Here is a 230686-nt window from a genome sequence, read left to right as displayed (position 1 = left end):
GTACGCGGAGGACAGCACCAGGAAGAGCACCGCGAGGACGAGCAGCCAGCGCAGCAGGGTGCCGGTGGAACCGGTGGCCACCGCCTCGTCGATGATCACACCGATGACCACGGGCACCAGGGCCTCGCACACCTGATGGGTGCTGGCGAGGAAGGAGGCCCCGATCACGCCGCGGCGCTCCCCCCTGATCGCTCCGCGGAGGACGGATCCCCCGGTCGCTCCTCCAGCTGGCATGCGGTTCCTCCGCGGTGGTCGGCTCGTGCGGGACATGGGGTGGTGCGGGACGTGGGGCGGTGCGGTCGGCCGGTGGTGCGCTCCGGCCGGGGGCGCGCGTGCTCCGAGGGCGCGTGCCCGGACCGTACGCGTGCCCGATCCGTGCGCGTGCTCTGACGGGTGTGCGGGTGTGGACGATGGCTGGTTAGGTAAGCCTAAGGTGAGGCTACCGCAAGGGTGTTGTCCACCCGGCCGGGGCGGGCGGCTTCTCGGGGCGGCGCAAACCCCTGCCTGGTAAAGGGAATTGGCGGACGATCCCGGACATAAGGACAGGGTGGCTCGCTCGCCCCGATGGTCCGTTGACCCCCTGACCGGCGCTCGGTTAGGCTCGCCTAAGTAGCGCCCGGCCGTCCGTGCGTCCACATGTCCTGCCGTATGCACCGCCGCTCGCCGCACCCGGGGCCCGCCCCGGATCCCTCGCGGGTTCCGCCGCGGGCAGACGCCGGGGAACCGCAGCCAGGGGGAGTTGTCCGTGTCGGTCGAAGCCCAGGTGGTGCCCGGGAAGCCAGAAAGCGGGGGCACCGGTCCCGAGGCGCCGCGGGCGCGCCCCCGCGTGCAGGCGCTGCGCGGGCTCGGGCTGCTGCTCGCCCTCGGCGCCCTCGTCCTCGTCGGCCTGCTCAGCATCTGGCTGGGCACCGCGGGCATCCCCTTCACCGCCACCTGGCGGCTGCTCTGGCAGCCCGACGGCTCCGAGGCCTCGGTGATCATCCACGACTACCGCATCCCGCGCACCGCCCTCGGGGTCCTGGTCGGCGCCGCCCTCGGGGTGTCCGGCGCGCTGATGCAGGCGCTCACCCGCAATCCGCTCGCCGACCCCGGACTGCTCGGCGTCAGCCTCGGCGCCGCCTCCGGCATCGTCCTCGCCCTCGCCTTCCTCGGGGTGGGCTCGGTCCTCGGCCACGTCTGGTGCGCGCTGCTCGGCGCCGCCCTCGCCTCCGTGGTGGTCTTCCTGCTCGGCTCCTCCGGGCGCACCCTCGCCACCCCCGACCGCCTGGTGGTCGCGGGCGCCGCCCTGACCGCCGTGCTCTACGCCGTCAACTCCGCGGTCCTGCTGCTCAAGCCGCGCGCCTTCAACGAGTTCCGCTTCTGGACGGTGGGCGCGCTCGCCGGCCGCTACTTCGACGTGCTGTGGACCGTCCTGCCGTTCATCGCCGCCGGACTCCTGCTCGCCCTGCTGCTCGCGCCCTCCCTCAACGCCCTCGCCCTCGGCGAGCAGGTCGGCCGCGCCCTCGGCGTGCACGTCGGGCGCACCCGCGTCCTCGGCGCCCTCGCCGTGATGCTGCTGTGCGGGGCGGCCACCGCCGCCGCCGGGCCGATCGGCTTCGTGGGCCTCGCCGTCCCGCACGTGGCCCGCTTCCTCACCGGCCCCGACCAGCGCTGGATCCTCGCGTACTCGGCCCTGCTCGCCCCCGTCCTCCTGGTCGGCGCCGACGTCCTCGGCCGCGTCCTCGGCTCCCCGGGCGAGATCCAGGTCGGCATCATCACCGCCTTCCTCGGCGCCCCCCTGTTCATCGCCCTCTGCCGCCGGAGAAAGCTGGTCATGCTGTGAGCGCGCCACCCCAGGCCGACGCGGTACGCAAGGGCCCGGCACCCGGCACCGCCGGGGACCGGCTCCCGCGCGCCGTCAGCGGTGTCGTCGTGCGCACCGGACGCGGCCGCCTCTCGCTGCGGCTGTACCCGCGCCCGGCGGCCGTCTCCGCACTGCTGCTCGCGGCCCTGCTCACGGTGATGGGCGTCAGCCTGACCACCGGCGACTTCGAACTCTCCCTGACCGAGGTGCTGAAGGCGCTCACCGGCAACGGCGACCCCGGCGCCGACTTCATCGTCAACACCCTGCGGATGCCGCGCCTGGTGACCGCGCTGAGCGTCGGCGCCGCCCTCGCGGTCAGCGGCGGCATCCTGCAGAGCCTCACCGGCAACCCGCTCGGCAGCCCCGACATCATCGGCTTCACCAACGGCTCCGCGGTCGGCGCCCTGATCGTCATCGTCACCCTGCACGGCAGCATGACCGACATCGCGCTCGGCGCCCTGATCGGCGGCCTGGCCACCGCGCTCGCCATCTACCTGCTCATCCGCGGCCGCGGGCTCCAGGGCTTCCGGCTCGTGGTCATCGGCATCGGCGTCAGCGCGCTGCTGCTCGCCGTCAACTCGTATCTGATCACCCGGGCCAGCTGGCAGGAGGCCCTGGAGGCGCAGGCCTGGCTGATCGGCAGCCTCAACAACCGCGGCTGGGACCAGGCCAGGGCGATCGGCCTCGCCTGCCTGATCCTGCTGCCGCTCGCCTTCGTCCTGGCCCGCAGGCTGTCCATGGTCGAGCTGGGCGACGCCACCGCGACCGGGCTCGGCGTCGAGGTGGCCCGCACCCGTACCGTGCTGCTCTTCGTCTGCGTCGCCCTGTCCGCCTTCGCCACCGCGGTCGCCGGGCCCATCACCTTCGTCGCCCTGGCCGCCCCGCAGCTCGCCCGGCGGCTCACCGGCTCCAGCGGGCCCGCGCTGATCCCCACCGCGCTGATGGGCGCGGTCCTGCTGACCGGGGGCGACCTCGCCGTCCAGCGCCTCTTCGCCCCGACCCCGCTCCCGGTCGGCACGGCGACCGGCACCCTCGGCGGCCTGTACCTGATCTGGCTGCTGATCACCGAGTCCCGCAAGAGCCGCGCGTGACGGACCCGGGAGCCGCGCCCGGCTCACCGGAAGAGCCGCGCACCAAGGAGAGGAACCGCGCATGAAGGACGGGAAGGAAGGGCGGATGGGCACGTCCGGTACGAGCAGCGTCCGCACGGCCAAGTCCGGTGCGGCGCCCGGTACTCCGGGTGCCCCCGGGCCGGCGGACGGCCCCCGGCTGCGGGCCGAGGACCTGACCCTCTCCTACGACCAGCGCACCGTCGCCACCGGCCTCGGCGTGGAGATCCCCGACGACTCCTTCACGGTGATCATCGGCCCCAACGCCTGCGGCAAGTCCACCCTCCTCAAGGCGCTGGCCCGGATGCTCAGACCGCAGCGGGGACAGGTGTATCTGGACGGCGCCGCCATCGCCTCGTACCGCTCCCGGGAGGTGGCGCGCAGACTCGGGCTGCTGCCGCAGTCCTCGACCGCGCCGGGCGGCATCACCGTCGGCGACCTGGTCGCCCGCGGCCGCTATCCGCACCAGCGGCTGCTGAAGCAGTGGTCCGCCGAGGACGAGGCCGCCGTCGTCGAGGCGATGGAGCAGACCGGCGTACGGGAGCTCGCCGACCGCCCCGTCGACGACCTCTCCGGCGGCCAGCGCCAGCGCGTCTGGCTCTCCATGGTGCTCGCCCAGCAGACCCCGCTGCTGCTCCTCGACGAGCCGACCACCTTCCTCGACATCGCCCACCAGGTCGAGGTCCTCGACCTGTGCGCGGGCCTGCACGCCCGCCGCGGCCACACCGTCGTCGCCGTCCTGCACGACCTCAACCAGGCCTGCCGGTACGCCACTCACCTCATCGTGATGCGGGCGGGCGGTGTCATCGCCGCCGAGGGCGACCCGGCGAGCGTGATGACCGCCGAACTCGTCGAGGACGTCTTCGGACTGCCCTGCCGGATCATCGAGGACCCCGAGACCGGCACCCCCCTGATGGTCCCCGCCGCCCCGAGGTACCACGAGCCCCGCGCCGGGCGGCCCGGTCAGCCGGGTCAGCCCGGTCAGCCGGGGGCCGCGCCCGCCGCACCCCGCGACTCCGCGGGCCCGTCCGCCGCCGTCCTGGCCGAGACCAGTTAGGGACACCGCCGATGCTGCTCTGTACGAGGCTGACCAACGCGCAGTTCCTCACCATGGACCCGGACCGCCCGCTCGCCCGCGACCTGGGCATCTGGCAGGGCCGCATCGTGGGACTCGACGAGGCCGTGACCTCGCTGCCCGCCCGCGAGGTGATCGACCTCCAAGGGGCCACCGTGCTCCCCGGGTTCATCGACAGCCATGTCCACCTCGCCTGGACCGGGCTGCGCGAGGCCACCCCGAGCGTCGCCCCCTGCGCGCGCGTCGAGGACGTCCTCGCGGTGGTCGCCCGCGCGGTCGCGGACGCCCCCGAGGGCGCCTGGGTCAGCCTCGCCGGGTACGACCAGCGCGGCCTCGGCCGCCACCTCACCGCCGCCGAACTCGACACCGTCAGCGCCGGGCGCAAGCTCTTCCTCCTCCACGACTCCGGACACGGCTGCCTGGTCAACTCCGCTGTCCTGCACCAGCTTCCGGACGGCATCCCGCACCAGGACGGCTTCCTCGCCGAGGGCCCGATGGCCGCCGTACGGGCGCTGCGGCCCCCGTACACCCAGCAGGAACTGGCCGCCGCGCTCGCCCGCGCCGCCCGCACCTGCCTGGCCGAGGGCGTCACCGCCTGCGCCGAAGCGGGCATCGGCGGCGCCCTGTTCGGCCACAGCCCGGTCGAACTCGGCGCCTACCAGCTCGCCCGCGAACAGGGCCAACTCCCCCTGCGTGTCCAGCTGATGGTCTCCGCCGACACCCTGCGCCAGTCCACCGCACCCGAGGCGGACGGCATCCCGCGCGCGCTCGACCTCGGCCTGCGCACCGGCTTCGGCGACGACTGGCTCTCGGTCGGCGCGCTGAAGATCTGGACCGACGGCGGCATGATGGCCCGCACCGCCGCCCTGACCAGCCCCTACGAAAACCTGGACCACGGCGGGGAGTTGCAGGCCGACCCCGAGGTGCTCACCGACACCATCGTGGCCGGCCACCTCGCGGGCTGGCAGCTCGCGGTGCACGCCATCGGCGACCGCGCCGCCGACCTCGCCCTCGACGCCCTGGAGAAGGCCCAGCGCCTGCGCCCCCGCCCCGGCGCCCGCCACCGTATCGAGCACGCCGGACTCATCCGCCCCGACCAGCTGCCCCGCTTCGCCCAACTCGGCGTCAGCGCCGTCGTCCAGCCCAACTTCCTGCGCTACTTCGGCGACGACTACGCCGCCATCATGGGCCCCGACCGCGCCCCCTGGCTCTACCGCGGCAAGGGCTTCCTCGACCACGGCGTCACCCTGGTCGGCAGCTCCGACCGCCCCGTCACGGACGGCTCCCCGCTGCGCGCCATCCAGTTCCTGGTCGAACGGGCCTCCCTGAGCGGCCAGTTGATCGGCCCCGAGGAGGGCATCACCGTCGACCAGGCCCTCCGCGCCTACACCCTCGCCGGCGCCCACGCCTGCCACTGGGACGACCGCGCCGGCAGCCTCACCCCCGGCAAACGCGCCGACCTGACCGTCCTCGCCGACGACCCCCGCCGGGTGGACCCGTCGCGGATCGGGGACATCGAGGTGGCGGGGACTTGGGTGGACGGGGTGGAGCGGCTCAAGGTGGGGGTTTAGAGCGGGAGTTGGGGGCGGCGGATCGGGTACGTCGAGCCGGGCGCGTCGAGCCGGGCGCGTCGAGCCGGGCACATCGAGTCGGGCGCGCCGGTACGGGTGTCGGTACGGGGCGCCGGAACGGGACCGGGGCAGTTCGCCGGACGGGGCCCTGGCCGGACCCGCCGTCCCGCATGAACTAAGGCGAGGCTAACCTTGGTCCCGCTGCTTCGTCAGGCCGCCTGACAGGGCACGTATGCCTGCCGTCGCCGCACCCCGCCCCTGCTGAACCGAGGAAGAAAAGCCTTGATCACGGCCGCCCCGCCCCCTGCCGCCCTGCCCTCCCGCACCCGGCTCACCAGCGCCGGACTCGCCACCGCCGGGCCCTGTCGTCGGGAGAGCGGGATCGTGGGGGCGCGTGGCCGGGAGGCAGCGGCCACCACTCCGGTCCGCGGCGGCCGGGAGGCCATGGCCATCGCTCCGGCCCGCGGCGGTCGGGAGGCGGTGGCGGCCGGGCCCCGGGTGCGGGTGGCGCGACCCACCGATGCCCCCGAACTCGCCCTGCTCTCCGGCCCGTTCGTCCGCTCCGGCGCCCTGCGCCCGCGCCCGCTCGCCCTCTACGCCGCGCACGCCGCCGACTTCCTCGTCGCCGAGGGCTCCGACGGCACCCTCGAAGGCTTCCTGGGCCTGCGCCACCACCCGGCCGCCCCCTCCGCCGACCGGGGCCCCTCGGCCGTCCTCTACAACTTCTGCGTCGCCCCCCACCGCCAGGGCCACGGCGTCGGCGGCCGCCTCCTCCGCGCAGCCTTCACCCAGGGCCGCGCCCACGCCCTCGACACCCTCTTCACGGCCACCACCGGCGACGGCACCCTCTTCCTCCGCCATGGCTTCACCCCGGCTCCGGCTCATCTCGCCCCGCCCCGCTGGGTGGGGGCCTTCGACCCGGGGCGGGCTACTCGGGTGTTGGCGCGGGGGTTGTGAGCAAGGGGCGGAGGGGCTCTACCTGCCAACCCTCAAGTGCGTACCGTCATGACTCCGTACGTGCGGCCCGTCACCGTCCAGGGCGTCGAGCAGCCGGATCGCGTAGGCCTCGGACATCCGCTCGGTGATCTCGGCCGGGGTGAGCCACTCGACGGCGGACGATTCGCTGGACGTCGTCTCGGTGCCGCCCGAGGGCTTGCAGCGGAAGACCAGGGCCACGATGCCGCGCGTGGTGTTCTTGTAGACGCCGGTGAGCCGGTCCACCTCGATGTGGATGCCGGTCTCTTCCCGGACCTCGCGCCGGACTCCGTCCTCGGGCGTCTCCGTCAGTTCGAGCACGCCACCCGGAAGCTCCCAACTGCCGTTGTCGGCACGGCGGATGGCCAGCAGTCTGCCGTCTTCTCGTACCACGGCTCCGGCCACGGACACCGAATGCAGTGGCGTTGACTGGGCTTCCCGGGCGCTGTTACTCATGTGCAGGAGCATAGGAGGCAGAGAAGGACTATGGGAAACACTGCAGGAGGTGGCAAGGCGGCGCCACGGTACATGCAGATCGCCGAGGAAGTCGTGGGGCAGATTCAGGCGGGTGTCCTGAAGCCCGGCGAACTGATCCCCAGCGAGTCGGAACTCGTCAAGACCTACGGCGTATCGGGCGGCACGATCCGTAAGGCGATGGCCGAGGTCCGTGCCAGTGGGCTGGTGGAGACCCGCCACGGCAAGGGCTCCACCGTCATAGACAGGCCGCCCGTGCGGCATCGCTCCTCGGACCGTTTTCGCCGCTCGCACCGGCGAGGCGGCAAGGCCGCGTATCTGGCCGAGTCCGCGCGGTCCGGTGCCACCGCGGAGGTGAAGGTCCTCCACATCGGTCCGGTGGAGGTGCCTGCGGAGATCGCCGACCGCCTCGGAGTGGACGCTGCCGCGCAGGTTCTCGCCAGGCGGCGCCTCTATCTCCGTAATGGCACACCTGTCGAGACGGCCACCTCCTACCTGCCGTGGGACGTGGTCAAGGACATTCCGGAGTTGTTCGCCGAGAACCCCGGCGGTGGCGGCATCTATGCCCGACTCGAAGACCACGGCCATGAGTTCGCCGAGTTCGTGGAGACGCTGCAGGCGCGCCCCTCCTCCAAGGTGGAGGCCTCGGAGCTGGCGCTGACCTCCGGAGCTCCGGTGATCCGTCTGGTCCGGGAGGCGGTGACGACCTCGGGTCGTGTGGTCGAGGTCTGCGACACGCTCATGGCTGCTGACCAGTTCGTATTCCAGTACCGAATCCCGGCGGCGGACTGAAGAACGCCCATTTTCAGCTCACTGCACGCAGTCGACCCGTCACGGTTCACCCCCGCGACGGGTTGACTCATGTATAGGAGTGATGCACTCTTACCTCTGTCGCTCCTTTGCATGAGTGACTAACTCCGTTACATGTAGAGGAGGTTGGCTGTGGTGCCTGACTCCCTCGTCGAACAGGACAGGTCCCGATCCGGCTCACCTGTGCGCGGTTTCGACGTGAGCTTCCCGTCGCTGGAGTCGCGGGTGGCGGATGCCCGACGTCTTGCCGAGGTGTACTTACGCCTGTGGGATCTGTCCCCTTTGGTGGACGAAGTCGTCCTGGTCGTCTCGGAGTTGGTCACCAACGCGGTGCGCTACGGAAACGGGCGTCCGGTGGAGCTGCGGGTGTACGTCTCCGACGGTGCGCTGGTGATCGAAGTGCGCGACGGGTCTCCGCTACCGGCTCGGCTGCGTGTCGTGGACGCGGAGGCGGAGAGCGGGCGGGGGTTGTTCCTGGTCGCGGCCCTGGCACGGGAGTGGGGCGTCAGTCCGGACGGGAAGACGACCTGGTGCTCCCTCGAACTCCCCCTGCAAGGGGAGGAGGCGTGAGGCCCTTCATGGATCCCGACCGGATGCCGCCTTCCCGTGACCTCGCACACGAGGCCGCTTACGCGCTTCAATCCGCCCTGAGTACGCATCAGTTGGGCGGCTTCCCCACCCCCTACGCCGACCGTGGCCGCATCGTGCTGGGCGAGATCTCCGCCCCCACGGCCGACCGTCTCGCCACCCTCCTCGGTGCTGAACCAGTCGCCGCTAGAAGCGAGTTGCCGGACTGGACCGAGGGGCGCCGGATTGTCCAGCGGGTCCGTGATGCCGTACGGGCCGCCGTCGAGGGCGAGTTCGTGGACGTCGACTTCTGGCCCTACTGCCCGCGGTGCGACGAGGACCCGGTCGTCACCCTCGGCAGCCTCTCGCCAGTCGCCGCACGCAACCTCACCCGCGCTCTGGCCGCCGGGGCCCGACTGTCCGGATGGGGAGAGCAGTGACCATGCTCAGGAGAGGAGACGATGGGTCGGCGGGATGGCGCCAGCCGAACTCGACGGCTCGGCACCTCGGTCAACACGTACTCGTCCACGCCGCTCGGCAGGGGCGGCGGGATGGACGCCTACTTCGGCGGCAACGCGACACGGAACCGGGTGTGCTTCTCTGGCCAGCGTCAGGTTGGGTTGAGAATGCCCGCTGACCCCGCCGCACTACGTCTCGCCCTGGCCGACGACATCGCTTCTGGCGACCCCACCCTCGACCCCTCCTGGCGTGACGCGGTCGCCGCCGTCCCTCGCGAGTTGTTCGTCCCGGACGCCGTCTTCCGCCACGTCGACAGCGGATGGACGCCCGTGCACCGGACCGAGATCGGTGACGACGACTGGCTGACGATGGTCTACAGCGATTCGACCTGGGTCACGCAGGTCGACGGGCAGGATGTCGCCGACACCGAGGGGCCGATCACCGGCAGCCCCACCTCCTCGGCCACCCTGCCCTCCCTCGTCGCACGCACCGCCCAGGTGGCCGAACTCCGGCCAGGGCAGCGCGTACTGGAGGTGGGCACCGGCACCGGCTACTCCACCGCCCTTCTGTGCCATGTCCTCGGCGACAAGAACATCGTCAGCATCGAGTACGACACCGGCCTGGCCACTGCCGCCGCAGCCCACCTGCACGCTGCCGGGTACCACCCCACCCTCGCTGTGGGAGACGGTCTCCGCGGATGCGGGGAGCACGCCGACTACGACGCGATCATCGCCACCTGCTCCGTGCGCCACATCCCCCCGCACTGGTTCTGGCAGCTCAACGACGGCGGCTCCCTCACCACCACCGTCTGCGGCTGGATGCAGGTAGCCGGTCTCATCCGTCTCGTCCTCGACGACGAAGGAACCGCCCACGGGCGTTTCACCGCCGACAAGATCACGTACATGCTCGCCCGTCCCCACGAGCGGCCCCCGTCCCCGCTGTTCTTCAAGATCGACGGCATCACCAGCCCCACTCGCCTCGATCCGGCGCTCCTGGAGCGGTGGGAGGCACGGTTCGTCGCTCAACTCGCTGCGCCCTCCGCCGAACTGATGGGCACCGGTTCCGGCGTCATCCTCCGCGACGTCGCCACCGGATCCCAGGCGTGGACCGAGCCGAAAGGCGCCGGGTGGATCGCGCACCAGCACGGACCACTCCGCCTCTGGGACCAGGTCGAAGACGCGCTCCTGGAATGGCAGAGGGCCGGAGCAGCCGACCTCACGGAGTTCGGCATGACAGCGACTCCCGAGTCCCAGACCGTGTGGATCGGCTCACCGCGGGGCCCCAGTTGGCAGCTTCCCGTCTGAGTCCACGGGTACTGTCCACCCTGTCGCTGCATCGGCGTCCGAACCCACTCATCGGTCGGGACGCTCTTCCAGGGGGCTGAAGCTCATGAAGGGACGCTCGGCGCCGGATGAGGGGTGAGTTTTGTCGGGTATGCCGGTCTCGGTGAAAGTTGCTGAAAGCGAGGGGGGAGCGGACTAAACGTCCAGGTCAGCTAGTCTGCTCCCCGCGTGTGCGGGGATGGTCCCGGGACCGGCGCTGGGCGCGCGAGCCCGCCCTGCTGCTCCCCGCGTGTGCGGGGATGGTCCCGCTTCGGCGGCCTGCACAACCCGCCCCCCAGCCTGCTCCCCGCGCGTGCGGGGATGGTCCCTTCCGGCTCGTCAGCCACCGCTACGAGAACCGCTGCTCCCCACGCCCCCCGGAACCGCCCCGACACCCGCCCCGGCGCACCACTCCACCAGCACCGCCGCCCACGCCCTTCACGGGCGGTCGCCTCGTTGGCCAAAGCAGCCCGCTCAGCCCCCGAGTACCGCCCCCAGCACCCCCACCACTTCCCGCGCCCGCTCCTCCGACAGGTTCAGTGGTGGAGCCAGCCGCAGGGTCCTCGGGCCGATGGTGTTGAGCAGGAGGCCGGCTTCCTGGGCGGTCGACTGGACTGCGGCGGCTGTCGGTTCGGTGAGTTCGATCGCCAACAGGAGGCCGATGCCCCGTACTTCGTGTACCCGAGGATGCCGTAGCCCTGCGATGCCCTCCCGCAACACCGCGCCCGTTGCCCGTACTTGGGCGAGCAGCCCCTCGTTCTCGATGGTGTCCAGTACGGCGAGGGCGGCCGCGCACGACACCGGGTTGCCGCCGAAGGTGGAGCCGTGCTGGCCGGGGCCGAGGAGGCGGGCGGCTGCGCCGAAGGCGAGGGTGGCGCCGAGGGGGAGGCCGCCGCCGAGGCCCTTGGCGAGGGTGACGACGTCGGGGTCGATGTCCTGCTCCGCCTGGTGGGCGAACCAGTGGCCGGTGCGGCCGATGCCGGTCTGCACCTCGTCCAGGACGAGCAGGCTGCCGCGTTCGCGGGTGATCTCGCGGGCGGCCCGCAGATAGCCCTCGGGTGCGGGGATCACGCCCGCCTCGCCCTGCACCGGCTCCAGGAAGACGGCGGCGGTCTCCTCGGTGACGGCGGCGCGCAGGGCGTCCACGTCGCCGAAGGGCACATGACGTACGCCGTCCGGCAGCGGGAGGAAGGGGGCCTTTTTGCCGGGCTGGCCGGTCAGGGCGAGGGCGCCCATGGTGCGGCCGTGGAAGCCGCCCTCGGCGGCGACCATCTGCGGACGTCCGGTGCGGCGGGCGATCTTGAAGGCCGTTTCGGCGGCCTCCGCACCGGAGTTGGCGAAGAAGACGCGCCCGCCCGCTCTGCCGGACAGGCGCAGCAGGCGTTCCGCGAGGGCGACGGGCGGCTCGGCGGCGAAGAGGTTCGAGACATGGCCGAGGCGGGCGATCTGGGTGCCGACCGCCGCCACCACGGCCGGGTGGGCGTGGCCGAGGGAGTTGACCGCGATGCCGCCGGTGAGGTCGGTGTAGGCGCGCCCCGACTCGTCCCAGACCGTGCAGCCCTCACCGCGGACCAGGGCCAGGGACGGGGTGCCGTAGGTGTCCATGAGGACGTCGCGCCAGCGCGCGGTGAGCGGCGCGGCGCCCTGCTCCCGGGGGCTCATACGCCCGCCTCCGCGCCGACGGTCGTGCCCGCGTCGAGGGATCTCCCGGCCCCCTCCCCCAACACCACGGTCGTCCCAGGCGAGTTGTCCCCCAGGACACCGCCCACCAAGGCATGCGGTACCCGGCCGTCCAGGACGTGGGCGCGGTCGACGCCGCCCCGTACCGCGCGGAGGCAGCCCTCCATCTTGGGGAGCATGCCGCTGGCCAGGGACGGGAGGAGGGCGTCGAGTTCGGTGGCGGTGAGGTGGGGGAGGATCTCGGTGCTGTGGGGCCAGTCGGCGTACAGGCCGGCCACGTCGGTGAGCATGACCAGGCGCTGGGCGCCGAGGGCGACGGCGAGGGCGGAGGCGGCCAGGTCGGCGTTGACGTTGTAGGTCTGGCCGTCGGTGCCGCGGGCCACCGAGGAGATCACCGGGATCTTTCCCTGGTCGAGGAGGGCCCGTACGGTCTCCGGGTTGACGTCCACCACCTCGCCGACCAGGCCGATGTCCACCGGGCGGCCGTCCACCCAGGCGGGCCGCCGCTCGGCGGTCATGGTGTGCGCGTCCTCGCCGGTCAGCCCGACCGCGAAGGGGCCGTGGGCGTTGAGGCAGCCGACCAGTTCGCGCTGGACCCGGCCCGCGAGCACCATCCGCACCACCTCCATCACCTCGGGGGTGGTCACCCTGAGGCCCGCCTCGAAGCGGGTCTCCAGGCCGAGGCGGTCGAGCATCGCGCTGATCTGCGGGCCGCCGCCGTGCACCACGACCGGCCGGAGGCCCGCGTGCCACAGCTCCACCACGTCCTCGGCGAAGGTCCGCAGCAGCTGCCCGTCGACCATGGCGTTGCCGCCGAACTTCACGACGACGGTGCTGCCTTGGAGTTCCTCGGGCCAGGGAAGCGCGGCGGCGGCACCCGCGTCGGCGTCCAACTCCGTTACGGGGGAGGGCAGTACGGAACTCGTGACGGCCTCCGCCCCCGCTGCGGCCGCCGCCGCGCCGACCCGTACCGTCTCCGCCCCGACCCGTACCGTCTCCGCCACCTTCTTCTCTGCCTTCTCCGTCTTCCCGGTCTGCCCCGCCGTCTCCGTCGTCCGCACCGTCCGCAGCCTCCGCACCGTCTCCGCCATCTCCGCCTTCTCCGCTGTCGCCAAGAGCCTTATGCCGTCGGGGGGTTGTGCCGGTGTCCGGTTCATGAGCTGTAGGCGCTGTTCTCGTGTACGTAGTCGGCGGTGAGGTCGTTGGTCCACAGCACCGCGGAGTCCTCGCCGGTGCGCAGGTCCACCGTGAGGGTGAGGTGACGCGGCGTCAGGTCGGCCTTCTCGCGGGGCTCCCCGGCCATGCCGTCGCGGCAGACCCAGACCCCGTTGATCGCGACGTCCAGGCGGTCGGGGTCGAAGGCGGCCGAGGTGGTACCGATCGCGGACAGCACCCGGCCCCAGTTCGGATCCTCGCCGTGCAGCGCGCACTTGAGGAGGTTGTTGCGGGAGATCGCGCGCCCCACCTCCTCCGCGTCCGCCTCATCGGCCGCGCCGAGCACCCGGATCTCGATCTCCTTCGAGGCACCCTCGGCGTCCGCGACCAGTTGCCGGGCGAGGTCGCGGCAGACCGTGTGCACGGCCTCGGTGAAGGCCGCCGCCTCCGGTACGAGGCCCGAGGCGCCCGAACTCAGCAGCAGGACCGTGTCGTTGGTGGACATGCAGCCGTCCGAGTCGACCCGGTCGAAGGTGGTGCGGACCGCCGCGCGCAGGGCCGTGTCGAGGAGCGCGGCGTCCGCCGCGGCGTCGGTGGTGAGCACCACCAGCATGGTGGCGAGGCCCGGCGCGAGCATGCCCGCGCCCTTCGCCATCCCGCCCACCGTCCAGCCCCGCTCGGTCACCCGGGCCGTCTTGTGCACCGAGTCGGTGGTCTTGATGGCGCGGGCGGCCGCCTCGCCGCCCTCGGCCGAGAGCGCCCCGGCGGCGGTGTCGATGCCCGCGGTGACCCGGTCCATCGGCAGCGGAACACCGATCAGCCCGGTGGAGCAGACCGCGACCTCCTCGGCCCGGACCCCGACCGCCCGGGCGGTGCGCGCGGCCGTCGCCGCCGCGTCCCGCTCGCCCGCGGGGCCCGTACAGGCGTTGGCGCCACCGGAGTTGAGCACCACGGCGGCCAGCTGCCCGTCCGCCAGGACGCGGCGCGACCAGCGTACGGGCGCGGCCTGGACGCGGTTGGCGGTGAAGACCCCGGCGGCCGCGTAGGAGGGGCCCCGGTTCACCACCAGGGCCAGGTCCGGGGCGCCGGAGTCCTTGATCCCGGCGGGGATCCCGCTCGCGAGGAATCCCCGGGCGGCGGTCACGCTCACGGTGCCACTCCGTTCTTCGGCAGCCCGCACTCCTCGGGCAGGCCGAGGGCGAGGTTCATGCTCTGCACCGCGCCGCCCGCGGTGCCCTTCACCAGGTTGTCGATCGCGCTGACGCAGACCAGCCGGTGCGCGTCCGCGTCCACCGCGATCTGCACCTGGGCGGTGTTGGCGCCGAGTACGGCGGCCGTGGCGGGCCACTGCCCCGGCGGCAGCAGCTGGACGAACGGCTCGGCGGCGTAGGCGAGTTCGTAGGCGGTGCGGGCCTCGGCCGCCGCCTCCTCGGGGTCGGTTCCGGGCCGGAGCCGGGCCGAACAGGTGGCGAGGATGCCCCGGGGCATGGGCGCCAGGGTGGGCGTGAAGGAGACCGTCACCGGCTCGCCCGCCACCGCCGAGAGGTTCTGCGTCAGTTCGGGGGTGTGCCGGTGGCCGCCGCCGACGCCGTACGGGCTCATCGAGCCCATCACCTCGGAGCCGAGCAGGTGCGCCTTGGTGGCGCGGCCCGCTCCCGAGATGCCGCTCGCCGCGACGATCACGGCCTCCGGCTCCACCAGACCGGCCCGGTACGCCGGATAGAGCGCGAGGGTCGCCGCGGTCGGGTAGCAGCCGGGTACGGCGATCCGGTTGGTGTCCTTCAACGCGCGGCGCGCGAAGGGGAGTTCGGGGAGTCCGTACGGCCAGGTGCCCGCGTGCGGGGAGCCGTAGAAGCGCTCCCAGGCGGCCGGGTCGCGCAGCCGGAAGTCGGCGCCGCAGTCCACCAGCAGCGTCTTGGGCTCCAACTCGGCTGCCAGGGCGGCGGATTGGCCGTGCGGCAGCGCGAGGAAGACGACATCGTGGCCGCGCAGCTCCGCGGCCGAGGTCGGCCGCAGTACCCGGTCGGCGAGCGAGGCCAGCTGCGGCTGCACCTCGCCGAGCGTCCGGCCCGCGCTGCGGTGGGCGGTCAGCGTGCCCAACTCGGCCTCGGGGTGCGCCGAGAGCAGGCGCAGGATCTCGCCTCCGGCATAGCCGCTGGCCCCGGCCACTGCGACCCGTACGGTCATGGTCCTCTGGCTCTCTCGTGTCTCTCGGTTCTCGGCCAAGGCGGCTCCCGCGCGCGGGAGCAGGCCGCGTGCCGCGCGGGGGCGGTGGTGCGGGGCAGGTCAGACCTGGTGCGGCTGCGGCTCCATGGTCGATTAGCTTAGCCTAACCTAAGCTTCATCGGGCAAGCCTCATCGAGCGGGGTGGGCGAGCAGGGTGAGGGCGTCGGCCGCCGCCGGGGAGAGCTCCGCTTCGGTGAGCCCGGACCTCGGCCGCCAGGCGACCGCGGCGGTGCTGCCCTCGGCCTCGACGACGACCGGCGTCCCCGGCGCGACCTCCACGGCGTAGAAGAGGCCCACGAGATGCCAGTCGATGCCGTTCCGCCGGGCCGCGTACGTCCGCGCGTCGAGCAGCCGGGCCCCGGTGAGGGTGAGACCGGTCTCCTCCGCCAGCTCCCGGGCCAGCGCCTCCACGGGCTGCTCGCCGGGGTCGATCCCGCCGCCGGGGAGGTGCCAGAGCCCGGGCGTGAACACCGGTGAGGCGGCGGAGAGCCGGGTCAGCAGGAGCGCGTCCCGCCGGGTGGCGACCGCGTAGGCGGAGACGCGGCGACGGACCTCGTGTTCCTCTGGCGGCTCCTGCTTCTCCGCCCGCTCCCGCGCCCGTTCCGGCTTCACCGCGCTGCACCCGCTTCCTGGCCCCGCGGCCGCTCGCCCGCGAGGATCAGGCGGTAGCCGTAGTCCATGTCCTCCCTGGTGAGCAGGTCCGCGTGGCGGCGCTGCCAGGTGCCCGAGGCGAGGTCCGCGCCCAGTCGGGAGATCGCCGATTCGACCACGGCGGGCGGGAGTCGGGGGAAGGTGGAGCTGGCCGCGCGCAGCACGGGGTCCAGGAAGCACTCCGGCCGCCGCCAGTACGCGATCTGGAAGCCGTCGGTGAAGTCGTGCGGGATGCGGAAGGGCAGCACGGTGTGCGCGCCCAGCGCCTCGGCCACCTCCGGCAGCGGGGTGAAGCGGGCGAGCTCCAGGTCCCGTATCTCCGGCAGGTACTCGTCGAGCAGCCACAGGCGCGGCAGATGGGCCGGATCCCAGGTGAAGACGGCCTGCCTGCGGGCGACGCGGCGCAGCTCGCGCAGCCCGCGGTGCGGATCCTGCCAGTGGTGCACCGTCATGACGGCCATCGCCGCGTCGAAGGCGCCGTCGCGGAAGGGCAGCGCCTCGGCCCGGGAGACCAGCTTCCGTGCTCCCGGGTGCTGACCGAGCATGACCCGCGAGGGGTCGACCGCGGTGACCTCGGCGTGCTCGGGCTCGTAGGAACCGGCCCCGGCGCCGACGTTCACGACGGTCCGCGCCCCCGAGAGCGCCGCGCCGATCAGCGCGTGCAGGCGGGGGTCGGGGCGCCGGATCCGCCGGTAGCCGGAGCCGATGAGGTCGTAGGTGGCCGGGGTGCCGTGACCGGCGGCGTGTTCCATGCGGCCCAGCTCATCAGGGCGCGGCCCCTGGTGGCCAGTGCTCGGGGCAAGATCACACAGGGCGGGGTCGCGGTGGGCGAGGTGCCCGGTCGGCCCCGGTCCTCAGTGCCCTCAGTGCCCTCAGCGGCCTCAGTCGACTCGGTGGCCCGGTGGCCTCAGTGGAAGGTCACCGTGAACCCCGAGCACCTGGTGCAGTTCCGTACGACGTCGTTGCCGGGGACGGTGTCGTTGCCGGACCAGGAGTACGCCTTGGGGCAGTGCTCGGAGAGGGTGCGGCTGTAGTCGGTGTCGGGGGAGTCCGGGTTCGGGTTGTCGCAGTACAGGGGGGTGCCGGAGGCCGGGTCGGTGACCAGGTCGCCCGGCGGGCAGAGGGGGAGCAGGTCCTCGGGGCAGCCCGCGGTGGAGCACTCGCCGGTCTCCGGGGCCGGGTCGACGTCCGCGTCCACCGTGACCGGGACGGAGAAGCCGTCGACATAGCTGGTGTTGTACCAGAGGCCGAGCGGGTCGTTGCGGTCGAAGTGGAACTCCGCGTAACTGGCTGGCTGCGGAGTGTAGATCGAGCAGTGGTCCGCGTACGGTCCGCAGTCGCCGACCTGGCAGTGGAAGTTTCCGCCGTCCTCGCCGCCGCACTTCTGGCGGGGCACGAACTTCCCGTACCACTGGCCCGCCGCGTTCTCCGGGAGGGTGACGGTGGCCTGCCGGCCGTCGTCGAGGGCGGGCAGGCCGGTCAGGGTCTCGGACCCGGGCTCGGCGACGCTGCCGATCCACAGGCGCTCGCCGGTGTGGTTGACCAGGGTGACGGTGTACGGGTCGGCGGCCGCCCCGGCGGTGCCCGCGCACCCCAGGAAGGCAAGGAGGGCCAGGACGGCGGTGACGGCGGCCGGCCAGGCGGAACGCAGGCGCATCGGCTTCCCTCGGCTGGGTCGGGGCGGTCGCCGGGTCCTGGGGCCGGAGCCCGGGTAGGCCGCAGGTAGGACAGGGGTCGCTCGCTGGTAGGACGACGGTCCCGCCTGGTGCGCGCGGTGTCAACGGGGCCTTTTGTGCCGGTAGTTGGCGGTATGCGGGGCGGTCGCGGGGGTGGCGGGGCGCGCTCGGGGGAGTCGGCCGGGGTGCGGGAGGGCCGGTCACCGGGGGATTCCGCCCCGGGGACTCCGCCCGAGGGCGGAGAAGGAGTCGGCACTCCAGCGGGACGTGACGGGTTTCCTCCGCTGCGAGGCTGGTAGCAGTTCGTTTCACCCCTGGCACCGACGAATCCGACTCACCCCCGGACGCCCCAGAAGGCCGGATGCCGCAGCTAAGGAGGAGGGGCCGATGACCAGTGGCCACGCGATCGAGGTTCAAGGGCTGACCAAGCGCTACGGGGAGAAGGTCGCCGTCAGTGACCTCTCCTTCACGGTGCGGCCGGGCATCGTGACCGGGTTCCTCGGCCCGAACGGCGCGGGCAAGTCGACCACCATGCGGATGATGCTGGGCCTGGACCGGCCGACCTCCGGTGACGTCCGGATCGACGGCACCCACTACGACCGCCTCAAGGAACCCCTCAAGGACATCGGGGCGCTCCTGGATGCCAAGGCGATGCACGGCGGGCGCAGTGCCTACCACCATCTGCTGTGCCTGGCGCAGTCCAACGGCATCCCCAGCAGCCGGGTGCACGAGGTCCTGGACACGGTCGGGTTGACGGCGGTGGCGAAGAAGAAGGCCAAGGGCTTCTCCCTCGGCATGGGCCAGCGGCTGGGGATCGCGGGCGCGCTGCTCGGCGATCCGCGGATCCTGATGTTCGACGAGCCGGTCAACGGACTGGATCCCGAGGGCATCCACTGGATCCGCAATCTGATGAAGTCCCTTGCCGCGCAGGGCCGTACGGTCTTCGTCTCCTCGCATCTGATGAGCGAGATGGCGCTGACCGCCGACCACCTGGTCGTCATCGGGCAGGGCCGCCTGCTGGCGGACACCTCGATGGCGGACTTCATCCGGGAGAACTCCCGCTCCTACGTACGGCTGCGCAGCCCGCAGCGCGAGCAGCTCCTCGATGTGCTGCACCGGGAGAACATCGCGGTCCTCACCAAGGACGACGGGGCGCTGGAAGTGGACGGCACCGGAGCCGACCGGCTCGGCGAGCTGGCCGCCACCCACCGCCTGGTCCTGCACGAACTCAGCCCGCAGCAGGCCTCGTTGGAAGAGGCGTTCATGCAACTCACCGCCGAATCGGTCGAATACCACGCCCACACCGGACCCGGCGGCATCGGAAGCCCACCCCCCGGCGGCCTCCCGCCCCAGGCGCCACTGGCACCCGGGCAGGCGCCGCCCGCACCCGGGCAGGTCCCGCCCGCGCCGGTGCCGAGCGGAATCGGCGGGCCGGGCGGACCCGGTGGGCCCGCCTGGGGCCAGGACTGGCAGCACAGCAGTGGAAGGGGTCGCTGAGATGGCGATGACACAGGTGTTCACCTCCGAGTGGACCAAGATCCGTTCGGTCTCCTCGACCAGCTGGACGCTGGCGCTCGCGGCCTCGGTCACCATCGCGCTCGGCGCGGTGATCAGCATCTTCGCCGAGCGCGGCTTCGACGACATGAGCCGCCAGGACCAGCTCACCTTCGACCCCACCCAGATCAGCTTCGCCGGAACCTCGCTCGGTCAGCTGGCGATGATCGTCTTCGGTGTGCTCGTGGTGGCGAACGAGTACACCACCGGCATGATCCGCACCTCCCTCGCGGCCGTGCCCCGGCGCAGCGCCTTCCTCTTCGGCAAGATCGCCGTGGCCTCCGGGCTCGCCTTCGCGGTCTCGCTGGTCACCAGCTTCCTGGCCTTCTTCGTCGGCCAGGCGATGCTCGGCGACCACAGTGCCGCGCTCGGCGACTCCGGGGTGCTGCGGGCGGTGTTCGGCAGCGCGCTCTACATGACCCTCATCGCGGTCTTCTCGATGGGCGTCGCCGTCATGCTGCGCAGCGCCACCCTCTCGCTGGGCGTGCTGATGCCGTTCTTCTTCCTGATCTCCAACATCCTCGGCAGCATCTCCGCCACCGAGAAGTTCGGCCGCTGGCTGCCGGACCAGGCGGGCATGCGCATCATGCAGGTGGTCGCCCCCGCCGACGACAGCACCCCGTACGGTCCTTGGGGCGGACTCCTGGTGATGGCCCTGTGGGTGCTCGCCTCCGTCGCCGGTGGCTGGCTGATGCTGCGGCGCCGGGACGCCTGAGGCACCCGAGCGCAAGGGGTGTCCGGCACCAGGGTCCGCCGACGACGACTTGGAGGACTCTGGTGCCGGAACAGGCCCCGCAGGAAGAGCAGTTGAGCCCGGGCGCTGTCCCGGACGCCGGACCCGGCCCGGACGCCGCCGCCGAAGCCGCCCGCCTCGAAAGGGAGCGGGCCGAGGTGGCGGCGTTCCGGCGCTCCCTGGGACTCGGCCGACTCATCGACGTACACACCCACTTCATGCCGGAACGGGTGCTGGCCAAGGTGTGGGCGTACTTCGACACCGCGGGACCGCTGCTCGGGCACCGGCCCTGGCCGATCGCCTACCGGCACGAGGAGCAGCGCCGCCTGGAGGTGCTGCGCGGCTTCGGGGTACGGGCGTTCACCTCGATGCTCTACCCGCACAAGCCCGGCATGGCCCGCTGGCTGAACGACTGGTCCGCCGACTTCGCCGCCCGTACGCCGGACTGCCTGCACACGGCCACCTTCTACGCCGAACCGGGCGCCGCCGAGGACGTCCGGCGGGCGGTGGAGCAGGGCGCCCGGGTGTTCAAGTGCCATCTCCAGGTGGGGGACTACGACCCCAACGACCCGCTGCTCGACGAGGTCTGGGGCCTGCTCGCCGAGACCGGCCTCCCGGTCGTCACCCACTGCGGCTCCGGCCCCGCACCCGGCACCTACACCGGACCGGCCCCAACCGGCCTGCTCCTGCGCCGATTTCCCCGACTCCGCCTGATCATCGCCCACTTGGGCATGCCGGAGTACGAGGAGTTCCTCACCCTGGCCGAGCGCCACCCGCGGGTCATGCTCGACACCACCATGAACTTCACCGAGTTCGCCGAGTCGTCGATGCCCTTCCCGCGCCGCGCCCTGCCCCGGCTCGCCGACCTCGGGGACCGCGTACTCCTCGGCACCGACTTCCCCAACATCCCCTACTCCTACGCCGACGCCCTCCGCGCCCTGGAGTCCACCGGCCTCGGCACCGCCTGGCTGCGCGCCGTCTGCCATGACAACGCGCGGAGGCTCTTCGCGCTGTAGGCGCCCCGGGCGGTGGGGCGTTCCTCGGCCCCGGGTCTCCCAGGCCTGCCCTCCCTCTGCCTTATCGCGCGTTTAGGAGACGGATGATGGGCTGCCTCGCGGGCATGCGCAGGCCGACCGGACGCGGCAGCGGGACAACGCGGCAGCGGGACAGCGGGACAGCGGGACAGACGAGTGCGGGTCGGGGCGGGGGCCGTCGAGCGGGGAGCCGGTCGGCGAGACCGCGGCCGACGGCGAGGAGGGGACGTACGTGGGACTCGGGCACCCAAGGCCGTACGGGGGGCGCCGTGCCTCCCGGAGTACGGCGGCGCTGCTGCTCGCGCTGGGCATGTGCGCGGCGAGCGCCTGCACCGGCGGTGGCGACGAGGGCCGGGACGAACCGCCCGCCGCCCGGGAACCGGCGGGCTGGCACCCTTGGGGGACCGCCTTCGAGGGCGGCGGCCGGGACACCGGCCCCGGCGAGGAGAACGCCTGCGCGGAGGGCACCGACCCGGGAAACGCGCTGGACGAGGAGCGCATCGCCACCCGCGGCCGGACCGGCGACCCCGAGACGCTGAACTGCTCCGGCACCGGCTTCCGGGACGAACGGCTCCGAGTCCGCGACGGCGCGTACATCCCAGAGGACTCCGACCGTCCCGATCAACCCGACCGGTCCGACCGGTCCGATCAGTCCGAGGAGGGGGAGCCCGACTCCGGTGGGTCCGGTGGGTCCGGTGGTTCCGGTGCGGAGGGGCCCGGCGCCGAGACCTACCACCCCGAGAAGTCCGGGTCGGACCGGGCCGCGGACTTCGGCCGGGCGCGGGGGATGGTCTTCCTCGACGAGGAGACGGACCCGACCGGTCCCGGGAACACGAGCCAGGCGCTCGGCGGGCAGCGGCTGGTGCGCGCCCTGGACGAGAAGAGCCGCGAGCAGCGCTGGCGGCACCGGATCCGGTCCGCGGCGGTCCTCCACGGCGACACGGTCGTCGGGGACGAGGCGACGAAGATCACCAACCGGCCGAAGGACCACAACTACGAGGACTGGACGCCCCTTTACCGCCCCGGCGGCGCTCTCGTCGCCTGGGATCCGCGCAGCGGCGAGGAGAAGTGGCGCGTCCCGGTGCCGAAGGGCCGGTGGTGCGAGCCCGCGCGGGTCGGCGGGAAGCTCTTCGCGAGCTGTGCGGACAGCCAGTACGACCGGGGGAAGACGACCTGGTACCGCGTCGACACCGCCGCGCGGAAGCTGCACGCCCTCTATACGCATCCCACCGAGCAGGAGCGGGTGCCGGACATGGTGGGCGCGGACGAGGGGGACCTCGTCTTCCTGCCGCCGGGGAAGGTGGTCTTCCCCGATCGGGACTACCCGAAGATCGTGCGGGTGGACATGCGTACGGGGAAGCAGCGGACCGTGCCGCTGCCGGACTCGCTCGCACCGGGTGCGGAGCCCCGACTCCGCGAGGGCGACCTCTACTTCTCCCGGGACCGCGGGCGCGAGCTGTCCGCCGTGGACGCCACCACCGGTGAACAGCGCTGGCAGCGCCGCACCTCGATGACGTACCCCTCGGAGCCGGTGGTCTCGGCCCGGCGCGGGGAGGTCTATCTCGCCGACTCCGCGGGGCGGTTGCTCGCCCTCGGCCGGGAGGACGGCGAGGAGCGCTGGCGCACCCGCGAGCCCCGCGCCAAGGACGGCGGCACCACGCCCCGCGAGATGGACGCGGTCTCCTCGCTCACCCTCGCCCGCGACGTCCTGGTGGTCTCCACCGGCAACACGGTCTTCTCGGTCAGCCCGGACTCCCCGGAGACCCGTCCGAAGACCTGGCGGACGGTACGGGCCGCATAGGCCTCGTACCGCCCGCAGTTGACCGGGGGCGGTCGAGAGCGGCACGGAAGGGGGCGGGCGCTCGGCACCGGCCGGTCCCGCTGCCAGGTTTCAGCCGCCCGCGCGGAACTCGCTCTCGACCGCGGCGTCTTCAGGGCGCTGCTCGCCCCGGTCGCCGTCGCGGTTCACGGCCCTCACCTGTCGGCCGTCCACCCCCGTAACGCCCGTGCTCAGCCGTGCAGTTCGCCCATCGCGGCCACGAAGTCCGCCTCGTCGCCACCGAATCCGCGCAGGACCTCCCGGATCCGCCATTCCTCGTGCTCGTCCCGGGCGAACTCGGCGAGCACGACCGCCGTGTTCGGCGCGACCGCGGCGAAGTCGCCCTCGGCGAGGTCGGTGTAGCCCTCGCGGACGCGGTAGCCGGTGCCCTCGACCTCGCCGAAGGTGAGGCGGCCCTCGCCCTGCTGTATGACGACGCCCACCACGACGCGGGTGAACCGCTCGGCGAGGCGGTCGAGTTCGAGCACCATCACCTCGTCGAAGCCGAGGCCGACACCGGTGCGGCTGTCCCGGTTGAGGTTGATGGTGCCGTCGGGGGCGCGGCTGTCGTGGTGCACCACGTACTCGGGCGGCCCCTGCGGGGCGTCCTGGGTGTACGTGGCGGCGATGATGTCGAGGTCGTGGGCGGGAGCGCCCGAGGGACTCGGGTCCCAGCGCACCGCCACCTCCACCTTGCCAAGTCCCTTGCTGACACTGCTCACCGCAACAACGCTCCCTCGTCTCGCTCGGCGGCCGGACCGCCGGCACCGGCCCGGAGGCGCACAACTGCGGTGCCTCCCGGGCCGGTTCGCCCGTCTTCCTCCTGGATCCGGTCTACCCATCCTGGCACGTCGGCCACGCGCGCGGACCGTCCCGGGGTACGGGCGGGGGCGCACCCGGGGGTCACCACTCCAGGGCGTCGCCCATGGACTGCTGCCAGTACGTGACCTTCACCGAGTCGTCCACGTGGACCCCCTTCGCGGGCAGCGCCGGGTGGGCTCCGGCGCCGGTGCTGCCCTGTCCGGAGCGGCCGCTGAAGTACACCGTCAGGCTCTTCGCAGTGTGACCTTTGCCACCGCTGCCGTCCGCCGCCGAAAGGTTCACGCCCGCGTAACCGGACTCGCCCGGACCCAGCGTGACGACCGCCTGCGGCTTGGTCTCCTCGACCGCCGGGGGCACCGACTGCGCCGCGCCGAACTTCACCGCCGGGTAGTAGTACAGGTAGCAGGTGGACTTGCCGGTGTTGGTGACGGTCAGCAGCATCCGGTTGAGGGGCCGGGACACCTGGGTGGCGACGGTCCGGGTGTTACTCCCCGTGCAGGTGCCGCTCCCCTTTCCGCCACCGGCGTCGGCGGGCGCCTGGCCGGTCTTCTCCGGCGCGGCGGGGGCACCACCGGAACCACCCGTACCGGATGACTCGTCGTCCGTACCGGAGGAGATCTTGTCCGAACCGGCGGACGGGCCGGCCGAGGGGGATGACCCCGGGGTCTGCTCGCCGCTCGCCCCCGAGGCGACGGACGCCGAAGCTCCCTCGTCCCGGGTGCCGGTGCCGTCTTCGCAGGCGGTCAGGGAGAGGGCGGTGAGGGCGACCGCCGAGGCGGCGGTGAGCAGGCGGATGCGGGAGGAACGGATGCCGGACATGCGGAAGGATCCCCTTCGGTCTGAGATGGGCCTGGTGCTTGGATGACCAGGACGAGCTTGAGCTTGTACGGCGATGTGTCCCAGCGGCCACAACTGGCCGTCCGCACGGGATGCTGGAACGTTCGTACCGGCTCTGAACTGCGAGAACACGACCGCCCTGGAACGCTGGACCGGGATGCGGGAGGCGGAGGAACAGGTGTCAGGGCCGAAGGATCACGGGCGTCCGGAGGGGTTCGCGAGTCTGCTGCGCGAGGTGAAGGACCGTTCCGGTCTGAGTTACGGAACCCTCGCGAAGCGGCTGCACATGAGCACGTCCACGCTGCACAGGTACTGCAACGGCACGGCCGTTCCCACCGATTACGCCCCGGTGGAGCGCTTCGCACGGCTCTGCAGGGCCACCCCCGCGGAACTCGTGGAGCTGCACCGCCAGTGGATCCTGGCCGACGCCTCGCGGGGCAGCAGGCCGGGCCCGTCGACCGGCGGGGATCCGGAGGGGAAGCAGCAAGAGAAGGACGGGAAGGGCGAGAAGGACAAGAAGGACGGGAAGGGCGAGAAGGAGGGGCGGGAGAGCGGGGCGGCAGCGGCATCGGAAGCGCCGGTGGCCGGGGCCGTATCCGCTTCCGGGTCCGTGGCCGATACCGCCTCGGCCTCCGCTCCCAACTCGCCCTCCCCGTCCGCCACTTCCTCCCCCTCCCCCGCTCGCACTCCCTCTCCTTCGTCCGCTTCCTCGCCGCGGTGGTTGCGGAGGCGGCGGGTGGCCCTGGTCGCCTCGCTGGTGGCGGCGGCCGTGCTCGGCAGTGCGGCGCTCGCGCTGACACTGCCGGACGGGGACGCGGACGAGGCCGGGCGGAAGGCGGACCCGGAGGTCACCTCGGGGCCGGACGGCGAGAAGTCCGGCAAGCCCACCGGCAAGCCGAGTCCCTCCGCTTCGGAGCCGAAGGGGAGCACCTCGCCGTCCGGACGGGCCTCCGAGACCTCGGTGCCGGTCAAGCCCGGCTCCCACGGCGGCTCCGAAGAGGCCGCGAGCGGTGACCCGTTGAGCGTCGCGGTCCGCCCGTACACCTACGCCGAACCGTGCAGCCAGCACTTCCTGGTCAACCGGGACCCGTCCCAGGTCGGCCCGCCCGCGGACGAGCCGAACGCCCCGCGCTGGGCGGCCGCCTACGGCGCCGTCTCCTCCGACGAGCAGCGGGTCGCGCTCACCGTGCAGGGCACCGGCAAGGACACCGTGGTCCTCGAAGCGCTGCATGTACGGGTGATCAGCAGCGGCGCCCCGCTCGCATGGAACGACTACGCGATGGCGGTCGGCTGCGGCGGCAGGGTGGTGCCCAAGGAGTTCGGGCTCGACCTGGACAAGTCGAGCCCGGCCGTCGTGGCGCAGGGCAGCCAGGGCGACTTCCCGTACAAGGTCAGCGAGTCCGACCCCGAGGTCTTCTACATCAACGCGCGCAGCAAGGCGCACGATGTGCGCTGGGAGATGTCCCTGGAGTGGTCGAGCGGCTCCCGCCGCGGCACCGTGCGCATCGACAACCGCGGCCAGCCCTTCCGCACCAGCGCGAACGCGGACCGCCCCGGCTACGACTTCCCGCTCGGCAGCGTCGAGTGGCAGCGCCGGGTCGAGCAGGAGGAGTGAAGGAGCGAAGGAGCGAAGGAAAGAAGGAGAGAAGGAGAGAGCGAGGGAAGGCGCGAAGTCGCGGGGCAGCGGCGGTAGTTGAGAACGCCGCGTGCCCGCTGCTCCGCGCTGTGCCTCGTGTCCTCGCCTCAGGGTCACCGCACCTGGCGCAGGACCTCCCCGTCGGCGAGGCGTCCGGTCACGCGCGTCGGTGCGGTCTCGTCGGCCCCTCGCCGCGTCGGTGCGGAGGTGCCGTCCCCGGATGCCTCGCCGGTACGTCCGGTGCGTACGGCCAGGGTCCGGCCCCGTACCTCCGCCTGGGCGCCGCCGGTGGCGGTGAGCCGGGTGACCTCGCGGCTGCCCGCGGCGAGGTAGAACTCCTGGCCGGAGGGTGCCCGCCAGGGGGTGCCCGCGACGATGTGCTGGCCGAACCTGCTGCAGGCGGCCGTGTCCCGGGTCCTCGCCACCACGCGGCCCGGTCGGGACGCCGGGCCCTGGGCGGTACGGAACTGGACGAGGAGGCTGCCGGGGCCGCGCCAGGTCGAGGCGCGGGTGCAGGTCCACACGGCGGGGCCGGCGTCCTCCGGCAGCTCCTGCTCGGCGAAGTCCCAGGTGTTGACGGCCCGTACGCCGCTGTCCCGCAGGGTGGCCAGGCGGCAGGCGGAGTGCGCCCAGGACAGCAGCGCCGCCGAACCGGTGGCCTCGCGGGGCCGCCGGGCGGGGCCGTGGCCGGGCGGCGGGGTGTAGGTGAGGTGGGCGGCCGAGAGGCCGCCGAGGTCGGTGAGGAGGAAGGCGTGCTTCTCCACGATCCGGGGCGAGGAACGCAGTTGCAGTACGGGCCAGTCGGGGCACCCGGCGCCGCCCGCGCCGGGGCCGCGCACCCAGCCGGTCACGCCGTCCGGGCCGAGGCCGAGCGGGCGCCCGGGGGTCTCGGGGCGCAGCAGGTCCCGGGTCCCCGCCTCGGCGATCCAGGGCGCCGTCAGATAGCGGGCGGCGCCGTCCGCCCGGGTGAGGACCACGGCGGCGGCGGTCGTCACATCGGCGTTGTCCGTACGGGAGATCTCCAAGTCCGGTGTGCCCTCGCGGGTTTCGCGGTAGCGGGCGAGGCGCTCACCGTCGCTGAACAGGACGACGGCGGTGTCCGCCGGTTCGCCGCCTTCTCCGTCAACTGCCTTCTTTCTTGGGGTTCCTGAGGTAGCGGGGTGCGCGGCTCCGGTGCCCGGTACGTCTCCCGCGTAGAGCAACTGCGGGGCGCGGGTGGGGGGTTCGGTCGGGGTGCCGGCCACCGAGCGGGCGCGGAGGCCGCGGGGTGGCGCGGTCCAGGCGGTCAGGGCGCGGGTGAGCAGCTCCCGGTCGTCGGCGCGTGCGCCGCGTACCGGCCAGGCGGTGAAGTCGACGCGCGAGGTGTCGGCCCAGGCGCCGGACGGCACCCGTACCAGGCGGTCCGGGTCGAGGGCTCCGGAGCCGGGCGCGAGGGAACCGTAGGGCAGGGCAGCGCCGGAGGAGGGGGCGGAGTCCTCGCGCGGGTCCGCCGCGAGCAGGAGCACCGCGCCGACCGCGGCCGGCGCGAGCAGCGCCTGCGCCAGCCGCTTGCGCCTGCGGCGCCGCACCAGGTCGGTGGGCCGGGTCTGCACCGAGCAGGCGTCGAACTCCCGGGAACGCAGCAGGGCTTCGGCGGTCGGGCTCACCGAGTCGTCGAGCCGCCGGGCACCGCGGACGGCAGCGGCGGGCTCGTCCACCCCGGCGGCGCCGAGCAGCCGCTCCACCCGGTCCTCGGGCAGCCCGTCCACCCGCCGCAGGACGAAGGCGGCCCGTACCGGCGCGGGCACCCGGGACAGCGCCTGGGCGAGGGCGATCTCCTCGGCCCCGCCCGCCCGGGGGAACACCCGCAGCCCCCAGACCACGGGCAGCCCCGGCAGGAGCGCTCGCGGCGGCGGCACCGCCTTCGGCCACCCGCGCGGCCGCCGCTCCAGCCGCAGCACCGACCGGAGCACCCGGGCGCGGACTCCGTCACCCAGCCCGGCGCTCGGCCCGTGGGCCGTTCCGGCGCTCGGTCCACCGGCCGTTCCGGCGCTCGGTCCACCGGCCGTTCCGGCGCTCGGTCCACCGGCCGTTCCGGCGCTCGGTCCACCGGCCGTTCCGGCGCTCGGTGCATCGGGCGTTCCGGTGCCGACGCCGCTCGCTTCCGGGCTACCCGCGGTCCGTTCGCCGCGCTGCCGGGGCAGGCGCAGACCGGTCGTACCCGGCAGCGCCCGCTGGGCCGCCCCGTGTGCGCGCAGGACCCTGCGGTGCCGGGTCAGCCACGGGGGCAGCGTCAGATAGGCGAGGCGGACCAAGGCGGTGTACCGGTCCAGGAGTTCGGCCTCTGCCTCACCCTGCGAGGCGCGCTTGCGGGGGCCTGCCTGGGCGGCCGGAGCCGGAGCCGGAGCCGGGGCCGGGGCCGGGCCCGGGGGCTGGGGGTGCTCCTTGTTCCGTAGGCCGAGGGGAGGCTCTGTGGTCCCTGGGCTCTGCGGAGGCTCCGCGGTTCCTGAGTCCTGCGGAGCTTCGGTGCTCCGTGAGTCCTGCGGCTGCTCCGTCTGCGCCTGCTCCGCCTTCGCCTGCTCCGTCTGCGGCGGGGTGGTGGGGCGCGGGACGCGGGGGGATCGCTGGAAGCGCCGGGGGAGTTGAGGAGGGGCCATGGAGCGGGGTGCCTTTCTCAGGGAGGGGGCTGAGGACCGGTTCCTCGCGGTCGGTTCCTCCTCGCGGTGGTTCCTCGCGGCCGGACGTCCGCCCGGGGGCCGCTGCCTCCCTCAACGAAAGGATCATGGGGTGGTCACACCGCTCCCGGAGTGGACCGGGGGCGCGGGGGCGCACTCCGGGCGGGCGGTCGGCGGCCGGACAGCGCCGTCGACCACCTCGGCGGCAGACCCGATCACCCCACGACCACCGGCAGTTCCGCCAGCCCCCGCAGCAAGGTGCTGGAGCGCCACGGGAGTTCCGCCGGGTCGGTGGCGAAGTCCAGTTCGGGGCGGTCCGCGAGGAGGCCGCGCAGGGCGAGGGCGGTCTCGGCGCGGGCCAGCGGGGCGCCGAGGCAGTGGTGCAGGCCGTGACCGAAGCCGAGGTGCCCCTGTGCCCGGCGCCGCAGGTCGAAGCGGTCGGGGCCGGGGAAGCGGGCCGGGTCGCGGGAGGCCGCGGCGAGCGAGACCAGGACGGCGTCACCGGCGGGTATCCGTGTCCCCGCGAGTTCCAGGGGCTCGGCGGCGAAGCGGAACGCGCTCGCGTGGACGGGGGAGTTGAGGCGCAGCGACTCCTCGACGGCGGACTCCATCAGGGCGGGATCGGCGCGGAGCAGGGCGAGTTGGTCCGGGTGGGAGAGGAGGCTGTGCACGGTGGCGGAGATCAGGTTGACCGTCGTCTCGTGCCCGGCGACCAGGATCAGGAAGGCCATGCCGAGGAGTTCCTCGCGGTCGAGCCCCGGCGCGGATCCGGGCCCGGAGGCCTCGGCGCCGAGCGGGGCGGGGACGCGCGCCGCCTCGGCCAGGTCGCTGAGCAGCGTGCCGTCCGGGGAGGCCGAGACGCGGTCGATCAGTTCGGTGAGATACCCGGTCAGCCCGGCCGCGGCAGCGGCGGCCGACTCCTGCGAGGCGGGCAGGACAAGGGAGTTGGACCAGATGTGGAAGAGGGCGCGGTCCACGTCCGGGACGCCGAGCAGTTCGCAGATGACGGTCACCGGCAGCGGCAGCGCGTACCGGCTGACCAGGTCCACGGTGCCCTGCCGCGGGAGCGCGGAGAGGAGTTCGGCGCAGAGGGCCTCGATCCGCGGGCGCAGGGCGGTGATCCGGCCCGGGGTGAAGTGGCCCGCGACCAGCCGCCGCAGCCGGGTGTGCTGCGGCGGATCGCTCTGGAGCATATTGCGGCCGATGGCGTGACCGCCGTCGCTCCCCCAGGAGGAGGAGTGGCGGAGGTCGTTGCGCAGCCGCGGATCGGTCAGCGCCGTGCGCGCCGCCTCGTGGGTGAGGACGAGCCAGCACTCCCCGCTCTCGGGAACGGTGACCCGGTGCACGGGGCCCCGGGCGCGCAGCTCCGCCCAGACGGGATACGGATCGGCCGCCATGTCATGCCCTGCGGGGGCCAGTTGCTCCAGAGTGGGCGCGGCCATCGCCTGCCACCTTCCTTCTTCGTCCGGGGTCCTCGGCCGGGGGCGGGGCGACCGCGGAGGCCGAGGACGGCGCGGAGACCGCGGGCAGCGCGTGGAGTGGGCGAGCAGCCGAGGAAGTAAGTGGGGAGTGCTCCCCATTTCTCGTCCGACGATAGCATCCGTACCGGGGAGTGCTCCCCGCTTCCCGATTCCCGCCGCCACGGAGGACGAACACCATGACCCTCGGCCCGCCCGATCCGAGCCCTTCGGCGGACGCGGATCGCTCGTCCGGCGCGGCCCCGTCGTCCGGCGCGGGCGCCCCGTCCGATTCCGGCCCTCCCCGTCGCCGCGACGCCCGCCGCAACCGGGACCTCCTCGTCGGGGCGGCCCGGGAGGTCTTCGCCGAGCAGGGTCTTGAGGCGCCGCTCGATGTGATCGCCCGCCGGGCGGGGGTGGGCAACGCGACGCTCTACCGGCACTTCCCCAGCCGGGTCGCCCTGGTCGACGCGGTCTTCCGCGATCCGCTGGCCGAGACGATGGCCGCCGGGGAGCGGGCGCGGTCCGCGCCGGACGCCTGGGCCGGGCTGAGCGGCTATCTGGCGGCCGTCTTCACCGTGCTCGCCGCCGACCGCGGCACCAACGACCTGATGACCACCCCGCTGCGGGGCATCCCGGCGCTGGACGCGGTGCACGCGCACAACCGCCGTACGGTGGAGCTCCTGCTCGACCGCGGTCGCGCAGAGGGCAGCGTCCGGGCCGAAGTCACCGCCGAGGACCTGCTGTTCACGCTCGCCGCGCTCGGCCGCGCGGTGCCGGCGCTGACCGGTGCCGCCGCTCCGGACGCCTGGCGCCGCCCGCTGGCCCTCCTCCTCGACGGACTGCGCGCCGCCCCGGCCGCGGCCCCGCTGCCGGGCGCCGCCCTCACCGCCGAGGAACTGGGGGAGGTGCTGCGGGAGTTGGGCCCGCACCGCCCGTCCCCGAGGCCGTCCACGGCCGACTGAGGCCGACTCGGGCCCGAAGATCGCCGAACCGTCCGTATTCCCTGCTCACCGAGGGTGTCCGACTCCTCTGCCTGTGCGGCCTGTTGCCGCGCGCTAAACGAACACCTGCGCTTGTTCTGCAAGTTAGGGGTGTTCAGGGGTGGGAGTAGGGGTCCGTGCCGGGTCGGGAGCCCCGTGGTCGGCCATAGGGTTGCCCCTCTCCGGGGCCGTGGCCAGAACTCGTCGCCCGTCCGGAGGGCGGGGTGCGCGGCGGGGGTTTCCCGGACGAGCGCGCCGCGTCGGACCGGAGTGCGGGCGGACCCGTGACGAGGGGCCCCTGCGACCGAATGGAGAAGGACTCTTCGGATGCACGAGAAGCTTGAGAGGCTGCGCGGCATCGTCGCGTCCATCCTCGAACTGGACCCCGCGGAGGTGCCGGAGGACGCCCGCTTCTACGAGGACCTCGGCGCCGACTCCCTGGAGAAGACCGCCATCACGGCACGTGTCGAGGGGGAGTTCGGCGTCCGCCTGACCGCCGAGGACGCCACCGCGATGGGCAGCCTGCGGGAGGCGGCGGAGGTGCTCACGAAGGCGGCCCGTTCGGTGGATCCCGGACAGCAGGCCGAGCCCGTCGCCGAGTTGGGCGAGGCCCTGGACACGCCCTCGCGGCCGGTCGCGGAGGCGGGCGGCACCGACCTGGTCGAGACGCTGGTCTCCGCCCAGGTGGCGGCAGGCCGGGGCGCGGTGAGCGCGTACGTGGACCCGGATGTCGGCGAGGTCGGTTACGCGCGGCTGCTCGACGCCGCCCGCGGCTACGCCGGTGCCCTGGACGCGCTGGGGATCGCCGCCGGGACCCGCTGCCTGCTCGTCGCCGACGACTCCGCGGCGACCGCCGCCGCCGTGCTCGGCCTGTGGTGGCGCGGCTGTGTGCCGGTGGTGGTCAGCCCGATGCTCACCGACGAGGAGCTGGCCTATATCGCCGCGGACTGCGCCGCCGGTCTCCTGCACCTGGACGCCCCGCCCCGGCGGCACCAGGCGGTCGCCGAACTCCTCGCCGCACTGCCGCAGTTGAGCGGCGACGACGTCCGTACCGCGCTCGCCGCGCGCGAGACGCCCGGGGACAACCCCGCCTACCGGCCCACTCGCGCGGGCGCCCCGGCGCGGGCCGCCGAGGCGGACGAGGTGCTCGTGCAGTACACCTCCGGCAGCACCGGACGGCCCAAGGGGGTGCGCCACTCCACGGGCGGCATCCTCGGCCTGCTCCGGGCCGCGGAGGGCTTCCTCGGGCTGCGCGCCGGGGACGTGGTGCTCTCCACCGCGCGGATGTCCTTCGGCTACGGCTTCGGCAACTCCGTACTGTGCCCGCTCGCCGCGGGCGCCACCGTCGTGCTCCTCCGCGGCACCGTGGACGCGCCCACCGTCACCGTCGCCGTCAAGCGCCACCGGCCGACCGTGCTCTTCCTGGTGCCCCGGATGTACGCGGCGCTGCTGGACCAACTGCCGGGCGCCGCACCGGAGTCGCTGGAGGACGTGCGGCTGTGCGTGGCGGCGGGCGAGAACCTGCCCGCGGGTCTCGGCGAGCGGGTCCGCGAGACCTTCGGCGCCGGTCTGGTGAACGGCCTCGGGGCGACCGAGTCGCTGCACATCGTGGTCGCCACCCCGGCGGGCGAGGCCATGCCCGGCACCTTCGGCCAGCCGGTGCCCGGGGTCACCGCGAGCGTGCGGGACGAGGACGGCGCACCCGTACCGGACGGCGAGCCGGGACGCCTGCACATCGCGGGGCCCACCGTCGCCCTCGGCTACCTGGGCCTGCCCGAGGCCACCGCCCGGGCCTTCGCGGACGGCGGCCTCTACACCGGGGACATCGTCCGACGCGCCCCGGACGGCGGCCCGTTCACCCATCTCTGCCGCGCCGACGACCTGCTGAACCTCGGCGGCTACAAGGTGCCGCCCGCCGAGATCGAGGAGGTCGTACGGGCCACCGCCGGGGTGCGGGACTGCGCCGTCGTCGGCACCGAGGACGAGCACGGGCTGCAGTCCGCGGTGCTCTATGTGCAGCCCGTCGCCGAGATCGAGCGGCAGGCGCTGCGGCGCACCGTGATGGGCGCCCTGCGCAGCCGTCTGGCGGCCTACAAGCGCCCGGCCCGGCTGGAGTTCGTGGACGAGATGCCCACCACCTCCACCGGCAAACTGGCCGCCTTCCGGCTGCGGGAGCGGGCCGGGCAGCGGTGAGCTGGGACATCATCGGGATGGGGGCCGTCGCCAATCTGGGCGACAGCCCCGGGGCCGTCTTCGAGGCGCTGTGCGCGAGCCGGGAGAGCCGCGCCCCGCTGCGCGCCTTCGACCGCACCCGCTACCGCGGCGGCTACGCCTACGAGATCGACGACCGGCCCGCGGACGGCGCCGACGAACCGCTGCGCGCGACCCGCTGGCTGACCACCGCCATCCGGCAGGCCCTCGCCGACGCGGGCCTCGACGAGGGGCTCGGCCGGATCCCGGTGCTGGTCGGCACCACCCTGCGCGAGCAGCGCAGCGCCGAACTCTGGTGGCGCGAGGGCACCGCCCTGGACCCGGCCGCCCTGCACTTCGGGCCCGCCCTCGGCGCGGCCTTCGGCGCCGAGGACGCGCACACCTTCGCCAACGCCTGCTCGGCCTCGCTCGGCGCGCTGGCCCTCGGCACCGACCTGCTCGCCCTCGGCATGGCCGACACCGTGGTGGTCGCGGGCAGCGACTCGATGACCGAGAGCGCCTTCGGCACCCTGGACCGGGTGCAGAACGAGATCCCGCGCGCCCTGCGGCCCTTCGACACCACCCACAAGGGCATGCTGATGGGCGAGGGCGCGGTCGCCGTGGTGCTGCGCCGCAGCGCCGACACCGCCGACACCGCCGACGACACGGACGGCACCGGCCCGGCGCGGCAGCGCGCGCCCCGGGTGCACGCCCGGCTGCGCTCGGTCGGCGTCAACTGCGACGCCCGGCACGCCACGGCGCCCGACGCCGAGGGCATCGACTGGGTGGTGCGGGAGGCCCACCGGCGGGCCGGGCTCGGGCCCGCGGACGTGGACCTGGTGATGTGCCACGGCAGCGGCACCCCGCGCAACGACGAGACCGAGGCCGCCGTGCTCGGCCGGATCTTCCCCGGCTCCGGCGGCCCGCTGATGACCGCGATCAAATCGCTGACCGGGCACACCCTGGGCGGCTCCGGACTGCTCAGCCTCGTCATGGGGGTGCTCGCCGCGCGGCATCAGACGGTGCCGCCGGTGCACGGGCTGACCGAGCCGATCCCGGAGGCCGCCGGGCTGCGCCTGGTGCGCGGCGCCGCCGTCGCCGCCGCGCCGCGGATCGTCCAGGTCAACGCCTTCGGGCTGGGCGGGATCAACGCGGTGGCCATGGTGGAGGCCGCGTGACGGCCCCCGGCCCGCTGCCGCTGCGCGCCCTGCCGGCGAGCGCGGCCCCGGTCGTCGTCACCGGCACCGGGACCGCCGTCACCGGCCTGACCGGACCCGCCGATCTGCTCCGCCAACCGCCTTACGGGCCAGGGGGGTTCGACCCGGTCACCGGGCTCAAGGGCCGCGAGCTGCGCAACCTGGACCGGGCCTCCCGGCTGGCGCTGCGCGCCGCGGCGCCCGCCCTCGCGGAGGCGCAACTCCTCGACGCGGACGGCGGGTTCACGGGGGAGGCGGACACCGCGGCGGTGGTCGTCAGCAGCAGTCTCGGCACCCTGGACACGGTCGCCGCCCTCAGCGACACCATCGCCCGGGAGGGCGTCACCGGGCTGACCCCGCTCGGGCTGCCGGGGACGTCGAGCAATGTCTGCGCGGGCTATCTGGCGATCCGGCACGGGCTGCGCGGCCCGAGCCTGACCGTCTGCAACGGCCCGAGCAGCGGCCTGGACGCGCTGTTCTGGGCCCGGGTGCTGCTCGCCGCGGGCCGGGCCCGTACCGTCCTGGTGGTCGGCGTGGAGCCCTCGGGCCCCGCGGTCACCCGGCTGCTCGGCCGGGAGACCACGGACGCCGCCGCGGCGGTCGTCCTGGAGCGCGCCGAGGACGCCGCCGCGCGCGGTGCGCACCCGCGGGCCCTGCTCGCCGCCTACGGCAGGGCCTCCTCGGCGGCCGAGGCCGCGGCCGAGGCCGCCGCGGGCCTCGCCGCGCCGCTCGAAGGACCGGTGGACCTGTGGCTCACCGGTGAACAGCAAGCAGGGGAGGGGGAGTTGACCGCGGGCGCGCCCCGGCTCGATGTCGAGCAGGCGCTCGGTCCGCTCTCCGGGGCCCTCGGCGTGGTGCAGTGCGCCGCCGCGGTGGCGCACCTGGACGCCACCGCGGCCGAGACGGTCCTGGCGAGTGCGGGCGGCGGGCCCGAGACCGCCGCGGCGCTGCTCCTCACCCGATCCGTACCACCGAACTCCGAAAGGAAAGAGCCGAGTTGACCGCCACCGAGGTGAACAAGGAAGACCTGCGCGGCATCGTCGCCGACGCGCTGGAGGCCGACCGCGAAGAGGTCGGCGACCAGGCCGACTTCGCGGAGGAGCTGGAGGTCGACTCGCTGGTCCAGCTGGAGATCTCCTCCCAGGTGGAGAACTCCTACGGCATCTCCATCGAGGAGGTCCTCGCCTCCGGCGTGACGACCCTCGACGAGCTGTACGGCTTCGTCACCGCCCGCCTGGCCGAGCGGCACCCGGCATGAGCCGCCCGCTCGCCCTGGTCTCCGGGGGCTCGCGCGGCATCGGCCGGGCCGTCGTCGTCCGCCTCGCCCAGGACGGCTACGACGTGGCCTTCTGCTACCGCACCCGCACCGACGCGGCGGAGGCCGCCGCCGAGGAGGCCCGGGAGGCCGGGGCCCGCACCCTCGCCACCCGGCTCGACGTCGCCGACGGGCCCGCGGTACGCGCCTTCGTGGCCGAGGCGGTGGACCGATTCGGCGCCCCCGCCGCGGTGGTGACCGCGGCGGGCATCGCCCGGGACCGCCCCCTCGCGCTGATGGAGGACGCCGAGTGGGAGTCCGTGCTGCGCACCAATCTGGACGGCACCTTCCACCTGTGCCGGGCCGCCCTCCAGCCGATGGTGCGGCGCCGCGCGGGCGCCTTCGTCACGATCTCCTCCATCGCGGGGATCCACGGCGGCATCGGGCAGACCAACTACGCGGCCTCCAAGGCGGGCATCCTCGGCTTCACCCGCGCCCTCGCCAAGGAGAACGGGCGCTTCAACATCCGCGTCAACTCGGTCGCCCCGGGCCTCATCGAGACCGACATGACCGCCGAGATGCCGGACAAGGCGCGCGAGCAGCATCTGCGGCGCACCCCGCTGCGCTGCCTGGGCCGCCCGGAGGACGTGGCGGACGCGGTCTCCTTCCTGGTCTCCGACCGGGCCCGCTTCATCACCGGCGAAGTCCTCAGCGTGGACGGCGGGTTGACCCTGTGAGCCCGGCCGCCGCCCGGCTCACCCGCCCCGCGCCCCGCGCCGACCCGGCGGTACGGGTCTTCCTGATCCACCACGGCGGCGGCTCCCATCTGCTCTACCGGGGCTGGGCCGCGCGGTTCCCCGCCGACTGGGAGGTCTGCCTGCCGGACTACCCCGGCCGGGCGCACCGGCGCGCCGAGCCGCTGCTCGGCGACAGCGCCGCCCTGGTGGACGACCTGCGCGCCCAGCTCGCCGACTGGTGGGACCGCCCCTTCGTGCTCTTCGGGCACAGCATGGGCGCCCTGCTCGCCTACGAGTTGACCCGGCGCCTGCTGGCCGAGGGCGACCCGCTGCCCCGCGCCCTGCACCTCTCCGCCTTCCAGCCGCCCTCGCGCTTTCGGCCGTACGAGCCGCCGCGGCATCTGCTCGGCGAGGAGGAGCTGCGGGACTGGCTGCGCGCCACCGGGGCCTGCCCGCCGCGGCTGCTCGACGACGCGGCGGTCTGGGCGCGCTTCGGCCCGCTGCTGCGCGGGGACTTCGCGGTCGTGGACGGCTGGCGGCCGGATGCCGGGGCGCCGCCGCTGCCGGTGCCGCTGTCGGTCTCCGGCGGACTCGGCGACCCGCTGGTGGACCCCGGGGACCTGAGCGCCTGGGCGGAGTACACCAAGGACTTCCGCGGTACGCACCTTTACCCGGGCGGCCACTTCTACCTGACCGAGCATCGGAAGAGCATTGTCCAGACTGTTACCGCCCCCGTCCTGTGAACTCCCGCTATTTCAGCGTCAGTTGACACCCGGTGCCCATTTCGGAGCCGACGGCGGCGCGATCGTTTCACCGTACAACTCCCTTGCTATTACGGCTGTTTCGCGGCGGACAACACCCCTTCACCGCGGGGGGCGCACGCCGGTGCGGGTACGGGCGGTCGGCGCACCGCGTCGTGCCGTGTCCTCCCGTGCCACCGGCAACCCGCCCTGGGCCGTGCGCCGTTCGCGCTCCGCTGCGCCCGCCGTGTCCTGTGGTACAGGCGCACCGGGCCGGACCCGCGCGAACGGCCTCCGGGCCGCTGCCGCCGTCCGCCCAGAAGGGCGACTGGGGGTGCCGCGGAGACCTAGGGGGCGCACCGGGGTGCCCGGGGGGTTCTCGCGTGAGCCGTGGCGGCGTGATGCTGACGAGATGCGCGGGCCAGGAGGAGTCGTCTCGGGGCCGAGAGCCCCTGTTTCATTCTGCTCGTTAGTGAGCATTCCGCACATTACTGATGCTCAAGTTTGTTTTTCTCGGTCATCTTGTTGCAAAGTGTGACGGCGCAAAATGATCGAGACCGCAGGGGTCGACCACCCCTATGTGCTGTGTCCCCACACCCCCTTCGCAGCTAGGCGTTCAGCGTGTCCGTGATATCAGCCTCCGGTGAGGGGCGTGCCTCGTGACGATCAACCGTCGCCTCGTGCTTCTCGTGGCGGTGCCACTGCTCGTGGCACTGACCTTCTCCGTGCTCGCCCTCGCGCCCGCGACCAACCAGGCGCTGCAAGCCCACCGGCTGACGACGATGGTCGAAGCCGCCCAGTCCGCCGCCGAGTTGACGCACCGCCTCCAGCGCGAGCGGGCCGCCGCGACCGCGCTGGTGGCCGGTCAGGGCGAGGCCGAGAACTTCTCCGCCAGCTCCCAGTCCACCGACCGGGGCCTCGCCGACTTCCGCGGCCTCTCCGGCGATCTGGCCTCGGTGCCCGACAAGGCGCGCGGCGCCCTCGACCGGATCAAGGGCTCGCTGGAGGAGCTGCCCTCGCTGCGCGCCCAGGCGCGCTCGGGTGAAAGCTCCCTGTCCGCCCTGGCGTTCGGCTACCGCATCGTCATCACCAACCTCATCGACTACCGCGACGGCATCGCCCTCTCGGACGGACTCGAAGCCGGCATCGCCGACCGGATCAGGGCCGCCGCCGCCCTGTCCCGCGCCGCCGAGCACATCGGCCGCCAACAGGTCACCGTGCAGCGCGCCTTGGCGGCGGGCGGCTTCACCCCCGCCTCGCTGCGCACCTTCGACGCGACCCGCCTCGGCTACACGGACTCCACCGCGGTCCTCTTCGACCTCGGCCCCCGGCAGTGGCGCACCTGGCTGGAGCGCGCCCTGTCCGGGCCCAAGTCCCAGCAGGCGCAGCGACTCGAGGACGAGATCGGGCGCAGCGAGCCGGGCAAGGAGCTCGACGTCTCCACGGACGACTGGCTGGCGGCCACCTCGGACCGCCTCGACCTGCTGCGCGGGGTGGAGAAGCGGGTCGACGACTCGCTGCACGACACGGTCACCGACACCCGTACCGAACTCGCCTGGTGGGCGATCGCCGAGGCCGTCCTCGTGCTGCTCACCCTCTTCGGCGCGGTCTTCGTCGCCTTCCGGCTCGGCCGGGTCATGATCCGCCGCCTGCGGGACCTGCGGACCGCGGCCCACGAGGTCGCGAACACCACGCTGCCCCAGGTGGTGGCCCAGCTGTCCAAGCCGGGGGCGCTGCGCGGCGCCAGCCCCGAGGAGGTCGCGCAGAACTCGGGCCGCCCGGTCGAGGCCACCTCCAAGGACGAGATCGGCGAGGTCGGCAAGGCGTTCAACGCGGTGCACTTCGAGGCGGTGCGGCTCGCCGCCGAACAGGCCCGCTTCCACGAGCAGTTCGCCGAGACCCTGGTGGGCGTGGCCCGCCGCGGCGCCCAGCTCACCAGCGTCATGGTCCGCGAACTCGACACCGTCCAGCGCGACGAGGCCGACCCCGAGCGCATGCAGACCCTGTTCGCGCTCGACCACCTCGCCATCCGCATGGAGCGCAACACCAACAACCTGCTGGTGCTCGGCGGTTACGGGCACGGCCGGGTGCGCAGCGACGACGTGCCCTGCTCCACGGTCATCCTGGTGGCCGCCCAGCAGATCGAGCAGTTCGGGCGGGTGCGGCTCGGCGTGGTCGAGAAGGGCATCGGCGTCGCCGCCCGGGTGGTGCACGACGTCGCCCACATCCTCGCCGAACTCCTCGACAACGCCACCAACTTCTCGCCCCCCGGCACCCATGTCGGGGTCGCGGTGTGGCGGCTGCACGACCGGGCCGTGGTCCAGGTCGTCGACGAGGGCGTCGGCATGCCGCCGGAGCGCCGGGCGCGCTGCAACGCGGCGCTCGCCTCCACCCGTACCGACATCGGCGACGTGCGCGCGATGGGTCTGCACGTGGTGGCCCGGCTCGCGCGCCGGCACGGCATCGCCGTCGAACTGCGCGACGGCGCCCCCGGCATCATCGCCGAGGTCACCCTGCCCACCGAGATCCTCACCGAGATCGCGGAGGAGACCACCCCGGTCGCCCCCGAGGTCTTCCAGGAGCGTCCGCGCAGCGGCCCCGCCGCCCCGCCGCGCCCCGCGATCCGCGCGACGGCCGAGGACCCGGCCCCGGCCGTACGGAGCGGCGAGGACCCGGCCGAGGCGCCGCGCCGCGCGGCACCCGCCGCCCGCGACCCCTTCCGCACCGAGCGGGCCGCCTCCCGTACCGCGCCGGACCGCCAGGGGCAGGACCAGGACCGCGAGCCCTGGGACCACAAGCGGCCCGAGGAGCAGCGGGCCCGCGAGCCGTGGGACCACAAGCGGCCCGAGGAGCAGCAGGACCGCCCGGCGCGGGACCACGAGCGCTCCGCCGAGGACCCGGGCCACCCCGCCGAGGGCCCGGCCCGGCCCGCGCCCTCCTGGGCGCGGACCCCCGCCACCGTCGGCCCGCCGCGTGGGGGACCGCCGCGGCCGCCGGGCGGCGAACGGCCGCAGGAGGCGGCCCGGCCGGGCGAGCGGGACACCGGGGGTGAGGCCTCCGCCCGCTTCAGCAAGTCCGGGCTGCCGGTGCGGCAGAAGGGCGGCAGCATGGAGCGCCCGCTGCCGGGCGCCGCCAGGGCGGAGGGTACGGAGCCCCGCCCCGGGGCGGCCAGACCCGGTACGGCACGGCCCGCCAAACCGGCGCCGCGCCGCCGGGACTCCCGGCAGGTCTCCGACGTCTTCGCCGCCTACACGCAAGGGATCAGCCGCAGTAACAGCCGCCGCAACCGCCCCGCGGATGCGGACAGAACCGATGACCAGAGCTAACGGAGCCTGTTCGTGACCACCTCAAGCACCGAAGATCTGAACTGGATCCTGAGCGGCTTCGCGCGTCGCCTGCCGGAAGTGACCCAGGCCATCGCCGTCTCCGTGGACGGACTCGCCCTCGCCTACTTCGGTGTCGAGCGGGACGACGCGGACCGGCTCGCCGCCATCGCGTCCGGCATCGTCAACCTGCTCTCGGGGGCGGCGCAGGTGATGAACGCCGACCCCGTCGAGCACAGCCTGACCGCCATGGAGGGCGGCTACCTCTTCTCGATGGCGGTCTCCAGCGGCGCCTCGCTGCTCGTGACCACCACCCGGGACGCCGACATCGGCGAGGTCAGCTACCGGATGGCCGAGCTGATCAACCAGGTCGGCGACACGCTGAGCCCGGAGATCCTGCACAACCACCACACCGGGCCCGCCTCCTGACGGACCGTCACCCCCCGCCGTATTCGACCATCCCCCGTCCTCGATTCGGAGCCCGCATGGAAACCCACGTCCGCCAGAAGCGCAGCCGCAGAACCCGTACCGGGGCCGCCGCGCTGGTCCTCGCACTCGCCGCCGTCGCCGGATGCAGCAGCGACAGCGGGGGCGACGACGACACGGTGAAGGTGGGGGTGCTCGCCTCGCTCTCCGGTACGTACAAGGCGGTCGGCACCGACCTGCGCGACGGCTTCCAGCTGTACCTGGACACCCACGGCGGCAAGCTCGGCGGCAAGAAGGCGGAGCTGGTCGCCGCCGACGAGGGCGACGGCCCGCCCACCGCGGTGCCCGCGGCCACCAAGCTGATCAAGAAGGACAAGGTCGACGCGCTCACCGGCATCGTCAGCGGCGGCACCTTCAACGCCGTTCTGCCGCTGGTGAACTCCTCGAAGATCCCGCTGATCGGCTCCAACGCGCGGCCCGAGGTCAAGGACGTCAGCCGGGTCTGGGACACCAGCTTCTTCTCCGACGAGCCGGGCCGGGCGATCGCCGGGCACGTCAAGAAGGAGGTGGACGGCCCCGTCTACGCCATCGGCCCCGACTACCAGGGCGGCTACGACGAACTCCGCGGCTTCACCGACGCCTTCAAGGAGGAGGGCGGCAAGCTGGCCAACCCGGGCGGCAAGACCAAGTGGACGCCGTTCCCGAAGACCACCAACTTCACCCCGTACTTCTCCGAGATCGCCCGCTCCGGCGCCAAGGCCGTCTACTGCTTCTACGCGGGCAAGGCCGCCGTCGACTTCGTGAAGCAGTACGCCAAGTCCGACATCGCGGACCTGCCGCTGTACTCGGCGGGCTTCCTCACCGAGGGCAGCCTGCTCAACGCCCAGGGCGACTCCGCCAAGGGCATCTACTCGGTGCTCAACTACGCGCAGGACCTCGACGGCGACGCCAACCGCAAGTTCGTCGCCGACTGGACCGCCAAGCACGAGACCCCGCCGACCACCTACGCGATGGCCTCCTACGACGCCGCCGCCGTGCTCGACCAGGCGGTCGCCGACGCCGCGAAGGACGGCGGCGAGGTGACCCCGGAGGCCATCAACAAGGCCATCGACGGCCTCGGCCAGATCGACAGCCCGCGCGGCGCCTGGGAGTTCAACAAGAAGACCCACTCGCCGGTGCAGAAGTGGTACCTGCGCCAGGTCCGCCCGGACGGCAAGCAGCTCGCCAACGTCATGGTGCAGGACCTGGCGACCCTCGGCGGCTGACATGGGCTTCCTGGACGCCCAGTTCGTACCGGCCCTCGACGGAGTGGCCTACGGGCTGCTGCTCTTCGTCGTCGCCGCCGGACTGAGCCTGGCCTTCGGCACCGCCGGAGTGCTCAACCTCTCCCACGGCACGCTGTACGCACTCGGCGCCTACACCGGCGCCGAGTGCGGCGACGGCACCTGGGGCGGTTTCCTGCTCGGGCTCGCCGCCGGTACCGCGGTGGCCTGCCTCGCGGGCGTCCTGCTCTCCGCCGCCACCGCCCCGCTCTCCCGGCGCGGGCACCTCGCCCAGGCCCTGCTCACCTTCGGCCTGGCACTGGCGGGCGGCAACCTCCTCGTCGAGTACTTCGGCGAGGACGAGATGCCGGTGCCGGTGCCCGGGGTGCTCGACTCCACGGTCACCCTCCTCGGGCACCGCTACCCGGCCTACCGCCTGTGCTTCATCGGCATGGCCCTGCTCCTCGCGGCCGCCGGGACCTGGGTGCTCACTCGCACCCGGGCCGGCGCCGCGGTCCGCGCCGCCGCCGACGACCCCCAGATGCTCGCCGCGACCGGCATCAGCCCGCGCGCCGTGCACACCGGCGTCCTCGCCGCCTCGGGCGCCCTCGCCGGGGCGGCCGGGGCCCTCGGCGCCCCCATCATCGGCCCGGGCCCGGACACCGCCGACACCGTCCTGATGCTCTCCCTGGTCATCGTCGTGCTCGGCGGGCTGCGCTCGCTGTGGGCCACCCTCGCCGCGGCGCTCCTGGTCGGCGAGGTGCAGACCCTCGGCGTCTCCCTGATGCCCGACTGGGCGCCCTATCTGCTCTTCGCCGCGATGGCCGCCGTCCTCGTCCTGCGCTCCGGACTCACCGCCGAGCCGGAGGCCACCGCCCACCAGGACGGCGCCCCGAGCCGCCCGGCCCGCGCCCTCGCCGCGGCACGCGCCCAAGTCGCCACCGGCACCGGCGAGTTGACCGCCCGCCTGACCGGCCCCCTGGCCTCCCGGCTGCCCGCCCGGCTGCGCCGCCCCGCCGGATCGGCGGCCCCCTTCCTGCTCCTGCTCGCGGTGCTCGCCGCCCTGCCCTCGGTCCTGGACGCCTACTCGCTCTCCCTGGTCGGCTACGCCCTCGCCCTCGGACTGCTCGCGGTCAGCGTCACCGTCGTCACCGGCTACGCGGGCCTGCCCACCCTCGGCCAGGCCGCCCCCTTCGCGGTCGGCGGCTACGCCACCGCGCTGCTCGCCGAGGAGGGCTGGACCACCGGACCGCTCCTGGTCCTCCTCGCGGCCCTGGCCGCCGCCCTGTTCTCGCTCGTCACCGGGCCCGCGATCATCCGCGCCCGGGGCACCACGGTGCTCATGATCACCCTGGCCGTGGGCGAGTTGACGGTCACCGCCATCGACCGGATGGGCTGGCTCACCGGCGGCACCGACGGACTCGTGGGCTTCCCCGCCCTGCGCTGGCTGCCCGGCACCCCCGAACTCCTCGACGAACGCCAGCTCTACGGCTACGCCCTCACCGTCGCCGCGGTCGCCCTCGCCCTGACCCTGCTCGTGCTCCACTCGCCCGCCGGGAAGCTGCTCACCGGCAGCCGCGCCGCCGAGTCCCGGCTGCGCGCCTCCGGGCACCCGGTGGGCCGGTACCTGCTCGTCGCGCACCTCGGCGCCGGGGCGCTCGCCGGGGTCGGCGGCTCCCTGATGGTGACCGTGCAGAGCTATATCTCCCCCGCCGACGTCGGCTTCGAGACCGCCGCCCTCGCCCTGCTCGCCGCGGTCATCGGCGGCACCCGCTCGGTCCTCGGCGCCCTGCTCGGCGCCGGTCTCATCGTCTTCACCCGGGACTGGCTCGCCGGAGCCTGGCCCGGCCACGCACCCCTGCTGCTCGGCGCGCTCTTCGTCGCCGCCGTCTACCTGCTGCCCCGCGGACTCGCCGGACTGCTGCCGAGGCCGGAGCCCGGCCGCCCACCGGCGGTGGCGAAGACGGCCGCGCCCCAGCCGGTGGAGAGGAGCGCGACATGAGCGAGCCGGTGCTCCGACTCACCGACGTCCGGCGCCGGTTCGGCAGTCTCACCGCCGTCGACAAGGTGAGCCTCAGCCTGCCGCCGGGCGCCCGGCACGCCGTCATCGGGCCCAACGGGGCGGGCAAGACCACCCTGCTCAACCTGATCGCGGGCACCGACCGGCCGGACGGCGGCACCCTGCGGCTCGACGGCACCGACATCGCCCGCCTCGGCCCCGGGCGCCGCAACCGCCTCGGCATCGCCCGCAGCTTCCAGCAGCCCACCGCGGTCGCCGAGTTGAGCGCCCTGGACAACATCGTGCTCGCCTCCTGGCGGCACCACGGGACCGGCCGCGGACTCTGGCGCAGCCCCCGGCGCCACCGGCAGCTCACCGAGCAGGCCCTGCGGCGCCTCGACGAGGTCGGCCTCGCCCCGGTCGCCCACCGCCCGGCGGGCGCCCTCTCGCACGGTCAGCGCCGCCTGCTCGACCTCGCCGCCGCGCTCTCCGGCACCCCCCGGCTGCTGCTGCTCGACGAACCCGCCGCCGGGCTCACCGACACCGACATCGCCCGGCTGCTCGACGTCCTCGCCCGGCTCGACACGGACACCGCCGTGATCCTCGTGGAGCACCACAGCGAGGTCGTCGCCCGCTTCGCCCGTACGGTGACCGTGCTCGCCGCCGGGCGCGCCCTGGTCACCGCGCCCACCCGGGAGGCCCTCGCCCACCCCGAGGTTCGCGAGGCCTACCTGGAGGCCGTGCCCGCCGAGGAGACGCCCTGATGCTCCAACTCACCGCCGTGAGCGCGGGATACGGCGGCGGCACCGTGCTGCACGGACTCGACCTGGCCGTCCCCGAGGGCACCGTGCACGCCGTCGTCGGGCACAACGGCGCGGGCAAGACCACCCTGGTGCACACCGTGGCCGGGCTGCTGCGCCCCGCCGCCGGGACGGTACGCCTCGCCGGGGCCGACCTCACCGGGCGCCCGCCGCACCGGATGGCCCGCGCCGGAATCGGCCTCGTACCGCAGGGCCGCCGGGTCTTCGCCTCGCTCACCGTCGCCGAGCACCTGCTCCTCGCCGACCGCGGCGGCAGCTGGACGGTGCCCCGGGTGCTCGCGCTGCTGCCCCGCCTCGGCGAACGCCGGAGCCACCGGGGCAGCGACCTCTCCGGCGGCGAACAGCAGATGCTCGCCCTGGCCCGCGCGCTGCTCGGCTCCCCCCGGCTGCTCCTGCTCGACGAGCCCACCGAAGGCCTGGCCCCTCAACTCGCCCGTATGGTCCACGAGTTGATCGCCTCGCTGGCCGCCGAGGGGCTGACCGTGCTGCTCGTCTCGCCGAGCCCCGCCCTCGCCGCCGCCTGCGCCGACGAGGTGACCGTCCTGACCTCCGGACGCGCCACCCACCACTTCACCGGCGGCACGGTCCGCGCCGACCCGAGCGCCCTGCACGCGGCCCTGGACCTCACGGCCGGCGGGGTCTGAGCCGGGGGCCGGTCCCGGCCGGGCCGCCGGGCGTCTGCAGCTCCGGTACGCACCGGACGCCACCCGCGGGTTCCGCCCGTACGCACCGGCCGCGGTAGCGCACAGGCCGCGCCAGCCGCGCCGACCGCGCCAGCCGCGCCAGCCGCGCCGACCGCGCCAGCCGCGCCGACCGCGCTAGCCGCGCCGCAGCGCCGTCCCGCCGAAGCCGCTGCTGGCCGCGCTGCCGCCGTTCTGGGCGGCCCACCAGGCGTCCAGGTCGGCCTCCTGCATGGCGGCCCAGTCCGGGGTGTGCTCCACCTGGGCGTGGCCGAGGCGGCGGCCGAGGGCGACCAGCTGGGCGCCGAGCGCGGTGCGGCCCTTGTCGTAGGCGGCGGTGATCTCATCCCAGGAGCCGCCCGCCCGCCAGGCCTGCTCCAGGGCGTAGGCGTCCTGGAGGGCTTTCACGCTGCCGCCGCCGGTGTGCGGCCGGGCGATGGTCGCCGCGTCCCCGGCGAGCAGCAGCCGCCCGGAGGCGTACCGCGGCACCTCCAGGTCGTAGATCGGCTGGATGAAGGTGGTCTCGGGGGGTGCCGCGAGGATCTGCTCGGCCCAGTAGGGCGGCATATGGGTGCTGACGAGGCTGCGCAGGGCGGTCGTCAGATCGGCGCTGAGGCGCCCGGGCGGCAGCGAGGTGGCGGAGGTCAAGTCCCCGCTGAAGCCCGGGACTTCGGGCGGCACCGTGTAGAGCACCCAGTTGAGGCGGGTGCCGCCGCCGGGCACCGCGATGCGGTAGAGCATGCAGTGGCCGCCGGGGAAGACGGCCACATGGCAGTCGTCCTGCTGGAACTCGGGGCAGGGACCGGTGTCGGGCGAGGTGCCGCGCCAGCCGACGTACCCGGCGTAGTGCGGCTTCACGTCGTCGAACATGGCCTCGCGCACCACGGAGCGGTAGCCGTCCGCGCCGATGACGGCGTCGAAGCGTTCGCTGCCGCCGTCCCCGAGGCGTACGGTCACCCCGTCCGCGTCCTGCTCGATGCCCCGTACGACCGCGTCCGGGCGGTAGTCGGTCCCCGCGGGCACCCGCTCCCGCAGCGCGCTCCACAGCGTGCCCCAGGCGTAGGCGCGGAAGGGGAAGGGCTGTACGGCGATGGCGCGGCCGCCCCGGCGGGAGCCGTCGGCGACCGTCCACAGCCGGCGGTTCATCGGCGCCCAGGGCATGTCCTCGTCGACGTAGCCCGCGGCGGCGAGTTCCTCGAAGCGGTCCTTGTGCATGCCGATACCGGTTCCGCGGACCCGCAGCTCCCCGGCGGCCCGCTCGAAGACGGTGACCTTCTCGGCCCCGCCCCGGGTGGCGGCAAGTGCCGCCGCACATCCGGCAATTGACCCACCGATCACCGCTACGCCACCGGGCATGCCCGCGTCCTCCTGTATGCGTCCCGCCTACGGGTGTCTCCCGCGCGGTCTCCGTCCGGCGGTACCCGTGGTCGACGCCGGGCGGCCCGCCGCGGTGATCCTAACGTCCGCCGGGAGAGCGCCCCGTGGACGGGGCACCCGGACCACGGGCACGGACGGGCAGCGGAGAGGAGGAACGAAGCAGGAGGAAGAAGAGGGCGGCGGAAAAGGGAAGGACGTCCAGGCCGACGGGGGAGGCGGCCTGGACGTCCGGCTTGAGGGGCCCTTCGTTGAGGAGGGTGCCCGCTTGGGTGACATCCATTCAGATGTTGTCGAGGTTCTGCTGACCTTTCTTCAACTGGCCAGCAGCCAGGGGTAGTTGGCGCGTTTCAGGTGCCGCGCCGACTACCCCCGCGCAGTGCTTCAGCGCCCCCGGGTGTCGAGGTCGAAGCGGTCGAGGTCCATCACCTTGGACCAGGCCGCGACGAAGTCGGTCACGAACTTCTCCCGGGCGTCGTCGCTCGCGTAGACCTCGGCGAGCGCCCGCAGTTCGGAGTTGGAGCCGAAGACCAGGTCGGCCCGGGTGCCGGTCCACCTGACCTGTCCGGTGGCGGCGTCCACGCCCTCGTAGGTGTGCCCGTCGCCGTTGGCGGCCCGCCACGTGGTGCCCAGGTCGAGGAGGTTGACGAAGAAGTCGTTCGTCAGCCGGCCGGGGGTCTCGGTGAGGACGCCGTGCCGCGAGTCCTGGGCGTTGGCGCCGAGCACCCGCAGTCCGCCGACGAGGACGGTCGTCTCGGGGGCGCTCAGGGTGAGCAGGTTGGCGCGGTCGAGCAGCAGGTACTCGGCGGGCAGCCGGTTGCCCTTGCCGAGGTAGTTGCGGAAGCCGTCGGCGCCCGGCTCCAGGGCGGCGAAGGACTCCGCGTCGGTGTGCTCGTCCGTGGCGTCCACCCGGCCCGGGGTGAAGGGCACCGTGATCTCGTGGCCCGCGTCCGCGGCGGCCTTCTCCACGGCCGCGCTGCCGCCGAGCACGATCAGGTCGGCGAGGGAGACCTTCTTGCCGCCGGAGGCCGAGGAGTTGAACTCCTCCTGGACGCCCTCCAGGGTGCGCAGCACCGAGGCGAGGCGGTCCGGGTCGTTGACCTCCCAGCCGCGCTGCGGCTCCAGGCGGATCCGGGCGCCGTTGGCGCCGCCGCGCTTGTCGCTGCCGCGGAAGGTGGAGGCCGAGGCCCAGGCGGTGGAGACCAGTTCGGAGACGGTCAGGCCCGAGTCGAGGATCTTCGCCTTGAGCGCGGTGATGTCCTCGGCGCCGACGGTCGCGTACTCCGCCTCCGGCAGCGGGTCCTGCCAGAGCAGCACCTCGGCCGGGACCTCGGGGCCGAGCAGCAGGGACTTGGGGCCCATGTCGCGGTGGGTCAGCTTGTACCAGGCGCGGGCGAAGGCGTCCGCGAACTCCTGGGGGTTCTCGTGGAAGCGGCGGGAGATCGGCTCGTAGACCGGGTCGAAGCGCAGCGACAGGTCGGTGGTGAGCATCGAGGGGGCGATCTTCTGCGCGGAGTCGTGGGCGTGCGGGACGGTGCCCTCGCCCGCGCCGTCCTTCGGCTTCCACTGGTGGGCGCCCGCGGGGGACTTGGTCAGCTCCCATTCGTAGCCGAAGAGGTTGTCGAAGAAGCCGTTGCTCCAGCGGGTGGGCGTGGTGGTCCAGGTGACCTCCAGGCCGGAGGTGATGGCGTCCGCGCCCTTGCCGGTGCCGTAGCTGTTGCGCCAGCCGAAGCCCTGCTCCTCCAGCGGGGCGGCCTCGGGGTCGGGGCCGACGTTCTCGGCCGGGCCCGCGCCGTGGGTCTTGCCGAAGGTGTGGCCGCCCGCGATCAGGGCGACCGTCTCCTCGTCGTTCATCGCCATCCGGCGGAAGGTCTCGCGGATGTCGCGGGCCGCGGCGAGCGGGTCCGGATTGCCGTTCGGGCCCTCCGGGTTGACGTAGATGAGGCCCATCTGGACCGCGCCGAGCGGGTTCTCCAGCTCGCGGTCGCCGCTGTAGCGCTCGTCGTCGAGCCAGGTGGTCTCGGGGCCCCAGTAGACGTCCTCCTCCGGCTCCCAGACGTCCTCGCGCCCGCCCGCGAAGCCGAAGGTCTCAAGACCCATCGACTCCAGGGCGACATTGCCGGTGAGGATCATCAGGTCGGCCCAGGACAGGCTCTGGCCGTACTTCTTCTTCACCGGCCACAGCAGGCGGCGGGCCTTGTCGAGGTTGCCGTTGTCCGGCCAGCTGTTGAGCGGGGCGAAGCGCTGCTGGCCGGCGCCGGCGCCGCCGCGGCCGTCGCTGATCCGGTAGGTGCCGGCGCTGTGCCAGGCCATCCGGATCATGAACGGGCCGTAGTGGCCGAAGTCGGCGGGCCACCAGTCCTGGGAGGTGGTGAGGACCTCCTCGATGTCGCGTTTGACCGCGGCGAGGTCCAGGGACTGGAAGGCCGCGGCGTAGTCGAACTCCTCGCCGAGCGGATTGGCCACCGCCGGGTTCTTGGCGAGGATCTTCAGGTTGAGCCGGTCCGGCCACCACTGGCGGTTTCCACCGCCCTGCGTCGGGTGCGGAGCGCGCGCCCCGTGCGCGACGGGGCAGCCGTCGGCGCCCTCGGTCTTGGCGTCGGTGACGATTGCCTCGTGGTTCTCAGACATGGGAATCCTTCCGGACCGTACGGATGGCGCCGCTGAGGTGACGGCGCTGCTCATGTACTGGTGCTGCTCGCGCCGGGGGCTCCGGGGCGGTGGTCCGGGGCCTCATCCTCGGCACGAGCCGTTTCTCGGCTTCGGCCCCATCCCTTGGCCTGCGCCGGAACCGATCCTACGATGGACAGAGTCCAAGTCAAGAAGAATGCCAAAGCTGTAGACCCTCAGAATCTGTAGCCCCTCACCACCCGTCCGATGCGCCGCTCGGATCCGGCCGGATCCGAGCCGGATCCGCCCGCCCCGTCCGGTCCGCCGAGGCCCGCAGACGCCCGAAGAGGCCCGAAGAAGCCCGAAAGAAGACCGTCCCGCCGATCCCGAAGAGGTGAGCCCGACATGAGTGATCTCCATGAGTGATCTCCTGGAGCGACTGCGAGCACAGGGCTGGCGCCTGACCGCGCAGCGCCGGGTCGTCGCCGAGGTGCTCGATGGCGATCATGTGCACCTCACCGCCGAGGAGGTGCACGCCCGCGCCGCCGAACGGCTCCCCGAGATCTCCCGGGCGACCGTCTACAACACCCTGGGCGAGCTGGTCGGCCTCGGCGAGGTCCTGGAGGTCGCCACCGACGGCCGCGCCAAGCGCTACGACCCCAACGCCCACCACCCGCACCACCACCTGGTCTGCTCCGGCTGCGGCACCGTGCGCGACGTCCACCCCACCGGCGACCCCCTGGCCGAACTGCCCCCGCGGGAGCGCTACGGCTTCCGGGTCGCCGAGGCCGAGGTCATCTACCGAGGGCTGTGTCCCTCCTGCGCCTGAGGAGGCGGACCCCGGGGCGGCGCGATTACCGTGGGTGAGGAGACGGCGTTCCCGGCCCGGATGTCGAGAACGCGGCGGCGGCTCCGTCCCCGGGGGCACAGCGGCCACCGGCGGCCGCCCGACAGTGGAGGACGACGCGTCATGGACCGCGAGCAGATCGCACAGGAACTGGCCGACGCCCACGAGCTGCTGAGCCGGGCCTCGATGGCGCGGCTGGCGTACAACGGCCTCGACGGGCTGCCCCGCGTCGTCCCGATCGGGATCTACTGGACCGGCGAGGAGATCGTCATGTCCACCGCGGCCACCGCCCCCAAGGTGCGCGCGCTCACCGCCCGCCCCGAGGTCGCCCTGACCGTCGACACCGGCGACAGCCCCGGCTCGGCCAGGTCGCTGTCGGTGCGCGGCGTCGTGCACCTCACCCTCGTCGACGGGGTGGTGCCGGAGTACCTCGCGGCGGCGCGGAAGAACTTCGACGCCGAGCAGGCCGCCGAGTTCGAGCGGAACTGCCGGGCGATGTACGACCGGATGGCGCGGATCGCGGTCGAGCCGCGGTGGGCGCGGTTCTACGACTTCGGTGCCGGCCGGGTGCCGCGCTTCCTCGCCGAACTCGCCGAGCACGCCGAGAAGTCGGGCTGATCCGCCGCCGGGAGGACGCCGTGTGCTGGGGCCCGCAGGCGCGGCGCCTCCGCCATGAGAGCGCCAAGGCTCGGTAAATCCGCGGCGATTGTGCAACTTTCGTCCGGTGCGCGCTGTCTTCTCCGGTGACCGACGGCCCGCGGTCAGCAGAACCGCGGCGCCGCACCACGGGGAAGGTCTCACCATGCGTACACGTACTCGCCCGCGCACCACCGTGCTCGCCGCCGCGGGAATCGCCGCCGCCCTCTCGCTGGCCGCCGTCACCCCGGCGCTCGCCGGAAGCGACTCCGCCCGCGGCACCTCCGCCACCGGGCACGTCCGGGCGGCCCAGGACCGCGAGGGCGACCCCCGCGATGTCACCGCCCGGGTCGCCGACTTCTACGGCGGCTACATCGACGCCGTCTACGACCTGGAGGACCCGGCGGCGGCCCAGGCGGCCAAGGCGGCGCGCGCCTTCCACCTGAGCGCCGCGGCGCAGAAGAAGGTCGCCGCGTACGAGGAGAAGGAGCACGCGGACGGCATCCTCTTCGCGCAGAACGTCCCGGTGAAGTGGAAGGTCTCCGCCGACGGAACCGGCGCCGGGCACGCCGACACCCTGGTCACGCTGACCTGGAGCGACGGCCCGGACCCCCAGGTCACCCAGATCGCCGTCCGGTCCGACCTGGCCACCCGCAAGATCACCGACCTCGCCCCGGTGGAGTGAGGCGCCGCGCCCCGGGCGGATGAGCCACCGGGGCGGCAGGGTGAACAACCGGGCGTCCGAGGGAGTCACCGAGCGTCCGGATGAGCAACCGGGCGTCCGAGGGAGCCACCGAGCGTCCGGATGAGCAACCGGAGCGGGCCGCCGTCGGTGGGCGGTCCGCTCCGGTTTCCGGGTGGGGTCCCGGTCGCGTTCCCGGTCGCGGGCCCGATCAGGGGCTCTCGGTCGTCGCGGGCCCGATCGAGGTCTCCCGGGAGGTCTTCCGGGTGAAGTTCAGGCCGCCGCCGCGGACTTGACGGCGTGGGCGACCTCGGTGCGCAGGGTGGTGAACTCGGCGGACTCGCGCAGCTGGTCGGCGTCGACGCCACCGCCGCGCGGCAGGTCGATCGGCAGGTCCAGGGCGACGGTTCCGGGGCTCCGGGTCAGCACCACGATGCGGGAGCCGAGGAAGACCGCCTCGTCCGCGGAGTGGGTGACGAAGACGGTGGTCCGGCCGGTCTGGGCGGCCACCTCCCGTACGTCCTCCTGGAGGCGTTCGCGGGTCAGGGCGTCCAGGGCCGCGAAGGGCTCGTCGAGCAGGAGCAGGGGGTTCTCGGCGGCCAGCGCGCGGGCGAGGGCCACCCGCTGCTGCTGGCCCCCTGAGATCTCCCAGACGTGCCGCCGCTCGGTGCCTTCGAGGCCGACCCGGGCCAGCAACTCCCCGCGCCGCTCGGGCCATTGGGCACGAGGGACCCCGGCGTAGCGCAGCGCCAGGTCGAGGTTGCCGCGCACGGTGCGCCAGGGGAACAGCCGCGGCGTCTGGAAGACCACCCCCGCCGAGGCGCCCGGCCGCGGCGGGGCCCCGGAGACCCGTACCGAGCCGTGGGTGGGCTGCTCGAACCCGGCGATCAGCCGCAGCAGCGTGCTCTTGCCGCAGCCGGAGGCGCCCACCAGGACCAGGAACTCGCCGGCGGGCACCCGCAGATCGACCGGCCCGACGGCGGCGACGGTCTCCCGCCCGCGGCCGTACTCATGGCGGACACCGTCGAGCCGCACCGAGCCGTCGGGCGCCTGCGAGGCTGCCGCAACTCCCTTGGCCAGCGGCCCACTTGCCGTGGTCCCGCTGGGATTGCTGGTCTCGCTGATCCCGCTGGCCTTGCTGGTCTCACCTGTCTCACTGTTCTCACGGGTCTCACTTGAGGACATCGGGCAGCCCCTTGAGGTAGAACGCCTTGCGGACGACGTCCTCGGACGGTGCCGCGTCGATCTGCTTCTGTCCGGCCAGGAACTCGCCGGTGTCGGTGAGGTAGCCGAGCAGTTTGCCCGGGCGGCCCTCGGTGCCGAGCCAGTCGGCGGAGGCCACCTGCCGCGGAGTGAGGAACACGCCCTGCGAGAGCTGGGCCTTCGCGTCCGCCGCGCTGATGCCCAGCTCCGCGGCGATGGCCTTCACCGAGCCCTCGGGGTCGGACGTGAGGGTGCGCAGGGCCTCGGCCTCCACCTTGCGCCAGACGTCGATGGCACGGGGATCGCGGGCGATCAGCTCCTCCGAGACGACCGCCAGGTCCAGCGTCGGCTTCCCCGCGGCCCCGATCTTCTTGCTGCTGGTCAACTGGGTTCCGCTCTTGCGCAGTTCGTCCAGGGTGGGCAGCCAGACGTAGGCGGCGTCCACGTCCCCGCGCTGCCAGGCGGCGAGGATCGCCTGCGGCTGGAGATCGACGAGCTTGACGTCGGAGGGCTTCAACCCGGCCTGCTCCAGCGCCGCGAGCAGGCTGTAGTGCGAGGTGGAGGCGAAGGGCGTACCGATGGTCCTGCCCTTGAGGCCCTTCACCTCGGATATCCCGCTGCCCTTGCGCGCGATCAGGGCCTCGTTCTCCCCGGCGACGTCGAGGACGAAGGCCACCTTGTACGGGATCGGCGAACTCCCGGACACCCCGCGGGCGAAGGGGCTGGAGCCCAGCGCCGCGATGTCCAGGGACTTGCCGAGGAAGGCCTGGTTGACGCTGGCCCCGGAGTCGAACTTGACCCAGCTGATCGTGTAGTCCGGCAGCGCCTTTTCGAGCAGCTTGCGGTTCTTGACCAGCAAGTCACCGCTGGGGAAGGCGAAGTAGCCGATACGCAGCCGCTTGGCGCCGCCGGAGGAGCCGCCGCCGTCCGAGGAGCAGCCGGTGACGACCGCGGAGGCGGCGGCCAGCGCACCGGCGAGCAGCAGTCGGCGGGACGGGCCGTGAGCAGGGGAGGGAGACATGGTGGAGGCCGTTCTGTGCGGAGAGTGGGAGGGGCGGGAGGCAGGGGGAGAGGGGAGAAGTGCCGTGGAGGCAGCGGTAGTTGAGGGGGGCCGGGCGGCTCACGGGGAGGTGCGGCCGCGCCAGGGCACGACGGCGCGTTCGAGGCGCAGCAGCAGTCCGTCGATGACCAGTCCGGAGACCCCGATGGCGATGATCCCGACGAGGACCACCGGGGTGTTGTTGTAGTTGGCGGCGTCCTTGACCATGCCGCCGATACCGGGGAGTCCGTTGACCAACTCGGCGGCGACCAGGGAGGAGTAGGCCACCCCCACGGCCAGCCGGATCCCGGTGAGCGTCTCCGGCAGGGCGGAGGGCACCACGACGTCCCGGACCACGTCCCACCGCGAGGCGCCGAGTGCCCGGGCCGCCTCGATCAGGCTCCGCGGCACGGCAGCGACGGCGGTCGTGGTGGACACCGCCACCGGCGGGAAGGCGGCCACGGCGAGCAGCGTGATCTTCGGCTCCTCGTTGATGCCCAGCCAGATGATGAGCAGCGAGAAGTACGCCAGCGGCGGCAGCGTCCGCAGGAAGGTGATCCAGGGCTCGAACAGCGAACGCACCCACCCCACGGTCCCCATCAGCAGCCCGAAGAGCACCCCGAGGGCGATGCCGAGCCCGGCCCCCAGCCCGATGCGCCGCAGGCTGATCCCCAAGTGCTCGACGAGGTACGTGCCGTTGTAGCCGCGCACCCCGTCGTGCGTGGTGGAGACGTCCAGGAAGGCGTCCCCGACCTCGGCCGGTGGCGGCACCAGCGTCTCGCTCCACGTCCCGCTCACCGCGAGCACCTGCCACAGCGCCAGGAAGAGCAGCAGCGAACCGAGCGGCAGCAGGGCGTGGCGGGCACGCGCCCAGACCTGGGGGCGGCGCCGGACCGGCGGCCGGTCCGCCACGGCGGCGGCGGAGCCGGGTCCGGCTTCGGCGTCGACTTCGGACAGCGGGGGTGTCGTGGACACGGGCGGCCTCCAGGGCAGCGGGGGAGCCGGAAGGAACCGGGAGGGAGGGGCGGCTGAGGCCGACGGAGCGGAACGACTCAGGCAGCGGGCACCGCGGCAGGGCGGCGGGGCGGGACATCTCCGCCCCGCTCCCGCCGGGACGCCGTCCGTGCGCGGGACGGCAGGGCAGAGCAGGGGAGCGGAGGCGCGGAGAGGGGGAGCGGCGTCAGGGACGCGGCAGAATCAACAACAGGCGGCCGGGCGCCGGCACAGGTCGATGACCAGGCGTCGCACCAGGGGCTCGTGATTCATGGGGCCCATTTCTACAACAGCCGCCGCCCGGCACCAAGAGCCGTCCCACTCCCTGGACCAGGCACGACTGCGTGCTGGACGGCGGCGGACCGGTGCACGGACCGGGGGCGGCCGGGTCGGGGGACGCGGGGGCTGCTGGAGCCCCGTGCTCTACCGGCGCCCGGGCCCGCGGCACGGCGTCGAGCGCGGCCTGCCGTGCCTCAGGCGTCGAGCGCACCCTGCCGTGCCTCAGGCGTCGAGGAAGAGGTCGGGCTCCAACTCGCCCTCGGCGCCCGCCGCTCGGTAGCCGGACAGGTCGGTGACGCCCTCCTCGGCCAACACCTCGTCGTCGAGGAAGTGGCGGCCGGTGCAGGTGCGGGGGTCGCGGCTGAGGATCGCGTACGCGGCGTCGGCGACGATCTCGGCGGAGCGGGAGCGCTCGGCGCCGCCGAGCAGATTGCGTACCGCGGCGGTGTCGATGAGGGTGCGCGGCCACAGCGAGTTGGCGGCGATCCCGTCCGCCGCGAACTCGTGCGCGAAGCCGAGGGTGCACAGGCTCATCCCGTACTTGGCGAGGGTGTACGGGAGATGGCGGCCCGGCCAGTGCGGGGCGAGGTTGAGCGGCGGGGAGAGCGTGAGCACATGCGCGTGCGCCGAGCGGCGCAGGTGGGGGAGGGCCGTCTTGGTGAGCAGCAGGGTGCCCCGGGTGTTGATGTCCTGCATCAGGTCGTAGCTCTTCATGCGGATGTCCGCGGTGGGCGTCAGGTCGATCGCGCTCGCGTTGTTCACCACGATGTCGATCCCGCCGAAGCGCTCGGCCGCCGCCGCGACGGCCCGCTCCACATCGGCGTCCGAGCGGACGTCGCCCACCACCGGCAGGGCCGAGCCCCCGGCCGCCTCGATCGCCGCGGCCGCCGTGTGGACGGTGCCCTCCAGCTTCGGGTGCGGCTCGGCGGTCTTGGCGAGCAGCGCGACCCGCGCCCCGTCCTTCGCGGCGCGCAGGGCGATGGCCAGGCCGATCCCCCGGCTGCCGCCCGACATCAGGATCGTCCGTCCCGCGAGGCTGCGCTCCATGCCCGGCTCCTCTCCTCGGTCCGCCCGCGGTGCACCGGAACTGTCCACCAGGGCTCACTAATAATAAGCAGTACAAATAATTAGCCTTGCTCTGTCAAGGCGGGGCGGGCGTGAGGAACCGCGCAGCGAGCCGCCTCGATCACCACAGGAGAAGGTCTGGTACGCGGCGGGGGAACGTCTCGTACGATGTGACCTTCGGCGGTGCGAACGGTTTGCGGAGGAAGCGGAACATGGCGGCGACCACCCCCGCGCGGGCGGCGAACCGAGCGGCGAACCGGGCGGCGGATCTGGTGCCCGGCTCGGTCGCCGAGCACACCAGCTGCCTGCTGCTCAAGCTGGGGCAGGTGGCCTTCCGCCTCAGCGAGCACCGGCTCGCCGAACTCGGCCTGCGGGTACGGCACTACAGCGTGCTCCAGGCGCTCCTGGACAACGGCCCGATGTCCCAGCTCGACCTCGGCGCCCATCTGCGGATCGACGCCGCCACCATGGTGAGCACCCTCGACACCCTGGAGCAGGGCGGCTACGCGCAGCGCACCCGGGACCCGCGGGACCGCCGCCGCTATCTGGTCGCGGCCACCGAGAAGGGCGCCGACCTGGGCCGGGACGCCGACGGGCTGCTCCGCGAGGTCGACGAGTCCGCCTTCGCCGACCTGTCCGCCACCGACCGCAAGCACCTGCACCGCATCCTCGGCAGACTGGCGGGCAGCCCCGCGCTCACCGAGGCCTTCGACACGGTGCGCGGGGGGTGAGGACGCCGCGTCGGATGGCGCCGGTGGTCCGTGGGGGCTGGTGAGGTTCGCTCGGATGGTGAGGTGCGGTGGCCGATCAGGTCCGCTCGTACGGCCAGGTGCGGTGACTGATCAGGTTCGCTCGGGCGGGCGGCTCAGGCCCGGTGACCCGGCTCTGCCGTCAGGCGGGTGCGGGGAGGCCGTCGTCGCCGTCGTGCTCTGGGGCGCCCGTGCCCACCCGGCTCCGCAACTCCGCCAGCCTGCGCAGGGCGTGGCCGTCTCCCGACTCGGCGGCGAGGCGGTAGAGGCGGGCGGCGTCCCGGTGGTCCCCGGCCCGTTCCCGCATCCAGGCCAGTGAGGAGTAGCAGCGCGGGTTGCCCGACTCCGCGGCCTCGCGGGCGAGTTGCTCGGCGCCGAGCCGGTCGCCGGCGGCCTCGCGCAGTTCGGTGAGGCGGCGCGCGGCGTGGCGGGAGCCCGCGTCGGCGGCGAGCCCGTAGAGGCGTGCGGCGGCGTCCCGGTCGCCCGCCCGCTCCCGTAGCGCGGCGAGCCGGTAGGCGCAGCGCGGCACCCCGGCGGCGGCCGCCAGCCGGGCCAGGCGCTCGGCGCCCTCGTGGTCCCCGGAGAGTTCCCGGGACTCGGTCAGGTCCCGCAGGGCGTCCGGGTCCCCGGCGCTCGCGGCCAGCCGGGCGAGCCGCTCCGCGCGCCCCGGGTCGCCGGACCGCTCCGCCAGCCAGGCGAGCGCGGCGTGCACGTACGGGTCACCGGCCTCGGCGGCCGACCGGGCCAGCCGCTCGGCGCCCTGCCGGTCACCGCCCCGCTCCCGCAACTCCGCGAGGGCGCCGTACACATGGGGGTTGCCCGCCTCGGCGGCCCGGTGCGCCAGGCGCTCGGCCTCGGCGTGGCAGGACCGCAGCTCGGCCTCCCGGCTGAGGCGCGCCAGGTGCCCGGGGCGGGTGGCGTGGTCCGCCGCGGCCGCCCAGAACGAGCCGGGCGGATCGATGTCCGCCCGCCCGGCCCGGCCATGGGCGTCGAGGTAGTCCGCCAGCCGGGAGACCCCCGGCCGGATCCCCATGCCGTCCGTCCTGGCCACCGGTTCCAGCGCCGCGACCACCCGCTGCACCCGCGTACGCGCCTCGTCGAGGGCATACGGGAACCAGTCCGCCCCCGCCGCGGCACGCTGCTCCGCGGTGAGATAACCGGGGGCGGCCTCGCGCAGGAAGGCGTCGGGCAGCGGGGCGTCCCAGCCCAGTCGGCAGGCGTCCATCGCCGCCGTGACGAGGGCGCGCGTATAGCAGGCCGGGGGTTCCTCGGCGCTCTCGTAGCGGTCCACGAGGGGGAGGCCCGCGGCGAGGGTCTGCGTGATCTTCCCGTCCCGCGAGGTACGCCGGGCGGCGGCGAGCGCCGGGTCCCCGCCGAGGGCACCGAGGGCCCGCAGCTCCCGGGCCCCGAAGGCGGGCGGGACGCGGACCACCGCGGTGGCGCCGGTCAGCAGCGCGCGGGCGTGGTGGTGCGGGTCCTGGCCACCGAAGGCCGACTCCCGCGGGGGCGCGGTCAGTTCCGCGAACGCCGCCTCCCACAGGGTGGCGAGGACGATCAGCGGCCCGGGCCCGGCCAGCCGTGAGAGCAGCCCCGCGGCCAGCGGCTCGCCCTTCGGGTCGGCGAGGAGCTGGTGCGCGTCGTCGAGCCAGACCACGGTGCGCGGGGCGAACGCACGGGCCTCCAGCGCTTGCAGCGCACTGGCCGCGGTGCGGGGGAAGAGCAGGTCCCATCCGGTCAGGGGGCCGGGGGAGGGCTCTCGTCCGCCGTCGCTCCCGCTCCCGCGTCCGTCTCCGTCTCCGCCTCCTTGTTCTTGTACGTGGGTGTGGGTGTGGCCGGATGTGGGGTCGGGGAGGGGCGTCGTCCGTGGGGAGGACGGGGCCGGTGGCCTTCGGGGTGCGGTGTCGGCCCCTCGCTCCTGTCGGTCCTGTCGGTTCTGGGCTCTCGCTTCACGGCCCAGGGTGCGGACGGCCTCGTAGGCGGCGCGGGTCTTGCCGGTGCAGGATCCGCCGCGGACGACCACGAGCGCGGGCTCGCCCGCTGCCGCCGCGGCGGTCAACGCCTCGCGTAGCCGGTCGTCATGGGGGCGCGGGACGTAGGCGGGCAGGACGAATCCGGGGAGAGGGACCTCGGGACGGGCGGTGTCGGGGAGGGCGTCCTCGGCGGGGCGGTCGCCGGAGATGGACGGGTGGACGCGGAGACCGGCCGCTGTCCAGAGGCCGAGGCGGCGGGGCGGGTCGGGGAGGGCGCGGAGGCGGGCCCGGTCCTCGGCTTCGGTCAGGTCGGCCGCCGCCTGCCGCCCGCGGCGCAGTTCCTCGGCGTCCCGTACCCGGGCCCGGTTGACGGCGGCGTGCCGCTCGCGCCATCGGTGCGGGTCGAGCAGCGCCGCGTCCTCCGCGCCGAGAACGGCACCGGCGGCGGACCGCCGGATCCGGGCGACCACCTCGGCGAGCACGCCCGCGTCGGCCGGGAAGGCCCTGCCGGTCAGCCAGTTGTTGAGGGTGTTGTGTCCGCGCCGGGTGTGCGCGGCGAGTTCCCGCAGGGAGGGGCGTACGGCCGCCGGGAGGCTCTGGCGCAGGGCCTCCACGCGCTGCAGATCCGCGCGGAAGGCCTCCTCAAGCCGCTCCGTCGCCGCGCTCGGCCGCGCCGCCGACGCGCTCTCGTCCCTCGCCATGGCGCCGCCCCCGGGGGTCTTCTCGGAACACCTCTGTCCAGTCTGCCGCAGGGAGTCGATGGACACCGCCCTGGACAGCTGCGCTGGTCTCCTCACCAACCTGTCGCCTCTTCAGGGGAGTTCGCGATGACCACGCCCTGCCTCGTCCTCGGACTGCTGGCCGCCGCCCAGGTGTCCGGCCTGCTCCTGGCCCGTACCGTCAGCGCGGCCACCGCCGTGGTGCTGGCCCGCCGCGCCCTGCACGGGGCCGAGCCACGGCACCGGGCCGCCATCCTCCGCGCCCTCGCCGAGATCGTCCGCGCCCTGCGGGAGCCGGGGAGGTGACGGGCCGTCACGGGCTTCCGGACCGCGAAGCCCCTTCGACGACCTGGCCCACCGTGTCGGCGGTCCACTGGGTGTCGGCGGTCCACTGCCCGAAGCCGCGTCTTCCGCCGTGCCGGATCTGTCGCTGCCGCCTCCGCTGACGGTTCAGGACAGGGCCGAAGGGCGGCGCGGGGGCGGGATCCGGTCCAGGAGGTCCCACAGGGGGCGTGATCCGGCGGCCCATTCGGCGAGCAGGCGCCGGTCGACGAGGTGGATCCGGTGCTCCCTGCCCCAGGGGACCGCCTTCGAGGAGAACCGGCCGTTGGTCAGGACGACGGCTACGTCCGCCCCGTGGATCTGCCGGGCCGTGCCGTTGACCTGCTGGAGCACCCCCACGCCCACGGCCGAGCCCTGGTCGCCGTCCCGCCGGTGCTTGCACTGGACGGCCCTTCTCTGCACTTCACCCGATTGGCTGTACGAGCCTTGCAGGCTGCCGTCATTCGGTTAACAGACGGGCCCGTCGGTGACTTTGTGATCATGCTTGCCAACGGGCCGAGCTCCGTGCCCTACTGCTTGCTCCTAGAGCCGCGCTTCTTGGTCCTCAAGAGCCCCTTCAGGGTCACGCGGACAGTTTCGCCGGAATAGACGACGGGCTGGGGCGCGTACAGCTGCTTCGCTCGGATTGCGGCCCGGACGAGGAAAGCGCGGCTGAACTCGTAGTTCTCCCGGGTCATAAACTTCGGCTCGAACCAAAGCTCGGTGTCCGGCTCGGTCCGGCTTCCCGGCCATTGAGGGCCTCCGTGGTGCCGGGGAACCAGGCGAACAAACTTGCCGTACTCCGTGTAGTCCAGACCGAGGAGAAAGACCGGCCAGTAGTATTGCTGAACCGATATGTCGGTCTCGACAATGCCCAGGAGGGGCTCCCAGTCTGCCCCTCGGCTGGCGCGACGCAGTGCCGGCATATCCGCGTTATACAGCTCGGGCTTGATGAAGGGGTTGAAGAGCATCTGGAAAGCATCGTGAAGGTAGAGCATGGCGACAGCGATCGCATTTGTGGTGTCTAGTGCTGCCAGTTCGTCGGCTTCGTGGAGGAGTTCACGAGCGTGGGTGTCCTCAATCAGCAACTCCATGCTGATCTTGTCGAAGTCGACGTTGAAGACCATTGGCACGGTGTCTGTGAAGAAGGTCTGCACGTCCGCGCGGACCTGCTCGATCGTTGAGGTTGAGGGGATCAGACCGTGGTGCTTGAACCCGACTCGCGCGTCATTCATGCGCTTCATCGGCCCTCGACCGGGGATCACGATTTCTTTCTGCTCTTGCGTTGCCTTCCAATAGCTCTCGAAGGTCGAACTCTTCTGCAGTTCGACGCCGAGAAATCCTGTCGCTTGGTGAAGGAGGTTCTCCACCGAGTCATGGAAGAGGAGGAGGGAGTCGGCGTCGAAGGGGTGAGCCTCGTGAGAGATCCTCACTGCACGTTCGAAGAGGGCCTTTGTGTGAATCAGCCGGTTCATCTGGACTTCATCGAGCTCGCTCATGAATAATCCTTTCGTCATCGTGCTGGCAGTCTGAGATTGACAGGCGCTCGGCGCTGAATCTGCCGGGCGTCGTCACGCTAGGCCCGCAGCAGAAAGGTGAGCGTGAGGCCAATCCCGCCGAGCTGGCCCACCCGATCTTCTACGACGGTGCGCTGACGGCCCATCACTAGATGATCCCCTAGCTCATCGAGCCGCGCGAGCACTTTTGGGTTGACCTGGAGCACGAGGCGCCGCGTGTGCGGGGGTCACGGTTCCTGTCGCTGGCGGGCTTGAGGCAGGCCGAGGTGGACGGCGGTTCGCTGCCTGATCCGTTCGGCTTCGATGCGCTTGCCGCGCAGGAAGGTCAGCGTCTTGTCGATGCCGTCGATCTCGCCGAGCCATCCCTCGTTCTCGGCTCTCTTGCGGCGTAGGACGAGGTCCTTTTCGAGTTCGTCGAGCCGATGCAGCATCTTGGGATTGATCTGCAGGACTGGGCAGCGGATGCAGGCGTGTTCGTGCTGGCAGGGGGTGCCGTAAGGGCGAGCACAGTTGCCGAGTTCGACCTTGCGCTTCTCGAAGTGCTCCTCGAACTCGGTCCATTCCTGCTCGGTGACCTCGCAGTATTCCGCGGGCGGTCGCAGGGTTCTCCGGTTGTTGAGAAACTGCTGGTAGTGGGCGACTACGTCTTCGTTGAAGACCGCAACGTATCCCTGTGTCGTTTGCAGATTCATGTGTCCGAGCAGAGCGGCTCCGATATGGATGGGAAGCCCGCCGTTGACGACTTCGGTGGCGAATAGCCTTCGGAAATCGTGGGGTGTGAAGGTCAGGCCGGCGAATGCCTTATTCGTCTCGCCGATCTCCTGGCAGGTCCGGCGGAGCATGTTGAGCATTGTGCCAGTGGCCAGGACACTGCGGATGCTACCGATCTGACGCTGGAAGAGGAATGGCATCTGCTCCGACCACAGTTTGTCGTGTCCGTCGTAGCGGCTGACGAGCGGGATCGTCCGGCCTTCTCTGGTGTGACGGCGGATGATCTGGGCGATGGCGTGGAAGAGCTCGGCGGACATGGGGATGACGCGTTCGCGATCGTTCTTGGACGGTGCAATCACCAGCAGGGCAATGATCTCGCCGTTCGGGCGCTCGTATTGCCGAACGCTCAGGTGTGTGAGCTCGGACAATTCCTCGATCCGAATGCCGCTGTGTCGAAGCACTTCGACGGCGGTCCATTCCCAGAAGGCGGTGTCTTCGGCCAGGGTGACGTTGGTGGTTTCGCCGGTGGTCTTGTCCAGGACACGGACGGGTGGTTCGTCTTCGACCTGGAAGAGTCGTTGGTCCTTCTTGGAATTGGTGCGGCGGTATTGGCGCCCCTGGAACTCGAAGGCTTCGCCGAGACCGACGGCCCGTCCGGCTTCCAGTAGGCCAGCGAGCTTCTCGTGTCGTTCCTCGACGTACTTCACCAGCGTGGGCAGCAGCGGCTGCCGCTGGCGGGTGCGGTCGGCCATCCGCTGGTTGATCTCGCGCCGGCGCTTGGAGAATCCCTTTAGTTCTTGTGGGCGGATCGGGCATGGGACGACCCAGTGTGCCCATCGTTCGGGTTCCTCAACTGCCCAGCTCTGCAGGTCGAGGTAGAAGCCGCGGATCGCGAGGAGAATTTGCTCGACGTTCTTGCGCTCCTTTGTTTGGTCCCGCTCCCAGTAGGTAATCTCCGTCCGCCACTGGTCGTAGACGTCCTGGCTGAGGTTCAGGTCGGCCTGGTCGGGGTTGATCTTCTCGACCTTCGCCCAGAAGGTGCCGGTCAGGATCCGGGCCAGACCGTCGCGGGTGTTGTAGTCGGTGTCCGCCTGGCGCCGCACGATGTAGTCGATGATCAGTTGGCGGATCCCCTGGTGACGGATCGGATAGCGGTCGATCATCTGCTCAGGTGTGAGCTGTCCGTTGTAGATGAACTTCCGCAGGGTCGTCGGTGTTCCGGGCGGGAAATGTCCCGTGGAGTGCAGGATTTCCCAGGCACCAAGGGCGCCGAAGCGGGTGGTGTCCTTGTTCGCGCCGTGAGTGACGCCCAGTCGGCGGCACTCCAGCGAGTAGTGGAGCAAGGCGGACGGTGTCAGATCCGCGAGCGCGATGCCCTGGGTGGACAAAGCACAGGAGACATCGAACTTGGCCCGGATCCGGTTGCCGTGACCGAGTTCGGAGCGGGCGTCGACGGCGGCGAAGTACGCGTCCAACCCGGGATCGCGATTGGCCTGTCGGAAGGCGTCGGGGAAGTCAGAGAAGACGTTGGCCCTGAAGCCGCCCAGCGTCGGCTGGATCACCCGCATGCAGAAGGCCATCTTGGCAGCCGAGGTCAGGTCGTAGCCGTCCCGGCCTCCAGGGGTCACCAGGCTATTGACCGGCAGGGCCTTGTCCCCGTTGAATCCACTCGCTTCCCACCGGGCCTGCCACGTGGCCCCGGGCAGCGTTTCCAAGTGCCCGAACAGCAGCCGCAGCCCGCGGCGGCGCTTCTCATAGGTGGAGTGAGTACGGCCGGGGATCACGTCCTTGACCAGCGAGCACAGCTCCGGGATTGATGCCTGGGACAGATCGCCGAACGGAGCAGGCGGATGTTCCGGCCTCGGCGCCGGTGCAGCCTTGACGGCGGCGTCCGGGAACCTGGTGGGCACCGGCTCGTCGAACTCCACGTCACGCAAGACCGTCCTGCGGTTGCGGGCGGTGTAGGTCGGTGTGAGAGTGCCGCGGCTAACCACCGAACACCGCCTGGATGTCGGCCGGGTCGTATCCGACGGCGAAGGTCCGCTCGACGCGGGGCCTGTTGTAGTGCTCCTGGAGCTTGTCGAAGAGGTCCTCGATGCGGGTGTTGAGGTAGATGCCCGTGGTCGCCAGGGCGGTGTGTCGCATGATCGCGCGTACTTCCGAGAGAGTGAGGCTGGGGTCATTCGCCATCCGCTGAGCGGCGGTGTGGCGCAGGTCGTGCAGGGTCCAGTTGGTGCCAAGCTTGGTGTTCGCGCGCTGCAGGATGCGGCGCATGGCCCAGTAGGTCAGCGGCTTCTCGGCACCGTGCCGAGTCCGCCAGAGCGGCTCGCCCGAGTCCGGGGTGCCAGCCTGGTCGAGGTATGCGGCCAGGAGCAGGAAGCCCTGTGGGCTGGCCGGCACCGGTTCGCGCACGTTGGTGCCCTTGGAGATGACGTAGAGCTGCTGGCCGGACCAGTCGACGTCACCAAGGGTGATGCCCAGCAGTTCGCTCGCGCGGGCTCCGCTGGAGACGTAGAGCTGCAGTAGGGCGCGGTCACGGTCGTGGTTCATGGCCGCGAACAACTCGTCCCACATCGCGTCGGGGATTGCCCGCGGGTGCTTCTGCTGGGTGCGTTGGCGTAGCCGAGCGCGGCGATGCAACGGTGCGGGGCTGTCCGGGTCACGGTGCGCAAGGGCCCGACGGCGCTGAACAGACTCCGGCACCGGGTTCATGACAGGGCCGCGGCCGTAGTGACGGTGAAAGGCATAGAAGCCACTAACGACGGTCAACGCGTGGTTGATGGTCGTCGGCGCATAGCCGGCCTTGAGGCACTGCTTGCCGGTGCGCGGGTTCACCGACCCGGGTGGCGGTGCCATGGGGTCACTGCGGCGGCGCTGCGGATTCTTGGCCGTACGTAGCCAGCCGACCAGTGCCGCGGCTTCCGCCTCCGTCGCCTTTTCCCAGTCGACGCCCAGCATCCACAGCAGCCGGAACCATCGCAGCAGGTCATGGGCATAACTCCGGCTGGTTGCAGGGCTGTTGTCGCCGAGAGCCAGATCCTTCAGGTACGACTCGACCGGAGAGACCAGGGCGCCGTCGACGTCGGCCACGGCATACGGCGGGTGCTGGCGAGGAAGCTGGACCACAGAACCAATCCGGGGGACATCCAACCGCCCCTCGATCAGTTCACGGTGAAGATCTCTTTGCAACGAAGCTCCTTGGGCAGGCTCTGCATCAACCCACCCAACGACCCAACCGAGGTGCAGTTAACAGACCATATGCGACCGGAGGGGTCGACCGCCCGTACATCGCAGGCGTTGTCCCCCGCGCCGCCGAGCTGCTCCGCCGCGCAGCCGTCCCGGCGCATCAAGTCCCGTATCGCGAACTCGAAGGACCGGTGGTCCAGCGCGTCCAGCTCGGCGATACGCAGCCGCAGCGCCCTGGACCGCGCCCGCTCCCACTCCGCCCGCTGCCGTGCCCGCTGCCCCACGAAGGCACCGGCGGCCGCGGCAAGGACGCCCAGGCCGAGGAGTATCCACCAGTGGGACAGGAGCCATGGCAGCACCACCACGGCCGCGCACATCGCCGCCCCGACCTTCAGCCAGAGGGGAACTGGTTGCGCACGCCGCCGGGAACGGCGCACCGGACCGCGCCTCCTCATGGCACAACTCCCTTCGTTCGCAAGCCTGTTGGCGCATCGCCTCACCATGCGTCCGCCGCACCCGCGCGGCCCGTACGTCCGCCCTCCGCGCGACTCGTACGGGCAGCTCGTACGGCTCGTTCGTACGGCAGCTCGTACAGCTCGTATGAGAGCACGGGGGTCTGACAGCGGGTCATCCCGCTGTCACGGCAGGTGACGGATTTCGGTCAGTCGCGGGCTGTCGGCGGCCCGGGTGGGAGGGCTCTGAGCAGGTGAAAGGTGAAGCGGGCGCGCTGCTTTCGGCCGATTCACCTGTCCGCGGGCCGGTTTGTCCGGGGTGGGGACGGAGGGGGAGGGGAGGTGAGGACGCGGCTGCCCGGGACCCCTCCCCGCCGACACCCGATAGGCAGTCCTCATCGGGCCTCATCGGGCCTCATCGGGGCAGGGCGCGTCAACGCAGGACAGGGCACGTCAGGGCAGGACAGGGCGCGTCAGAGCAGGGGCGAGCGAGTGGGGAGGGTGGGCATGAGGCGCAGGTGCTCCGCGGTCCTCTCCGCACGCGGCGGCGTACGGGTACCCGCGTCGGCAGCCGCATGCGCCTTCGTCCTCGCCCTTGTTCTCGCCCTCGTCCTCGTACTGGTCGGGGCCCTGGTGTCCGGCTGCGGTCCCCGGGCGGCGGAGGGGTCGCGGGAGGGGCTGCTGCGGGAGTACCGGGAGTCGACCGCGGTGAAGAACGACAAGTTCGCCGGGGCGGGCGAGAGCAGTGCGGACCGGCGGGCGAACTTCGCCGCCTACTACACGCCCCGGGCGCTGCTCTCCGCGCTGCTCTCGGCCACGCCGTGCCGGGCCGCCGCCGGTTGCCCCGCGAGCGCGGCGGCGGGGCGGGCGGTGCGGGAGTTCGCCGGGGCAGGCGGGCGGGCCTTCGAGCGTGCGGTGCTGGTCCGGCACGGGGACGGCTCGCTGGAGCTGATCACGCTCTACGTGGCGCGCAGGTCCGACGGCACGGCCGCGCTCGTCGACTTCCGCGGCGGCACCTACCCGGGCGGACTCGACGACTTCCGCCGCCACAACGCGCTGCTCGGCCCGGAGGATCTGGTCCTCACCCCGCGGGACCCCACCGTCGTGCACGGCGGCGGCGCCGTGGTCGCGGTCTCCGGCCACACCCCGCGGAACTGGCTGCCCTGGCTGATCGGCGCGAGCACCGCCGTGATGGCGGCGGCGACGGCCCTCGCCGCGGTCAGGCGGCGTCGATCAGCGCCAGGTCCATGGGGACGAGCGTCGTCGAGGCGAGCAGGGCGCGCAGCAGATGGTCGTTGAGCGCGTTGCCGACGGGTTCGCCGACCTCCTCGCGGGTCAGCCAGGGCACCCCGTCGCGGGACAGCCGCACCCGTACGCCGTTGACCAGGTGCTCGACCCGCTTGTCCGTCCAGCCCTCGCCCGGCTGCACGGCGGCGAGTTCGGCGGCCGTCTGCCGCCAGGTCAGCGGCTGCGGCCGGGGGTCGTGCGCGAGGTAGCGGCGGCCGAGGACGACGAGGGCGAGCCGCTCCTGCTCGGTCAGGACCCAGACCCGGGGCGGGCGGGTGACCTCGGTGTGCCGGGGGCCGGGGCGTTCGGTCTCCGGGCCGGTGACGAAGACCTCCATCAGGTGCTCGCGGCCCCGGGTGCCGCCGATGAACAGCGGGGTGTAGCCGGTGCCGAGCGGCAGCGGCTCCTCGTGCCGGAAGAGCAGCCGGGACTCGGCGAGGCGCAGCGGCAGGCGGCCGACGTTCCCCACCCACCAGCGCCCGTCCCGGTGGGTCAGGGTGCCCTGGTGGCGGCTGACCTGGGAGTCGTCCTCACCGAGGCAGACGTGCACCTCGGGCCGGTTGCGGCCGAAGAGGACCTCGCGGCCCTCGCCGGGGCCCAGCGTCATCCCGCCGGTCAGCGCGAGCGCGAACAGGGTCCCGGGCAGCGGCGCGGAGGCACCCCGGGCGAGGCTGCCGTGCGTGGCGGGCAGCAACCGCCCGCCACCGGGCGGCCGCCCGCCCCCTCCGGCACCCGTACCGCGCGGCTGCCCGGATCCCGGCACGTGTTCCGTGCCCTGCGTCTCACCTGTGCCCCGCATCTGCCCCACTCCCCGTGCCTGTCCCACTCTCCCCGCACCTGCCCCGCTGCCCGCACCTGCCCCGCTGCCCGTGTCTGTCCCGCTGCTCGTGTCTGTCCCGCTTCCCGCACCTGCCCCGCTGCCCGTGTCTGTCCCGCTCCCCGTGTCTGTCCCGCTTCCCGCATACGCCGGTTTCGGCCCCGGAAGTCTCACTTCCCCGGCAGTTGGTCGTCGACGGCTCGTGCGGCCTCGGCGGTGAGGGTGGTGGCGGTGTCGCACAGGCGCTTGGTGGATCCTGAGCCGTACACGGTCAGCTGGAGCAGTTCGACGGTGCGGTCACCGGCGGAGTTGCGGTAGGTGCGGTGTGCGAGCCGGGCGGTGCAGCTGTCCTCGCCCGCCTCCTCGGGGGCGAGGTAGCCGCGCTCGCCGCCGATGTCGACCGCTTTCCCGTCGTCCTCCAGGGCGTTGTCCCGGCTGAACTGGAGCTCCACCTCGCCGGGGCCGTCGTCGCCGAACCAGTCGCAGCTCCAGGCGCCGAAGCCCGGATCCACGTTCTCCGGGTCGACGCCCGGGACCCGCTTGAGCGAGGCGTCGTCGAGCAGGGTGCAGGCGTCCGCCCGGGCGAGCGAGTCGGGTGCGGGGGAGGCGGTACGGCGGGGTACCGGGCCGTCGTCCAGGATGCCGAGGACATGGTCGGTGGCGGCGTCGGCCAGCTGGCAGGGGTCGGGTGAGGGCGAGCCGAGCCGCTTGCCGACGACCCGGATCTGCCGGTGGTCGGTGGTGGCGAGGGCCCGCTCGCAGTATCTCCCGTCCCGCGGCAGGGTCGTCACGCGCAGCCCGCCCACCTCGCGGGTCGACACCTCACCCTCGTAGGTGTCCAGGTCCGCGTCGAAGTTGACCTCCACATCGGCGACTTCGTCCCCGCTGCCGTTGCGCAGCAGGACGTCGCAGCGGTCGATCTCCCCGTAGTCCGGGTCCATGGCGGCGTCGCCGAAGCGGCTCAGGGAGGCGGCGGCCAGCAGTCTGCAGGGGTCGGCGGTACGGGGATCGCCGAGGGCGCCGGGCCGCGCGGTGGCCGGGGCCGCCGTCCCGGTGGGGCCGCCCTCGCCGCCGTCCTCGGAGCCCCAGGGGCCGAAGAGGAGGAGACCGGCGGTGACCGCGCCCGCGGTGACCAGGGCGAGCGCCGCGAGTGCCAGGGGGCGCCGGCGTCGGCGTACCGGGCGCGGCAGCCGCAGCGTCAGCGAGGGGAGCCCGATGGTGCGCCGGTCCGCAAGCTGCTCCTGGACGTGCGGGGGCGGCGCGGCGGCGCGACCGAGCAGGCGCCGGGCCCGGGCGGCGTCCGGGCGCTGCCGGGGCTCCGCCTCCAGGAGAGCGGCGAGCGGCTCGGCCAACGGGCCCGCCCGGCGCGCGGGTTCGCGGTGGCCCTCGATCGCCCGGGCCAGATACGCCATGGGGTGCTCGGCCTCCCCGTACGGCGACTGGCCCTCCACCGCCGCGAAGAGCGAGGCGCCGAGCGAGAAGACGTCGGACTTCTCACCGGCCGGCTTGCCCCTGGCGACCTCGGGGGCGAGATAGCGGGGCTTGCCGCGCACCCCGCCCGTCACGCTCTGGGTGGCATCGCTCCACAGGGCGCGGGAGATCCCGAAGTCGGTCAGCCGGGCGAGGCCGTCCTCGGTGACGAGGATGTTCTCCGGGGTGACATCGCCGTGCACCACGCCCTCGGCGTGCGACTTCGCCAGCGCGTCCGCGATCTGGCAGCCGATCGAACCGGCCTCCTCGGGGCTGAGCGGTCCCCGGTCGTCCATGAGCTGGGCGAGGCTGCGCGAGGGCACGTACTCCATGACGATCCAGCAGTCGGCGCCCTGGTCGACGAAGTCGAAGACGCCGACGATGTTCGGGTGGTGCAGCCGCCCGGCGTTGCGCGCCTCCGCGATCAGGCGCTGGGTGGCCCGGGGGTCGTCCAGGCGCGCGCACTTGACGGCGACCTCGCGCCGGAGCCGTTCGTCCCAGGCCCGCCAGACGACGCCCATCCCGCCTCTGCCGATGGCCTCCCGCAGGACGTACCGGCCGACGATCTTGTCGCCGTCCTCCGGCGTCGACAGCACCGCGCTCCCCCTCGCCCCGGGCCCGCCCGCCCACGGGCACGGCCATGACTCACGGTGACGGAGTGTACTCAGCCCCCCGTGCCCCCACACCGCCTGGCGAGGACCGCCGCACAACCCTCACATGGGGACGGGTGTGACGGGCGGGGCGGGCGAGAGGGGAGGAGGGGGGGCGGGTGCGGCGGGGGGCGGTTCACTCGAAGGGGCCGGGCCGGAGAACTCGGAGAGTCCGGAGGACTCGGAAGAACCGGAGAACTCGGAAGGACCAGAGGCTTGTTACTGAGCCGTGGACCAAGGTCGAGATGTTCCTGAGACCGCGGTTCACGGCGTCCGGCGTGAGCGGTACCAGGGCGACCGGCCCGGCCGTTCCTGCTGCTCCGGTGCCGACTGCTCGGCTTCCGCCGCGGCCTCGTTCCGCTCGGCCAGTACGGAGCGGATCAAGTCCTCGGCCGCGCCGAGGCGTTGGCGCAGCTCGCGGACCTCCGTCTCCGCCGCGGTGCGTCCGGCGAGGGTGGCCTGCCGCCGGCTCTCCTCGTCCCGGCCCCAGGCGAAGTACAGTTCCGCCCGCCGCGCGTGGGGACCGCAGAGGGTCCCCAGAAGGGACAGCCGCTCGTCGCGTACGGAACGCAACTCGTCCTGAAGGGCTCGATGCGCCGACTGTGTTCGCGCAACTCCGTTTCCAGCTGCCGGACTTGTCGGCTCAGCTCCTCATTGCGCCCCCGCTCGTGGCCCAACTGCTCGTGCAGCCGGGCCAGATGGTCGCTGAGATCGGCGTGGGTCCCCAGGGCGCGCAGCAACTCCTTGCGGGTCTCGCCCTCGCGGCGGCTGCGTTCGGTCGCCCGCTCGTGCAGGTCCTCCTCCGCCGTGTCGAGTTCGGGAATGCTCAAGTCCCGCGTGGACAAGGGGTGTTGGTGTTCCTCCACGGCGGACAAGGGCTCCTCGGGCGCCCCCTCCCAGGCGTGCGCCTTCGGCAGGACCAGCGGCGACACCTCGTCGCGTACGGCGACCCAGAGAGCCCGGAACTCCTCCCGGTCGCCGCCCAGTGCCTCCACCCACAGCTCCAGCGGCCCCCAGGCGGGCGGGGTCTCGCAGCGCAGCACCTTGCCCGCCGTGGCATGGCTGATGGCCGTCCCGGTGCGCTGCGCGATGACCCGGTAACTCGGCTCCCCGGCCTGCCGGTGCAGCAGTTCGATCCGGTACTTCAGCCGCGCCGGCGCGGGCCCCGGCGGAGGCTGGGAGGCTGCCGATGCCATCGTTCCCCTCTCGGTGTCCGCGGGCGGGTGCGGGACGGGCACCCGATCCTCGCAGGAGGCGGGCACGGACCGTGCGGCATGGGGCGGGCCGGTGCGTGGAAAGCCATGTCAACCTCTGTAAAGCGATGGCACAAGACGGCACAACACGGCGGCTCCGGGTACGAGTCCGGCAGCGCGCGGAAGTTTCCGCACCGGCCGCCAGGACGGGCCGCACCGTGGAGGAGCCGAGCACGACCGGGCCGGATGCCCTTTCTCCCGGAGCCCGCCGATGTTCTCTCTCGCCCTGCTGCCGCTGGTCGCCCCGGCGGCCGTCTGCCTGCTCGTCTGCCTCCTCAGCTGCGTCTACCTGTGGTCCGGTGACACCGCCCGCCGCTCCCGCGCCTGGCGCCTGCTGCGGGCGCTGCTGGGCCGGACGCCGTAGACCCGGACGCACCCGGCTCCCCTGAGCGGCGATCCCAGGGGTGTCCAGGCGCCCCCGTACCGCCCGAGTCGTCCCCCCGTAGCAGCGGAGTTATGGTGCGAAGGCGGGCATTTCCCTGCAATGTGCCTGGTGAGTGCCCGCGACATCAGGCTCCGGGAACTCACGAGTCGCCGAGCGAACGGTCCGGGAACGAAATGGAACGAACGGCCCGGGAGCGGAACGGTCCGCGAGCGAACTGTCGAAGAGCCAACGGTCGAAGAGCGAACTTCGGAGGGCAACGATGACGCATCCCGAGAACGAAGGTCCCGCAGACGGTGGCGCGGCCGGTACGCCGGGTGTCCACGACGGCGGTGCCGACGGTGGGGCCGAGGGTCCCGCGGACGGCGGTGCGGCGGGCAAGCCGGGGGTCCAGGACGGTGGTGCCGACGGTGGGGCCGAGGGCCCGGCGGACGGTGGCGCGGCGGGTACGCCCGGAGTCCACGACGGTGGTGCCGATGGTGGGGCCGAGGGTCCCGCGGATGGTGGCGCGGCGGGTACGCCCGGGGTTCATGACGGCGGTGCCGATGGTGGGGCCGAGGGTCCGGCGGACGGTGGCGCGGCAGGCACTCCCGGCGTGCACGACGGTGGCGCCGACGGCGAGGCCGACCGTTCCTGAGCGCCTCGTCTTGAGCGCCTCGCGAACCGCACTCCAGGACACCGGCACGGAGGACGCCGGTGTCCTGGAGTCTCGTCTGACCAGGCTGAGCCGGGAGGAGTTCGCCCGCGAGGTCTGGTCCCGTACGGCGCTGCTGACCCGGGGCGCGAGCGACTTCTCCGATCTGTTCTCCGCGGCCGCGGTCGACGAGCTGGTCTCGCGCCGGGGGCTGCGCACGCCGTTCCTCCGGGTCGCCAAGGACGGCTCGACGCTGCCGGAGGCCTCCTTCACCTCGCCCGCGGGGGCCGGGGCCGCCATCGCCGACCAGCTCGACGACACCGCCCTGTGGCGGGCCTTCGCCGACGGGGCCACGCTCGTCCTCCAGGCGCTGCACCGCACCTGGGAGCCGGTCGCCGGGCTCGTCTCCGCGCTCGGCACCGAGCTGGGACACCCGGTGCAGGCCAACGCCTATGCGACCCCGCCGGACAACCGCGGCTTCGACGCGCACTACGACGTCCACGATGTCTTCGTCCTGCAGATCGAGGGCACCAAGCGGTGGACCGTCCACGAGCCCGTCCTGCCCGATCCGCTGCGCGACCAGCCGTGGACCGGGCACCGGGCGGCCGTCGCCGAAGCGGCCGCGCACGGCACGCCGCACCTGGACACCGTGCTCCGCGCCGGCGACGTCCTCTATCTGCCGCGCGGCTGGCTGCACTCCGCCGAGGCCCGGGGCGAGGTCTCGGTGCACCTCACCCTCGGGGTCCACGCCTGGACCCGCCACTCACTGGCCGAGCAGCTCGCCCGGGCCGCCCTCGCGGCGCTCGGCGAGGACCCCGCCGCGCGCCGGGCGCTGCCGCTGGGCGCGGAGGGCCTCGGCGAGGAGCTGGACCTGGTCCGTACCCGCCTGCTCGCCGCGGTGGCCGAGGCCGATCCCGAGCCGCTGTTCCACCGCGCCCGGCGCAGCCAGGCCCGCCCGGCGCCGCTCGGCCCCCTGGCCCAGCTCACGGCCTTGCGGGCGCTCGGCCCGCGCTCGCCGGTGCGCCTGCGGAAGGCGCTGGAACCGCGGTGGGAGGGGACCCGGCTGGTCACCCGGGTGGGCTGGCTCGACTTCGCGGAGGCCGACCTCGCGCCGGTGGCCCGGCTGCTCGACGGGCGGATCCGTACCGCCGGCGAGCTCGGCCTCGAACGTGCCGAGCGGCTGCTGCGCGCGGGCGTCCTGGTGCCCGCCGACCGGTGACCGCGCCCGGACGGGAGGGCCGGGCGGAGCGGTTCTTCTGCGCCGACGCCGCACGGGTGCGCGGCGACCCCCTGGCGGGCACCGCGCCCTTCGGCTCGGTCTGGGTCCTGGTCGAGTACCGGCGCAGCTGGCCCACCAACGGCTTCGACGGCCTCGCCCTCGACCCGGCGACCAAGGCGCGCGTGTTCACCGCCGCCCAGGCACTGCGCGCCCGGATCCTCCTCATCCGACGGCACGGCCGCCGCCGCCCCGAGGAGCCCACCCGCTGGGCGGTACTGCGCCACGACGCCTCCGGCGACCTCCACCAGCAGTGGGGCGTCTGGCAGCGGGACGAGGACCTGGCCCAGATCGCCACCGCCCTCGAAACACCCGGGAAGCCGGACCGTACGCCGGTGATCCTGGTCTGCGCCCACGGCAGGCACGACGCCTGCTGCGCCGTCCGCGGACGCCCCGTGGGCCGGGTCCTCAGCGCGCGCTGGCCCGACCTGGTGTGGGAGTGCACCCATGTGGGCGGCGACCGATTCGCCGCCAACCTCGTCCTCGTCCCCGACGGCGTCTACTACGGCAACCTCGACGCCGCCGCCTCGCTCACCGTGGTCGAGGAACACCTGGCCGACCGCATCCACGCCGACCACCTGCGCGGCTACACCACCCTCTTCCCACCCCAGCAGGCCGCCGTCGCCGCGGCGCTCGCCCGCTTCGGCCCGGCGGGCAGATACGACTACGCGGTCACCGGCACGGTCCGCGAGGACACCACCTGGCACATCCGCCTCCTGGGCCGCCCCCCGCACCCGCCGCACCTCGAGGTCCGGGTACGCGCCCACCGCACGCCCCCGCGCCAACTGACGTGCCGGGGGGCGGCCAGGAGTTCGGCCGTGGTGTACGAGGCGGTGTCGGTGCGGGTGGGGTGAGGTGCCGGGCGCTTTCCCTCCCCTTCGCCGAACGGCCGGTTCTCCGACGGCCGGTTCTCCGACGGCCGGTTCTCCGACGGCCGGAAGCACAGCCGGTCTCCACCGGCCTGCCTCCGCACTCCCCGCACTCCCTGCCGCCGCCTGTCGCCCGCGCCATGGTGCGCCCGGCCCGCCCCGATCCCGGCGGGCTCACGCCGACCGACCGTGCCCCGTACCCCGAGACCCGGCGTCCCCCCCCGCCGACTCGGCCACCTCCAAGATCCCCACCAAAAAAATCCACCCCCTCCCTGCCGCGATCCTGCACGCCCCGCCGTCCGCACCCCCGGCAGTCGATCTGCGGTTTTCCCCTCCGCCACCGCGTCCTGGCGAGGGAGATCATCGAAGTGGGGCGTCTGCGTGCAGGATTTCGGCATTGACCGGTTTCGGGCCGGGTGATTAGCGTCCCCGCCATGAGAACCCGTTCCCACGCCGGCATGATCGACGAGCTGGACCGCCGCGTCATCGCCGCGCTCCAGCTCAACGGCCGTGCCTCGTGGAACGCCATCTCCCGCTGGGTGGGAGCCAGCGAGACCACCGTTCAGCGGCGCTACCAGGCGCTGCGCCACCGCAAGCTCGTGCACGTGGTCGGTGCGCTGGAGCTGGACCGTACCGAGAGCGGTTCCTCCATGCTGGTACGGGTGCACGCCAAGCCGGGCAAGGGGCTGGAGCTGGCCGAGCTGCTGGCCTCCTGTCCCGAGACGCGGTTCCTGGCCGTGGTCACCGGCACGGCCGACCTGATCGTCGACTTCGTCGCCCAGGACAACGAGCAGCTCATGAGGCTGCTCTTCACCGACCTGCCGGGCGCCCACCTGATGACGAGCACCGAGTGCGTCGCCGTGATCCGCAGCTTCACCTCGGCGGCGATGTGGGACACCGGCCTGCTGCCCCCCGAGGCGGCCGCGGAGCTGCGGCCCGCCACCCTCGCACCACCGTGCGACCGCGACGACTGGGACCGTACGCCACAAGCGCTCTCCGGTCTCGAAGCGGCCGTCGCGGAGGCGCTCGCCGAGGACGGCCGGATGCCGGTCAGCGCGCTGGCCCGGCGGCTGGAGCGCGGCGAGTCCAGCGTCTCGCGCGCCCTCGACCGGCTGGTGGAGCGGGGGATCCTGCACTTCCGCACCCTGGTCGAACCCGCACTGCTCGGCTACCAGGCCGAGTTCATGGTCTGGCTCTCGATCGAGCCGGACCAGCTCGACGCCGCGGGCCGCCAGCTCGCACGTCATCCGGGGACCAAGTTCCTGGCCGCGGCCACCGGCCGGTTCAACCTGGTCGGCCACATGGTCCTGCCCCGCCGTACCGATCTGTTCCCCTACACCGGCGAGGTCATCGGCGCTCTGCCGGGACTCAACGCCTCCGACGTCACGGTGCACCTCGCCACCCTCAAGGGGGCGTGGACCCGGCTGGACCAGGTCGGCTGACCCCGCCCGCCACCCGGCCCCCGCCCCGCGCACGGCCGTGACCGCGCACCTCCGCACATCTGCATATCTCCCGTACCGGCCGTCCCGCCTCCGCTGACGGCCCCCTCGTTCCCACCCCCGCCCAGGAGACCGCACCCGCCGTGGGCGTGGACCGGCCTGCCCCCGTGCCACGCCCGCCTCCCTCCCACCCCGGAGAGCACCGTGTCCACGACCGACCAGGGGACGACCTCCCCGAGCTGGCAATGGCCCGAGACGACCTGGCGAGGCCACGTCGAGGCGGTCCGCGCCGGACGCCCGCTGCGCCCCGAGCGCTGGCCCGGCGGCGCCCGCGTCGCGGTCGCCCTGTCCTTCGACCCCGACCACGAGACCATCCCGCTGCGCGACGGGCAGACCACCCCCGGACTGCTCGCCCAGGGCGAGTACGGCGCCCGCGTCGGCGCCCCCCGCGTCCTGGACCTGCTCGCCCGCTTCGGGATCCCGGCGACCTTCTTCATGCCCGCCGTCTCCGCGCTGCTGCATCCCGAGGAGGCCCGCGCGTACACCCGCGACGGCCACGAGCTCGCCGTCCACGGCTGGATCCACGAGCGCAACACCCTGCTCGGGGCCGCGGACGAGCGGGAGCTGGTGGGCCGGGCCCTGGAGACCCTCGACACGCTCACGGGGCAGCGCCCCACCGGCATCCGCACCCCGTCCTGGGACTTCTCCGACTCGACCCTGGAGACCCTCCTCGACCTCGGGTTCGCCTACGACTCCTCGCTCATGGCGGACGACGAGCCGTACGAGATCCTGGCCCGCGGGCGGCCCACCGGGCTCGTCGAGATCCCGGTCGACTGGATCCGCGACGACGCCCCGTACTTCACCATGGACCGCTACGGCGCCGTCCGCCCCCACAGCCGCCCCCGGGACGTGCGGGAGATCTGGGCGGACGAGTTCGACGCCGCCTACCGCACCGGCGGTGTCTTCCAGCTCACCCTGCACCCGCACGTCATCGGCCACCGCTCCCGCCTGATCGTGCTGCGCGAACTCCTCGAACACATCGGCGCGCACGAAGGCGTCTGGTACGCCACCCACGCAGACCTGGCCCGCACCGTCCGGGCCGCCGCTCCCGTCCCCGAGAACCCGGAGCAGACCCCATGAGCACCCAGGCCCCCACGGCCACGGCCGCGGACACCACGCACAGACTCACCCGCAAGCAGCGCAAGGCCATCGTCGCCGGGACCATCGGCAACACGGTGGAGTGGGTCGACTGGGCCCTCTACTCGATCTTCGCCAAGATCATCGCCGACGAGTTCTTCCCCTCGGGCAACGGCGCGGCCTCCCTCCTGTCCACGCTGGCCGTCTTCGCCGTCGGCTTCGTCATGCGGCCGGTCGGCGCGGCCGTCCTCGGCGTCTACGCGGACCGCCGCGGACGGAAGCAGGGCATGACGCTGACGGTCGGGCTGATGGCCGGCGCCGCCTTCGTCATCGCCCTGACCCCGAGCTACGAGGCGATCGGCGTCCTCGCCCCGCTGGTGCTGCTCCTGGCCCGGCTGGTCCAGGGCTTCTCCGCCGGGGGCGAGTTCGGCTCCTCCTCGGCCTTCCTCGTCGAGTCCGCCGCCACCGGCCGCCGCGCCTTCGCCGGATCGTGGCAGCAGGTGTCCGTCGCCGGAGGCGTGCTGATCGCCTCCCTCCTCGGCACCGTCACCACCTCCTTCCTCAGCGACGAGAACCTGCACGCCTGGGGATGGCGCGCCGCCTTCGTGATCGGCGGACTGCTCGGCCTCGTCGGCCTCTGGCTGCGGGTCTCCGTGGAGGACACCGACTCCTTCACCCGGGCCAGGGGCGCGGGCCGCACCCGCTCCAACCCGCTCAAGGCGATGTTCGTCGAGCACCCCGGAGCCGCCCTGCGCGTCGCCGGTATCACCATCGCGGGCACGCTGACGTACTACATCTGGGTCAACTACCTGCCGACGTACGCCAATCTCACCACCGGCATCCCGCTGAGCAGCGCGCTGCTGTCCCAGACGCTCTGCCTGGTCGTCTTCGTGGTCCTGCTGCCCTTCGCCGGGCTGCTCTCCGACCGGCTCGGCCGCAGGCCGACCATGGCCGCCTTCGCGGGCGGGTTCGCGCTGCTCGCCTGGCCGCTGCTGCACCTCCTCGGCGACAGCTTCCTCAGCCTCTTCCTGGTGCAGCTGACCGGGATGCTGCTGATCCTCGGCTACTCCGCCAACTGCGCGGTGATCATGGCCGAGCAGTTCCCCGCCGAGCTGCGGGCCACCGGTATCGCCCTGCCGTACGCGCTGGCCGTCGCCCTCTTCGGCGGCACCGCCCCGTACCTCACCACCTGGATGCACGAGAGCGGGCACGGCCACCTCCTGTGGCTGTGCGTCAGCGCGGCCTCGCTGATCTCCCTCGCCGTCTACCTGACGATGCCGGAGACCAAGAACAAGGAGTTCCGCTGATGCGCCATGTCCTGGTCACCGGGGCGGGCGGCGGCATCGGCCGCGCGATCGCGGAGGAGTTCGCCCGCGACGGCGCCGCCCTGACCCTCACCGACCGCGACCGCGAGGCCCTCGGCCCCCTGCTCGCCCACCTCGCCGGCGCGGGATGCCCCGCCGACGCCCTCGGCGCCGACCTGAGTTGCCCCGAGGCACCGGCCGACCTGGTCCGGCGGGCCTGGGCGGCGCGGGGACCGGTCGACGTCCTGGTCAACGCCGCCGGGAGCTACCCCTCCCTCGACATGGCGGAGGTGGGCGCCGCCGAGTGGGACCGCCTCTTCGCCGTCAATCTGCGGGCCCCGGTCCTGGCCACCGCCGCCTTCGCGCGTCTGGCCGCCGAGCACGGGCGGGGCGGCACGGTGGTCAACATCTCCTCGGGCTCGGCCCTCAGGTCCCGCCCCGGCGGCGGCCCGTACGCGAGCTCCAAGGCCGCACTGGAGATGGCCACCCGCGCGGCCGCCCTCGAACTCGGCCCCCGCGGCATCCGCGTCAACGCCGTCAGCCCCGGCTTCGTCCCGGTCGACAGCGCCGCCAACCCGGTCTCCCCGCAGTACGCCGCGGCCATCGGCACCAACCCCCTGGGCAGGGCCGGCACTCCCGAGGACATCGCCCGCGCGGTCCGCTGGATCGCCGGTCCCGACGCCTCCTGGATCACCGGCGAGATCCTGCGCGTCGACGGAGGCTCCGGCACCGGTGCGCTCCACCTGCCGCGGATCTGGCCGCCGGACCCGGCCGAGGACACCCACCGCACCTGTGACGCCGCGCCCGCCGGGGCCCGGGCCACGGAAGGACATCCCGCATGAACAGCCCTACGTACACCGTGGTCGGCGCCGGGGCCATCGGCGGCACGCTCGCCTTCAGCCTGGCCCGGGCCGGGCACCCGGTCCGCCTCGTCGACACCGACACCGCGCATGTCGCCGCCATCCGCGAGCGGGGCCTGACCCTCGCGCGCGGCGAGCAGCGCGAGAGCGTCCCGGTCGAGGCGGTGACCCCGGACTCCTGGGACGGCACCGTCGACCGCGTACTCCTCGCGGTCAAGGCCCAGGCCACCGACGCGGCCCTCGACTGGATCGTGCCGCGGCTCGCCCCGGGCGGCTGGGTCGTCTCGCTGCAGAACGGCTTCAACGAGGAGCTGATCGCCAAGCGCCTCGGGCCGCACCGCACCCTCGCCGCCTTCGTCAACATCTTCGCCGACGTGATCGAACCGGGCGTCGTCCTCGACGGCGGCGCCGGGGCCCTGGTGGTCGGCGAGTGCCACGGCGCCCCCGTCTCCCCGCGCGTCGCCTCGCTGGTCTCCGACCTCCGCAGCTGGGGGCCCGCCGTGGCCAGCGACAACGTCGAGGGCTACCTGTGGGCCAAGGCCGGTTTCGGCGCGATGCTGGCGGCGACCGCCCTCGCGGACGCCCCGATGGCCGAGCTGATCGACCGCCATCCCGCGACGATGCACGCGGTGGCCGCCGAGGTCTTCGACGCGGCCGATGCCCTCGGCGTCACCCTGGAGCCCTTCGACGCCTTCGCGCCGGGCGCCTTCCGCCGGGGCGCCGACCCGGAGACGCGCCGGGCGGCGACCGCCCGCCTCACCGCCTGGCTGCGCACCCAGTCCAAGGACCGCAGCGGAATCTGGCGCGACCTGGCGGTACGCCGCCGACCGGTCGAGGTGACCACGCACTACGCGGAGGTCTTCGCCCAGGCCGAGCTGCACGGGGTGGCCACCCCGGTCCTGCGCGCCGTCCTGGACGGCCTGCGGGAACTGGAACGTGACCCCGGCCTGATGGCGGAGACCCGCCTCGACACCCTGGACCGCTTGGCGAACTCCACCGCGCCGCAGGCAAGTTGGAGCATGGGCCAGGCCGGTCGGAGTGCGGACCAGGCAAGTTGGAGCACGGGTCAGGCCGGTCGGAGTGCGGACCAGGCAAGTTGGAGCACGGGTCAGGCCGGTCGGAGTGCGGACCAGGCAAGTTGGAGTGCGGATCGAGCCACTCGGAGTACGGACCAAGCCAGTTGCAGTGCGGGCCAAGTCAATCCGCTTACGGACCAAGCCAGTTGGAGTGCGGAGCGAGTCGCCCGGAGTGCGGATGAGGAGAGCGCGGCCGCCCTCCAGGACTGGCTGGCGGACCACCGCGAGGAGATGGTCGCGGACCTGGCGGCCTACACCTCCCAGGAGAGTTCCAGCACCGACCCCGAGGCCCTCGACGCCTGCCTCGCCTGGCTGCGCCACTGGCTCGACGGCGCCTTGGGCGCCCCCGAAGCCGAGGAGATACACCGACGGGCGGACACCGGCGACCTCCTGATCCGCCGCTACCCGGGCACCGGCGCCCACCCGCTGCTGCTCCTCGGCCACTACGACACGGTCTGGCCCACCGGCACCCTGGAGCAGTGGCCGTTCCGGCGGGAGGGCGACCGGATCACCGGGCCCGGGGTCTTCGACATGAAGGCCGGACTGGTCCAGGCGGTCTGGGCCCTGAAGGCGCTGGACGCCCTCGGGCTGCCCCGCCCGGCCTGCACCCTGCTGCTCAACGGCGACGAGGAGACCGGCAGCCTCACCTCCAGCGAGACGATCGTCGCCGAGGCACGCAGCAGCCGCGCCGCCCTGGTCTTCGAGGCCGCGGCCGACGGCGCCGTGAAGACGGCCCGCAAGGGGGTCGGCCTCTTCACCCTCACCGTCACCGGCCGCGAGGCGCACGCCGGACTGGACCCCGAGAACGGGGCGAGCGCCATCGACGAACTCGCCCACCAGATCCTCCACTTGACCGCCCTGCGGGACCCGGCGGCCGGCACCTCGCTCAACATCGGGGTCGTGGAGGGCGGCACCCGCGGCAATGTCACCGCCGGACGCGCCGTCGCCCGGCTCGACGTACGGGTGGCCACCGCGGCCGAGCAGCAGCGGATCGGCGCCGCCCTGGCCGCACTCCGTCCCGTCGACCCGGGCACGACGGTCGAGGTGTCCGGCGACTGGAACCGCCCCGTCTTCGAACGCACCCCCGGTGTCGCGCAGTTGGCCGAACTGGCCCGCACCTGCGCCTCCTCGCTCGGCTGGGAGCTGCACGAGGCATCCGTGGGCGGCGCCAGCGACGGCAACCTCCTTGTCGCGGCCGGAGTCCCGACCCTGGACGGCCTCGGCGCCACCGGCTCCGGAGCCCACGCCCGCTCGGAGAACACCACGGTCAGCGGCATGGTCGAACGCGCGGCGCTGACGGCGGCGGTGGTCACTGCCTTGTCTCGGTAGGGGGCTACTGGGGCGGGGGTCGGGACGGGTCGGGCCGGGTCGCCGCCGACCCGTCCGCCCCGGGTGGCAGCAGTGGGGATCGGCTCGGCTTATTGCGAGGAATTGGCAAGAAGGGTTCTCCGGCAACAGGCGCCGCCGTCACCCGCGTGGAGCCCGGCGCTTCTCTCGTGTCGTGACCGATCTGAGGCGCCGTGGTGTCTCTGCGTGACGCTGTCACCTGCGCTTCCTGGGCAATTGGCCCAGGGGGTCCGGGGCGCGCCCGTGGATATGTGGCATATCGCCGCTTTTCTCGTGCTCTTCTTGGGCTCGCGAATTCGACGGGCGGCGGTGCGTGAACCGCGGGTGTTCCTCGCCGCGGTGCCCGCCCGGACGGTCTCGCCCTCGTGCCCTTCGGGGTGCCGTCCCCCACCGGGTCCCCGCCCCCAGCAGAACCGGGCAGGCGGACCCGCAGCCGAGAGGATCAGCCTTGACACTCCGTCATCCGGCGCCCCGCAAGCGGCGCGCCCTCGATCAGTCACTCCTCGTCCTGGGCACCGGTGCCCTCGCGACCGGGGTGGCCGTGCTCGCCCTCGCCCCCGGTGTCAGTTCCGCCTCCAGCCACCGCGAGGCGCCGATGATCGCGGGCGACCCGCGGGCGGACAACACCGACACCTACGCCTTCACCAGCCCCGACAAGCCGGACACGGTGACCCTGGCCGCCAACTGGATTCCCATGGAGGAGCCCAACGGCGGTCCGAGCTTCTACGCCTTCGCCGATGACGCCACGTACCACATCAAGATCGACAACACCGGTGACGGGAAGGCCGACGTCACCTACACCTGGCGCTTCCGCAACGAGATCCGCGATGCGGCCCAGCAGTTCCTCTACAACACCGGCCCGGTCGACTCGCTGAACGACCCGGATCTGAACTTCCGCCAGTTCTACGACCTGACGGTGACCACGGCCCGCGGCACCACGACCCTGCTGCACGACGCGCCCGTCGCGCCCTCGCGGACCGGCAAGGCCTCGATGCCGGACTACGGCAAGCTGCGCGACCAGGCGGTACGGCCGGTGCGCGGCGGCGGGCAGACCTACGCGGGCCAGGCGGAGGACCCCTTCTTCGCCGATCTGCGCGTCTTCGACCTGCTGTACGGCGGTGACCTCAGCGAGCGCGGCGAGGACACCCTCGCCGGCTACAACGTCAACTCCGTCGCCCTGCAGGTGCCCAAGAAGGTCCTCGCCCTGAAGGGCGACTCCACGCGCAACCCGGTCGTCGGCGTCTGGTCGACCACCGAGCGCAAGGGCGCCACGGTCACCGACAGCCGCAAGCAGGCCCCGAAGGCCCCGAACACGCCGAAGACCCAGCCGCACACCGGCTGGCGCCAGGTGTCCCGGCTGGGCAATCCGCTGGTCAACGAGGTCGTCGTCCCGCTGAAGTACAAGGACGCCTTCAACTCCCTCTCCCCGGACCAGGACCGCACCGTGCAGCCCGTGGTCGACAAGGTCTACGACCCGATCCTGCCGAAGCTGATCCAGAAGGTGTACGGGATCCCCGCGCCGAAGGCTCCCCGCAACGACCTCGCGGAGATCTACCTCACCGGCATCTGCAAGGCCTGCGGCCCGATCAAGGCGGACCTCAACGCCCACAGCCTGAACAAGGACGCCTCGGCGAAGCAGATCGTGCCGGCCGAGGAGCTGCGGCTGAACATGGCGGTGCCGCCGACCGCCGAGCCGCAGCGGCTCGGGGTCCTCGCGGGCGACCTGGCGGGCTTCCCGAACGGCCGCCGCCTCGCCGACGACGTCATCGACATCTCCCTGCAGGCCGTCGAGGGCGCCGCCCAGACCGGGCAGCTCGTCCCCGAACTCGCCGAGGGCGACAAGGTCGACACCAACGAGGTGCCCTTCGGCGACCGGTTCCCGTACCTGGCGCTGCCGCACACGAAGAACGTCAGCAGCGGGCAGAGCGGTGACCCCGGCATGCCGGGCGACTACAAGCACGCCGCGGCCTTCGGCGGCGCGGGCGCGCTGCTGCTCGGCACCGGCGGCTTCCGCCTGTGGCGCCGCCGCCACCTCGGCTGACGCACCGTCACCCGTCATCCCCGGCCGGGCGGAGGGCTCCTTCCCCCTCCGCCCGGCCGGGGGCCACCGCAGGAACCGGGGAGGATCCCTTGCCGAGGCTGTTCCACGTCCTCGCACCCGTACGCCGGGCCGGACGCGGCCTGCGCAGTACCGCCACCGTGCTCGTCCTCGGCGCCGCCCTGTTCCTGGCCGGCGCCGTCGTGCTCGGCTCCCGGGAGGGGCCGGGGGAGGAGCGCACCGCCGCTTCGGGCCCCGGCGCCGGGCGGTCGGAGCGGGGCTCGGTGGCCGCGCTGACCGAGCGGGTGCGGCAGGTGCCGAAGGACCCGGCGGGCTGGGCGGGCCTGGGCATGGCCTACGTACAGCAGGCGCGCACCACCGCGGATCCCGCGACCTACGAACGGGCCGAGCAGGCGCTGCGCCGGTCGCTGAAGGTCCAGCCACGGGACAACTACCAGGCACAGATCGGGATGGGGGCGCTCGCCGCCGCCCGGCACCGGTTCACCGAGGCCCTCGACTGGGGCCGCAAGGCGGCCGCCGCCAATCCGTCGAGCGCCGAGGCACAGGGCGTACTCGGCGACGCCTACACCCAGTTGGGGCGCTACGAGGAGTCCTACCGCGCCGTGCAGCGCATGGTCGACCTGCGGCCCGACGCCGGTGCGCTCGCCCGCGCCTCCTACACCTGGGAGCTGCGCGGCGACCTCCCGAAGGCGCGCGAGCTGATGGGCAGGTCCCTGCGCGCCGCGCCGGGCGCCCCCGAGCGGGCCTTCGCCCGGACCCATCTCGCCCTGCTCGCCCTGGAGTCGGGCCATCCGCGCGAGGCGCTGCGCCAGTCCGGGGCGGGTCTGCGGGAGTCGCCGCGCGACAGCGGGCTCCTGGAGGCCAGGGCACGGACTCGCGCCGCCCTCGGCGAGACGGCGAAGGCCGTCGCCGACTACGAGAAGGCGATCGCCGTCGCGCCCCTGCCGCAGTACCTGCTCGGCCTCGGCGAACTCCGGGAGGCCACCGGCGACCGGGCGGGCGCCGAGGAGCAGTACGCGCTGCTGCGGGCCCAGGAGCGGGTACGCCGCAGCGGCGGCGGCCCGGCCGATGTGGACGCGATCCTCTTCGAGGCGGACCACGGCAAGCCGGAGAGGGCCGTCGCCATGGCCGAACAGACCCTGCGGGGGCGGCCGTTCCTCGCGGTCCAGGACGCCGCCGCCTGGGCGCTGCACCGCGCCGGACGCGACACCGAGGCCCTCGCCCGCGCCGACAAGGCCCTCGCCCTCGGCACCCGCAGCGCCCTCTTCCACTACCACCGCGCGGAGATCCACCGCGCCTTGGGCGACCCCGCCGCCGCCCGCCGCGACCACGTACGGGCCCTCGCCCTGGACCCGCACTTCCACCCCCGGTACGCCGCCGAGGCCCGCGCCCGGCTCCGGGCACCCGACGAGGCCGCGGACCGCCGCGCCCGATGAACCCACGACGGAAGCCGAAGCAACCGATGAAGCCGATGCCCGCCAGCGTGCTGGCCCTGGGCTGGATGACCTTGATGACGGCCGGGTCGCGCCGGGTGGCGGTCCGCTCGTACCGGAGGACCGCCGGGTCGCACCGGGTGACGGTCGGGTCGTACCGGACGACCGCCAGGTCGCACCGGGTGACGGTCGGGTCGTACCGGACGACTGCCGGGTCGCGCCGGATGACGAATGAGCCGCGCCGGATGTCGGCCAACTCGCCTCGGGAGGCGTGCAGTTGGCGTCCGACGACGGCCGCCGTGCGCCGGAGCCTGTCCGTGCTCGCCGGGGTCCTGCTCGTCTGCGCGGCCGTGCTCGCCGGGGCGGCGCCCGCGGTGGCCCATCCCCTGGGCAACTTCACGGTCAACCACTACACCGGGGTGACCCTGCACCCCGGCCGCGTGGACGCCCTGGTGGTGGTCGACCGGGCGGAGATCGCCGCCGCCCAGGAGCGCCCGCGCGTCGACCGGGACCACGACGGGAGCGTCGACGCCGCCGAGGCGCACCGCTACGCCGCGGCCCAATGCGCCCTGCTGGCAGACCAGTTGAGGGTGGCCGTACGGGGCCGCCCGCTCGCGGACTGGCGGCGCCCCCGCAGCGCCCTGAGCTACCACCCGGGCCAGGCGGGGCTGCGGACCAGCCGACTGAGCTGCGCGCTCACCGCCCCGGCGGACCTCCGCTCCCCGGCCGGGGTCACCCTGCGGACCGCCTACGACACCGCGCGCATCGGCTGGCACGAGGTGACCGCCCGGGGCGAGGGCGTCACCCTCACCGCGTCCGACGTCCCGAACCGCTCGGCCACCGACGAGCTGCGGCGCTACCCCCAGGACCCGCTGGCGAGCCCCCTCGACCAGCGGTCCGCCACCCTGCGGGCCGAGCCCGGCGGCAGCGGCGCCGCTGCCGCAGTCCGCTCGGCGCTGCCCGACTCGGGGCCCGTCGGCACCGCCCTGGGAAAGGTGACCGGCACCTTCGACTCACTCGTCGGCCGCCACGAACTGACCTTCCCGCTGGGCCTGTTGGCGCTGCTGCTCGCCGTCGTCCTGGGCGCCTCGCACGCCGCGATGCCCGGACACGGCAAGACCCTGATGGCCGCCTATCTCGCGGGCCGCCGGGGCACGCCCCGCGACGCGGTGACCGTGGGCGTCACCGTCACCCTCACCCACACCGCGGGCGTCCTGGTCCTGGGCCTCGCCCTCCCCCTGTCCACCGGCCTCGCCGGGGAAGCCGTCCTCACCTGGCTGGGCCTCGCGAGCGGACTCCTGGTCACCGCCATCGGAGCCTGGCTCCTGCACTCGGCCCTACGGGGGCGAGAGGCGGGCCACCATCACCATCACCATCATGGCCCGGGCGGTCATCACCATGGACCGGGCGGCCACCATCACGGGCCCATGGGTCACCACCACGGTCCCGGCGGCCACCACCACGGACCGGGCGGCCCTCACCACCACGGCCCCGAAGGCCACGCTCATCACCACGGCCCCGAAGGCCACGCTCACCACCACGGCCCCGAAAGCCACCCTCACCACCACGAGCCCCACGCGCACGGCTCGGGCGACCACGACCACGCCCACACCCCCCACCCGCACGACCAGGTGCTCACCATCCCGGCCACCGCGCCCCCGCACCCCGCCCTCGGCGAGACGGCCGCCCCTGGCGAGACGGCCGTACTGACCGAGGACCCCCCTGCCCCGCCCCGGACCCCGGCGGCGAAGGGCGCCAGGACATCGAGCCGCCGGGGGCTCATCGGCCTGGGTGTCGCCGGAGGCCTGGTGCCCAGCCCCTCCGCGCTGGTCGTCCTGCTCGGCGCGGTGGCGCTCGGCCGCACCGCCTTCGGCGTCCTCCTCGTCCTCGCCTACGGACTGGGCATGGCCGGCACCCTCACCCTCGCCGGTCTGCTCCTCGTCCGCCTGCGCGACCGCCTCGACGCCCGCGCCCGCCTCGCCGCCGCGCGGCTCGCTCCCCTGCGGCGCCTGGCGCGCCTCGGCCCGGTGCTGACGTCCTGCCTCGTCCTGGTCGTCGGCGCCGGACTCACCCTCCGCGCCTGCGCCGGACCCTGGTGAACCGGCACACCGCGACGGCCGGGCATCTCCGTACGCCCGACGCCCGACGATCGACGTCGGGCATCTGACACCCGATGCCCGACGTCGGGCATCTGACGCCTGCCGCCCGATGCCCGATCTTGTCGCGTCTTTTGTACGCCTGAACTCGTCACGTACCGAGGGGAGTTGAGCGCCCGGCAGGCGGGAGCCCGCGTCCGGTGGGTGGTCGGTCGGGAGGGGCGCGAGGCGGGGAGCGCTCGTGCCGAGGGGATCCGCCGAGACCGGCCCGCCTCGACGCACGTCCGCACGGTCCCGGTTCCGCCGCGGCCGCCTTCTCCTCCTTCTGGAGGACCCGGCAGCGGGCCGACGGCGTCGCCGCGGGTGTGGTAGACGCGCGTCCGGCGGGCCGGGTCCGGCCACCTGGAAGCGGTCGGCGGTGACGGCGCACCTGCCCGGTCGCCGTGCGCTCCGGCCCCCGAGGCCCGCACCTCACCCGCCCGGCCCCGCGCGGCCGACCGGTCCGGCGGCACAGCGGACGCGGTCCGTGTCCCCTTCCGGTCCCGTGCCGATTGCCGCGGTGGTTCACCCGTGGTGCTCTTCTGGTGACGCATATGTCGCTTATGGGATTTTTACCGCGCAGTGGCCGCTCTCCCGGCGAGACCTTGCCCGGCCCGTTGTGGCGCGTCGAGCACCGCCTGCTCCGCCCTGCACCCACGGCCCCTCGCAACGGGCCCCACCGGAACGGATCGACCATGCAGTCTCTCCTGCGCTCCCGAAAACGTCCCGCGACCCGGCGTACCGAACGCGCCCTCGCCGCAGTCGGCACACTCTCCCTGGTGACCGCCGCGGCCCTCACCGGCCTCGCCCCGGGCACGAGTTCGGCCTCCAGCCACCGCGAAGCACCGATGACCTCGGGCGACCCGAAGGCCGACAACACCGATGTCTACGCCTTCACCAGCCCGGACAAGCCCGACACCGTGACCCTGGTGGCGAACTGGATCCCCTTCGAGGAGCCCAACGGCGGTCCCACCTTCTACCCGTTCGCGAACGACGCGCAGTACCACATCAGGATCGACAGCGACGGGAACGGCAAGCCGGACACCACCTACACCTGGACGTTCACCGACCATGTCCGGGACGCGGCCGACCAGTTCCTCTACAACACCGGCGTCGTCCGGTCCGTGGACGACGAGACCCTGAACTTCCGTCAGACCTACAAGCTGACCTCCACCGACAGCAGCGGGAACACCAAGACGCTCGTGGAGGACGCGCCCGCGGCGCCCTCCAACGTCGGCAAGGCCTCGATGCCCGACTACGCCGCGCTGCGCGACGAGGCCGTCACCCAACTGCCCGGCGGCGGCGTGACCTTCGCCGGGCAGGCCTCCGACTCCTTCTTCCTCGACCTGCGGATCTTCGACCTCCTCTACGGCGGCAACCTCAAGGAGACCGGCCACAACACCCTGGCCGGGTACAACGTCAACACCCTCGCGATCCAGGTCCCCAAGAAGGACCTGGCCCTCAAGGGCGACGTCCGCCGCAACCCCGTGATCGGCGTCTGGTCCACCACCGACCGCAAGGGCGCGGAGGTCACCGGCGCCGGGAGCAAGGGCAGCGAGAACACCGCGCCCCGGGCGGGCGGGAGCCGCGACGGCAAGGGCGTACCCGGCAAGGGCGGCGAGAGCGGCTGGCGCCAGGTCTCCCGGCTGGGCCACCCGCTGGTCAACGAGGTCGTCGTCCCCCTGAAGTACAAGGACGCCTTCAACGGCCTCAGCCCCGACAAGGACAACACCGTCACGCCCGTCGTGGACAAGGTGAAGGACCCGATCGTCCCGAAGCTGATCGAGAACATCTACGGGGTGCCCGCCCCCGCCACGCCCCGCAACGACCTGGTCGAGATCTTCCTCACCGGCATCTGCAAGAGCTGCGGCCCCATCAAGGCCGACCTCAACTCGCAGCAGCTCAACGCCGACGCCGACAAGAGCGCCATCCTCCCGGCCGAGGAGCTGCGGCTGAACATGTCGGTCCCGCCGACCGCCCACCCCAACCGCCTCGGCGTCCTCGGCAAGGACCTCCAGGGCTTCCCCAACGGCCGCCGCCTCAACGACGACGTGGTCGACATCGAGCTGCAGGCCCTCGAAGGCGCCGCCCAGAGCGGCAAGATCGTGCCCGCGCTGGCCGCGGGCGACGCCGTCGACGAGCCCTACCGCCAGCCCGGCGATTCCTTCCCGTACGTCGCGCTGCCCAATACGGCGGCCGTCAACCAGGCCGAGAACCTGCACCCCGAAGGCGGTGTGGGCGCGGGCCTCGGCGGCACCGCGCTCGGCGGCGGCTTCCCCGTCGTCCCCGTCACCGCGCTCGGCGGCGGCGCGCTCCTCGCCTGCGCCGGAGTGCTCGCCCTGCGCCGGCGGCGTGCCGGCCGGGTATGACCGCCCCCGCCCCCTCGGGCAGGCCGCCCCGCATCGAGCGGGGCGGCCTGCCGCGGCGCACCGGCGGAGAGCGAGCCGCGCTGACCCGCCGCATAGTGGCGGCCGTCGCCGTCGGCGCCGGGATCGCCCTCGCCGCCTTCGGAACGGCCGAACTGACCGCCCCTCCACCGCACTTGCCCGACCACGTCGAGGTCGGCTCGCTGCCGGTACGCCGCTCCGCGGACACCCCCTCCGCCCCGCACGAGTCCTCGGCCACGCCGATCCTCCTCAGCATCCCCGCCCTCGGCCTCGAAAAGCCGCTCCGGGACCTCCGGGTCCAGCAGGACGGCCGCCTCGGTGTCCCGGAGGACGCGTCGGAGGTCGGCTGGTGGAGCGACGGACCCGCCCCCGGCCAGCCCGGCGCCGCCGTGGTCGTCGGCCATGTCGACTCGGCGACCGGCCCCGGCGCCTTCCACCGCCTGTCCTCGCTGCGCCCCGGAGACCGGATCGTCCTCGCCCGCGACGACCAGTCCACCGTCACCTTCACCGTCCGGGCCCTGCGCGAGTACGGGAAGAACTCCCTGCCCGAGGAGCGCGTCTACACCGACACCGGACCACCGGCCCTCCGCCTGATCACCTGCAGCGGCCCCTACGACCGCGCGAAGGGCGGCTACCAGGACAACCTGGTCGTCTACGCCGCCCTCGCCTCCGGCTGAGCGGCTCCCGGATCCGGCGGCTCGGCGACCCCCGTACGGCCGTGGTCGCGACGCGGGGCCACGCGCTTGCGGGGGTCCGGTCCCGCGGCCCGAACACCTGCGGCCCGACCGGTGGCCGCGCGCTCCGGGTCGCGCCGCGGGCAGGGTGAGCTGCGGCAATGCTGAGGTGCGGCGGCAGCCGGTGCCGTGAGCCGAGGGGCCGTCCCCGCAGATGTAAGCGGTGCAAACATTCTGGTGTACGGTTGCTGTACAGCGGCAGGAATCGGGGGCCCGCACGCTGCGCCCGCCTCGCTTCCGCGGGCCTGAAGACCCTCGAGCGCCTTCCGGGCACCAAGCCTTCCGGGCATCACGCAGACACGAAGGAGTCAGGGAATCCCATGCAGACCGTCCTGGGCGCCAACGGCCCGATCGGCGAAGAGCTCACCCGCGAGCTGTACCGCCATTTCACGCACGACATCCGGCTGGTCGGCCGCGACCCCGCGAAGATCCACGAGACCGACCAGCTCGTCAAGGCCGACCTGACCGACCCCGAGGCCACGGCCCGGGCCGTCGAGGGCAGCGAGATCGCCTATCTCACCGCGGGCCTGCCCATGGACTCGCAGCTGTGGGAGCGGCAGTTCCCCGTCATGATGCGCAATGTCATCGACGCCTGCGCCGAGCACGGCACCAAGCTGGTGTTCTTCGACAACACGTACATGTATCCGGGGACGACCACCCCGCAGACCGAGTCGACCGGCTTCGAGCCGAACGGCCGCAAGGGCCGGGTGCGGGCGCAGATCGCGACGATGCTGCTCGACGCGATGAGCGCCGGGTCGCTCGACGCCGTCGTCTGCCGGGCCCCGGAGTTCTACGGTCCGGGAAAGACCAAGAGCCTGACCAACTCGCTCGTCTTCGACCGGATCAAGGCGGGCAAGCGGCCCCTAGTCCCCGTCAGCGCGAAGACCGTCCGGTCCCTCATCTGGACGCCGGACGCCAGCCGGGCCACCGCCCTGATCGGCAACACCCCGGACGCCTACGGCCAGACCTGGCACCTGCCCGTCGACCCCCACCGCCGCACCTACGCCGAGATCATCGAGGTGGCCGAGGAGGTCACCGGCCGCCGGATCGGGTACACCGTGCTGCCGCTGGCCGCCTTCACCATCGGCGGACGCTTCATCGGGCCGCTCGGAGAGGTACGGGAACTGCTGCCGCGCTACCGCGGCGACAACCTCTTCGAGACCGCGAAGTTCACGGAGCGCTTTCCCGAGTTCCCCGTCACCTCCCTCCGGGAGGGCATCACCGGCATCCTCGGCTGACGCGCGCCCCGGGGCCGCGCGTCCCGGCGGCGACGGCCTCCGTACGGGAGGGGCACGGTCACGGTGCCGAGAGCGCCTTGACCAGGGCGGTGGCGAGGGCGGTCGCGGACTGGGGGTTCTGCCCCGTGTACAGGTTCCCGTCCACGACGACGTGCGGGCGCAGCGGCAGCCGGGCCTTGTCGTACGCGACGCCGACCTCGACCATGCGGTCCTCCAGGAACCACTTGGCCTTGCGGGAGAAGGTGTTGAGGCGTTCCTCGATATTGGACAGGCCGGTCATCCGCCGCCCGGCGAACGGGTTCGACCCGTCGGGGTTGCGCGCGGCGAGGATGGCCGCGGGGGCGTGGCACAGCAGGGCGAGGGGCCGGTCCGAGGCCAGTCGGCGGGTGAGCAGCTCGCCCGAGACGGCGTCGACCGCGAGGTCCTCCATGGGGCCGTGCCCCCCGGGATAGAAGACGAGGTCGAACGGGGACTCGTCCACGCTGTCGAGGCTGAGGGGATGGTCGAGCTCGTCGGCGATCGAGTCCAGGTAGGCGCGGATCCTCTTGCGGGTGCCCGGAAGTCCACCGGCCAGGCCGAGGCTCAGCTCGTCGAGGGTGGGCGCGACCCCGCCGGGAGTGGCGACGGTGAGGTCCCAGCCGGCCTCGCGGAAGACGCGGTGGGGCTCGGCGACCTCCTCGGCCCAGTAGCCGGTGGGGTGGACGCTGCCGTCGGCCAGGGTCCAGCCCGTGGCGGCGGAGATGACGAACAGTACGCGGGTCATGGGGTGTTCCTCTCGATCGGGTCGGATGAAGAAGCGGGGTGCGAGGGAGGGTAGTCGCGGCGAGGCTGTTTCCCGGCCGGGCGGCGTCGGCGAGGTGCCCCGTGACGACGTGCCCGCTGAGGCGATGGTGCCGCGGCGGCGCGGGTCCGTGCGCGGGAAACCAACCCTGGTCTCGCGGGAACCGGGGCTCAGGGCCGGGGCGTACGGACGGCGATGAGGGTGATGTCGTCGCGGGTGTCGCCGAGTTCGGCGGCCAGCCGGGTGCACAGCCGCAGCAGGGGCAGGTGCCGGTGGGCGTCGAGGTGCTGGCGCAGGCGGGTCATGCCGGTGTCGATGCCCTGGGTGCGGGATTCGACGAGGCCGTCGGTGTAGAGGACGAGGGTGGCCCCGGCGGGCAGCGGGATGCGGGCGGTGGGGCGGGCCATCGTGGGCCGCACGCCGAGCAGCATGGCGTGCGGGCCGGTCAGGTAGGTGCTGGTGCCGCCGGTGGCCAGCAGCAGGGGCGGCGGGTGGCCGGCGACCGACCAGGACAGTTCCCATGTTCCGTCGGACTGGGGGTGCAGCCGGGCGAGGACGACGGTGGCGGAGTCCGCCAGTCTCAGGTGGGCCTGGGTGGAGTCCAGGCGGCGCAGGATCCTGCCGGGGTCCTCCTCCGGGCGGTCGACGGCCAGCGCGCGGAGCATGTTGCGCAGTTCGCTCATGCGGGAGGCGGCCTGGATGTCGTGGCCGGTGACATCGCCGATGACGAGGGCGAGGTCGCCGCCCGGCAGGGTGAAGGCGTCGTACCAGTCGCCGCCGACCTCGGCGGCGCGCTGCGCGGGCTGGTAGTGGGCGGCCAGTTCCAGGCCGGTCACCTGCGGCAGGTCGGTGAGCAGGGCGCGCTGGAGGGTGGCGGCGATGTCCGCCTGGGCGGCGTGCAGATGGGTGTTCTCCAGTCCGAGCGCGGTCCGGCGGGCGACCTCCTCCGCCAGGACCCGGTCGCCCTCGTGGAAGGGCGGACTGCCCGCGCTGCGGGCCAGGGTGAGCGCGCCCAGCGTCCTGGCGCGCAGCCGCAGGGGCACCACCAGGACGTCCTCGGCCTCGACGAGGCCCAGCAGATCCGCGGACGCGGTGTCGGGCTTGGGCAGGTGCTGCATCCCGGCTCCCCGCCGGATCCGTACCAGCGCCTCGCGGTGCGCGGGGTTCTCCGGTACGTCCGACTCCCAGGGGGAGGGCGCCAGAGTGCCGGGCTGGTGGTGCGCCCAGGCTGCCCGGTGCAGGGCGCCGCCCTCGGCGAGGTCGATGAGGACGGTGTCCGCGAGGCGGGGCACCAGCTGGCGCACCAGGCGGTCCAGCGCCTGCCGGGCGTCCAGGGTGCTGACCATCGCGAGGGTGATCTCGCCGAGCCAGGTGATCTCCGCGAGGTCGTACTCGGCCTGTTCGCGCAGGGTCTCGCTGTGCGCGTAGCGGTCCGCCCGCTGCTCGGCGCGCTCGCGCTGCGCGGACACGTCGTGGAAGACGACGACGGCGCCCACACCGTGCCCGGCCTCGGGCGGGAGCGGGACGGCCGACCACCACACCGGCAGCGCGGTGCCGTCCGCGCGCAGGAGGACGGCGCGGTCGCCGCTGATCCGCTTGCCCTGGGTGACATCGGTGAGGATCGGCCGCTGCTCCCGGAGCCCGGCGCCGTTCGCGGGCCGGGGGTTGAGCGTGTGGTGGGCGTCGACACCGATCAGGGTGCCCGGCGCGTAGCCCAGCAGCTGCTCCGCCCACGGGTTGCAGGCGATCACCCGGCCCTGGGCGTCCACCGCGTACACGCCCGCCCCGGCCGCGTCGAACAGGGCGGACATCAGGGCCTCACCGGTCGGCGGAACGGCAGCGGTGCCCTCACCCAAGATCTTCTCCACCCGCCGCATCGGACCGGATCCGGCTCCGGGGCCGGAAGCGGGCGCGATCCGTCCGCTCTCATCCGGTGGGCCGTCCGGCCGCGGACGCGACATCGGGGTAGCCCTCGATCACCGTGTCCAGCCCGGTCAGCTCCAGCATGCGCCGCACCTGCGCGTCCGCCCCCGCCAGGCGGACACTGCCCCCCGAGGCCTCCACCGACCGCATCGTGTAGACCAGGACACCCAGCCCCGCCGAGTCCATGAAGCTCACCCCGGCCAGGTCCCACACCAGCTTCACCCGGTCCCCGGAGACCAGTTCGTCGACGGCCTCGCGTACCTGCGGAACCACGGACAGGTCGATCTCCCCGAACAGGGCGAGCACCGCCCACGCCCCGGCGTCGGAGGAACGCTCCACACCTGACACCGGAACCTGCATCGCGGTTCCTCCTCACCCGGAACACGCCGATCATCGCACCCGGTGGGCTCCGCCGATGACCACGGTGCGTACGGAATCGGCGGAGAGCGGAGGCGCTTCCTGGTCCTCGGTGTGCGGGCGGCGGGTGCGGCGACGGCGGGCAGCTCGCCCCGCTCGGTCGAGGTCGCGGCGAACGGCTCGCCGCGGGGTCCGCCGAGCGCCGGTGGCCAGGGACCCGGGCCCGCTTCCGTTCATGGTCCATGGTTTATGGTTCATCGTTTCCTGAATTCAGGTTCTTGTGTACTGTCGAATCCATGCTGACCGTCGCCCCGGACATCGACGTACTGACCCGTTTCGGCCGCGCGCTCGCCGACCCGATCCGCTGCCGCATCCTGCTCGCCCTGCGGCAGGCACCGGCCTACCCCGCCGAGCTGGCCGACGCCCTCGGCATCTCCCGCACCAGGCTCTCCAACCACCTGGCCTGCCTGCGCGACTGCGGCCTCGTCGTCACCACGCCCGACGGACGCCGCACCCGCTACGAACTCGCCGACGAACGCCTCGGCCACGCCCTGGACCACCTCCTCGCCGCCGTGGTCGCCGTCGCATCCGACCGGACCTGCCCGGACGCCGCCACGAAGGACTGCTGCTGAGATGAGCGCGACCTCCCTCGGCGCCTCCCCGGCCCGCCGTGACGCGCTCGCCCGCCGCATCCGCCTCCTGGTCGCCGCGACCCTCACCTACAACGTCGTCGAGGCCGTCGTCGCGATCACCGCGGGCACCACCGCCTCCTCCACGGCGCTGGTCGGCTTCGGGCTGGACTCCGTGATCGAGGTGTCCTCCGCGGCGGCGGTCGCCTGGCAGTTCTCCGCCCGCGACCCTGCCGTGCGGGACGCCCGGGAGAAGACGGCCCTGCGGATCATCGCGGTCTCCTTCTTCGCCCTCGCCGCGTACGCCGGGGCCGAGGCCCTGCGCACCCTGGCCGGCAGCGGCGAGGCCGAACGGTCCACCCCCGGCATCGTCCTCGCCGCCCTGTCGCTGGCGGTCATGCCGTTCCTGTCCGCCGCCCAGCGCCGGGCCGGGCGCGCGCTCGGCTCCGCCTCCGCCGTCGCCGACTCCCGGCAGACCCTTCTGTGCACCTACCTCTCCGCCGTCCTGCTGGCCGGTCTGGTGCTCAACGCGGCGCTCGGCTGGTCCTGGGCCGATCCCGCCGCCGCCCTCGTCATCGCCGCCGTCGCGGTCAGGGAGGGCGTCGACGCCTGGCAGGGCAAGGGCTGCTGCGCCCCCGCGGCCCACCCCTCCGCGGCGACCGCCTCCGCCCCCGCCGAGCCGGAGGCCTGCGGCTGCCACCCGGGCTGCGCCTGCTGCCCCTGATCCTCCGCGCCCGCCCCGGTGAACTGCTCGCGGTGCCGGTGGCCGGTGCCTACCAGGCGGGATGCCGGCCCGCGGGGGCATGGGGGGAAATCCCTTACGCAGACGGCGAGTTGTTTACGGTTTCGGAAGATGCACCGGTCCGAGCTTTGACAGGGCGGCCGGTGCTCTTTTCCCTCAAGCTTCCTCGCCCGAGCTGCATTTCCCCGAGGAGGCCACCGATGGCCGCAGGGAATGTAACACCTTAAGCCCCTGAACTCCCCTCCCAGGACGAGGAATTGGCGCTCTTCTGACGGCTGGACGTGCATTCCGCCGGAGTGCCGTCAAGAAGGCGTCAGGGAGGGCCCGTACCGGCAAGAGTGCCGGTCAGACCGTGTACGCACCGGGCGAGCGGGCGGCCCGTTTCCCGGGGCTCCGGCCGGAACCCGTTTCTTTCCGTGGAGCCGAGGCAACGCTTGGTGGCGCGTCGCGGGGGGTCGCGTCAGATCGGCGTCAAGGGTTCACCGCTGTTCGTATGGGGCCCGTCAAGGCGGCTATCAGCGGGCGGAAACCGAGGTTTGCTCTTATCGGCCAGAAGGCCGATTCCCTTCCTCACGTCAATCAGGAGTCAACGATGGCCGACCTGGCCTTCGTCGTCACCACGGTCGCGGTATTCGCGCTGGTGGCTCTCATCGCCCGGGGGGTGACCAAGCTGTGAATGCCGAGAACATCGTCGGTCTCGTGGTGGCCGTCGCCCTGCTGGGATATCTCGTTCTGGCCCTCCTCTTCCCGGAGAGGTTCTGAGTGCCGCCATGAGTCCCCAGATCGCTGGTGTGCTCCAGCTGCTCGCCCTGGTCGCCGCGCTCGCGCTCGCCTACCGTCCGCTCGGCGACTACATGGCCACGGTCTACTCCTCCGAGAAGCACTACCGGCCGGAGAAGTGGATATACCGGGCCATCGGCGCCCATCCGGCCGCCGAGATGCGGTGGCCCGCCTATCTGCGCGGCTTGCTCGCCTTCTCGGCGGTGAGCGTCCTCTTCCTGTACCTGCTGCAGCGCCTCCAGGGCTCGCTGCCCGGATCGCTCGGCTTCTCCTCGATCGATCCCGACCAGGCCTTCAACACCGCCGCGTCCTTCGTCGCCAACACCAACTGGCAGTCGTACTACGGCGAACAGGCCATGGGCCACGTCGTGCAGACCGGCGGGCTCGCGGTGCAGAACTTCCTCTCCGCGGCGGTCGGCATGGCCGTGGCCGTGGCGCTGGTGCGCGGCTTCGCCCGGTCGCGTACCGGTGAACTCGGCAATTTCTGGGCCGACTTGGTGCGCGGCACGGTGCGCATCCTGATCCCGCTCTCGGTGGTCGGCGCGCTCGTGCTGGTCGCCTGCGGCGCCCTCCAGAACTTCGCCGGGATCCACGAGGTCGGCCAGTTCACCGGCGGCACCCAGGAGTGGAACGGCGGCGCGGTCGCCTCGCAGGAGGCCATCAAGGAGCTGGGCACCAACGGCGGCGGCTACTTCAACGCCAACTCCGCCCACCCCTTCGAGAACCCCAGCCCGCTCTCCAACCTCTTCCAGATCTTCCTCATCCTGGTGATCCCGTTCGCGCTCACCCGGACCTTCGGCCGGATGGTCGGCTCGCTGCGGCAGGGGTACGCGATCCTCGGCACGACGGCCGTCATCTGGCTCGGCTTCACGGCGCTGATGATGTGGACCGAATTCGCCCACCGGGGACCGGCGTTCGAGATCGCGGGCGGGGCGATGGAGGGCAAGGAGACCCGGTTCGGGATCGCCGGCTCCTCGCTCTTCGCCGTGGCCACGACGCTGACCTCGACCGGCGCGGTGAACTCCTTCCACTCCTCGTACACGGGCTTCGGCGGCGGCATCACGATGCTGGGCATGCAGCTCGGCGAGATCGCGCCCGGCGGTGTCGGCTCCGGCCTCTACGGCATGCTGATCATGGCGGTCATCGCAGTGTTCCTCGCCGGGCTCATGGTCGGCCGCACCCCGGAGTACCTGGGGAAGAAGATCGGCACCCGCCAGATCAAGCTCGCCGCCTGCTACCTCCTCGTCACCCCGGCCCTGGTGCTCGGCTTCACCGCCGCGGCCCTGGCGCTGCCCACCCCCGGCAACTCGATGACCAACTCCGGGGCACACGGCTTCTCCGAGATCCTGTACGCCTACACCTCCGGCGCCAACAACAACGGCTCCGCCTTCGCCGGGCTCGACGCCGACACGCAGTGGTTCAACACCACCCTCGGCATCGCGATGCTGCTCGGCCGCTTCCTGCCGATCGTCTTCGTCCTGGCCCTCGCGGGCTCGCTCGCCGAGCAGAAGCCGGTGCCCACGACCGCGGGCACGCTGCGCACCGACAAGCCGCTCTACGCGGGGCTGCTCGTCGGCACCATCCTCCTCATCACCGGACTCACCTACTTCCCGGCCCTGGCGCTGGGCCCGCTTGCCGAAGGGCTCGCCTCATGAGCACCGCCACTCCCACCCGCGCCCCTCACGACGACATGCCGCCCACCGGTGGCCGAGGGGCAGCCACCCCTGTCGGCAGCGGACTCTTCGACCCGAAGCAGCTGCTGGCGTCCTTCCCGGACGCACTGCGCAAGCTCGACCCGCGCGTGATGATCAAGTCGCCGGTGATGTGCGTCGTCCTGGTCGGCTCGGTGGTCACCACCGTGCTGGCGCTCGCCGATCCCACCGACTGGTTCGGCTGGGCGATCACCGGCTGGCTCTGGCTGACCACCGTCTTCGCCAACCTCGCCGAGGCGGTCGCCGAGGGCCGCGGCAAGGCCCAGGCCGACACCCTGCGCAAGGCCAGGACCGGCGCCGTCGCCCGCCGGATCACCGGTACGAAGGAGGAGCGGGTCGCCGGGACGGAGCTGCGCATCGGGGACCTGGTGGTCTGCGAGGCCGGGGACATCATCCCCGGCGACGGCGATGTGGTCGACGGCGTCGCCTCGGTCGACGAATCCGCGATCACCGGCGAATCGGCCCCGGTCATCCGGGAGTCGGGCGGCGACCGCAGCGCGGTGACCGGCGGGACGAAGGTGCTCTCCGACCGCGTCGTCGTCAAGATCACGACGAAGCCCGGCGAGACCTTCATCGACCGCATGATCAGCCTGGTGGAGGGCGCCGCCCGGCAGAAGACCCCCAACGAGATCGCCCTGAACATCCTGCTCGCCTCCCTGACGATCGTCTTCCTGCTGGCCGTGGTCACCCTGAAGCCCTTCGCGGTCTACGCGGGCGCCGACGACCAGACCTCCCTGATCGTGCTGACCGCGCTCCTGGTCTGCCTGATCCCGACCACCATCGGGGCGCTGCTCTCCGCGATCGGCATCGCCGGCATGGACCGCCTCGTCCAGCGCAATGTCCTGGCCATGTCCGGCCGCGCGGTGGAGGCGGCCGGGGATGTGTCGACGCTGCTGCTCGACAAGACCGGCACCATCACCCTGGGCAACCGCCAGGCCGCCGCGTTCCTGCCGGTCGAGGGCGTACCGGAGGAGATGCTCGCGGACGCCGCGCAGCTGTCCTCGCTCGCCGACGAGACCCCCGAGGGCCGGTCCGTCGTGGTCCTGGCCAAGGAGAAGTACGGGCTGCGGGAACGGGACCGGGGCGAGCTGGACGGCGCCGCGTGGGTGGCCTTCACCGCGCAGACCCGGATGTCGGGCGTCGACCTGGACGGACGCGGCATCCGCAAGGGCGCGGCCGGTTCCGTACTGGCGTGGGTGGAGGAGCGGGGCGGAAGCGTCGCCGCGGACGCCCGGGCGCTCACCGAGCGGATCTCCGGGGCCGGCGGCACGCCGCTGCTGGTGGCCGTGGAGGACGCCGCGGGCGCGCGGGTCCTCGGGGTGATCCACCTCAAGGACGTGGTGAAGGAGGGGATGCGGGAGCGGTTCGACGAGCTGCGCCGCATGGGCATCCGTACGGTCATGATCACCGGTGACAACCCGCTGACCGCGAAGGCCATCGCCGAGGAGGCCGGGGTCGACGACTTCCTCGCCGAGGCGACCCCCGAGGACAAGATGGCCCTCATCAAGCGGGAGCAGGCCGGGGGCAAGCTCGTCGCGATGACCGGTGACGGCACCAACGACGCACCCGCCCTCGCCCAGGCCGATGTCGGCGTCGCGATGAACACCGGCACCTCCGCCGCCAAGGAGGCCGGGAACATGGTCGACCTCGACTCCAACCCCACCAAGCTCATCGAGATCGTCGAGATCGGCAAGCAACTCCTCATCACCCGAGGGGCGTTGACCACCTTCTCGATCGCCAACGACGTCGCCAAGTACTTCGCGATCATCCCCGCCATGTTCGCGGTGGCGTACCCGTCGCTGGACAGGCTCAACATCATGGGCCTCGCCTCGCCGGAGTCCGCCATCCTCTCGGCGGTGATCTTCAACGCGCTGATCATCGTCGCCCTGGTGCCGCTGGCCCTCCGGGGCGTGCGCTACCGGCCCGCCGGTGCCGACCGGATGCTGCGCCGCAACCTCGGCCTCTACGGAGTCGGCGGCCTGCTCGCCCCGTTCGCCGGCATCAAGCTCATCGACCTGCTCCTCACCCTCCTCCCCGGAATCGGCTGATCCGCCATGACGCACCTCCCCGTCGGCAGCACCGCACGCCTGATCGGAGCCGGGCTGCGCGCCTTGCTCGTCCTCACCCTCGTCTGCGGGGTGGTCTACCCGCTCGCGGTGACCGGCATCGCCCAGGCCCTCTTCGACGACAAGGCCGACGGCTCCGAGATCAGGGACAGGAGCGGGCAGGTCGTCGGCTCCTCCCTCATCGGCCAGCGGTACGACCTCCCGCTGAAGAAGGGCCAGGAGACGCCCGACCCGGACCTGAGGTGGTTCCAGCCGCGCCCCTCCAACGGCCTCGGCACCAACAGCGTCAACACCGAGCACTCCCTGATCCTCTCCGGCGCCACCAACCGCTCCGGCGACAACGCGGAGCTGATCCGGTGGGTCCAGGACGCCAAGGCGGCCGTGGTCGAGGACAACTCCACCGCCACCCACCGGGTGAAGCCCGCGGACGTGCCGCCCGACGCCGTCACCTCGTCCGGCTCCGGCCTCGACCCGGGCATCTCACCCGCGTACGCCGCACTGCAGGTCCACCGCGTCGCCGAGCGGAACGGCCTCGACGTCGAGGAGGTCGAGGACCTCGTCGCCGAGCACACCACCGGCCGGCTCCTCGGCTTCCTGGGCGAACCCCAGGTCAACGTCCTGGAGCTGAACACCGCCCTCAGGGACCTGATCCGGGACCCTGGCGGACCGGGCCGGTCCTGATCCGGGGCACAGGCGGACCGGGCCGGTGACACCCGGTGACACCCGGAGACACCCGGTGAGACCCGCAGAGGCCCGGAGAGCGCGGACCGGGCCGCTCAGCCGTAGGAGTGCGGCGAGCTGTACAGGGTCTCCGGGCTGTCGGGTACGAAGGTGTACTGCACGGGGTCGTGGCGGCGGTGGCGGCCCGCCCGGACGTCCATGTACGCCGGTGTCCTGGGCGTCAGTTGGCCCTCCGCGGCAAGCTTCTGGGCGCGCAGCAGCAACTCCTTCGCGTCCAGGCCGAGTTCCTCCGCGACGATCTGAAGGTCGAGTCCGGACTGCCAGCTCCACAGCAGTACGGAATCCATCCCCTCCGTCCATGTCGTCGCGGCCGGGGCCGCGGCCTCCCTCGCGACCGGGTGGGCGTACGGTTCGGCCTCCGCCCGCGGATGGGGCACATGGGCTCGCGCGGCCTCCGCCGGTGCCTCCCCCGCGGGATCCGGGTCCGGTGCGAGCGGCTGCGGGGGCGCGTCGGCCGGCGGCGGGGGCACCTCGGCCGGCGGGGGAGTCACTGCCGCGAGCTGCTTGAGCAGGGCGTCGGCGACGACCCGGGCGTCCTCCCTGCCGACCGTGCGACGTGCCACCCGCACCTCGCGCTCGTTCAGGCCCATCAGACTCGCCACGGCGGCGTCGCTGCCGACGGTCACGGCGAAGGCGGCCAGCGTCCTCGTCCGGCTGGCCAGCGCCTCGTCCATCACCGCCTGCGCCTGGCGCACCCGGTCGTCGGTTCCGCAGAACGCCTCGGCCAGCAGCAGGTTGCGTTCCCAAAGTTCACGTGGCTCCACATCGGGCCAACGTTTCTTCACCGTCCTCGACACCGCCTCCCGGAACTATCACCCGAGCGGCCTATCCGACGGCTCCGGGCGCAGGCCTGGAGCCCTTCGGCCGCTCCCGCTCCGATCCCGTCCTCAGGCGGGATACGCGTGCGTCTGGGCTGCCTTGACCGCCGCCCAGACCACGGCCCCGGGGCGCAGGTCGAGTTCGGCCGCGGCGATCGTGGTGAGGTCGGCGGCCAGCGGGAGTCCGCCGGTGAGGGCGACCCGGATCTGGTCGCCGTGGGTCTCCAGGCCCGCCACCTCGCAGCGCCACAGGTTGCGGGCGCTGGAGCCGCCGGGGCGCTCCTGGTGGAGGGTGACCGCGCTCGGCGGGAAGGCGACGAAGACCGGGCCGAGGAGGTCCTCCGTCGTCGTGACCTCCGGTCCGCCGTCGAGGCGGACGGTGTGCCCCTCGGCCTCTCCCCGGTAGAGGTTGAGGCCGACCAGGTGGGCGATGTAGTCGGTGCGCGGGTGGCGGGCGATGTCGGCGGGGGTGCCTCGCTGGACGACCTGTCCGTCCTCGACGACGACGAGGTGGTCGGCGAGGACCATGGCGTCGAGCGGGTCGTGCGTGACGAGGACGGCGACCGCCTCGAACTCGGCCAGATGGCGCCGGAGCCGGGCGCGGACATCGAGGCGGGTACGGGCGTCCAGGGCGGCGAGCGGTTCGTCGAGGAGCAGCAGGCGGGGGCGGGTGGCCAGGGCCCGGGCGAGCGCCACACGCTGGGCCTGGCCGCCGGAGAGGCGGCGGGGCTTGGCGGACCCGTGCTCGGACAGCCCCATGCGCGCCAGCCATGCGGCGGCCTCGGCGCGGGCCTGGGTCCTGCTCGCGCCGAGGCAGCGGGGTCCGAAGGCCACGTTGTCCAGGGCGGAGAGGTGCGGGAAGAGCAGATAGTCCTGGAAGACCACCCCGACCGGTCGGGACTCCGTCGGCGTACGGTCCAACTCCGCGCCGTCCAGGCGCAGATGGCCGCCGGTCAGGGGGACGAGCCCGGCCATCGCGCGCAGGGCGGTGGTCTTGCCGGCGCCGTTGGGGCCGAGCAGGGCGAGGACATCGCCGGGTGCGGCGGCCAGCGACACGTCCAGCCGGAAGGCACCGCGCTCGACCACGAGGTGGGCGTCCAGGCCTTCCGGTGCCTCTGGTCCCTCCGGCGCCTCCGGTCCCTCCGGCGCCTCCGGTCCCTCCGACCCCTCCGGCGCCTCTGGTGCCGGGTCGGGTGTGCCCGTGGGGCCGGACGCCTTCTTCTCCCTGCCGCCCATGCGGCGGTCCTTGTCGCTCACGCGGCGTTCCTTGTCGCCCATGAGGCGGTCCTTGTCGCTCATCAGGGGATCGTCACCGGTCATGAGCAGGTCGTCATCGGTCATGATCGGGTCGTCGTCGGTCATGAGGTGGTCATCCAGCGATCGCGCAGACCCGCCAGGACCGCGACGGACACCGCGAGCAGCACCAGGCTGAGCGAGATCGCGGCGGCCGGGTCGCTCTGCAGGGCGAGGTACACCGCGAGCGGCATCGTCTGCGTACGGCCGGGGAAGTTGCCCGCGAAGGTGATCGTCGCGCCGAACTCGCCGAGTGCCCGTGCCCACGCGAGCACGGCGCCCGCGGCGACACCGGGGGCGATCAGCGGCAGGGTGACCCGGCGGAAGGCGGTGAAGCGGGAGGCGCCGAGGGTGGCGGCGGCCTCCTCGTAGCGCGGGTCCGCGGCCCGCAGGGTGCCCTCGACGCTGATGACGAGGAACGGCATGGCCACGAACGCCTCGGCCACGATCACCCCCGTTGTGGTGAACGGCAGCGTCACCCCGAACCAGTCGTCCAGCCACTTCCCGACGACGCCGTTGCGGCCGAGCGCCATCAGCAGCGCCACACCCCCGACCACCGGGGGCAGGACGAGCGGCAGGGTGACCAGCGCCCGTACCAGGCCGCGTCCCCGGAATTCGACCCGGGCCAGCAGCCAGGCCAGGGGCACGCCGACCACCAGACTCACCGCGGTGGCCGCCGTCGCGCACAGCAGGGACAACTGCAGGGCCTGCCACACCTCGTGGCTGGTCAGCTGGTCCGGCAGGCTGCGCCAGGGGGCGCGGATCAGCAGGGCGAGCAGCGGCAGGATCAGGAACACCAGCCCCACCAGGGCGGGCAGGAGCAGGGGCAGCGGCACCCCCCGGCGGGCACCGGTGCGCCCACGACCCCGGACGCGGCCGCGCCGTGGCCCGCCCTTCACGGGGCCGGCCCCGGCGGCGGACTCGCCTCGCGGGGAACTCACGGCTTGAGGAACCCGGCCCCGGTCAGCACCTTCTGCCCCTCGGCGGACCGCACCAGCGCGATGAACGCCTTGGCGGACGCGGTGTTCCGCGCGTCCTTGAGCAGGGTGATCGGGTAGTCGTTGATGGCATCGGCCGACTCGGGGAAGTCGACGCCCTCCACCTTGTCGCCCGCGGCCTTCACATCCGTCTTGTAGACGACGGCGGCGTCGGCCTCCTTCAGCTCGACCTTGGTCAGCGCGGCCTTCACGTCCTGCTCGTACGAGACCGGCGTGAGCTTCAACTTGCTGGCGTCCAGGGCCTTCTGCGCGGCCGCGCCGCACGGCACCTCCTTGTCGCACAGGACGACCTTCAGACCGGAGCCCGTCAGATCCTTCAAGGAGTCGATCTTGTCGGGGTTGCCCGGCAGGGTGGCGATCTCCAGCTGGTTGCGGACGAAGGTGGCGGGCGTGCCGGAGGCGGCGTCCCCCGCGTCGGTGACGATCTTCATCGTCTTGGGGCTGGCGGCGGCGAACACGTCGGCCGGGGCCCCGCCGGTGATGCCCGCGGCCAGCGAGTCGCTGCCACCGAAGCTGAAGGTCACCTTCGTACCCGGGTGCTCCCGCTCGAACTGCTTGCCCAGCTTCTCGAAGCTCTCCTTCAGCGAGGCGGCGGCGAAGACGGTCACCGTGCCGGACAGCTTGTCCGAGGAGGAGTCGGATCCGGCCGACGAGGAGTCCGAGGAGGAGTCGTCGGAGGAGGAGCAGGCGCTCAGGACCAGCAGCGCGGCGGTCGCCGCCCCGGTCACCTGCAGGGTCCGGAGCACGGAACGGGTCATCACGGGGCTACTCCCTCTGTTCCCGCGAACCCTCGCGGAAACCTGTCTGCGGTCTTTTGTCTGCGGTGTCTTGTGCGTGATGCCTTATGCGTGATGCCTTGTGCGCGTTGCCTTGTGTGCGGTGTCTTCTCTGCGGTCTCTCGACCACTCGGCTACGGTCGTTCGGCCACTCGACCACGTGGCCACGGTCTTTCGAGCCTTCGAGCCTTCGACGAGCACGCCGGTCGACTTGCGCACGGCAACCGCCGGAACCCCTGGCGCCGGTTCCAGTTCCTCAGCCGACCCGCGCTGACCAGGGGCACCCCTCGATACGGTCCGGCCTGGATCCCCACCTGCGCGGACACCTCCCCGAGGGTCGTATCGGTGCCGGTGCCGGTGCCGGTGCCGGTGCCGGTGCCGGTGTGGCGGTCGCGGGTCGAGGAGGCGGTGGCCCCCCTCCGTACGGTGCAACCGGCGTGCGCGGGCCGCGAGTTCCGGCCCGGAGAGGATCCGGCGGCCCTGCGCGTTTCCGCTCGGCGTGAGGCGCCCGCCCCCGATCAGGCGCCTCACGGGTCCGTACTGACGCCGAGCAAAGCGGCGGCCTCCCCGAGTCGGTAGGTGTGCATCCCGCAGATAATACTGCCGCAGATGCCAGGCGAAAGTCCCCTGGCTCATCGCATGAGCCGGTCCCGTGACGGACGCGGCTGGTATGTGCGTTTCTACGGGAAGCGGGTGCGGTTGCGGGTGTAGGTGCGGGGGCGGGTGCAGGGGAGGGGAAGGCCGTCTGCGAGCTGGCGGCCCGGCCCGGCGTCACCGCACCGGGAACCCGAAGGTGTACCCCTGCTGCTTGAGCCACGGAAGGGCCTCGCGGAGGGCGGCGACGGTCTGGGAGCGGTCGCCGCCCGCATCGTGGAAGAGGAGGGTGGGACCGTTGGTCACCTCTTCCTTGACGGTGCTGACGATGGCCTCGGCGCCCGGCTTCTCGAAGTCCTTGGTGTCGACGTTCCAACCGAGCGGACGCATCCCGCGGGAGGCCGCGAGCTTGCGGCTGTAGGGGGTGAAGGCGCCGCCCGGAGCGCGGTAATAGAGGGGGCGGACGCCGCCCGAGGCGCGGGTGATGGACTTCTCGGCCTGGAGTATCTGCTCGGACTGGTAGGACTCGGGCTTGCCGTCCATCGCGGTGTCGTGCAGCACGCTGTGGTCGCACAGCCGGTGCCCGGCGGCCACCACGGCCTTGACCAGGTCGGGGTGGGCCTCGGCCTGCGGGCCCACCATGCAGAAGACGGCCTTGACGCCGTTGTCGGCGAGCACCTGGAGGACCTCGGGCGTCCACCGGGGGTCGGGCCCGTCGTCAATGGTGATGTTGACGCCCTTGGGGCCCTTGTCGGAGGCATGCGCGATCTCGGGCGACACGGCGGCCGGGCTCTTCGGGGTCGCGGCCGGGGGACGCTTCTCGGCGCCGCCGGGGTCGGCCTGCGCGGTCCACAGGCTGGCGGCTGCCGTGAGCGCCGCCACCACGGTCCCGCCGATGAGGATCCGCCCGTGCCCGGCCCGCCTGCTGCGCTTCGCCATGTCCGTCCCGCCTCCTGTCCGAGGGTGTGCACTGGGCAGGACGGCGAAGCGGGGACGGAGGCTCCCGCTGTTACACGGCGAGGACGATTCCCCTGGGCCGCCGTGACAGCTGGGGGTGTTACGGGGCTTTTGTTCTCCCTTCGCGTTTGCTGCCAGGCAGGGAATCGACACCACTGTTCCCCACACCCCACTCCCCAGCCCCCAACCCGCCTACGACGTAAGCGGATTCCGGGAAGGACCAGCACCGTGACGCAGACGCGCGCGGGAGGCGGCGGGCATGCTGGACCGGAGCGTTCGGAAGGCTCGCCGTTCCGTGGCGCGGAAGCCGGATGGCCGGGCATCGGCGCGGATTCGGCACGAGGCGATGAGACGGGATCGGACAGCAAGAAGGCCCGGGTCTATGACCTGGGCCCTTGTCGTGTGTCGTGGAGCGGGTGACGAGAATCGAACTCGCGCTCTCAGCTTGGGAAGCGACGGCGCTTGGGTAAGCTCTAGGGCTCTGATCAGCGCAGCTGCCTGATCCATGGAGTGGTCGGATGGGCCTGAACGCGCCGCTGTTGACCGCTGTTTTTCGCCCTCATGGGCACGCTATGGGCACGCTGTTCCAGAGAGGGACGCTTGGCATGCCCCGTAGCCCCGCCAGGCTCGCGAGAAGGGCTGCGCTAGGGTGTGCGGCGATGCAGCATTTGCGGCAGCACATGTACGCCCTAGCGTGCGGCTCACGTCCGGGATCTCAGCACGTCAACCTCACAGCCTGGCGCGAAGGGGTCGAAGTTGTGCTCGATCAGCCAGCGAACTGCCAGCAGATTTCGCAACGACCACCACGCGTGAATCATGTCGAGGTCGATGTCGGTGCCATAGCCGGCGACGACGCCGGTGACCTCGTCGCCGTCTAAGAAGACGCGCGCGATCTGTAGGTCGCCGTGTGTGAACGCCGGAGCCCACGGCCGAAGCGCGGCCTTGGCGACCTGGTGGTTGCCGGCGACCAGGTCAGCGGGCAGCACACCTTTCGTCACGAGCAACTTGCACTCGTCGTTGAGTGCCGCCGCCAGCGCGACGATGCTCCGGCCCAGCCCGGCCGACCTGGGCGGCATGGGCGCTTCGTGCAGCTTCCGGATGCCGGCGCCTGCCGCGGCCCACGCCGCTGGTGATCCGGTCGACGGCCCACCGAGACGCCCGTCGTCTCCGGGCGCTGGACCTGGCGGCGATCGTAGAGCGCACCCCCCTCAGGTGCGCGTCCGCCTTGTCGTGCACGAGTTCAAGCGACTTGGACGCGGCAACCCGCGAGTTGGTCAACACCGCTGAGTAGTTGCGCTGGCAGGGCTTTCACCTGGATCTGCTGACCGGTCGCCCCAGGGCGTGCACGACACGAGCGGCCACGGCGCCGCCCTGTTCGTGTTCTTCGCGGGCGTGGTCAAGTCGGAGCGAGACTACATCCGGGGCAAGACCTTTGGAGGGCCGGGCATCCACTCGGGAGCGCGGACGGCACGGCGGGGGACCGGAGACCTTGGACGCCGACCTGGTGGCCATGGCCGGGACCTATACGCGTGGTACGTCCCTGCGGACGACATCCGTCGCAAGCTGATCACCCCCCGGGGAAACGGCCGGATAGCACTCCTCCCGCACCACGGAGTACCGAACCCTGGCCCTGGTGCTCCGTCAGCGAGGGGACGCCGAAGGAGGAGCAGCGCACCCGTAGAGCTGCGCCTGGGCGTCTCGGTTGCTGGCCCGGCCGGAGAGGGGGACAGTGGCCGAGTGCGCCCTACTGTTGTGCCGCATGAGCACCGATGCGGCGATATCAGAGGCCAACACCGACGCCAAAAGGGCCGAAGTGCAGGATCTATTCAGCAGGACCTTCCAGGGCATCGCGCCCAACGCCCTCCCGGCTGTGAAAGACGATCGCCTGTACGCGCCGCTGGTGCTGCGTTACCACGACATTGAGACCGGCCAACTGGCGGGCGCCGCACTGACCTGCCGGTCACAGGTGGCTGTCGGCATGACGATGATGCAACGGCTGGAGTACGCACCTGTCCTGGACCGGCACAGCGAACTTGACCTCATGGCTGTGGCCCCAGCCTTCCGGGGACGGGGTATCGGGAGCGCGCTGGTCCGTGAAGTGGAGGATCGGCTGAAGGAGCGAGGCGTACGAATCTGGTTCGGCAACGCCACCCGCGATCTTGAAACCGCGCGGCTCCGCGAGTTCTATGCCCGGCATGGCTTCACCGTTCTCCCGGACGGCCAGCCGCTGCCCGACCTGCTGGGCCGGTCGTGGGTGCTCCCGACCGCGGAACAGCCCGCATTCTTCTTCTACAAGCAGATTAAGAAGAGCTGAGGCTGTGGACTGGATCTCGCCCTTCGTGAGACCGGCCCGGCAGAGCGGGTGAGAGCCAGAGCAGCTGGCCGTCCGGATCGGTGACCACCTGGACCTTCACTCCGTGCCGGCGGTGCTTGCGGGAGTAGTCCGCGCGTGAGTCGCTGACCCGGTCGCACTCGGCGAGGGGGCCGTCCAGCAGGACGAAGTCGGGGTCGTCCTCGTGCAGGGCATGGACACTCAGGGCCATGTGAACCTCATGCAGGACGCTTCGCTCCAGAATGCTGAGGCCTGCGAAAGTGGCAGTGACGTCGACTTGCTGCACGCGCTCCTGACGACCACTCAGCGATGTCACTGGTGTGCCGTACTGTCTGCCCACCGGAGACTCCTGCCGGTGCACGTCGGCAGTTTCGTGCACGAAACTCCGTACCGCATCGTTCCGTTCGTCGGTACCTGGCGAACACGCGTACTTGTCAGAGCGAGGTGAGGCGCAGTGCAAGAACCCGCACCTGTCATCGTCTACCAATCCAGCTTTGCCGCTTTCGTACGGACGTTGGATCCTGGGCTGCTCGAGACGCTGCGAATCACCGAATCTGCTGTGCTCGTGATGGAGGCTTTCGTCTCGCTGTGCGAGGCGCTGACCAACGACAGCGACCCGCGGCCGTGGCAGGAGCGGGTCGAGGACTGCTTTTCGGAAGTTGCGGAAGAGCGGCTGAAGGAAATATTCCAAGCCTTTGTTGATGAATGCGAGGGTGAGCAGCTGCAACGTTGGGTAGAGCGATTCAATAATCAGAGCTACAGCAGCTTCGTTGAGCGCCTTCTGGGTTCGGCAACCCATAAACGCTTCATTGACTCCTTGAAGCGAGACGGTGCTGTGGTCGCGCTGGCCGTTCGACGTGGAGTGCGTGCACTCACGCCTTTCGTTGTGGCGTGGAATGACGCCGTCAAAATTTCTTCACAGAATCAACTCAAAGGTGTCCAGCCAGCCAACATTCTTACGGTGAACGCCGTCGAAATGCTGGTGGCTCTCGACGATTTCCTCGGAGAGAGAGTCCTCGCAGCTCTTCCTATGCAGGTGACAAGTGCGAAGAATTCTGACCTTGCAACGCTCGCCCCAGAAGGCGTAGACCACCTAGTGGCGAACTTTCGTTCCATGGTGGCGGAGGCTTCGGTCAAGCGCGTAGAGCGTAGGAACTCCCCGCTCGTGAGGAAAATTCGAGGCGCCCGAGACGCTCTTCGATTCTCGGAGGACGGCGTTTCGCAGGCTGCCAACTCTCTTATCGAATTGCTTGATCGCATCATGAGGGAAAGTGTCAAGCCTGCGCAAGTTTTGGCCTGGGTGGATGCCAATCTTCCCGGTGCGGAAGATTTGACGCATGAGGTGCAAGGGCAAAGACGTCCGACCAAGCGCGCCGAAGCCCTATGCTTTGTTTATGGTGGTGACCCCATCGCGCCGCGCGAAGCTAGCGAGAACGATGATGGTCAAGGTCCCGACTTTATCCACGACGTGATCGCTATTGCGTTGGTTTCTATTCGGAACCAGTTGCAGAAGATGAAGCACGCTGATCACGGTACGCCCGAGGAGAAGAGCCAACTTTTGGGCGTCCTCGCGGCGCTGGAAGGGGCCCTTATGTTGGGTCTCACTATTGGTGGCCTGTCAGCTGAACCGGAAGCTTCAGAAGAGCTGCCTGCAGCGTAGTTGCCTTGAAGGGCGAATAGCGGTTCCTCCGTCTCACCACATAGGACACGGTCCAAGTGACTGTGTCCCATGTTGGGGTTTCACCATGGCCTCTTCCAGCGGTCCGGGTCGAAAGGGCCCATTTCCAAGTCGCGCATGGACTGGAACCGCCGCGACGTTGCCATGTGCCACTGGCCAAGGATGGAGATTGTGACCAGCGCGCCAGCGGTACAAACCGCGACGGTCGTGAGCACCTCGCCTTGCAGGTACACCCACACCCCGATGCCGATGACTGCAAAGAGCCACCCTCTCAGCCACACGAAGTAACGGTAGGCACGGGCGAAAGCGAGCTGATGGACGGCCAATACCTCCAGCGCAACGCCCCAGCGCCAGCTCTCAGTAACCGCCAACCACCCGAGCAAGGAGAAAGAGCCGAGAAAGAAAAAGATGAAGAAAAACAACCTCGCCAGGAAGTTTAGCATCGCCCTTTGTTTCATGACGCTCTTGGGCTGGGGGCCCTTCTTCGGCCATAGCGGGTAGGTTGGGGAAAACCTGATCGGATGGAAAATAGCGGGCTTTGCCTCCTCCTCGTCGGTGGTGGAGTTGTAGATGGTGACTTCGTACCCCCCGCGCTTTTGGAGTGCATCGGGCTTTCGCCAGCGGAAGATCGCAGTCGGTGGTATCGCGTTCAGGTAGTTGAAGATAATGGCCGCTCCTCGCACTTCACGAGGATTGCCCTGACTGACGAGGAATAGCCCTAATGTGCCATAGGATATGATCTTTGCTGTGAGCCAGAGGGCACTGAGTAAGAGGTCGGGTGAAGTGTCCATCAGCTGAGCAGCCACCCGATCACGTCCAGTGGGTCTGTCGGGTTGAACGCGTTGCTCGGGTCGACGGGCAGGTTCGCGATCACGTCGACGATGATGCGGGCGGCCTGTGTGTCACGATCTCCCACGGCTTCCGCCAGTGCGGCACCGCCTGCGATGGCGAGCACCCACGCAGCGACCCTCTTGCCTTCCCGTCGTCCGACCGGCGGCGCGGGCAGACCACTCGCGATGGCAATCGCGGTCAACAGTGCACCGCCGCGGTGAGGATCGGCTAGGTCGTCGAAGAGTGTGGCCATCGCCGAGGAGAACGATTTGTTGGCCACGGCGCGCGCAAAAGCCTCAGCTCTGGGCCTGCGCTCGGCTCGCGATCTTTCCACGAGCGCTGCCAGCCGGGGCGAGGTGATCTGCGCCAGCTCGCCCTGCCAGCCCATCGGCAGATTCTCGGCGGTGACCACGGGCCATAGCGCGAAAACAATCAGATCGAGGAGGATCTGCTCGGGGAGCGGCTCGTCTGGCGGCGTGCAGGGCCTGGCGAGGTAGCTGATGATGCCGACGACAATGATGCGCCGGATTGTGTCCTTGCGTCGTTCGCTGTCGGGACCTGCGTCGTCCAGACCGGCACGTACGAGATTGATTGGCTCGAGGTGTGTAACGCCTCCTCGGTCGCCTGTGTCCTCGACCATCGCGAAATAGTCCGCCTTGATGCGGTCGATCCATAACCGCAGCGCGGGTAAGTCAAGCGGTCGTCGCTCGTCCCCGTAGTGATAGTGGATCTGACCGGTGAACGCGCCAGCTTGCACCACCGGGCCGAAGACGGTGCCCTGAGTGATCTGATTGCTCACTACCTCGGGCTTCGGGGCTGCCTCGTCGCCACCACCCATACCTCACCCCCTGACGCGGGCTCAAGCTCATTGAGGGTAGCCAGTGAGTAGACTTCGGCGGAACCCGAAGACCAAAAACCGGCCCAGCGTGCGGCACTGCCAGCTGAATTCGGGACGGCGGCCACGCAGACCAGGGACGCTGTGTTGCCACTCGACACAACGAGATCGTCACCATCTACCGAGCCGTCTTCCACCATCTCGGCATTTCCACCCGCCCCACCACAAAGACCACGGTCTTACGAAGCTTCAGTGGACTTGGAGGTGTACCGCCGGCTCGACCACTTGCCAGAGTGGTCGAAGAGGCGTTCTTGTCGCCGGGGGCGTGCTCCCACTCCGCCTCCGCGTCAACGGCCGCGAAGCGAGCGCGGGTCCCACGCCGGGCCCGCAGCATGCCCTGTCGTTCGGCCGTCCTTGAGGATTCCTCCACCGCAGTCCAGCCCTCGGCTTCCCGACCAGCGGTCAGTTGCAACTATCGCAGGGCGCGGCCGAGATGGAGAACGGGCGCGGTCTGCGCGCTCGGTTGAGGGACACCGCCACTGGCTGAGGCGCTCGGCGCTCTCCGAGTGCGACCACGCGTCTGCGCCATCTCACCGGATCTGGCGAGCGCCCGTGCTCAGTCGCCCGGAGCCCGCGGTGCCGGATCCAGGATCGAGCGGATCCGTTGCAGCCCCTCGTGGTTGACGGAGAACCAGGCCCAGGTGCCGCGCCGTTCGCGGTCCAGGAGCCCGGCCTCGGTCATGATCTTCAGGTGGTGGCTGAGCGTGGACTGACGCAGCCCCAAGGCGTCTGCCAGGTCGCACACGCAGGCTTCGCCGTCGGGGGCCTGCTCCAGCAACCGGAACAACTGCAGCCGGGTGGGGTCGGCGATGGTCCGCAGCATCGCCGACAGCTGTTCGGCTTCGGCACGCTCAAGGGGCTTGCAGTCCAACCCCGGCCCGCACGAGCCCCCTTCGAGGAACCCGTCCTCCGACGTCTGCAGATCTATGACAGCCACCCGTCGACCATAGACGCCCTGTGATCACTTTGGCACGGCCGAAAGTGGCCGGACTGTGAATTCGGAGGATGCCGTGCGGCTCTGGGGAGGGCGCCGGCCCGGATGTCGTCAGGCCATCCGATCGGTCGGTGTGGTGCGCCAGGCGACGAGAGCGGCGACGGCCGAGGCCAGCGCGAGGACGGCGAACAGCTGGGGATAGCCGCCGAGAGGGACGGCCAGGGCGGTTCCGGCGAACGGGGCGAGCGCGGAGGCGGTGGTCGTGGGGGCGGCGAGGAGCCCTGAGAGGCGTCCGTAATGGCGAGTGCCCCACCGGTCGGTGATGGCGGTGGCCTGCAGCAGGGTCAGGTTGCCGCGGATGGTTCCGGCGACGACGGCGAGGAGCGCCAACAGCGGGTAGGGGCCGGGGAACAGCGCGAAGGCCCCGGTGGCTGTTCCTCCCAGACCGATGAGGACGCTGGCGCGCAGGGCGGGTGACGTACGTCGGGCCAGGGCGGCGTACAGGGTGCGGCCGAGGGTCTGTCCGGCTCCGCCCAGTCCCAGAGCCCAGGCGGCCTGGGTCGCGGTGTAACCGCGGTCGAGCAGGAGAGGGACGAGGGTGACGACCACGGCGTACATCGCGAACGCCGACAGCGTGAGGGCGACGGCCAGGAGCAGGAACGGACGGCTCCTGGCGAGGGAGGCCGCACCGGTGTCGGCGCCGGACGCCGGTGGAACAGGGGCGGGCGGCCAGGGACCGCGCAGGGCGAAGGCGTGGGCGGGCACGGTCAAGGCGGCCAAGGCGACCGCGAGGATCAGGTAGGTGTGGCGCCAGCCGAAATGACCACTCAGCTGGGCGGTCAGCGGAGCGAAGACCGTGGAGGCCAGTCCACCGGCGAGGGTGACGACGGTCAGGGCGCGTACGTGATCGGGAGCCCACCAGCGGGTGAGGGCGGCGAACGCGGGCTGGTAGAAGGTGGAGGCCATGGAGAGACCCGCGAGCAGCCATCCGGTGGTGAACAGCAGCAGGTTGGGCGCGGTGGCGATCACGATCAGGCTCGCCACGCCGATGACGGAGCCGGTGGTCATGACCGCCCGGGGGCCACGGGCGTCCAGGACGCGGCCGATGCGGATGCCGGCCAGGGCGGAGACCAGCAGGGCCGCGGAGAACGCGGCAGTGGTCTTGGCCGGGCTCCAGCCGGTGGCATCGGTGATCGGCGGGTTGAGGACGGGGAAGGCGTAGTAGACGACGCCCCAGCTGGTGATCTGGGTCAGGCACAGGGCCGGCAGGGCGGCGCGTGGCCGCGCGGGCTGATCGAGCGCGGCCGGTGCGGGGGAGGCCGCCGAGAGGTCGCCCATGTGCCGGTCAGCAGCAGTCGGTCGCGTCGGGCCGCGGCGCCGGTCGTACGTCGTCCGCAGGCTGGCAGCAGGCGCTGTCGGCCTGCTTGACCAGGGAGTCGGCGTCCGCCTTGACCACGTACACCTCCCACGGCTCGTGCCCGGGGCCGTGCACCCAGACCTTGTCCTGGAGGGCATAGCAGCAGGTGGTGTCCTTCTCCTCGGTGGTGGTCAGTCCCGCCTCCGCGAGCCGGTCGGCGGCTTCCTGAACCTCTTCGGCGGTCGCGACCTCGACGCCGAGGTGGTCCAGGCGGGTCGCCTCGCCCGCTGTTCCTTCGATGAGTACGAGCTTCAGCGGGGGCTCGGCGATGGCGAAGTTGGCGTAGCCGTCACGGCGCTTGACCGGCCTGGTGTCGAAGAGCTTGCTGTAGAAGACGATCGCGGCTTGCAAGTCCGGTACGCGCAGGGCGAGTTGCATGCGGGACATGGGGTGTTCCTCCTGATGGTTTCGACGGGTACCGGCGGCTGTGGTACTCCGGTGGGTGTCAGGCGCCGCAGCAACTGCCGGAGGCGGCGGCCGTGTCGGGGGTGCCGGTGGTGATCCGGACCGGTACCGGAGCGGAGGTGGCACAGCAGCCTGCCGCACCGGTCTCCGGGGGGTCGGCGGTGTCGAACAGTCCGGAGCCGCCGCATACCCCGGTCTCCGGGAGTACCAGCTCCACGTGGTCGGCTGCGTCCGTGTCGCCGGCCAGGGCGGCCGCCACGGAGCGGACCTGTTCGTAGCCGGTCATCGCCAGAAAGGTGGGCGCACGTCCGTAGCTCTTCATGCCGACCAGGTAGAGGCCGGACTCGGGGTGGGACAGCTCCCGGTGGCCGTGCGGGTAGACGGTGCCGCAGGAGTGCTGGTTGGGGTCGATCAGCGGGGCGAGCGCGACCGGTGCCTCCAGGCGTTCGTCCAGGCGCAGGCGTACCTCGGACAGGGGCGACAGATCCGGGCGGAACCCGGTCAGGACGATGATCTCGTCCACCGGCGGCAGGCGTCGGCCGTCTTCGGCCACCAGGATCAGCCGCCCGTCGGTGTCGCGCTCGACTGCTTCCGTACGGAAACCGGTGACCGCCTCGGCGTGCCCGTCGCGGACGGCCGCCTTCGCCGCCAGGCCGAGTGCGCCGCGTGCGGGAAGTTCGTCTGCTTCCCCGCCGCCGAAGGTGGCATCGGAGAGGCCGCGGCGCAGCACCCACACCGTCTTCGTCTCCATGCCGTCCTGGGAGTGTGCGAGATCGGCCAGGGACGCGAGCGCGGTGAAAGCCGAGGAGCCGGAGCCGAGGACCGCGGTCCGTTTCCCCGCGTAGCGGGTACGCATCGCCGGGTCCCTGAGGTCGGGGACGCGGTAGGTGAGGCGATCGGCCGCTGAGCGCTCACCGAGAGCGGGCAGGCCGCTACCACCGGCGGGAGAGGGCAGGGACCAGGTACCGGAGGCATCGATCACGGCGGTGGCGAGGATCCGTTCCTCGCGGCCGTCGCCGCGCTGGACGTGCACCACGAACGGCTGGGTGTCGCGGTCGGCGTCCACGATCCGGTCGCGTCCCGCTCTGGAGACGCCGGTGACCCGGGCGCCGTAGCGGACCCGCTCGCCGAGCGCGTCGGCGAGCGGCCGCAGGTACTGCTCGACCCAGTCGCCGCCGCTCGGATACGTGCTGGCGTCGGGCTTGCTCCAGCCCGTGGCGGCGAGGAGCTTCTCGGCGGTGGGATCGACGACTTCGCTCCAGGTGGAGAAGAGGCGCACATGTGCCCATTCGTGTACCGCGGTACCTGCGGCGGGGCCTGCTTCGAGGACGAGGGGGGTGATCCCGCGCTCGGCGAGGTGGGCTGCGGCTGCCAGCCCGATCGGTCCGGCACCGATGACCACCACGGGCGGAACAGGTGCAGTCGGCGTGCTCACAGCGGCTCCTCGATTCGATGTCTGTCGATACCGCCCAGCATGGCCCCCGAATCGACATGCGTCAACATAGACAAGTGTCGAATCTGCTGGGGGTGTCGAAGAGGGTGTCCCGGCGCTTGGCAAATGATTCGATGACTGTCAACATAGAGGTATGTCTAATCTGGCTCTGGGGTACGACGTCGGTCGTGCTGCCGCAGCTGTGTGCTGCCGGCCGCTCGGGGAGAAGGAGCTGTCCGCTGCCGACTCGGAGAGGATCGCCGCCATGTTCAAGGCGCTGTCCGATCCCGTTCGGCTGCGGTTGTTCTCGAAGATCGCCGCCCAGCCCGCCCGAGAGGCGTGTGTCTGTGACATCCAGGACGTCGGAGTCTCCCAGCCCACGGTCAGCCATCATCTGCGGAAGCTGCGAGAAGCAGGCCTGCTCGAATCAGAGCGTCGCGCCAGCTGGGTGTACTACCGCGTTACACCCGGCGCTCTGTCCGTTCTGGCGGGCTTGTTGTCGCAGGCCGCCTGAACTGTTCCGTACAAGCCGCTGCCAGGCGCGAAGCATGGGGCGGTCGATCGGCAACGGATCCCGGAGGGCGCCGGGAGGGAGGCGTCATGTGCGAGAAGGGGGCTGGGCTCGGCTGCGACGGGGCGTGTCTGGAGTTGAGCGCTGCCGACATGGTCTGGTGGTCCCAGGTGTTCAAGACCCTGGGAGACCCCGTCCGTCTCCAGCTTCTGGTGGGCCTGGCGGAGAGGGCGGGTGCGGAGGCCGCGGTGTGTGAACTGGCGGATGTCGGGGTGTCCGCGGCGACGGTCAGCCACCACCTGAAACGGCTGCGCTGTGTCGGGCTGATCGAGAGCAGGCGAGAGGGGCGTCTCGTCTACTACCGGTTGGGGGAGGGGGTGCGCGCTGCGCTGATGCACATCCTGCATCAGCGCAGCCGAGTCGGCGCATAGCAACGGGTGCCCGGCGGTGGAGCCGGGCCGGGCCCGGATCGGTGCGTCTTCCTGCTTGTTCTCCGGCGCCGGGATCAGGCCACGGCGGCAGTCTCCGATTCCGTCGTCAGCTGGTCCAGGTGGACCGTCGTGTCGCACAGACGCTCCACCTGCGCGGGGTCGTGGGAGACGAGCAGGACTGCTCGCCGGCCGCGCAGCGCGGCGATGGACTGCTCGACCTTGTCCCTGCTGCGTTCGTCGAGTGCGCTGGTGGGCTCGTCGAGCAGCAGCCCGGCCGGCTCCAGCGCCAGTGCCCGGGCAAGGCAGAGCCGTTGGCGCTGGCCCGCCGACAGGTTCTGTGCCGGTGAGTCGAGCCGGTCGGCGACCTCGGTCCACAGCCCGGCCTCTTCCAGGGCTTGCTCCGCCCGCTCTCGCAGCGCCTCCTGAGGAGCACGCAGGACATGGCGGAGACCGAAGAGGGCGTTGTCGAGGACGCTTCCCCCGAAGACGACCGGGGTCTGGGGTACGAGAACCACCTTGGCCCGCAGTTCGGCATCTCCTCGGCCGGGTGGGATCGTTCGCCCGAGCACCCGCAGCTCCCCGTCGCGGGTCAGCCCGCTGGGGAGCAACTCCACCAGGGCGCGCAGGATGGTGGACTTGCCGGCTCCCGACGGTCCGCACAATCCGGTGGTGGACCCCTGCTCCAGGTTGAAGGAGACAGGGCCCACCAGGGTCTTCTCGCGGCTGCGCACGCTCAGTCGGCGTACGGAGATCACGTGGTCCATCGTTCCCCCTCGAAACGGTTCCGCAGCGCGACCGCCGCGCTGAGGAGTACGGCAGTGATCAGGACCAGTACCATCGCGCTGCCCCATGCCTGGGTGACGGCCTGAGGGTCACCCGAGTCCTGGGAAAGGGTGAAGATGTGGGTCGGCAGGGCCTGCACCGGTGCTTCCACGATGCCGTCCGGCAGAGCGGGTGCACCGAAGAAGACGGTGGCGGTGAACAGCAGCGGGGCGGTCTCACCGGCTGCGCGGGCCAGGCCGAGCAGCAGTCCGGTGATGGTCGCGGGCCAGGTGTACGGAACCACGACGGAACGGATGAACTGCGCGCGCGTCAGGCCCAGTGACATGGCGCTTTCCGTGAGTTCGGCGGGAATGCTCCGCACTCGGGCGGCAGTGGTCAGGGCGATCACCGGTACGACGACGGGGACGAGTACGATCGCGCCCGCCAGCCATGACCGGCCCCACCCCATCGTGGTGGAGAGGATCACGAATCCGGCCAGTCCCAGCAGGATGGTCGGTACCCCTCCGAGGATGATCGTGAGGGTCTGCAGCACTCGCGCCGTACGGGCGGATGCGTGGACCCCGATGAAGACTCCCGCGCCGAAGCCGAGGGGCAGGGCCAGGATGCCCGTCGCGGCGATGAGCAGCACGGTGCCGGTGATCTGGTCGCGCACGCCTCCCCCCGCCGCGCCGGTGGCGGACGTGAACCAGAAGGACGGGTTGAACGCCGAGCTTCCTCGTGTCACGAGGAGCGCGAGCATGCCGACGAGGAGCGCGGTGGGCAGCAGCAGCGCACCCAGCCGCAGCGTCCGCACCATCCGGTCCCGCTGAAGACGCATCCGCGCGCTGCCCCGGTACCGAGGGGCACTCTTGGTCGTGGCGCCGCGAGTGCGGCCCCGGGTGCCCCAGATGGTTGCCGCGGCCACCAGCGCCAGGAGGATGAGGCCGAGTCCGCACAGAGCGGCGAAGTAGGGCCCGGTTGTTCCGGCCAGTACGGGCTCCGGTCCGGCGAGTTTCGTCGTCAGCGTCTGGCCGGGGTGGCTCAGCGAGTCGACGAACTCCCCGAAGCTGGTGGGCATCCGGCCGTCGGCCCGGCCCACGACCAGGAACACCGCGATCGCTTCACCGAGCGCCCGGGCCAGGCCGAGCAGAACGGCCGCTCTCATGCCGGACCGGGCGAGCGGCAGCACCGCGGAGCGGATCATCTCCTGGCGGGTCAGGCCGAGCGAGAGGGCGGTCTCGCGGACGCGGTCCGGCACCGCGGTGAGCGCGTCGACGCTGACAGCCACGACCGTCGGGGTGATCATGACCGCCAGGACGATACCGGCGGCGGCGAGGCTGTCTCCGCCGGGTACGTCCGCGATCCGCGCGATGACCGGACGGACGACCATGATGCCGATGAGTCCGTAGACGATGGACGGTACGGCGGCGAGTAGTTCGACGCTTAGGCGCAGCGGCCGGGCGAGGCGGGGCGGCAGGTATTCCGTCAGTGCGACGGCGGCACCCCAGCTGACCGGTACGGCGATGACGAGGGCGAGAACGCACACGACGGCCGTGCCGTAGATCATCGCCAGGCCGCCGTAGGCGGAGTTGGCCGGGCTCCACGCGGATTCGAAAAGGAGATCGGCCCAGTCGACGTGGCCGCTGCCGACGCCTGCGCCGAGGTAGCCGACGACCGTCAGGAGCAGAGCGATGACGGCGAACGCCCCGACCCAGGTCCAGCTCCAGATCCACTTCGACGGGCGGGGGCGACTGCCCGTGCCGGATGGCACGGATGGCGGGGCCAGTGTCTTGGTGGTCATCGGCTACTTCCCGATTTCCTTGAGGGTCAGGTAGCCGTGCTTGGTCATCAGGGCCTGGCCCTTGGCGGTCAGCGTGTAGTCGATGAACTTCTTGGACGCACCGTCCGGCTCGCCGTCGGTGATGAAGAACAGCGGCCGTGCCATGGGGTACTTGCCGGAGGCGATGTTCTTCGGAGACGGCTCGATGCCGTCCAGATTCACCGCGGCCAGACCCTTGCGCCCCTCGACGAAGCTGGTGGAGAGCGGCGCCACGGCACCGGGCGTGGACTCCAGCTTGTTGCGGGTCTCCAGATTGCCGCCCACGACGGCGAAGTTGCCCGACTTCGGCGGCGCCGGAGCCTTCCCGTCCCCGTAGAGGTACTTGTCGAGGACCTCCCGCGTCCCGCGTCCCGGCTCCTTGTCGTAGACGAAGACCTTGAGGTTCGGGCCGCCGACCTCGGACCAGTTGGTGATCTTCCCCTCGAACAGGCCGCGTACCTGCTCGGCGGTGAGGTTCTTGACGCCGGCGTCGGCCACTCGCTTGGTGACGATGACCCCGACGGCGTCGGCGCCGATCTGCGTGGAGTGGAACTTGGTTCCGGGGCTTGCGGCCTTGTCCTCCTTGCCCAGGGGCTTCGAGCTCATGGCGATGTTGATCTGCCCGGAGGCGAGCTGGGAGATGCCGCCGGCCGAACCGCCCTGGGTGGCCACGGTGATGTCGAGGCCCTTTGCCTTGAGGTCCTGGGCCGCGTCGGCGGCCACCGGCGCCACGGTGGTCGATCCGCTGACCTGCAGCGCATCGCTTCCCCCGCCATCGGCGCAGCCTGCCAGGGTGAGGGCCGCAAGAGCCGTGGCGGCGAGGCAAGCGCGGCGGTGATTCTTGGTGAACACTGCTGAGGACCTTCCTTCGGATGTGACCGTGGTCTGTGTGATGAGGTGGAACGAGACGTCCTGCGACGCCCCTTGGCCGGTCACCGGTGTGACGGTCGGGCGAGTCCTGGACGGGGGAGGGGGACACCCCGGTCGGTCCTGCCGACGCGGGGCGTTCCGGAATCCGGAGCGCAGGGAGGGCCGTGGCCGACTGTCCGCGTGGGCGGCTTGTTCCTCAGCGGCGTACAACGGGCGAAGAGCGCGCCGGCTCCCGGGGGCGCTCCGGCTCGTACGTAACTCATGTCGAGTCCTTCGGGGTTGGCGGTGCCCTGAAAGAGAAGGCGAGGCAGCGGACCCTCGGGGGCTGCCTCACGCAGGCTGCGGTGGATCTTGCGAGGCGCCGACGACGTCTCCTGTCGTCGGCACCGACGCGGGTGGTCGGGCGCGGGCGCCCGGACCGACGGCCGTCTCCTAGGAGGCCGCCGTCAGCCAGACCGTGCCGGAGACCGGCAGATGGACGTACATCCCGTCGGTGGCGTGACTGGTGTGCATGGACCCGCTGAGGAAGTGCCACGTGCAGTCGGCGCGTTCGGGCAGCAGGGCATCGAGGTTGATCCGGGCTTCGGCCGAGGTCGGGTTGTGCAGACCCAGCACCGCCCGGGAGTGGTCGGGCGCTTCGTGCAGCACTCCTTCGACGCCACCGGAGTCCAGCCTGCGTACGAGGGTGTCCTCTGCGAGGGCGGCGGCGATGTGAGGCTTTTCCAGGCAGTCGGACGGGACGGGAGTTCGATGCCACGGGGTATCGGTGGTGGCGGGTGGACTCACAGCAGAGGTCTTCCTGTCATGGCGGATCCGGGTTTGTGTCCCAGCAGGCGCAGGAGGGTCGGGGCGACATCGGCCAACGTGGCCGACTCCGGCAGCACGGGTTCCGAGGTGCCGTTCGTGAGGGGGACGACGACCAGCGGGACCCGGTTGGTGGTGTGTCCGCCGTAGGGCCGCACGGTGCCGTCCGGTGCCTGCTTGGTCATCTGTTCGGCGTTGCCGTGGTCGCCGACGGCGAGGACCCAGCGGTGGCTGTCCCGGGCCGCCTGGAGGATCTGGCCGACCGCCGTGTCGGTCGCCTCGCAGGCGAGGACGGTGGCGGCCAGGTCCCCGGTGTGTCCGACCACGTCGATGTTGGCCAGGTTGGCGACGACCAGGTCGACGTCCTTGCGGTGGGCGGCCTCGACGACGGCGGTGGTGACGCGGTCCAGGTTCATCTGCGGACGCGCCACGTAGTCGGCCTTGCCGTCTGCCGTGATCCGCACGTGCTCCTCGCCGTCGCGCACCGTGGTGTCACGGCCGTTGACGTAGTAGGTGACGTGCTCGAACTTCTCGGTCTCGGCGATGCGGACGCTGCGCAGCCCGGCCGCGGCGAGTTCGTCGGCCAGGCCGCCGGAGGCGTCCGCCCGCTTCACCAGAGCGGGGATGGCGGCGCGTGTGTCGTACTGCGCCAGGCTGAGCATCTCCACCGAGCGGCCGGTGTGCGCCAGATGCTCACCGAGACGGTCGGCGAACTGCTGGATGCGGTCGCTGCGGAAGTTGAAGAAGAGCACCGCGTCTCCGTCGGCGACCGAAGCCCCTTCGGCGGTCGTGAGCACGGTGGCGGGGACCCACTCGTCGCCGCGGTCGGAGGCGGCGACCGCCGCGTGGACGCTGTCGGCGGGAGTGCCCCGCCCGTCGGCGACCAAGGTGACCGCGTGCTCGGTCAGGTCGAGGTCGCCCGCCTTGTCCATCGCGTAACCACGGCCGATGACGGTGGCGATCTGTCCGGCCCCGGCTTCAGCGGCGATCTCGGTCACCCGCGCCAAGTACGACTCGCCGGTGTGGTCGGCGACATCCCGTCCGTCGGTGATCGCGTGGATGAACACGCGCCCCACCTGGTGTGCGTGGGCGGCGGCCAGCAGTTCGCCGAGGTGCTCGACGTGGGCGTGGATCTGCCCGTCCGAGCACAGTCCGATCAGGTGCAGTGCGCGCTCGGCGGTGGCGGTCTTCTCCAAGAGGGCACCCAGCTGCGGGTCCGTTCGCAGAGCACCTGTGTCGATGGCCTGTTGGACCAGAAGGCTGTCGTACGGCAGGGGCCGTCCGGCTCCGATGACCATGTGGCCGATCTCGGAGTTTCCGACGGTCCCGGGGAGCAGACCGACGGCACCGCCGGAGGCTTCGGCCAGGGTGCTCGGGAAGCGCGCCACCAGGTCGTCGAGGACCGGGGTGTGCGCCAGCGCCAGGGCGTTGTCCTCGGCTGCCGGGGCGGCGCCCCATCCGTCGAGGACGAGCAGGACGCCCCGCCCGGCGAGCACCGGTTCGGGCGCGCTCACTTCGTGCTCTCCAGGGTGGGGTGCAGGGTGTCGAGGGTCTCCCAGAAGGTGGGGAAGGACTTGGCGACGCAGCCGGGGTCCTTGATGACGACGCCCTCGGTGCGCAGGCCGCCGATGGCGAAGGTCATGGCGATGCGGTGGTCGTCGTAGGTGTCGATGACCGCGCCGTGCGGGGTGCCGCCGGTGATGTACATGGCGTCGGCGTGCTCCTCGACCTCGATGCCCATCTTGCGGAGTTCCGTGGTGACGGCGGCGATGCGGTCGCACTCCTTGACGCGCAGGGAGGCGATGTTGGTGATGCGGGTGGTGCCCTCGGCGTAGGCGGCGGCGATCGCCAGGGAGGGCACCACATCGGGCATGGCCTCCATGTCGATGTCGATGCCGCGCAGAGGCCCGCCGGTCAGCGTGATCGAGTCACCGGTGACCTCGGAACGACAGCCCATCCGTTCCAGTGCCTCGACGAGATGGACGTCCCCCTGGTGGGAGCCCCGGCCGATTCCCGGGATGACGACCCGGGACCGCAGGAGGGCGGCCGCGGCCAGGAAGTAGGACATGCCGGAGGCGTCCGGCTCGACGGTCACCTGTCCACCGCGGGCCTTCTGCCCGGCCGGGACGGTGAAGCGCCGGTAGCCGTCCCGGTCCACGTCCACGCCCATCTCCTTCAGCGCGGCGAGGGTCATCTCCACGTACGGCTTGGAGACCAGGTCGTCGCTGATGGTGATCTCGGTGTCGGTCCGGGCGCGCAGCGCGTTGATGATCAGGCTGGAGGTGAACTGGCTGGACACCGCGCCGCTGATGGAGGTGGTTCCGCCCTGGAAGGAGCCGCCGACGACGCGGACGGGCGGGCTGCCGTTGCCGCGTACGGCGGTGGCGTCGACGCCGAGCGGGGGCAGCGCCTCGAGCAGGTCTCCCATGGGGCGTTCCTGCATGCGGGAGTTGCCGGTGATGACCGTCGTGCCCTCGGCGTGCCCGGCCATGGAGATCAGGAAGCGCAGCGGTGTGCCCGCGCCGCCCACGAAGATCTCCTCGGCCGGAGCGCGCATCGCCTCGCCCGTGGGCGTGACGAGAATGCGGGCGGCGGCGTGGTCTATCTCGCAGGTGACGTGGCCGAACGCCTCGACGGCGCGAGCGAGGTAGACGGTGTCATCGGACAGCAGAGCATTGTCGATCGCCGTTTCCTGCCCGGACAGGGAAGCGATGGCCAGGTACCGGTTGGTGTAGCTCTTGGACCCCAGGACACGGACCGTCTCGTCGAAACCGGTCAGGGTGCGGACGGTGAGGGACTCGACCTTGAGGCGCGGATCAGGAGTGGCGGGCATGCAGTACCTCCGAGAGGGGTCGGGCGTGTGGTGGTCAGGCTTTGACGACGCGGCAGGCGAAGCACTTGAAGGCCTGCTGGCCGGAGAGGTTGTCGTAGAAGCCGTCGTCGGGGAGGGTGTTGGCCGCCGCGTAGCGGGGGTCGTCGAAGACGTCGCCCACCTTCTGTGCGGGACCGAAGGTGTTGGGCACGAAGACGGTGTCCGTCCTGATCCCCTCCCACAGCAGGGCCGTGCCGGTCACCGATCCGCGGGGGCTCTCGACACGTACGTCGTCGCCGTCGGAGACGCCCGCGCGGCGGGCGGTGTCGGGGTGGATCTGGATGAAGCGGATGCCGTTGAGCTGCTTGCCCGTCCGGGTCCAGTGGGTGATCTCCGCGAAGTGGACGACGCTGGGCCGGCCGGTCATGCCCATCAGCGGGAAGTCGCGGTGCACCGAGTCGCTTCCGGGTACACCCAGTCGGACCGGATGGGTGACCGCCTGCGGGTTGAGGGGGTTGGTGACGAACTTGCGGCTGTAGGCCAGGGTCGGGTTCCTGCCGGTGACCTCGGGGTGGGTGTAGAAGGCCGGCAGAGCGCTGTGACCGGTGACCGCCAGCTTCTTCTCCAGAGCGGGGGTGGTGATCTCCACCTTGCCGCTGGGCGTGAGGAAGCGTTTGCCGCGATGGGCCGGGTCCAGGGATTCGGCGGCCTCGTACCAGCGGGGGTGGTCCAGGTAGAGGGTGCTCACCCCGGGGTGGTCTTCGGTGGGGCACGGCCAGCGCAGCGGCTCCGTGCGCCGGCGCATCCTGTCCCGCGTCATCCCCGCCGCTCCGGGGGTGTGGGCGGTGAAGTCGCTCCACAACTGCCGGTAGTCCATCCACCGCTTCGGGAACGCCGCACGCCACTCGGCGGCGGGACGGCGGGTGTCCAGTTCCGCCAAGGCGTGTGCGAGACCCACCCAGATCTCCCAGTCGGGCCGGGACTCGCCCACGCGGTCGACGACTTGGTCCTGCCAGCGGATGGCCCGGTCGTCGCGGCGCATGTAGACGCCTTCCATCTCCAGTCCGCTGCAGACCGGCAGGATGATGTCGGCGTAGTACGCGGGCTCCTCCATGAACAGCCCGGTGTAGACGAAGAAGTCGAGCTGCTCGAACGCCTTCTTGACCCTGGTCGTGTTGGCGGAGGACACCAGCGGGTTGCCCTGGGTCATCACGGCGCGCAACCGGTAGGGGCTGCCCGTGAGAATGGACTCGGCGAAGTAGTCCGGGCCGACCGGCAGGGCCTGGTGCCGGTCGGGTACCGGGGCCGCGAGCGGCGGCAGACGCAGGTCGCCGGGCCAGGTGTTGTGCATGAAGTTGCAGCCACCGCCCGGTCGTCCGATGTTGCCGGTGATCGCGGCCAGGAACGTTGTCACCCGGTAGGTGTCGAAGGCGCCGAGCTGGTGGGAGATCCCGGCGTTGCAGAAGATGGCCGCCGGTTTCGCCGTCGCGTATTCCACGGCCATCTCGGTGATGACGGCCGCCTCGACACCGGTGACCTTCGCTGCCCACTCGGGGGTGTACCGGTGCTCGGCGAGGTGCGCGCGCAGTTCGTCGAAGCCGACCACCCACTGCTCGACGAACGTCTTGTCGTACAGCTCCTCCGCCACGATGTGATGGAGCATGGCCAGCAGCAGCGCGAAGTCGGTGTGCGGCTTCGGCGCCACCCACCGGTCGGCCGCGGCTCCGGTCGGGGTCAGGCGGGGATCGACGACGGTCAGGGTGGCCTTGGTCTTCTTCCGGCCGCGCAGCAGGTAGTCGAAGGTCACCGGGTGGGTCTCGGCCTGGTTGGTGCCCAGGAACAGGTAGTGGCGGGCTGAACCGAGGTCGTCCTCGCCGGTCGCGCCGTCGACCCCGTAGCCGTTGGTGAAGTTGCCCAGGCCGAAGGTCGTCGCCAGGGCGTTGCCGCCGGCGTCGTTGCAGACCGGGCCGACGTCGGTGTTGTTGGGGCTGCCCAGCATCGCGAACAGGCGCGCCACGAGGGATCCGGTGCCGCGGGGCATCCGGCCCGTGGTGCGGTTGGCGATGGTGTGCGCCTGGCCTGCGTCGCGCAGGGCCAGGAACTTCCTCGCGATGACACGGAGGGCTTCCTCCCAGCTCACGGCCTCGAACTGGGAGTGCGGTGATCCCTTCGCACCGGAGATGCGGCGCAGTGGGCGGGTCAGGCGTTCTGGGTTGTAGACGAGCTGGGGCATCAGCTCGGCCTTGACGCACACCTGCCCGTGCTGGACGGGGTCGCGCTCCTCGCCGCGCACGGCAAGGACCCGGCCCGCTTTGAGGTCGACGTTGAGTCGGCAGTTGGAGTTGCAGAACTGGCAGGCCGTGGCGACGGTCCTGTCCGGAGTCAGGGCAGCTGACTGCTCGGTGAAATCCGTGCCCGGCCGGCAGGCGCCTGAGGAGTGCCCCTCCGCTTCGGCCGATGCCTCGGTGGCGTGTGCCGAAACCACCGGAAGCAGGGCAGGGGTTCCGAGACCCACGCCGCTGAGGACGCTGCCGCGGACGAAGCCGCGCCGGGACAGGTCGGGCTGGTCGTGCTTCATGAAGACTGGGGATCCTTCCGCCCGGTGCGGGACGAGGCGGGCATGGCGGTGCCCTGGCCGTGCGGACGTGCCGCACGGCCTTGTCGAAGCAGTCGGCTGTGTGGTCAGACAGTGGGCGCCGGCAGCGCACCCGCCTTGGTCCGTACGGCGGTCAGGAAAGCCTTGAGGATCTTGTGCTCGGCTCCTGGTGCGGAGGACAGCTCAGGCTGGAAGAGGGTGCCGAGGAAGAACGGATGCCCCGCGATCTCCAGTGCGCGCGGGGCTTCGTCGCTGTCCCAGGCGCTCAGCTGCAGGGAGCCCTGATGGGCGGCGTCCATGAACGTGTCGGTCAGCCCGTAGTCGCAGTGGAAGATCTCCTCGACCTGGGTCGTTCCGTAGATCTCGGCGAGGCGGGAGCCTTCCTTGACCGTCAGCGGAGCCTTCTCGCCGCGGAAGGAGCACTTCAGCGGGGTGACGAGGGGCATCAGCTTCTCGGGGTCCTCGTCGACCCCGATCGCGTCCGGCAACTCCAGCACGTTCTGCGCATGTTCGATCAGAGCGCTGAAGAAGCCGCCGCAGGTGCCCAGGAACGGCAGCTGGTTCTCCCGTGCGTGCCGTACGGCGAGGTGCACGCCCTTCTGGTTGAAATAGGGAGCCCCGGGTACCACCCAGACTCCGTCGAAGCCGTCCAGGACGGAGGGCTCGTGGATGTCCGTGGTCGGGATCCACTCAGTGGTCAGGTCCCACTGCTCACGCATCGCGTCGATCTTCGGGTGGGACGGCTCGTCGTGGTTGCCCCGGTCGCCCACCAGAGCAAGGCGTGGCTGAGCAGAGACTGACATCGATCTCCCCTTCAAATGCGTCAAAAGGAGCGGAACTGCCGTCGCCGGAGACGGTTCGCGCCTTGCGGGCGCAGCAGAAGGCGCGCCGAACGCCCTGCCGCGCGAATGCGGTGGTGTCTGAGGTGATGTCAGGACCGTGCCGCCACGCACGGAGTTCCGTGACAGAAGAAGGAGTTGCCGGGCTACCGCCGTGCCGACGGTGATATGGGTGTGAATCGTTGCCTACTGGATGTACGCATGCGTCCCAGCCCCCCGGGTCCCCCTTGCAGAAGCCCTCTGCGGGCTCCCCCGTACTGCTTCTCGCTCAATTTATCGATGACGGTCAAAGTATTCGAGGGTCTCGCGTTCGATACCGAAGCAATCCCGCCATCTTCAGCGCTGATGGGTCGATCGGTGTCAAAGAGCGTAAGGGTGTGCCCAGTCGCAGGTCATCCCGGTTGAGCTGCTGCGGAGTGATGCGGCGTCAGGTATCGCGGGGCTTCCGGGTTGCCGTGCGGCGGCAGGGAGTCCGTTTCGCGTCTGACGTGCACGGCAGTGCCGGGCGGCGGGAGTTGGGGTCGCGCTGGGGGAGCAGACGAGCCATCTGGCTTGAACTAGCGCCAAAAGGCGGCCGTTATCAACAGTGTCGGCTGTTGATAACGGCTTCTGCTGTTTAGTTTTCCCTGGCCGGTGGTCGGCTGCCTCGCCCAACCCCCGCGGGCATGGCCGACCCCGGCCGCCCTACGGGGCGCCTACCTTTGCGCTTGAGGAGAAGTAAGTGAACCGCTCCGCCGGCCATCCGCGACGATGGCAGATCCTGAACATCCTGTGCCTGAGCTTGGTACTGATCGGCCTCGACACCCTCATCCTCAACCTGGCTCTGCCCAGCATCCAGAAGGACCTGGACGCCACCAGCAGCCAACTGCAGTGGATGGTCGACTCCTACGCCCTGGCCTTCGGCGGACTGCTGCTCATGGCCGGCGGCCTGTCCGACCGGTTCGGCCGCAAACGGCTTCTGTCGGTGGGGCTGGCGGCCTTCGCCCTGACCAGTCTGGGTGCCGCTTTCGCGTCCAACGCCGAGACGCTGATCACCTTCCGCGCCCTGATGGGCGTCTCCGCGGCGCTGATGATGCCCGCCACCCTCGCCATCATCAAGGACGTGTTCCCGCGCGAGGAGCAGGGCAAAGCGATCGGCATCTGGTCGGGTGCGGCCGCCGTCGGTGTCCCGCTCGGTCCCCTCGTCAGCGGCCTGCTGCTGGAGCACTTCTGGTGGGGCTCGATGTTCCTGATCAACGTGCCCCTGGCGGCCATCGCCCTGATCGGCGGAGCCAAGCTGATCCCCGAGTCCAAGGCCGAGGACCACCCCGGTCTCGACCTTGTCGGCGCGCTGCTGTCGGTGGCCGGACTGGTCGCCATCGTCTACGGCCTCGTCGAGGCCCCGCACAACGGCTGGGGCGACGTCGTCACCGTGGGTTCCCTCCTCCTCGGTGTCGCTCTCATGGTCGCCTTCGTCGTGTGGGAGGGCCGCACCGCCCATCCGATGCTCGACGTCGGCTTGTTCCTCAACGCCCGCTACGGCGGAGGCGCCTTGGCCATCGCCTGCACCTCCTTCGGCCTCTACAGCGGCCTGTATCTGCTCACCCAGTACCTGCAGTCGGTTCTCGAACTGGACCCGCTGGGCGCGGGCCTGCGCATGCTCGCGATCGGCACGATGATGGTGGGCGCGCCGCTGTCGGCGAAGTTGGTGGAACGCACGGGGCTGAAGGCCACGGTGGTCCTCGGGCTGGCGCTGTGCGCCGCGGGACTGGGCGTCCTGGCCGGGCTCGGCGTCGACGACGAGGCGCAGGCGCTGATCGGGCTGGCCGTGTTCGGTCTGGGCATGGGCATCGCCCTGCCCGCCGCCGTGGACGCCATCCTCGTCGTTTCCGCGGCCCGTCAGGCGGGCGCCGGTTCTGCCGTGGCGGATGTGGGCATGCAGGTCGGCGGCGCGCTCGGTATCGCCATCAGCGGCAGTGTGATCACCACGCTCTACCGCGACGACCTGCCTTCGGCCGCACAGCTCCCCGGAGAGGCCGGGGATGCGGTGAACGAGTCGCTGACGGGTGCGTCCGCGGTCGCCCAGAAGCTCGACGGCGCTGCCGGCCAGCGTCTGCTGGATGCCGCGCAGCACTCGTTCGTCGGTGGCTTCGCTGCCACCCTGCTGATCGCTGTCGGTGTCGCTGCCGCCGGTGCGCTGGCCGCCGCGTTCATCCTGCCGCGGGCTCGTGTCGCCGAGGACGAGGCCCCAGCGCAGCCCGAGGCCGCCGCACCCGGCGGCAGCGCCGATGTCACCGCCGCCTCCTGAAGACCCGGGAGGCAGCAGTGCGTAGGATCGAGTCCACAGCCCGACCCGGTCTCCCATTCAGGGAGGGGCTCGGGCCACACGGCCGACCCGCGGGTGACAGGGAGGTGGCGATGGCCCGGCCATCGAAGCTCAGGGTGGCGGTCAGTGATCCTGCCCAGTGGCTCAGCGAGCGCGAGCGGGCGCAGATGCTGGCACCCAAACTGCGGGCCCTGGCGGACGAAACCCGGCTGACGCTGATCCTGCTGATCGCCCAACGTCCCCGTACGGTCAAGGAATTGCAGGAGGCCACCGGTCTCAGTCAGACACTGGTCAGCCACCACCTCGCTCCCCTGCGGGAGCAGGACCTGGTCGAGGCGGTCCCCAAGGGACGCAGCAACCAGTACGTGATGTGCTGCCAGACCCTGGCTGAGCCGCTGCGTATGTTCGCCAGCCTGGCCGCCCTGGACCCCGAGACGGTCGCTGCCTGCCTTCAGGCAGAGGCCGACCGGCCCACCACGCCGCAGGGCGCCTGAGGCCGCCGACCGTCACGAACCGGGGGCCGGTGTACCGCGCGTCCGCGCGGCACACCGGCCCTTCGTCAACAGCCGTACTACTACTGCAAGTTGCTCTGGAAACGGTCCCGGATGTCCAGCGTGGTGAGCGCGTTGGTCGCACGCGGCGGGATCGTCCCCGTGCGCGGCAGCGTCTTGACGCAGATCATGTGCGGGCCGGAAGCGGCCTGGGCCCCCAGCATCGCGGCCCGTAGGGCGTCTTCACCGTCGCAGTCGACCGCGCTGGCATAGCCGGCGGCCTTCGCCATCTCGGGGAAGGCCGTGGTCGCCGAGGTGGTCGCCTGCCCTCCCGTCGACTCGTGCACCCGGTTGTCGAGCACCACGTGAATCAGGTTGGCGGGCTCCTCGTTTCCGATCATCGACAGCGCGCCCAGGTGCATCAGCAGAGCGCCGTCCCCGTCCAGGACCACCACGGTCCTCTCCGGATGCGTCAGCGCGACGCCGAGACCGAGGGAGGAGGCATGGCCCATGGAGCCCTGCATGTAGAAGTTGCCGGGTGAATCCGCCACGGCGAAGGTGTCACGGCCGGTGAACCCGGTCGTGGCCACGACCGCCGCCTGTGGTGCGGCAGCTGTGACGATCCGGATGGCCTCGGCGGCCGGGAGCCCGGTGGTGTGCGGTTCGTTGGCCGCGGTGGCCTTGCCGATGGCGCCGCGCTCCACGAGCACGAACGGCGCCCGCTGTGCGGCCAGATCCTTCTCCGCCGCCGCCAGAAGGGTGGAGAACTCCTTCACCCCGTCCTCGGCGTACAAGGTGTGATGAGGGGTGTCGACACTGTCGAGGAGCCCCGGAGTCGCCGGTCCCATCACCGCGTGCTGGGGCTCGTCCGTGGCCGGGTCGGGCCAGCCGCGGAGGCTGGCGAAGGTCAGGATCGGCAATTGGTAGGTCATCACCAGTGAGGTGAGCGGGTTGATGAGGTTGCCCAGACCGGAGTTCTGCAGCATCACATAGGCGCGCCGACCGCCCAGGGCGGCACCGGCTGCCACTGCCAGGGCGCTCCCTTCGTTGGGGGCGGGCACATAACGGCCGGACCGGGTGCTGAGATGAGCGATCGGTCCGCCGAAGTGGGAGCAGGGGACACCGCTGGCCATGGTGAAGCCGCGATCGGCCAGCAGGTCGCAGAATTCTTGTGCGGAGATCATGGACGGGGAAGCTCCGTTTCGACGGTTGCGGAAGGTGTGGCGGGGGTCTGGCGGCTCGCGGCACGCGCCCGGCGCCGCATCCGGATGCCCTCGACGATGATCGGGATGCCGGACACGAGGACGATGAGGATGACGATGGCTTCGATGTTGTCCCGGACGAAGGCGATCTGCCCCAGGTAGTAGCCGACCAGGGTCAGGCTGACCGACCAGAGCACCGCACCGATCACGTTGAACAGGAAGAAGGTGCGGTACGTCATGCGCGCCACGCCCGCTGTGATGGGGATGAAGGTGCGGAAGACAGGGATGAAGCGGGCCATCACCAGCGCCTTGGGGCCGTGCTTCTGCATGAACTGCTCGGCCCGTTCGGCGTTCTCCTGCTTGAAGAAGCGGGAGTTGGGGCGCCGGAAGAGTGCGCCGCCCACTTTGCGGCCGAAGGCATAGCCGAACTGATCCCCCAGAACAGCCGCCACCGCTATGGCGAGCATGACCAGCCACAAGGGCTGATGAAGGATCTGGTCGTTGGAGACGAGCAGCCCGGACGTGAAGAGCAGCGAGTCACCGGGCAGGAAGAAGCAGACGATCAGGCCGGATTCGGCGAAGACGGTGGCCATGATGCCCAGCAGGCCGAAGGTGGATATCAGGGCTTCGGCGTCCAGCAAGGGCGATGAGGCGAGATTCTGCACGGGTACCCCCCGGGGACAGCGGTGCGAGTCAGCGGATATGCCGTCCGCCGGCCCGGTGACGGGCCGGCGGACGGGTTGTGGGTGATCAGGCGGCGGCCCAGTCGGGCCGCTCGTCGATGCGCACGACGGCGCAGGTGATGGACACCCCGCCGCCATGGGCCACGATCAGGACGTGGTCCCCGGGGCCGACCTGCCCGGTCTCCACCAGGTGCGTCAGGCCGACGATCTGGTCGTTGACCGTCATATGGCCCAGATTGCGGCCGAAGTCGAGCAGGCCCAGGTCGGTGGAGAGGCCCATCGGGTCGAGGATGACCTTCAAGTAGCTCTCCTGGCCGGTGAAGACGTGGCAGACACGGGTGACATCGCCCGGCTCCAGCCCGGCCTCGGCCAAGGTGCGCAGGGCGATCTCCGTACGCAGCTCTCCTTGACGGCGCACGACCTCGGCGACGGTCTCCTCCAGCCCGCCCGCGGCGGCCAGGCGCTCTTTGAAGTCCATGCTGCGGCCGACCGTCAACGACGGCGGGAACAGTGCCTCGGTCCCGCGGTACTGCTCCTCCACCTCGGCGGTGGAGCCGGTGTTGATGGACAGCAGGCTCGCGAATCCCTCGGACTTCGACAGCAGGACGGCGCTGCCGCCGTCACCCAGGACTCCGTTCTGGATGCCGAAGGCCCACCGGTTGAAGTTGGGGGTGCCGACGTTGTCGGCGCCGGTGAGCAGAGCCGCACCGCGCTCGGGAACCGCCTTGAGGTAGCAGGCGGCCAGTTCCAGGGAGCCGATGAGGCCGCTGCACGCCTGCCAGACCCGGAACGAGGGCACGTCGCGGTCGGTGAGGTGGCGCAGGATGTAGTGCTGCGGCGACCAGCCCTCGGGGCCCTGCTCGTGGCCGCAGGCGTGGATGTGCAGGTCGATGTCGTGCGGGTGCAGCGCGGAGCGTTCGACGGCCTGCCGGGCGGCCGCGACCGCCATGTCAGGAGCCGGCATGTCGTCGGCGACCGCGGCACCGGTCCAGCCGTAGAACTCGTAGTCGTCGGCGTCGTACAGGCCCAGAGCGACGGCTTTGCGGGCCTCGACGATCTCCGGGATGTACGTGCCGAGGCCGGCGATGCGGATGTCGGTGGTCTTCATGAGTTCGGTCCTCGTCACTTGCTCGGATCAGGCCGAGGCGTCGGCGGGCTGGAGTTCGGCGGCGAGGGCTTGGGCGACGGTGGTGAGGGTGCCGTTCTTGAGGAGTTGCACCATGGGCAGTTTGACGTGGTAGCGGCGTTCGATGCGGTTGCGTAGTTCGACGGCCATGAGGGAGTCCATGCCGAGTCGGTTGAGGGGTCGGCTGGCGTTGAGGCGTTCGGGTCGCAGTCCCATGACGGTGGCGATTTCCTGCTTGAGGAAGTCGAGCAGTTCGCCGTCCTCCTCCGCCTGAGCGGATGCGGCGGCAGGCGGTGCGGCTGGCGCGGGTGCAGGCGGGGCGGCCACCGGCGGAGCCGCCTCGGCGTCCGGTGTGGACGGCGCCGCAGCGTTCGTCTCCGCTGCGTCGGCCGTTGCCCTCGGCGCCCCGGTGCCCCCGACTGTCGTTCCCGACGGCTCTTCGATGGGCTGGAGTTCGGTGGCGAGGGCTTGGGCGACGGTGGTGAGGGTGCCGTTTTTGAGGAGTTGCACCATGGGCAGTTTGACGTGGTAGCGGCGTTCGATGCGGTTGCGTAGTTCGACGGCCATGAGGGAGTCCATGCCGAGTCGGTTGAGGGGTCGGCTGGCGTTGAGGCGTTCGGGTCGCAGTCCCATGACGGTGGCGATTTCCTGCTTGAGGAAGTCGAGCAGTTCGCCGTCCTCCTCCGCCTGAGCCGACGCGGCGACCGGCGGCGTCCGCCGGGCCGCGACTGCGGGTTCGGGGCCGGCCGCGGGAGGGGCCGCGACGTGTGCGGGCCCTGACGTCTCCGACCGTGGCGCGACGGGAGCGGTCGGCCGCGACGAGGCGACCGCCTCGTGCCGCGCGGGTTCTTCAGGTGCGGGTGAGCGCTGTCCCGCCGGGCTGCCGGTGACCAGGTACCGCAACAGCGGCGCTGTCGCCGCTCCCGGGTACGCGCGGGCCCATGCGGGCCAGTCGGCCGGCAGCACCGCGGTGTGCACGCGGCCTTCGGCGAGGATCCGTCCCAGCAGGGCCAAGCCGTCGGCGGGGCTGAAGGAGGCCATGCCCTGCGGCAGCAGCGTGCGTTCCTCCTGCGCCTCCTTGCGGGCGACCATGCCGACGCTGTCCCAGAAGCCCCAGTTGACGACGGTGGCCGGCAGCCCCTGGGCGTGCCGGTGGTGCGCCAGCGCGTCGAGGAAGGAGTTCCCGGCCGCGTATCCACCCAGCATGGGCGAGCTGAGCAGGGCGGATCCGGAGGAGAAGAGCACGAAGGCTTCCACCGATTCCTCGTGCAGCAGCCGGTGCAGGTTCCACGCCCCGGAGACCTTCGCCGCCAGCACCCGGTCCATCTCCGTGCCGCTCATGTCGCTCAGCAGGGTGTAGTCGATGACACCGGCAGCGTGGAAGACACCGCGTACGGGAGGCAGACCCGTGCGACGCCGGGAGTCCAACAGGGCCCGCATGGCCCGCGTATCGGCGACGTCCACGGCTTCGTACGTCACGTGCACGCCGCGCTCGTCCAGCTGCCGGAGCACGGAGACGGCGCCTGCTTGCGGATGGTCGGGCGCCGAGGCCGCTTCGGGCTCGGGCAGAGCGCTGCGGCCGGTGAGCAGCAGATGCCGAGCTCCCTGGTCGGCGAGCCACAGCGCCAGCTGTCCGCCGATTCCGCCCGCGCCCCCGGTGATCAGGTAGGTGCCGTCCGCGTGCACGGTCACGGGCCTGCCGCGCGCGCCCGTCGCGGCGGCGGGCGTCTGGTCGAACGACAGCACGATCTTGCCGCTGTGGCGGGCCTGCGCCATCAGGCGAAAGGCCTCGGCGGCCTTCTCGACCGGGTACACCGTGTGCGGCAGCGCCTCCAGCGCCCCCTCGTCCACCAGGGCGGCAGCGGCCCGCAGCACCCCTCCGGCGCGCTGGGGGGCGTGCTGGATCATGTGCACGACGTCGACGGCGTGGAAGGACAGATTGCGAGCGAAGGCGCCGAGCGGCAGCGAGTTGTCGTCGAGAATGTCGCGCTTGCTCAGCTCCAGATAGTGGCCGTACGGGGCCATCAGTGAAAGGTTCGCCGGTATGGCCTCACCGGCAAGGGTGTTGTAGACGACATCGAAGCCCTGCTCTCCCTCGGCCGGCTTGAAGGCGTCCGCGAAGGCGAGGGTGCGGGAGTCGGCGACCCGCTCGACACCGAGCCGGAGCAGCAGGTCGCGTTTGGCGTCGCTGCCGGCGGTGGCGAAGACACGAGCCCCCTTCCAGCGTGCGATGTTCAGCGCGGCCATCCCGGTGCCCCCGGTGGCCGTGTGGATGAGGATCTTCTGGCCGCGTTCCAGACGGGCCAGGTCGTGCAACGCGTGGTACGCGGTGAGATAGGCGGCCGGCAGCGTCGCGGCCTCGGCCGCGGTCAGCCTGGTGGGCTTGGGCGCGGTCAGGCAGGCGGAGGTGACGACCTCGGAAGCGAGCGCTCCTTCGGCGAAGGCGATGACCTCCTCGCCCACCGTGACCCCGGTGACGGCTCGGCCGGTCTCTGTCACCGTGCCGGCACACTCCCAGCCCATCACCGGCGGCCTGTTGTCCTGCCCGGGATACATGCCGAGGCTCAGCAGCACATCGCGGTAGTTGACCCCGGCGTGACTGACCTGGATCCGGACTTCGTCCGCGCCGAGGGCGCGTGGGGGCGTCTCGGTCAGTTGCAGGTCGTCGATGACGCCGGGTGCGGGCAGGGACAGGGCCTGGGGCAGGGGTGCGGTGCCCGCCTGCCGCAGTCGGGCCGAGAGGCGGCGTCCGTCACGCAGTGCGCTCTGGTCCTCCTGGTCGGTCTGCTGGAGCAGGTCCACCAGCGCGGTGACACTGGCCGCCGACCGGTCGAGGTCGATCAGGCGCGGGCTCAGCGCGGGGGCCTCGGCGGCCAGGGTGCGGCCCAGCCCCCACAGCATGGCCTGGAAGGGGTGGCGCACCTGCTCCGCGGCACCGGTGGCCTGGGCGAGCTGGGTGACCAGCCACAGAGGCGGATGCCCGAGCGGCTTCTTCTCCAGAGCTCGGGTCAGGTACAGGACGCTGTGGACGGCCAAGAGCTGGGTACGGCGGATCTCCGTGGACGTGGCGTCCAGACCCGCCTGGGCGTCGAGTGCCCACAGATGGATGATGCCGCGGCAGGCGCCGTTGCGGGCGACGTCGTCCAGGACCTCGCGGTAGTGCTCTTCCTTCGACGGGTCGATGCGGTAGCGCTCGCCGGACCCGGACAGGTTGCCCGCTCCGGTGGTGAGGGTCACCACGCGCTGGCCATGACCACTCAGCTGCTTCACCAGGGCCCGCCCGGTGGATCCGCTGTCGGTGAGCACGAGCCAGAAGCCGTCCGCCGCGGGGGTGTGCGTACGGGGATCGGGGAGCGGGGCTTCGTCCCAGGTGAGGGCGTGCAGCCAACTGTCGAGGTGATCGCCGACGCCGGCGGCAGGTGTGTCGTGGGTGCGGGTGAGCGTCACAGGATCCTCGGTGCGTGAGGTGAGCAGTTCGGGCGCATGACCGGCCAGATACTGCAGGCGCAGTCCGCGCATCTGGGCGACGAGGCGGCCGTCGTCGGCGCGGATGTCGATGTCGGCGACGAAGGAGTCCTCGCGCGGTGAGGGCAGCAGGGTCGCGTGGCTGTACAGCGAGGCGGGCGGCTGCTCGTAGAAGCGGACCTCGTCGATGCCGCCGAGGACGAAGACGCCTTCCTCGCCGGGAGCGGTCAGCGGCCGGGCGGAGGCCATGGCGTGACCGCTCGCGTCCAGGAGAGCCGGGTGGAAGTGGTGCCGCCCGAGACCGTCGAGGAGAGCGGAGGGGCAGGCGAGCAGGGCGAGGACTTCGCCGTCGGCGCGCCACAGTTCGGTGATGCCCTGGAAGGTGCCGTTCCACTGGTTTCCGCGGGCGGCGTTCCACGGGTAGAAGTCGTCGGCGTCCTGATGCTGCGGCAGCCGGGCGCGGATCGTCTGGAGCGGTTCGGACGCCTGGGGAGCGCCGCCGGGCATCGCGCGGGCGGTGGCTTCGGTGTGCAGGATCCAGTCGTCGGAGTCGGTGTCCCGGCTGTGGATGCGGCAGTGCAGCGAGCCGTCCGGTCGCGGGGTGAGGTCGACTCGGACCTCGGGTGCCGGCTCGTCCTCGTCGAGGAAGAGCGCGCGGTGGTAGTGCACGTCGCTCACGGACAGGGCGCCGGAACCGAGTTCCGTGCGGGCGGCCGCGGCGATCAGTTCCAGGTGGGCGGTGCCCGGCAGGATGATCGTGTCCTGGATGCAGTGGTCGCGCAGATAGGGGTTGTCCGTCAGCCGCAGGGGGCCCTGCCAGATACGGGTGGTGCCTTCGGCGGGTAGCGGACGGCCGAGCAGCGGATGGTCGCTCCCCCGTGCCGGTTCCGACTCACCGGCTGACACCGCCGGGGGCGCCGCCGGTTCGGGGGCGGGGTTGATCCAGTGGCGGGTGCGCTGCCACGGGTAGGTCGGCAGCGGGACGTAGTGGCCGCCCGTGGTCAGCGCGCCGAGATCGAGGCCGGCGCCGGCCGTGTACAGCGTCGCGGCCGAGGTGAGCAGGGCGGTGCGTTCGTCCAGATGGCGCCGCAGGCTGCCGACTGCGGTGGTGTCCGAGCCGGTGGCCAGGCGGCCGGTTTCGCGGATGCCGGACACCAGCAGCGGGTGCGGGCTGACTTCGACGAACACCGTGTCGCCGAGTTCGAGTTGGCCGCGGACCGCGCCGGCGAAGTCGACGGGCCGGCGGATGTTGCGCACCCAGTAGTCGGCGTCCATTCCGGAGCCGTCGATCACCTCGTTGAGGAGGGTGGAGTGCAGCGGGATGCGGCCTGCCCGTGGGGTGAGGGCGGAGAGTTCGGCGAGCAGGTCCTCGCGCAAGGCGTCCATCTGCGGGCAGTGCGAGGCGAAGTCGACGTTGACCCGCCGGTTGTCGATGCCGCGGGCGTCGAGCCCCTCCAGTACCCGGGTCAGGGCTTCGCCTTCGCCTGACAGCAGGGTGGAGGTGGGGCTGTTGATGGCGGCCACCGCCACCTTGTCCTCGTGACCGGTCAGGGCGGCCGCGGCCTCTTCGGCGGGCAGGGAGACCCAGGCCATGGTGCCGCGGCCGGTGAGGCGTTTGGCCAGTCGGCTGCGGCGGCAGATGACCGCTGCCGCATCGCCGAGCGAGAGTGCGCCGGAGATGTAGGCGGCGGCGGATTCGCCCATGCTGTGTCCGATGACCGCGTCCGGTTCGATGCCCCAGGAACGCCAGAGTTCCGCCAGGGCAATCTCCATGGCCCACAGGGTGGGCTGGACGACGTCGAGTTGACCCAGCCTCTCCTCGTCCGCGGAGCGCAGCAGTTCGATGACCGACCAGTCGGTCTCGGTCCTGATGGCCTCGTCGCAGGCTTCCATGGCCTGCCGGAAGACCGGTTCGGCGTCAAGGAGTTCGTGGCCCATGCCCGGCCACTGCGAGCCCTGGCCGGGGAAGACGAACACGATCCTGGGCGACGTTTCGGGGTCGGTGTAGTCGCTGGAGGACAGGCCGGGTTCGTTCTCGCCGCCGGCGAAGCCCCGTAGGGCGGCAGCGGCCTCTGCGTGACTTTCGGCGGGCAGGGCGAGCTGTGCGTCGTGGGGTGTGCGACGCAGCGCCGCGGAGTAGCAGATGTCGCGCAGGCTGTGCGGGGCGCCGGGGCCTTCGAGGTGGTCGGCCATGGTGCGGGCGGCGTCGGCGAGTGCCTCGGGGCTGAGCGCGGACAGCACCAGCAACTCGCTCTGTGCGGCGGCCCCTTGGGAGTCCGCGGGGTGGGAGAGCGGTTCGGGGGCGGCTTCGAGAACGAGGTGGGCGTTGGTGCCGGAGAAACCGAAGCTGGACACTCCCGCGACGGCGGGCCGGTCACGGTCCGGCAGCGGTGTGGCCCGGGTGGGGATGGTCAGCGGCAGCTTGTCCCAGTCGACGGCCGGATTGGGGTTCTTCAGGTGCAGGTTGGGCGGGACCGTCCCGTGCTCCAGGCACAGCACTGCCTTGATGAGGCCGACGATCCCGGCTGCTGCCTCGGCGTGGCCGACGTTGGTCTTCACCGAGCCGACCAGGCACCGTTCGTCCGGTGTGCGAGGACCGACGATGCCGGCCAGAGCCTCCAGCTCGACCGGGTCACCCACGCTGGTGCCGGTGCCGTGGGCTTCGATGTAGTCGATGTCGGCCGGGTCCACACCGGCGTTCGCGTAGGCGCGGCGCAGCACGTCGCGCTGGCCTTCGACGGCGGGGGTGACCAGATAGCCGCTGCTCTGGCCGTCGTTGCCGACGGCGGAGCCGCGGATGACGGCCCGGACGCGGTCCCCGTCGGCCAGCGCGGTCGACAGTGGTTTGAGGATGACGGCGCCGATGCCGTCGCTGCGTACGAAGCCGTCGCCGGAGGCATCGGCGAACTTGCAGCGGCCGTCGGAGGCGAGCATGCCGGCGCCGGAGTAGACGACGCCTTCTTCCGGCAGCAGCACGAGGTTGACCCCGCCGGCGATCGCCAAGGGGCACTCGCCGAGCCGTATCGCCTGAACCGCGTTGTGGACGGCCACGAGTGCGGAGGAGCAGGCGGTGTCGACGGTGAAACTGGGACCGCGCAGGTCGAAGGCGTATGACAGGCGGCCGGAGGTGATGGCGCGGGACGCGGCACCGGTCATGGCGTAGAGGTCGAGCTGCTCGCGGTTGTCGTACTGCAGGTGCCAGTAGTCGCCGCCCAACTGGCCGATGAACACGCCCGTGTCGGTACCGGCGATGCGGGGGAGGGGCTGGCCCGCGTCCTCAAGGGCTTCGTAGGCGACTTCCAGCAGCAGCCGTTGCTGGGGGTCCATCCGGTCGGCCTCGCGGGGCGAGACGCCGAAGAACTCCGCGTCGAAGAGGTCGATGTCGCGCAGCAATCCGCCCCACCTGCTCACCGTGCGCCCGGGGGTGCGGGGTGCGGGGTCGAAGACGGCGTCGATGTCGTAGCGCTCGGGTGGGATGTCGGAGATGGCGTCGCGGCCCTCGAGGAGCATGTCCCAGAGCTGTGCGGGGCTGGTGGCGTCGGCGAACCGTCCGGCCATGCCGATGATGGCGATCGGTTCACTGGCGGTCCCAGCCGCGCGGGTGGATTCGTGTGGCATGAATGTCCTTCCGGGCATGGCGAAGCCGTTCACTGGTGAAGCAGCACGGAAGGGCACCGGTGTGGGCGCGGCGGACCGGCAGCGTGTCCGGTCCGGTGGCGGGCGCACACACCGGGACATGACGGAAGTAGTGCGGGAAGGATCCGGCCTTCGTGGTGGAGCGGTCACTGCGTGGCGAGCGCACTTCGACCGTCACAGCCGGATGCGGCTGTCGGCACAGCCGCCGTTCCCCGATGTCGTTGCGGCGATGGGCGAATGCCCCTTTGCCGCTACCCCCGTTGTTTCGACATGTATCGAGATTGACCCGGTGCGGGGCGTGCGCGCAACGCGGCGCAGAGTGACGCTCGTCACATTCTGTGGGGCGGGGGCTTCAGGTTGACATTCATGGAGCGAGGGGCGACGCTGGATCCTGATTCGTTATTTATCTATATAGGCGACCGTGATGATCTCCACGTCATCGCCTGTGCGTTGCGACAGGAGCCGATCCTGATGAGCGATTCCGCTGACCTCTCCGGCGCCGAGCAAGCCAGCCCCTGCTGTGCCGCGATCGCCGAGTTACGGCTGCGGGTGGAGCAGCGCGGAGAGCAGTGCATGCAGGAGGGCGGTGGCGAGGATCTCGTGGCCTCTTCGTCCGACCCCGTGCGCGACGCCTGACTGCCACCTCGCCTTTCGTGAAAGGACACCCCACCGTGGTCGACCTCAGCCTTGATCGTCTTCCCGTCGCCGTGATCGGAGCCGGCCCCGTCGGACTGGCAGCAGCGGCGCACCTGGCCGAGCGCGGCGTCCCCTTCGTCGTCGTGGAAGCCGGCGACGAAGCCGCGGCGGCCGTGCAGGGCTGGTCCCACATCCAGCTCTTCAGTCCCTGGGAGTTCAACACCGACCCCGCCGCACGCCGACTGCTCGCCGCAGCCGGCTGGGAGGAGCCCGAGGCATCCTCGCTGCCCACCGGCGGAGAGCTCCTGAAGCAGTACCTGCAGCCGCTGGCCGAACTGCCCGCACTGGCGCCCCACATCCGCTACGGCGCCGCCGTCACCGCCATCAGCCGCCTCGGCGTCGACCGCCTGCGCACCGTCGGCCGGGACGAGGCCCCGTTCGTCCTGCGCCTGGGCGACGGCGAGGAAGTGCTCGCCAGTGCCGTGATCGACGCCTCCGGCACCTGGCGCCGGCCCAACCACGTCGGGGCCAACGGTCTGCCCGCCCATGGCGAGCAGGATGCTGGCGCCTGGATCAACCACGGCCTGCCCGACGTCTTCGGTGCCGACCGCGATCAGCACGCCGGTCGTCACACCGTCGTCGTCGGAGCCGGTCACTCGGCGGCCAATACGCTGCTCGCCCTGGCCGAGTTGGCCGACACCGCACCGGGCACCACCATCACCTGGGCCATCCGCGGCGCCGACCCGGCCGCTTCCTTCGGAGGCGGCAGCGACGACGAACTGCCCGCTCGTGGCGCCATCGGCTCCGGGCTGAAGATGCTCGTGGAAACCGGTCGCGTCACCCTCGCCGCCAACTTCCGTACGCACGCCATCCGCCGTCTGGGAGACGAGCCGGGCCGCGATCAGGTCGAACTCACCTCCCGTGGGCCGGACGGCACCGAGCAGACCCTCACCGCCGACCGGATCGTCGCGGCCACCGGTTTCCGGCCCGACTACGGCATCGCCGAGGAGCTGCGCCTGGAGCTGGACCCGATCATGTCCGCGCCCCGTGCCCTCGCCCCGCTCATCGACCCCAACCAGCACTCCTGCGGCACCGTCACCCCGCATGGCTACCGCGAACTGGCGCACCCCGAACCGGGTTACTACGCCGTCGGCATGAAGAGCTACGGCCGTGCGCCGACCTTCCTCATGCTCACCGGCTACGAACAGGTCCGCTCCATCGCCGCCGCCCTGGCCGGCGACATCGAGGCCGCCCAGTCGGTCGAACTCCAGCTGCCCGAGACCGGGGTGTGCTCCGCGACGGCGGGAGGTGAGGCGATCGCGCTGCGCCTGGGCCTGACCAAGGAGGAGCACGAGCAGTTGCTCCACGCCACTGCCAAGCATCTGGGCACCTCCTCCAGTGCCTCGGAGGCCGTGCTGGCCGCCGCCACCGAACTCGGCGTCGACCACACGGCCGCCCTGCAACTGGCCGCATACGCAGCCGAGATGTTCGACGCGCCGGGTGCCACCGGCTGCTGAGCGGCGAAAGCGCGGTCGCCTCTCCCGCTCTGGAGAGGCAACCGCGCTGTCATCGCTCCGGCGTCAGGTGGTGCGGTGCACCTTGTGCTGTGCCGCTTGCGCCCTGGGCCGCATCACCAGCAGATCGATGTTCACGTGCGAGGGGCGGCTCACCGCCCAGGCCACGGCATCCGCCACGTCCTGGGCCACCAGCGGCCCGGGTACTCCCGCATAGACCGCGTCGGCCCTGCTCGTGTCGCCGCGGTAGCGGTTGAGGGAGAACTCCTCGGTGTGCACCATGCCCGGTGCGATCTCGACGACCCGCAGGGGCTGCCCGCACGCCTCCAGGCGCAGGGTCTCGGCCAGTACGTGCGCGCCGTGCTTGGCCGCACTGTATCCGCCGCCGCCCTCGTAACAGGTGAAGGACGCCGTCGAGGAGAGCACCACCACCGTGCCGTCCCCGCTGGCCACGAGTTTCGGCATCAGGGCCTGTGTCACCTGCAGCGTACCGAGCACGTTGACTTCGTACATGTGCCGCCAGTCACCCGGATCGGCCTGAGCGATCTCCTCGACCCCGAACGCACCGCCGGCGATGTTGACCAGCACCTCGCAGCGCTCCAGCCGTTCGGCGAACGCGGTGACGGCCTCGGGATCGGTGACGTCGAGCGCGTACGGATGGGCGGTGCCGCCCTCGGCCCGGATCTCCTTGGCCACGGACTCCAGTCGCTCTGCCCGGCGTGCCGTGAGGACAACGGCGAAGCCCGCCCGTGCGAGTTCGCGGGCGGTGGCGGCTCCGATGCCGCCGCTCGCCCCCGTCACCACCGCGGTGCGCAGCTGCGGGCCTCCGGTGGATATGGCCATGAAACGTTCCCCCAGCGCTTGATTAGACAGTCATCGAATTATGCGATCTTGGCATCCGGGGTAACCGGTGTCAACATAGACACATGTCGAAGCTTCAGGAGAAGGTGGCCGCCCTCCCGGCCGAGCCGTGCTGCCCGGCTCTGACCGAACGCGAGCTGACGGCAGAGGAGGCCGAGCTGACGGCGGCCATGTTCAAGGCGCTCGGAGACCCGGTCCGGCTCCGCCTGTTCTCGAAAGTGGCCTCACATCCGGACAGTGAGGCCTGTGTCTGCGACATCGCCGATGTCGGGGTCTCGCAGCCGACGGTTTCCCACCATCTGAAGAAGCTCAAGGAGGCGGGCCTGCTGCTGTCCGAGCGTCGGGGGACCTGGGTGTACTACCGCGTCGAGCCCTCGATCCTGGCGGCCATGGGTCGACTGCTCACCCCCGGGACGGCGCCCAAGGCGGCTTGATCGGGCGGCAGTTCACCACGGGCGCGGGCGGCCTCGGCCGAGCCCGTGCCGATGGGCCCTTTGCTTCCTCTCATTCGATCGCCTTCGGTGCGATTTCCTCGATGAGCTGCTCGACCAAGGCCTTGATCTCATCCCTGATCGGACGGATGGCTTCCACATCCCGGCCTGCCGGGTCTTCCAGCCGCCAGTCCAGGTAGCGCTTGCCGGGGAAGACCGGGCAGGCGTCGCCGCATCCCATCGTGACGCACACGTCCGACTCCCTGACCGCGTCGACCGTGAGCAGCTTCGGGGCCTTCGCGGAGATGTCGATGCCGACCTCCGCCATCGCCGCCACGGCGGCCGGATTGACCGCGTCACCGGGGGCTGAGCCGGCGGAGCGGACCTCGACGCGGTCGCCGGCCAGATGGGTCAGCCAGGCGGCGGCCATCTGGGAACGACCGGCGTTGTGGACGCAGACGAACAGGACGGAGGGTGTGCCGGAGGGTTCGGCCATGGCGATCGTTCTCTCTGTTGCGCGGCAGGCGTGCGGGGGTGTGGCCGCCACTGGATTCAGCCCTCACTGATGTCAGTGCGAACTGATGTGAGAGTATCAGTGCATGCTGACTTCAGCCGATCCTGATGTGATCCGGGCGCTGGCCGACCCCCTCCGCCTGCAGATCGTCACCCTTCTCGCACGCGAAACGCTCTGCACGACCCACCTGGTCGAGGAGACCGGAGCCAAGCAGACCAACCTCTCGAACCACATGAAGATCCTGCGCGAGGCCGGGGTCGTGGAGACCGAGCCCTGCGGCCGCTACACCTACTACAAGCTGCGCACCGAGGCCCTCGCCGACCTCTCCGAGCACTTCGCCGCGCTTGCCACCTCGGCGCGTATCGCCGCGGAGAACAAGAGGGCCTGCCCGTGACCACCACCGAATCCGCCGACGGGCGCACCACCGCGGAGGCAGGCACCGAGGAGGCCTCGGTCGTCGAGAAGCTCTCCACTCTCGATCGCTTCCTCGCCGTGTGGATCCTGATCGCCATGGCTGTCGGCCTCGGTCTCGGCCGCCTGGTCCCGGGCATGGACGACGCGCTCGCGAAGATGGAGATCGGCGGGATCTCCGTGCCCATCGCCCTCGGCCTGCTGATCATGATGTACCCGGTACTCGCCAAGGTCCGCTACGACAGGCTCGACACCGTCACCGGGGACAAGAGGCTGATGGTGTCCTCGCTGGTCATCAACTGGATCATCGGCCCGGCGGTGATGTTCGCGCTCGCCTGGATCTTCCTTCCCGACCTGCCGGAGTACCGCACCGGTCTGATCATCGTCGGCCTCGCCCGATGCATCGCCATGGTCATCATCTGGAACGACCTCGCCTGCGGCGACCGGGAAGCCGCAGCCGTCCTCGTCGCGCTCAACTCCCTCTTCCAGGTCGTCGCGTTCGGCTTCCTCGGCTGGCTCTACCTCGACCTGCTGCCACGTTGGCTCGGACTCGGCGACGGGCAGGGCCTGGACGTGCCCGTCTGGCACATCGCCCTCAACGTCGTCGTCTTCCTCGGCATCCCCCTCCTCGCCGGCTTCCTCACCCGCCGCTTCGGTGAGAAGAGGACGGGCCGGGAGTCCTACGAGGCGAAGTTCCTGCCACGCATCGGTCCCTGGGCGCTGTACGGACTGCTGTTCACCATCGTCGTCCTCTTCGCTCTGCAAGGAAGGACCATCACCTCGCAGCCTCTGGACGTCGTCCGGATCGCGCTGCCTCTGCTCGCCTACTTCGCCGTCATGTTCTTCGGGACCTTCCTGCTCGGAAAGAGCCTCGGCCTCGCCTACGACCGCACGAGCACTCTCGCCTTCACTGCCGCGGGCAACAACTTCGAACTGGCCATCGCGGTCGCCATCGCCACCTTCGGTGTCACCTCCGGACAAGCCCTGTCCGGCGTCGTCGGCCCGCTCATCGAAGTGCCCGTCCTGGTCGGACTCGTGTACGTCGCACTCGCCTGGCGAGACGGGTTCGGCGAGTCGCCGTCCGTGGCGATGGGCCCGAAAGGCTGATGCGCTGCCGGGGTGTATTCGAGGCCGTCGCCTTCTTGCACACCTCAGCGCCAAGCACGATCTGCGCCAGCTCGATGCTCGGCTCGTGGGGGCTCTGCTCGCAAGCGAGGTAGCGTCCCACCAGTACGCTGAGCACGACCTCGAAGTCCAACCTGCAAAGGCAGCTTGCCACCAAGGGGAGCCATGGCGCGCTGGGTATTGGAGTATTACCTCGGAACTCGGGATCGCCCACGGTCAGTTGAGACGGACCTCGACGACATCGTCGGTGAAGGTATCGAAGCCGCGCACGCGTTTGTGCGCAAGGTGAGTGACGGAGAGGGGACTCTGACCTCGGCGCACCTCCCGGAGGAGCCATTCGAGGGAGACCCCCTGGACGGGGAGCCCCGAATCCCGCTCTGGGTGACAGTAGTGCCCTTCTGGCCCGAGGATCCGGACGACGGCAAGGAACTGCCGAAGGAGCGTCTGCGGCTGGAGATTCCCGCTCGCCACTTCGAAACCCGGGTAGATCCCGACGGAGGGGTCGTTCACAACGGCCCCACGCTGGGCCTCGTGAGCCTGGCTGTCCGTAGGCACTTCGGGGACGGGCGTGAGGGCACTGTCTTGCGAATCCACCGAGAGGAACCGGACTAGATTCGCCGCCGAGCGTCCTCCATACGTGCCTGGTAGTAGGCATGATCACGAGGGTAGCCAACCAGGCCGGGGAGTGCCTGACGAAACCCCTCGGCTGCCGCTGCCCAGTCCCGGCACGCGAAGGCAATGTCGGCCACCTGGAGGTCCGCACGCGCCGGAGTCAACCAGTACAGCCAGTCCGGCCGGTCTGCTTCATCGGGAACCTGCTCGGCGAACTCGCGCGCCTCGTCGGCAAGCCTCCGGGCCCGGTCTCGCTCCGAGACAGCGGCAGCCGCCAAGCCCGTTTGATAGGCCGCTGCCGCCGCAGCCGCGGGTGACAACGGTGCTGAAGAGAAGCGAGCTGCATCGGCCGTGCGCAAGGAGCGGAGAGGGTCACCGTGCTCCAGCGTGTAGTAGGCGCGAACTCGCCCTACCCATGACGCCATGTCGACGTGGCCACCGTCAGTTGCGCAGCCGGCGGCCAAGTCGAGCCAGGCAAGGGCGGGCCCGCGGCGACCTTCCTGCCACGCAACCCACGAAAGCCAGTGAGCGTGTTCGGCGGCCAGGAGGAGAAGGCGATCAGCTTGATTCGCCGTGGCCTTCGGCAATAGCTCCGTCACCGTGTCCAGTTGCGCGCGGACCACGGGCCAGAGCGCAGGTCCCCGAACATCGTCTTCAGCTCGGCGGTACTGAGCAAGCACCGTGCTGATCCAGTCGGCAGTACCCATGTCAGCACGTCCGGTGCGCGAAGCATGTGCCATCCGCTCACGCAGCTCAGCGGCCGGAGCCCAGTCGTCCCGCTTGGCGGCACTCTGCGAGCCGCCCAACTCTTCTGGCACTTCCAGGCCCTCCACGATGCGTGCGATGACGTCGGCCGCCTGAGGCGGCCGACCAGACTCGATGCGCGACACATACGCCTGGGTCAGGCCCACCAGTCGCCCGAGCCTGTTCTGCGACAACCCGGATAACGCTCTATACCGGCGGAAGACGAGAGGCCAGTCCTGGGCTGCGTATGCAGCGCGCAACCGTCCGTCTGCCCACAATCCCTGCTTCGCCATGCAAGGACCATATGACGGTGCTATTCCACCGTGGTATCGAGTTGCGCGATTTCACTCTCCACGATGAGCCCCACCACCAAGTCGGTCGGGAGAAGTGATGAGCATCGCAACTCGTTCGATCGGGCACCCCGGCTACAGCGAAACGCTGGCACGGGTATCCGAGAGCGCCATGGTCGCGAGGAGCCTGGTGCGTGTCGCCACGGCTGCCTGGGACTTGAAGAACCTTTCAGAGAGCTGTGCCGTCGTGGTAACCGAGCTGGTCGCCAACGCCGTTCAGCACGCACAGGGCAACGACATCCGAGTCGTGGTCGAGCGTGTGAAGCCCCGCACGGTCTGCGTCTCGGTCTCGGATTCGTCGCCCGTATCGCCCGTACTGCGCAGCCCCAGCGAATCCGTTGAGGGTGGCAGGGGCCTCATCCTCGTGTCGGCGCTGGCGAAGGACTGGGGCACCAAGCAACTGCCCGGGGGCAAGGAAGTCTGGGCGACGGTGCAGTGACCACGCGCCGACTCCTGCTGGGTCTCATCGCCCTGGTACTGCCGGCTTCGGGCCGCCATCGGACCGCGCTCAGCGCAGCGACCGTGACGGTCAGACCCGCCGATGCCGAAACGCTCTGCCTTCCCGGTCTTCGCGAGTCCCTTCGCCATGAGGAGGTGCCGCTCGTCCGTCCCTATGTCCGCGCCCTCAAGGAGGTCCCATGACGAAGCGCTGGAGGCCGCCGCCTCCAGGTAACCCCGATGAGCCCAGCATCGCGGACGAGATCGGTGTCTTCGATCCGGTCCCCGGTTGCGTCCGCTGCGAGTCCGTCCTCAGTGTTGCCGAGCGCTACTGGTCCGAGGGCGACTGGGTCACGTGGCTCGCGCTCCTCACCTATGGCGACCGGCATCAGATCAACAAGCACGGTATGGACCCCACGACCGGCCAAGTCCCCGAGTGGCACAGGCGGGAATACCGCCACACCCGTACGTATATCGACCCGATGCCCTGAAGAGGATCCATGGATTACTACGTCCCCCACTACGTCCCGAGCCCGAAGGAGCCGATGGTCGATCTGGAGTTCTGGGATCCGGACGGGCGGAAGGAAGCCGCCGCGGCCGGGCAGGAACTGGTCAACGCGCTGGACGAGTTGGGCATCGCGCTGGACGACATCGAGATCCGCGAGCCCTGCTCCCACTGCCGTCGCCAGGACTATCTGCTCAGCCTCGGCACGATCAATCTTGCCACCGCCCGTGAGTGGGCCGAACTCCTTCGCAAGCTGGCCCCGTTCGGCGACGAGAACGCCCAGGGCGCGGGCACGAGGTGAGGCTCTGACTCCCGCTCCCGGGCTTGACCACCCTGTCCGGGCAGCTGCCCGGGCGGCCCGGGAGTGGGCCCCGGGGCCGCTGCCCACCCCACCGGGCAGCCGCCCCTCCCATCACCAACAGCCCTTAGCGGGGCACAAGGAGTGCGATGCGCACGACCGAATCCGCCTACGGCGAGCCGGGCGGCGGCAAGAAGCCCAAGCCCGACCCGACACCACCGACCCCGGCCCCCAACCACAACACCCGTACCCAGTAGGCGACTTACCGGAAGGATCAGCACCATGACGTGGACGCATCCCGGCCCCGTGCAGCACGGTGGAGGCGGCGACCCGCTCCCCGGCGAGCCCTGGCCCGCGCCTCCGCCTCCGAGCCCGGACGGCGGGCCCGGCGTTCCCATGCCGCCCAAGAAGGACTCCCCGTACGAGAGGGACTGCTGAGTTGGCCCCCCACAGCCAGGCGCGCCCCAGCCACACCGGGCTGGGGCGTGCCCTCATGAGTGCGGGCGTCCTCACCTCGGACTGGGCGCCTTCCTTCGCCGCCGTGCCCCGGAGCTTGTTCCTGCCCGAGACCATGTGGCCCTTCGACATGGAACGAGGGACGAGCGTCGCGGTGTCGCGCGCTGTCGATCCTGAGCGCTGGCAGGACTACGCCGACTCGGACGTCCCGATCGTCACCCAGTGGGACGACGGCGAGCACACGGGAAGCGAGCCCGGAACGCTGCCGACGTCCTCGGCCTCCATGCCCAGCGTCGTCTTCGCCATGCTCGGCTCCCTCGGCGTCCGAGCAGGGGACCAGGTGCTGGAGATCGGGACCGGGACGGGCTGGAACGCGGCCCTGCTCGCCCACCGCCTCGGCGCCCGGAACATCACCACCCTGGAAGTCGACGCCGCCGTCACCGAGACCGCGCACACCGCGCTGCACCGAGCCGGGTACCCGGTGCGGGTGGTGTGCACGGACGGCGCCCTCGGCTACCTGGACCACGCACCGTACGACCGGATCATCGCCACCTGCGCGGTACGCGAGATCCCCGCCGCCTGGATCGAGCAGTGCACACCCCGCGGCGTCATCCTCGCCCCCTGGGGAACGCACTGGGGTCATGGGGACGCGGTGGTGAAACTCGTGGTGAGTGCAGGTGGTGGCAGCGCCGAGGGGAAGTTCACCGGCCCGGTGGAGTTCATGAAACTGCGCGAGCAGCGCCAGCCGCGCGTCCGCCATCGGGACTACGTCACCGCCGACGCCGAGCGCGAGGAACGCACGAGCCACTTGACCCAGCAGCAGTTCCTCGGCGGCTCGTTCAGCGCCTTGCAGTTCACGCTCGGGCTGCGCGTGCCGCGCTGCGTGCGCGTCTTGGCGGAATCGGAGAACGGGCGGCAACCGGTGTGGCTGTACAGCCTCACCGACCGCTCCTGGGCCTGCGCCCTCTTCAAGGACCAACAACCCACCCAGGTCTGGCAGTCCGGCCGTCGCCGCATGTGGGACGAGGTCGAAGCCGCCTGCACCTGGTGGACCATGAACGGCCAACCCGCGCACGAGCGCTTCGGGCTCACCGTCACCCTGCGCGGGCAGTTCGCCTGGCTCGACACCCCCGAGCACAGTTGGTCCGTGTGACCGGCCCCGGGCACTGGGTCGGGTTCTCACCAGGTCAGCGGCTGGGTAGGCGAGTTGCCGTGGGCACGGAGAGGTGTGATGGCCTGCGGTACGCGGGGTCAGCAGCCCGGGCGGGTTCCGGGGCCGGGGCGAAAGCGCGCAGGCCGGTGGACCGGCGTAGCCGCCAGACCAGGACGTCGCTGACCGAGTCGGCGGTGTCCAGTTCCCGGTGCGTAGCGGCCTCGATGAGCAGGGCCCGCAGACCGTGGCCGGTCTGCGCGGCATCGGTGAGGGTGGTGGCCAGTGCGTCCCAACCGGGCTCGGCCAGAATGGTCTCGGCGAGGTCGGGCAGGGCGTCGCGTACGAGGGTGGCGTGCCGGCGCCGCTGCCTTGGGGTGATGCGGCGGCCGCGTTCTCGTAGTGCCGTGAGGGGTTCGACGGCGGCCTGGCGGTAGGCGGCCCGCAGGTGGTCGGCTGCCTGGCGGGCTGCCTTGGCCTGCTGGGCGTGCTGACGCCCCGCGTGCCAGTGGGCCGCGGCGACGGCGAGGAAGAAGAGCATGTCCAGGGCCATCGCGGTGCCGGCCCCGTCCTCGCTCCGGCCGAGTGCGGGCCCGCTGTGGACGAGGTCGCGTGCCGCTCGGCGCAGGTCCTGGGCGTGGCGGTATTCGGCTCGGGTGTGGGAGCGCGAGGCCCGCTCGAACTCCCGAGCCGCCTGGCGGAGTTCGTCGCGGGTGTGAAGCGCGGAGGTCTTGGCGAGGGCATCGAGGACCTCGCCGGTGGCTGCGATCTGCGCGGCGGCTGCACCTTCGTCGGTGCCGTGGTCGAGGACGAGCAGGGCCGTCCACGCCGCGTGGGTGGCGGTGCGCCGTGCTGTGGCGGGTGCTGATTCCGGGATGCGGTCAACGGGCTGTTCGTCGGCGGAACTCTTCGGTGGCGCGGAGTCGGTGGTGAAGCGTTCCTGGACGCGGGGGAGGGAGAGGTCGGGGGCGAGGGTGGATCCGGCGTAGTAGACCGGTTCGTCGTCGCCGTTGCGGTCGTCGGGCAGTGCGAGTTTGTAGCCCTTCAGGTCACCGGAGGGCAGCATCCTGGTCCGTACCAGGAGCCCGGCGTTCTTGAGGCGGTCGAGGAACTCCTCGGTGGAGGTGGCACCGGCCAGTGCGCGGCGGGCGGTCTCGCGCAGCTCCTCGCGTGCGGGACGGCTTCTGTCCTGGCGTTCGGCCTTGTGCCGCTCGGCGCTGGTGGCGCGCCGGGCAGCGGTGCCGTCGCCCGGGGCGACGCGGTGGAGGCCGTAGTCGGCTTCGATCTGGCGGGCTTCGGTCTGGGCACGCCGGCCGGAGCGGTGGTGAGCGGGGCGGCGGCCGTCTTCGCGTACGAGGGTGGCGATCACGTGGATGTGGTCGTCGGCGTGACGGACAGCGGCCCAGCGGCAGCCTGCCCCGTCGCCGGGGTCGATGCCGGTTGCCGCGACGATACGGCGGGCGATGTCGGCCCACTGCTCGTCGCTCAGGACCGGGTCGTCGGGGGAGGCGCGCACGGAGCAGTGCCATACGTGCTTCTCGGGCCGCTGGTCTGCGGCGAGCAGATGGAGGGGCTGGTCGAGGAGCTGCTGCAGGTCCCGCTTCGTCGTCACAGGATCGCGTCCGGGATCGGGGGCCATGCCGTCGAAGGAGGCGACCAGGTGCGGGTCGACGTGTTCCTCGTGGGTGCCCTTGCCGTAGAGGTAGTGCAGGAGCCCGAGAGTGCGGCCGCCCTGCTTGTGGATCCTGGGGATCACGCCGCGCCGTCCTGCCGCCGGTCGGCGACGCGGTCGGCCGCCTGCTGGACGGCGTGAGCCGCGCGTCGCAGGTCTCCCAGTACCTCGGCGAAGTGCGGCACGTCGGCTCCGGCGTTGAGGGCTCTGGCCACCTGGTTGACGTTGCTTCCGGCCCAGCCGAGTTGGCGGCGTACGCCGAACAGCGCGGTCAGGACATCGCGGTCGGTGGCGATCGCCTCCGCGGTGCGGGTCTGGTCGCGGGCGGCGGCCAGGGCGGAGTAGGCCAGGAAGGCGGCCACGCTCATACCGACACGGTCGGCGCCTTGCCGGACAAGAGCGAGCTCGTGCTCGTTCAGACGGACGCTGTGGGCAGGACGCTGCTTCCGGTCACGCGGGCGGGACCGTGTCCTTCCGGCTGTTCGGCCGCTCTGCCCGTGCTGCGATCCGCCCTCGGTCGCAGCCTTCCCGACCGGCGCCCCCTGGCGCCGGTCGAGCCCTGCCACCCCTGGGGCGGGGCCCGGTTCGGACGCTCCCTCCGCGGGGGAGTGTCCGAACCTCCAACTTGCTCCGGCTGAGGTCGGCGTCCTTGCTTCCTCCTGGTGGGTGGTGGGGTGGTCAGCACGTCGGTCGTGCACGTGTGGCTCTCCGGGGGGGTTCGGGATGGGTGGTTGGGCCGCAAGGGGGGTGTCGACCGCTGGGGGAGTGTTGAAGCGGCCTGGCCAGCGCGAACCGGGACAGCGACTCGCGGGCTGGCCCTTCGGACAGAGGTGTCGGGTCGAGCGCCGAAGGCGAAGGTGGTGCGAGGGCGAGCTGTGACAGCGCGCAGCCCGCACGGTCCTCGGTCAGTTGGATACAGGCATGGAGAGTGGGGACGGTCCCCGTGACACACCGTCAGGGGGACCGTCCCGGCCCTCTCCTCCCGCGCGCTCGGTCCTGACTGGAAAGGTTGCCGTGTCCTCGTCCCGCGAGGGAGCTCTGGGGACCGATCAGATCAGCCCTTTGAGCTGCATTTCCGTGAGGACCGGTCCTCGGACGGCGCTCCCACGGTCCCGGACAGGACCGTCCCCTACGGCACGGTCCCCACCGAGCTGGTGGCGGTCGCCGGCATCATCGGCCTTCGAGGTTCGGTCCCCGATCGTGCTGTGTCCCCTCGCCGGGACGGGACCGGTCGGCGGTCCTCGGGTACCGAATGCGCAGGGGTCTCCCTGGCGGCGGTGGCCTCCCCCACAGCGCGACCACGCCGATAGCGGTCCAGCTCGGCGCGGACCGCGGGCGGGATGCATGAGCCGGTCTCGCGCAGGCGCTCCTTGATGTCACGGGTCCGGGCGCCGCTGGGGAGCTGCCGCTGTGAAGAGGGGGCTGCTGCCCCGGTGGCGACGGCGCTACGAGATCGGAGCAACTCGGCTTGCCAGGCGGTCGGATCGTCCGGGTCGGCGAACGGCGTGGGGTCGGTGTGCCGGGCCAGACGGTCGCGGCGACAGGCCCGCCATCCGCGGGCAAGATCCACGGGAAGCATCGGGTAGGGCGATTCGAGGACGTGCGCCCGTATCGCTTCGCGGACGTCCCAGCCGTGGTCGGTGGTGAAGGGCACCTCGGCGAGGAGTTCCTGCCACTGCGCGATCTGCTCGCGGGCCCGGCCCGTGTCGGTGCGGATGGTGCGGGGGTCGAGTCGGCCGAGGTAGGCGAGGGCGGCGGCGACTTCGCGTCGGTCCACGGGCGGGTCACTCCGTTCCGGTCGGTTCGTCGAGGGCGGCGAGCAGGGCGGCCATGTGTGCCTCGGACCGCGTCATGCGGGAGGGCGGCGACGAGGCTGCGGTGCTCTCGCCGGGTACGGCGTAGAGGTTCGGGCGGCCGGGGGCGGGGGTGTGTTCGCGGGCGATCCAGCTGCGCCAGTCGGCGGCCCAGGCCCCAGCGGTGCGCGGCGGATAGGCGGCTCGGTAGGCGCGCCACTTCTCGTGGGCCGAACTCAGGGCCGGTTCGCCGAGGCGGTCGAGGTGGCCTTCGTGCTGGAGCCAGGCCCGAGCACCGCCGTCGATCTCCCACTGCTCGGCGGTGATGAGCGGGGCAGAGCTGCTGCTCTTACCGTTCACCTTTGGTTCTCTACCGTTCTGGGGGTCGGAATCCGTACCTCCGATGGGCCGGAATCCGTCCCCTCCCGGGGTCGGGATCCGTTCCCCCGGGTCGGATTCCGGCTCCGCCTCGAAGGGGTCCGCAGGGTCGGATTCCGTCCCCTCCAGGGTCGGATTCGGATCCCCCTGAGGGGCCGGATGCCGATCCCCCTCGGTGGTCTGCCGGGCGAGGAACCGGGCGGCTTCCGGGAGTTGGTAGTAGGTCTCCCCGCGGGGGCCCTTGCGGTGGGTGAGGCACACCAGCTCGCCGCTGGCGGCCAGCTTGGCCAGGGCCTCGCGCACGGCGGTACGGGAGGCGTTGGCGCGCTTCATGAGGGTGGGCACGGAGGCGTAGGCGATGCAGCGCCCGTCGACGCACCGGTCGGCGATCAGGGCGAGCACCATGCGGGCGGTGCCCTTGCTCTTGCTGTGGTCCCACACCCATTCGCGGGCGTCGAAACTCATGGGGTGGCGGCTCCGAGGTGAGGTCGGGCAGGAGTGCGTGCCCTCGTGGGGCAGCGCGCAGGAGGCGGTACGGCTCAGCCTCGGCCCGAATTCCACGGGCACGGTGCAGGAGGCTGGCGGCTTCGTCCGGCCAAGACAGCCACACCGGCGCCGCAGAAGTCCAGCATTCCGCCGAGAAACCAGACAGCTGACGGCGAACACGTACTCCGAGGCGCTCGCAAAAGGGTAATGCCGGATTTCCTGTTGCCGAAATGGCTGCCGTCGAGGCCGAGCCAGACAGATCACACGGGAAGGCTGTTGACCGCCTCCGGCGCGCAAGCTACAACACAACACCGCACTTCAGAGTTCCTCTGCGGCGGTCTCGGCCATCACCCGCCGGACGCCCCGAAACCTCGCCCAGCAGCGATTTCCTTCGCGCAACCGGGCGCAACATAACCGACGATCGCCGGTTACCCAAACCGGCGAATGCGAGTTACCAATGGGAGCCATGGCAACACGACCCCTGGAAATAGGTACGGCCGGAATGCGAACCGCTCGTGCTATCGAAATCCTCCGCGCCGAACGCGGTCTCGCCCAGCGCGAGCTCGCCGCTCGCGTCACTGCCCTCGGCCGTCCGATGTCGAACACGATGCTGTCCCGCATCGAACGCGCCCAGCGCCGCTGCGACATCGACGACCTCGTCGCCCTCGCCCGAGCTCTGCAGGTGTCTCCGATGGCACTCCTCCAAGAGGGCCACGGCGCCTAGAGGACCGCCCGCCTCGCACCGCTGCCTGTCCCCGAACCGCCTTGCCGAACAAAGGACCCACCGCTCTTGCACGACCTCGCAATACCTCCTGTCCTCAACGACTCCCAGCGCCGCGCGAAGGAGGCGACCGCCCATGGCTGACCGCCTCCTCACCGTCGCCGAGGCCGGCGAACTTCTCGGCACGGGTGATCGCTTCGTCCGCCGCCTGATCGCCGAACGCCGCATCCGCTACGTCAAGCTCGGTCGCCCGGTCCGTATCCCCGAGAGCGCGGTCGCCGAGTACGTCGAGGCGCGCACCGTCGAACCGGTTCGCCGTGTCCGCCGCCGCTACGGAAAGGCGGCTTGATGGCAGGGCGCAAGCCTCAGCGGCGGCGTGAGTTCGGCTCGACCCGCAAGCTTCCGTCCGGTCGGTGGCAGGCCCGCTACATCGGCCCCGATGGACAGCGTTACACCGCGCCGGAGACGTTCGAGACCAAGTCCGAAGCCCAGGAGTGGCTCAACCTCACCCGCGCCGACATCGAGCGCGACCACTGGCGCGACCCCGACGCCGGAGCAGTGAACTTCGAGGAGTACGCCCGCCGTTGGACGGCAGAACGAGGCCTGGCCCCGACCACGCTCGACCGCTACGACGGCCTTCTTCGGCTCCACATCCTGCCGACCTTCGGCGGCAAGGACCTCGACGCGATCACGCCACCCGCGGTCCGCACCTGGCGAGCCGACCGGCTCAGGGCCACCGGCGCCACCACCGTCGCCAAGTCGTACCGGCTCCTGAAGGCGATCCTTCAGACGGCGGTCGACGACGAACTCCTGCGGACCAATCCCTGCCGGATCAAGGGTGCGGGCAAAGAGGAGGCCGACGAACGGCCCACCGCCACCATCGCCCAGGTCTTCGACCTCGCGGACGCCATGGGCCCCCGCTGGCGCCTGATGGTCCTGCTCGGCGCCTTCGCCTCCCTCCGCCCGGAGGAACTGGCCGAACTGCGCCGCCACAGCGTCGACCTCGACGAGTGCTCGCTGCGGATCACGCTCGCGTCCCCGGAGCTCACCAATGGCAAGCGGGTCACCGGCGACCCCAAGACACGAGCGGGCAAGCGCACCGTCTACCTGCCCGACTTCCTTCTCCCGGAACTGCGCCGACACCTGCGCTGGTTCGCGGAGAAGGGGCCGGACGGCCTGCTCTTCGTCGGCGAAAAAGGCGCCCCCTTTCGCCGCTCGACCTTCGGCCGCAAGTGGCGCAAAGCCCGAGCGAAGGTCGGCATGCCGGACAACTTCCGCTTCTACGACCTCCGTCACACCGGCAACACCCTCGCCGCCGACACCGGCGCCAAGCTCAAGGACCTCATGGTCCGCGCCGGCCAGTCCTCGGAGCGGGCGCAGCTGATCTATCAGCACTCGACAGTGAGGCACCAGCGGAAGTTGGCGCAGGGGATCGACGCTGAGGTGAGCGCCCAGCTCGGTAGAGGTGGCGCGCCTCGGAGTGCACACAGGGCGTGAGGGCCGACCGCGCACGTGCCGGATCCGGTGGAGCCACCGGTTCCGGCCTCCGTCGAGCTAATGGACGCGGCCGTGCCGGCGTCCTCAGTTGGAGTCCTCTGTGGTGACTGCGCTGAGCAGCTTCGCTTCTTGATTTCCCACCTCATCTGAGGGAGGATTTCCGGAAGTTGAGCTGGGTGCGTCGAGAGGCCGGACATGACTGTCGTGCATGCGGAAGCTCTTCAGGTCCGTGATCGGCTCGCCGATCTGGGGCTGTCGGTCGAGCGCATCGAGGACGCCTTGCGCCGTGCCGAAGCGGAGCGCAACTTCTGTACGCCTCTCGACCCGGTGTCTCTGCCCGGCAACATCTTCTGGGGTCGCACGATCCGCTTCTTGCGGGAGTCGTACCTGAAGGCCGGGTGGACCAGCGCCAGCCCGAGCAACGTCCCGCTGCTCGTCGCGCCTACCGGCGACTTCGCGATCACGGCCTCAAGCGGCAGTCCTGAGACCGGATATGCCGCGCTCACGCCCTCCACTCGATACCCGAAGGGCAACGCGGTTCTGAAACGCGTGGAGGCCAACCGCCAGTTGCTGCTGTTCGGCGAGACCGATGCAGAGCCAGAACAGCACGACACGGGAGACGGCATCCGGACCTGGTTCCTGCTCTACCACCACTCGAAAACCGACCAGGGCACCCGCCTGCACGCGGAGCTCTCATATCCGAACGACCCCAGCAAGCGTGGCAAGATCAGCAGCTGGTACGAGCGGATCATCCTCCCCTGGATCGACTTCGAGGGCTTCACTCCGTTCGTCGACGATGGCGACGACCAGGGCGGCATCGACATCCCGATCGAGCGCTTGTCCTGACCAACCCGCCCGCGAACTCCCCCACTTGGCTCTTCCTATGACAACTGCATCTCGGCTGGTCCTGGCACGCAAGCGTCGAGGGCTGACCGTCACCCGACTCGCCCAGATGGCCGGCCTGACACCACGCAGGCTGTCCGACTTCGAGAACGGGCGGGCCGCTCCCAGCCCTTCGTCGATGGAGGCGCTTGCGACGGCGTTGGAATTCCCCTCCTCGTTCTTCACGGCCGACGAGGTCGCAGAGCTGACGGTCGGCTCGGTCAGTTTCCGTGCCTTGAGCAAGATGACGGCCTCCCAGCGGGACATCGCGCTCAGCTCCGGGCGACTCGCCCGTGGCCTGCAGGACTGGATCGGCGCACGGTTCCGCCTGCCGGTTCCGGACATCCCGTCGCTGACGTCCTTCAGCCGTCTGGGCCTGGACGAGGACCAAATCCCCCACCCGGGAGAGAGCGCCGGCACCGATTGCGCGGCGGAAGAAGCTGCCTCTCTTGTGCGTGCACGGTGGGGGCTCGGGAATGCGCCCATCGCGAACGTGGTGCACCTCTTGGAGGCGCACGGCGTCCGGGTCTACTCACTTTCCCGCGACTGCGCGGAGGTCGATGCGTTCTCTTTCTGGGACCGAGGGATCCCCTTTGTTCTGCTGAGTACCGAGAAGACCGCGGAGCGCGGACGCTTTGACGCCGCTCACGAACTCGGTCACCTGGTCCTGCACGGCGAGGAGCAGATGCCGCACGGTCCCCGAGCCGAGGCCGAAGCGCATAGATTCGCGGCCGCGCTGTTGATGCCTCGTGCGGACGTCCTCGCGCACGCTGTTCGGGGTGCGGACACGAACTGGATCCTTCAGGCCAAGCGCCGGTGGAAGGTCGCGGCCATGGCACTCGCGCACCGTCTGCACGAGCTGGGCCTCACCACGGAGTGGCAGTACCGCACCCACTGCGTCGAGCTGAGCCGCCTCGGCTACCGCAAGTCGGAGCCACGCAGCGGAGTGCCCCGCGAAACCTCCCAAGTGTTGGGCAAGGTTTTCGCGACCCTTCGCGGTGAGGGCACGCGGTTTGCCGACGTGGCCCGCGAACTGCACCTTCGATCCGAGGACCTGAACGACCTCATTTTCGGATTGGTCGTCACCGCGCAAGAAGGAAAGGGGCGAAATTCCGGCGGCCTGGCCGGTCGACCGCAGTTGTCCATCGTCCGCTGACCGGGTCTCGACAGGGCCGTGGTGAACTCACCCTTTGCACAGGCGACTTCGCATCACTCTATCAAGTGGTGACGCAGGTCACAGAAAATGCGTATCGCCATTTGAGACTATTGGATGTCGACCGGTCTCCGGTGGCGCCTGGGGCTCCCTGGCGAAGGCTGCTCGCTGTGCCTTGGGGCACGCGGAGGGCACGCCGCTCCCGAATTGGACTAGACAACAAATAAGCCCCAGGCTGCTGGCCTGAGGCTTTACGGTGGAGCGGGTGACGAGAATCGAACTCGCGCTCTCAGCTTGGGAAGCTGATGTTCTACCATTAAACTACACCCGCGTAGCTCGCCGAAGATCGACTGGCGAGCCGTTCGTACTCTACCTCATCCCAGGCCCCCGGCGTTCGAGCCGTGGGGTCTCTCTCTTGTTTGCCGGGCTTGTCGCCGGGGTTGTTCCCGGGCTTGTTCCGGGTGGGGCCGCCCCGGGTGTCGTGAGTGCGGGTGGTGGGGGCCGGGGCGTACGGTGGCGGGTGGTTTCGGGGGAGCCGGTGGGGGAGTTGGGGAGTCGGGGGAGTGTGGTTCCGGGGGTGGGGAGGCGCCTGGAAGGGCGTCCCTTTGATCCCGTAATGTGGCTTTCCTGAAGTCAGTTCGCGGCTCTGGGGAAGGGAAACCAAGGACTTGATGGAGCGCACCGTCGTCCGCTGTGCCGAGGGGCACGTGTTCAGTACCACTTCGTTCCCGATGCAGCAGGCCGGGCGCCTCGGCCCTGCCCGGCTGATCCGCTGCCCGCAGTGTGCCCGGCTGCGGCATGCCGTGCCGGTGGGGTCCGCTCCCGCGCGGTCCGCTCCGGCGGGATCCGCGGGGGACGAGCGCTGAGGCCAACCGGGGCCGCGCGGGCGCCAGTTGCCCGCGGGCCCCGGCTGGGGCGCGCCGAGACCGGGCTCGGGAGAGGGGCAGCCGCGGTCGGCGGATGAGCTGCCCCGCAGTCCGCACCCGCCCACCGGCCCCCCTCCCGTGTTGTGGGCGGACGCCGGGCACTGCGTATCCTCGGGGCGTGCTTCTCTCTGACAAGGATCTCCGGGCCGAGATCGACGCCGGACGGGTGCGCATCGACCCGTTCGAGGAGTCGATGGTGCAGCCGTCGAGCATCGATGTGCGGCTCGACCGCTACTTCCGGGTGTTCGAGAACCACCGCTATCCGCATATCGACCCCTCCGCGGAGCAGGTCGACCTGACGCGGATGGTGGAGCCGGAGGGGGACGACGCCTTCATCCTGCACCCCGGTGAGTTCGTGCTCGCCTCCACCTACGAGGAGATCACGCTCCCCGAGGATCTCGCCTCCCGCCTGGAGGGCAAGAGCTCGCTGGGGCGGCTCGGCCTGGTGACGCACTCGACCGCCGGGTTCATCGACCCGGGGTTCTCCGGGCACGTCACCCTGGAGCTGTCCAATCTCGCGACCCTGCCGATCAAGTTGTGGCCGGGGATGAAGATCGGCCAGCTGTGCATGTTCAAGCTCAGCTCGCCCGCCGAGTTCCCCTACGGTTCCGAGCGCTACGGCTCCCGCTACCAGGGGCAGCGCGGGCCCACCGCCTCGCGCTCCTATCTGAACTTCCACCGGACCCAGGTCTGAGGGCGGACTCACCATGGCGAGCGGATCCGGGCAGCGCGAGAACCTGACGTACGAGCGGTTCGGCGAGGCGGTGCGCGAGCTGGCGCAGACCGTGGCCGACGACGGGTACGAGCCCGACATAGTGCTGTCCATCGCGCGCGGGGGCGTCTTCGTGGCGGGCGGGCTCGCCTACGCGCTGGACTGCAAGAACCTGCATCTGGTGAACGTGGAGTTCTACACCGGGGTCGGCACCACGCTCGACATGCCGGTCATGCTCGCGCCCGTTCCCAACGCGATCGACTTCACCGACAAGAAGGTGCTGATCGCCGACGACGTCGCCGACACCGGCAAGACCCTCAAGCTCGTCCGCGACTTCTGCCTGGACACCGTCGCCGAGGTGCGCAGCGCCGTCATCTACGAGAAGGCGCACTCGCTGGTGAAGTGCGAGTACGTGTGGAAGCGCACCGAGGAGTGGATCAACTTTCCGTGGAGCGTGCTGCCCCCGGTGGTGCGCCGGGACGGGCAGGTCCTCGACTCCTGAGGGGCGGGGTGGGGCGGGTTCCTGGGCCCGGGTGGGGGTGAGCGCCTCGCTTCATCACGGTGCCCTCCGCCCGTCACCTCCGTGCCGTCGCAGGGGTACCTGAAGAAGGTTCGCCTTTGCTTGGATGGCGGCTGCGTGACTCCCACCCCCCGAGCCAGGAGTTCTTGTGCCGCACCTTTCCCCGCGCCGCCTCCGGGGCGCCGCCCTCGGTTCGGCGTGCGCCGCCGTGCTGCTCGCCGCCGTTCCCGCCGCGCAGGCCGCGCCTGCCCCGCACGCCGTCCCGGCCGTGCCCGCCGCGCAGGCCCGGCCCGCCCCGGTCGCCGCCTCCGCCGAGCCGCCCCGGCTGGATGTCCTCACGTACAACGTCTTCCTGATGAGCAAGCTGCTCTACCCCAACTGGGGTCAGGACCACCGCGCGAAGGCGATAGCCGAGGCGCCCTTCTTCCAAGGGCGGGATGTCGTGGTGCTCCAGGAGGCCTTCGACAACTCCTCCTCCGAGGCGCTGCAGGGGTATGCCGCCGACCGGTATCCGCACCGGACGCCGGTGGTCGGCCGCAGCAAGGACGGGTGGGACGCTACCGGCGGGGACTACTCGGCGCTGGCGCCGGAGGACGGCGGGGTGACGATCCTCAGCAAGTGGCCGGTGCTGCGCAAGGAGCAGTACGTGTTCGACGAGGCCTGCGGTGCGGACGGGCTGTCCAACAAGGGCTTCGCCTATGCCGTGTTGGACGTGGACGGCAGCCGGGTGCACGTCGTCGGCACCCACACCCAGTCCACCGACCCCGGCTGCGGGGACGGCGAGGCGGCGCGGGTGCGCGGCGCGCAGTTCCGGGAGATCGACGCCTTCCTGGACGCCAAGAAGATCCCGGCGGACGAACAGGTGCTGCTCGCCGGGGACTTGAACGTGGACTCGCGCAGCGCCGAGTACGGCTCGATGCTCGCCGACGCGGGTCTCGTGGGCGCGGATTCGCGCACCGGGCACCCGTACTCCTTCGACACCCAGGACAACTCGATCGCCCGCGAGCGCTATCCGGACGACCCGCGCGAGGACCTGGACTACATCCTCTTCCGGGAGGGGAACGCCCGGCCCGCCGGGTGGAACAACGAGGTGGTGAAGGAGGAGTCGGCGCCGTGGACCGTCTCCAGCTGGGGGACCGAGTACACGTACACGAATCTCTCGGACCACTACCCGCTGACCGGCTCGGCGCGGTGAGAGCCCCGCTCCCGCCGGGTGGCGGGAGATGACGAGGCGCCCCGGACGGTCATCGAGTCCGGGGCGCCGCAAGGCTGTTCCAGGGCTGTTCAGCGCTGGGCCGGCCGCGTGCCGGGTGCTACTTGCAGTACTGGTCCTCCTTGCCGATCGCCTTGTACATGCAGTCGGCGTTGTCGAGGAGCTTCAGGACCGACTCGCGGTTGCGGGCGGTCTCCTTCTCGATGACCTCGTCGGGCGGGTAGAAGCCGTCCGAGCCGCTGTCGCCCGGGTACATCTCGTAGGTGTAGGCGAAGATCTTCTGGTCGCCCCAGAGGTAGTCGTCGATCGCGCCGTCGGTGGTGTAGAGGGCGCTGTCCTGCTGCGGGGTGTAGTCGTTGCTGGCGGCCATGTCCTTGCCGATGGCCTTGAAGGTGTCGATGTCGTCCTGGGTCATGCCGTCGGTGACCTCGTCCTGGGTCCAGCCCCAGGGCCACATGACCAGTTCGCCGTACGTGTGGAAGTCGATGGCGGCGGTGATCTGCTGCTTGCCGCCGACCACCCGGCTGCGGACGAAGTCGGAGACGACCTTCACCTCGGGGGCCGACTCGGGGGCGGCGCCCCGGTAGTCCTCGGCGCCCGGGTCCTCGCTGGAGCCGCCGCAGCAGCCCCACTTGAAGTCCCAGTTGCGGTTCTGGTCGGTGCCGATCTCCTGGGAGCCCTCGTTGGGCTGCCGGTTCTTGCGCCACATCTGGTACTCGCCGCCGGTGATGTCGTACTCGCCGCCGTCCGGGTTCAGGTCCGGCACGATCCAGATCTCGCGGCCGTCGACGGCCTTCTTGATCGCCTCGTCGCTGCCGTACTTGCCGCCGAACTCGTCGATCAGGTACAGCGCCATCTCGACGGTGAGGTGCTCGCGGGCGTGCTGGTGGTGGGTGAACAGCACCTCCGGCTCGTCCTCGTCGTCCTTGACGTTGTCGCTGATCTTCACGGCGAGCAGGTCGCGGCCCTCGTGGGACTTGCCGATGACCTGCTTGCTGAGGATGTCGGGGTGGGCGGCCACCGCCTCGTCGATCGCCTTCAGCGCCTCGTCGTAGGTGTGGTAGCCGGAGTCGTCCGAGGGGAAGTCCGCGACCCCCGGCCTGACCTTCTTGCCGGAGCTGTCGCGCGCGGGCGGTCCGCCGAGGGACTTCGTCTGCCAGCCGAGCGCGCGGACCTTCTTCAGCTGCGCGGAGTCGGCGGTGATCACCACGGACTTCTTCGCGACCTCGTCGAGCGAGACGCCGAGGCGCGCCAGGCGGTCCCGCTCGGCGACCGAGTCCGGTCCGGTGACCCGGTACTGGCGGGGGATCTCGGCGGCCGCCTTCGCCGCCGCGGAGTCGTGGGGGCCGCTGTCCTCGGTGGCCTGGGCGGCGATGGGGACCGCCAGGGCCATGGTGAGGAGCGCGGCCACGGCGGTGGTCCGCCGCCCGCGTATGTGCTGCAGTCGCATCGTCTTCTCCTGGTTTCTGGTGCGACAGGTGGGGGGTCGGGCGCCCGGCGGTGCGGGGGTGGGCGCCCGGCGCTCATCGTTCGCGCCCAACAGACGGCGGTCAAGGGCGCGTTCGCAACAACGGCCCCCGCATGCCGGAAGGCTCCCGGTACCTGTGGAGGGGTACCGGGAGCCTTCGGGAGTGCCGTGCCTCGGCGGCGGGCGCCGGATCGGCGGGCGTCCGCCGAGGTCGGCGGGGTGTCAGAAGGTGCCGAGCTTGATCAGCGAGAGCAGGGCGATCAGCTGGATCGCACTGGCGCCGAGCGCCCTGGGCCAGGGCAGGTCGTGCGATTTGCTCACCATCACGGTCAGCAGGGCGCCCGCGCCGAGCCAGGTGGCCCAGCCGAGCAGCTGGACGAAGCCGGCGTCGCCGCCGAAGAACATCGCGACCAGGAGCCGGGGCGCGTCGGTGAGCGAGCTGATCAGCATGCTCAGGCCGACCGTCGGCTGCCAGGCGCCGTCGCCGCCGAACTGCCGGGCCAGGGTGTGGGTGACCACCCCGAGCATGAACAGGCCGATCATGAAGGCGATGCCCGTGATGATCACGGACGGGACCGCCGTGGAGATCGTCGCGTTGATCGCGTCCTCGCGGGGGCCGTCGAAGCCGAACAGCGCGAGCAGCCCGTAGACGAAGGTCACGATCAGCGCGGGGAACCAGACCGAGTAGTCCCGCATGGTCAGGAAGGTGCTGGCCGGGCGCAGCACGATGCCCGGCAGGAGCTCCTTCCAGTGCAGCCGGGGGCCCACCGGGGGCGCGGCCATCTGCCCGGCCCGGTAGGTGTCGCCCTGCGAGTACGGGTCCTCGCCGAAGGCGAAGGCCTGGGTGTGGCCGGGGTTGTTCGCGGCGTACGGATCGGGGGCGCCCTGCGGGTGGCCCGCGCCGAAGTACTCCGGTTCCCCGTGGCCGCCCGGGTCCGGCCACTGCTGCCGGGCCGCGTGACCGCCCTGGGCGGGGCCGCCGTACGGGGGCTGCTGACCGTAGCCCGGCTGCTGTCCGTGACCGTGCTGCTGCTGGCCGTAGGGCGGCTGGGCCTGCGGGTACGGCGACATGGGCGGCCCGCCGTACGGGGCGCCGCCTGGCGCCTGCTGTCCGTACGGCTGCTGCGGGGGGTTCTGCGGTCGCGAGTGCGGGGCCCGGTTGTCCCGGCCACGTCCGGTCCTGAATACAGCCACGTCAATGAACGTACCTGCTCTGGGGGCGGGCCGGGGACCCGCCCGGGGAAAGCGGGGGTTCTTTGCGGCCCAGCTGTGACATCCCCTAGGGGGCGGACGGCCGAGGAGGGGGCCGTGGGGAGGAGCCGGGGGAGGTGCGGGGGCCTTGGGGGGACTGTTCCGTGGGGGGTCTTCTCGCCCGCGGTGTCGGTCGTGCGGCGGGTCTGTCGCGTGCGTCCGGTCCGGCCGGTCCGGTCCGTCCGACGCTTGCGGCTTCGGTCGTCCCTGCGCTCGCGGTCCTCAGCTGTCCAGTGGCGGGAGGTTCAGCGGCCCGCGGCCCTCGCGGACGTCGCGTTCCACGCGCGGCTCGTCCAGGAGGCGGCCCCGGAGGTCCACCGTGACGGCCACGGCGTGGTTGCCGAGGCAGCGGTCGGCCCGGGGCGAGCGGGTGCCGCCGGTGCTCCGGTGGCCCGGGTGCGACGCGGGGCCCTCGCAGTACAGGACGTAGCCGCGCTGCCGGTCGAGGCGTCCCGGCAGCAGGGTCCAGACGCCGCTGTAGGCCTCCACCACCTGCGCCTGTGGGTGGGTGCGCCGCAGCCACCGGGCGGTGGAGGCGTGCACCGCGCGGACGAACTCCTGGCGCTCCTCGAAGGGCAGCACCAGGCGCGGGGTGCCGGAGCGGGGGAGCACGGCGCCCGCGTGCCAGGCGTAGGAGACCGCGTGGGTCGGGCCCGAGGCGAGCGCGGCGAGCAGCTCCGGTGCCGATTTCCGCAGCAGTACGGGGTCGCCCTGCTTGCCGCGGGGCAGCGACCGCACCGCCTCCGGCGCCGCGATGTTGACGTTCACCGCGGTACGGCCGGTGCGCGCCCCGGGCGGCAGGGCGCGGGAGTAGCGCTCCAGGCAGCCGCCGACGCGGTCGAGGACCTCGGTGAGGTTCCGGTCGGTGAGCGGGGCCGAGATCCACGGCTCGGCCACCGCGTCCCGGGTGACCCGCACCGCGTGCACCTCGTAGCCGCAGTGCTCCAACTCCCCGCGCAGCAACCGCCAATCGGCCGCCGCGGCCTCTCCCCTGGCCCGCGCCTCGCGCAGTGCCCGGGCGCAGGGGGTGCCGCCCTCGCAGCGGTCCCGCTCCGCGTCCACCCGCAGCCGTACGAAGGCCTCGGGGTCGTCCCGCAGCGCGAAGGTGATCTCGGAGCCGGAGTCGGCGGGGAAGAGGGTGCGCGCGCCCACCACCCGCAGCTCGCCCGGGTAGACCTGCTCGGCGAGCTCCTCGGCCCGGTTGCGGTCCTCCTTGGTGCTCAGCACCCCGCAGCCGCCGACGAGCAGCGCCAGCGCGGTCAGCGCCACCCCGTGCCGCGCCGCCGGTCTCGCTCTCCTCCGCGCCCGGATCCAGCTCATCGAAGGCCTCCCCCTGCCGCCGTGTCCCACCGCTTGTCACGTCCTGTCGTGCTGCTGGTGAGCGTAGGAAGGCGCGGACGGGGCGGGATGAGTACGCGTACCCGGGTCGGCTACTCAGCCGGGGGAGGGGGAACGGCCGCTCCCCGCACCCCCGTTGGGGAACTTAGGTTACCCTAACTAGCTCAACCGGCCTGTGTTCGCCCGGCTTTCGACGAGCGGCGGGCGACGGGAAGGCGGCCCGACGGGGGAAGGAGCGGCGTATGTCCTCAACCAGCAGCGCGGCAGGGCACGTTCAGGGACGCGGCGAGTGGGTGCCCACCCGGGACGGACGCAGGCTGCACGCCATGGTGCTGCCGGGACCCGCCGCGGACTCCGGTGCGGAGACGGAGACGGATACGGATACGGATACGGATACGGAGACCGGCGCGGACACCGGACCGGACACCGGCGGGAAGACCCCGCTCCCGACCGTCGTCTTCGAGGCGGGCGCCGCGGCCACCCGCTCCTCCTGGGCGCTGGTGCAGCCCGCCGTCGGCGCCTGGACGCGGGCGATCGTCTACGACCGCTCCGGGCTCGGCCGCAGCCCCGCCGACCCCGGCTCGCGCACCCTGCGCCGCATGGCGGACGACCTCACCGACCTGCTCGACCACTTCGGGCCCGGCCCCTACGTACTCGTCGGGCACAGCGCGGGCGGGCCCCTGGTGCGCCTCGCCGCCGCCGCGCGGCCCGACCGGATCCGCGGCCTGGTCCTCGTCGACCCGACCGACGAGGGCGCGGACCTGCTGTTCCGCCCGATGTTCCGGCGGGCGGAGCGGGTGGTCATCGCGGTCAACCTGCTGCTCGCCCGGCTCGGACTGCTCGGCGCGGCCTACGGCTCGGTGGCCAGGCCGCTGCCCGAGGACGCGCGCCGGGACATGAAGAACGACGGGCTCACCGCCGAGGTGATCAGGACCCACCGCGCCCAGGCCCGCACCTACCTCGACGAGCTGTACGCCTTCCGCGCCGAACCGCCCGCCCTGGACGGCATCCCCGTGACGATCATCTCCGGCGCCCTCACCGGCGCGGGCATGAACGCCTCCACCCGCCGCGCCGCCAACGACTCCCACGCGCGCTCCGCCGCCGGGGCCACCCGCGGAAAGCACGTGATCGCCCCGCGCTCGGGCCACTATGTGACCTTGACAGACCCGGAGTTGGTCGCGGAGGAGATCAGGCTGATCGCCGAGGGGGCGGGTACGGGGGAGAGTGCTGCCGCCGACCCGGCTGCGGGGGAGAGTGCCCCGGTCGACTCGGCCGCCGGGGAAGATACCGCCGACTCCGCTGCCGGGGAGGGGAGTTCGGCGTCCTGATCGGGCCGTCGGCGCAGGGAGACTCCTGCCTCCCCGCTCCTCCTCTCCCGTTCCGGGCGTCGCTCCTCACTCCATCCCCAGGAACTCCGCGGTGGAGAAGGTGACTTCGGGCCGTCCGGCCACCAGCCCGTCCGCACGTCCCGGGTACACCGCGACCGTGTCCGCCGCGCCCCCGCGTACGGTCCGCAGCACCAGGTCCGCGCGGCCGTCGCCGTCGAAGTCGGCGGTCTCCAGGACGCGGGTCTCGCCGGCGGAGGGGGGCCGCACGGTGACGGCGTCGGTGGTGGTGAGGCCCTTGGGGCCGCCCGGGAGGACGCGGATCCGCTTGCCGCCCGTGACGAGGTCGTCGGTGCCGTCGCCGTCGAAGTCGGCGGCGTGCAGGTCGGTGCCGGGGAGGTCGAGGGTGCTGCGGAGGGTGCCGGGGATCCCGTAGCGCAGGGCGACGGCGGTGGGGGTGCCGATCGCCGCGTCGGTGCCCTTGCCGCGGCCGAAGTCGCCGAAGACGGCGCCGGTGCCCGCCGGGAGGAGGACGCCGGTGGTGTTGGGGCCCTTCGCGGAGCCGAGGACCACGGAGGAGGTGGAGTTCTGGCCGCCCGCGCGGACCAGGAGGTCGTCGTAGCCGTCGTCGTCGATGTCGGCGGCGGGTCCGGTCGGCACGCTGCCGGGGGAGCGCAGCGCCTTGCCCGCGGTGCGGGGTGCGCCCTGGCGGCTGAACGGTCCGCGCAGGAAGCTGAGCCGTCCCCCGGTGGCGTGCACCACGAGGTCGGCGGTGCCGTCGCCGTCGAAGTCGCCGCAGACCGGCTGGTCCGGCCAGTCGTTGCCGTAGCGGGCGCGGTCCGGGATGCGCAGCACAACTGCCTTGCCGGTCAGGCCCTTTGGCGAGCCGAAGAGGAGTTGCAGCGGTACCGGCGGGCGCCCCTGGCCGTCGTAGGGCGGGTCGGTGGAGACCACCAGATCGCTGAAGCCGTCCCCGTCCAGGTCGCAGACCGCCTCCGCGTCGAAGGTGGCGGGCAACTCGCCCTTCACGCGGGCGGCTTGGGCGGCCGGGGTCAGCAACTGCCGTACGGCGGGGCGCAGTCCGCCGCCGCCCGCCCCGGTATCTCCACCGGCCCTCGCCCCGGCCTTCTCGTCGGCGGGCGTGTCGGTGGTCCCGGCTCCTGAGCCCCCGGGGGAGGCGGACCCGTAGACGACCCCGATCCCCGTGTCGTCCCCGTGGGAGTCGGCCTTCACCAGGTCGTTGAGGACGAGGTCGCGGGCGCCGTCGCCGTTGAAGTCGCTCTCGGCCTTGCTGCCCTTGCCCGCGGGCACCGGGCGCACCGCGGGCGCCTTGCGCGCGGACGGTGCCGGGCCGCCCCGGGCGCCGTCCTCGCCGCCGCCCCCGCCGCAGGCCGCGAGCAGCAGCGCGCAGCCCGTGACCGCGCCGAGCCCCAGCAGGCGGCGGCTCCTGCTCCGCCGCCCCGCCCGCGCACCGGCCCCCGCGCCCTGGCCCTCCGGCCCGCCCGGCGTCCTCGCCCAGCCGCCCGTTCTCGCGCCGCCCATGGTCCACCCCACCCTTGCCCGGGCCGTCCCGGGCCCGCGCCACCGCCGTGTGTCTCTGCTCCGACCCGCCACCCCCGCTTGTGCGGCTCCTGTGACGTGACGGGCACATGATGCTCTCGTACGGCCCGGGGCGGTACGGGTGCGGGGTGCCAGATGGCTCACTCGGCCAAAGACCGCGCCGCCGCGCCGCCCTGTGAGCGAGGCCACCTCGCGGCCTGTCACAGCCGTCCGGCGGGCGGTGTCCGATGGGCGTACGGGGAGAACCGAACCGAGCGGAGGAGCCGAGATGACCGGTCCGCAGGGCCAGGGCCAGGGCCGGGACGAGGCCGACGAGGTCTTCGCCGCCCACCGGCCGCTGCTGTTCACCCTCGCCTACGAGATCACCGGCAGCGCCGCCGACGCCGAGGACGTGGTCCAGGAGAGCTATCTGCGCTGGAGCCGCCTCGGCCACCGGGAGATCGCGAACCCCCGCGCCTACCTCGCCCGGATCGCCACCCGGCAGGCGCTCAACCAGCTCCGTACGGTCCGGCGGCGGCGCGAGGAGTACATCGGCAGCTGGCTGCCCGAGCCGCTGTGCACCGGGCCGGAGGCGAGCGAGGACGTGCTGCTCGCCGAGTCGGTCTCCACGGCGATGCTGCTGGTGCTCGAAAGCCTGGGCCCGGACGAGCGCGCGGTCTTCGTGCTGCGGGACGTCTTCGGCTACGAGTATCCGGAGATCGCCGAGATGACGGGCCGGACGCAGCCTGCCGTCCGCCAGATCGCGCACCGCGCCCGGTCCCATGTCCGCGCCCGCCGCAAGCGCCACCGCACCGACTCCCGCGCCGCCGCCGAGATCGCCGGGCGCTTCCTCGCCGCGGCCCACTCCGGCGACGTACAGGGCCTGATGGATCTGATGGCCCCGGACGTGGTGGAGATCTCCGACGGCGGCGGTAAGGCCGCCGCGGCGCCCAGGCCGCTGGTCGGACGGGAGCGGGTCGCCCGCTTCCTCGTCAGCCTGGCGGCGGGCGAAATGCGCGCCATGCGCGCCGAGTTGGGCACCCACAACGCGATGCCCTCGATCCTCTTCCACTCCGGCACCCGCCTCGACACCGTGCTGACGATCGACATCGAGGACGGCCTCGTACGGGGCCTGTTCGCCATCCGCAACCCCGACAAGCTGACGGCGGCCGAGGCCCCCGTCCCGCTCACCCGAGAGAAGGAGCACCCATGGAGACGATGACCGCGGAGCGGGTGATCGCCGCCCCCGCCGAAGAGGTCTTCCAGTGGCTCGCGACCACCAGCAACTACACCCGCAGCCCGCTGGTGCTCCGCGCCCGCCTGGCCCGGCCCGGCGAGGGAGCGCCCTACGGGGTCGGCGCGGTGCGCCTGCACACCTGGCTCATCGGCTGGTTCCGCGAACGCGTCACCACCTACCACCCGCCCCACGACTTCGACTACGTCGTGGAGCGCTGCTTCCCCCCGGCCCGCCACGGGGGCGGCCGGCTCACCTTCACCGAAGTCCCGGGCGGTACGCGGGTGGTGTGGACGACGACGGCCCAAGTGCGCCTGCCTTTCGGGTCCTTGCTCACCCGCCGTCTCGTGAAGCCGCTGCTGGTCCGCGTGTTCGGCCGGATCCTCGATGCCGCCGACGCCGCGCTCACGGGCGGGGCCGCGGGCACGGGGGACGCCGCGGGCACGGGCGGCGGCACCGGTGGTGGGGGCACGCGCGGCTGAGGGGGGCGTACACGGAGAGGGCCGGGGCTGCCTTGCGGCGGACCCGGCCCTCAACTCGTGCTGCGTACTTGCTGCTTGGCGATTGCGTGCGGCTCGGCGCCTGCTCGCTACTTGACCGGCTCGGGCTCCGGTTCGGTCTCCTCGGCGGGTTCGCCGGAGGGGTCGGCCGGGGTCTTCACCGAGTCCAGGAGGAGCTGGGCGACGTCCACGACCTGGATCGACTCCTTGGCCGCTCCGTCGTTCTTCTTGCCGTTGACGGAGTCGGTGAGCATGACGAGGCAGAAGGGGCAGGCGGTGGAGACGATGTCGGGGTTCAACGACAGGGCCTCGTCGACGCGTTCGTTGTTGATGCGCTTGCCGATGCGCTCTTCCATCCACATCCGGGCGCCGCCGGCGCCGCAGCAGAAGCCGCGCTCCTTGTGGCGGTGCATCTCCTCGTTGCGCAGGCCCGGGACCCGGCCGATGATCTCGCGCGGCGGGGTGTAGATCTTGTTGTGGCGGCCCAGGTAGCAGGGGTCGTGGTAGGTGATCAGGCCCTCGACCGGGGTGACCGGGATGAGCTTGCCCTCGTCGATGAGGTGCTGGAGCAGCTGGGTGTGGTGGATGACCTCGTAGTCACCGCCGAGCTGGGGGTACTCGTTGCCCAGGGTGTTGAGGCAGTGCGGGCAGGTCGCGACGATCTTCTTCGCGGACCTGGGCTTCTTGGTCGACTCGTCCTCGTCGTCCTCGCCGAAGGCCATGTTCAAGGTGGCCACGTTCTCCATGGCCAGTTCCTGGAAGAGGGGTTCGTTGCCCAGGCGGCGGGGGGAGTCGCCGGTGCACTTCTCGTCGCCGCCCATGATGGCGAACTTCACGCCCGCGATGTGCAGCAGCTCCGCGAAGGCCTTGGTGGTCTTCTTCGCGCGGTCCTCCAGGGCTCCGGCGCAGCCGACCCAGTACAGGTACTCGACCTCGGTGAGGTCCTCGATGTCCTTGCCGACGATCGGGATCTCGAAGTCGACCTCCTTGGTCCACTCCAGGCGCTGCTTCTTCGCCAGGCCCCAGGGGTTGCCCTTCTTCTCCAGGTTCTTGAGCATCGTGCCCGCCTCGGAGGGGAAGCTGGACTCGATCATGACCTGGTAGCGGCGCATGTCGACGATGTGGTCGATGTGCTCGATGTCCACCGGGCACTGCTCGACGCAGGCGCCGCAGGTGGTGCAGGACCACAGCACGTCCGGGTCGATGACGCCGTTCTCCTCGGCGGTGCCGATCAGCGGGCGCTCGGCCTCGGCGAGCGCGGCGGCGGGCACGTCCTTGAGCTGCTCCTCGGAGGCCTTCTCCTCGCCCTCCATCGTCTTGCCGCCGCCCGCGAGCAGGTAGGGCGCCTTGGCGTGGGAGTGGTCGCGCAGCGACATGATGAGGAGCTTGGGGGAGAGGGGCTTGCCGGTGTTCCAGGCGGGGCACTGGGACTGGCAGCGGCCGCACTCGGTGCAGGTGGAGAAGTCGAGCAGGCCCTTCCAGGAGAAGTGCTCGATCTGGGAGACACCGAACTGGTCGTCCTCGCCCGGGTCCTCGAAGTCGATCGCCTTGCCGCCGGAGGTCATCGGCTGCAGCGCGCCGAGGGAGACGGCGCCTTCGGCGTTGCGCTTGAACCAGATGTTGGGGAAGGCCAGGAAGCGGTGCCAGGCGACGCTCATGTCCAGGTTCGTGCTGACCGTGATCATCCAGATCATGGTCGTGCCGAGCTTGATCATGGCGAAGAAGTAGGTGAGCGTCTGGAGCGTGGAGACGTCCAGTCCGTCGAAGAGCGCGACCAGGGGGTACGAGGCGAAGTAGGCGGCCTCGTAGTGGTCCACGTGGTGCAGGGCGCCTTCGAGGCCGCGCAGGACCATGATCGCCAGGCCGATGATGAGGATCACGTACTCGACGAAGTACGCCTGCCAGCCGGTGGAGCCGGTGAAGCGGGACTTGCGGCCCGCGCGGCCGGGCAGGTTCAGCAGCCGGATCACGATCAGCGCCAGGATGCCGACCGAGGTCATCGTGCCGATGAACTCGATGTACATCTCGTACGGCAGGAAGCCGCCGAGGACCGGCAGGGTCCAGTCGGCCTCGAAGAGCTGGCCGAAGGCGTTGACGATGGTCGGCGGCAGCGTCAGGAAGCCGATCGCCACGAACCAGTGGGCGAAGCCCACGATGCCCCAGCGGTTCATCCGCGTGTGCGCGAGGAACTCCCGGGTCAGCGTGACGCTGCGGGCCCAGGGGTTGTCCAGGCGGTTCGCCTGCTCGGGCAGCGGCGTGCCGAGCTTGAAGAAGCGCACGAAATGGGCGATGGCGCGGCCGAAGAGGGCAACACCGATCACGCTGAGGACCGTCGACACGATGATCGCGGCGAGTTGCATGGAAAGGCTCCTCGTACCTGCGCGGGGCGGTCGCTTACTAAGCGGTAACTTATCTGTCCGCTCCGAGATTACCTACATGTTCCGCCGCACTGTAGCCAGCGGCGCGGTGATCTGTGTCGCTGAGGCAAGCCTCTCCTGGCGTGGCGTCAGATCGGCGGGCGGGGGGCCGGAGCGGCTCGGCGGGGCGGGTCTTCGGGGGTGGTGGGAGCCTGGGGCGGGCGGCGCCTTGCCCGTAAGGCCGGGATAAAAGTTGAGTGGCCTCGACTCAGCTCTGTTGACGGATGCGCCTTCGTGGTGCACTCTTGAGTCCGTTCCACTCAAGTCAGCTGGAGGAATCAAAAATGGCACGTGCGGTCGGCATCGACCTGGGCACGACGAACTCGGTCGTCAGCGTTCTGGAGGGCGGTGAGCCCACCGTCATCACCAACGCCGAGGGCGCCAGGACCACGCCGTCCGTCGTCGCCTTCGCCAAGAACGGTGAGGTGCTCGTCGGCGAGGTCGCGAAGCGTCAGGCGGTCACGAACGTCGACCGGACCATCCGGTCCGTCAAGCGTCACATGGGCACCGACTGGCGCGTCGACATCGACGACAAGGGCTTCAACCCGCAGCAGATCTCCGCCTTCGTGCTCCAGAAGCTGAAGCGCGACGCGGAGTCCTACCTCGGCGAGAAGGTCACCGACGCGGTCATCACCGTCCCGGCGTACTTCAACGACTCCGAGCGGCAGGCCACCAAGGAGGCCGGTGAGATCGCGGGCCTGAACGTCCTGCGCATCGTCAACGAGCCGACCGCGGCCGCCCTGGCCTACGGCCTCGACAAGGACGACCAGACCATTCTCGTCTTCGACCTCGGCGGCGGCACCTTCGACGTCTCGCTCCTGGAGATCGGTGACGGCGTGGTCGAGGTGAAGGCCACCAACGGTGACAACCACCTCGGTGGTGACGACTGGGACCAGCGCATCGTCGACTACCTGGTCAAGCAGTTCAACAACGGCCACGGCGTCGACCTCGGCAAGGACAAGATGGCGCTCCAGCGCCTGCGCGAGGCGGCCGAGAAGGCCAAGATCGAGCTGTCCTCGTCCACCGAGACCACCATCAACCTGCCCTACATCACGGCCTCCGCCGAGGGCCCGCTGCACCTGGACGAGAAGCTCACCCGCGCCCAGTTCCAGCAGCTCACCAGCGACCTGCTGGAGCGCTGCAAGACGCCGTTCCACAACGTCATCAAGGACGCGGGCATCCAGCTCTCCGAGATCGACCACGTGGTCCTCGTCGGCGGCTCCACCCGCATGCCCGCCGTCGCCGAACTGGTCAAGGAGCTGACCGGCGGCAAGGAGGCCAACAAGGGCGTCAACCCGGACGAGGTCGTCGCCATCGGCGCCGCCCTGCAGGCCGGTGTGCTCAAGGGCGAGGTCAAGGACGTCCTGCTGCTCGACGTCACCCCGCTGTCCCTCGGCATCGAGACCAAGGGCGGCATCATGACCAAGCTGATCGAGCGCAACACCACGATCCCGACCAAGCGCTCCGAGATCTTCACCACGGCCGAGGACAACCAGCCGTCCGTGCAGATCCAGGTCTACCAGGGCGAGCGCGAGATCGCGGCGTACAACAAGAAGCTCGGGATGTTCGAGCTGACCGGTCTGCCGCCGGCGCCCCGCGGCGTCCCGCAGATCGAGGTCTCCTTCGACATCGACGCCAACGGCATCATGCACGTCACCGCGAAGGACCTCGGGACGGGCAAGGAGCAGAAGATGACCGTCACCGGCGGCTCCTCGCTGCCGAAGGACGAGGTCGACCGGATGCGCCAGGAGGCGGAGCAGTACGCCGACGAGGACCAGAAGCGCCGCGAGGCCGCCGAGTCCCGCAACCAGGGCGAGCAGCTCGTCTACCAGACCGAGAAGTTCCTCAAGGACAACGAGGACAAGGTCCCCGGTGAGGTGAAGACCGAGGTCGAGGAGGCCGTCGGCGAGCTGAAGGAGAAGCTCAAGGGCGAGGACACCGCCGAGATCCGCACCGCCACCGAGAAGGTCGCCGCGGTCTCGCAGAAGCTCGGCCAGGCCCTGTACGCGGACGCCCAGGCGGCCGGTGGCCCCGGTCCCGACGGTGCCGCCCCCGGTGGCGCCCAGGGTGGTCCCGCCGACGCGGACGACGTCGTGGACGCCGAGATCGTCGACGACGAGAAGCCGGGCAAGGACGGTGCCGCGTGACCGAGGAGACCCCGGGCTTCGACGAGAACAACGAGCCTGACGTCTCCGAAGGCACCGCCGCCAAGGGCCCAAAGGACACCCCTGAAGCGGCCGGTGCCGAGCCGAAGGCCGACGTTCCCTCTCCTGAGGGCGCGTCGGCCCCGGCCGGGGACGCGGGGCTGATCGCCCAGCTCGACCAGGTGCGCACCGCCCTCGGCGAGCGCACCGCCGACCTCCAGCGCCTCCAGGCGGAGTACCAGAACTACCGCCGCCGGGTGGAGCGGGACCGGGTCACCGTCAAGGAGATCGCCGTGGCGAACCTCCTCGGCGAGCTGCTCCCGGTGCTCGACGACATCGGGCGGGCGCGCGAGCACGGCGAGCTGGTCGGCGGCTTCAAGTCGGTCGCCGAGTCGCTGGAGGCCGTCGCCGCGAAGATGGGGCTCCAGCACTTCGGCAAGGAGGGCGAGCCCTTCGACCCGACGATCCACGAAGCCCTCATGCACAGCTACGCGCCGGACGTCACCGAGACGACCTGCGTGGCCATCCTTCAGCCGGGGTACCGCTTCGGCGAACGCACCATCCGCCCCGCGCGGGTGGCGGTGGCCGAGCCCCAGCCCGGGGCGCAGGCCGCCGAGAAGGACGGCGCCGAGCAGGGCAAGGGCGCCGAGGACGCGGGCGCCGACGGCGAGCAGGCCAAAGGAACGGAGAGCGGTGGCCCGGACGAGGGCTGACGCCATCCGTGCAGGAGAGGAGGGACGCCGGGGATGAGCACCAAGGACTTCATCGAGAAGGACTACTACAAGGTTCTCGGCGTCCCCAAGGACGCCACCGACGCCGAGATCAAGAAGGCCTACCGCAAGCTGGCCCGGGAGAACCACCCCGACGCCAACACCGGCAACACCAAGGCGGAGGAGCGCTTCAAGGAGATCTCCGAGGCGAACGACATCCTCGGCGACCCCAAGAAGCGCAAGGAGTACGACGAGGCGCGCGCCCTGTTCGGCAACGGCGGATTCCGCCCGGGGCCGGGCGCGGGCGGCGGCGGCTCGTTCAACTTCGACCTCGGGGACCTCTTCGGCGGGGGTGCGCAGGGCCAGGGCGCGGGCGGCTTCGGCGGCGGCCTCGGCGATGTCTTCGGCGGTCTCTTCAACCGGGGCGGCGCGGGTGCGGGCAGCCGTACCCAGCCGCGCCGGGGCCAGGACATCGAGTCCGAGGTCACGCTCAGCTTCACCGAGGCCGTGGACGGCGCGACCGTCCCCTTGCGGATGTCCAGCCAGCAGCCCTGCAAGGCCTGTTCGGGCACCGGCGACAAGAACGGCACCCCCCGGGTGTGCCCGACCTGCGTCGGCACCGGGCAGGTGGCGCGCGGCTCCGGCGGCGGCTTCTCGCTGACCGATCCGTGCCCGGACTGCAAGGGCCGCGGGCTGCTCGCCGAGACGCCCTGCGAGGTCTGCAAGGGCAGCGGGCGCGCCAAGTCCTCGCGCACCATGCAGGTCCGCATCCCGGCGGGCGTCAGCGACGGGCAGCGGATCCGGCTGCGCGGCAAGGGCTCCCCCGGCGAACGCGGCGGCCCGGCCGGTGATCTGTATGTGGTCGTGCACGTCGACGCCCACCCGGTCTTCGGCCGCAAGGGCGACAACCTCACCGTCACGGTGCCCGTCACCTTCCCGGAGGCGGCGCTCGGCGGCGAGGTCAAGGTGCCCACCCTCGGCGGGCCGCCGGTCACCCTGAAGCTGCCGCCCGGCACGCCCAACGGCCGCACCATGCGCGCCCGCGGCAAGGGCGCGGCCCGGGGCGACGGCACCCGGGGCGATCTGCTCGTCACGGTCGAGGTCGTGGTGCCCAAGGACGTCATCGGCAAGGCGCGGGACGCCCTGGAGGCCTACCGCGAGGCGAGTGCGGACGAGGATCCGCGGGCAGAACTCTTCCAGGCCGCGAAGGGAGCATGAGGATGGACGGCCGCCGTCGGCACAACTCATTCAGTGGCAGGGCGTACGAACTGACCGACGAGACCCCGGTCTACGTCATCTCGGTGGCCGCCCAGCTCTCGGGCCTGCACCCGCAGACCCTGCGCCAGTACGACCGCCTCGGCCTGGTCTCCCCGGACCGGACCGCGGGCCGCGGCCGCCGCTACTCCGCCCGCGACATCGAGCTGCTGCGCCAGGTGCAGGCCCTCTCCCAGGACGAGGGCATCAACCTGGCGGGCATCAAGCGGATCATCGAGCTGGAGAACCAGGTCGCCGCCCTCCAGTCCCGGGTGGCCGAGCTCTCGGCCGCGGTCGAGGGCGCGGCGGCGGCGATGCAGCAGCGCGAGGCGGCCGTCCACGCCTCCTACCGCCGCGATCTGGTGCCGTACCAGCAGCAGCAGTCCAGCGCCCTGGTGGTCTGGCGGCCGAAGCCCAAGCGGCAGGGCTGAGCGGGGCCGGGGCACCGGCACAGGAGCAGATCGGTACCGGGTACCGGAACAGCACCGGCACCGGTACACCACAGGTCCGGGAGGCGGAGTGCGCCTCCCGGACCTGTCGTGTGCGTACGCGGGTGTCCGGGTCTTCGTGTCCGCGCGGCATCCGGACCCCGTGGCCGGTTCAGGCCCGTACGCGGACCTTCTCGTGGACGTCCCCGCGCTGGGCCAGGGCGGCCCGGGTGCGGTGCCAATAGCCCACCCAGGGCTGCGGGTTGGCGTCACAGGCGCTCACATAGGCGAGCGTGACCTCCAGGCTGGGCAGCTGGATGCCGCGGGCGGCGGCGGCCAGCGTGGTGCCCGAGTAGTTCGCCCGGCTCGCGAGGCTCTCGTACGAGGGGCTGCCCGCCTTGCGCCGTACCGTGCGCAGATCGTTCGCGAAACGCTGCAGAGGTCCCTGGGACGGATCGATGTGTGCTTCTGGTCTTCCCATCTGTGCTCCCACTCCCCGGAGTGCTGTCGCGCGAGAGGCGCGCTTTCCCCGGGCGGGCCGTCCCTGAATCCGGCCCGCCCACAGCGACGCAGGCTGCGGGGGCGCGGCAGTCGTCCTGCGTCACGGTCGTCGTCGTCCTCCACCATGCAGTGCACCCACCTGTCACACCACGGTCATCTTTTTGCAGCGCAGCGACAGGAGGGGTGGCATAGGGCAGTAAAGCGCGCAAATGACCTTTCAGGGGTACGGAAGAGAGGCGAGACACAGGCCACACTCGGGCCCCCGCGGGGCTGCTGAGCTGGGCGGGGACCCCGGCCGGGCGGGCGCGGACGGGGTCACGGGCGCTGGTCGAGGATGCCCGACCGGCCGATCAGATAGCCGAGTTGGGCCCGGCTCCGGCTGCCGAGGACGGCCGCGAGCCGCGCGATGTGCGCCCGGCAGGTGCGGACGTTCAGGCCGAGGCGCTCGGCGATCCGGTCGTCGGTCTCGCCCTCGACGAGCAGGGCGGCGATGGCGCGCTGCCGGGCGGTGATGCCGTCCGCCGAGGGCACCGACTCGCTCGCCGGGTACATCGGCGTCGCCAGCCGCCACAGCCGCTCGAAGGTCATCACGAAGTAGTCCAGCAGCGTCCGGTGGCGGACCTCCAGGGCGACGGTGCGGTCCTTGCTCGCCGGGATGAACGCCACCCGCCGGTCGAACATCACCAGCCGCTCGGTCACCTCGTCCAGGGTGCGCACCTCGGCGTCGCCCTCCAGGAGCGCGTAGTAGTCGTGCACGCTCGGGTCGTGGCGCGCGGTGTGCTGGTAGAGGGTGCGCATCCGGGCGCCCCGGGCGAGCAGCTCGCGGTCCCGGGCCAGGGCCTGGGCCAGCGTCGCCGGGGCCCGGGTGCCGCCCGGCTGGATGGAGAGCAGCTCGGTGCGGGCCTCGCCGACCGCCTCGTCGATGGCCGCGTTGATCCGCTCGAAGCCCTCGTGCACGGTGAGCGCGGGGGCGGGCACGGCGTACCCGGCCGTCCCGGTGCCCCCCGTGCCCCCGCCGGTCCTGGCGTCCCCGCCGGTCCCGGGCCGGGGCCCCTCGCTGCCGAGCGCCATCAGCGGGGCGAACTCCGCGGCCAGCCGCTCCGCCTGCCCTCGCCGGTCGGCGATGCCGTACGAGACGTCGAGCAGCAGCCGGGGCAGCGCGACCGCGGGCGGCGTGGGCCGCAGGGCGCCCGGGTCCTCGGGGTCGGCCGCGAGCAGCCGCGCCTCGGCCAGGCAGGGCACGCGCGCCGCCGCCTGCCGTGTCACCCGGCCCTCGCGCAGCGCCCGCCCGTACAGTTCCGCGCCCTCGGGGCACAGCTCGGCCGGGTCGTGGCCGTGCGCCGCCGTCCCGGCCAGGGGGGCTGCCGGGTCACCTCCGGTCATGGGGCCACTTCCCGGGTCACTGCCTTTCCTGACGTTCTGGGCGCATGGGGGTCGTCGGGGGCCTGGTCGTTCATGCGGGGCCGTCCAGGATGCCCGATCGGCCGATGAGGTAACCGAGTTGGGCCCGGTTGGAGCTGCCGAGGATGGTGGCGAGGTGGGCGATGTGGGTGCGGCAGGTGCGGACGTTCAGTCCGAGGCGCTCGGCGATCCGGTCGTCGGTCTCGCCCTCGACGAGCAGGGCGGCGATGGCGCGCTGGCGGTCCGTGACGCCGTCGGTGGCGGGCAGCGGGGCGATCACCGGATGCATGGGGGTGGCCAGGCGCCAGAGGCGTTCGAAGCTGAGGACGAGGTAGTCGATCAGCGCGGGGTGGCGGATCTCCAGGGCCACCGTGCGCGCGGAGTTGGCCGGGAGGAAGGCCACCGCCCGGTCGAAGACGAGGAGTTGCTCGCTGACCTCGTCCAGGGTGCGGACCTGCACGTCCCCGGTGAGCGAGGCGAAGTGGTCGAGCACCAGCGGCAGATGGCGGTGGCTGTGCTCGTAGAGGGTGCGGATGGTGCCGCCGCGGGTGAGGATGTCCTGCTCGTACGGGCGCGAGCGGGCGATCTCCGCGGGCACCTCGGAGCCGGGCTGCAGCGAGAGCGCCTCCTCGGCGCATTCGCGTACGGCGTGCGCGAGGGCGGATCTGACCCGGGGGACGCCCTCCAGGACGGTGATCGCGGCGGCGCCCTGGTCGGCCTGCTGGGAGCTGTGCAGCTGGAGCAGCGGCGCGAACTGCTCGGTGAGGCGGGACTCGCGCCGCCGCTGCGCCGCGATGCCGTCCTCGATGCCGCGCAGCAGCCGGGGCAGGGCGACGGAGGGCGGGGTGGGCAGCAGCCAGTCGGTGTCGCGGACGTCGGGCTGGAGCAGGGCACCGTCCACCAGGCAGGGCGCGGCCTCGGCCACCGCGGTGCGGATGCGGCCCTCCTGGAGCGCACGGGCGTACAACTCGGCGCCCGGCGCGCACAGTTCGTCGAGGTCGTGGGGATGGGCTGTCTCGTGCACGCGGCGCCTTTCGGGCGGGAAAGCGTTCTCTGCTGGTGCCGTGTGGACTCCTGTCGCGGGGGTGGCAGGAGGGAATTCTAGGGAGCGGTTCCGCTTCGTTCACTCTGGGTCGTCGAGCATGCCGGATTTCCCGATGAGATAGCCGAGTTGGGCCCGGTTGGAGCTGCCGAGGGCGGTGGCGAGATTGCCGATGTGGGTGCGGCAGGTGCGGACGTTCATACCGAGCCGCTCGGCGATCCTGGCGTCGGTCTGGCCCTCCACGAGCAGCCGGGCGATGGCGCGCTGCCGGGCGGTGAACCCCTCGGGGGCCGGCAGGTGCGCCTTGCGCGGGAACAGCGGCACGGCCGAGCGCCACAGCTCCTGGTACATCGACACCAGGTAGGAGACCAGCGTGGGGTGGCGCACCTCCACCGCCAGGTCCGGGTCCTCGGCGGACGGGACGAAGGCCACCTTGCGGTCGAAGATGGCCAGCCGCTCGGGTATGTGGTCCAGGCTGCGCGCCTGGAAGTCGTACGCGCCGAGCCGCTCGAAGTGGGCGGAGACGACGGGGGAGTGGCGCGAGGTGTGCTGGTAGAGGGTGCGCAGCCGGCCGCCGCGCTTCAGCACCCCGACGTCGATGCCGCGCCGCTCGTCCAGCGACTCCGCGTAGCGCTTGCCGCGCCGGATGGCCAGCACCTCCTCCCTGGTCTCCGCGGCGGCCCGCGCGGCGGCCTTCCTGAGGCTCTCCAGGCCCTTGAGCGCGGTGATCGAGGAGTCCCCGGCGGGCGCCCGGTGGTCGGCGTCCAGCGCCAGCAGGGGGGAGAACGCCTCCGCGAGGGCCGCCTCCTTCTGCCGCCGCAGGGTCACGTCCTCCTCGATGGTGTGCAGCAGGCGGGGCAGGGCGACCGCGGGCGGGGTGGGCAGCAGCAGCCCGGCGTCGGCCACATCGGGCTGGAGCAGACCCATGTCGAGCAGGCAGGGCGCGGACTCGGCCGCCGCGTGCGGCAGCCGGCCGGCGCGCAGTGCACGCGCGTAGAGCGCGGCGCCGGGCTCGCACAGTTCGTCGATGCCGTGGGGGTGGTGCGTCGTGGACAACGCCCTGCCTTTCGTGAGGGAGGAGGCGTCTGGACCGGTCACTCTGCCCGGTGTCGTTGCCCCGTGCAGGCTTTCCGTGAAGACGGTCCGCGAGGGCCCTTCGCGGACGTCACCGCTCCTGGTCGAGGATCTGGGACCGGCCGATGAGGAAGCCGAGTTGGGCCCGGTTCGCGCTGCCGAGGGTGGCGGCCAGCTTGGCGATGTGGGCGCGGCAGGTGCGGACGTTCATGCCCAGCCGCTCGGCGATCCGGGCGTCGGTCTCGCCCTCCACGAGCAGGGCGGCGATGGCGCGCTGGCGGGCCGTGACACCGTTCTCCTGGGGCTGCTGGGCGGCGGTCGGGAACAGGGGGGTGGCCAGATTCCACTGCCGCTCGAAGGTGGTGGTGAGGTAGGCGATCACCGAGGGGTGACGTATCTCCAGGGCCAGGGTGCGCTCGGCGTTGGCCGGAATGAAGGCCACCGAGCGGTCGATCACCACCAGGCGGTCGGTGACCTCGCTCAGGGTGCGCGCCTCGACGTCGCCCCGCAGGCGGCCGAAGTGGTCCAGTACGGCGTGCGCGTAGCGGGTGGTGTGCTGGTAGAGGGTGCGCATCCGGGCGCCCCGGTCCAGCATGGCCTGCTCCTGCGCGTAGGACTCGGCGAGCGCGGCGGCCGAACGGGCGCCGCCCGGCTGGATGGTCAGGATCTCCTGGGTGGCCTCCGCCATCACGTGCTGGATGGCCGCGTTGATCGGGCCGGTGCCGCTGAGCACGGTCAGCGCCGAGGACTGCGCGGCGGGCGAGCGGTCGGCGTCCAGGGCCATCAGCGGCTCGAAGATCTCCGCGAGTTCGCGCTCGCGCCTGCGGTGGCGGGCGACCTCGTCCTCGATGCCGCGCAGCAGCCGGGGCAGCAGCACGGCCGGGGGCGCGGGCTTCAGCCAGCGGCTGTCCTCGAAGTCGGGATGAAGCAGGCCGAACCGGGTCAGGCAGGGCGCGGCCTCGGCGTCCTCGACGGCGACGTGGCCCTCGCGGAGCGCCTGTGCGTAGACGCGAAGGCCCGCCTCGCACAGCTTCTCGACGGGGTGGGGCGGGTGCTCGTGGGTCATGCTGCGGATCCCCTGGTCGGCCACGTGGGGGCGGGGAGGGAGCGGAGTCGGGTGGCAACCGCTTGCCCTCGTCCACTCCCGGCCGTGCATAGTACAGAGACCCGGCTACTGCTCCTGTTCCAGGACTCCTGACTTTGCGATCAGAAAACCGAGTTGGGCCCGGCTCCCGCTGCCGAGCGCGGCGGCCAGTTTGGCGATGTGGGCGCGGCAGGTGCGGACGTTCATGCCGAGGCGGCGGGCGATGGCCTCGTCCACATAGCCCTCGATCAGGAGCTTGGCGATGGAGCGCTGGACCCCGGTGATGCCGTCGGGCGCGGAGGGGTAGGGCGGCTCCTCCGTCAGCGGGGTGGCCTGCTGCCAGAACTGGTCGAACACCGAGGCCAGGTAGTCCACCAGGCCGGGGTGCCGGAGCTCCAGGGCGACCCGCCGGTCGCGGCGCGCGGGGATGATCGCCATGGTGCGGTCGAAGATGATCATGCGGTCGACGAGCTCTTCGAGCGTGCGGATCTCGATCCGGTCGGTCCCGATCCGCTCCACGTACGCGTAGATCCCGGGGCCGTGCCGCACGGTGTGCTGGTAGAGGGTCCGCATGCGCACGCCCCGGCTCAGCGGCTCCTCGATGCGCTCCAGCGACTGGGAGAGCGAGTCGAAGTCCCGTACGCCGCCGGGCTGGACGGTGAGGATCTCCTCCTTGCACTCGGCCGTGGCGACGTCCAGCGTCGCGTTGATGGTCTGGAAGCCTTCCAGGATCGTGATCGCGTGCGTGGTCGCCGGCTCCTGCGCGGTGATCGCCATGAACGGCTCGAAAGCGTCAGCGAGTTCGATGGACAGGCGCCGCCGCTCCTGGATCTCGCGCTCCAGCGGGTGCAGCCGCTGCGCCAGCGCCGCCGAAGGGGCCAGCGGGCGCAGCCAGTTCCCGTCGTCCGGATCCGGGCGCAGTAGCGCCAGTTCCAGCAGGCAGGACGCCGATCCCACCTCCGACCGGCTGATCCGTCCCGCGCTCAGCGCCGCGGCATAAAGACGTGCCCCTTCGTCGCACAGGGCGGTCACCGAGTGCGGATGTGTCGCCTTTGCCTCTTTTGTTGCCAATTCTTCACCCCCCAGGGTCCTGAACCTACAGGAACATGATGCATTGGTTCTGTGGCCTCAACGTGCCGGTATGCGCCATCGTCATGAGGGTGCGGGGGAGAGGAACCGATCAAGTGAGGACGAAGCCGACTATGTCCCGAAAGATGCTTCGCTCAGTGCTTGCTGTGGGCTTTGCCCTGGTCGCGTTCGCCGCCGCCGCACCCGGGGACGTCTCCTGGAACAGCGCAGTGGTCGTCGCCGATGACGTTTCGTGGAACACCCCCGGGCCCCAGGGGAGGGCCGTACAGGAGAAGGGCACCGACGATGTCGCCGGTGACGTCTCCTGGAACACTCTCCCAAACAGCTCTACGTCCCCCACGATCGCATGACCACCCCCCCGGACGACAGTTCCTTCCGGCGCGAGATGGCCTCGGCCTACCGTCTCGGGTGGCACTTCGTCGACCTCGCCACGGCGGTCCCCCACCCCGGCGACACGCTCACGGTCACCGTCTTCGGTGAACCGGTCGTCGTGACCCGTGACGAGGAGGAAGAAGTACGCGCGTTCCGTCTGCTGCGCAGGCCGCGAGGGGCTCCCCAGCCCGTGCGGTGTGCGGTGCGGTACGGAATGATCTTCGTGAACTTCGACCGGCGCGACAACCGGCTCGCCGAGCCGGAACACCTGAACACAAGCCAAGCCATCCCGGCCACCCCCCGCAGTGCCTGACGCGATTCCCCCGTCGTCGTAGATCGCGCAGGCACTTCCCCCCGCAGCGGCGCCACCGTGACCTGAACACGGTGGCGCCGCTCGCGTTTGCGCGGACGGCTCGGGACGGGGCGATGTCGTACGGGCGCCGTGACGCCTCGTGCGGGCGGGCCGGGGCCGCGGAGCCCGCCGCCTCAGGCCCGCCCCATCGCCCGGGTCAGGTGGATCTCGATCACCACGCGCTCGGGGTTCTCCCGGGGCGTGCGCCCGTACCGCTCGGTGGAGCGCCGCTCGCCGTCCGCCACCGCCTGGGGGTCGGTACGGATCACCGCCCGGCCCTCCAGGGTCGCCCAGCGTCCGCCCTCGGCGTGCTGGCTCACCGAGACCGGCGCCCCGGCGGGCGTCCCGTCCGGCACCCCGGCGGCCCGCTGCCCGGCCAGGATGTTGCGGACCTTCGTACTCGTCCGGCCGGCGAGGACGCGGGCGAGTCCGGCCGCCGGGTCGTACGTCACGTTCACCGGCACCGAGTGGGGGGTGCCGTCCGGTCGCAGGGTGGTCAGGGTGCACTGGAGCGGCTCGCGCCAGAAGGCGAGGTAGCTCTCGTCCGGGTCACGGGGGTCGGTGGCCATGCGGCGAACCTACTGCGGGGACCCGGACGCGCAACCGTACGCCCTCCCTTCTCCGCGTCCTCAGAACCTCACTCCTCATTCTTGAGTGGAACCCGCTCAACTTTGTGTACCCTGGACCAGTCAGTAATGAATACTGGTCGCGGGCGGCCAGGAGCGGTGCGAGCCCCGAGGAGGAAACAGGACAGTGGACGCCGAGCTGACCAACAGGAGCCGGGACGCGATCAACGCGGCCAGCAGCCGTGCCGTGGCGGACGGGCACGCCGACCTGACCCCGGCGCATCTGCTCCTCGCGCTGCTCGCGGGGCGGGCCAACGAGAACATCACCGACCTGCTCACCGCCGTCGAGGCCGACCAGGCGGCCGTGCGCGAGGGCGCCGAGCGCCTGCTCGGGCAGCTGCCGAGCGTCACCGGTTCCACGGTGGCCCCGCCGGGGCCCGACCGGGAGCTGCTCGCCGTACTCGCCGAGGCGGACCGGCAGGCCGGGGAGCTCGGCGACGAGTACCTGTCGACGGAGCATCTGCTGATCGGTATCGCCGGCAAGGGCGGCCGCGCCGGGGACGTACTCACCGAGCAGGGTGCGAGTGAGAAGAAGCTGCTGGCCGCATTCCAGGAGAGCAGGGGAGGACGACGGGTGACGACGCCCGATCCGGAGGGCAGCTACAAGGCCCTGGAGAAGTTCGGCACCGATTTCACCGCCGCCGCCCGCGAGGGCAGGCTCGACCCGGTCATCGGACGGGACCAGGAGATCCGGCGCGTGGTGCAGGTGCTGTCCCGCCGCACCAAGAACAACCCGGTGCTCATCGGTGAGCCCGGCGTCGGCAAGACCGCCGTCGTGGAGGGACTCGCGCAGCGGATCGTGAAGGGGGACGTGCCCGAGTCGCTGAAGAACAAGCGGCTGGTCTCGCTGGACCTCGGCGCCATGGTGGCCGGGGCCAAGTACCGCGGCGAGTTCGAGGAGCGCCTGAAGACCGTCCTCGGCGAGATCAAGGACAGTGACGGGCAGATCATCACCTTCATCGACGAGCTGCACACCGTCGTCGGCGCGGGCGCGGGCGGCGACTCCTCGATGGACGCGGGCAACATGCTCAAGCCCATGCTGGCCCGCGGCGAGCTGCGCATGGTCGGCGCGACCACCCTGGACGAGTACCGCGAGCGGATCGAGAAGGACCCGGCCCTCGAACGCCGCTTCCAGCAGGTCCTGGTCGCCGAGCCCAGCGTGGCCGACTCCATCGCCATCCTGCGCGGGCTCAAGGGCCGCTACGAGGCCCACCACAAGGTGCAGATCGCGGACAGCGCCCTGGTCGCCGCGGCCTCGCTCTCCGACCGGTACATCACCTCCCGCTTCCTGCCCGACAAGGCCATCGACCTGGTCGACGAGGCGGCCTCCCGGCTGCGTATGGAGATCGACTCCTCGCCCGTCGAGATCGACGAACTCCAGCGCGCCGTCGACCGGTTGAAGATGGAGGAGCTGGCCCTCAGCAAGGAGACCGACAAGGCGAGCATCGAGCGCCTGGAGCGGCTGCGGCGCGATCTCGCCGACAAGGAGGAGGAGTTGCGCGGGCTCGGCGCCCGCTGGGAGAAGGAGAAGCAGTCCCTCAACCGGGTCGGTGAGCTGAAGGAGAAGCTCGACGGACTGCGCGGCCAGGCCGAACGCGCCCAGCGCGACGGCGACTTCGACACCGCCTCCAAGCTGCTCTACGGCGAGATCCCGGCCGTGGAGCGGGACTTGGAGGAGGCCTCGGCCGCCGAGGAGGAGGCCGCCGCGGACACCATGGTCAAGGAGGAGGTCGGCCCCGACGACATCGCGGACGTGGTCGGCTCCTGGACCGGCATCCCGGCCGGACGCCTCCTGGAGGGCGAGACCCAGAAACTCCTGCGCATGGAGGAGGAGTTGGGCAAGCGGCTGATCGGGCAGGGCGAGGCGGTGCGCGCGGTCTCCGACGCGGTACGCCGCACCCGCGCCGGAATCGCCGACCCGGACCGGCCCACCGGCTCCTTCCTCTTCCTCGGCCCGACCGGCGTCGGCAAGACCGAACTCGCCAAGGCCCTCGCCGACTTCCTCTTCGACGACGAACGCGCCATGGTCCGCATCGACATGAGCGAGTACGGCGAGAAGCACAGCGTGGCCCGCCTGGTCGGCGCCCCGCCCGGCTACGTCGGCTACGAGGAGGGCGGCCAGCTCACCGAGGCGGTACGCAGGCGCCCGTACTCGGTGGTGCTGCTCGACGAGGTGGAGAAGGCGCACCCCGAGGTCTTCGACGTCCTCCTCCAGGTCCTGGACGACGGCCGCCTGACGGACGGTCAGGGCCGCACCGTCGACTTCCGCAACACCATCCTGATCCTCACCTCCAACCTCGGCAGCCAGTACCTGGTCGACCCGACGCTCTCCGAGGCCGAGAAGCGGGGACAGGTCCTGGAGGTCGTCCGCTCCTCCTTCAAGCCGGAGTTCCTCAACCGCCTGGACGACCTGGTCGTCTTCGCCGCGCTCACCCAGGAGGAGCTGACCCGCATCGCCCGCCTCCAGGTCGACCGCCTCGCCCGCAGGCTCGCCGACCGCCGGCTCACCCTGGAGGTCACCGACGCCGCCCTCGCCTGGCTCGCCCGGGAGGGCAACGACCCGGCCTACGGCGCCCGCCCGCTGCGCCGCCTCGTCCAGACCGCCATCGGCGACCGCCTCGCCAAGGAGATCCTCTCCGGCGAGGTCAAGGACGGCGACACGGTACGGGTGGACGACGCGGGCCCCGGCGGCCTGATCGTCGGTGCGAGCACGGGACCCGCGGGCAAGAGCCTCTGAACTGCCGGTCCGAACGGCCTGCCCCCGCACGAGGATCCGTGCGGGGGCAGGCCTGTCCTCTCCTGGGCCCGCCACCTCACCTCGCCCTGACAGCATGCGCATCAAGGCCAGGGCCACGGAGCCGGGCCCGTACGCGGATCGCTGCGAGGCCGCAGGTGAGGACTCGGGGAAGCTGTATCGGGTCACGCACCCCCGGTCGGCGTACGGGGTGGGGAACGAGGTGCTGGAGCAGGGCATGGCGCACCTTCGTGAGGACCTTCCCCAACGCGGCCGGGGTGAAGGCCGGTGAGGACGGCAGCCGGAACGCCCCCGAACACGCTGAGAGCTGAATACCGCCGCTCGGCGCGGCGCGCGGCTCGGCGGGGGTTGCCAGTACCCGGCCGGGATGGGGGAGGATGGCGGGATCCGTATGAAGGGAAAATCACGGTGACCATCGACCCCTCCTCGATTCCGAACTTCGGGGGACAGCCAGAGCCGCAGTCCGGAGGTCCGGCGGGGCCCGTCGTCCCGGACCAGGACCTCGTCAAGCAGCTCCTCGAACAGATGGAGCTGAAGTACGTCACCGACGAGGAGGGCGACCTCGCCGCCCCGTGGGAGGACTTCCGTACGTACTTCATGTTCCGCGGTGAGGCGGAGCAGCAGGTCTTCTCGGTGCGGACGTTCTACGACCGGCCGCACCAGATCGAGGACAAGCAGCAGCTCCTGGAGGCGGCCGACGACTGGAACCGCCGCACCCTGTGGCCCAAGGTCTACAGCCACACCCACGACGACGGCACCGTCCGCCTCATCGGCGAGGCGCAGATGCTGATCGGCACCGGTGTCGCCCTGGAGCACTTCGTCTCCTCCACGGTCAGCTGGGTGCGCGCGGCGATCGAGTTCGACCGCTGGCTCGTCGAGCAGCTCGGCCTGGAGAAGTCCGTGAACGGCGAGGACGGTGAGGGGGGCGAGGACGGCCCGGCCGCCGGAAGCGGCGAGCAGGACACCCCCTGATCCGGTAGTCGTTCGATCGGGTGGTCGCGGGGGCCCGCAGACCCACCGGACAGCCGCCGCGCGGGGCCCTCGCCGGGTCCCGCCCGTCCGGCAGCGCAGCACCAGGAAGCCCGGCCCGGGCACCGGTACCCACCGGTCCGGGGCCGGGCTCCGGTGCGTCTGCGACCAGGGCCGGGGCGGCCCGCGCCGGAGATCCCGCTCGCCCGCCCGCCCAGCCGCCCCGCCCCCCGTGTCCACCCGTTCGAGGGCGTCCCGTGGCGCAGGATGGGGCGGGCCGGAGGGGACGGTCCGGGACCAATCCACCGGGGCGCGGGCTCCGAATGACTCGTGTATCCGTCCTCTGCCGCCGCTCGGCAGAGCCGTCGTCCTGGAGGGCACCGCGTGAGAGAACCAGCACGTCTTGGAGTCCCCTCGGCCCCGGGGCCCAGCCTCGAGGAGCAGATGGGTCTGGTCGCCCGCGGGGACCAGGAGGCCTTCGGGGCCGTGTACGACGCGGTCTGCGGCCCGGTACTGGGCCTGGTCCGCAGTGTGCTGCGCGATCCGGCGCAGTCCGAGGAGGTCGCCCAGGAGGTCCTCGTGGAGGTGTGGCGGACCGCCGCCGCCTACCGCGAGAACCGGGGCAGCGCCATGAACTGGGTCCTGACGATGGCACACCGCCGTGCCGTGGACCGGGTGCGTTCGGCGCAGGCCGCCACCGACCGGGAGCAGCGTGCCGCGCTCCTGGACCGTACGCCCGCCTTCGACGAGGTGGCCGAGCAGGTCGAGGCGCGGTTGGAGCGCGAGCAGGTGCGGCGCTGTATGCGGTCGCTGACCGAACTCCAGCGCCAGTCCGTGTCGTTGGCGTACTACCGCGGACTGACCTACCGCGAGGTCGCCGAACTGCTCACCGTGCCGCTCGGCACCGTCAAGACCCGTCTGCGGGACGGACTCATCCGCCTGCGCGACTGCCTGGGGGTGACGGCATGACCGTCGCGGATCTGCACACGCTGACCGGCGCGTACGCCCTGCACGCCCTGCCCGAGGACGAGCGGGAGGCCTTCGAGCACCACCTCTCGGACTGCGAGGCCTGCGCGCAGGAGGTCAAGGAGCTGGCGGCCACGGCCGGACGCCTGGGACTGGCCGTGACCGTCACCCCGCCGCCCGCCATGAAGGAGGCGGTGCTGCGCACCGTCGCGCAGGTGCGCCAGGAGGTCCCGGGCCACGGGCACCCGGTGCACCACGCGTCCGCCCCGGGGCGCGCCCGCAGGCTCTCCCGCCTCGTGCTCGCCGCCTGCCTCGCGGCGGCGGCCGGGCTCGGCGGGGTGGCGGTCTGGCAGTACGACCGCGCCGACCAGGCCCGCGAGGAGGCCCGGCAGGCGCAGGACCGGGCGGACGCGGTGGCCGAGGTGCTCGGGGCGCCGGACGCGAGAACCACCTCGGCGCGGATCGGGGACGGCGCGAGCGGCACCGTCGTGGTCTCCCGCAGCCGGGACAAGGCGGTCTTCGTGGGCGCGGGACTGGCCCGTCCGGCCAAGGGCAAGGTGTACCAGCTCTGGTTCGACGACCACGGTGCGATGCGCCCGGCCGGGCTGATCGACTCGGACCGCACCGCGGACACCGTGCTGATGGCCGGCAGGATCGGCGACGCCTCGGGCATGGGCATCACGGTCGAGCCCGCGGGCGGCTCGAAGCAGCCGACCTCGGACCCGGTGGCGCTGATGGAGCTGCCCGCCTGAGCCCCGCCTCCGCCGCGTACCGCGATCACCGGAGGGCCGAGGGGATCAGGTACGGCTGCGGGCCCGGCCCGGACACCCGTCCCGGACCGGGCTCGCAGTCGTTCACCGCCGGGTCGGGCCGGGTCGGGCCGGGTCCGGGCGGGGCGGGCCGGTCGTGGTTCACCTTCGGGTCGGGTCTCTCGCCGTTCACGGCCGGGCCCGGCCCGTCGCCGTTCACCGCTGCGTACGGCGTTCCGCGTACGGACGCACCGGGTACGGAGGCCGCGTACGGACGCATCGGGTACGGAGGCCGCGTACGGACGCATCGCCCCCACGCCCGCCCCGCTCACCCCCGGCAAGCCGCACCCGCGCGAGGCCGAGGCGGCGCCGCCCTCGCACGCCCGGCCGCGCCGTGCCCCGCCCCGCCCCTCACCCCCGCCGCGGCGGCCGGGGGAAGAAGCCGCTGGTGCGGGCGGCGTACTCGGGGTAGCCGGGGCGTTCGGCCATGTGCTGTTCCAGGAGGCGCTTGCCGCTGCCGACGGTGAGCAGCAGGCTCATCACCACGGGGGAGACCAGGACCGCCGCGGCCACCGGCACCTGCTCCGAGGCGCACAGGAACAGGCCCCACCAGACGCAGAAGTCGCCGAAGTAGTTGGGGTGCCGGGTCCAGCTCCACAGGCCGCGGTCCATGAGGCGGCCGCGGTGGGCCGGGTCGGCCTTGAAGCGGGCGAGCTGGTGGTCGCCGACCGCCTCGAAGAAGAGGCCGAGCGCCCATACCGCGGTGCCCGCCCAGGCCACCGGGCCGGGCCGGCCGGGCAGCAGCATCGCCGCCTGCACCGGCAGCGAGATCAGCCAGACCAGGGCGCCCTGGAGCAGGTACACCTTCCGCAGGGCGTACAGGGCGGGGCTGCCGGGCGCCTTGGCGAGCAGCTTCGCGTAGCGGGGGTCCTCGCCGTGGCCCCGGCCGCGCCGGGCGATGTGCACCGCCAGGCGCAGCCCCCAGACGCAGGTCAGCGCGGCGACCAGGGCCTGGCGCACCCCGTCGCCCTCGCCCCGGCCCGCGGCGTGTGCCCAGGCGGCGAGCGCGACCGCGGCGAAGGCGGCACCCCAGGCGACGTCGACCACCCGGTGCACCCCGAGGCGCAGCGCCACCGCGAAGGTCGCGAGCATCACCAGGAGCGCGGCGCCCGCGGCCACCGCGAGCCCCTGCCCGAAGACGGACCAGGGGAAGGAGTCCCCGCCGCCCGCGGTGACGGTGAGCGCGGTTCCCGCCGGGCCCGTCATACGGCGCCCTCCGCCGCGGAGCCGTCCCGTGTGCCCACCGTGTACCAGCGGACCGGGTCGGCGGGCAGCCCGCTGCCGCCGTCCGCCGCGCGGCGCACGCAGACGATCTGGTCCACGCCCATCCGGCCCTCCGCGAAGGCGAGGGCGCCGCCCACCAGGTAGAGCCGCCAGACCCGGGCGGTCTCCTCGCCGACCAGGGCGGTGAACTCGGCCCAGCGCTCCTCCAGGGTGCGGTGCCAGACCCCGACCGTGCGGACGTAGTGCTCGCGCAGCGACTGCACCGAGACCACCTCCAGGTCCGCGCCCTCCAGGAGGCCGACGGTCTCGCCGAGGGGGCGCATGTGCATGTCCGGCGCGATGTACGTCTCGATGAAGGCGCCGCCGCCGGGGGCGACGGAGCCCCGCGACATCTGCTGCACGAAGACCCGCCCGCCGGGCCGTACGAGCCCGTGCAGGGCGGCGGTGAAGTGCGGGTACTCGGCGTCGCCGACGTGTTCGCCCATCTCCACGGTGGCCACCGCGTCGTAGCCGCCGCCGGTGATGTCGCGCCAGTGGCGGCACTCGACGTCGACCAGTTCGCCGAGGCCGCGGGCGGCGACCTCGGCCGCGACATGGGCGGCCTGCTCGGCGGCGAGGGTGACCGCGGTGACCTTCACGCCGTGCTCGGCCGCCGCGTACAGGGTGAGCGAGCCCCAGCCGCAGCCGATGTCGAGCAGTCGGCTGCCGGGCCTCAAGTCCAGCTTGCGGCAGATGAGTTCGAGCTTGGCGCGCTGGGCGAGGCGGCCGGCATCGGCGGTGTCGCCGTCCGGGTCCGCGGTGCCCTCGGCCCAGTAGCCGCAGGAGTAGGCCATGGTCTCGTCGAGGAGCAGCCGGTAGAAGTCGTTGGAGAGGTCGTAGTGGTGGCTGATCGCGGCGCGGTCGCGGGAGGTGCTGTGCAGGGCGCCGCTGAGCCGGGCCCGGGAGGCCGGGACGGGCGGCCGGGGGCCGAGCGCGCCGAGGCGGGCGGCCGAGGCGAGGGCGCCCGCGCGTTCGCCGAGCCCGAGCTTCGGCGGGTGCAGGGCGCCCTCCCGGGCCGCCCGCCACATCAGGCGCAGGCCCTGAGCGAGGTCGCCCTCGACATCGATCTCGCCGGTCACATAGGCCTCGGCCAGGCCGAGTTCGCCGGGCTGCCACAGCAGGCGGCGCAGGGCGCGCCGGGAGCGCAGCACGACGAGCGGGCCGCCCCCGGGGCCGTACTCGCTGCCGTCCCAGGCGCGCAGCCGGACCGGCAGGGGGCCGCCGAGCGCCTTCTCCACGAGGGCGCCGAGGCGGGGCGCCGCGCCCCTGGGGGGCCGCTGCCGCGGGGTCTGGGTACGAACGCTGGTGGTCACCGGGGGTCACTCCTTGGTGCGGGGTACGGGTCGAACGGGTGGGGGGCGGCGGTCACCGCACGCCCTCCTGCGGGGGGTGCGCCGGGCGGTCGCGGATCGGCAGGCCGCGCAGGAAGAGCCGGATGCCGTGCACCCGGATGGCGAGGGCGACCGCGACGGTGGACAGCGGATGCCGAACGGCCAAGCGGGCCAGGTGGCTTGGGGAGGCCGGGCGGCGTTCGCCGGTCACCCGGGCCACGAACGGCCGCTCTCCCGAACGGTCCAGACGGATCGTCAGGTCGAGGGCGGCGCCCGGCTCGGGCAGCCGCATCCGGTAGGAGCCGTCCACCGGGAAGAACGGCGAGACGTAGAACTCCTTGCGGACCTCGGCTACTTGGTCCTCGCCGGGGTGCAGCAGATAGCAGTGCCGCTCGCCGTAGGTGTTGTGCACCTCGGCGACCACGCAGCGCAGGGCGCCGTCCGGGCCGTGGCACCAGTACAGGGTGAGCGGGTTGAAGACGAAGCCGAGGACGCGGGCGTGCGCCAGCATCAGGACCCGGCCGCCGTCCAGATCCACCCCGCGCGAGGCGAGGAAGGAGTCCAGCTTGGCCCGCAGGGTGCCCGCCGAGGGGCCGAAGTGGTCCCGCCCCTCGAAGCGGGCCAGCATCCCGAAGGGGCCCCGCGGGCGCGGCGGGCGGTCCGGGTCGATCAGCCACAGGTACGTGCGGTGCCGCAGCCGGTGGCGTACCGGCGCGGTGCGGACATGGGTGATCGTGCACGGGTAGAGCGCGGGCAGCCCGCCGCCCGCGGCGCTCACCACCGCACCCCGAGCCGCCGGGCCGCCGCGACCCCCGACCGGCAGCCGTCCTCGTGGAAGCCCCAGCCGTCGTAGGCACCCGCGAAGGCGAGCAACGGACCGCCGAGCGAGGGCAGTTCGTCGCGGGCGGCCACCGACTCCGGGGTGTGCACGGGATGTTCGTACGACATCCGGGCCAACACGCTGCCCTGGTCGACGAGTTCGTCGCCGCCGAGGGTGACCACATAGGTCTCCTCGGCATCCAGCTGCTGCAGGCGGGTCATGTCGTAGCTGACCCGCACCCGGTCGCTGCCCGCGGTGCAGTCGGGCAGCAGGTAGTTCCAGGAGGCCCGGGCGCCCGGGGCGCGCGGCAGCTGGGAGGTGTCGGTGTGCAGCAGCGTGCTGTTGGCGGTGTAGGGCAGCGCGCCGAGGACCTGCTGCTCCCGCTCGGTGGGCTCGGCGAGCAGGCGCAGCGCCTGGTCGGGGTGGGTGGCGATCACCGCCGAGTCGTACGCCGCCCGCTCGCCGCCCGCGGTGTCCACCTCGACGCCGTCCGCGTGCCGGCGCACCGCCCGTACCGGTACCGAGGTGCGCACCGAGCCGAGCTGCTTGGCGATCCGGTCCACGTACTCCCGCGAACCGCCCGTGATGGTGCGCCAGGTGGGGGAGTCGCCCACCGAGAGCATGCCGTGGTGCTCCAGGAAGGTGAAGAGGAAGCGGGCCGGGTAGCGGCGGGCCGTGGCCGTGTCGCAGGACCAGACGCAGGAGACCAGCGGGGTCGCGAAGTGCGCCGTGAAGTAGGCGGAGAAACCGCCCTGTTCGAGGAACTCGCCCAGAGTGGGACCGGTGTCCGCCCCGGCGGCGGGCCGCCCGGCGAGCAGCCGCCGGGCGGCCCGGTGGAAGCGCGGGACCTCGGCCAGCATCCGCAGGAAGCGCGGATTGCCCAGGCTCCTCGGCTGGGCGAAGAGCCCCCGCGGGCCGCGCGCGCCCGCGTATTCGAGGCCGCAGCCCTCGCACCGCACCGACATGCTCATCTCCGACTCCTGGGTGGCGACGCCCAGTTCGCCGAGCAGCCGCAGGAAGTGCGGATAGGTGCGCCGGTTGTGCACGATGAAACCGGAGTCGACCCGGTGCGTGCGCCCGTCCCGCGCGGTCACCTCATGGGTGTGCGCGTGGCCGCCGAGCCGGTCGTCCGCCTCGTACAGCGTCACGTCGTGGGACCGGGACAGTACGTACGCGGCGCTCAGCCCGGCTATCCCGCTGCCGATCACCGCCGTACGCGGCCTGCCCGTGCCGCCCGGCCGCGGCCCCGGCTCCCGCCGCGCCCGCGTCTGGTCTGACGACGCCGTCATCGTGCTCCTTCCTCCGTGCCGTGCCGCGCGCCGCGTTCGGACCCCTTGACGGAGCCGGCGGCAGCACGCCTGCCTCAGCAGTCCTTCGGAGCCGCGGGGGCCGCGGATTGGTGGGTTCCGCGAAAGTCATTCGCAGGGATGAACCCGCGGCCCGGGACCAATCCACGGGCCGCGCTGCGCCGAATGGCCCACGTGAGCGAAGACCAGGCACACCCCGAGAACGGCGCCGAGCCCGTCGGCGCACTGCCGCGCCGCGAGCGGGCACTGCGCGCCGTCCTCGGGGCGGTCGGCGGGCTGCTCGCGGCCTTCGCCGCCCTGTGCGTGGCCGAGTTGGTCTCGGCGCTGCTGCGCCCGGAGGCCTCCCCGGTCACCGCCGTCGGCGGCGCGGTCATCGACCGCACCCCGACCGGGGTCAAGGACTGGGCGATCCGCAACTTCGGCACCAACGACAAACTCGTCCTCCAACTCGGCATCCTCGTCCTGCTGGCCCTCTTCGCCGTGGTGATCGGCGCCCTGTCGGTGCCGTATCCGCTCGTCGGAGCCCTCGGCGTACTGGCCTTCGGGGTCCTCGGCTCCGTCGCCGCGGCGAACCGGCCCGCCGCCCGCACCACCGACTTCGTCCCCTCCCTCGTGGGCGCGCTGGCCGGGGCGGTGCTCCTGTACGTCCTCGGCTCGCTGCTCTCCGCGCGGCGACTGTGGCCGCCCGTGGTGCCGTTCCGCCGGACGCCCGCCGCGGCGGGCACGGCCCCGGCCGCCGACGAGGCCCCGGCCCCCTTCGACCGGCGCCGGTTCGTGGTGCTCGCCACCGCCGCCGCGGCCGTCTCGGCGGGCGCCGGAGTGGGCGGCCGGGCGGTGAACGCCTCCGGCAACCGGGAGGCCGCCGCCGCCCGTGAGTCCATCCGGCTGCCCCGGCCCGCCTCCCCGGCCCGGCCGCTGCCGAAGGGCGCCGACCTCGGGCTGCGGGGCATGTTCCCCTTCGTCACCCCCAACCGCGACTTCTACCGCGTGGACACCGCCCTGGTGGTGCCGAAGGTGGACGCGGACAGCTGGCGGCTGCGGCTGCACGGCAAGGGCGTGCGGCGGGAGTTGCAGATCGGCTACCAGGACCTGCTGCGCCGCGAGCTCATCGAGCGGGACATCACGCTGACCTGCGTCTCCAACGAGGTGGGCGGCAAGTACGTGGGCACCGCCCGCTGGATCGGCGTACGCCTCGCGGACCTGCTGCGGGAGGCCGGGGTGAAGCCGCCCTCCGAGGGCGGGCCCGCGAACCAGCTGGTCGCCAGGTCGGTCGACGGGATGACCCTGGGCAGCCCCGTGGACGCCGTGATGGACGGCCGGGACGCGATGCTCGCCGTCGGCATGAACGGCGAACCGCTCCCCTTCGACCACGGCTTCCCGGTCCGCATGCTGGTGCCCGGCCTCTACGGCTACGTCTCGGCCTGCAAGTGGCTCAAGGAACTCGAACTCACCACCTTCGACGACTTCGACCCGTACTGGGTGCGCAAGTCCTGGGCCCGCGAGGCGCCGATCAAGACCCAGGCGCGGATCGACACCCCCCGGCCGTTCTCCTCCCCGCGCAAGGGCACCGTCGCGGTCGCCGGGGTGGCCTGGGCGCAGCACCGCGGCATCGCCAAGGTCGAGGTGCGGGTGGACGGCGGCGACTGGCAGCGCGCCGAACTGGCCACCGAGGCCAACAAGGACACCTGGCGCCAGTGGAGTTGGGAGTGGCCGGCCACCTCCGGCAACCACACCCTCGAAGCCCGCGCGACCGACGGCGACGGCGCCACCCAGACCTCCCGCCGCCAGGGCACCGTGCCCGACGGCGCGACCGGCTGGCACTCGGTGGTGGTCACCGTGCCATGAGCCCCCGCACGAGAAGACCGAGCCGAACCCGTACGTCCCGTGTATCCCGTACGTACCTGTACGGCCGTTTCCTGAACCTTTTCCGTTTCACGATCGAACCCCGTTTGAAGGAGAGCACCATGCGCAAGCCCCGTCTCAGCAAGGTCGCCGTCGCCGTCACCGCGGCCGCCCTGCTGCCCCTGTCCCTGGCCGCCTGTTCGGACGACAGCGACGACAAGGACACCAAGTCGGACTCCTCCTCGTCCGCCAAGCCCTCCTCGCCGGACGAGGGTTCGGACACCTCCGCGATGTCCGAGCCCTTCGGCCCGGCCTGCGGCACCGTGCCGAAGTCGGGCAAGGGCTCCTTCGACGGCATGTCGAAGGACCCGGTGGCCACCGCCGCCTCGAACAACCCGGCGCTGTCCACCCTGGTGACCGCCGTGAAGAAGGCCGGACTGGTCGACACCCTCAACAACACCGACAACCTGACGGTGTTCGCGCCGACCAACGACGCCTTCGCGAAGATCCCGAAGGCCGACCTGGACAAGGTGCTCGCCGACAAGGAGCAGCTGACCAAGATCCTCACCTACCACGTCATCCCGGAGCGCCTGAAGCCCACCCAGATGGACAACGGCAACTTCACCACCCTGGAGAAGTCGAAGGTGAAGACCTCGGGCTCCGGTGAGTCCTACGAGGTCAACGACGCCTCGAAGGTGGTCTGCGGCAACGTCCAGACCTCCAACGCCAACGTCTACATCATCGACACCGTCCTGATGCCCAAGAGCTGACCGCCCCCAGGCCCCCGTCCCGACCACTGCCCGGGACGGGACGCAGGACGGGCCCCCGCCACCGTGTGACCGGTGGCGGGGGCCCTTGCCGCAACCGCCTTACGGGCGGCGGGTGTTCAGCCCCGGGCCGCGTACTCCTTGAGCGCGGGCTCCTTGTCGACCCAGCGCACATCGAGGAAGGCGGCGAGGATGTCCTTCACGATGAGGATGCCCGCGGCCATCTTCGCCTCGTCCACCCCCTCGAACCAGTACCGCGAACAGCCGCCCCGGTCGGCCCTGTTGAGATCGGCGGGCCCCTCGTGGTCCAGGGCGTCCGCGACCAGCGCGTGCACGCCCGCGTCGAAGAGCTGCCCCATGTGGCCGACCAGGCGACCCGGACAGAGCTGCTGCACCTGGAGGTTGGCGGCGCCGGGGAAGCGGGTGGCGCCGGGCGCCGGGAAGATGACCTCGTCGGTGTCGGAGCCGATCGAGGTGAACGAGGGCCCGGCGGCGAGCGGTTCACGGATCAGCGCCTTCACGAAGTCCGAGGACGCCTTGAACTGCCAGGCGGAGTCGGGGCACCGCCCGGCGACGCAGGCGAGGTCGCCGAAGAGGCCGCCGCTGTGCGGGGCGCCGAGGCCGATGATGTCGTCGACCTTGCCCGCGAGGTCCGGCCAGAACCGCAGCGCCCAGGCGTTGAGCAGCCCGCCCTGGCTGTGCCCGATCACCGAGACCTTGCGCCCGCTGACCTCGTGCATCCGGCGCAGCGCGTAGACCACGTACTCCGCGGTGACCTGCATGTCGGTGGTGCCGGAGTCCGGCAGGTCCTCGATCACGCAGACCGCGTGCCCCTGCTCCCGCAGCACCTTCTGGTAGCCCCAGCTCCAGGCCTGGTCGGCGCTCTCGACGGTGCCCGGGGTCAGCAGCACCGGCGTCCTCGCCGAGTCCGCCAGATCCGCGGAGCACGCGAGGTTCGCGGCCAGCGTCGCGACGGGGGTCTCCAGCGGCGGGCCGCCCGGATCCGCGGAGCTCGTAGGGGCCGTGGAGTTCGCGGATTTCGCCGACTTCACGGAGTCCGCGGAGCCGGGTACGGGGCGGGGTACGGGGGTCCGGTCCGCCGCGGCCTGGGCGGCGGCCGGAGTCAGGGTGCCGAGGCCCAGAACTGCCGCCAGGAGCAAGGGAATCGCGCGCGTCTTCATGTCAGCCGTGCCTCTCTCGGTGTGCGGCCGGTACCGCACCGTGCGGGGGTGCCCGCGTCGGTCGGTGCTGTGCCGGTCTGTGCGTCGGTCCGGTGCCGGTGCCGGTGCCGGTGCCGGTGTCGGTGGGGCGGGGCGGTGGGGTGCCCGGGGTGCCACGGGTCCACTCAAGCGAACCCCGCGCCGCGCCGGAGTCCCTTTCGTCCGACGGACAGCCGCTTCGCCGCACACCTCCGCATCCGGATCCGCCGGGTCCGCCTGGGGGCTGCCTGGGAGCTGCCCGGGGGCCGCGCGGGGTCTGCCTGAGCGCCGCCGGAGGTTTGTCCGAGGTTTGTCCGAGGGCCGTCTGAGGTCTGCCCGGGGTCCCGACTCGACTGCTGGGGCGGCCTGCCGCCCGCCGCGGGGCTGCCGCCCCGCCGCGAGGCTGCCGCCCACCGCGAGGCTGCCACCGCTGCGAGGCCGTCGCCCGTCGCGGGGTCTCCCGCCCAACTCCGGTGCCCTACGCGCCTATCAGGCCCTCTCGCCCCGGGCAACCCCCGGTGCTCACCCAGGCCCGGCCCCGGCTGTGGTGCACGGTCCCATACCGGGTGCCCCGGCCCCGCTCCTACGGTTCCGGGAGCCGGGACCTCCCCGCCCCGGCACGGCAGGGCCCCGGGCCCGCCACCGCCACCGCACGCCACGCCACCGAGGGAGCCGCCATGCCGAACTTCCACTCCGGGCGCGACCGGGCGTCCCGCCCGACCCGACTGCCCTTGCGCCGCAGGGCAGTTCGCCGACTGCTCGCCGTGCCCGCGCTGGTGCTCTGCGGGGTGCTGGCCGCCCCGGCCGCCTCCGCCGCCCCCGCGCCGATGACCCAGGGCGGTCCGACTCCCGCCGCGGGCACGGCCGGTGCGCACCCCGCCGGGCACCGGGCCGCCGAGCTGACCAAGGTGCCGGACTTCGGTGCCAATCCCGGTGCGCTGAGCATGTACGTCCACCGGCCCGCGAACCTGCCCGCGAACCCGCCGGTGGTGGTCGCCCTGCACGGCTGCACCCAGAACGCGCAGGTCTACGCCGACAACTCCGGGCTGCCCGAACTCGCCGAGCGCGAGGGCTTCCTGCTCGTCCTCGCGGAGACCAGCACCGCCAACAACCTCACCAAGTGCTTCAACTGGTTCCAGGCCACCGACAACCGCCGGGGCCAGGGCGAGGCCGCCTCGATCCGGCAGATGGCCGCGCACGCCGTCTCCGCCTACGGGGCCGACTCCTCGCGCGTCTTCGTCACCGGGCTCTCCGCCGGGGGCGCCATGACCTCGGTGATGCTCGGCGCCTACCCCGACGTCTTCTCCGCGGGCGCGGTCGTCGCCGGGCTGCCGTACGAGTGCACCAAGGACAACAGCCCGTACCTGTGCATGAATCCGGGGGTCGACCTCAGCCCCGAGCAGTGGGCCGAGCGGGTCCGCGCGGCGAACCCCTCCTGGAACGGGCCCTGGCCCCGGGTGGCCATCTGGCACGGCGAGAAGGACACCACCGTCGCCCCGCGCAACGCCGATGAACTCCGGGACCAGTGGACGGCCCTGCACGGCCTCTCCCAGACCCCGGACCGGGTCGGCAGCATCGGCCCCAACTCCACTCGCCAGGAGGAGTACGTGGGTACGGACGGCAAGGTCGCCGTCGAGGTCGACCGGGTGCCCGGCATCGGTCACGGCACCCCCGTCGACCCCGGAACCGGCGCCGAACAGTGCGGCAGCACCGGCGCCCCGTACTTCCTGGCCTCGATCTGCTCCAGCCACTGGATCGCCAAGTTCTTCGGCCTGAGCGGCTCCTGACCCTTCCCCTGGCCCTCGGCCCCCCTGCCCTGTCCCCCAACTGCCGGTCCTCAAGCGGACGTTGGCGGCACTCCAGCCGTCAACGTCCGCTCGACCGACAGCGACAGCGACAGCGACAGCGACAGCGACGGCGACAGCACTTCTCCCCGTACAGCACTTCTCCCCGTACAGCCACGTCTTTCCGTACCGCACCTCGCCCCCGGAGGCCCGTATGCCGTTCCCCGGCACTCCCGCAGGACGGCCACGCCGCCCCCGCCCCCGCGCCCTGCGGTGCCTGCTCGCGGTGGCCGCCCTCGGGCTGCCGCTGGCCGTCGCCGTCCCGCCCTCCGTCGCGGCACCCGCGGGGGAGGGCGCCGCGGCAAGGTCGCGGGCGGCCGGCCACTGCGCGCGGCAGGGGCAGCTCCACGTCCCCGGGGCCGCGCACCAACAGGCCGCCTGCCTCGCGGAGTTGACCACCGCGGGCACCGCGGACTCCGGGCACACCGACCCCGCCGACTGGGCCGGGCTGACCCCCGCGGGCCTGGCCGTGCCCCGCGGCGTCCCCGGCATCCAGATCGACGGCTACTTCCCCGACACCTCCACCACCAACACCAACCACGGCTGGAACCACGACTCCCAGTTCGTGATCCGGCTGCCCGACCGCTGGAACGGCGGCCTCGTCGTCTCCGGCACCCCCGGCAACCGCGAGCAGTACGCCAACGACCGCGCCATCGCCGACTGGGTGCTCTCCCGCGGCTACGCCTTCGCCGCCACCGACAAGGGCAACACCGGCGCCGCCTTCCACCGCGACGGCCGCCGCCCCGGTGACGCGGTCGCCGAATGGAACCACCGGCTGACCCAACTCACCCGCGCCACCAAGGCGTTGACCACCCAGCGCTACGGCAGGCCCCCGTCCCGCACCCTCGCCACCGGCCTCTCCAACGGCGGCTACCTGGTGCGCTGGCAGCTGGAGAACCATCCCGAGCTGTACGACGGCGGCGTCGACTGGGAGGGCACCCTCTGGCGCGCCGAGGGCCCGAACCTCCTCGGCTTCCTGCCGCCCGTACTGCGCCACTACCCGGACTACGCGGCGGGCGGGCCGGGTGCCGGGCGCGCCCGTGAGGCCCTGTACGCGGCGGGCCAGCCGCGCGGCTCGGAGTTCCTGTGGCCGTACCACCACCAGAACTACTGGGACCTCACCCAGCGTATCTACCGCGAGGAGTTCGACCCCGGCTACGACGGCGCCACCGAGGCGGGCACCCCGTACTGCACCCCCGGCACCCCGCACTGCGACGCCGACTACGCCTACGCCGACCGGCCCCCGCGGGTGCACCGCGCCGTCCAGCGGATCGCCCTCACCGGCCGCCTCGGCAAGCCCCTGCTGACCCTGCACGGCACCCTCGACGTCCTGCTGCCCATCAGCCGGGACTCCGACGTCTACGCCCGGATGGTGAAGCAGGCAGGCCGCGGCGCCCTGCACCGCTACTACCGCATCGAGGACGGCACCCACACCGACTCCCTCGCCGACACCTTCCCCGACCGCCTCCGCCCCCTCCTGCCCTGCCACCGCTCCGCCTTCACCGCCCTGGAGACCTGGCTCGGCCACGGCACACCCCCGCCCCCGAGCCACACGGTCCCGCGGCCGCCGGGGGCCGGTCCGGGGGAGCTGCTGAGGGAGTGCGCGCTGGACGGTGCGGGGGACTCCCGGGCGCGCTGAACCCGCCTGCGGGGCAAGGCCGTTCGGGACACGCAGGCCGTCCGGGCGGCCGTGCCTCAGCGGCCCGCGGCCGTGCCTCAGCAGTCCGTACGGGTGTGCCTCAGCGGTCCGTGCGGCCGGGCCTCAGCGCGCGAGTCCTTCCAGGCGGGTCGCCGCCTCCGCCAAGGTCTCGTGGCGCTTGCAGAAGGCGAATCTGACCTGGGTGCGGCCCGCCTCCGGGTCGTCGTGGAAGACCGAGTTGGGGACGGCGACCACCCCGCAGCGCTCCGGCAGCGCGAGGCAGAAGGCCGCGCCGTCCTTCTCGCCCAGCGGTGAGACATCGGTCGTGATGAAGTACGTGCCCTGCGGGCGGTGCACCGCGAAGCCCGCCCGCGCCAGCCCCGCCGCCAGCAGGTCCCGCTTGCCGCGCAGATCCTCGCGGAAGCCGGTGAAGTAGGAGTCCGGCAGCGCCAGGGCCTCGGCGATCGCGTACTGGAAGGGACCGGACGAGACGAAGGTCAGATACTGCTTGGCGGTCCGCACGGCGGCCACCAGAGCGGGGGAAGCGGTCACCCAGCCGACCTTCCAGCCGGTGAACGAGAAGGTCTTGCCCGCCGAGGAGATCGACACCGTACGCTCGCGCATGCCGGGCAGCGAGATCAGCGGGATGTGCTCGCCCTCGAAGACCAGGTGCTCGTACACCTCGTCGGTGACCACCAGGAGATCGTGCGCCACGGCGATCTCCGCGAGGGCCAGGGCCTCCTCGCGGGTGAGGACCATACCGGTCGGATTGTGCGGCGAGTTCAGCAGCAGCAGGCGGGTGCGCGGGGTGATCGCGTCCCGCAGCCGGTCCAGGTCGGGACGGAAGTCGGGGGCGCGCAGGGTCAGCGGGACCCGGGTGGCCCCGGCCATGGCGATGCTCGCGGCGTAGGAGTCGTAGAACGGTTCGAAGGCGATGACCTCGTCGCCCGGTTCGAGCAGGGCCAGCATCGAGGCGGCGATCGCCTCCGTGGCCCCCGCGGTCACCAGGATCTCGGAGTCGGGGTCGAAGTCCAGCCCGTAGAACCGCTGTTGGTGCGCGGCGATCGCGGCGCGCAGCTCGGGGACGCCGGGGCCGGGCGGGTACTGGTTGCCGCGGCCGTCGCGCAGGGCGCGTACCGCCGCCTCCCGGACCGCCTCCGGGCCGTCCGTGTCGGGGAAGCCCTGGCCCAGGTTGATCGCCCCGGTCTTCACCGCCAGCGCCGACATCTCCGCGAAGATCGTGGAGCCGTGCCCCGCCAGCCTCCGGTTCAGCAGCGGCCTGTCACCCATCGCTCCACCCATCCTCGCAACTCTCCTCGCATCCGTCCCCGCCAGGGGCCACGCCCCGCCTCATGCTGCCAGCCTCCGGCGCCCGGGGCCGCCCATCCTCCCGGAACCGCGACGGCTCGGGGAAAGCTCTGGGAAAGCTCAGTTTCCCCCGCCGAACCTCTGGAGTTCCTCAACTTGCCTTTGAGCCCGCACCCCTTCGGGAATCTTCGGGGCAGCCGCACAGAAAAGAAGATCCGTACGCCGGAACCCGAACGCGGGCAGTTCTCCGCGGACCGAGAGCACGGGAGAAGGCGTTATCGCGCGGCGCAAGCGGAATCACGAGCGGAAGCGGAAGGGGAAGGGGCGGGGAGCGCCGGAACCGGATTGCGGGAAAGGCGCTCAGAAGTGAACTGACAGGCGGAAGCCGAAGCAGGCGAACGCGTCAGAAGTGGCGGCGAAGTCGTCGGAAGTGGCAAGGCCGCCGGAATCACCGACGTAAGGAAAGGACCGGCCCTCCCGGCCGGTACGGGGGAAAGGAAGAGGTGGTTTCCATGTTGCTGTGGGGCATCGGAGCGGTGGTGGTGGTAGGCGTCGTGATCGGCGCACTCGCCCTGCAGGCCTCCTCACGCACAGGGGCCGGAAAGAGCTGGTACGCGGACGGGCACGACCCCTCGCGCCGCCGCTCCCGCCGCCACGGCGCGGGAGGCGGCACGGCCGGAGGCGGCGCCGTCGGCGGATACGGCTGCGGCGGCGGAGGCTCCTCCTCCTGCGGCGGCGGCTCGTCCTGCGGCGGGGGCTCCTCCTGCGGTGGTGGCGGAGGCGGCTGCGGAGGCGGTGGTGGCGGCTGCGGCGGTGGCGGCAGCTGACCGGCCGCCCTCCCGCAGCACACGGAGGCGACTCCTCGGACCGACCGAGTGACGCAGGAGGCTCCTTCGGACCGAGCGGAGGAGACTCCCCGGATCCCTCGGGGGCGTTCCGCGGGATCACCTGAGGCGACCCCTCGCCTCAGGCGCAGACGACCGGGTGCCGTCACGGGGCAGCACCCGGCCCGGGCCGGACGGTGCAGGGGGGACACCTCCGGCCCGCACGGGCCCCGCGCGAGATCGGGCCCGCGCACGGCCGGTACGGGGAACGGGGAAACGAACCGGCCACAAGAAGCGTCCGTCGGGAACCGTATCCGGCGGGCGCTTCGTCATGGCGGGAGAACAGGTGAACTGTGCAGCCCTCGGGGGGATGGAAATCCTACGAAGTTGGGTAAAATCGCTGTGGCGGCAGCGCAGTTCATGATTCCCTCTACGCGTCAGCGCAGCCCTCGGACATCTCGTGGGCACGAGCCGGCACCACCGATCTCCCGGTCCTCTCCGGGCCGATCCGCGGTCCCCACGCCGGGAAGCGCCGGCCTCAACTCCTCAGCGTGCTTAGCGGAGCCGACCCATGCTCACGACCCTGAACACCGCCTATTCAGACACGCGCGCGGACGACCTCGCCTGGGCCCTTGGGCGCGAACCATTGCCCGCGCTCGCCTCCCTCGACCTTGAACTCTCAAACGTCCGCCTCCAGTTGCGACTCCTCGGCGCCTCCCACCAAGTCATCCTCGAACAGGAGGAAGGCATTTGCTCGGAGACCGTCGCCTGCATCCCGGGCAGCCGCACCCCCTTACCCCTCGGCGTCGCCAAGCGCATCGGCGACCGCGAATACGAATTCGCCGCCCGCGTCGAGACCCTCTCCCAGGGGCAGTTCGCGGGCCGCGCCCAAGAACTCATCGCCCTCGTCTCCGAGCATCCGCACGGCCTCGCCGGAGTCTTCCCCGGCAGCCCCTACGCCTTCACCGCCCTCCTCGCCCAGTGCCACGACGGCCAAGTCCACTGGCGCACCTGGCACGCCTACCCGCAGGACGGTCAACTCGTCGCCACCCGCACCCGGGTGGGCGCCCCCGTCACCGCGGCCCTGTGACGCCCTCCCGCCCGGGCGCTGTCCGGAATCACGCGCGTGGGTGACCGGACGGCCCCGGACGGTGACGTAGCGTTCCCCGGGTGATCGAACCGCCCACCGCCGTCCGCACCCGCCCCGACAGGAGCGGCCACACCCCGGCACCCCTGCCGGTACGGGAGCGGACCGGACGCCTCCTCGTCCTCGCGGGCGTCTTCGTCTGCGCGGCCTGCGGACTCGTCTACGAACTCGAACTCGTCGCCCTCGCCTCCTACTTGATCGGCGACTCGGTCACCCAGGCCTCCGTCGTGCTCTCCGTCATGGTCTTCGCCATGGGCATCGGCTCCCTGCTCGCCAAACGCCTCCGCCCCCGCGCCGCCGTCGCCTTCGGCGCCCTCGAAGCCCTCCTCGCCCTCGTCGGCGGCCTGAGCGCCATGGCCCTCTACGCCGTCTTCGCCTGGACCGGCGGCTGGGGCGGCGCCTGGGCCGAGGGCTCCCGCTGGCTCCTCGTCGCCTTCTCCCTCACCATCGGCCTGCTCATCGGCGCCGAAGTACCCCTGCTCATGGTGCTCATCCAGCGCATCCGGCGACAGGACGCGGGCAGCGCCGTCGCCGACCTCTTCGCCGCCGACTACGTCGGCGCCCTCGTCGGCGGACTCGCCTTCCCCTTCCTGCTCCTGCCGCGCTTCGGCCAGCTCACCGGCGCCCTCCTCACCGGCAGCATCAACGCCGTCGCCGGCGCCGCCCTCGTCCTCGGCCTCTTCCGCCGCGACGTCAGCCCCCGCGCCCGGCGCGCCCTGCTCGCCGCCAACCTCGCCGTCCTGCTGACCCTCGGCACCGCCGCCGCCCTCGTCGACGACTTCGAACGCGCCGCCCGCAGAGCCGTCTACGGCGACGGCGTACGCGTCGCCCTGCGCACCGGACAGCAGGAAGTCGTCCTCACCGGCGGACCCGACGGCCCCCTCGACCTCTTCCTCGACGGACGCCTGCGGGTCAGTGCCCGCGACGGACGCCGCTACCACGAAGCCCTCGTCCACCCCGCCATGAACGGCCCGCACGCCCGCGTCCTGATCCTCGGCGGCGGTGACGGCCTCGCCGCCCGCGAAGTGCTGCGCCACCGGGACGTCCGGCGCGTGGACATCGTCGAGGCCGACCCCGGCGTCACCGCCCTCGCCCGCACCGACCCCGCCCTGAGCGCCCTCAACGACCACGCCCTCCGCGACCCCCGCGTCCACATCAGGACCGGCGACTCCTTCGCCCGGCTGCGCACCACCACCCGTACGTACGACGTCATCGTCTCGGATCTGCCCGGCCCCGGCGGCACCGCGGGCGCGAAACTCCACTCCCAGGAGTTCTACGGCCTCGCCGCACGCCGGCTCGCCCCGCGCGGCCGCCTCCTCGTCCACGCCGGGCCCTTCGCCGCGGGCTCCCGCAGCTTCTGGACCGTCGAGGCGAGCATCCGCGCGGCGGGGCTGCGGACGGTGCCTTATCGGGTTGGGGGGCGGGGGGTCGGGGCGGGGAGTGGCGGGTCGGGGAGTGGTCCGGCTTTGGGGGCGGGGGCGGGTGCGGGATCTGGTTCGGGTTCGGGTTCGGTGTCTGGTCGGGGTGCGGCATGGGGGTCGGGGACAGCGTCCGGGGTGGGTGCTGACCGTGGCCGTGCTCGGGCCGCCCGGGACTGGGGGTTCGTCCTCGCCGGGCGTACGGCTCCTGTCCTCGGGCTGGACTCGGCGGGGCCGCGGCTGGGGTCCCTGGACTCGGCGGACCTCGCGGAGGGGGCTCGGGCGGCCCAGCGGGGTCGGGGCGGGGAGGCGCCGGGGCCTTCGACGTTGGTGCATCCGCGGTATGGGGGGTGAGGGGCTGGGCGTGTGGGGAGGTGGGGGCGGTGCTGTGTGGGGTGCTCCGGTGCCAGGGCTGGTCGTAGGTAGGGCGGGTGCGGGTGCGGGGCCGGGTGCGCGTGCGTGCGCAGGGGCGGCGGTGTGCGAGGGGCGCGGGGCGGGTCGTGCGGGTGGTCCGGGTGGGGCTCGATGGTGGTGGGTGCCTGTAGGTGTCCGTGGGTTCGTGGGGCGGGGTGAGCGGCGAAAACCGGGGCGGTTGTTTCGGTTCCGGGGAGGGCATGTGGAGGGGAGCCGTGGGTAGGCTCGGCTGACATGGAGCATGAGGTGTTCGTTCCGCTGCCCGCCGCACCCCTGAGGCAGGCCCTCGCAGACCCGGCACGGGCGGCTCGCGCGGTGCCCGGGCTCCAGCAGGACGCGGGCGCCGCCCCGGTCACCGGTCGGCTCAAGCTGCGCCTCGGCAACACCAGCGTCACCTACCGCGGTCGGCTGAGCCTCGCCGAGAGCACCGAGGGCACGTTCACCGCGCAGGGCGAGGCCACCGAGGCCAGGGGCACCGGCACCGTCTCCTTCGCACTGGACCTGCGCCTCACCGAGGCCCCGGACGGCACCACCCTCACCTTCTCCGGCACCGGCACCGCCGACGGCCGCCTCACCGAACTCCCCGCCGAGACCGTGGAGTCGGCCCTCCGCCGCCTGCTCGCACGGTTCGCGGAGAACTTGGGGCGCGGCGCGGAGGGCAGCGGGGAGCGGGGTACCGGCACTACCGGCACCGCGGGCTCACCCGAGGACGTCGGCTCGGCGGGCTCGCCGAAAGGTGCCGCCGCGACGCCGCCCGAGGGCGCCACCACGAGCGGTACCGGAGCTGCCGGTGACGGCTTGGAGCGGGGCGGGCGGGCCGCTGAGGAGGGCGGGGCCGGGGACTCTTCCGGGGCTGGGGACTCGTCTCGGTCCGGGGATTCGTCTCGGTCCGAGACCTCCGGGCCCGAGAGCTCCGGGCCAGGGGATTCCGAGCCAGGGGACGCCGGGCCAGGGGGCTCGGGATCTGCGGACGCGGGATCAGCGGATGCCGCCGCTGCGGGTGAGGCGCCGTCCTCCTCCTCGCTGTTCGACGCCGAGGTGCCGCCGCCCTCCCTGGAGCCGTACGGCGACGAGGATCTCGACGAGGACGCACTCGAAGGCACGACGGGGGCAGGCACGGAGCAGCACGCCGAACCTCCGGCCGAGGCCGCCCACGCCCGGCGCACCATGATCGGCCGCAGCGCGGAGGAGGTCGACCACGCACCCCCGCGCGGCCGGTACGCCCCCGTCCTCGCGCCCGACTCCTTCGCGGCCGGCGCCACCCTGCGCTGGGCGGCACCCGCCGCCGCACTGGTGGTGGCCTCGGCCATCGTCGTCGGGCGGGCCTTGCGCCGACGGCGGTGACTTCGCCGGTCCGAGGGCTCTGACGAGGGCTCTGAGGTGTATGAGGCGGCCTGAGGACGCGGTATACGCGGGCGGGGGCTGACCGGGAGCCATGCGGGGTGCGGTCTCCTTGGCCACTTCCGCTTCTGGGGGCCCTCCCCCCCCGCCCCCACCCCTCCCCTCGCCCCACCACCCTCGCCCACCCGAGGCCACCCCACCACCCCGCCCGCGCCTCACCCCCACACCCCACCCCATCGCATGCCCCCCACCCCCGCACCCCATAGGGTCGGCTGCGTGAGTAGTAGGGATGCCATCACGCTGACCGCGGGCGACGCGGAGGTGACCGTGCGGCCGGACAACGGCTGCCGGGTGCAGAGTCTGCGGATCGGCGGCACGGAGTTGCTGCGTCAGGGGGAGCGCTACGGCTGTTTCCCGATGGTGCCCTGGTGCGGCCGGATGCGGGACGGGCAGTTCCGCAACGGCGGGCTCCAGCACCGGATGCCGCTCAACGCCCCGCCGCACGCCATCCACGGCACCGGTCGCAACCTGCCCTGGCGCACCGCCCGGCACAGCGACACGACCGCGACCTTCACCTACGAACTAGCCGATCCGCACGCTCCCTGGCCCTATCCGGGGACCGTGACCCAGCTGGTCGAACTCGCCGCGGACGGCAGCGCGGTGACCTTCACCATGGGTATCGAGACCTATGACGACTCCTTCCCCGCCCAGGCGGGCTGGCATCCGTGGTTTCTGCGCAACCTCGGCAAGGACACCGAGGATGTGCGGCTGGACTTCGCGCCCGCCTGGCAGGAGCAGCGGGGCGAGGACAAGCTGCCGACCGGCAAGCGGCTGGACCCGGCGCCGGGGCCCTGGGACGACTGCTTCGGTATGCCGGAGGGCGTCGATGTCACCCTGACCTGGCCCGGGCAGCTCGAACTCAAGGTCAGCAGCCGCGAGCAGTGGGTCGTCGTCTTCGATGAGCAGGAGGCCGCCGTCTGCGTGGAACCGCAGACCGGTCCTCCCAATGGCATCAACACCGAGCCGCGCCTTGTCACACCCATCGACCCCCTCGAAACGTCCATGACCTGGTCCTGGCGACGGCTCTAGGGTTACGGGGAGTGGGGGCTGCGCGCCAGGCCTGTGGATAACTCTGCGGAGCGGGGCCGTTTTCCGGGCGCCTGTGGACAACCGGGGGTGTGCCGGAGGCGGCCCGTAGGATTTCGCCCATGAGTGACGTACGTGGCGCGCTGCTGCAGCAGATCAAGGACAAGGCCGTGGTGCACGGCAAGGTGACCCTCTCCTCCGGCCTGGAGGCGGACTACTACGTGGACCTGCGCCGCGTGACCCTGGACGGCGAGGCCGCCCCGCTGGTCGGGCAGGTGATGCTCGATCTGACCGCGGACCTGGAGTACGAGGCGGTCGGCGGGCTGACGATGGGCGCCGACCCGGTCGCCGGGGCCATGCTGCACGCCGCCGCCGCGCGCGGCCGGAGCCTGGACGCCTTCGTGGTGCGCAAGGCCGCCAAGGCGCACGGCATGCAGCGCCGCGTCGAGGGGCCCGGCATCGAGGGCCGCCGGGTGCTCGTCGTCGAGGACACCTCCACCACCGGCGGCTCCCCGCTCACCGCGGTCGAGGCGGTGCGCGAGGCGGGGGGCGAGGTGGTCGCGGTGGCCACCATCGTGGACCGGGCGACCGGCGCGGGCGAGAAGATCTCCGAGGGCGCCGGGGTCCCGTACCTCTTCGCCTTCTCCAAGGACGAGCTGGGCCTCGACTGAGGCGGCCACCGCGGCCGGGCGGCCGTACCCGTCGGTAGTGCGCCGGGCGGCCCAGTAACGGAACGGCGCCCACCGCACCGGCGGGGACGATGGGCGGGCGGTCTGCGAAGATGAACCGGGACGACAGGCAGCGCCGCCGTCGCCATCCCCTGGATCAGGGTCGGTACCACAGACACCCCGCACACCATCAAGGAGCGGACAGATGCCCATCGCAACCCCCGAGGTCTACAACGAGATGCTCGACCGGGCAAAGGCAGGCAAGTTCGCCTACCCGGCCATCAATGTCACCTCCACGCAGACCCTGCACGCGGCGCTGCGCGGCTTCGCCGAGGCGGAGAGCGACGGCATCATCCAGATCTCCACGGGCGGCGCGGAGTTCCTCGGCGGCCAGTACAAGAAGGACATGGTCACCGGTGCGGTGGCGCTCGCCGAGTTCGCGCACATCGTGGCCGCGAAGTACGGCGTGAACGTCGCGCTGCACACCGACCACTGCCCCAAGGACAAGCTCGACGGCTACGTCCGCCCGCTGCTCGCGATCTCCGCCGAGCGGGTCAAGAACGGCGCCGAGCCCCTCTTCCAGTCGCACATGTGGGACGGCTCCGCCGAGACGCTCGCCGACAACCTGAGCATCGGTGAGCAGCTGCTCGCCGAGGCCCGCGCCGCCAAGATCGTCCTCGAGGTCGAGATCACCCCGACCGGCGGCGAGGAGGACGGCGTCACCCACGAGATCAACGACGAGCTGTACACCACCGTCGACGACGCCCTGCGCACCGCCGAGGCCCTCGGTCTCGGCGAGAAGGGCCGGTACCTGCTCGCCGCCTCCTTCGGCAACGTCCACGGCGTTTACAAGCCGGGCAATGTCGTGCTCCGCCCCGAGCTGCTGAAGGACCTCCAGGAGGGCGTCGCCGCGAAGTACGGCAAGCCCGCGGGGTCGCAGCCCTTCGACTTCGTCTTCCACGGCGGCTCCGGCTCCACCGAGCAGGAGATCCTCACCGCCCTGGAGAACGGCGTCGTCAAGATGAACATCGACACCGACACCCAGTACGCCTTCACCCGCCCGGTCGTGGACCACGTCTTCCGCAACTACGACGGTGTCCTGAAGGTCGACGGCGAGGTCGGCTCGAAGAAGGTCTACGACCCGCGCAGCTGGGGCAAGTCCGCCGAGGCGGGCATGGCCAAGCGCGTCACCGAGGCCTGCGGCCACCTGCGCTCCACGGGCACCCGCCTGAAGTAGCCCGCCGGTCTCCCGCGCGTCCCAGGGCCCGGTCCCGCTTCGGCGGGGCCGGGCCCTGCCGCGTCCGAGGGCCTCGGCGGGCAGCCCCCCGACCACGGCTCGGGCCCCGGGGCCCTGGTTATGGTGGGGGTACCATAACCATATGGCTCTGAAGAAGACGACCGTGATGGTCGAGGAAGAGGACCTCAGGCTGATCAAGGCCGCCGCGGTCCGGGACGGGCGCCCCGAGTCGGAGTACTTCCGCGAGGCGTTCCACCTCGCGGCGCTGCGTGCCCAGCGCTGGGAGGACGAGGACTGGACGATCCCCATCCTGGACTTCGGCGGACCGGTCACCTCGCGCGATGTCGACGAAGCGGTGGCGGATGCCCTGGAGGAACGGGGCGAGTGATCCTCATCGGTGACACGTCCGGGCTGGTCGCCGCCCTCAACGCTTCGGACCCCGAACACGCCAGAGCACGCTCCGCCCTGCGGACCGCCGCCACCACGGTGGTCTCGCCGCTGGTCTTCATGGAGATCGAGCACATCACCACGCGCAATGTGAGCCGGGAGGCCGCGCATCTCGTGGAGGACTGGCTCCTCGACCAGGAACGCACCCTGCGTGTGGTCATCCCCTCCGTGCAGGCCGACGACCTGCGCAAGGCCCGGCTCGTCCAGCGCCGGTACGCCGCGCTGCGCCTCGACCTCGCCGACGCGGTCAACGTCGTACTGGCGGAGACCTACGAGACCGACTGCGTGCTGTCGCTGGACCGCCGCGACTTCCGCGCGATCCGACCGCTCACCGGCCACGAGGCCTTCCGGCTGCTACCCGACGATCTCTGAGGGGTTCGCCCGCCGCCGGGCCGTCTCCGAGACCGGCTCCGCTCACTCGCGCCCCCACCCCACCCGCACCTGCCAGACTTGAACCCATGGGAATTCACGAGAACCTGCTCGGGGGACCGCCCCCGACCGAGCTGCCCGACGATCCGCAGCCGCGTGAGCTGCTGGCCGGCGGCACCCCGCCCACCGAAGTGGCGGCGAAGTACCCGACCTCCTCGCTCGCCTGGGCGCAGCTGGCCGACGAGGCCTTCGAGGCGGGGCGCGTGGTGGAGTCGTACGCCTATGCGCGGACCGGCTACCACCGCGGGCTCGACGCCCTGCGCCGCGCCGGCTGGAAGGGCCACGGGCCGGTGCCCTGGGAGCACGAGCCCAACCGGGGCTTCCTGCGCGCCCTGCACGGGCTCGCCCGCGCCGCCCAGGCGATCGGCGAGAGCGAGGAGCACCAGCGCTGCACCCAGTTCCTGAAGGACTCCTCGCCGACCGCGGCCCAGACCCTCGGCTGAAGCCGAAGCCGAAGCTGAAGCCGCCTCGTTCGGCCGGGGCCCTGGCCTCCGGCCGAAGCGCGTATCGCGGCACCGGCCCGCCAGGTCACATAGGTCTCACCCTGCGTGACCAGGCGGGCCTTGCCTTTTCCGGGCACGATTGCGGAGGATGCCCGGTGGGGACCGGGGCCCCCGTGCCGACATGGCAGGGGCGGACCGCTACCCGGAGCAGTACCGAGGAGACAGCGAATGTCCCACGAGACACCGCATCTCGACACGGAGGGCGCGCAGCCCGGGAGCCCCGCGAACGGCGGCCCCGGCGGCGGATCCCCCGGCGGTGAGGGCCTCGCAGGCAAGACCCGCGACGCCCGGGATTCCCGCGCAGAGCACTCCGGCGCCCCGCATCCCGGCGCCGGGCAACCCGCCGACAAGGCCCCCGGCACCGAGTCTGCGCACGCCCCCAGCCCCGAAGCGGCGCACGGCCACGGCCCCGAAGCAGCCCACGCCCAGGGTCCCGAAGCCGTCCACACCCACAGTCCCGCGACCGGGCACGACGGCCCCGAGGCCGCGCACACCCACGGCGAGACCCCCGAAGCGGCGCACGGTGACGCCCCCGAAGCGGCGGACCCCGACAACCCCGAGGCGCCGAACTTCGACTTCGCGGACACCACCCCCTACGAGGACTACGTCCAGGCGGACGTCCTCACCCACTTGCAGCACCCGCTCTCCGAGGATCCCGGAGAGATGGTCTTCCTGGTGACGACCCAGGTCATGGAGCTGTGGTTCACCGTGCTCGTGCACGAGTGGGAGACCGCCTCGCGCGCGCTGCGCCGCGAGGACCTGCCCGTCGCGATCGCCGCGCTCAAGCGCAGCGTGCGCGAGCTGGAGGCGCTGAACGCCTCCTGGACGCCGCTCGCGCAGCTGACCCCGGCGCAGTTCAACTCCTACCGGAGCGCGCTCGGCGAGGGCTCGGGCTTCCAGTCGGCGATGTACCGGCGGATGGAGTTCCTGCTCGGCGAGAAGTCCGCGTCGATGCTCGTGCCGCACCGCGGATCCCCCCGCGTGCACGCCGAGTTGGAGAAGGCGCTCGCCGAACCCAGCCTGTACGACGAGGTGTTGCGCTTCCTGCACCGCGCCGGCCATCCCGTGCCCGACGCCGTGCTGGAGCGCGACCTGCGGCTCAAGTACCAGTCCTCGCCCGAGGTCGAGGAGATCTGGGCGCGGATCTACTCCGGCGAGGAGAGCGCGCCCGAGCAGCGGCTCGGCGAGGCGCTGACCGATGTCGCCGAACTCGTCTGGCGCTGGCGCAACGACCATCTGGTCGCCACCCGCCGGGCGATGGGCTCGAAGGTCGGCACCGGCGGCTCGGCGGGCGTCGCCTGGCTGGAGAAACGTGCCACCAAGAACGTTTTCCCCGAACTGTGGTCCGCGCGCAGCCGTGTCTGAGGGGGCAGCCGTGTCGGGAGGGAAAGGGACCCGGATGAACCCGGTCGACGCAAGCACGGACGAGAGCGAAGAGGTCGGCAGGGGAGGGGCAGCCGCCGCCGGTGGCAGCCCCGGCGAGAGCCTTGCCGGGCGGGCCGCGGCGCTCGACGCGGTGGACGAACTCGCCGCGTACCGCGAGCTGTTCGTGCTCGACGAGACCGTCTATCTGGACGGCAACTCGCTGGGCGCGCTGCCGCGTTCGGTGCCCGGGCGGGTGGCCGATGTGGTGGCGCGGCAGTGGGGTGAGCTGCGGATCCGGTCCTGGGAGGAGAGCGGCTGGTGGAGCGCTCCCGAACGCATCGGGGACCGTATCGCGCCCCTGGTCGGCGCCGCCCCCGGGCAGATCGTGGTCGGGGACTCGACGAGCGTGAATGTCTTCAAGGCACTGGTCGGCGCGGTACGGCTGGTCCGCGGACGCGAGGAGCAATCAACTGGCGCTCCGGGCAACGAGATTGAGGGTCAGTCAACTGACGTGCACAGCAATGCAGTTGAGTCCCTGATCTCGCCAGCCCGGGACGCGTCCCCCGTCCGGGACGAGATCCTGGTGGACGCGACGACCTTCCCCACGGACGGGTACATCGCCGAGTCCGCCGCGCGGATGACCGGTTGCCGTCTGCGCCCGGTCGACCCGGGCGAGGTCCGGGCGGCGCTCGGGCCGCGGACGGCCGCGGTGCTGCTCAACCACGTCGACTACCGCAGCGGGCGGCTGCACGACCTGCCCGGTCTGACCGCCGCGGTGCACGAGGCGGGCGCGCTCGCCGTCTGGGACCTGTGCCACAGCGCGGGCGCGCTGCCGGTCGGCCTGGACGAGCACGGCGTGGACCTCGCGGTGGGCTGTACGTACAAGTACCTGAACGGCGGCCCCGGTTCGCCCGCGTACCTGTACGTGCGCCGCGAGCACCAGCCCCGGTTCGACTCCCCGCTGCCGGGCTGGAACTCGCACGCGGAACCCTTCGGCATGCAGGCGCGGTACGCGCCCGCCGAGGGCGCCCTGCGCGGCCGGGTCGGCACCCCGGACATCCTGTCGATGCTGGCGCTGGAGACCGCGCTCGACGTCTGGGAGGGGGTCTCGGTCGAGGCGGTGCGGGCCAAGTCGCTCCGGCTCACGGACTTCTTCCTGGAGTGCGTCGCCGGGTACGTCCCGCCGGGCCGGGTGGAGACCGTGACCCCGCTCGCGCACGCCGAACGCGGCAGCCAGGTCGCCCTGCGCTGCCCGGACGCCGGGGAGGTCATGCGCCGCCTGATCGCCCGCGGGGTGGTCGGCGACTTCCGGCACCCGGACGTCCTGCGCTTCGGCTTCACCCCGCTGTACGTCGGCTTCGCCGAGGTGGAACGGGCGGCCAGGGCGCTCGCGGAGGAGCTGGCCTGAGAGGGGGTCAACTGGCCAGAGTGTAAAGGCGGATCGCCCGGGTCGGGCCGTAACTCCCGCCATACAGGCGCGACTTCTTGGAAGGGCGGACCTGACTCCGCTGCTCCTGAAGGAAGTTGCCTGAGGCGGAAGGCCTGACAGCTCGACCTGACAGCTCGACAAGGGACGGGAGGACCGCAGGAGACACCGCTCTCCCGCGGCCCTCCCGCGGTCCTCCCGCGCCGCCCCGCCTGCCGGGCCGCCACCCCGTCGGAGCCTCCCCGCAACCCCCACCCCGCCGCCGCAACCGGAACCACTTCCGCATCCGTCGATCACCGCAGAGGACGGACTGCTACCGTCCGTTCAATAATCAACAGTTGTCAGTTGTCAGTTGTCAGTCGTCTGGAGGAACCCGCTCCGGACGCCCGGCCCTTGGAGAGGTTGCCCATGCCGGACGACGAGGCCGATCCGCCGGAGGCCTCCGGCGGGCGCGGCAGCGGCGCCGCCCGTGCGGCGGATCGCTACGCGGAAGGGCGTACCTCCGCCCGTCCCGCCCCCTGGACGGCGGAGGACGCGACAGGCACCGGAGGCGGCGCGGCCGGGGAGGCCACCCGGGCGGCCGCCGCCCGCGACGCCGCCGAGGAGAGCGCGGCGTTCGCGCACCGGCCGGTGCCCCCGGACGCCACCGCCGCCTACGGCTGCGGCTCCGAGCAGGTCATCGACTTCTACGCGCCCCGCGGCGCCGTCGACGGGCCGGTCCCGCTGGTGGTCGCCCTGCACGGCGGCGCCTGGCGGGCGCCCTACGACCGGGGCCACCTCAGCCCCTTCGCGGACTTCCTCGCCCGGCGCGGGCTCGCGGTGGCGAACGTGGAGTACCGCCGCGGAGCCGCCGCCGCTCCCGGCGGCGGGCTGATCGCCGGGCGCTGGCCGGACACCTTCGACGACGTGGCCGCCGCCCTGGACGCACTCCCCGACCTGGCGCGCACGGCCCTGCCGGAGGCCGACGTCCGCCGCCTGGTGCTGACCGGCCACTCGGCGGGCGGCCACCTCGCGCTGTGGGGCGCCGCCCGCCACGTACTGCCGAAGGACTCGCCCTGGTACGCGCCCACCACGCCCGCGCTGCGCGGGGTGGTGGCGCTCGCCCCGATCGCCGATCTCGCGCTCGCCGACAAGCTCAATGTGTGCGCCGGGGCGGTGTGCCAACTCCTCAGTCCCCGTGAGGAGTTCCCGGCGCGGCTGCGGCTCGCGGACCCGTACTCGCTGCTGCCGACCGGGATCGCCACCACGCTGGTGCACGGCCGGGAGGACATCGTGGTGCCCGCCGCGGTCTCCGAGTCGTACGCGGACGCGGCGGCGGAGGCGGGCGAGCCGGTCGGTCTGACCCTGCTCGACGAGGTGGGCCACTTCCCGCTCATCGACCCCGCGGCGGACGCCTGCGCGGTGGTGGCGGAGGAGATCCGCCAACTGGCCTGGTGAGCTGAGGACTTGGGGTCACCCGGCCGGTGCCGGTCGAGCCGTTCCGGGACGCGGGGGGCCGGACGCCGCCGTCGGTGAGGGGAGGCGGCGGACACGACACGGACGCCCCGGCCGGTTCACCCGCCTCTCCGGCGCGGTTACCGTCGGCGCATGTCCGTCTTCGCGCCCGAGTCCCCGCAGTTCGTCGCCGACCCGTACCCCGCCTACGCCGAGCTGCGCGCCGCCGGGCGGGTGCACTGGTACGAGGGTTCGGGGCAGTGGCTGGTGCCCCGGCATGCCGACGTCTCCGCGCTGCTGCGCGACCGGCGCCTCGGCCGCACCTACCAACACCGGTTCAGCCACGAGGAGTTCGGGCGCACCCCGCCGCCGCCCGAGCACGCGCCCTTCCATCTGCTCAACGACAACGGACTGCTCGACCTGGAGGCCCCGGCGCACACCCGGATCCGGCGGCTGGTCGCCAAGGCCTTCACCCCGCGCACGGTCGAGCGGCTCGTGCCCTATGTGCACCGGCTGGCCGACGAACTGGTCGAGGAGCTGGTCGAGAGCGGCGGCGGTGACCTGGTGAGCGCTCTCGCGGAGCCGCTGCCGGTCGCCGTGATCGCCGAGATGCTCGGCATCCCCGAGGCCGACCGGCACCTGCTGCGGCCCTGGTCGGCGGAGATCTGCGGGATGTACGAGCTGAACCCGGGGCCGGAGACGGCGCGGCGGGCGGTGCGGGCCTCGGCCGAATTCTCCTCCTATCTACGGGAGTTGATCGCCGAGCGGCGCGGCAGGCCCGGCGAGGACCTGATCTCCGCGCTGATCGCCGCCCACGACGAGCACCTCGACGACGGCGGCGAGGAGCGGCGGGCGGCCCCGGGCAGACTGAGCGAGCAGGAGATGATCTCCACCTGCGCGCTGCTGCTCAACGCCGGGCACGAGGCCACGGTCAACACCACCGCGGGCGGCTGGTGGACCCTGCTCCGCCACCCCGGGGAGCTGGCCCGGCTGCGCGCCGAACCCGCCCTGCTGCCCACGGCGATCGAGGAACTCCTGCGCCACGACACCCCGTTGCAGCTCTTCGAGCGCTGGGTCCTGGAGGACATCGAGATCGGCGGCACCGTCCTGGAGCGCGGCAGCGAGGTCGCCCTCCTCTTCGGCTCCGCCAACCGCGACCCGGAGGTCTTCACCGCACCCGACCGCCTCGACCTCGGCCGCCGCCACAACCCGCACCTCAGCTTCGGCGCCGGGATCCACTACTGCCTCGGCGCGCCCCTGGCCCGTATCGAACTCACCGCCTCCTTCGGTGCCCTGCTCCGCCGCGCGCCCCGGCTGAGCCTGGCCGCACCGCCGGTGCGCAGGCCGGGCTTCGTCATCCGCGGGCTGAGCGAACTGCGGGTGGCGGTCTGAACCGCCGTACCTGAGAAGCCTGTTGGAGGAGGGCCCGGTGCACGCACGGCGCCCCCGGCCTGGGACAGACCGGGGGCGCCTCGGGGGAGGGAGAAGGGGAGGGGAGCCCGTGACCAGGGCGGGGGGTCCCTGGTCACGGGCGGTTCTGGGAGCTCCGCTGGCAGGAGGCTCCGGTACGGGGGATCCGGTACCGGGGAGCCGGTCCCGTACTAGGAGATCTGGTCCCGGCGGCGCAGGCCCGCGAGGCCCGCGGCGACCAGGGCCACCGAGAGGACCAGGAGCACCACGACGGGCGTCCACTGCATCTCGGGACCGGGCAGCTTCGGCAGGTGGCCGAAGGGCGAGATGTTCATGACCGACTGGGGCAGGTCGGCCGCCGGGCCGATCCAGCCGAGCGCCAGGCACAGTCCCGCCGCCGCCCAGCCCAGGGTGGCCGCTTTCGGCACCACCGCGTACAGGACCAGGGCGATCCCGGCGAGCACCCACACCGCGGGGACCTGCACGAGGCTGGCGCCCAGGATGTCCGGTGCCTGGTCGCCGTAGCCGATGGCCATGCCGGCGCCGCCGGCGAGCAGGATCACGGCCGCGCCGCCGAAGGCGACGGCGAGGTGGCCGGCCGCCCAGGTGATGCGGCTGACCGCGTTGGAGAGCAGCGGCTCGGCGCGCTGGGAGGTCTCCTCGCCGTGCAGGCGCAGCACCGAGGCGACCGCGTACAGCGCGGCGATCATGCCGAAGAGGCTGACCATCGAGGAGAGGAAGGCCTCCGTGATGCCGGACTGGCCGCCCATCCGCTCGAAGAGGTCACGGGTGGACTCGTTGTCGCCGACCAGGTCGGCGGCGCCCTCGGCCATGCCGCCGAAGAGGATCCCGGCGAGCAGGAAGCCGACCGTCCAGCCGAAGAGGCTGCCGCGCTGGAGCCGCCAGGCCAGACCGCCCGCGGTGGCGAGCCGGCCCTCGGCGGGCCCGGGCCGCGGCGGCAGGAAGCTGAGGCCGAGGTCGCGGCGCCCGGCGAGGGTGTAGGCCGCGGCGACGGTGACCAGGACGGCGAGCGCGAACAGGCCGAAGACGCCCCAGCGTTCCTCGCCGAAGGCGCGGACGTTCTCCGCCCAGCCCAGCGGGGAGATCCAGTTCAGCGGGGAGGAGGCGTCGTCGGTGGCGGCGTCGCCCGCGGCGCGCAGCGCGAAGAAGACGCCGAGGACCGCCGCCGTCATGCCCTTGGCGAGCCGGGCGCTCTCGGTGATCTGCGCGACGATCGCGGCGATCCCCGCGAAGAGCATGCCGACCCCGCCGAGCGCGAGACCGAAGGCGAAGGCGCCGCCCTGCCCCTCCGCGGACAGTCCCGCGGTGACGAGCAGCACGATGCCGAGGTTGGCGATCAGCGCGGTGAGCAGGGCCGCGGTCAGCGGGGCGCGGCGGCCCACCATCGCGGAGGAGACCATCTCCTGGCGGCCGGTCTCCTCCTCCTCGCGGGTGTGCCGTACGACCAGGAGCAGGCTCAGCACCGCGGCGATGACGGTGGCGAAGGCCCCGTAGCGCCAGGCGACGAGTCCGCCGATGGAGTCGTCGAAGACCGGCCCGTACAGGGCGCGCAGCGAGCTGTTGCCGGTCATGTCGGTGGCGACCTGGGCGCGCTTCTCGGCGGTGTCGTAGACACCCTTGAGTCCGCCCGCGGCGCCGCCGACGACACCGCCGACGACCAGGACCCACACCGGGAGCATGACCCGGTCGCGGCGCAGGGCCAGGCGCAGCAGGGCGCCGGTTCCGGCGAACTGCCGGGTGCCGCCGCCGCGTCGGACGGCGGGCAGGGCTACTGCGGTCATCGGGCCACCGCTTCCCGGCCCTGGTCCTGGGCGGCGTTCTCGTCGCCGTCGGTCTGGTAGTGCCGCAGGAACAGCTCCTCCAGGGTGGGCGGCGTCGAGATCAGCGAGCGCACCCCGGCGTCGGTGAGCGCGCGCAGCACCGCGTCCAGCTTGTCGGTGTCGGCCTGCAGCTTGACCTTGCCGCCCTGCACCTCGACGTCGTGCACGCCGGGCAGGGAGGCGAGCCCGTCGGCGGTGCCGACCAGCTCCGCGGTGAGGCTGGTGCGGGTCAGGTGCCGCATCTGCGCGAGGGAGCCGCTCTCCACGGTCTTTCCCTTGCGGATGATGCTGACGCGGTCGCAGAGCGACTCGACCTCGCTGAGGATGTGCGAGGACAGCAGCACGGTACGGCCGCGGTCGCGCTCCTCGGCGACACAGCTCTGGAAGACCTCCTCCATCAGCGGGTCGAGGCCGGAGGTCGGCTCGTCCAGGATGAGCAGGTCGACATTGGAGGCGAAGGCCGCGACCAGGGCGACCTTCTGCCGGTTTCCCTTCGAGTAGGTGCGTCCCTTCTTGGTCGGGTCCAGCTCGAAGCGCTGGATCAGCTCGGCGCGGCGCGCCTTGTCCAGGCCGCCGCGCAGCCGCCCGTAGAGGTCGATGACCTCGCCGCCGGAGAGGTTGCGCCACAGCGTGACATCGCCCGGCACGTACGCCAGGCGGCGGTGCAGCTCGACCGCGTCGTTCCACGGGTCCTGGCCGAGGAGCTGGGCGGCGCCGCCGTCGGCGCGCAGCAGGCCCAGCAGGACCCGGATGGTGGTGGACTTGCCGGCGCCGTTGGGGCCGAGGAAGCCGTGGACCTCACCCGTCTCGACTTCCAGGTCGAGACCGTCAAGTGCGTGTGTCCGCCCGAACGACTTGCGCAGGCCGGAGACCGTGATTGCCTTCGTCATGATTCTGAACGTACGCTACTTTCACAAACTTGTGAAGTTAAGGAAGCGTATAAACTCGTAGGGGACCAGCCAGCCAGGGGGAGAGGACCGGTATGACGGAGGCAGTGGACACCACCGGCACCCGTGCGACGGGCGGCACCGAGGCACCGGGCCCCGCGGGCCGCGCGCCCCGCGACGAGGAGGCCGTCTCCCGCTTCGTGGAACGTTTCGCCTCCGAGCTGGTCGAGGCCGGGATGCCGCGCATGCCCTCCCGCGTCTTCGCCGCCCTGCTCGCCTCCGACGAGGGCGTGATGACCTCCGCCGAGATCGCCGAGCAGATCCGCATCAGCCCCGCCGCCGTCTCCGGCGCGATCCGCTACCTCACCCAGGTCAACATGGTCAGCCGCGAACGCGAACCCGGCTCCCGCCGCGACCGCTACCGCGTCCACACCAACCAGTGGTACGAGGCCCTCACCAACCGCGACTCCATCCTGCGGCGCTGGGACGGCACCCTGCGCGAGGGCATCGCGACCGTCGGCCCGGACAGCAAACCGGGGCGGCGCATCGCCGAGACCCTGGAGTTCTTCGACTTCATGCAGCGCGAACTGTCCGGAATGATGGAGCGCTGGCGGGCGCACCGGGAGCGGATGTTCGGCGCCTGAGGCAGCGCGGCGTTCCGGGCGGCGGGGGGCCGCTCGTCAGCCGGTCGGCCGCCCGTTGCGCGCCGCGCGCGCCCCGGCGCTCAGGCCGGTGCCCGCTCCGCCCCCGAGCCCGCCGGGGCCGGCCCGGGCAGGGTCAGCGACCAGGCGCCCGCGAGCGCCGTCCAGGTCCGGGTGCGCACCGGGCCCGCGGTGTGCGCGTCCGCGCGGTAGCGGAAGTCCGGCCCCGAGACCGTCACCGTGCGCGCCGTCGTCCGCATCGCCTCGCCGCCCTCCTGCGCCGGATGCAGCTCGATCCGGGCCAGGCCGTCCGCCTCCGGCGCCAGCGTCATCGCCCGCACCGGCTGGTCCAGATCGACCAGGAGCACGCCGTCCGCCTCCACCCGCAGCCGCGCGGGCTCCCGTACCGGGGCCGCGGTCCGCGCCGGGCGGGCGAGCGTGCGCACCAGGGACTGGCAGGTGCGCAGCAGCGAGTGGGAGCCCCCGGCCGGTGACCCGGCGGTGTCCGGGGCGGCCCGGCCGCCGGTGAGCGGCGGGATGTGCAGATCGCCGAGGACCACCCCGTCGCTGTCGTCCACCAGCAGGTCGAGGCGGTGCTCGCCGCCGTCGAGCACCGCACGCGCCGCGGCCACCGCGCTGGTCGGCACCCCGAGGAGCCGGGTCAGCGAGAGCAGCTGGCCCACCGGGACCAGGCCCAGCGCGCACGAGCCCAGCTCCCGCTCCCGGTGCAGGACCCCGACCGCGCGCAGCAGCGCCCGGTCGTCGCCCACCACCACGGGGCGCCGGTGGCCCCTCCTGACCAGCGCCCGCGCGAACTCCTCGGGCCCCTGCGGCAGGCACACCTTGGTGTCGGCACCGGCGCCGAGCACGTCCTTCGCGATCCGCACCGACTCACCGTCGCTGCGCCGCGCGGCCGGGTCGACGACCACGAGAAGCTGGTCAAACACGGCCACCTCGGTCCTGCCTCGCATCCTCGGGTAACATCCTTGTGCAAGAGCCCCTTGCGCTGTTGCGCCAGGGGCTTCGTCTATTCCGGGGCACCGGTCCGACGGGTTGCGGCCGACGAAGGCCGCCGGCATACGCCGCGCGTATGCCCCTGACCCTGGACATGCCCCGCCCGGAAGGGGTGTACGCCTGTGCCCGCACTTGTGCTGCTCGGTGCTCAGTGGGGTGACGAAGGCAAGGGAAAGGCCACCGATCTGCTCGGCGGATCCGTGGACTACGTGGTGCGTTACCAGGGCGGCAACAACGCCGGCCACACGGTCGTCGTCGGCGACCAGACCTACGCGCTGCATCTCCTGCCTTCCGGGATCCTGTCTCCCGAATGCACGCCCGTCATCGGCAACGGCGTCGTCGTCGACCCGTCGGTCCTGCTCTCCGAGCTGAGCGGTCTGAACGAGCGCGGCGTCGACACGTCCAAGCTGCTGCTCAGCGGCAACGCGCACATCATCACGCCCTACAACGTCACCATGGACAAGGTGGCGGAACGCTTCCTCGGCAAGCGCAAGATCGGCACCACGGGACGCGGCATCGGCCCCACCTACGCGGACAAGATCAACCGCGTGGGCATCCGGGTCCAGGACCTCTACGACGAGTCGATCCTCACCCAGAAGGTGGAGGCGGCCCTCGACTTCAAGAACCAGCTCCTCGCGAAGGTCTACAACCGCCGCGCGATCGCCGTCGACCAGGTCGTGGAAGAACTCCTCGGCTACGCGGACGAGCTGGCCCCCTACGTCGCCGACACCGTCCTGGTCCTCAACGAGGCCCTGGAGGCGGACAAGGTCGTCCTCTTCGAGGGCGGCCAGGGCACCCTGCTCGACATCGACCACGGCACCTACCCCTTCGTCACCTCCTCCAACCCGACCGCGGGCGGCGCCTGCACGGGCGCGGGCGTCGGCCCGACGAAGATCAGCCGGGTCATCGGCATCCTCAAGGCGTACACCACCCGCGTCGGCTCCGGGCCCTTCCCGACCGAACTGCTCGACGAGGACGGCGAGGCGCTGCGGCGCATCGGCGGCGAGCGCGGTGTCACCACCGGCCGGGACCGCCGCTGCGGCTGGTTCGACGCGGTCATCGCCCGCTACGCGACCCGCGTCAACGGCCTGACCGACTTCTTCCTCACCAAGCTCGACGTCCTCACCGGCTGGGAGCAGATCCCGGTCTGCACCGCCTACGAGATCGACGGCCGCCGGGTCAGCGAACTCCCGTACTCCCAGACCGACTTCCACCACGCGAAGCCGGTCTACGAGATGCTGCCGGGCTGGTCGGAGGACATCACCAAGGCCAAGACCTTCACCGACCTGCCGAAGAACGCGCAGGACTACGTGAAGGCCCTGGAGGAGATGTCCGGCGCCCCGATCTCCGCGATCGGCGTGGGCCCGGGCCGGGACGAGACGATCCAGATCAACTCGTTCCTGTGACCTGGTCTCCTGTGCGTCCCGGATCTCCCGGGCGGCCCGGGAGGAGCTGAGCCGGAGCCGTGCCGGTGCGGGGGAGTTCCCGCACCGGCACGGCTCACTCGTATGAGTGAGGTCCCGGACAACCGTGGCACCGCGGTGCCCGTGCCTGCGGATACTGGCGTTCGCCTGGAAGGGGGTGCACCATGACGGTTATGGCCGAGCGCAAGTCTCAGATGCTGGTGGAGGACTTCGAGCAGATCGCCTCCACGGCTCCCGAGACCGTCACGTTGGAGTTCATCGGCGGACGGATCGAGGAGAAGCGGGTGCCGGACGGGGACCACGAGACGATCTTCATGTGGCTGCTGAGGCAGTGCATGAGGGTACGAACGGAGCTGGACCTCTACCCCAACAAGGGGCTCAAGGTCGGTGAGTACCGCAGCGGCAGGGCACGCCCGGACGGTGTCCTCGCCCCGGTGGCGCACTTCGCGGGGCAGGGCGACTGGGCGGACACCGACGGTGTGCTGATGGCCGTCGAGATCACCTCGTACGACGGGGACACCGACCGACGCGACCGGCATGAGAAGCCGAAGGCCTACGCCGCGGCGGGCATTCCGGTCTATCTCCTCGTGGACCGCGACGCCTGCGCCCTTGTCGTCCACACGAATCCCGACCCGGACCTCGGCCACTACGCCGACATCCACCGCGCCCCCTTCGGCGAGCAGGTCACCCTCCCCGACCCCGTCGGCCTCACCCTCGACACGGAGATCCTGAAGCACTACGTGCGCTGACCGGCCCGAGGCGTCCGGGGCCGCCCGGGCCGCTTGTGCCGCGTCACGTCTTCATCACGGGGCCCGTGCGGCGGTGACGCGTCCGGTCTGACGGGGTATCACCCTCTGGCGCGTTTTTTCGTCGCCGGAGGGTGACTGGGTGATTACCCTGTCAACTTCCGTTATTCGCAGGCCATTTGACGGGGGAGTTGGGTAAATGGCCACAGCACGGGAAGTACCACGCCAGTTCCCGGACGACACCGGGGCGGACATCTTCGTCCGGCAGTATCCGACAGCCGTGGCACCGGCCGACCGCGAGTACCTGGGGACCGGCCCGCCGCTGTTCCTGTTCACCGTGCCCGGCAGCGGCACCGCCTACGAGCGCCGGGTGCGCAGAGTCGTCGAGGCGCTGCGCGAACCCCTCGACGACAACGGCAAGCTCGCCCCGTACGCGGTCCTGGAGGCGGGCGCCGGCGGCGAGCTCTTCGCCGACGAGGTGGGCAGGCGGCTGGAGTTCGGGATACCGCGGTTCATGACCCCGGACCGCTTCCCGCAGTTCTCGCTGCTGCGCGATGTCGTCACCGAGATCCTGGAGAGCCGGAGCGCGGGCGGCGCGGGCGCGGGGGCGCGTGCGCTGCGGGATGCCGCGTACCGCAAGCGGGTCGAGCGGGGCGGGCTGCCCGCGCTGCTGTGGGGGCTCGGCGGCAGCGAACCGCCGGCCGCCGGGGGCCCGTACGCCTGGCTGGTGCAGGTGGTGTGGCAGCCGCTCACCCATGTGCTGCCCCGCTGGTGCTGGGCGCGCCGCACGACGCGGCAGCTGATCAGGCCCGCGCGGCTCTCGCCGTTCCGCCGCCGCCGGTGGCTCGGGGTCGAACTGGGCGCGGAACGCGGCAAGGAGAACCTCTTCCGGGTCATGGACGAGGTCGCCCAGCGGCAGGTGCCGCGGCTCGCCCTCGACCCGGGCCACCCGCAGCGCGAGGAGGCTCTGCAGGGCCTGGAGGACCTGCTGGTACGGGCGCTCCTTGAGGACCTGCGGGTGCCGCCCGCGCGCCGCTTCCTGCCCCGGCGCCGCCGCCGCACCGCCCGTCCGGTGATCCTCGCCGAACTCCCCGGGCAGGAGGAGGCCGCCCGCCCCGTGGAGCGCTTCCTCGCCGCCTTCCACCGGGCCCGGGCCGCCACGCAGCCGCCCGGGCCGCTGGTCATCGCCGTCGGGCGGCCCTCCGAGCGGCTCCTGCACCAGCTCGGCGAGCCCGCGGAGGTCAACCTCGCCCAGGCCGGACTCCAGCTGAACCAGCGCGAGGGCGCACCCGTCCTGGTGGCCCTGCGGGAGGAGCCCTTCACCCGGTTCGGGCTGCCGATCCGGCAGATCGAGCCGCGGATGTTCCGCACCAGCTGGCGGGCGATGACCTCGGCGGTGGCCGCCGTCGCCGCGCTCGCCGTGCTCGGCGGCGGGATCGGCCTGCGGCTCGCCTTCGGCACCCCCGAGGAGCACCCGTGCGTCGGCGGCGACCGCACCCTCGCCGACGCCTCGGCCGCGCAGGGGCCGCCGCGGCTGCGCGCGGAGGAGTGGTACGAGGCCGCCCTGGGGGTGATCGCCGACGAGAACCGCCGGGCCGAGGACTTCGCGAGGAACCGCGGCCGCACCGTGCGCACCGTCGTCGCCTTCGGCTCCGACCCGCCCTCCTCGGCGACCCTGACCCTCTTCGACGGGACCATCCCGGAGCTGCGCGGCATCGCCATGTGGCAGCGCAAACTCAACAACGACGCCGACTCCGACGACTCCCGGGTGCCGCTGCGGGTCGAGGTGATCCCCACCGGCGCGGGCTTCGCGCGTGCCGAGCAGGAGGCCGAGAAACTCGTCGCGGAGATCGACAGCGGGCAGCGCAAGGGCGCCCGGCAGGTCATCGGCGTCCTCGGCTACGCGCAGTCGAAGGCCGAGACCCGGGCCGCGCTGACGGTGCTCGGCGAGAAGGGCATCCCCGCGATCGGCACCACCGCGACCGCCGACGAGATGCTCGACAGCGAGACCTACCAGAGCTACTGGCCCTTCACCCCCGCCAACAGCACCGAGGCGGGCATCGAGGCCCGCTTCGCCGGGGAGCAGGACATCGTCGCCCGGCACAAGGGCGCGGGCTGCACCCCGGCCGAGCAGGCCATCGTCGTGCAGAACTCCGGCGACCTGTACAGCAGCAGCCTGGCGGAGAAGTTCGTCAAGGACTTCCCCGGCCGGGAGAAGGTCGTCAACTTCGCGCAGGACGGCCGCTTCCCGGGCGCCCCCGCCGGGACGCCGAAGGTCTCCAGCGCGCACGACCTCGCCGAGACGGTGTGCAAGGCGCTCAAGGAGCAGCCGGAGTCGATGGTCTACTGGTCGGCGCGGGCCCGCGACTTCACCGCCTTCGTCAACGCCCTGCACACCCAGGGCACCTGCATCCAGCACGACATCACCGTCCTCGGCGGCAACGAGCTGACCAACGTCGCCCTCACCGGCGCCTTCGACGACAAGCACTGGCTGCGGCTGTACTACTCCGCGCACCGGCTGCCCGAGAACGACGCGAAGGCCAGCGAGAAGACCCGGCAGTTCGTCGAGGACTACGACCGGTTCGTCAGCGACACCACCAAGGGCAGCGACCCCTGGCGCCAGGACGGGCACTCCGCCGTCGCCTACGACGCCTTCCATGTCCTGTCCCGCGCCGCCGACATCACCTACCGGGACAAGAACGCCGACCCGCGCTCGATGCTCACCGCGCTCAGCGGCGGCATCTCCTTCGACGGGGCGACCGGGTACGTGAGTTACGGCCAGGGCAGCAACGCCCCACCGCCCGACAAGACCCTGGTCCTGCTGCGGCAGACCGCCGAGGGCCCGGTGACCGTCGCGGCCTGCGGCGCCTACCAGCAGGGCCAGGAGACCGCGCGGCAGGGACCGCCCTGCTCGCCGAAGGCCTCGCAGCAGAGGTGAGGGAGCGGGATGAGCCCTCGCGGGGGCGCCGGTGAGCGGCGCCCCCGCGGACAGGGGGTACGGGGGCGCCGCGTGGTGCCGATCAGTCGTGAGGCCGGAGGAGCAGCTCGACGATCAGACCCCACAGCACCTTGGTAGACCGGTACGAGAGCACGTGTGCACCCGGCGCGCGCGGCCAACTCGCGCACTCCAGGCGGTACTTGGAGTACGCGGATGGGTTCCGTGTCCGGCTTCGGCGCCGCTCGCGACCTCGACGTCGCTGCCGTCCTTGCCCTCGGCCGTTCTTGACCTCGACGTCGGCCGTCGATGTCTACGGCTGCGCGCAGAGTCGGCGCGCCTCCGGTTCCGTGCAGGGTAGTTGGCCCTTCTCGCGGATGATCTCCTCGCCCCGGCCGCCGGGTGCCGTGACGAACTCCAGGAAGCGCGCGGCCGGTGAGTCGGCGGCGGGCGGGCCGTAGGTGTAGGCGAACTCCACGTCCCGGTAGCGGTAGCCGCTGTGCTGGAGGTTCACCAGGGAGGGCGCCCGGCCGTCGAGGGAGAGCAGGTGGGTGCCCCTGACCCCGGTGGCGGCGGCGAGTTCGCTGTAGCCGACCGCGCCCGGGTAGCTGCGCACGGCCTCAAGGACCTGGGCGGTGCTGTCCAGTTCGCAGCGCTCGGGACGCCCGCCCCCCTCGGGTTTGCCGTCGCAGCCGCCGGGCGCGTAGTCGCCGAACTCCTGCCTGCCGCCGAGCAGTCGGCGCTGGAGC

Annotated in this window: 195 protein-coding genes, 1 tRNA gene and 4 pseudogenes (2 of these 200 only partly in view); 112 read left to right on the top strand and 88 right to left on the bottom strand. The window is 72.0% G+C overall.

Annotated elements, in window-relative coordinates; translation table 11 throughout:
* On the bottom strand, positions 1 to 234 hold the 5' end (the start) of the coding sequence (locus MID12_RS14570) for an ABC transporter ATP-binding protein (protein ID WP_263167618.1). Its footprint begins 1464 nt before the window's first position; only the first 234 of its 1698 coding nucleotides appear in the window; the start codon lies at positions 232 to 234; its stop codon lies off the left edge, out of view.
* A gap of 511 nt (positions 235 to 745) precedes the next feature.
* Here MID12_RS14570 and MID12_RS14565 point away from each other — a divergent pair.
* From MID12_RS14565 to MID12_RS14545, 5 genes are all read left to right on the top strand, one after another.
* Positions 746 to 1822 (top strand): FecCD family ABC transporter permease, encoded by a 1077-nt coding sequence (locus MID12_RS14565; protein ID WP_397914396.1) that lies wholly within the window; start codon positions 746 to 748, stop codon positions 1820 to 1822.
* Entirely contained in the window at positions 1819 to 2934 is a 1116-nt protein-coding gene (locus tag MID12_RS14560; RefSeq protein ID WP_263167616.1) for a FecCD family ABC transporter permease, read from the top strand. Before MID12_RS14565 ends, MID12_RS14560 begins: the two co-directional genes overlap by 4 nt.
* 61 nt (positions 2935 to 2995) lie before the next feature.
* The gene (locus tag MID12_RS14555; protein WP_263167614.1) at positions 2996 to 4009 is read left to right on the top strand and encodes an ABC transporter ATP-binding protein; all 1014 of its coding nucleotides are present in this window, start codon (positions 2996 to 2998) and stop codon (positions 4007 to 4009) included.
* A gap of 14 nt (positions 4010 to 4023) precedes the next feature.
* On the top strand, positions 4024 to 5598 hold the full coding sequence (locus MID12_RS14550) for an amidohydrolase (RefSeq protein WP_263173151.1): 1575 nt from the start codon (positions 4024 to 4026) through the stop codon (positions 5596 to 5598).
* Positions 5599 to 5880: 282 nt separating this feature from the next.
* The gene (locus tag MID12_RS14545) at positions 5881 to 6555 is read left to right on the top strand and encodes a GNAT family N-acetyltransferase (protein WP_317633381.1); all 675 of its coding nucleotides are present in this window, start codon (positions 5881 to 5883) and stop codon (positions 6553 to 6555) included.
* Positions 6556 to 6573: 18 nt separating this feature from the next.
* On the opposite strand, the gene MID12_RS14540 is transcribed toward MID12_RS14545, so the two are convergent.
* On the bottom strand, positions 6574 to 7041 hold the full coding sequence (locus MID12_RS14540; RefSeq protein WP_263167612.1) for an NUDIX hydrolase: 468 nt from the start codon (positions 7039 to 7041) through the stop codon (positions 6574 to 6576).
* Between the two features lie 18 nt (positions 7042 to 7059).
* On the opposite strand from MID12_RS14540, the gene MID12_RS14535 reads away from it, so the two are divergent.
* From MID12_RS14535 to tgmC, 4 genes are all read left to right on the top strand, one after another.
* Positions 7060 to 7839, top strand: a complete 780-nt coding sequence (locus MID12_RS14535) for a GntR family transcriptional regulator (RefSeq protein ID WP_263167611.1) — start codon at positions 7060 to 7062, stop codon at positions 7837 to 7839.
* A gap of 150 nt (positions 7840 to 7989) precedes the next feature.
* Positions 7990 to 8427 (top strand): ATP-binding protein, encoded by a 438-nt coding sequence (locus MID12_RS14530; protein ID WP_317633380.1) that lies wholly within the window; start codon positions 7990 to 7992, stop codon positions 8425 to 8427.
* A gap of 23 nt (positions 8428 to 8450) precedes the next feature.
* Complete coding sequence (locus MID12_RS14525) at positions 8451 to 8864, top strand: hypothetical protein (protein WP_263167608.1); 414 nt, start codon at positions 8451 to 8453, stop codon at positions 8862 to 8864.
* A gap of 186 nt (positions 8865 to 9050) precedes the next feature.
* Positions 9051 to 10187 (top strand): ATP-grasp peptide maturase system methyltransferase, encoded by a 1137-nt coding sequence (tgmC, locus tag MID12_RS14520; protein ID WP_263167606.1) that lies wholly within the window; start codon positions 9051 to 9053, stop codon positions 10185 to 10187.
* Between the two features lie 492 nt (positions 10188 to 10679).
* Here the strand turns inward: tgmC and MID12_RS14515 are convergent, their stop codons facing one another.
* The 7 genes from MID12_RS14515 to MID12_RS14485 all read right to left on the bottom strand — a co-directional run bounded on the left by MID12_RS14515 (position 10680) and on the right by MID12_RS14485 (position 17574).
* Positions 10680 to 11867, bottom strand: a complete 1188-nt coding sequence (locus MID12_RS14515; RefSeq protein WP_263167604.1) for an acetylornithine transaminase — start codon at positions 11865 to 11867, stop codon at positions 10680 to 10682.
* A complete protein-coding gene (gene argB / locus MID12_RS14510; protein WP_107071509.1) occupies positions 11864 to 12799 on the bottom strand; it encodes an acetylglutamate kinase in 936 nt (311 codons plus the stop codon). The genes MID12_RS14515 and argB overlap by 4 nt, the downstream gene beginning before the upstream one ends.
* Positions 12800 to 13038: 239 nt before the next feature.
* Complete coding sequence (gene argJ / locus MID12_RS14505) at positions 13039 to 14190, bottom strand: bifunctional glutamate N-acetyltransferase/amino-acid acetyltransferase ArgJ (protein WP_040250759.1); 1152 nt, start codon at positions 14188 to 14190, stop codon at positions 13039 to 13041.
* Positions 14187 to 15227: an N-acetyl-gamma-glutamyl-phosphate reductase gene (gene argC, locus MID12_RS14500; RefSeq protein ID WP_263167600.1), complete on the bottom strand. Its 1041-nt coding sequence runs from the start codon at positions 15225 to 15227 to the stop codon at positions 14187 to 14189. The genes argJ and argC overlap by 4 nt, the downstream gene beginning before the upstream one ends.
* A 168-nt stretch (positions 15228 to 15395) precedes the next feature.
* Positions 15396 to 15878, bottom strand: a complete 483-nt coding sequence (locus MID12_RS14495) for an NUDIX hydrolase (protein ID WP_263167598.1) — start codon at positions 15876 to 15878, stop codon at positions 15396 to 15398.
* On the bottom strand, positions 15875 to 16669 hold the full coding sequence (locus tag MID12_RS14490) for a class I SAM-dependent methyltransferase (protein ID WP_263167596.1): 795 nt from the start codon (positions 16667 to 16669) through the stop codon (positions 15875 to 15877). The genes MID12_RS14495 and MID12_RS14490 overlap by 4 nt, the downstream gene beginning before the upstream one ends.
* A gap of 155 nt (positions 16670 to 16824) precedes the next feature.
* Entirely contained in the window at positions 16825 to 17574 is a 750-nt protein-coding gene (locus MID12_RS14485; protein WP_263167594.1) for a thaumatin family protein, read from the bottom strand.
* A 406-nt stretch (positions 17575 to 17980) separates the two neighbouring features.
* Here MID12_RS14485 and MID12_RS14480 point away from each other — a divergent pair, with 406 nt between their 5' ends.
* From MID12_RS14480 to MID12_RS14465, 4 genes are all read left to right on the top strand, one after another.
* Positions 17981 to 19090: an ABC transporter ATP-binding protein gene (locus tag MID12_RS14480; protein ID WP_263167593.1), complete on the top strand. Its 1110-nt coding sequence runs from the start codon at positions 17981 to 17983 to the stop codon at positions 19088 to 19090.
* A 1-nt stretch (position 19091) separates the two neighbouring features.
* Entirely contained in the window at positions 19092 to 19862 is a 771-nt protein-coding gene (locus MID12_RS14475) for an ABC transporter permease (RefSeq protein WP_040250751.1), read from the top strand.
* Between the two features lie 236 nt (positions 19863 to 20098).
* Positions 20099 to 20896: an amidohydrolase family protein gene (locus tag MID12_RS14470; RefSeq protein ID WP_397914447.1), complete on the top strand. Its 798-nt coding sequence runs from the start codon at positions 20099 to 20101 to the stop codon at positions 20894 to 20896.
* A gap of 250 nt (positions 20897 to 21146) precedes the next feature.
* A complete protein-coding gene (locus MID12_RS14465) occupies positions 21147 to 22715 on the top strand; it encodes a PQQ-like beta-propeller repeat protein (RefSeq protein WP_263167591.1) in 1569 nt (522 codons plus the stop codon).
* A gap of 209 nt (positions 22716 to 22924) precedes the next feature.
* On the opposite strand, the gene MID12_RS14460 is transcribed toward MID12_RS14465, so the two are convergent.
* On the bottom strand, positions 22925 to 23575 hold the full coding sequence (locus tag MID12_RS14460; protein WP_078844967.1) for a TerD family protein: 651 nt from the start codon (positions 23573 to 23575) through the stop codon (positions 22925 to 22927).
* A gap of 61 nt (positions 23576 to 23636) precedes the next feature.
* On the bottom strand, positions 23637 to 24374 hold the full coding sequence (locus MID12_RS14455) for a DUF4232 domain-containing protein (protein ID WP_263167588.1): 738 nt from the start codon (positions 24372 to 24374) through the stop codon (positions 23637 to 23639).
* Positions 24375 to 24549: 175 nt separating this feature from the next.
* On the opposite strand from MID12_RS14455, the gene MID12_RS14450 reads away from it, so the two are divergent.
* Entirely contained in the window at positions 24550 to 26007 is a 1458-nt protein-coding gene (locus MID12_RS14450) for a helix-turn-helix domain-containing protein (protein ID WP_263167587.1), read from the top strand.
* A gap of 134 nt (positions 26008 to 26141) precedes the next feature.
* Here the strand turns inward: MID12_RS14450 and MID12_RS14445 are convergent, their stop codons facing one another.
* Positions 26142 to 28340 carry a hypothetical protein gene (locus MID12_RS14445; protein ID WP_411577060.1) on the bottom strand — a complete coding sequence of 733 codons (2199 nt, stop codon included), beginning with the start codon at positions 28338 to 28340 and terminating at the stop codon, positions 26142 to 26144.
* A gap of 557 nt (positions 28341 to 28897) precedes the next feature.
* A complete protein-coding gene (locus MID12_RS14440) occupies positions 28898 to 30124 on the bottom strand; it encodes a cytochrome P450 family protein (RefSeq protein WP_263167586.1) in 1227 nt (408 codons plus the stop codon).
* Positions 30125 to 30339: 215 nt separating this feature from the next.
* Here MID12_RS14440 and MID12_RS14435 point away from each other — a divergent pair, with 215 nt between their 5' ends.
* The 13 genes from MID12_RS14435 to MID12_RS14375 all read left to right on the top strand — a co-directional run bounded on the left by MID12_RS14435 (position 30340) and on the right by MID12_RS14375 (position 45715).
* Positions 30340 to 31104: a TetR/AcrR family transcriptional regulator gene (locus MID12_RS14435; RefSeq protein WP_263167585.1), complete on the top strand. Its 765-nt coding sequence runs from the start codon at positions 30340 to 30342 to the stop codon at positions 31102 to 31104.
* Positions 31105 to 31449: 345 nt separating this feature from the next.
* Positions 31450 to 33315, top strand: coding sequence for an AMP-binding protein (locus tag MID12_RS14430; protein ID WP_263167583.1), 1866 nt, complete (start codon positions 31450 to 31452; stop codon positions 33313 to 33315).
* A complete protein-coding gene (locus MID12_RS14425; RefSeq protein ID WP_263167582.1) occupies positions 33312 to 34490 on the top strand; it encodes a beta-ketoacyl synthase N-terminal-like domain-containing protein in 1179 nt (392 codons plus the stop codon). The genes MID12_RS14430 and MID12_RS14425 overlap by 4 nt, the downstream gene beginning before the upstream one ends.
* Positions 34487 to 35509, top strand: a complete 1023-nt coding sequence (locus tag MID12_RS14420; protein ID WP_263167580.1) for a beta-ketoacyl synthase N-terminal-like domain-containing protein — start codon at positions 34487 to 34489, stop codon at positions 35507 to 35509. The genes MID12_RS14425 and MID12_RS14420 overlap by 4 nt, the downstream gene beginning before the upstream one ends.
* On the top strand, positions 35506 to 35766 hold the full coding sequence (locus tag MID12_RS14415) for an acyl carrier protein (protein WP_040250734.1): 261 nt from the start codon (positions 35506 to 35508) through the stop codon (positions 35764 to 35766). Before MID12_RS14420 ends, MID12_RS14415 begins: the two co-directional genes overlap by 4 nt.
* Positions 35763 to 36500 (top strand): 3-oxoacyl-ACP reductase FabG, encoded by a 738-nt coding sequence (gene fabG / locus MID12_RS14410; protein ID WP_040250731.1) that lies wholly within the window; start codon positions 35763 to 35765, stop codon positions 36498 to 36500. Before MID12_RS14415 ends, fabG begins: the two co-directional genes overlap by 4 nt.
* Positions 36497 to 37243 (top strand): thioesterase II family protein, encoded by a 747-nt coding sequence (locus tag MID12_RS14405; protein ID WP_040250729.1) that lies wholly within the window; start codon positions 36497 to 36499, stop codon positions 37241 to 37243. Before fabG ends, MID12_RS14405 begins: the two co-directional genes overlap by 4 nt.
* Positions 37244 to 37899: 656 nt before the next feature.
* Entirely contained in the window at positions 37900 to 40566 is a 2667-nt protein-coding gene (locus MID12_RS14400; RefSeq protein ID WP_263167574.1) for a nitrate- and nitrite sensing domain-containing protein, read from the top strand.
* A 12-nt stretch (positions 40567 to 40578) separates the two neighbouring features.
* Positions 40579 to 40992, top strand: a complete 414-nt coding sequence (locus tag MID12_RS14395) for a roadblock/LC7 domain-containing protein (protein WP_040250723.1) — start codon at positions 40579 to 40581, stop codon at positions 40990 to 40992.
* A gap of 56 nt (positions 40993 to 41048) precedes the next feature.
* Positions 41049 to 42254, top strand: coding sequence for an ABC transporter substrate-binding protein (locus tag MID12_RS14390; RefSeq protein WP_040250720.1), 1206 nt, complete (start codon positions 41049 to 41051; stop codon positions 42252 to 42254).
* Between the two features lies 1 nt (position 42255).
* Entirely contained in the window at positions 42256 to 44253 is a 1998-nt protein-coding gene (locus MID12_RS14385) for an ABC transporter permease (protein WP_263167571.1), read from the top strand.
* Positions 44250 to 45014 carry an ABC transporter ATP-binding protein gene (locus MID12_RS14380; RefSeq protein ID WP_263167569.1) on the top strand — a complete coding sequence of 255 codons (765 nt, stop codon included), beginning with the start codon at positions 44250 to 44252 and terminating at the stop codon, positions 45012 to 45014. Before MID12_RS14385 ends, MID12_RS14380 begins: the two co-directional genes overlap by 4 nt.
* Positions 45014 to 45715, top strand: a complete 702-nt coding sequence (locus tag MID12_RS14375) for an ABC transporter ATP-binding protein (protein WP_263167567.1) — start codon at positions 45014 to 45016, stop codon at positions 45713 to 45715. Before MID12_RS14380 ends, MID12_RS14375 begins: the two co-directional genes overlap by 1 nt.
* A 174-nt stretch (positions 45716 to 45889) precedes the next feature.
* Here MID12_RS14375 and MID12_RS14370 read toward each other — a convergent pair whose 3' ends face one another.
* Complete coding sequence (locus MID12_RS14370) at positions 45890 to 47107, bottom strand: FAD-dependent monooxygenase (RefSeq protein WP_263167565.1); 1218 nt, start codon at positions 47105 to 47107, stop codon at positions 45890 to 45892.
* Positions 47108 to 47509: 402 nt separating this feature from the next.
* Positions 47510 to 49756: a catalase/peroxidase HPI gene (gene katG / locus MID12_RS14365; protein WP_040250706.1), complete on the bottom strand. Its 2247-nt coding sequence runs from the start codon at positions 49754 to 49756 to the stop codon at positions 47510 to 47512.
* Between the two features lie 397 nt (positions 49757 to 50153).
* On the opposite strand from katG, the gene MID12_RS14360 reads away from it, so the two are divergent.
* The 3 genes from MID12_RS14360 (at position 50154) to MID12_RS14350 (ending at position 51903) form a co-directional block, all read left to right on the top strand.
* On the top strand, positions 50154 to 50564 hold the full coding sequence (locus tag MID12_RS14360; protein ID WP_040250703.1) for a Fur family transcriptional regulator: 411 nt from the start codon (positions 50154 to 50156) through the stop codon (positions 50562 to 50564).
* A gap of 141 nt (positions 50565 to 50705) precedes the next feature.
* On the top strand, positions 50706 to 51200 hold the full coding sequence (locus MID12_RS14355; RefSeq protein WP_040250701.1) for a pyridoxamine 5'-phosphate oxidase family protein: 495 nt from the start codon (positions 50706 to 50708) through the stop codon (positions 51198 to 51200).
* 184 nt (positions 51201 to 51384) lie between these two features.
* Positions 51385 to 51903 carry a hypothetical protein gene (locus tag MID12_RS14350; RefSeq protein WP_040250699.1) on the top strand — a complete coding sequence of 173 codons (519 nt, stop codon included), beginning with the start codon at positions 51385 to 51387 and terminating at the stop codon, positions 51901 to 51903.
* Between the two features lie 270 nt (positions 51904 to 52173).
* On the opposite strand, the gene MID12_RS14345 is transcribed toward MID12_RS14350, so the two are convergent.
* From MID12_RS14345 to MID12_RS14330, 4 genes are all read right to left on the bottom strand, one after another.
* Positions 52174 to 52935, bottom strand: coding sequence for an ABC transporter ATP-binding protein (locus MID12_RS14345; protein WP_040250696.1), 762 nt, complete (start codon positions 52933 to 52935; stop codon positions 52174 to 52176).
* Positions 52936 to 53071: 136 nt separating this feature from the next.
* Positions 53072 to 54124 carry an ABC transporter substrate-binding protein gene (locus tag MID12_RS14340; protein WP_263167558.1) on the bottom strand — a complete coding sequence of 351 codons (1053 nt, stop codon included), beginning with the start codon at positions 54122 to 54124 and terminating at the stop codon, positions 53072 to 53074.
* A 99-nt stretch (positions 54125 to 54223) separates the two neighbouring features.
* Entirely contained in the window at positions 54224 to 55117 is an 894-nt protein-coding gene (locus MID12_RS14335) for an ABC transporter permease (protein ID WP_411576956.1), read from the bottom strand.
* Positions 55118 to 55636: 519 nt separating this feature from the next.
* The gene (locus MID12_RS14330; RefSeq protein WP_040250692.1) at positions 55637 to 56461 is read right to left on the bottom strand and encodes an SDR family oxidoreductase; all 825 of its coding nucleotides are present in this window, start codon (positions 56459 to 56461) and stop codon (positions 55637 to 55639) included.
* A 230-nt stretch (positions 56462 to 56691) separates the two neighbouring features.
* Between MID12_RS14330 and MID12_RS14325 the strand changes: the two genes are divergently transcribed.
* Entirely contained in the window at positions 56692 to 57210 is a 519-nt protein-coding gene (locus MID12_RS14325) for a MarR family winged helix-turn-helix transcriptional regulator (RefSeq protein WP_052482339.1), read from the top strand.
* 160 nt (positions 57211 to 57370) lie between these two features.
* Here the strand turns inward: MID12_RS14325 and MID12_RS14320 are convergent, their stop codons facing one another.
* On the bottom strand, positions 57371 to 59899 hold the full coding sequence (locus MID12_RS14320; RefSeq protein ID WP_263167552.1) for a hypothetical protein: 2529 nt from the start codon (positions 59897 to 59899) through the stop codon (positions 57371 to 57373).
* Between the two features lie 126 nt (positions 59900 to 60025).
* Between MID12_RS14320 and MID12_RS14315 the strand changes: the two genes are divergently transcribed.
* Positions 60026 to 60223, top strand: coding sequence for a hypothetical protein (locus MID12_RS14315; protein WP_263167550.1), 198 nt, complete (start codon positions 60026 to 60028; stop codon positions 60221 to 60223).
* A 144-nt stretch (positions 60224 to 60367) separates the two neighbouring features.
* Here the strand turns inward: MID12_RS14315 and MID12_RS14310 are convergent, their stop codons facing one another.
* The 5 genes from MID12_RS14310 to MID12_RS14290 form a co-directional block, all read right to left on the bottom strand.
* Positions 60368 to 60691 (bottom strand): restriction endonuclease, encoded by a 324-nt coding sequence (locus MID12_RS14310; protein WP_411577059.1) that lies wholly within the window; start codon positions 60689 to 60691, stop codon positions 60368 to 60370.
* 77 nt (positions 60692 to 60768) lie between these two features.
* Positions 60769 to 61737, bottom strand: a complete 969-nt coding sequence (locus MID12_RS14305; RefSeq protein ID WP_263167547.1) for a hypothetical protein — start codon at positions 61735 to 61737, stop codon at positions 60769 to 60771.
* Between the two features lie 245 nt (positions 61738 to 61982).
* Positions 61983 to 64394 carry a tyrosine-type recombinase/integrase gene (locus MID12_RS14300; protein ID WP_263167546.1) on the bottom strand — a complete coding sequence of 804 codons (2412 nt, stop codon included), beginning with the start codon at positions 64392 to 64394 and terminating at the stop codon, positions 61983 to 61985.
* Positions 64395 to 64452: 58 nt separating this feature from the next.
* The gene (locus MID12_RS14295; protein WP_263167545.1) at positions 64453 to 65556 is read right to left on the bottom strand and encodes a tyrosine-type recombinase/integrase; all 1104 of its coding nucleotides are present in this window, start codon (positions 65554 to 65556) and stop codon (positions 64453 to 64455) included.
* A gap of 71 nt (positions 65557 to 65627) precedes the next feature.
* A complete protein-coding gene (locus tag MID12_RS14290) occupies positions 65628 to 66107 on the bottom strand; it encodes a restriction endonuclease (protein WP_263167543.1) in 480 nt (159 codons plus the stop codon).
* 504 nt (positions 66108 to 66611) lie between these two features.
* Between MID12_RS14290 and MID12_RS14285 the strand changes: the two genes are divergently transcribed.
* Positions 66612 to 67403 carry a hypothetical protein gene (locus MID12_RS14285; RefSeq protein WP_263167542.1) on the top strand — a complete coding sequence of 264 codons (792 nt, stop codon included), beginning with the start codon at positions 66612 to 66614 and terminating at the stop codon, positions 67401 to 67403.
* Here MID12_RS14285 and MID12_RS14280 read toward each other — a convergent pair.
* The 3 genes from MID12_RS14280 to MID12_RS14270 all read right to left on the bottom strand — a co-directional run bounded on the left by MID12_RS14280 (position 67324) and on the right by MID12_RS14270 (position 71524).
* A complete protein-coding gene (locus MID12_RS14280; RefSeq protein WP_040250685.1) occupies positions 67324 to 68085 on the bottom strand; it encodes a hypothetical protein in 762 nt (253 codons plus the stop codon). The two genes, MID12_RS14285 and MID12_RS14280, sit on opposite strands and share 80 nt — an antisense overlap.
* A gap of 293 nt (positions 68086 to 68378) precedes the next feature.
* Positions 68379 to 70274 carry a serine/threonine-protein kinase gene (locus tag MID12_RS14275; protein WP_263167539.1) on the bottom strand — a complete coding sequence of 632 codons (1896 nt, stop codon included), beginning with the start codon at positions 70272 to 70274 and terminating at the stop codon, positions 68379 to 68381.
* A gap of 434 nt (positions 70275 to 70708) precedes the next feature.
* Positions 70709 to 71524, bottom strand: a complete 816-nt coding sequence (locus tag MID12_RS14270; protein ID WP_263167538.1) for a hypothetical protein — start codon at positions 71522 to 71524, stop codon at positions 70709 to 70711.
* A 268-nt stretch (positions 71525 to 71792) separates the two neighbouring features.
* On the opposite strand from MID12_RS14270, the gene MID12_RS14265 reads away from it, so the two are divergent.
* A complete protein-coding gene (locus MID12_RS14265; protein WP_163011114.1) occupies positions 71793 to 71945 on the top strand; it encodes a hypothetical protein in 153 nt (50 codons plus the stop codon).
* A 160-nt stretch (positions 71946 to 72105) separates the two neighbouring features.
* On the opposite strand, the gene MID12_RS32455 is transcribed toward MID12_RS14265, so the two are convergent.
* Entirely contained in the window at positions 72106 to 72642 is a 537-nt protein-coding gene (locus MID12_RS32455) for a hypothetical protein (RefSeq protein WP_263167535.1), read from the bottom strand.
* On the opposite strand from MID12_RS32455, the gene MID12_RS14255 reads away from it, so the two are divergent.
* The 13 genes from MID12_RS14255 to MID12_RS14195 all read left to right on the top strand — a co-directional run bounded on the left by MID12_RS14255 (position 72611) and on the right by MID12_RS14195 (position 91891).
* Positions 72611 to 73816 (top strand): cupin domain-containing protein, encoded by a 1206-nt coding sequence (locus MID12_RS14255; RefSeq protein WP_263167534.1) that lies wholly within the window; start codon positions 72611 to 72613, stop codon positions 73814 to 73816. The genes MID12_RS32455 and MID12_RS14255 overlap by 32 nt on opposite strands.
* Positions 73813 to 74727 carry a sucrase ferredoxin gene (locus tag MID12_RS14250; RefSeq protein WP_263167532.1) on the top strand — a complete coding sequence of 305 codons (915 nt, stop codon included), beginning with the start codon at positions 73813 to 73815 and terminating at the stop codon, positions 74725 to 74727. Before MID12_RS14255 ends, MID12_RS14250 begins: the two co-directional genes overlap by 4 nt.
* Before the next feature lie 473 nt (positions 74728 to 75200).
* The gene (locus MID12_RS14245; protein WP_263173143.1) at positions 75201 to 76184 is read left to right on the top strand and encodes an Lrp/AsnC family transcriptional regulator; all 984 of its coding nucleotides are present in this window, start codon (positions 75201 to 75203) and stop codon (positions 76182 to 76184) included.
* A 201-nt stretch (positions 76185 to 76385) separates the two neighbouring features.
* Entirely contained in the window at positions 76386 to 77321 is a 936-nt protein-coding gene (locus MID12_RS14240; RefSeq protein ID WP_040250667.1) for a polysaccharide deacetylase family protein, read from the top strand.
* The gene (locus MID12_RS14235) at positions 77318 to 78625 is read left to right on the top strand and encodes an MFS transporter (RefSeq protein ID WP_263167529.1); all 1308 of its coding nucleotides are present in this window, start codon (positions 77318 to 77320) and stop codon (positions 78623 to 78625) included. Before MID12_RS14240 ends, MID12_RS14235 begins: the two co-directional genes overlap by 4 nt.
* Positions 78625 to 79464: an SDR family NAD(P)-dependent oxidoreductase gene (locus tag MID12_RS14230; RefSeq protein WP_263167527.1), complete on the top strand. Its 840-nt coding sequence runs from the start codon at positions 78625 to 78627 to the stop codon at positions 79462 to 79464. Before MID12_RS14235 ends, MID12_RS14230 begins: the two co-directional genes overlap by 1 nt.
* Complete coding sequence (locus MID12_RS14225) at positions 79461 to 81887, top strand: 2-dehydropantoate 2-reductase (RefSeq protein WP_263167526.1); 2427 nt, start codon at positions 79461 to 79463, stop codon at positions 81885 to 81887. The genes MID12_RS14230 and MID12_RS14225 overlap by 4 nt, the downstream gene beginning before the upstream one ends.
* Positions 81888 to 82353: 466 nt before the next feature.
* On the top strand, positions 82354 to 83946 hold the full coding sequence (locus MID12_RS14220; protein WP_040250657.1) for a DUF4331 domain-containing protein: 1593 nt from the start codon (positions 82354 to 82356) through the stop codon (positions 83944 to 83946).
* An 89-nt stretch (positions 83947 to 84035) separates the two neighbouring features.
* Entirely contained in the window at positions 84036 to 85400 is a 1365-nt protein-coding gene (locus MID12_RS14215) for a tetratricopeptide repeat protein (protein WP_263167524.1), read from the top strand.
* A gap of 221 nt (positions 85401 to 85621) precedes the next feature.
* Positions 85622 to 87496: a sulfite exporter TauE/SafE family protein gene (locus MID12_RS14210; RefSeq protein WP_263167523.1), complete on the top strand. Its 1875-nt coding sequence runs from the start codon at positions 85622 to 85624 to the stop codon at positions 87494 to 87496.
* Between the two features lie 731 nt (positions 87497 to 88227).
* The gene (locus MID12_RS14205) at positions 88228 to 89901 is read left to right on the top strand and encodes a DUF4331 domain-containing protein (RefSeq protein ID WP_263167521.1); all 1674 of its coding nucleotides are present in this window, start codon (positions 88228 to 88230) and stop codon (positions 89899 to 89901) included.
* A complete protein-coding gene (locus MID12_RS14200; protein WP_263167520.1) occupies positions 89898 to 90596 on the top strand; it encodes a class F sortase in 699 nt (232 codons plus the stop codon). Before MID12_RS14205 ends, MID12_RS14200 begins: the two co-directional genes overlap by 4 nt.
* Positions 90597 to 90973: 377 nt before the next feature.
* A complete protein-coding gene (locus tag MID12_RS14195) occupies positions 90974 to 91891 on the top strand; it encodes an NAD-dependent epimerase/dehydratase family protein (RefSeq protein ID WP_263167519.1) in 918 nt (305 codons plus the stop codon).
* Between the two features lie 58 nt (positions 91892 to 91949).
* Here MID12_RS14195 and MID12_RS14190 read toward each other — a convergent pair whose 3' ends face one another.
* The 3 genes from MID12_RS14190 to MID12_RS14180 form a co-directional block, all read right to left on the bottom strand.
* Complete coding sequence (locus MID12_RS14190; protein WP_040250648.1) at positions 91950 to 92654, bottom strand: type 1 glutamine amidotransferase domain-containing protein; 705 nt, start codon at positions 92652 to 92654, stop codon at positions 91950 to 91952.
* Positions 92655 to 92842: 188 nt separating this feature from the next.
* Positions 92843 to 94540 carry a SpoIIE family protein phosphatase gene (locus MID12_RS14185; RefSeq protein ID WP_263167516.1) on the bottom strand — a complete coding sequence of 566 codons (1698 nt, stop codon included), beginning with the start codon at positions 94538 to 94540 and terminating at the stop codon, positions 92843 to 92845.
* Positions 94541 to 94598: 58 nt separating this feature from the next.
* Entirely contained in the window at positions 94599 to 94955 is a 357-nt protein-coding gene (locus MID12_RS14180; protein ID WP_052482336.1) for an STAS domain-containing protein, read from the bottom strand.
* Positions 94956 to 95248: 293 nt separating this feature from the next.
* Between MID12_RS14180 and MID12_RS14175 the strand changes: the two genes are divergently transcribed.
* The 7 genes from MID12_RS14175 (at position 95249) to MID12_RS14145 (ending at position 101562) form a co-directional block, all read left to right on the top strand.
* On the top strand, positions 95249 to 95584 hold the full coding sequence (locus MID12_RS14175) for an ArsR/SmtB family transcription factor (RefSeq protein WP_263167513.1): 336 nt from the start codon (positions 95249 to 95251) through the stop codon (positions 95582 to 95584).
* 1 nt (position 95585) lies between these two features.
* Positions 95586 to 96305, top strand: a complete 720-nt coding sequence (locus tag MID12_RS14170) for a cation transporter (protein ID WP_263167512.1) — start codon at positions 95586 to 95588, stop codon at positions 96303 to 96305.
* A gap of 511 nt (positions 96306 to 96816) precedes the next feature.
* Positions 96817 to 96999, top strand: coding sequence for a hypothetical protein (locus tag MID12_RS14165; protein ID WP_263167511.1), 183 nt, complete (start codon positions 96817 to 96819; stop codon positions 96997 to 96999).
* Positions 96996 to 97085: a K(+)-transporting ATPase subunit F gene (gene kdpF / locus MID12_RS14160; protein ID WP_040250638.1), complete on the top strand. Its 90-nt coding sequence runs from the start codon at positions 96996 to 96998 to the stop codon at positions 97083 to 97085. The genes MID12_RS14165 and kdpF overlap by 4 nt, the downstream gene beginning before the upstream one ends.
* 8 nt (positions 97086 to 97093) lie before the next feature.
* A complete protein-coding gene (gene kdpA, locus MID12_RS14155) occupies positions 97094 to 98758 on the top strand; it encodes a potassium-transporting ATPase subunit KdpA (RefSeq protein WP_040250636.1) in 1665 nt (554 codons plus the stop codon).
* Positions 98755 to 100863 (top strand): potassium-transporting ATPase subunit KdpB, encoded by a 2109-nt coding sequence (kdpB, locus tag MID12_RS14150; RefSeq protein ID WP_263167510.1) that lies wholly within the window; start codon positions 98755 to 98757, stop codon positions 100861 to 100863. Before kdpA ends, kdpB begins: the two co-directional genes overlap by 4 nt.
* A gap of 6 nt (positions 100864 to 100869) precedes the next feature.
* Positions 100870 to 101562, top strand: coding sequence for a potassium-transporting ATPase subunit C (locus MID12_RS14145; protein ID WP_263167507.1), 693 nt, complete (start codon positions 100870 to 100872; stop codon positions 101560 to 101562).
* Between the two features lie 95 nt (positions 101563 to 101657).
* On the opposite strand, the gene MID12_RS14140 is transcribed toward MID12_RS14145, so the two are convergent.
* The 6 genes and pseudogenes from MID12_RS14140 to MID12_RS14115 form a co-directional block, all read right to left on the bottom strand.
* Positions 101658 to 102386, bottom strand: coding sequence for a hypothetical protein (locus tag MID12_RS14140; protein WP_263167505.1), 729 nt, complete (start codon positions 102384 to 102386; stop codon positions 101658 to 101660).
* A gap of 123 nt (positions 102387 to 102509) precedes the next feature.
* Positions 102510 to 103676: an ABC transporter ATP-binding protein gene (locus MID12_RS14135; protein WP_263173141.1), complete on the bottom strand. Its 1167-nt coding sequence runs from the start codon at positions 103674 to 103676 to the stop codon at positions 102510 to 102512.
* 122 nt (positions 103677 to 103798) lie between these two features.
* Positions 103799 to 104674, bottom strand: coding sequence for a molybdate ABC transporter permease subunit (gene modB / locus MID12_RS14130; protein ID WP_263167503.1), 876 nt, complete (start codon positions 104672 to 104674; stop codon positions 103799 to 103801).
* Positions 104671 to 105489 (bottom strand): molybdate ABC transporter substrate-binding protein, encoded by an 819-nt coding sequence (gene modA, locus MID12_RS14125; RefSeq protein WP_263167501.1) that lies wholly within the window; start codon positions 105487 to 105489, stop codon positions 104671 to 104673. The genes modB and modA overlap by 4 nt, the downstream gene beginning before the upstream one ends.
* A gap of 789 nt (positions 105490 to 106278) precedes the next feature.
* Positions 106279 to 107040, bottom strand: a complete 762-nt coding sequence (locus MID12_RS14120; RefSeq protein ID WP_040250628.1) for a polysaccharide deacetylase family protein — start codon at positions 107038 to 107040, stop codon at positions 106279 to 106281.
* Positions 107041 to 107759: 719 nt separating this feature from the next.
* Positions 107760 to 108251, bottom strand: a pseudogene (locus MID12_RS14115) (aminoglycoside phosphotransferase family protein); the annotation flags it as partial.
* A gap of 566 nt (positions 108252 to 108817) precedes the next feature.
* Between MID12_RS14115 and MID12_RS14110 the strand changes: the two are divergent.
* Positions 108818 to 109372, top strand: a complete 555-nt coding sequence (locus MID12_RS14110) for a GNAT family N-acetyltransferase (RefSeq protein WP_263167494.1) — start codon at positions 108818 to 108820, stop codon at positions 109370 to 109372.
* 22 nt (positions 109373 to 109394) lie between these two features.
* Here MID12_RS14110 and MID12_RS14105 read toward each other — a convergent pair.
* Positions 109395 to 109580 (bottom strand): annotated as a pseudogene (locus MID12_RS14105) (transposase family protein); the annotation flags it as partial.
* Positions 109581 to 109844: 264 nt separating this feature from the next.
* On the opposite strand from MID12_RS14105, the gene MID12_RS14100 reads away from it, so the two are divergent.
* Positions 109845 to 111050, top strand: coding sequence for a hypothetical protein (locus tag MID12_RS14100; protein WP_263167492.1), 1206 nt, complete (start codon positions 109845 to 109847; stop codon positions 111048 to 111050).
* An 80-nt stretch (positions 111051 to 111130) separates the two neighbouring features.
* On the opposite strand, the gene MID12_RS14095 is transcribed toward MID12_RS14100, so the two are convergent.
* From MID12_RS14095 to MID12_RS14070, 6 genes are all read right to left on the bottom strand, one after another.
* Positions 111131 to 111874, bottom strand: a complete 744-nt coding sequence (locus tag MID12_RS14095; RefSeq protein WP_263167489.1) for a hypothetical protein — start codon at positions 111872 to 111874, stop codon at positions 111131 to 111133.
* Positions 111859 to 112698 carry a hypothetical protein gene (locus tag MID12_RS14090; protein ID WP_263167485.1) on the bottom strand — a complete coding sequence of 280 codons (840 nt, stop codon included), beginning with the start codon at positions 112696 to 112698 and terminating at the stop codon, positions 111859 to 111861. Before MID12_RS14090 ends, MID12_RS14095 begins: the two co-directional genes overlap by 16 nt.
* 652 nt (positions 112699 to 113350) lie before the next feature.
* Complete coding sequence (locus tag MID12_RS14085; RefSeq protein WP_168538362.1) at positions 113351 to 113731, bottom strand: ArsR/SmtB family transcription factor; 381 nt, start codon at positions 113729 to 113731, stop codon at positions 113351 to 113353.
* Between the two features lie 108 nt (positions 113732 to 113839).
* Positions 113840 to 115066 (bottom strand): MFS transporter, encoded by a 1227-nt coding sequence (locus MID12_RS14080; RefSeq protein WP_263167481.1) that lies wholly within the window; start codon positions 115064 to 115066, stop codon positions 113840 to 113842.
* 7 nt (positions 115067 to 115073) lie between these two features.
* Entirely contained in the window at positions 115074 to 115532 is a 459-nt protein-coding gene (locus tag MID12_RS14075) for an ArsI/CadI family heavy metal resistance metalloenzyme (RefSeq protein WP_040250590.1), read from the bottom strand.
* 58 nt (positions 115533 to 115590) lie between these two features.
* Complete coding sequence (locus MID12_RS14070; RefSeq protein ID WP_263167478.1) at positions 115591 to 116985, bottom strand: NAD(P)-binding domain-containing protein; 1395 nt, start codon at positions 116983 to 116985, stop codon at positions 115591 to 115593.
* A gap of 151 nt (positions 116986 to 117136) precedes the next feature.
* On the opposite strand from MID12_RS14070, the gene MID12_RS14065 reads away from it, so the two are divergent.
* Positions 117137 to 117496 (top strand): ArsR/SmtB family transcription factor, encoded by a 360-nt coding sequence (locus tag MID12_RS14065; protein WP_168538356.1) that lies wholly within the window; start codon positions 117137 to 117139, stop codon positions 117494 to 117496.
* An 86-nt stretch (positions 117497 to 117582) separates the two neighbouring features.
* Entirely contained in the window at positions 117583 to 117924 is a 342-nt protein-coding gene (locus MID12_RS14060; protein ID WP_040250581.1) for an ArsR/SmtB family transcription factor, read from the top strand.
* 74 nt (positions 117925 to 117998) lie between these two features.
* Here the strand turns inward: MID12_RS14060 and MID12_RS14055 are convergent, their stop codons facing one another.
* From MID12_RS14055 to MID12_RS14020, 8 genes are all read right to left on the bottom strand, one after another.
* Positions 117999 to 118688: an ATP-binding cassette domain-containing protein gene (locus MID12_RS14055; protein ID WP_040250579.1), complete on the bottom strand. Its 690-nt coding sequence runs from the start codon at positions 118686 to 118688 to the stop codon at positions 117999 to 118001.
* Positions 118676 to 120487 carry a phosphate ABC transporter permease subunit PstC gene (gene pstC / locus MID12_RS14050; protein WP_263167473.1) on the bottom strand — a complete coding sequence of 604 codons (1812 nt, stop codon included), beginning with the start codon at positions 120485 to 120487 and terminating at the stop codon, positions 118676 to 118678. Before pstC ends, MID12_RS14055 begins: the two co-directional genes overlap by 13 nt.
* A gap of 3 nt (positions 120488 to 120490) precedes the next feature.
* Positions 120491 to 121357, bottom strand: coding sequence for a phosphate ABC transporter substrate-binding protein (locus MID12_RS14045; RefSeq protein WP_040250572.1), 867 nt, complete (start codon positions 121355 to 121357; stop codon positions 120491 to 120493).
* A 450-nt stretch (positions 121358 to 121807) separates the two neighbouring features.
* A complete protein-coding gene (locus tag MID12_RS14040) occupies positions 121808 to 122161 on the bottom strand; it encodes a hypothetical protein (RefSeq protein ID WP_040250569.1) in 354 nt (117 codons plus the stop codon).
* Entirely contained in the window at positions 122158 to 123693 is a 1536-nt protein-coding gene (gpmI, locus tag MID12_RS14035; protein WP_263167468.1) for a 2,3-bisphosphoglycerate-independent phosphoglycerate mutase, read from the bottom strand. Before gpmI ends, MID12_RS14040 begins: the two co-directional genes overlap by 4 nt.
* Positions 123690 to 125012 (bottom strand): 3-phosphoshikimate 1-carboxyvinyltransferase, encoded by a 1323-nt coding sequence (gene aroA / locus MID12_RS14030; RefSeq protein WP_263167465.1) that lies wholly within the window; start codon positions 125010 to 125012, stop codon positions 123690 to 123692. The genes gpmI and aroA overlap by 4 nt, the downstream gene beginning before the upstream one ends.
* A 34-nt stretch (positions 125013 to 125046) precedes the next feature.
* Positions 125047 to 127569, bottom strand: coding sequence for a molybdopterin-dependent oxidoreductase (locus MID12_RS14025; RefSeq protein WP_263167462.1), 2523 nt, complete (start codon positions 127567 to 127569; stop codon positions 125047 to 125049).
* A gap of 104 nt (positions 127570 to 127673) precedes the next feature.
* Positions 127674 to 128390: a glutamine amidotransferase-related protein gene (locus tag MID12_RS14020; RefSeq protein WP_040250556.1), complete on the bottom strand. Its 717-nt coding sequence runs from the start codon at positions 128388 to 128390 to the stop codon at positions 127674 to 127676.
* Between the two features lie 757 nt (positions 128391 to 129147).
* Between MID12_RS14020 and MID12_RS14015 the strand changes: the two genes are divergently transcribed.
* Positions 129148 to 130713, top strand: coding sequence for an MFS transporter (locus MID12_RS14015; RefSeq protein ID WP_263167458.1), 1566 nt, complete (start codon positions 129148 to 129150; stop codon positions 130711 to 130713).
* 110 nt (positions 130714 to 130823) lie between these two features.
* Positions 130824 to 131225: an ArsR/SmtB family transcription factor gene (locus MID12_RS14010; protein WP_040250551.1), complete on the top strand. Its 402-nt coding sequence runs from the start codon at positions 130824 to 130826 to the stop codon at positions 131223 to 131225.
* Between the two features lie 80 nt (positions 131226 to 131305).
* Here the strand turns inward: MID12_RS14010 and aepY are convergent, their stop codons facing one another.
* The 4 genes from aepY to MID12_RS13990 all read right to left on the bottom strand — a co-directional run bounded on the left by aepY (position 131306) and on the right by MID12_RS13990 (position 141316).
* On the bottom strand, positions 131306 to 132406 hold the full coding sequence (aepY, locus tag MID12_RS14005; RefSeq protein ID WP_263167453.1) for a phosphonopyruvate decarboxylase: 1101 nt from the start codon (positions 132404 to 132406) through the stop codon (positions 131306 to 131308).
* Positions 132403 to 133089, bottom strand: a complete 687-nt coding sequence (locus MID12_RS14000; RefSeq protein WP_040250545.1) for a DedA family protein — start codon at positions 133087 to 133089, stop codon at positions 132403 to 132405. Before MID12_RS14000 ends, aepY begins: the two co-directional genes overlap by 4 nt.
* An 85-nt stretch (positions 133090 to 133174) precedes the next feature.
* A complete protein-coding gene (locus MID12_RS13995; RefSeq protein ID WP_040250542.1) occupies positions 133175 to 134215 on the bottom strand; it encodes a ketoacyl-ACP synthase III family protein in 1041 nt (346 codons plus the stop codon).
* A 27-nt stretch (positions 134216 to 134242) separates the two neighbouring features.
* A complete protein-coding gene (locus tag MID12_RS13990; protein WP_263167450.1) occupies positions 134243 to 141316 on the bottom strand; it encodes a type I polyketide synthase in 7074 nt (2357 codons plus the stop codon).
* Between the two features lie 489 nt (positions 141317 to 141805).
* Between MID12_RS13990 and MID12_RS13985 the strand changes: the two genes are divergently transcribed.
* Both MID12_RS13985 and MID12_RS13980 read left to right on the top strand, forming a co-directional pair.
* Positions 141806 to 141970, top strand: a complete 165-nt coding sequence (locus MID12_RS13985; RefSeq protein ID WP_263167447.1) for a hypothetical protein — start codon at positions 141806 to 141808, stop codon at positions 141968 to 141970.
* 35 nt (positions 141971 to 142005) lie between these two features.
* The gene (locus MID12_RS13980; RefSeq protein ID WP_263167445.1) at positions 142006 to 143487 is read left to right on the top strand and encodes an NAD(P)-binding domain-containing protein; all 1482 of its coding nucleotides are present in this window, start codon (positions 142006 to 142008) and stop codon (positions 143485 to 143487) included.
* A gap of 63 nt (positions 143488 to 143550) precedes the next feature.
* Here MID12_RS13980 and MID12_RS13975 read toward each other — a convergent pair whose 3' ends face one another.
* On the bottom strand, positions 143551 to 144327 hold the full coding sequence (locus MID12_RS13975) for an SDR family NAD(P)-dependent oxidoreductase (RefSeq protein ID WP_263167443.1): 777 nt from the start codon (positions 144325 to 144327) through the stop codon (positions 143551 to 143553).
* Positions 144328 to 144410: 83 nt separating this feature from the next.
* On the opposite strand from MID12_RS13975, the gene MID12_RS13970 reads away from it, so the two are divergent.
* Positions 144411 to 144779 carry an ArsR/SmtB family transcription factor gene (locus MID12_RS13970; protein ID WP_040250525.1) on the top strand — a complete coding sequence of 123 codons (369 nt, stop codon included), beginning with the start codon at positions 144411 to 144413 and terminating at the stop codon, positions 144777 to 144779.
* A gap of 70 nt (positions 144780 to 144849) precedes the next feature.
* Here MID12_RS13970 and MID12_RS13965 read toward each other — a convergent pair whose 3' ends face one another.
* Entirely contained in the window at positions 144850 to 145272 is a 423-nt protein-coding gene (locus MID12_RS13965) for an arsenate reductase ArsC (protein ID WP_263167440.1), read from the bottom strand.
* 103 nt (positions 145273 to 145375) lie between these two features.
* Here MID12_RS13965 and MID12_RS13960 point away from each other — a divergent pair, with 103 nt between their 5' ends.
* Entirely contained in the window at positions 145376 to 145684 is a 309-nt protein-coding gene (locus MID12_RS13960) for an ArsR/SmtB family transcription factor (protein ID WP_040250521.1), read from the top strand.
* Positions 145681 to 146808: an ACR3 family arsenite efflux transporter gene (arsB, locus tag MID12_RS13955; RefSeq protein WP_263167438.1), complete on the top strand. Its 1128-nt coding sequence runs from the start codon at positions 145681 to 145683 to the stop codon at positions 146806 to 146808. Before MID12_RS13960 ends, arsB begins: the two co-directional genes overlap by 4 nt.
* 234 nt (positions 146809 to 147042) lie before the next feature.
* On the opposite strand, the gene MID12_RS13950 is transcribed toward arsB, so the two are convergent.
* Both MID12_RS13950 and MID12_RS13945 read right to left on the bottom strand, forming a co-directional pair.
* A complete protein-coding gene (locus MID12_RS13950) occupies positions 147043 to 147336 on the bottom strand; it encodes a hypothetical protein (protein WP_263167437.1) in 294 nt (97 codons plus the stop codon).
* A gap of 98 nt (positions 147337 to 147434) precedes the next feature.
* A complete protein-coding gene (locus MID12_RS13945; RefSeq protein WP_263167434.1) occupies positions 147435 to 148475 on the bottom strand; it encodes a helix-turn-helix domain-containing protein in 1041 nt (346 codons plus the stop codon).
* Between the two features lie 97 nt (positions 148476 to 148572).
* Between MID12_RS13945 and MID12_RS13940 the strand changes: the two genes are divergently transcribed.
* The 4 genes from MID12_RS13940 (at position 148573) to MID12_RS13925 (ending at position 151382) form a co-directional block, all read left to right on the top strand.
* Positions 148573 to 148971 carry an ATP-binding protein gene (locus MID12_RS13940; RefSeq protein ID WP_040250511.1) on the top strand — a complete coding sequence of 133 codons (399 nt, stop codon included), beginning with the start codon at positions 148573 to 148575 and terminating at the stop codon, positions 148969 to 148971.
* Positions 148972 to 149170: 199 nt separating this feature from the next.
* Positions 149171 to 149461 carry a hypothetical protein gene (locus MID12_RS13935; protein ID WP_168538331.1) on the top strand — a complete coding sequence of 97 codons (291 nt, stop codon included), beginning with the start codon at positions 149171 to 149173 and terminating at the stop codon, positions 149459 to 149461.
* A 9-nt stretch (positions 149462 to 149470) separates the two neighbouring features.
* On the top strand, positions 149471 to 149776 hold the full coding sequence (locus tag MID12_RS13930; protein WP_168538329.1) for a hypothetical protein: 306 nt from the start codon (positions 149471 to 149473) through the stop codon (positions 149774 to 149776).
* A 490-nt stretch (positions 149777 to 150266) separates the two neighbouring features.
* A complete protein-coding gene (locus tag MID12_RS13925) occupies positions 150267 to 151382 on the top strand; it encodes a methyltransferase domain-containing protein (RefSeq protein WP_263167427.1) in 1116 nt (371 codons plus the stop codon).
* 34 nt (positions 151383 to 151416) lie between these two features.
* Here the strand turns inward: MID12_RS13925 and MID12_RS13920 are convergent, their stop codons facing one another.
* The 4 genes from MID12_RS13920 to MID12_RS13905 form a co-directional block, all read right to left on the bottom strand.
* Positions 151417 to 153135, bottom strand: a complete 1719-nt coding sequence (locus MID12_RS13920) for a relaxase/mobilization nuclease domain-containing protein (protein ID WP_263167425.1) — start codon at positions 153133 to 153135, stop codon at positions 151417 to 151419.
* On the bottom strand, positions 153132 to 153419 hold the full coding sequence (locus MID12_RS13915; RefSeq protein ID WP_263167423.1) for a plasmid mobilization relaxosome protein MobC: 288 nt from the start codon (positions 153417 to 153419) through the stop codon (positions 153132 to 153134). Before MID12_RS13915 ends, MID12_RS13920 begins: the two co-directional genes overlap by 4 nt.
* A gap of 761 nt (positions 153420 to 154180) precedes the next feature.
* Complete coding sequence (locus MID12_RS13910) at positions 154181 to 154828, bottom strand: hypothetical protein (RefSeq protein WP_263167421.1); 648 nt, start codon at positions 154826 to 154828, stop codon at positions 154181 to 154183.
* A gap of 7 nt (positions 154829 to 154835) precedes the next feature.
* Positions 154836 to 155687, bottom strand: coding sequence for a helix-turn-helix domain-containing protein (locus MID12_RS13905; RefSeq protein WP_263167418.1), 852 nt, complete (start codon positions 155685 to 155687; stop codon positions 154836 to 154838).
* Between the two features lie 487 nt (positions 155688 to 156174).
* On the opposite strand from MID12_RS13905, the gene MID12_RS13900 reads away from it, so the two are divergent.
* The 5 genes from MID12_RS13900 to MID12_RS13880 all read left to right on the top strand — a co-directional run bounded on the left by MID12_RS13900 (position 156175) and on the right by MID12_RS13880 (position 159964).
* Complete coding sequence (locus MID12_RS13900; RefSeq protein WP_040257110.1) at positions 156175 to 156432, top strand: helix-turn-helix domain-containing protein; 258 nt, start codon at positions 156175 to 156177, stop codon at positions 156430 to 156432.
* A gap of 133 nt (positions 156433 to 156565) precedes the next feature.
* Positions 156566 to 156778 (top strand): excisionase family DNA-binding protein, encoded by a 213-nt coding sequence (locus MID12_RS13895; RefSeq protein WP_263167415.1) that lies wholly within the window; start codon positions 156566 to 156568, stop codon positions 156776 to 156778.
* The gene (locus MID12_RS13890; RefSeq protein WP_263167414.1) at positions 156778 to 157926 is read left to right on the top strand and encodes a tyrosine-type recombinase/integrase; all 1149 of its coding nucleotides are present in this window, start codon (positions 156778 to 156780) and stop codon (positions 157924 to 157926) included. The genes MID12_RS13895 and MID12_RS13890 overlap by 1 nt, the downstream gene beginning before the upstream one ends.
* Positions 157927 to 158121: 195 nt before the next feature.
* Entirely contained in the window at positions 158122 to 158772 is a 651-nt protein-coding gene (locus MID12_RS13885; RefSeq protein ID WP_263167410.1) for a hypothetical protein, read from the top strand.
* Positions 158773 to 158809: 37 nt separating this feature from the next.
* A complete protein-coding gene (locus MID12_RS13880) occupies positions 158810 to 159964 on the top strand; it encodes a helix-turn-helix domain-containing protein (RefSeq protein ID WP_263167409.1) in 1155 nt (384 codons plus the stop codon).
* 254 nt (positions 159965 to 160218) lie between these two features.
* Here MID12_RS13880 and MID12_RS13875 read toward each other — a convergent pair.
* Positions 160219 to 160292 (bottom strand) — tRNA-Gly (locus tag MID12_RS13875).
* A 340-nt stretch (positions 160293 to 160632) separates the two neighbouring features.
* Between MID12_RS13875 and MID12_RS13870 the strand changes: the two genes are divergently transcribed.
* The 4 genes from MID12_RS13870 to sph all read left to right on the top strand — a co-directional run bounded on the left by MID12_RS13870 (position 160633) and on the right by sph (position 163314).
* The gene (locus MID12_RS13870) at positions 160633 to 160827 is read left to right on the top strand and encodes a hypothetical protein (RefSeq protein ID WP_040250486.1); all 195 of its coding nucleotides are present in this window, start codon (positions 160633 to 160635) and stop codon (positions 160825 to 160827) included.
* A gap of 178 nt (positions 160828 to 161005) precedes the next feature.
* A complete protein-coding gene (gene dcd / locus MID12_RS13865; protein ID WP_040250483.1) occupies positions 161006 to 161581 on the top strand; it encodes a dCTP deaminase in 576 nt (191 codons plus the stop codon).
* 13 nt (positions 161582 to 161594) lie between these two features.
* On the top strand, positions 161595 to 162101 hold the full coding sequence (locus MID12_RS13860; protein ID WP_040250480.1) for a phosphoribosyltransferase: 507 nt from the start codon (positions 161595 to 161597) through the stop codon (positions 162099 to 162101).
* Between the two features lie 166 nt (positions 162102 to 162267).
* Positions 162268 to 163314, top strand: coding sequence for a sphingomyelin phosphodiesterase (sph, locus tag MID12_RS13855; RefSeq protein WP_040250477.1), 1047 nt, complete (start codon positions 162268 to 162270; stop codon positions 163312 to 163314).
* Positions 163315 to 163432: 118 nt separating this feature from the next.
* Here sph and MID12_RS13850 read toward each other — a convergent pair whose 3' ends face one another.
* From MID12_RS13850 to MID12_RS13840, 3 genes are all read right to left on the bottom strand, one after another.
* A complete protein-coding gene (locus MID12_RS13850) occupies positions 163433 to 164782 on the bottom strand; it encodes a M14 family metallopeptidase (RefSeq protein WP_040250474.1) in 1350 nt (449 codons plus the stop codon).
* A 240-nt stretch (positions 164783 to 165022) separates the two neighbouring features.
* A complete protein-coding gene (locus tag MID12_RS13845) occupies positions 165023 to 165994 on the bottom strand; it encodes a Yip1 family protein (protein WP_263167399.1) in 972 nt (323 codons plus the stop codon).
* A gap of 279 nt (positions 165995 to 166273) precedes the next feature.
* Positions 166274 to 167371, bottom strand: a complete 1098-nt coding sequence (locus MID12_RS13840) for an SCO7460 family lipoprotein (protein WP_263167396.1) — start codon at positions 167369 to 167371, stop codon at positions 166274 to 166276.
* Between the two features lie 260 nt (positions 167372 to 167631).
* Here MID12_RS13840 and MID12_RS13835 point away from each other — a divergent pair, with 260 nt between their 5' ends.
* Positions 167632 to 168717: an alpha/beta fold hydrolase gene (locus MID12_RS13835; RefSeq protein WP_263167393.1), complete on the top strand. Its 1086-nt coding sequence runs from the start codon at positions 167632 to 167634 to the stop codon at positions 168715 to 168717.
* A gap of 66 nt (positions 168718 to 168783) precedes the next feature.
* Here MID12_RS13835 and MID12_RS13830 read toward each other — a convergent pair whose 3' ends face one another.
* On the bottom strand, positions 168784 to 170256 hold the full coding sequence (locus tag MID12_RS13830; RefSeq protein WP_263167391.1) for an FG-GAP repeat domain-containing protein: 1473 nt from the start codon (positions 170254 to 170256) through the stop codon (positions 168784 to 168786).
* Between the two features lie 286 nt (positions 170257 to 170542).
* Here MID12_RS13830 and MID12_RS13825 point away from each other — a divergent pair, with 286 nt between their 5' ends.
* Positions 170543 to 171475, top strand: coding sequence for an RNA polymerase sigma-70 factor (locus tag MID12_RS13825; protein WP_052482323.1), 933 nt, complete (start codon positions 170543 to 170545; stop codon positions 171473 to 171475).
* Positions 171463 to 171969, top strand: coding sequence for an SRPBCC family protein (locus MID12_RS13820; RefSeq protein ID WP_263167388.1), 507 nt, complete (start codon positions 171463 to 171465; stop codon positions 171967 to 171969). The genes MID12_RS13825 and MID12_RS13820 overlap by 13 nt, the downstream gene beginning before the upstream one ends.
* A 107-nt stretch (positions 171970 to 172076) precedes the next feature.
* On the opposite strand, the gene MID12_RS13815 is transcribed toward MID12_RS13820, so the two are convergent.
* Positions 172077 to 174347 carry a (Fe-S)-binding protein gene (locus tag MID12_RS13815; RefSeq protein ID WP_040250465.1) on the bottom strand — a complete coding sequence of 757 codons (2271 nt, stop codon included), beginning with the start codon at positions 174345 to 174347 and terminating at the stop codon, positions 172077 to 172079.
* A gap of 341 nt (positions 174348 to 174688) precedes the next feature.
* Between MID12_RS13815 and dnaK the strand changes: the two genes are divergently transcribed.
* The 4 genes from dnaK to MID12_RS13795 are packed head-to-tail and all read left to right on the top strand — an operon-like array spanning position 174689 to position 178943.
* Entirely contained in the window at positions 174689 to 176551 is a 1863-nt protein-coding gene (gene dnaK / locus MID12_RS13810; protein WP_263167386.1) for a molecular chaperone DnaK, read from the top strand.
* On the top strand, positions 176548 to 177261 hold the full coding sequence (grpE, locus tag MID12_RS13805; protein WP_040250457.1) for a nucleotide exchange factor GrpE: 714 nt from the start codon (positions 176548 to 176550) through the stop codon (positions 177259 to 177261). The genes dnaK and grpE overlap by 4 nt, the downstream gene beginning before the upstream one ends.
* A gap of 33 nt (positions 177262 to 177294) precedes the next feature.
* Complete coding sequence (dnaJ, locus tag MID12_RS13800) at positions 177295 to 178476, top strand: molecular chaperone DnaJ (protein WP_263167383.1); 1182 nt, start codon at positions 177295 to 177297, stop codon at positions 178474 to 178476.
* A 2-nt stretch (positions 178477 to 178478) separates the two neighbouring features.
* Complete coding sequence (locus MID12_RS13795) at positions 178479 to 178943, top strand: heat shock protein transcriptional repressor HspR (protein WP_040250452.1); 465 nt, start codon at positions 178479 to 178481, stop codon at positions 178941 to 178943.
* Positions 178944 to 179112: 169 nt separating this feature from the next.
* On the opposite strand, the gene MID12_RS13790 is transcribed toward MID12_RS13795, so the two are convergent.
* From MID12_RS13790 to MID12_RS13765, 6 genes are all read right to left on the bottom strand, one after another.
* On the bottom strand, positions 179113 to 179421 hold the full coding sequence (locus MID12_RS13790; RefSeq protein ID WP_052482321.1) for a helix-turn-helix domain-containing protein: 309 nt from the start codon (positions 179419 to 179421) through the stop codon (positions 179113 to 179115).
* 335 nt (positions 179422 to 179756) lie between these two features.
* The gene (locus MID12_RS13785; RefSeq protein ID WP_078844958.1) at positions 179757 to 180824 is read right to left on the bottom strand and encodes a helix-turn-helix transcriptional regulator; all 1068 of its coding nucleotides are present in this window, start codon (positions 180822 to 180824) and stop codon (positions 179757 to 179759) included.
* A 70-nt stretch (positions 180825 to 180894) separates the two neighbouring features.
* On the bottom strand, positions 180895 to 181866 hold the full coding sequence (locus MID12_RS13780; protein ID WP_040250449.1) for a helix-turn-helix transcriptional regulator: 972 nt from the start codon (positions 181864 to 181866) through the stop codon (positions 180895 to 180897).
* A gap of 99 nt (positions 181867 to 181965) precedes the next feature.
* Positions 181966 to 182940 carry a helix-turn-helix transcriptional regulator gene (locus MID12_RS13775; protein WP_040250447.1) on the bottom strand — a complete coding sequence of 325 codons (975 nt, stop codon included), beginning with the start codon at positions 182938 to 182940 and terminating at the stop codon, positions 181966 to 181968.
* Positions 182941 to 183049: 109 nt separating this feature from the next.
* A complete protein-coding gene (locus tag MID12_RS13770) occupies positions 183050 to 184024 on the bottom strand; it encodes a helix-turn-helix transcriptional regulator (protein WP_040257092.1) in 975 nt (324 codons plus the stop codon).
* 105 nt (positions 184025 to 184129) lie between these two features.
* Complete coding sequence (locus MID12_RS13765; RefSeq protein WP_040250444.1) at positions 184130 to 185113, bottom strand: hypothetical protein; 984 nt, start codon at positions 185111 to 185113, stop codon at positions 184130 to 184132.
* Positions 185114 to 185477: 364 nt separating this feature from the next.
* On the opposite strand from MID12_RS13765, the gene MID12_RS13760 reads away from it, so the two are divergent.
* The gene (locus tag MID12_RS13760; protein WP_263167373.1) at positions 185478 to 185816 is read left to right on the top strand and encodes a hypothetical protein; all 339 of its coding nucleotides are present in this window, start codon (positions 185478 to 185480) and stop codon (positions 185814 to 185816) included.
* Positions 185817 to 185989: 173 nt separating this feature from the next.
* Here the strand turns inward: MID12_RS13760 and MID12_RS13755 are convergent, their stop codons facing one another.
* Positions 185990 to 186424 carry a pyridoxamine 5'-phosphate oxidase family protein gene (locus MID12_RS13755; RefSeq protein WP_263167371.1) on the bottom strand — a complete coding sequence of 145 codons (435 nt, stop codon included), beginning with the start codon at positions 186422 to 186424 and terminating at the stop codon, positions 185990 to 185992.
* A 184-nt stretch (positions 186425 to 186608) separates the two neighbouring features.
* On the opposite strand from MID12_RS13755, the gene clpB reads away from it, so the two are divergent.
* The 4 genes from clpB to MID12_RS13735 all read left to right on the top strand — a co-directional run bounded on the left by clpB (position 186609) and on the right by MID12_RS13735 (position 191923).
* Complete coding sequence (gene clpB / locus MID12_RS13750; protein WP_263167370.1) at positions 186609 to 189218, top strand: ATP-dependent chaperone ClpB; 2610 nt, start codon at positions 186609 to 186611, stop codon at positions 189216 to 189218.
* Positions 189219 to 189644: 426 nt separating this feature from the next.
* A complete protein-coding gene (locus MID12_RS13745) occupies positions 189645 to 190208 on the top strand; it encodes a YbjN domain-containing protein (RefSeq protein WP_263167368.1) in 564 nt (187 codons plus the stop codon).
* Positions 190209 to 190589: 381 nt separating this feature from the next.
* Entirely contained in the window at positions 190590 to 191174 is a 585-nt protein-coding gene (locus MID12_RS13740) for a sigma-70 family RNA polymerase sigma factor (protein WP_040250420.1), read from the top strand.
* The gene (locus tag MID12_RS13735) at positions 191171 to 191923 is read left to right on the top strand and encodes an anti-sigma factor domain-containing protein (protein ID WP_040250417.1); all 753 of its coding nucleotides are present in this window, start codon (positions 191171 to 191173) and stop codon (positions 191921 to 191923) included. Before MID12_RS13740 ends, MID12_RS13735 begins: the two co-directional genes overlap by 4 nt.
* A gap of 408 nt (positions 191924 to 192331) precedes the next feature.
* On the opposite strand, the gene MID12_RS13730 is transcribed toward MID12_RS13735, so the two are convergent.
* Genes MID12_RS13730 through MID12_RS13715 form a run of 4 tightly spaced genes read right to left on the bottom strand, consistent with a single transcriptional unit; the run spans position 192332 to position 196683 of the window.
* Complete coding sequence (locus MID12_RS13730) at positions 192332 to 193186, bottom strand: DUF1295 domain-containing protein (RefSeq protein WP_263167364.1); 855 nt, start codon at positions 193184 to 193186, stop codon at positions 192332 to 192334.
* Positions 193183 to 194556 carry an SAM-dependent methyltransferase gene (locus tag MID12_RS13725; RefSeq protein ID WP_052482319.1) on the bottom strand — a complete coding sequence of 458 codons (1374 nt, stop codon included), beginning with the start codon at positions 194554 to 194556 and terminating at the stop codon, positions 193183 to 193185. The genes MID12_RS13730 and MID12_RS13725 overlap by 4 nt, the downstream gene beginning before the upstream one ends.
* Before the next feature lie 52 nt (positions 194557 to 194608).
* Positions 194609 to 195355 carry a DUF1365 domain-containing protein gene (locus MID12_RS13720; RefSeq protein ID WP_411576955.1) on the bottom strand — a complete coding sequence of 249 codons (747 nt, stop codon included), beginning with the start codon at positions 195353 to 195355 and terminating at the stop codon, positions 194609 to 194611.
* A complete protein-coding gene (locus MID12_RS13715) occupies positions 195349 to 196683 on the bottom strand; it encodes an NAD(P)/FAD-dependent oxidoreductase (RefSeq protein WP_263167359.1) in 1335 nt (444 codons plus the stop codon). Before MID12_RS13715 ends, MID12_RS13720 begins: the two co-directional genes overlap by 7 nt.
* A gap of 183 nt (positions 196684 to 196866) precedes the next feature.
* On the opposite strand from MID12_RS13715, the gene MID12_RS13710 reads away from it, so the two are divergent.
* Together MID12_RS13710 and MID12_RS13705 are read left to right on the top strand one after the other, a co-directional pair.
* The gene (locus tag MID12_RS13710) at positions 196867 to 198546 is read left to right on the top strand and encodes a molybdopterin-dependent oxidoreductase (protein WP_411576954.1); all 1680 of its coding nucleotides are present in this window, start codon (positions 196867 to 196869) and stop codon (positions 198544 to 198546) included.
* A gap of 119 nt (positions 198547 to 198665) precedes the next feature.
* Positions 198666 to 199313 (top strand): fasciclin domain-containing protein, encoded by a 648-nt coding sequence (locus tag MID12_RS13705; RefSeq protein ID WP_040250413.1) that lies wholly within the window; start codon positions 198666 to 198668, stop codon positions 199311 to 199313.
* Between the two features lie 116 nt (positions 199314 to 199429).
* On the opposite strand, the gene MID12_RS13700 is transcribed toward MID12_RS13705, so the two are convergent.
* Positions 199430 to 200491, bottom strand: a complete 1062-nt coding sequence (locus MID12_RS13700; protein WP_145945134.1) for an esterase/lipase family protein — start codon at positions 200489 to 200491, stop codon at positions 199430 to 199432.
* A gap of 695 nt (positions 200492 to 201186) precedes the next feature.
* Between MID12_RS13700 and MID12_RS13695 the strand changes: the two are divergent.
* Both MID12_RS13695 and MID12_RS13690 read left to right on the top strand, forming a co-directional pair.
* A pseudogene (locus tag MID12_RS13695) lies at positions 201187 to 202293 on the top strand (alpha/beta hydrolase family esterase); the annotation flags it as partial.
* A gap of 214 nt (positions 202294 to 202507) precedes the next feature.
* Positions 202508 to 203992 carry a tannase/feruloyl esterase family alpha/beta hydrolase gene (locus MID12_RS13690; RefSeq protein WP_263167354.1) on the top strand — a complete coding sequence of 495 codons (1485 nt, stop codon included), beginning with the start codon at positions 202508 to 202510 and terminating at the stop codon, positions 203990 to 203992.
* 123 nt (positions 203993 to 204115) lie between these two features.
* Here the strand turns inward: MID12_RS13690 and MID12_RS13685 are convergent, their stop codons facing one another.
* Positions 204116 to 205282 carry a pyridoxal phosphate-dependent aminotransferase gene (locus tag MID12_RS13685; protein ID WP_040250408.1) on the bottom strand — a complete coding sequence of 389 codons (1167 nt, stop codon included), beginning with the start codon at positions 205280 to 205282 and terminating at the stop codon, positions 204116 to 204118.
* A gap of 530 nt (positions 205283 to 205812) precedes the next feature.
* Between MID12_RS13685 and MID12_RS13680 the strand changes: the two genes are divergently transcribed.
* The 14 genes and pseudogenes from MID12_RS13680 to MID12_RS13615 all read left to right on the top strand — a co-directional run bounded on the left by MID12_RS13680 (position 205813) and on the right by MID12_RS13615 (position 220431).
* Entirely contained in the window at positions 205813 to 206127 is a 315-nt protein-coding gene (locus MID12_RS13680; RefSeq protein ID WP_040250404.1) for a hypothetical protein, read from the top strand.
* A gap of 568 nt (positions 206128 to 206695) precedes the next feature.
* Positions 206696 to 207214: a DUF2617 family protein gene (locus tag MID12_RS13675; RefSeq protein ID WP_040250401.1), complete on the top strand. Its 519-nt coding sequence runs from the start codon at positions 206696 to 206698 to the stop codon at positions 207212 to 207214.
* An 80-nt stretch (positions 207215 to 207294) separates the two neighbouring features.
* Complete coding sequence (locus MID12_RS13670; RefSeq protein WP_411576953.1) at positions 207295 to 209043, top strand: polyamine aminopropyltransferase; 1749 nt, start codon at positions 207295 to 207297, stop codon at positions 209041 to 209043.
* Positions 209044 to 209337: 294 nt separating this feature from the next.
* A complete protein-coding gene (locus MID12_RS13665) occupies positions 209338 to 210447 on the top strand; it encodes an SRPBCC family protein (RefSeq protein WP_263167350.1) in 1110 nt (369 codons plus the stop codon).
* A 273-nt stretch (positions 210448 to 210720) separates the two neighbouring features.
* Positions 210721 to 211533, top strand: a complete 813-nt coding sequence (locus MID12_RS13660; RefSeq protein WP_040250396.1) for an aldose epimerase — start codon at positions 210721 to 210723, stop codon at positions 211531 to 211533.
* A 119-nt stretch (positions 211534 to 211652) separates the two neighbouring features.
* The gene (gene pyrE / locus MID12_RS13655) at positions 211653 to 212201 is read left to right on the top strand and encodes an orotate phosphoribosyltransferase (RefSeq protein ID WP_040250393.1); all 549 of its coding nucleotides are present in this window, start codon (positions 211653 to 211655) and stop codon (positions 212199 to 212201) included.
* Positions 212202 to 212403: 202 nt separating this feature from the next.
* A complete protein-coding gene (fbaA, locus tag MID12_RS13650; protein WP_040250390.1) occupies positions 212404 to 213435 on the top strand; it encodes a class II fructose-bisphosphate aldolase in 1032 nt (343 codons plus the stop codon).
* A gap of 142 nt (positions 213436 to 213577) precedes the next feature.
* Positions 213578 to 213823, top strand: a complete 246-nt coding sequence (locus MID12_RS13645) for a hypothetical protein (protein ID WP_040250387.1) — start codon at positions 213578 to 213580, stop codon at positions 213821 to 213823.
* The gene (locus MID12_RS13640; protein ID WP_263167343.1) at positions 213820 to 214254 is read left to right on the top strand and encodes a PIN domain-containing protein; all 435 of its coding nucleotides are present in this window, start codon (positions 213820 to 213822) and stop codon (positions 214252 to 214254) included. The genes MID12_RS13645 and MID12_RS13640 overlap by 4 nt, the downstream gene beginning before the upstream one ends.
* A gap of 86 nt (positions 214255 to 214340) precedes the next feature.
* Entirely contained in the window at positions 214341 to 214754 is a 414-nt protein-coding gene (locus tag MID12_RS13635) for a DUF3151 domain-containing protein (protein ID WP_040250379.1), read from the top strand.
* 612 nt (positions 214755 to 215366) lie between these two features.
* Positions 215367 to 216179 (top strand): annotated as a pseudogene (locus MID12_RS13630) (tryptophan 2,3-dioxygenase family protein); the annotation flags it as partial.
* Between the two features lie 34 nt (positions 216180 to 216213).
* On the top strand, positions 216214 to 217587 hold the full coding sequence (locus tag MID12_RS13625; protein ID WP_263167340.1) for a kynureninase: 1374 nt from the start codon (positions 216214 to 216216) through the stop codon (positions 217585 to 217587).
* A 426-nt stretch (positions 217588 to 218013) separates the two neighbouring features.
* Positions 218014 to 219042: an alpha/beta hydrolase gene (locus tag MID12_RS13620; protein ID WP_263167339.1), complete on the top strand. Its 1029-nt coding sequence runs from the start codon at positions 218014 to 218016 to the stop codon at positions 219040 to 219042.
* A gap of 150 nt (positions 219043 to 219192) precedes the next feature.
* Complete coding sequence (locus MID12_RS13615; RefSeq protein WP_263167336.1) at positions 219193 to 220431, top strand: cytochrome P450; 1239 nt, start codon at positions 219193 to 219195, stop codon at positions 220429 to 220431.
* A gap of 209 nt (positions 220432 to 220640) precedes the next feature.
* Here the strand turns inward: MID12_RS13615 and MID12_RS13610 are convergent, their stop codons facing one another.
* Both MID12_RS13610 and MID12_RS13605 read right to left on the bottom strand, forming a co-directional pair.
* Positions 220641 to 222251: an ABC transporter permease gene (locus MID12_RS13610; RefSeq protein ID WP_263167332.1), complete on the bottom strand. Its 1611-nt coding sequence runs from the start codon at positions 222249 to 222251 to the stop codon at positions 220641 to 220643.
* Positions 222248 to 223180, bottom strand: coding sequence for an ABC transporter ATP-binding protein (locus MID12_RS13605; RefSeq protein WP_040250371.1), 933 nt, complete (start codon positions 223178 to 223180; stop codon positions 222248 to 222250). Before MID12_RS13605 ends, MID12_RS13610 begins: the two co-directional genes overlap by 4 nt.
* A gap of 92 nt (positions 223181 to 223272) precedes the next feature.
* Between MID12_RS13605 and MID12_RS13600 the strand changes: the two genes are divergently transcribed.
* Positions 223273 to 223821 (top strand): GbsR/MarR family transcriptional regulator, encoded by a 549-nt coding sequence (locus MID12_RS13600; protein ID WP_040250369.1) that lies wholly within the window; start codon positions 223273 to 223275, stop codon positions 223819 to 223821.
* 80 nt (positions 223822 to 223901) lie between these two features.
* Here MID12_RS13600 and MID12_RS13595 read toward each other — a convergent pair whose 3' ends face one another.
* On the bottom strand, positions 223902 to 224789 hold the full coding sequence (locus MID12_RS13595; protein WP_263167329.1) for a diacylglycerol kinase: 888 nt from the start codon (positions 224787 to 224789) through the stop codon (positions 223902 to 223904).
* A gap of 165 nt (positions 224790 to 224954) precedes the next feature.
* Between MID12_RS13595 and MID12_RS13590 the strand changes: the two genes are divergently transcribed.
* The 3 genes from MID12_RS13590 to MID12_RS13580 all read left to right on the top strand — a co-directional run bounded on the left by MID12_RS13590 (position 224955) and on the right by MID12_RS13580 (position 229940).
* The gene (locus MID12_RS13590) at positions 224955 to 226238 is read left to right on the top strand and encodes an adenylosuccinate synthase (protein ID WP_040250357.1); all 1284 of its coding nucleotides are present in this window, start codon (positions 224955 to 224957) and stop codon (positions 226236 to 226238) included.
* Between the two features lie 182 nt (positions 226239 to 226420).
* A complete protein-coding gene (locus MID12_RS13585; protein ID WP_263167327.1) occupies positions 226421 to 227005 on the top strand; it encodes a Uma2 family endonuclease in 585 nt (194 codons plus the stop codon).
* A 196-nt stretch (positions 227006 to 227201) separates the two neighbouring features.
* The gene (locus tag MID12_RS13580) at positions 227202 to 229940 is read left to right on the top strand and encodes a hypothetical protein (RefSeq protein ID WP_063778649.1); all 2739 of its coding nucleotides are present in this window, start codon (positions 227202 to 227204) and stop codon (positions 229938 to 229940) included.
* Positions 229941 to 230250: 310 nt separating this feature from the next.
* Here the strand turns inward: MID12_RS13580 and MID12_RS13575 are convergent, their stop codons facing one another.
* Positions 230251 to 230686, bottom strand: partial view of a PstS family phosphate ABC transporter substrate-binding protein gene (locus tag MID12_RS13575; protein ID WP_040250352.1) — the end only. Its footprint extends 1154 nt past the window's final position; 436 of the gene's 1590 nt are visible here — the last part of the coding sequence; the start codon falls outside the window, past its right edge; its stop codon occupies positions 230251 to 230253.

Source organism: Streptomyces sp. SCSIO ZS0520 (genome assembly GCF_025643355.1).
Classification (GTDB): Bacteria; Actinomycetota; Actinomycetes; order Streptomycetales; family Streptomycetaceae; genus Streptomyces; species Streptomyces physcomitrii.
Note: the sequence above shows the minus strand (reverse complement) of the source record. Positions and strands in the feature narration are given on the sequence as shown.

Coding starts and splice junctions, on each gene's coding strand:
- MID12_RS14555 (WP_263167614.1), top strand. CDS start 2,996: ATGAAGGACGGGAAGGAAGGGCGGATGGGCACGTCCGGTACGAGCAGC.
- MID12_RS14540 (WP_263167612.1), bottom strand. CDS start 7,041: ATGCTCCTGCACATGAGTAACAGCGCCCGGGAAGCCCAGTCAACGCCA.
- MID12_RS14535 (WP_263167611.1), top strand. CDS start 7,060: ATGGGAAACACTGCAGGAGGTGGCAAGGCGGCGCCACGGTACATGCAG.
- MID12_RS14525 (WP_263167608.1), top strand. CDS start 8,451: ATGCCGCCTTCCCGTGACCTCGCACACGAGGCCGCTTACGCGCTTCAA.
- tgmC (WP_263167606.1), top strand. CDS start 9,051: ATGCCCGCTGACCCCGCCGCACTACGTCTCGCCCTGGCCGACGACATC.
- MID12_RS14515 (WP_263167604.1), bottom strand. CDS start 11,867: ATGAGCCCCCGGGAGCAGGGCGCCGCGCCGCTCACCGCGCGCTGGCGC.
- argC (WP_263167600.1), bottom strand. CDS start 15,227: ATGACCGTACGGGTCGCAGTGGCCGGGGCCAGCGGCTATGCCGGAGGC.
- MID12_RS14490 (WP_263167596.1), bottom strand. CDS start 16,669: ATGGAACACGCCGCCGGTCACGGCACCCCGGCCACCTACGACCTCATC.
- MID12_RS14485 (WP_263167594.1), bottom strand. CDS start 17,574: ATGCGCCTGCGTTCCGCCTGGCCGGCCGCCGTCACCGCCGTCCTGGCC.
- MID12_RS14480 (WP_263167593.1), top strand. CDS start 17,981: ATGACCAGTGGCCACGCGATCGAGGTTCAAGGGCTGACCAAGCGCTAC.
- MID12_RS14475 (WP_040250751.1), top strand. CDS start 19,092: ATGGCGATGACACAGGTGTTCACCTCCGAGTGGACCAAGATCCGTTCG.
- MID12_RS14470 (WP_397914447.1), top strand. CDS start 20,099: ATGCCGGAACGGGTGCTGGCCAAGGTGTGGGCGTACTTCGACACCGCG.
- MID12_RS14460 (WP_078844967.1), bottom strand. CDS start 23,575: ATGGGTAGACCGGATCCAGGAGGAAGACGGGCGAACCGGCCCGGGAGG.
- MID12_RS14455 (WP_263167588.1), bottom strand. CDS start 24,374: ATGTCCGGCATCCGTTCCTCCCGCATCCGCCTGCTCACCGCCGCCTCG.
- MID12_RS14450 (WP_263167587.1), top strand. CDS start 24,550: ATGCGGGAGGCGGAGGAACAGGTGTCAGGGCCGAAGGATCACGGGCGT.
- MID12_RS14440 (WP_263167586.1), bottom strand. CDS start 30,124: ATGGCCGCGCCCACTCTGGAGCAACTGGCCCCCGCAGGGCATGACATG.
- MID12_RS14435 (WP_263167585.1), top strand. CDS start 30,340: ATGACCCTCGGCCCGCCCGATCCGAGCCCTTCGGCGGACGCGGATCGC.
- MID12_RS14430 (WP_263167583.1), top strand. CDS start 31,450: ATGCACGAGAAGCTTGAGAGGCTGCGCGGCATCGTCGCGTCCATCCTC.
- fabG (WP_040250731.1), top strand. CDS start 35,763: ATGAGCCGCCCGCTCGCCCTGGTCTCCGGGGGCTCGCGCGGCATCGGC.
- MID12_RS14390 (WP_040250720.1), top strand. CDS start 41,049: ATGGAAACCCACGTCCGCCAGAAGCGCAGCCGCAGAACCCGTACCGGG.
- MID12_RS14385 (WP_263167571.1), top strand. CDS start 42,256: ATGGGCTTCCTGGACGCCCAGTTCGTACCGGCCCTCGACGGAGTGGCC.
- MID12_RS14380 (WP_263167569.1), top strand. CDS start 44,250: ATGAGCGAGCCGGTGCTCCGACTCACCGACGTCCGGCGCCGGTTCGGC.
- MID12_RS14375 (WP_263167567.1), top strand. CDS start 45,014: ATGCTCCAACTCACCGCCGTGAGCGCGGGATACGGCGGCGGCACCGTG.
- MID12_RS14370 (WP_263167565.1), bottom strand. CDS start 47,107: ATGCCCGGTGGCGTAGCGGTGATCGGTGGGTCAATTGCCGGATGTGCG.
- katG (WP_040250706.1), bottom strand. CDS start 49,756: ATGTCTGAGAACCACGAGGCAATCGTCACCGACGCCAAGACCGAGGGC.
- MID12_RS14360 (WP_040250703.1), top strand. CDS start 50,154: ATGAGTGATCTCCTGGAGCGACTGCGAGCACAGGGCTGGCGCCTGACC.
- MID12_RS14355 (WP_040250701.1), top strand. CDS start 50,706: ATGGACCGCGAGCAGATCGCACAGGAACTGGCCGACGCCCACGAGCTG.
- MID12_RS14350 (WP_040250699.1), top strand. CDS start 51,385: ATGCGTACACGTACTCGCCCGCGCACCACCGTGCTCGCCGCCGCGGGA.
- MID12_RS14340 (WP_263167558.1), bottom strand. CDS start 54,124: ATGTCTCCCTCCCCTGCTCACGGCCCGTCCCGCCGACTGCTGCTCGCC.
- MID12_RS14330 (WP_040250692.1), bottom strand. CDS start 56,461: ATGGAGCGCAGCCTCGCGGGACGGACGATCCTGATGTCGGGCGGCAGC.
- MID12_RS14325 (WP_052482339.1), top strand. CDS start 56,692: ATGGCGGCGACCACCCCCGCGCGGGCGGCGAACCGAGCGGCGAACCGG.
- MID12_RS14320 (WP_263167552.1), bottom strand. CDS start 59,899: ATGGCGAGGGACGAGAGCGCGTCGGCGGCGCGGCCGAGCGCGGCGACG.
- MID12_RS14315 (WP_263167550.1), top strand. CDS start 60,026: ATGACCACGCCCTGCCTCGTCCTCGGACTGCTGGCCGCCGCCCAGGTG.
- MID12_RS14305 (WP_263167547.1), bottom strand. CDS start 61,737: ATGAGCGAGCTCGATGAAGTCCAGATGAACCGGCTGATTCACACAAAG.
- MID12_RS14290 (WP_263167543.1), bottom strand. CDS start 66,107: ATGAGGAGGCGCGGTCCGGTGCGCCGTTCCCGGCGGCGTGCGCAACCA.
- MID12_RS14285 (WP_263167542.1), top strand. CDS start 66,612: ATGAGGCGCAGGTGCTCCGCGGTCCTCTCCGCACGCGGCGGCGTACGG.
- MID12_RS14270 (WP_263167538.1), bottom strand. CDS start 71,524: ATGGCATCGGCAGCCTCCCAGCCTCCGCCGGGGCCCGCGCCGGCGCGG.
- MID12_RS14265 (WP_163011114.1), top strand. CDS start 71,793: ATGTTCTCTCTCGCCCTGCTGCCGCTGGTCGCCCCGGCGGCCGTCTGC.
- MID12_RS14245 (WP_263173143.1), top strand. CDS start 75,201: ATGATCGACGAGCTGGACCGCCGCGTCATCGCCGCGCTCCAGCTCAAC.
- MID12_RS14235 (WP_263167529.1), top strand. CDS start 77,318: ATGAGCACCCAGGCCCCCACGGCCACGGCCGCGGACACCACGCACAGA.
- MID12_RS14230 (WP_263167527.1), top strand. CDS start 78,625: ATGCGCCATGTCCTGGTCACCGGGGCGGGCGGCGGCATCGGCCGCGCG.
- MID12_RS14225 (WP_263167526.1), top strand. CDS start 79,461: ATGAACAGCCCTACGTACACCGTGGTCGGCGCCGGGGCCATCGGCGGC.
- MID12_RS14210 (WP_263167523.1), top strand. CDS start 85,622: ATGACGAATGAGCCGCGCCGGATGTCGGCCAACTCGCCTCGGGAGGCG.
- MID12_RS14205 (WP_263167521.1), top strand. CDS start 88,228: ATGCAGTCTCTCCTGCGCTCCCGAAAACGTCCCGCGACCCGGCGTACC.
- MID12_RS14200 (WP_263167520.1), top strand. CDS start 89,898: ATGACCGCCCCCGCCCCCTCGGGCAGGCCGCCCCGCATCGAGCGGGGC.
- MID12_RS14195 (WP_263167519.1), top strand. CDS start 90,974: ATGCAGACCGTCCTGGGCGCCAACGGCCCGATCGGCGAAGAGCTCACC.
- MID12_RS14190 (WP_040250648.1), bottom strand. CDS start 92,654: ATGACCCGCGTACTGTTCGTCATCTCCGCCGCCACGGGCTGGACCCTG.
- MID12_RS14180 (WP_052482336.1), bottom strand. CDS start 94,955: ATGCAGGTTCCGGTGTCAGGTGTGGAGCGTTCCTCCGACGCCGGGGCG.
- MID12_RS14175 (WP_263167513.1), top strand. CDS start 95,249: ATGCTGACCGTCGCCCCGGACATCGACGTACTGACCCGTTTCGGCCGC.
- MID12_RS14170 (WP_263167512.1), top strand. CDS start 95,586: ATGAGCGCGACCTCCCTCGGCGCCTCCCCGGCCCGCCGTGACGCGCTC.
- MID12_RS14165 (WP_263167511.1), top strand. CDS start 96,817: ATGGGGCCCGTCAAGGCGGCTATCAGCGGGCGGAAACCGAGGTTTGCT.
- kdpA (WP_040250636.1), top strand. CDS start 97,094: ATGAGTCCCCAGATCGCTGGTGTGCTCCAGCTGCTCGCCCTGGTCGCC.
- kdpB (WP_263167510.1), top strand. CDS start 98,755: ATGAGCACCGCCACTCCCACCCGCGCCCCTCACGACGACATGCCGCCC.
- MID12_RS14145 (WP_263167507.1), top strand. CDS start 100,870: ATGACGCACCTCCCCGTCGGCAGCACCGCACGCCTGATCGGAGCCGGG.
- MID12_RS14135 (WP_263173141.1), bottom strand. CDS start 103,676: ATGGGCGGCAGGGAGAAGAAGGCGTCCGGCCCCACGGGCACACCCGAC.
- modA (WP_263167501.1), bottom strand. CDS start 105,489: ATGACCCGTTCCGTGCTCCGGACCCTGCAGGTGACCGGGGCGGCGACC.
- MID12_RS14120 (WP_040250628.1), bottom strand. CDS start 107,040: ATGGCGAAGCGCAGCAGGCGGGCCGGGCACGGGCGGATCCTCATCGGC.
- MID12_RS14110 (WP_263167494.1), top strand. CDS start 108,818: ATGAGCACCGATGCGGCGATATCAGAGGCCAACACCGACGCCAAAAGG.
- MID12_RS14080 (WP_263167481.1), bottom strand. CDS start 115,066: ATGGGCGACCTCTCGGCGGCCTCCCCCGCACCGGCCGCGCTCGATCAG.
- MID12_RS14075 (WP_040250590.1), bottom strand. CDS start 115,532: ATGTCCCGCATGCAACTCGCCCTGCGCGTACCGGACTTGCAAGCCGCG.
- MID12_RS14065 (WP_168538356.1), top strand. CDS start 117,137: ATGTCTAATCTGGCTCTGGGGTACGACGTCGGTCGTGCTGCCGCAGCT.
- MID12_RS14060 (WP_040250581.1), top strand. CDS start 117,583: ATGTGCGAGAAGGGGGCTGGGCTCGGCTGCGACGGGGCGTGTCTGGAG.
- MID12_RS14055 (WP_040250579.1), bottom strand. CDS start 118,688: ATGGACCACGTGATCTCCGTACGCCGACTGAGCGTGCGCAGCCGCGAG.
- pstC (WP_263167473.1), bottom strand. CDS start 120,487: ATGACCACCAAGACACTGGCCCCGCCATCCGTGCCATCCGGCACGGGC.
- aroA (WP_263167465.1), bottom strand. CDS start 125,012: ATGCCCGCCACTCCTGATCCGCGCCTCAAGGTCGAGTCCCTCACCGTC.
- MID12_RS14025 (WP_263167462.1), bottom strand. CDS start 127,569: ATGAAGCACGACCAGCCCGACCTGTCCCGGCGCGGCTTCGTCCGCGGC.
- MID12_RS14020 (WP_040250556.1), bottom strand. CDS start 128,390: ATGTCAGTCTCTGCTCAGCCACGCCTTGCTCTGGTGGGCGACCGGGGC.
- MID12_RS14010 (WP_040250551.1), top strand. CDS start 130,824: ATGGCCCGGCCATCGAAGCTCAGGGTGGCGGTCAGTGATCCTGCCCAG.
- aepY (WP_263167453.1), bottom strand. CDS start 132,406: ATGATCTCCGCACAAGAATTCTGCGACCTGCTGGCCGATCGCGGCTTC.
- MID12_RS13995 (WP_040250542.1), bottom strand. CDS start 134,215: ATGAAGACCACCGACATCCGCATCGCCGGCCTCGGCACGTACATCCCG.
- MID12_RS13990 (WP_263167450.1), bottom strand. CDS start 141,316: ATGCCACACGAATCCACCCGCGCGGCTGGGACCGCCAGTGAACCGATC.
- MID12_RS13985 (WP_263167447.1), top strand. CDS start 141,806: ATGAGCGATTCCGCTGACCTCTCCGGCGCCGAGCAAGCCAGCCCCTGC.
- MID12_RS13975 (WP_263167443.1), bottom strand. CDS start 144,327: ATGGCCATATCCACCGGAGGCCCGCAGCTGCGCACCGCGGTGGTGACG.
- MID12_RS13970 (WP_040250525.1), top strand. CDS start 144,411: ATGTCGAAGCTTCAGGAGAAGGTGGCCGCCCTCCCGGCCGAGCCGTGC.
- MID12_RS13965 (WP_263167440.1), bottom strand. CDS start 145,272: ATGGCCGAACCCTCCGGCACACCCTCCGTCCTGTTCGTCTGCGTCCAC.
- MID12_RS13960 (WP_040250521.1), top strand. CDS start 145,376: ATGCTGACTTCAGCCGATCCTGATGTGATCCGGGCGCTGGCCGACCCC.
- MID12_RS13945 (WP_263167434.1), bottom strand. CDS start 148,475: ATGGCGAAGCAGGGATTGTGGGCAGACGGACGGTTGCGCGCTGCATAC.
- MID12_RS13940 (WP_040250511.1), top strand. CDS start 148,573: ATGAGCATCGCAACTCGTTCGATCGGGCACCCCGGCTACAGCGAAACG.
- MID12_RS13935 (WP_168538331.1), top strand. CDS start 149,171: ATGACGAAGCGCTGGAGGCCGCCGCCTCCAGGTAACCCCGATGAGCCC.
- MID12_RS13930 (WP_168538329.1), top strand. CDS start 149,471: ATGGATTACTACGTCCCCCACTACGTCCCGAGCCCGAAGGAGCCGATG.
- MID12_RS13925 (WP_263167427.1), top strand. CDS start 150,267: ATGAGTGCGGGCGTCCTCACCTCGGACTGGGCGCCTTCCTTCGCCGCC.
- MID12_RS13915 (WP_263167423.1), bottom strand. CDS start 153,419: ATGAGCGTGGCCGCCTTCCTGGCCTACTCCGCCCTGGCCGCCGCCCGC.
- MID12_RS13905 (WP_263167418.1), bottom strand. CDS start 155,687: ATGAGTTTCGACGCCCGCGAATGGGTGTGGGACCACAGCAAGAGCAAG.
- MID12_RS13900 (WP_040257110.1), top strand. CDS start 156,175: ATGGCAACACGACCCCTGGAAATAGGTACGGCCGGAATGCGAACCGCT.
- MID12_RS13895 (WP_263167415.1), top strand. CDS start 156,566: ATGGCTGACCGCCTCCTCACCGTCGCCGAGGCCGGCGAACTTCTCGGC.
- MID12_RS13890 (WP_263167414.1), top strand. CDS start 156,778: ATGGCAGGGCGCAAGCCTCAGCGGCGGCGTGAGTTCGGCTCGACCCGC.
- MID12_RS13885 (WP_263167410.1), top strand. CDS start 158,122: ATGACTGTCGTGCATGCGGAAGCTCTTCAGGTCCGTGATCGGCTCGCC.
- MID12_RS13880 (WP_263167409.1), top strand. CDS start 158,810: ATGACAACTGCATCTCGGCTGGTCCTGGCACGCAAGCGTCGAGGGCTG.
- MID12_RS13870 (WP_040250486.1), top strand. CDS start 160,633: ATGGAGCGCACCGTCGTCCGCTGTGCCGAGGGGCACGTGTTCAGTACC.
- MID12_RS13860 (WP_040250480.1), top strand. CDS start 161,595: ATGGCGAGCGGATCCGGGCAGCGCGAGAACCTGACGTACGAGCGGTTC.
- MID12_RS13850 (WP_040250474.1), bottom strand. CDS start 164,782: ATGCGACTGCAGCACATACGCGGGCGGCGGACCACCGCCGTGGCCGCG.
- MID12_RS13840 (WP_263167396.1), bottom strand. CDS start 167,371: ATGAGCTGGATCCGGGCGCGGAGGAGAGCGAGACCGGCGGCGCGGCAC.
- MID12_RS13835 (WP_263167393.1), top strand. CDS start 167,632: ATGTCCTCAACCAGCAGCGCGGCAGGGCACGTTCAGGGACGCGGCGAG.
- MID12_RS13830 (WP_263167391.1), bottom strand. CDS start 170,256: ATGGGCGGCGCGAGAACGGGCGGCTGGGCGAGGACGCCGGGCGGGCCG.
- MID12_RS13825 (WP_052482323.1), top strand. CDS start 170,543: ATGACCGGTCCGCAGGGCCAGGGCCAGGGCCGGGACGAGGCCGACGAG.
- MID12_RS13820 (WP_263167388.1), top strand. CDS start 171,463: ATGGAGACGATGACCGCGGAGCGGGTGATCGCCGCCCCCGCCGAAGAG.
- MID12_RS13815 (WP_040250465.1), bottom strand. CDS start 174,347: ATGCAACTCGCCGCGATCATCGTGTCGACGGTCCTCAGCGTGATCGGT.
- dnaK (WP_263167386.1), top strand. CDS start 174,689: ATGGCACGTGCGGTCGGCATCGACCTGGGCACGACGAACTCGGTCGTC.
- dnaJ (WP_263167383.1), top strand. CDS start 177,295: ATGAGCACCAAGGACTTCATCGAGAAGGACTACTACAAGGTTCTCGGC.
- MID12_RS13795 (WP_040250452.1), top strand. CDS start 178,479: ATGGACGGCCGCCGTCGGCACAACTCATTCAGTGGCAGGGCGTACGAA.
- MID12_RS13790 (WP_052482321.1), bottom strand. CDS start 179,421: ATGGGAAGACCAGAAGCACACATCGATCCGTCCCAGGGACCTCTGCAG.
- MID12_RS13785 (WP_078844958.1), bottom strand. CDS start 180,824: ATGACCGGAGGTGACCCGGCAGCCCCCCTGGCCGGGACGGCGGCGCAC.
- MID12_RS13770 (WP_040257092.1), bottom strand. CDS start 184,024: ATGACCCACGAGCACCCGCCCCACCCCGTCGAGAAGCTGTGCGAGGCG.
- MID12_RS13760 (WP_263167373.1), top strand. CDS start 185,478: ATGACCACCCCCCCGGACGACAGTTCCTTCCGGCGCGAGATGGCCTCG.
- MID12_RS13755 (WP_263167371.1), bottom strand. CDS start 186,424: ATGGCCACCGACCCCCGTGACCCGGACGAGAGCTACCTCGCCTTCTGG.
- MID12_RS13735 (WP_040250417.1), top strand. CDS start 191,171: ATGACCGTCGCGGATCTGCACACGCTGACCGGCGCGTACGCCCTGCAC.
- MID12_RS13730 (WP_263167364.1), bottom strand. CDS start 193,186: ATGACGGGCCCGGCGGGAACCGCGCTCACCGTCACCGCGGGCGGCGGG.
- MID12_RS13715 (WP_263167359.1), bottom strand. CDS start 196,683: ATGACGGCGTCGTCAGACCAGACGCGGGCGCGGCGGGAGCCGGGGCCG.
- MID12_RS13710 (WP_411576954.1), top strand. CDS start 196,867: ATGGCCCACGTGAGCGAAGACCAGGCACACCCCGAGAACGGCGCCGAG.
- MID12_RS13705 (WP_040250413.1), top strand. CDS start 198,666: ATGCGCAAGCCCCGTCTCAGCAAGGTCGCCGTCGCCGTCACCGCGGCC.
- MID12_RS13700 (WP_145945134.1), bottom strand. CDS start 200,491: ATGAAGACGCGCGCGATTCCCTTGCTCCTGGCGGCAGTTCTGGGCCTC.
- MID12_RS13690 (WP_263167354.1), top strand. CDS start 202,508: ATGCCGTTCCCCGGCACTCCCGCAGGACGGCCACGCCGCCCCCGCCCC.
- MID12_RS13685 (WP_040250408.1), bottom strand. CDS start 205,282: ATGGGTGACAGGCCGCTGCTGAACCGGAGGCTGGCGGGGCACGGCTCC.
- MID12_RS13680 (WP_040250404.1), top strand. CDS start 205,813: ATGTTGCTGTGGGGCATCGGAGCGGTGGTGGTGGTAGGCGTCGTGATC.
- MID12_RS13675 (WP_040250401.1), top strand. CDS start 206,696: ATGCTCACGACCCTGAACACCGCCTATTCAGACACGCGCGCGGACGAC.
- MID12_RS13665 (WP_263167350.1), top strand. CDS start 209,338: ATGGAGCATGAGGTGTTCGTTCCGCTGCCCGCCGCACCCCTGAGGCAG.
- pyrE (WP_040250393.1), top strand. CDS start 211,653: ATGAGTGACGTACGTGGCGCGCTGCTGCAGCAGATCAAGGACAAGGCC.
- fbaA (WP_040250390.1), top strand. CDS start 212,404: ATGCCCATCGCAACCCCCGAGGTCTACAACGAGATGCTCGACCGGGCA.
- MID12_RS13645 (WP_040250387.1), top strand. CDS start 213,578: ATGGCTCTGAAGAAGACGACCGTGATGGTCGAGGAAGAGGACCTCAGG.
- MID12_RS13635 (WP_040250379.1), top strand. CDS start 214,341: ATGGGAATTCACGAGAACCTGCTCGGGGGACCGCCCCCGACCGAGCTG.
- MID12_RS13625 (WP_263167340.1), top strand. CDS start 216,214: ATGAACCCGGTCGACGCAAGCACGGACGAGAGCGAAGAGGTCGGCAGG.
- MID12_RS13620 (WP_263167339.1), top strand. CDS start 218,014: ATGCCGGACGACGAGGCCGATCCGCCGGAGGCCTCCGGCGGGCGCGGC.
- MID12_RS13615 (WP_263167336.1), top strand. CDS start 219,193: ATGTCCGTCTTCGCGCCCGAGTCCCCGCAGTTCGTCGCCGACCCGTAC.
- MID12_RS13610 (WP_263167332.1), bottom strand. CDS start 222,251: ATGACCGCAGTAGCCCTGCCCGCCGTCCGACGCGGCGGCGGCACCCGG.
- MID12_RS13605 (WP_040250371.1), bottom strand. CDS start 223,180: ATGACGAAGGCAATCACGGTCTCCGGCCTGCGCAAGTCGTTCGGGCGG.
- MID12_RS13600 (WP_040250369.1), top strand. CDS start 223,273: ATGACGGAGGCAGTGGACACCACCGGCACCCGTGCGACGGGCGGCACC.
- MID12_RS13595 (WP_263167329.1), bottom strand. CDS start 224,789: ATGCGAGGCAGGACCGAGGTGGCCGTGTTTGACCAGCTTCTCGTGGTC.
- MID12_RS13585 (WP_263167327.1), top strand. CDS start 226,421: ATGACGGTTATGGCCGAGCGCAAGTCTCAGATGCTGGTGGAGGACTTC.
- MID12_RS13580 (WP_063778649.1), top strand. CDS start 227,202: ATGGCCACAGCACGGGAAGTACCACGCCAGTTCCCGGACGACACCGGG.